181 protein-coding genes, 8 tRNA genes and 1 other RNA gene (2 of these 190 only partly in view) are annotated in these 230,686 nt (G+C 40.5%); 86 read left to right on the top strand and 104 right to left on the bottom strand.

Annotated features, from left to right (window positions below):
- The 3 genes in view from wecB to K2W90_02250 are tightly spaced (at most 41 nt apart) and all read left to right on the top strand, a layout consistent with a single transcriptional unit that may run on beyond the window.
- Positions 1-94, top strand: partial view of a UDP-N-acetylglucosamine 2-epimerase (non-hydrolyzing) gene (gene wecB / locus K2W90_02260; GenBank protein ID MBY0353165.1) — the 3' end only. 1,088 nt of this gene lie to the left of the window's left edge; the window shows 94 of its 1,182 coding nt (coding positions 1,089-1,182); the start codon falls outside the window, past its left edge; it ends in the stop codon at positions 92-94.
- A 37-nt stretch (positions 95-131) separates the two neighbouring features.
- Positions 132-1,439, top strand: a complete 1,308-nt coding sequence (locus K2W90_02255; GenBank protein ID MBY0353164.1) for a nucleotide sugar dehydrogenase — start codon at positions 132-134, stop codon at positions 1,437-1,439.
- 41 nt (positions 1,440-1,480) lie between these two features.
- Positions 1,481-3,685, top strand: coding sequence for a bi-domain-containing oxidoreductase (locus tag K2W90_02250; GenBank protein ID MBY0353163.1), 2,205 nt, complete (start codon positions 1,481-1,483; stop codon positions 3,683-3,685).
- 4 nt (positions 3,686-3,689) lie between these two features.
- Here the strand turns inward: K2W90_02250 and mutL are convergent, their stop codons facing one another.
- The 5 genes from mutL to K2W90_02225 all read right to left on the bottom strand — a co-directional run bounded on the left by mutL (position 3,690) and on the right by K2W90_02225 (position 9,821).
- On the bottom strand, positions 3,690-5,555 hold the full coding sequence (gene mutL / locus K2W90_02245) for a DNA mismatch repair endonuclease MutL (protein MBY0353162.1): 1,866 nt from the start codon (positions 5,553-5,555) through the stop codon (positions 3,690-3,692).
- Positions 5,556-5,642: 87 nt separating this feature from the next.
- Positions 5,643-6,494 (bottom strand): hypothetical protein, encoded by an 852-nt coding sequence (locus K2W90_02240; protein ID MBY0353161.1) that lies wholly within the window; start codon positions 6,492-6,494, stop codon positions 5,643-5,645.
- Between the two features lie 9 nt (positions 6,495-6,503).
- Complete coding sequence (lptC, locus tag K2W90_02235; GenBank protein ID MBY0353160.1) at positions 6,504-7,124, bottom strand: LPS export ABC transporter periplasmic protein LptC; 621 nt, start codon at positions 7,122-7,124, stop codon at positions 6,504-6,506.
- Positions 7,115-7,648: a hypothetical protein gene (locus K2W90_02230; protein MBY0353159.1), complete on the bottom strand. Its 534-nt coding sequence runs from the start codon at positions 7,646-7,648 to the stop codon at positions 7,115-7,117. The genes lptC and K2W90_02230 overlap by 10 nt, the downstream gene beginning before the upstream one ends.
- Positions 7,649-7,820: 172 nt before the next feature.
- Positions 7,821-9,821: a sodium-translocating pyrophosphatase gene (locus K2W90_02225; GenBank protein ID MBY0353158.1), complete on the bottom strand. Its 2,001-nt coding sequence runs from the start codon at positions 9,819-9,821 to the stop codon at positions 7,821-7,823.
- A gap of 202 nt (positions 9,822-10,023) precedes the next feature.
- Between K2W90_02225 and K2W90_02220 the strand changes: the two genes are divergently transcribed.
- Together K2W90_02220 and K2W90_02215 are read left to right on the top strand one after the other, a co-directional pair.
- A complete protein-coding gene (locus tag K2W90_02220) occupies positions 10,024-10,581 on the top strand; it encodes a biotin transporter BioY (GenBank protein ID MBY0353157.1) in 558 nt (185 codons plus the stop codon).
- 58 nt (positions 10,582-10,639) lie between these two features.
- On the top strand, positions 10,640-11,911 hold the full coding sequence (locus tag K2W90_02215) for an amino acid permease (GenBank protein ID MBY0353156.1): 1,272 nt from the start codon (positions 10,640-10,642) through the stop codon (positions 11,909-11,911).
- A 3-nt stretch (positions 11,912-11,914) separates the two neighbouring features.
- On the opposite strand, the gene gpmI is transcribed toward K2W90_02215, so the two are convergent.
- Positions 11,915-13,486, bottom strand: a complete 1,572-nt coding sequence (gene gpmI / locus K2W90_02210; GenBank protein ID MBY0353155.1) for a 2,3-bisphosphoglycerate-independent phosphoglycerate mutase — start codon at positions 13,484-13,486, stop codon at positions 11,915-11,917.
- Positions 13,487-13,592: 106 nt separating this feature from the next.
- Between gpmI and K2W90_02205 the strand changes: the two genes are divergently transcribed.
- A complete protein-coding gene (locus K2W90_02205) occupies positions 13,593-14,066 on the top strand; it encodes a hypothetical protein (GenBank protein ID MBY0353154.1) in 474 nt (157 codons plus the stop codon).
- 15 nt (positions 14,067-14,081) lie between these two features.
- Entirely contained in the window at positions 14,082-14,852 is a 771-nt protein-coding gene (locus K2W90_02200; GenBank protein MBY0353153.1) for a 16S rRNA (uracil(1498)-N(3))-methyltransferase, read from the top strand.
- Here the strand turns inward: K2W90_02200 and tsaB are convergent, their stop codons facing one another.
- The 3 genes from tsaB to K2W90_02185 form a co-directional block, all read right to left on the bottom strand.
- Positions 14,853-15,530, bottom strand: a complete 678-nt coding sequence (gene tsaB / locus K2W90_02195) for a tRNA (adenosine(37)-N6)-threonylcarbamoyltransferase complex dimerization subunit type 1 TsaB (protein MBY0353152.1) — start codon at positions 15,528-15,530, stop codon at positions 14,853-14,855. It abuts the gene before it with no gap.
- 24 nt (positions 15,531-15,554) lie between these two features.
- The gene (locus K2W90_02190; GenBank protein ID MBY0353151.1) at positions 15,555-15,737 is read right to left on the bottom strand and encodes a hypothetical protein; all 183 of its coding nucleotides are present in this window, start codon (positions 15,735-15,737) and stop codon (positions 15,555-15,557) included.
- 262 nt (positions 15,738-15,999) lie between these two features.
- Positions 16,000-18,714 carry a hypothetical protein gene (locus tag K2W90_02185; protein MBY0353150.1) on the bottom strand — a complete coding sequence of 905 codons (2,715 nt, stop codon included), beginning with the start codon at positions 18,712-18,714 and terminating at the stop codon, positions 16,000-16,002.
- A gap of 275 nt (positions 18,715-18,989) precedes the next feature.
- On the opposite strand from K2W90_02185, the gene K2W90_02180 reads away from it, so the two are divergent.
- The gene (locus K2W90_02180; GenBank protein ID MBY0353149.1) at positions 18,990-20,474 is read left to right on the top strand and encodes a hypothetical protein; all 1,485 of its coding nucleotides are present in this window, start codon (positions 18,990-18,992) and stop codon (positions 20,472-20,474) included.
- Positions 20,475-20,597: 123 nt separating this feature from the next.
- Entirely contained in the window at positions 20,598-23,024 is a 2,427-nt protein-coding gene (gene bamA, locus K2W90_02175) for an outer membrane protein assembly factor BamA (GenBank protein ID MBY0353148.1), read from the top strand.
- Between the two features lie 62 nt (positions 23,025-23,086).
- Here the strand turns inward: bamA and K2W90_02170 are convergent, their stop codons facing one another.
- The gene (locus tag K2W90_02170; protein MBY0353147.1) at positions 23,087-24,256 is read right to left on the bottom strand and encodes a hypothetical protein; all 1,170 of its coding nucleotides are present in this window, start codon (positions 24,254-24,256) and stop codon (positions 23,087-23,089) included.
- Positions 24,257-24,526: 270 nt separating this feature from the next.
- Here K2W90_02170 and K2W90_02165 point away from each other — a divergent pair, with 270 nt between their 5' ends.
- From K2W90_02165 to K2W90_02150, 4 genes are read left to right on the top strand one after another with little or no spacing between them, the layout of a single operon-like run.
- On the top strand, positions 24,527-25,171 hold the full coding sequence (locus K2W90_02165; GenBank protein ID MBY0353146.1) for a hypothetical protein: 645 nt from the start codon (positions 24,527-24,529) through the stop codon (positions 25,169-25,171).
- 14 nt (positions 25,172-25,185) lie between these two features.
- Entirely contained in the window at positions 25,186-28,803 is a 3,618-nt protein-coding gene (locus K2W90_02160) for a mechanosensitive ion channel (GenBank protein ID MBY0353145.1), read from the top strand.
- A gap of 29 nt (positions 28,804-28,832) precedes the next feature.
- On the top strand, positions 28,833-31,367 hold the full coding sequence (locus K2W90_02155; protein MBY0353144.1) for a ubiquitin carboxyl-terminal hydrolase: 2,535 nt from the start codon (positions 28,833-28,835) through the stop codon (positions 31,365-31,367).
- Between the two features lie 20 nt (positions 31,368-31,387).
- Entirely contained in the window at positions 31,388-32,170 is a 783-nt protein-coding gene (locus K2W90_02150) for a hypothetical protein (GenBank protein MBY0353143.1), read from the top strand.
- A gap of 105 nt (positions 32,171-32,275) precedes the next feature.
- On the opposite strand, the gene ssrA is transcribed toward K2W90_02150, so the two are convergent.
- Positions 32,276-32,635, bottom strand: a transfer-messenger RNA (tmRNA) gene (ssrA, locus tag K2W90_02145).
- 60 nt (positions 32,636-32,695) lie between these two features.
- Complete coding sequence (locus K2W90_02140; protein ID MBY0353142.1) at positions 32,696-34,237, bottom strand: serine/threonine protein phosphatase; 1,542 nt, start codon at positions 34,235-34,237, stop codon at positions 32,696-32,698.
- A 110-nt stretch (positions 34,238-34,347) separates the two neighbouring features.
- Between K2W90_02140 and rsmA the strand changes: the two genes are divergently transcribed.
- Positions 34,348-35,166: a 16S rRNA (adenine(1518)-N(6)/adenine(1519)-N(6))-dimethyltransferase RsmA gene (rsmA, locus tag K2W90_02135; GenBank protein ID MBY0353141.1), complete on the top strand. Its 819-nt coding sequence runs from the start codon at positions 34,348-34,350 to the stop codon at positions 35,164-35,166.
- On the opposite strand, the gene K2W90_02130 is transcribed toward rsmA, so the two are convergent.
- On the bottom strand, positions 35,163-36,284 hold the full coding sequence (locus K2W90_02130) for a hypothetical protein (GenBank protein MBY0353140.1): 1,122 nt from the start codon (positions 36,282-36,284) through the stop codon (positions 35,163-35,165). The genes rsmA and K2W90_02130 overlap by 4 nt on opposite strands.
- A 103-nt stretch (positions 36,285-36,387) precedes the next feature.
- Here K2W90_02130 and ppsA point away from each other — a divergent pair, with 103 nt between their 5' ends.
- Positions 36,388-38,778, top strand: coding sequence for a phosphoenolpyruvate synthase (ppsA, locus tag K2W90_02125; protein MBY0353139.1), 2,391 nt, complete (start codon positions 36,388-36,390; stop codon positions 38,776-38,778).
- A 64-nt stretch (positions 38,779-38,842) separates the two neighbouring features.
- Here the strand turns inward: ppsA and K2W90_02120 are convergent, their stop codons facing one another.
- The gene (locus K2W90_02120) at positions 38,843-39,430 is read right to left on the bottom strand and encodes a hypothetical protein (GenBank protein ID MBY0353138.1); all 588 of its coding nucleotides are present in this window, start codon (positions 39,428-39,430) and stop codon (positions 38,843-38,845) included.
- A 186-nt stretch (positions 39,431-39,616) separates the two neighbouring features.
- On the opposite strand from K2W90_02120, the gene K2W90_02115 reads away from it, so the two are divergent.
- The 6 genes from K2W90_02115 (at position 39,617) to K2W90_02090 (ending at position 46,373) form a co-directional block, all read left to right on the top strand.
- Positions 39,617-39,907 carry a hypothetical protein gene (locus K2W90_02115; protein ID MBY0353137.1) on the top strand — a complete coding sequence of 97 codons (291 nt, stop codon included), beginning with the start codon at positions 39,617-39,619 and terminating at the stop codon, positions 39,905-39,907.
- Positions 39,904-40,770 carry a F0F1 ATP synthase subunit A gene (locus K2W90_02110; protein ID MBY0353136.1) on the top strand — a complete coding sequence of 289 codons (867 nt, stop codon included), beginning with the start codon at positions 39,904-39,906 and terminating at the stop codon, positions 40,768-40,770. Before K2W90_02115 ends, K2W90_02110 begins: the two co-directional genes overlap by 4 nt.
- A complete protein-coding gene (locus K2W90_02105) occupies positions 40,760-41,722 on the top strand; it encodes an ATP synthase F0 subunit C (protein ID MBY0353135.1) in 963 nt (320 codons plus the stop codon). The genes K2W90_02110 and K2W90_02105 overlap by 11 nt, the downstream gene beginning before the upstream one ends.
- 20 nt (positions 41,723-41,742) lie before the next feature.
- The gene (locus tag K2W90_02100; protein MBY0353134.1) at positions 41,743-42,888 is read left to right on the top strand and encodes a glycosyltransferase; all 1,146 of its coding nucleotides are present in this window, start codon (positions 41,743-41,745) and stop codon (positions 42,886-42,888) included.
- A gap of 161 nt (positions 42,889-43,049) precedes the next feature.
- A complete protein-coding gene (locus K2W90_02095; GenBank protein MBY0353133.1) occupies positions 43,050-43,334 on the top strand; it encodes an acylphosphatase in 285 nt (94 codons plus the stop codon).
- A gap of 144 nt (positions 43,335-43,478) precedes the next feature.
- Positions 43,479-46,373 (top strand): BamA/TamA family outer membrane protein, encoded by a 2,895-nt coding sequence (locus K2W90_02090; protein ID MBY0353132.1) that lies wholly within the window; start codon positions 43,479-43,481, stop codon positions 46,371-46,373.
- A gap of 23 nt (positions 46,374-46,396) precedes the next feature.
- On the opposite strand, the gene K2W90_02085 is transcribed toward K2W90_02090, so the two are convergent.
- Complete coding sequence (locus tag K2W90_02085; protein MBY0353131.1) at positions 46,397-47,170, bottom strand: ankyrin repeat domain-containing protein; 774 nt, start codon at positions 47,168-47,170, stop codon at positions 46,397-46,399.
- A gap of 112 nt (positions 47,171-47,282) precedes the next feature.
- Between K2W90_02085 and K2W90_02080 the strand changes: the two genes are divergently transcribed.
- A complete protein-coding gene (locus K2W90_02080) occupies positions 47,283-47,822 on the top strand; it encodes a dihydrofolate reductase family protein (protein ID MBY0353130.1) in 540 nt (179 codons plus the stop codon).
- 11 nt (positions 47,823-47,833) lie between these two features.
- On the opposite strand, the gene K2W90_02075 is transcribed toward K2W90_02080, so the two are convergent.
- The 7 genes from K2W90_02075 to K2W90_02045 all read right to left on the bottom strand — a co-directional run bounded on the left by K2W90_02075 (position 47,834) and on the right by K2W90_02045 (position 57,108).
- Complete coding sequence (locus tag K2W90_02075) at positions 47,834-48,745, bottom strand: ankyrin repeat domain-containing protein (protein ID MBY0353129.1); 912 nt, start codon at positions 48,743-48,745, stop codon at positions 47,834-47,836.
- A gap of 9 nt (positions 48,746-48,754) precedes the next feature.
- On the bottom strand, positions 48,755-49,345 hold the full coding sequence (locus tag K2W90_02070) for a hypothetical protein (protein MBY0353128.1): 591 nt from the start codon (positions 49,343-49,345) through the stop codon (positions 48,755-48,757).
- Between the two features lie 69 nt (positions 49,346-49,414).
- On the bottom strand, positions 49,415-50,284 hold the full coding sequence (gene ligD, locus K2W90_02065; GenBank protein ID MBY0353127.1) for a non-homologous end-joining DNA ligase: 870 nt from the start codon (positions 50,282-50,284) through the stop codon (positions 49,415-49,417).
- A gap of 61 nt (positions 50,285-50,345) precedes the next feature.
- On the bottom strand, positions 50,346-51,356 hold the full coding sequence (locus tag K2W90_02060; GenBank protein MBY0353126.1) for a ribonucleotide-diphosphate reductase subunit beta: 1,011 nt from the start codon (positions 51,354-51,356) through the stop codon (positions 50,346-50,348).
- A gap of 47 nt (positions 51,357-51,403) precedes the next feature.
- Positions 51,404-53,920 carry a ribonucleoside-diphosphate reductase subunit alpha gene (locus K2W90_02055; protein MBY0353125.1) on the bottom strand — a complete coding sequence of 839 codons (2,517 nt, stop codon included), beginning with the start codon at positions 53,918-53,920 and terminating at the stop codon, positions 51,404-51,406.
- Between the two features lie 484 nt (positions 53,921-54,404).
- Positions 54,405-55,577 carry a dicarboxylate/amino acid:cation symporter gene (locus tag K2W90_02050; protein MBY0353124.1) on the bottom strand — a complete coding sequence of 391 codons (1,173 nt, stop codon included), beginning with the start codon at positions 55,575-55,577 and terminating at the stop codon, positions 54,405-54,407.
- 100 nt (positions 55,578-55,677) lie between these two features.
- Positions 55,678-57,108, bottom strand: a complete 1,431-nt coding sequence (locus K2W90_02045) for a hypothetical protein (protein MBY0353123.1) — start codon at positions 57,106-57,108, stop codon at positions 55,678-55,680.
- Positions 57,109-57,505: 397 nt separating this feature from the next.
- Here K2W90_02045 and K2W90_02040 point away from each other — a divergent pair, with 397 nt between their 5' ends.
- Positions 57,506-58,615, top strand: a complete 1,110-nt coding sequence (locus tag K2W90_02040) for a hypothetical protein (protein ID MBY0353122.1) — start codon at positions 57,506-57,508, stop codon at positions 58,613-58,615.
- A gap of 51 nt (positions 58,616-58,666) precedes the next feature.
- On the opposite strand, the gene K2W90_02035 is transcribed toward K2W90_02040, so the two are convergent.
- From K2W90_02035 to K2W90_02025, 3 genes are all read right to left on the bottom strand, one after another.
- A complete protein-coding gene (locus tag K2W90_02035) occupies positions 58,667-59,968 on the bottom strand; it encodes a hypothetical protein (protein ID MBY0353121.1) in 1,302 nt (433 codons plus the stop codon).
- A gap of 138 nt (positions 59,969-60,106) precedes the next feature.
- A complete protein-coding gene (gene groL / locus K2W90_02030; protein MBY0353120.1) occupies positions 60,107-61,741 on the bottom strand; it encodes a chaperonin GroEL in 1,635 nt (544 codons plus the stop codon).
- Positions 61,742-61,771: 30 nt separating this feature from the next.
- Positions 61,772-62,080, bottom strand: coding sequence for a co-chaperone GroES (locus tag K2W90_02025; protein ID MBY0353119.1), 309 nt, complete (start codon positions 62,078-62,080; stop codon positions 61,772-61,774).
- 407 nt (positions 62,081-62,487) lie between these two features.
- Here K2W90_02025 and K2W90_02020 point away from each other — a divergent pair, with 407 nt between their 5' ends.
- The 3 genes from K2W90_02020 (at position 62,488) to K2W90_02010 (ending at position 66,578) form a co-directional block, all read left to right on the top strand.
- Positions 62,488-63,678: a hypothetical protein gene (locus K2W90_02020; GenBank protein MBY0353118.1), complete on the top strand. Its 1,191-nt coding sequence runs from the start codon at positions 62,488-62,490 to the stop codon at positions 63,676-63,678.
- A 23-nt stretch (positions 63,679-63,701) separates the two neighbouring features.
- Complete coding sequence (locus tag K2W90_02015) at positions 63,702-65,159, top strand: WD40 repeat domain-containing protein (protein ID MBY0353117.1); 1,458 nt, start codon at positions 63,702-63,704, stop codon at positions 65,157-65,159.
- A gap of 93 nt (positions 65,160-65,252) precedes the next feature.
- Positions 65,253-66,578, top strand: a complete 1,326-nt coding sequence (locus K2W90_02010) for a DUF1015 family protein (GenBank protein MBY0353116.1) — start codon at positions 65,253-65,255, stop codon at positions 66,576-66,578.
- Here the strand turns inward: K2W90_02010 and K2W90_02005 are convergent.
- From K2W90_02005 to K2W90_01995, 3 genes are all read right to left on the bottom strand, one after another.
- On the bottom strand, positions 66,575-68,389 hold the full coding sequence (locus K2W90_02005) for a hypothetical protein (GenBank protein ID MBY0353115.1): 1,815 nt from the start codon (positions 68,387-68,389) through the stop codon (positions 66,575-66,577). The two genes, K2W90_02010 and K2W90_02005, sit on opposite strands and share 4 nt — an antisense overlap.
- A gap of 117 nt (positions 68,390-68,506) precedes the next feature.
- On the bottom strand, positions 68,507-69,406 hold the full coding sequence (locus K2W90_02000) for an ankyrin repeat domain-containing protein (protein MBY0353114.1): 900 nt from the start codon (positions 69,404-69,406) through the stop codon (positions 68,507-68,509).
- A complete protein-coding gene (locus tag K2W90_01995) occupies positions 69,372-69,926 on the bottom strand; it encodes an ankyrin repeat domain-containing protein (GenBank protein ID MBY0353113.1) in 555 nt (184 codons plus the stop codon). The genes K2W90_02000 and K2W90_01995 overlap by 35 nt, the downstream gene beginning before the upstream one ends.
- A gap of 103 nt (positions 69,927-70,029) precedes the next feature.
- Here K2W90_01995 and K2W90_01990 point away from each other — a divergent pair, with 103 nt between their 5' ends.
- Entirely contained in the window at positions 70,030-70,872 is an 843-nt protein-coding gene (locus K2W90_01990) for a deoxyribonuclease IV (GenBank protein MBY0353112.1), read from the top strand.
- A 129-nt stretch (positions 70,873-71,001) separates the two neighbouring features.
- On the top strand, positions 71,002-71,706 hold the full coding sequence (locus K2W90_01985) for an F-box protein (GenBank protein ID MBY0353111.1): 705 nt from the start codon (positions 71,002-71,004) through the stop codon (positions 71,704-71,706).
- A gap of 4 nt (positions 71,707-71,710) precedes the next feature.
- Here K2W90_01985 and K2W90_01980 read toward each other — a convergent pair whose 3' ends face one another.
- The 4 genes from K2W90_01980 to nusA all read right to left on the bottom strand — a co-directional run bounded on the left by K2W90_01980 (position 71,711) and on the right by nusA (position 77,679).
- On the bottom strand, positions 71,711-72,808 hold the full coding sequence (locus tag K2W90_01980; GenBank protein ID MBY0353110.1) for an undecaprenyl/decaprenyl-phosphate alpha-N-acetylglucosaminyl 1-phosphate transferase: 1,098 nt from the start codon (positions 72,806-72,808) through the stop codon (positions 71,711-71,713).
- Positions 72,809-72,902: 94 nt separating this feature from the next.
- Positions 72,903-74,030: a tetraacyldisaccharide 4'-kinase gene (lpxK, locus tag K2W90_01975; GenBank protein MBY0353109.1), complete on the bottom strand. Its 1,128-nt coding sequence runs from the start codon at positions 74,028-74,030 to the stop codon at positions 72,903-72,905.
- A gap of 26 nt (positions 74,031-74,056) precedes the next feature.
- Positions 74,057-76,513, bottom strand: coding sequence for a translation initiation factor IF-2 (infB, locus tag K2W90_01970; GenBank protein MBY0353108.1), 2,457 nt, complete (start codon positions 76,511-76,513; stop codon positions 74,057-74,059).
- Positions 76,514-76,584: 71 nt separating this feature from the next.
- Positions 76,585-77,679 (bottom strand): transcription termination factor NusA, encoded by a 1,095-nt coding sequence (gene nusA / locus K2W90_01965; protein ID MBY0353107.1) that lies wholly within the window; start codon positions 77,677-77,679, stop codon positions 76,585-76,587.
- A gap of 765 nt (positions 77,680-78,444) precedes the next feature.
- Between nusA and K2W90_01960 the strand changes: the two genes are divergently transcribed.
- Together K2W90_01960 and K2W90_01955 are read left to right on the top strand one after the other, a co-directional pair.
- A complete protein-coding gene (locus tag K2W90_01960; protein MBY0353106.1) occupies positions 78,445-79,530 on the top strand; it encodes a C40 family peptidase in 1,086 nt (361 codons plus the stop codon).
- Positions 79,531-79,613: 83 nt separating this feature from the next.
- Positions 79,614-80,249 (top strand): M15 family metallopeptidase, encoded by a 636-nt coding sequence (locus K2W90_01955; GenBank protein MBY0353105.1) that lies wholly within the window; start codon positions 79,614-79,616, stop codon positions 80,247-80,249.
- A gap of 90 nt (positions 80,250-80,339) precedes the next feature.
- Here the strand turns inward: K2W90_01955 and K2W90_01950 are convergent, their stop codons facing one another.
- The 6 genes from K2W90_01950 to K2W90_01925 form a co-directional block, all read right to left on the bottom strand.
- Positions 80,340-80,921: a uracil-DNA glycosylase gene (locus K2W90_01950; GenBank protein MBY0353104.1), complete on the bottom strand. Its 582-nt coding sequence runs from the start codon at positions 80,919-80,921 to the stop codon at positions 80,340-80,342.
- Between the two features lie 85 nt (positions 80,922-81,006).
- On the bottom strand, positions 81,007-82,422 hold the full coding sequence (locus tag K2W90_01945; GenBank protein MBY0353103.1) for a hypothetical protein: 1,416 nt from the start codon (positions 82,420-82,422) through the stop codon (positions 81,007-81,009).
- Between the two features lie 16 nt (positions 82,423-82,438).
- The gene (locus K2W90_01940) at positions 82,439-83,836 is read right to left on the bottom strand and encodes a hypothetical protein (protein MBY0353102.1); all 1,398 of its coding nucleotides are present in this window, start codon (positions 83,834-83,836) and stop codon (positions 82,439-82,441) included.
- Between the two features lie 5 nt (positions 83,837-83,841).
- Complete coding sequence (locus K2W90_01935) at positions 83,842-85,341, bottom strand: hypothetical protein (GenBank protein ID MBY0353101.1); 1,500 nt, start codon at positions 85,339-85,341, stop codon at positions 83,842-83,844.
- Between the two features lie 21 nt (positions 85,342-85,362).
- On the bottom strand, positions 85,363-86,715 hold the full coding sequence (locus tag K2W90_01930) for a hypothetical protein (protein ID MBY0353100.1): 1,353 nt from the start codon (positions 86,713-86,715) through the stop codon (positions 85,363-85,365).
- A 48-nt stretch (positions 86,716-86,763) separates the two neighbouring features.
- Positions 86,764-87,945, bottom strand: a complete 1,182-nt coding sequence (locus K2W90_01925) for a ComEC/Rec2 family competence protein (protein ID MBY0353099.1) — start codon at positions 87,943-87,945, stop codon at positions 86,764-86,766.
- Positions 87,946-88,024: 79 nt separating this feature from the next.
- Here K2W90_01925 and eno point away from each other — a divergent pair, with 79 nt between their 5' ends.
- Complete coding sequence (eno, locus tag K2W90_01920; GenBank protein ID MBY0353098.1) at positions 88,025-89,272, top strand: phosphopyruvate hydratase; 1,248 nt, start codon at positions 88,025-88,027, stop codon at positions 89,270-89,272.
- Here the strand turns inward: eno and K2W90_01915 are convergent.
- Both K2W90_01915 and K2W90_01910 read right to left on the bottom strand, forming a co-directional pair.
- Positions 89,269-90,645 (bottom strand): RtcB family protein, encoded by a 1,377-nt coding sequence (locus K2W90_01915; GenBank protein MBY0353097.1) that lies wholly within the window; start codon positions 90,643-90,645, stop codon positions 89,269-89,271. The genes eno and K2W90_01915 overlap by 4 nt on opposite strands.
- A 100-nt stretch (positions 90,646-90,745) precedes the next feature.
- Positions 90,746-92,530 carry a hypothetical protein gene (locus K2W90_01910; GenBank protein ID MBY0353096.1) on the bottom strand — a complete coding sequence of 595 codons (1,785 nt, stop codon included), beginning with the start codon at positions 92,528-92,530 and terminating at the stop codon, positions 90,746-90,748.
- Positions 92,531-92,771: 241 nt separating this feature from the next.
- Between K2W90_01910 and K2W90_01905 the strand changes: the two genes are divergently transcribed.
- Positions 92,772-93,413: a hypothetical protein gene (locus tag K2W90_01905; GenBank protein ID MBY0353095.1), complete on the top strand. Its 642-nt coding sequence runs from the start codon at positions 92,772-92,774 to the stop codon at positions 93,411-93,413.
- A 180-nt stretch (positions 93,414-93,593) separates the two neighbouring features.
- Positions 93,594-93,848: a hypothetical protein gene (locus K2W90_01900; GenBank protein ID MBY0353094.1), complete on the top strand. Its 255-nt coding sequence runs from the start codon at positions 93,594-93,596 to the stop codon at positions 93,846-93,848.
- Here the strand turns inward: K2W90_01900 and gltX are convergent.
- Positions 93,845-95,272: a glutamate--tRNA ligase gene (gene gltX / locus K2W90_01895; GenBank protein MBY0353093.1), complete on the bottom strand. Its 1,428-nt coding sequence runs from the start codon at positions 95,270-95,272 to the stop codon at positions 93,845-93,847. The genes K2W90_01900 and gltX overlap by 4 nt on opposite strands.
- Before the next feature lie 180 nt (positions 95,273-95,452).
- On the opposite strand from gltX, the gene K2W90_01890 reads away from it, so the two are divergent.
- From K2W90_01890 to K2W90_01870, 5 genes are all read left to right on the top strand, one after another.
- On the top strand, positions 95,453-96,430 hold the full coding sequence (locus K2W90_01890) for a cysteine synthase family protein (protein ID MBY0353092.1): 978 nt from the start codon (positions 95,453-95,455) through the stop codon (positions 96,428-96,430).
- A complete protein-coding gene (locus K2W90_01885; GenBank protein MBY0353091.1) occupies positions 96,423-96,965 on the top strand; it encodes an ankyrin repeat domain-containing protein in 543 nt (180 codons plus the stop codon). Before K2W90_01890 ends, K2W90_01885 begins: the two co-directional genes overlap by 8 nt.
- A gap of 2 nt (positions 96,966-96,967) precedes the next feature.
- On the top strand, positions 96,968-97,804 hold the full coding sequence (dapF, locus tag K2W90_01880) for a diaminopimelate epimerase (GenBank protein ID MBY0353090.1): 837 nt from the start codon (positions 96,968-96,970) through the stop codon (positions 97,802-97,804).
- 79 nt (positions 97,805-97,883) lie between these two features.
- Complete coding sequence (locus K2W90_01875) at positions 97,884-98,822, top strand: hypothetical protein (GenBank protein ID MBY0353089.1); 939 nt, start codon at positions 97,884-97,886, stop codon at positions 98,820-98,822.
- A 29-nt stretch (positions 98,823-98,851) separates the two neighbouring features.
- Positions 98,852-99,559 (top strand): TIGR00730 family Rossman fold protein, encoded by a 708-nt coding sequence (locus K2W90_01870; GenBank protein ID MBY0353088.1) that lies wholly within the window; start codon positions 98,852-98,854, stop codon positions 99,557-99,559.
- Between the two features lie 25 nt (positions 99,560-99,584).
- Here K2W90_01870 and K2W90_01865 read toward each other — a convergent pair whose 3' ends face one another.
- From K2W90_01865 to tpiA, 11 genes are all read right to left on the bottom strand, one after another.
- Positions 99,585-102,095, bottom strand: a complete 2,511-nt coding sequence (locus K2W90_01865) for a hypothetical protein (GenBank protein MBY0353087.1) — start codon at positions 102,093-102,095, stop codon at positions 99,585-99,587.
- Positions 102,096-102,106: 11 nt separating this feature from the next.
- Positions 102,107-102,646 carry a hypothetical protein gene (locus K2W90_01860; GenBank protein MBY0353086.1) on the bottom strand — a complete coding sequence of 180 codons (540 nt, stop codon included), beginning with the start codon at positions 102,644-102,646 and terminating at the stop codon, positions 102,107-102,109.
- On the bottom strand, positions 102,643-104,343 hold the full coding sequence (pilM, locus tag K2W90_01855; protein ID MBY0353085.1) for a pilus assembly protein PilM: 1,701 nt from the start codon (positions 104,341-104,343) through the stop codon (positions 102,643-102,645). Before pilM ends, K2W90_01860 begins: the two co-directional genes overlap by 4 nt.
- Complete coding sequence (locus K2W90_01850; GenBank protein ID MBY0353084.1) at positions 104,340-107,360, bottom strand: hypothetical protein; 3,021 nt, start codon at positions 107,358-107,360, stop codon at positions 104,340-104,342. The genes pilM and K2W90_01850 overlap by 4 nt, the downstream gene beginning before the upstream one ends.
- Positions 107,361-107,377: 17 nt before the next feature.
- The gene (locus K2W90_01845; protein ID MBY0353083.1) at positions 107,378-108,682 is read right to left on the bottom strand and encodes a hypothetical protein; all 1,305 of its coding nucleotides are present in this window, start codon (positions 108,680-108,682) and stop codon (positions 107,378-107,380) included.
- A 106-nt stretch (positions 108,683-108,788) separates the two neighbouring features.
- The gene (locus tag K2W90_01840; protein ID MBY0353082.1) at positions 108,789-109,772 is read right to left on the bottom strand and encodes a MoxR family ATPase; all 984 of its coding nucleotides are present in this window, start codon (positions 109,770-109,772) and stop codon (positions 108,789-108,791) included.
- A gap of 111 nt (positions 109,773-109,883) precedes the next feature.
- Positions 109,884-111,173 carry a sigma-54 dependent transcriptional regulator gene (locus K2W90_01835; GenBank protein ID MBY0353081.1) on the bottom strand — a complete coding sequence of 430 codons (1,290 nt, stop codon included), beginning with the start codon at positions 111,171-111,173 and terminating at the stop codon, positions 109,884-109,886.
- Positions 111,170-111,967 (bottom strand): ATP-binding cassette domain-containing protein, encoded by a 798-nt coding sequence (locus K2W90_01830; protein ID MBY0353080.1) that lies wholly within the window; start codon positions 111,965-111,967, stop codon positions 111,170-111,172. Before K2W90_01830 ends, K2W90_01835 begins: the two co-directional genes overlap by 4 nt.
- 2 nt (positions 111,968-111,969) lie before the next feature.
- Complete coding sequence (locus K2W90_01825; GenBank protein ID MBY0353079.1) at positions 111,970-112,743, bottom strand: ABC transporter permease; 774 nt, start codon at positions 112,741-112,743, stop codon at positions 111,970-111,972.
- Positions 112,744-112,826: 83 nt separating this feature from the next.
- On the bottom strand, positions 112,827-113,177 hold the full coding sequence (gene secG, locus K2W90_01820; GenBank protein MBY0353078.1) for a preprotein translocase subunit SecG: 351 nt from the start codon (positions 113,175-113,177) through the stop codon (positions 112,827-112,829).
- Between the two features lie 73 nt (positions 113,178-113,250).
- Positions 113,251-114,045 carry a triose-phosphate isomerase gene (gene tpiA / locus K2W90_01815; GenBank protein MBY0353077.1) on the bottom strand — a complete coding sequence of 265 codons (795 nt, stop codon included), beginning with the start codon at positions 114,043-114,045 and terminating at the stop codon, positions 113,251-113,253.
- A gap of 248 nt (positions 114,046-114,293) precedes the next feature.
- Between tpiA and K2W90_01810 the strand changes: the two genes are divergently transcribed.
- Positions 114,294-115,640, top strand: coding sequence for a hypothetical protein (locus tag K2W90_01810; protein MBY0353076.1), 1,347 nt, complete (start codon positions 114,294-114,296; stop codon positions 115,638-115,640).
- Positions 115,641-115,659: 19 nt separating this feature from the next.
- Entirely contained in the window at positions 115,660-116,697 is a 1,038-nt protein-coding gene (locus tag K2W90_01805) for a rod shape-determining protein (protein ID MBY0353075.1), read from the top strand.
- A gap of 4 nt (positions 116,698-116,701) precedes the next feature.
- Here K2W90_01805 and K2W90_01800 read toward each other — a convergent pair whose 3' ends face one another.
- The 23 genes from K2W90_01800 to K2W90_01690 form a co-directional block, all read right to left on the bottom strand.
- Complete coding sequence (locus K2W90_01800) at positions 116,702-116,965, bottom strand: hypothetical protein (GenBank protein MBY0353074.1); 264 nt, start codon at positions 116,963-116,965, stop codon at positions 116,702-116,704.
- Between the two features lie 5 nt (positions 116,966-116,970).
- The gene (locus K2W90_01795) at positions 116,971-117,774 is read right to left on the bottom strand and encodes a hypothetical protein (GenBank protein ID MBY0353073.1); all 804 of its coding nucleotides are present in this window, start codon (positions 117,772-117,774) and stop codon (positions 116,971-116,973) included.
- Between the two features lie 163 nt (positions 117,775-117,937).
- Positions 117,938-118,471, bottom strand: a complete 534-nt coding sequence (locus K2W90_01790) for a hypothetical protein (protein MBY0353072.1) — start codon at positions 118,469-118,471, stop codon at positions 117,938-117,940.
- Positions 118,452-119,324: a ribonuclease PH gene (gene rph / locus K2W90_01785; protein MBY0353071.1), complete on the bottom strand. Its 873-nt coding sequence runs from the start codon at positions 119,322-119,324 to the stop codon at positions 118,452-118,454. The genes K2W90_01790 and rph overlap by 20 nt, the downstream gene beginning before the upstream one ends.
- A 42-nt stretch (positions 119,325-119,366) precedes the next feature.
- A complete protein-coding gene (pnp, locus tag K2W90_01780; GenBank protein MBY0353070.1) occupies positions 119,367-121,457 on the bottom strand; it encodes a polyribonucleotide nucleotidyltransferase in 2,091 nt (696 codons plus the stop codon).
- 65 nt (positions 121,458-121,522) lie between these two features.
- Positions 121,523-121,789 carry a 30S ribosomal protein S15 gene (rpsO, locus tag K2W90_01775; protein ID MBY0353069.1) on the bottom strand — a complete coding sequence of 89 codons (267 nt, stop codon included), beginning with the start codon at positions 121,787-121,789 and terminating at the stop codon, positions 121,523-121,525.
- 121 nt (positions 121,790-121,910) lie between these two features.
- Positions 121,911-121,986: transfer RNA gene (locus tag K2W90_01770), tRNA-Val, on the bottom strand.
- 10 nt (positions 121,987-121,996) lie between these two features.
- Entirely contained in the window at positions 121,997-126,121 is a 4,125-nt protein-coding gene (gene rpoC, locus K2W90_01765; GenBank protein ID MBY0353068.1) for a DNA-directed RNA polymerase subunit beta', read from the bottom strand.
- Complete coding sequence (rpoB, locus tag K2W90_01760) at positions 126,114-130,436, bottom strand: DNA-directed RNA polymerase subunit beta (GenBank protein ID MBY0353067.1); 4,323 nt, start codon at positions 130,434-130,436, stop codon at positions 126,114-126,116. Before rpoB ends, rpoC begins: the two co-directional genes overlap by 8 nt.
- A 153-nt stretch (positions 130,437-130,589) precedes the next feature.
- Positions 130,590-130,958 (bottom strand): 50S ribosomal protein L7/L12, encoded by a 369-nt coding sequence (gene rplL / locus K2W90_01755; GenBank protein MBY0353066.1) that lies wholly within the window; start codon positions 130,956-130,958, stop codon positions 130,590-130,592.
- Between the two features lie 184 nt (positions 130,959-131,142).
- Positions 131,143-131,652 (bottom strand): 50S ribosomal protein L10, encoded by a 510-nt coding sequence (gene rplJ, locus K2W90_01750; GenBank protein MBY0353065.1) that lies wholly within the window; start codon positions 131,650-131,652, stop codon positions 131,143-131,145.
- A gap of 29 nt (positions 131,653-131,681) precedes the next feature.
- Entirely contained in the window at positions 131,682-132,374 is a 693-nt protein-coding gene (gene rplA, locus K2W90_01745; GenBank protein MBY0353064.1) for a 50S ribosomal protein L1, read from the bottom strand.
- 57 nt (positions 132,375-132,431) lie between these two features.
- On the bottom strand, positions 132,432-132,857 hold the full coding sequence (gene rplK / locus K2W90_01740; GenBank protein MBY0353063.1) for a 50S ribosomal protein L11: 426 nt from the start codon (positions 132,855-132,857) through the stop codon (positions 132,432-132,434).
- A 51-nt stretch (positions 132,858-132,908) separates the two neighbouring features.
- Entirely contained in the window at positions 132,909-133,427 is a 519-nt protein-coding gene (gene nusG / locus K2W90_01735) for a transcription termination/antitermination protein NusG (GenBank protein MBY0353062.1), read from the bottom strand.
- Between the two features lie 68 nt (positions 133,428-133,495).
- Positions 133,496-133,678 (bottom strand): preprotein translocase subunit SecE, encoded by a 183-nt coding sequence (gene secE / locus K2W90_01730; protein MBY0353061.1) that lies wholly within the window; start codon positions 133,676-133,678, stop codon positions 133,496-133,498.
- Between the two features lie 37 nt (positions 133,679-133,715).
- Positions 133,716-133,791: transfer RNA gene (locus K2W90_01725), tRNA-Trp, on the bottom strand.
- 6 nt (positions 133,792-133,797) lie between these two features.
- Positions 133,798-133,956, bottom strand: coding sequence for a 50S ribosomal protein L33 (rpmG, locus tag K2W90_01720; protein MBY0353060.1), 159 nt, complete (start codon positions 133,954-133,956; stop codon positions 133,798-133,800).
- A 39-nt stretch (positions 133,957-133,995) separates the two neighbouring features.
- Positions 133,996-134,071 (bottom strand) — tRNA-Thr (locus K2W90_01715).
- Positions 134,072-134,214: 143 nt separating this feature from the next.
- Positions 134,215-134,290 (bottom strand) — tRNA-Thr (locus tag K2W90_01710).
- A gap of 12 nt (positions 134,291-134,302) precedes the next feature.
- Positions 134,303-134,379, bottom strand: a tRNA-Gly gene (locus tag K2W90_01705).
- Positions 134,380-134,403: 24 nt separating this feature from the next.
- Positions 134,404-134,488: transfer RNA gene (locus K2W90_01700), tRNA-Tyr, on the bottom strand.
- Between the two features lie 105 nt (positions 134,489-134,593).
- Positions 134,594-135,031 carry a tRNA (adenosine(37)-N6)-threonylcarbamoyltransferase complex ATPase subunit type 1 TsaE gene (gene tsaE, locus K2W90_01695; protein MBY0353059.1) on the bottom strand — a complete coding sequence of 146 codons (438 nt, stop codon included), beginning with the start codon at positions 135,029-135,031 and terminating at the stop codon, positions 134,594-134,596.
- 25 nt (positions 135,032-135,056) lie between these two features.
- Positions 135,057-135,704, bottom strand: a complete 648-nt coding sequence (locus tag K2W90_01690; GenBank protein ID MBY0353058.1) for an NYN domain-containing protein — start codon at positions 135,702-135,704, stop codon at positions 135,057-135,059.
- A 129-nt stretch (positions 135,705-135,833) separates the two neighbouring features.
- On the opposite strand from K2W90_01690, the gene K2W90_01685 reads away from it, so the two are divergent.
- Positions 135,834-136,739, top strand: coding sequence for a F0F1 ATP synthase subunit gamma (locus K2W90_01685; protein ID MBY0353057.1), 906 nt, complete (start codon positions 135,834-135,836; stop codon positions 136,737-136,739).
- Here K2W90_01685 and murA read toward each other — a convergent pair.
- The gene (gene murA, locus K2W90_01680; protein ID MBY0353056.1) at positions 136,696-138,057 is read right to left on the bottom strand and encodes a UDP-N-acetylglucosamine 1-carboxyvinyltransferase; all 1,362 of its coding nucleotides are present in this window, start codon (positions 138,055-138,057) and stop codon (positions 136,696-136,698) included. The two genes, K2W90_01685 and murA, sit on opposite strands and share 44 nt — an antisense overlap.
- A gap of 98 nt (positions 138,058-138,155) precedes the next feature.
- Here murA and kdsB point away from each other — a divergent pair, with 98 nt between their 5' ends.
- From kdsB to radA, 4 genes are all read left to right on the top strand, one after another.
- Positions 138,156-138,908: a 3-deoxy-manno-octulosonate cytidylyltransferase gene (kdsB, locus tag K2W90_01675; GenBank protein ID MBY0353055.1), complete on the top strand. Its 753-nt coding sequence runs from the start codon at positions 138,156-138,158 to the stop codon at positions 138,906-138,908.
- Between the two features lie 211 nt (positions 138,909-139,119).
- Positions 139,120-140,982 carry a hypothetical protein gene (locus K2W90_01670; GenBank protein MBY0353054.1) on the top strand — a complete coding sequence of 621 codons (1,863 nt, stop codon included), beginning with the start codon at positions 139,120-139,122 and terminating at the stop codon, positions 140,980-140,982.
- Between the two features lie 132 nt (positions 140,983-141,114).
- On the top strand, positions 141,115-141,741 hold the full coding sequence (locus K2W90_01665; protein MBY0353053.1) for a thymidine kinase: 627 nt from the start codon (positions 141,115-141,117) through the stop codon (positions 141,739-141,741).
- A gap of 8 nt (positions 141,742-141,749) precedes the next feature.
- A complete protein-coding gene (gene radA, locus K2W90_01660) occupies positions 141,750-143,120 on the top strand; it encodes a DNA repair protein RadA (protein ID MBY0353052.1) in 1,371 nt (456 codons plus the stop codon).
- On the opposite strand, the gene K2W90_01655 is transcribed toward radA, so the two are convergent.
- The 6 genes from K2W90_01655 to K2W90_01630 all read right to left on the bottom strand — a co-directional run bounded on the left by K2W90_01655 (position 143,117) and on the right by K2W90_01630 (position 148,140).
- On the bottom strand, positions 143,117-144,547 hold the full coding sequence (locus K2W90_01655; GenBank protein ID MBY0353051.1) for a sodium/proline symporter: 1,431 nt from the start codon (positions 144,545-144,547) through the stop codon (positions 143,117-143,119). The genes radA and K2W90_01655 overlap by 4 nt on opposite strands.
- 74 nt (positions 144,548-144,621) lie before the next feature.
- On the bottom strand, positions 144,622-146,511 hold the full coding sequence (gene glmS / locus K2W90_01650) for a glutamine--fructose-6-phosphate transaminase (isomerizing) (protein MBY0353050.1): 1,890 nt from the start codon (positions 146,509-146,511) through the stop codon (positions 144,622-144,624).
- Between the two features lie 118 nt (positions 146,512-146,629).
- Positions 146,630-147,040 (bottom strand): 30S ribosomal protein S9, encoded by a 411-nt coding sequence (rpsI, locus tag K2W90_01645; protein ID MBY0353049.1) that lies wholly within the window; start codon positions 147,038-147,040, stop codon positions 146,630-146,632.
- A 155-nt stretch (positions 147,041-147,195) separates the two neighbouring features.
- Positions 147,196-147,270 (bottom strand) — tRNA-Thr (locus K2W90_01640).
- A gap of 52 nt (positions 147,271-147,322) precedes the next feature.
- Positions 147,323-147,667 carry a TraR/DksA C4-type zinc finger protein gene (locus tag K2W90_01635; protein MBY0353048.1) on the bottom strand — a complete coding sequence of 115 codons (345 nt, stop codon included), beginning with the start codon at positions 147,665-147,667 and terminating at the stop codon, positions 147,323-147,325.
- Positions 147,664-148,140, bottom strand: a complete 477-nt coding sequence (locus tag K2W90_01630; protein ID MBY0353047.1) for a nucleoside deaminase — start codon at positions 148,138-148,140, stop codon at positions 147,664-147,666. Before K2W90_01630 ends, K2W90_01635 begins: the two co-directional genes overlap by 4 nt.
- 162 nt (positions 148,141-148,302) lie before the next feature.
- On the opposite strand from K2W90_01630, the gene gyrB reads away from it, so the two are divergent.
- The gene (gene gyrB, locus K2W90_01625) at positions 148,303-150,735 is read left to right on the top strand and encodes a DNA topoisomerase (ATP-hydrolyzing) subunit B (GenBank protein ID MBY0353046.1); all 2,433 of its coding nucleotides are present in this window, start codon (positions 148,303-148,305) and stop codon (positions 150,733-150,735) included.
- A gap of 70 nt (positions 150,736-150,805) precedes the next feature.
- Here the strand turns inward: gyrB and K2W90_01620 are convergent, their stop codons facing one another.
- The 5 genes from K2W90_01620 to K2W90_01600 form a co-directional block, all read right to left on the bottom strand.
- The gene (locus K2W90_01620) at positions 150,806-156,133 is read right to left on the bottom strand and encodes a hypothetical protein (protein MBY0353045.1); all 5,328 of its coding nucleotides are present in this window, start codon (positions 156,131-156,133) and stop codon (positions 150,806-150,808) included.
- A gap of 159 nt (positions 156,134-156,292) precedes the next feature.
- Complete coding sequence (locus K2W90_01615) at positions 156,293-161,608, bottom strand: hypothetical protein (protein MBY0353044.1); 5,316 nt, start codon at positions 161,606-161,608, stop codon at positions 156,293-156,295.
- A 142-nt stretch (positions 161,609-161,750) separates the two neighbouring features.
- Positions 161,751-162,617, bottom strand: coding sequence for a hypothetical protein (locus tag K2W90_01610; protein MBY0353043.1), 867 nt, complete (start codon positions 162,615-162,617; stop codon positions 161,751-161,753).
- A gap of 2 nt (positions 162,618-162,619) precedes the next feature.
- Complete coding sequence (gene uvrB / locus K2W90_01605; GenBank protein MBY0353042.1) at positions 162,620-164,602, bottom strand: excinuclease ABC subunit UvrB; 1,983 nt, start codon at positions 164,600-164,602, stop codon at positions 162,620-162,622.
- 63 nt (positions 164,603-164,665) lie between these two features.
- A complete protein-coding gene (locus K2W90_01600) occupies positions 164,666-165,724 on the bottom strand; it encodes a prolyl oligopeptidase family serine peptidase (GenBank protein ID MBY0353041.1) in 1,059 nt (352 codons plus the stop codon).
- 192 nt (positions 165,725-165,916) lie between these two features.
- Here K2W90_01600 and K2W90_01595 point away from each other — a divergent pair, with 192 nt between their 5' ends.
- The 7 genes from K2W90_01595 (at position 165,917) to K2W90_01565 (ending at position 170,026) form a co-directional block, all read left to right on the top strand.
- Complete coding sequence (locus K2W90_01595; GenBank protein ID MBY0353040.1) at positions 165,917-166,111, top strand: DUF433 domain-containing protein; 195 nt, start codon at positions 165,917-165,919, stop codon at positions 166,109-166,111.
- 424 nt (positions 166,112-166,535) lie between these two features.
- Entirely contained in the window at positions 166,536-166,862 is a 327-nt protein-coding gene (locus tag K2W90_01590; protein ID MBY0353039.1) for a trp operon repressor, read from the top strand.
- An 88-nt stretch (positions 166,863-166,950) separates the two neighbouring features.
- Positions 166,951-167,742, top strand: a complete 792-nt coding sequence (locus tag K2W90_01585) for a transporter substrate-binding domain-containing protein (GenBank protein ID MBY0353038.1) — start codon at positions 166,951-166,953, stop codon at positions 167,740-167,742.
- Positions 167,739-168,395 (top strand): amino acid ABC transporter permease, encoded by a 657-nt coding sequence (locus K2W90_01580; GenBank protein ID MBY0353037.1) that lies wholly within the window; start codon positions 167,739-167,741, stop codon positions 168,393-168,395. Before K2W90_01585 ends, K2W90_01580 begins: the two co-directional genes overlap by 4 nt.
- Positions 168,382-169,101 (top strand): ATP-binding cassette domain-containing protein, encoded by a 720-nt coding sequence (locus K2W90_01575; GenBank protein MBY0353036.1) that lies wholly within the window; start codon positions 168,382-168,384, stop codon positions 169,099-169,101. Before K2W90_01580 ends, K2W90_01575 begins: the two co-directional genes overlap by 14 nt.
- A gap of 42 nt (positions 169,102-169,143) precedes the next feature.
- Entirely contained in the window at positions 169,144-169,833 is a 690-nt protein-coding gene (locus K2W90_01570) for a CYTH domain-containing protein (protein MBY0353035.1), read from the top strand.
- Between the two features lie 116 nt (positions 169,834-169,949).
- Positions 169,950-170,026: transfer RNA gene (locus tag K2W90_01565), tRNA-Asp, on the top strand.
- An 85-nt stretch (positions 170,027-170,111) separates the two neighbouring features.
- On the opposite strand, the gene K2W90_01560 is transcribed toward K2W90_01565, so the two are convergent.
- The 7 genes from K2W90_01560 to K2W90_01530 all read right to left on the bottom strand — a co-directional run bounded on the left by K2W90_01560 (position 170,112) and on the right by K2W90_01530 (position 178,714).
- Entirely contained in the window at positions 170,112-172,010 is a 1,899-nt protein-coding gene (locus tag K2W90_01560) for a transketolase (GenBank protein ID MBY0353034.1), read from the bottom strand.
- A gap of 4 nt (positions 172,011-172,014) precedes the next feature.
- Positions 172,015-172,644 carry an NUDIX domain-containing protein gene (locus K2W90_01555; protein MBY0353033.1) on the bottom strand — a complete coding sequence of 210 codons (630 nt, stop codon included), beginning with the start codon at positions 172,642-172,644 and terminating at the stop codon, positions 172,015-172,017.
- A 133-nt stretch (positions 172,645-172,777) separates the two neighbouring features.
- Positions 172,778-173,395 carry an ankyrin repeat domain-containing protein gene (locus K2W90_01550; GenBank protein ID MBY0353032.1) on the bottom strand — a complete coding sequence of 206 codons (618 nt, stop codon included), beginning with the start codon at positions 173,393-173,395 and terminating at the stop codon, positions 172,778-172,780.
- 19 nt (positions 173,396-173,414) lie between these two features.
- Positions 173,415-174,629: a hypothetical protein gene (locus K2W90_01545; GenBank protein ID MBY0353031.1), complete on the bottom strand. Its 1,215-nt coding sequence runs from the start codon at positions 174,627-174,629 to the stop codon at positions 173,415-173,417.
- A gap of 105 nt (positions 174,630-174,734) precedes the next feature.
- Positions 174,735-175,952 carry a hypothetical protein gene (locus tag K2W90_01540; protein MBY0353030.1) on the bottom strand — a complete coding sequence of 406 codons (1,218 nt, stop codon included), beginning with the start codon at positions 175,950-175,952 and terminating at the stop codon, positions 174,735-174,737.
- A 3-nt stretch (positions 175,953-175,955) separates the two neighbouring features.
- The gene (locus tag K2W90_01535) at positions 175,956-177,269 is read right to left on the bottom strand and encodes a hypothetical protein (protein MBY0353029.1); all 1,314 of its coding nucleotides are present in this window, start codon (positions 177,267-177,269) and stop codon (positions 175,956-175,958) included.
- A gap of 8 nt (positions 177,270-177,277) precedes the next feature.
- On the bottom strand, positions 177,278-178,714 hold the full coding sequence (locus K2W90_01530) for a hypothetical protein (GenBank protein MBY0353028.1): 1,437 nt from the start codon (positions 178,712-178,714) through the stop codon (positions 177,278-177,280).
- Between the two features lie 259 nt (positions 178,715-178,973).
- Here K2W90_01530 and leuS point away from each other — a divergent pair, with 259 nt between their 5' ends.
- The 12 genes from leuS to K2W90_01470 all read left to right on the top strand — a co-directional run bounded on the left by leuS (position 178,974) and on the right by K2W90_01470 (position 187,944).
- Positions 178,974-181,421 carry a leucine--tRNA ligase gene (gene leuS / locus K2W90_01525; GenBank protein MBY0353027.1) on the top strand — a complete coding sequence of 816 codons (2,448 nt, stop codon included), beginning with the start codon at positions 178,974-178,976 and terminating at the stop codon, positions 181,419-181,421.
- A gap of 115 nt (positions 181,422-181,536) precedes the next feature.
- Positions 181,537-182,085: a hypothetical protein gene (locus K2W90_01520; protein ID MBY0353026.1), complete on the top strand. Its 549-nt coding sequence runs from the start codon at positions 181,537-181,539 to the stop codon at positions 182,083-182,085.
- Positions 182,086-182,312: 227 nt separating this feature from the next.
- The gene (locus K2W90_01515; GenBank protein MBY0353025.1) at positions 182,313-182,834 is read left to right on the top strand and encodes a hypothetical protein; all 522 of its coding nucleotides are present in this window, start codon (positions 182,313-182,315) and stop codon (positions 182,832-182,834) included.
- Positions 182,831-183,619 carry a hypothetical protein gene (locus tag K2W90_01510; protein ID MBY0353024.1) on the top strand — a complete coding sequence of 263 codons (789 nt, stop codon included), beginning with the start codon at positions 182,831-182,833 and terminating at the stop codon, positions 183,617-183,619. Before K2W90_01515 ends, K2W90_01510 begins: the two co-directional genes overlap by 4 nt.
- 11 nt (positions 183,620-183,630) lie before the next feature.
- Entirely contained in the window at positions 183,631-184,128 is a 498-nt protein-coding gene (locus tag K2W90_01505) for a hypothetical protein (GenBank protein ID MBY0353023.1), read from the top strand.
- A gap of 44 nt (positions 184,129-184,172) precedes the next feature.
- Complete coding sequence (locus K2W90_01500; protein ID MBY0353022.1) at positions 184,173-184,676, top strand: hypothetical protein; 504 nt, start codon at positions 184,173-184,175, stop codon at positions 184,674-184,676.
- Positions 184,677-184,690: 14 nt separating this feature from the next.
- Positions 184,691-185,173, top strand: coding sequence for a hypothetical protein (locus K2W90_01495; GenBank protein MBY0353021.1), 483 nt, complete (start codon positions 184,691-184,693; stop codon positions 185,171-185,173).
- A gap of 29 nt (positions 185,174-185,202) precedes the next feature.
- Positions 185,203-185,679 (top strand): hypothetical protein, encoded by a 477-nt coding sequence (locus K2W90_01490; GenBank protein ID MBY0353020.1) that lies wholly within the window; start codon positions 185,203-185,205, stop codon positions 185,677-185,679.
- A 5-nt stretch (positions 185,680-185,684) separates the two neighbouring features.
- Positions 185,685-186,365 (top strand): hypothetical protein, encoded by a 681-nt coding sequence (locus K2W90_01485; protein MBY0353019.1) that lies wholly within the window; start codon positions 185,685-185,687, stop codon positions 186,363-186,365.
- A 19-nt stretch (positions 186,366-186,384) separates the two neighbouring features.
- A complete protein-coding gene (locus K2W90_01480) occupies positions 186,385-186,819 on the top strand; it encodes a hypothetical protein (protein ID MBY0353018.1) in 435 nt (144 codons plus the stop codon).
- A complete protein-coding gene (locus K2W90_01475; protein ID MBY0353017.1) occupies positions 186,812-187,273 on the top strand; it encodes a hypothetical protein in 462 nt (153 codons plus the stop codon). Before K2W90_01480 ends, K2W90_01475 begins: the two co-directional genes overlap by 8 nt.
- A gap of 14 nt (positions 187,274-187,287) precedes the next feature.
- On the top strand, positions 187,288-187,944 hold the full coding sequence (locus K2W90_01470) for a fructose-6-phosphate aldolase (GenBank protein MBY0353016.1): 657 nt from the start codon (positions 187,288-187,290) through the stop codon (positions 187,942-187,944).
- 194 nt (positions 187,945-188,138) lie between these two features.
- Here K2W90_01470 and K2W90_01465 read toward each other — a convergent pair whose 3' ends face one another.
- Entirely contained in the window at positions 188,139-188,777 is a 639-nt protein-coding gene (locus K2W90_01465; protein ID MBY0353015.1) for an FAM83 family protein, read from the bottom strand.
- Positions 188,778-188,906: 129 nt separating this feature from the next.
- Between K2W90_01465 and K2W90_01460 the strand changes: the two genes are divergently transcribed.
- Entirely contained in the window at positions 188,907-189,467 is a 561-nt protein-coding gene (locus K2W90_01460; protein MBY0353014.1) for a hypothetical protein, read from the top strand.
- On the opposite strand, the gene K2W90_01455 is transcribed toward K2W90_01460, so the two are convergent.
- Genes K2W90_01455 through K2W90_01445 form a run of 3 tightly spaced genes read right to left on the bottom strand, consistent with a single transcriptional unit; the run spans position 189,419 to position 193,347 of the window.
- The gene (locus tag K2W90_01455; GenBank protein ID MBY0353013.1) at positions 189,419-192,187 is read right to left on the bottom strand and encodes a translocation/assembly module TamB; all 2,769 of its coding nucleotides are present in this window, start codon (positions 192,185-192,187) and stop codon (positions 189,419-189,421) included. The two genes, K2W90_01460 and K2W90_01455, sit on opposite strands and share 49 nt — an antisense overlap.
- Positions 192,108-192,722, bottom strand: coding sequence for a type II secretion system GspH family protein (locus tag K2W90_01450; protein ID MBY0353012.1), 615 nt, complete (start codon positions 192,720-192,722; stop codon positions 192,108-192,110). Before K2W90_01450 ends, K2W90_01455 begins: the two co-directional genes overlap by 80 nt.
- A 22-nt stretch (positions 192,723-192,744) precedes the next feature.
- Positions 192,745-193,347: a Holliday junction branch migration protein RuvA gene (locus K2W90_01445; GenBank protein MBY0353011.1), complete on the bottom strand. Its 603-nt coding sequence runs from the start codon at positions 193,345-193,347 to the stop codon at positions 192,745-192,747.
- A gap of 184 nt (positions 193,348-193,531) precedes the next feature.
- Here K2W90_01445 and K2W90_01440 point away from each other — a divergent pair, with 184 nt between their 5' ends.
- From K2W90_01440 to K2W90_01415, 6 genes are all read left to right on the top strand, one after another.
- Positions 193,532-195,160 (top strand): trypsin-like peptidase domain-containing protein, encoded by a 1,629-nt coding sequence (locus K2W90_01440; GenBank protein MBY0353010.1) that lies wholly within the window; start codon positions 193,532-193,534, stop codon positions 195,158-195,160.
- A gap of 189 nt (positions 195,161-195,349) precedes the next feature.
- Positions 195,350-196,876 (top strand): trypsin-like peptidase domain-containing protein, encoded by a 1,527-nt coding sequence (locus K2W90_01435; GenBank protein ID MBY0353009.1) that lies wholly within the window; start codon positions 195,350-195,352, stop codon positions 196,874-196,876.
- A gap of 21 nt (positions 196,877-196,897) precedes the next feature.
- The gene (locus tag K2W90_01430; GenBank protein ID MBY0353008.1) at positions 196,898-198,277 is read left to right on the top strand and encodes a trypsin-like peptidase domain-containing protein; all 1,380 of its coding nucleotides are present in this window, start codon (positions 196,898-196,900) and stop codon (positions 198,275-198,277) included.
- 129 nt (positions 198,278-198,406) lie between these two features.
- Entirely contained in the window at positions 198,407-200,362 is a 1,956-nt protein-coding gene (locus K2W90_01425; GenBank protein ID MBY0353007.1) for a CYTH domain-containing protein, read from the top strand.
- 34 nt (positions 200,363-200,396) lie between these two features.
- Complete coding sequence (locus tag K2W90_01420) at positions 200,397-200,729, top strand: hypothetical protein (GenBank protein MBY0353006.1); 333 nt, start codon at positions 200,397-200,399, stop codon at positions 200,727-200,729.
- A 126-nt stretch (positions 200,730-200,855) separates the two neighbouring features.
- Complete coding sequence (locus tag K2W90_01415; GenBank protein ID MBY0353005.1) at positions 200,856-201,221, top strand: hypothetical protein; 366 nt, start codon at positions 200,856-200,858, stop codon at positions 201,219-201,221.
- Between the two features lie 52 nt (positions 201,222-201,273).
- On the opposite strand, the gene K2W90_01410 is transcribed toward K2W90_01415, so the two are convergent.
- The 3 genes from K2W90_01410 to K2W90_01400 all read right to left on the bottom strand — a co-directional run bounded on the left by K2W90_01410 (position 201,274) and on the right by K2W90_01400 (position 204,886).
- Positions 201,274-201,591, bottom strand: coding sequence for a putative addiction module antidote protein (locus K2W90_01410; GenBank protein ID MBY0353004.1), 318 nt, complete (start codon positions 201,589-201,591; stop codon positions 201,274-201,276).
- Between the two features lie 286 nt (positions 201,592-201,877).
- Positions 201,878-203,341, bottom strand: a complete 1,464-nt coding sequence (gene gatB / locus K2W90_01405; GenBank protein ID MBY0353003.1) for an Asp-tRNA(Asn)/Glu-tRNA(Gln) amidotransferase subunit GatB — start codon at positions 203,339-203,341, stop codon at positions 201,878-201,880.
- 33 nt (positions 203,342-203,374) lie between these two features.
- Positions 203,375-204,886, bottom strand: coding sequence for an Rne/Rng family ribonuclease (locus K2W90_01400; protein ID MBY0353002.1), 1,512 nt, complete (start codon positions 204,884-204,886; stop codon positions 203,375-203,377).
- 232 nt (positions 204,887-205,118) lie between these two features.
- Between K2W90_01400 and K2W90_01395 the strand changes: the two genes are divergently transcribed.
- The 4 genes from K2W90_01395 (at position 205,119) to K2W90_01380 (ending at position 210,134) form a co-directional block, all read left to right on the top strand.
- Positions 205,119-205,814 carry an OmpA family protein gene (locus K2W90_01395; GenBank protein ID MBY0353001.1) on the top strand — a complete coding sequence of 232 codons (696 nt, stop codon included), beginning with the start codon at positions 205,119-205,121 and terminating at the stop codon, positions 205,812-205,814.
- A gap of 145 nt (positions 205,815-205,959) precedes the next feature.
- The gene (locus K2W90_01390) at positions 205,960-207,357 is read left to right on the top strand and encodes a hypothetical protein (protein ID MBY0353000.1); all 1,398 of its coding nucleotides are present in this window, start codon (positions 205,960-205,962) and stop codon (positions 207,355-207,357) included.
- Positions 207,358-207,449: 92 nt separating this feature from the next.
- Entirely contained in the window at positions 207,450-209,156 is a 1,707-nt protein-coding gene (gene gspE, locus K2W90_01385) for a type II secretion system ATPase GspE (GenBank protein MBY0352999.1), read from the top strand.
- A 438-nt stretch (positions 209,157-209,594) separates the two neighbouring features.
- A complete protein-coding gene (locus K2W90_01380) occupies positions 209,595-210,134 on the top strand; it encodes a dual specificity protein phosphatase family protein (GenBank protein ID MBY0352998.1) in 540 nt (179 codons plus the stop codon).
- A gap of 1 nt (position 210,135) precedes the next feature.
- Here K2W90_01380 and K2W90_01375 read toward each other — a convergent pair whose 3' ends face one another.
- Positions 210,136-210,459 (bottom strand): type II toxin-antitoxin system HicB family antitoxin, encoded by a 324-nt coding sequence (locus K2W90_01375; GenBank protein ID MBY0352997.1) that lies wholly within the window; start codon positions 210,457-210,459, stop codon positions 210,136-210,138.
- Positions 210,456-210,710, bottom strand: coding sequence for a type II toxin-antitoxin system HicA family toxin (locus K2W90_01370; GenBank protein MBY0352996.1), 255 nt, complete (start codon positions 210,708-210,710; stop codon positions 210,456-210,458). The genes K2W90_01375 and K2W90_01370 overlap by 4 nt, the downstream gene beginning before the upstream one ends.
- Before the next feature lie 368 nt (positions 210,711-211,078).
- On the opposite strand from K2W90_01370, the gene K2W90_01365 reads away from it, so the two are divergent.
- From K2W90_01365 to K2W90_01355, 3 genes are all read left to right on the top strand, one after another.
- The gene (locus tag K2W90_01365) at positions 211,079-217,546 is read left to right on the top strand and encodes a dual specificity protein phosphatase family protein (GenBank protein MBY0352995.1); all 6,468 of its coding nucleotides are present in this window, start codon (positions 211,079-211,081) and stop codon (positions 217,544-217,546) included.
- 121 nt (positions 217,547-217,667) lie between these two features.
- The gene (locus K2W90_01360) at positions 217,668-218,390 is read left to right on the top strand and encodes a dual specificity protein phosphatase family protein (GenBank protein ID MBY0352994.1); all 723 of its coding nucleotides are present in this window, start codon (positions 217,668-217,670) and stop codon (positions 218,388-218,390) included.
- A 169-nt stretch (positions 218,391-218,559) separates the two neighbouring features.
- Positions 218,560-220,932 carry a hypothetical protein gene (locus tag K2W90_01355; GenBank protein ID MBY0352993.1) on the top strand — a complete coding sequence of 791 codons (2,373 nt, stop codon included), beginning with the start codon at positions 218,560-218,562 and terminating at the stop codon, positions 220,930-220,932.
- 49 nt (positions 220,933-220,981) lie between these two features.
- Here K2W90_01355 and K2W90_01350 read toward each other — a convergent pair whose 3' ends face one another.
- The gene (locus K2W90_01350) at positions 220,982-224,998 is read right to left on the bottom strand and encodes a PEP/pyruvate-binding domain-containing protein (GenBank protein ID MBY0352992.1); all 4,017 of its coding nucleotides are present in this window, start codon (positions 224,996-224,998) and stop codon (positions 220,982-220,984) included.
- A gap of 155 nt (positions 224,999-225,153) precedes the next feature.
- On the opposite strand from K2W90_01350, the gene K2W90_01345 reads away from it, so the two are divergent.
- The 7 genes from K2W90_01345 to K2W90_01315 all read left to right on the top strand — a co-directional run.
- Positions 225,154-225,717: a hypothetical protein gene (locus tag K2W90_01345; GenBank protein ID MBY0352991.1), complete on the top strand. Its 564-nt coding sequence runs from the start codon at positions 225,154-225,156 to the stop codon at positions 225,715-225,717.
- On the top strand, positions 225,714-226,034 hold the full coding sequence (locus K2W90_01340; GenBank protein ID MBY0352990.1) for a hypothetical protein: 321 nt from the start codon (positions 225,714-225,716) through the stop codon (positions 226,032-226,034). The genes K2W90_01345 and K2W90_01340 overlap by 4 nt, the downstream gene beginning before the upstream one ends.
- A 32-nt stretch (positions 226,035-226,066) precedes the next feature.
- Entirely contained in the window at positions 226,067-227,752 is a 1,686-nt protein-coding gene (locus K2W90_01335; protein MBY0352989.1) for a type II and III secretion system protein, read from the top strand.
- Positions 227,753-227,763: 11 nt separating this feature from the next.
- The gene (locus K2W90_01330; protein ID MBY0352988.1) at positions 227,764-228,363 is read left to right on the top strand and encodes a class IV adenylate cyclase; all 600 of its coding nucleotides are present in this window, start codon (positions 227,764-227,766) and stop codon (positions 228,361-228,363) included.
- Positions 228,364-228,570: 207 nt separating this feature from the next.
- Entirely contained in the window at positions 228,571-228,873 is a 303-nt protein-coding gene (locus tag K2W90_01325) for an RNA-binding protein (GenBank protein MBY0352987.1), read from the top strand.
- 280 nt (positions 228,874-229,153) lie between these two features.
- Complete coding sequence (locus K2W90_01320; protein ID MBY0352986.1) at positions 229,154-230,209, top strand: ankyrin repeat domain-containing protein; 1,056 nt, start codon at positions 229,154-229,156, stop codon at positions 230,207-230,209.
- Positions 230,210-230,447: 238 nt separating this feature from the next.
- Positions 230,448-230,686, top strand: partial view of an ankyrin repeat domain-containing protein gene (locus K2W90_01315; GenBank protein MBY0352985.1) — the start only. The gene runs 469 nt beyond the window's last position; only the first 239 of its 708 coding nucleotides appear in the window; the start codon lies at positions 230,448-230,450; its stop codon lies beyond the right edge, outside the window.

Raw genomic sequence — 230,686 nt, 5'->3', positions numbered from 1 at the left:
CCAACGAATTGTTACCATTATAAAAACAACTATTCTTCAACATAATGACATACAAAAAAAACAAACCCTGAAAAATAGCAATGTTGTGCTATAATGGAAACTAAAAAAATTAACGGTTTGGAGAAACGGTAATGAAGCGTATTTCTATTCTTGGGCTTGGGTACATAGGTCTACCTACTGCAATTTTGGCAGCGGAGTGCGGCTATGAAGTGTTTGGTTTTGATATCAACAGTGAAAAAATTGCACGTATTAATGCAGGCGATCCAACAATTCTTGAACCAGAAATAAAAAAGCGCCTACTGCATGCTTTAAAAAAGAAAAACTTTAAAGCAAGTACCAATTTAGAGTATGCTGACTGCTTTCTTGTTACTGTCCCTACCCCACTTAAGCCAAATCGCAGCCCAGATCTACAATATGTTTTTAAGGCCTGCGAATATATTGCAAAACGTCTTATGCCTGGCAATTTAATTATCATTGAGTCAACGGTACCGGTAGGCACTACCGAACAACTTGCAAAACACATTGAAGATTTGTCGGGCTTAAAACAAAGCGTCGATTTTTTTATCACACACTGCCCAGAGCGTGGCTTGCCTGGTGTTCTTTTTAGAGAGCTTGTTGAAAATGATCGCGTTGTTGGCGGCATTTGCCAAAAATCGTGCGAACTTGCTTATCTGTTTTATTCAAAGTTTGTAAAAGGCTTCTTGCACGTCACCGACGACAAAACAGCAGAAATGATCAAACTGGTTGAAAACAGCTCACGCGACGTACAAATTGCCTTTGCAAACCAAGTAGCATCAATGTGCTACACGGCCGGTATTGACCCCTACCAGGTTATTGAACTTGCCAACAAACATCCGCGCGTTTCCATTTTAAACCCTACCTGCGGCGTTGGCGGCCATTGCATTGCCATTGATCCGGCATTTTTAATTGACAGCTTTCCAAACGACACAAAATTATTGCAGGCCGCGCGTGAAGTAAACAATAACAAGCCCTTGAGCGTTATTGAACGACTCTTGCAAAAAGTTGATGAATTCAACGAAATCAATAAAACCAAAGCAAATATCCTAGGCCTTGGCCTTTCGTTTAAACCAAATGTCGACGACATTCGAGAATCGCCCGCTCTTTTTATTGCACAACAATTAAGCAAGAAAAAAGATATGCTTAACTTTACCGCTTATGATTCATATGTTGACCGAGAGCACGTTGAAGTGCTCGGCATAGAACTTGCAACCAACCTACGAAAAGAAATAAACGAAACGGATATTATTCTCATTTTAGTTAAGCATGATGAATTTAAAATGATACCACACGAGCTTTTGTGTAATAAAATTATTATCGACTCGTGCGGCTTGCTTCATGAAATGGGTAAACACCAAACACAAAAATTTCTTACGGGAGCAACCAAAGCAAGTTGTAATCTTGAAAACATAACGTTCTAAAAACTATGGAACAATTTCAAGAAAAAAAAGAAAGAATAGTAATGAGGCAAGTATTTCTTCAAAAAGGACGCGCGTGTGTCCACAACGTTGATCACCCACAAATTGGTGATCAAGAATTGTTGGTACATGTACACCACTCATTTATTAGCAGTGGAACTGAAGGGGCAACACTCAACGCCTCAGGCCTTTCGTTACTACAAAAATTTAATCGCAATGTCACCGCAAATACCAATAAAGTTTTTGGTGCCATCAAAGAAAATGGTCTTGGCGGCACACTTGCTTTAATTAAAAGTAAAAACAATCAAATTTTGCCCGTTGGCTACTCATGCTCTGGTCAAGTGGTACAAGTTGGCAGTAAAGTAACACGCTTTACCGTTGGCGACTATGTAGCATGCGCAGGAGCAGGCATTGCCAACCACGCAGATTTTATAGCAGTCCCACCACAATTAGCGGTACGATTGCACGATAAAAAAAATCTAAAAATGGCGAGCATTACCACTATTGGTGCCATTGCACTGCAGGGAATTAGGCGAGCACAACTACAAGTTGGTGAACGCGTGTGCGTGATAGGGCTTGGCTTAATTGGCCAAATTACCGCCCAACTTGCAAAGCTTTCTGGTGTGCAAGTTTTTGGCGTAGACATTCAAGAACGACAACTTAGATTGGCAAAAAAATTGGGCGCTGATATCTGCTTAAACGCTCGAGAAAGTGACATTGTTCAAGAAATAACTATTGCCACAAATCATTTTGGCGTTGATACAACTATTATTACCGCCAGTGCTTCTAGTGGTGAAATATTAGAACAAGCCATGAAAATTACCCGCCGCAAAGGCCGTGTTATTTTGGTTGGTGATGTAAAAATTGATTTTGATCGCGAAGAGTTTTACCGCAAAGAAATTGATCTTTTAATCTCATGCTCCTACGGCCCTGGCCGTTACGATCCCGCTTACGAAAAAGATGGCAATGACTATCCATATGCCTACGTTCGCTGGACCGAAAACCGCAACATGGAGCTCTTTTTAGAACTGATCGAAAAAGAAAAAATTTGCATCGAAAAGCTCATTTCTCATGAATTTGATGTTGAACAAGCTGAAGAAGCATTTCAGTATTTACAACAAAAAAATTCGCTTGGCCTCGTTCTTAACTATGCTGCTTCGGAACAAAAACCACTTTCATATTTGGTTACCCAGCAAGAATATGAACCTAAAAGCTATCAGTACACTCCGCCCAAAGACACGCTCAACGTTGGCATAGTTGGCGCTGGCGGTTTTTGTAAAATAAAGCTTATGCCAACTATTGCCAAGTTATCAAAAACTGCCATCAGCTCAATTATAGATACCGATCAGGCAAACGCTTTAAATGTTGCCAGACAATACGGCTCTTCGTTAGTTGGCAATGACCATCGCAAATTATTAATGAACGAGAACGTACATGCCGTTGTTATTGCAACGCCACACCATTTACACGCACAACAAGCAATTGATTGCCTAAAAAGCAACAAGGCTGTTTTTGTAGAAAAACCGGCAGCGGTAAATTTTGAGCAGTTTCACGCCTTGAAAAATTTTATGCAAGCAAATCCGCAAGCACTCTATTGCGTCGATTTTAACCGCTCATTTTCGCCATTTATCAAAGATATTTACGAAGTAGTAAGCAAGCGCACCAACCCACTAGCAATACATTATCGCCTCAACGCGGGCTTTTTACCAAAAGAACATTGGATTCAGTCTAACATTAACCGCGGCCGCATTATTGGCGAAGCATGCCACATTTTTGAATTGCTCTGCTTTTTAACCAACGCCCGGCCACAAGTTGTTTCAGTTTATTCCATGAACACACTTGGCCCTGATATTCCAACAACCGATAATTTTGTTGCCAGTATCAACATGAGCGATGGTTCTTTTTGTTCTTTTATGTACACCTCACTTGGCAGCGGGGCTGCAGGCAAAGAATATATGGAGCTCTTTTTTGATGGCAAAACAATTATTATGAACGACTTTACTGAATTAACAGGCTACGGCTTACCACTCGCTTTTAACAAAAAAGTACGTACTGCCGACAAAGGACATGTTACTTTAATTGAAGAGTTTTTCAATGCAGCAAAAACACCCCAAACGCCATCGCCAACACCTTTTGAACGTATTGCCGATGCAACAGAACTTAGTCTTGTTATTGATTTACTAGCGCGCTCTGGCGGCGGTTGCCGCAAATTGCCGTACACTGGCGAACAACCGCATAATACACAATAGCTGGCTAACAGCGTCTAAAATGTTTTTCTAAATCGTGCTTAGAAAGCGTCCAGGTAGTTGGACGACCATGCACACAGATAAAGCGATTGTTCGTTTTTTTCAAACTTGAAACAAGCTGCTTCATTTGCTCTTCGCTCAGCTCGTCACCAGCTTTAACTGCAGCTTTGCACGCCATTTGACCATGCGTGTGCTCATTAAGTTTTTTTCTAAAAACATCGCGATCTAACCGCTCATGCTCTTGAATAAACGATGCAATCTCTAATACTAACTCACGCAATGAATGGTTTTGAATGCCAGGTGGCGATGATTTTAGAGCGATTTCATTTTTGCCAAATTGTTCAAGCTCAATACCTTGCTGCAAAAAGAATTCACGCTCGGCAACAACAAGTTTAAGCAAATCGTCGGGTAACTGAACCAACTCGGGAAAGAGTAGGGCGACGCCCTCTTTTTGTTCGAAATTTTTTAAATAGTGCTCATACAAAATGCGCTCGTGCGCCGCATGTTGGTCAATAATTACCAACTCTTCCTCACGGTCCAAAACTAAATACGTTTTAAAAAGCTGTCCTATCAATTTTGCACTCAGTTCAAACGGCACTACCGGTTGAGCAACGTGCGTGTACTCAGGTTCTTGCTGACAAACAGGCAGGGCAGACTCAAACTCTTGTTCCTGAATTGCTGGTTGAGCTTGCACGTTTTGAGCAGCAAAATCATGCACAAAAGAAGCTGTACTGCTAGATTGCCACGGCGTTGGGAGTGGCTTACTTTCAGCCTGTTCATAATATTCACGCGGCTTTGTCGACAGCATACTCACAAATTGTGCCGGTTCAGCTGGCATGAGCGTTGGAACACTTTGCAAACGCTTACTCACACTTTGCTCAAGCGTATTTTTAACCAGCTCTTGCAAACGCATGTGCACCGTTACCGGCTTGGTAAAGCGCACTTCTTCTTTTTTAGGATGAACGTTAATATCAACAAATTCTTGCTCAACATCAACAAAAATAAACGCTGCTGGGAACCTGCCGGGCGGCAAAACGTTTTGGTAACCCTTCAACAATGCCTTTGATAAATCGTGGTCTTTAACCCAGCGACCGTTAACAAAGAAAAATTGCTGCGTACGGCCATAGCGCCAAAAATGCTGGCCGGTAATAACACCACGCAGACTGAACCAACTATCTTGTTTGTGTGCAGGCACACTTGCAAGCTCAATCAAGTTTTGAGAAAAATTATAATCCCACAATTGGCTTGCACGGTCGTGCAATGTTTTTACGGCGGGAGCATTGAGCACCAGCCTACCGTCATGAAACATTTTGAAAGAGACCAACAAATTGCTCAAGCAAAAAGCTTGAACCAAATTGAGCAAATGGTTCCACTCAGTTTCGTCACGTTTAAGAAATTTTTTGCGCGCGGGAATATTAAAAAAGAGATCTTCAATTAAAAATTCAGTACCAGCTGCACAGGCAACCGCTTCTTCATGCACCAGCACACCAGCATGGTACACCAGCTTGGTGCCAAGGTCATGGTCGTGCAAGCGCGTTATCAGCGTTACTTTGCTCACGGCTGCAATGCTTGCTAGCGCCTCACCGCGAAAACCAAATGAATTCAGCGTTGCCAAGTCATCAAGTTTTTCAATTTTGCTCGTTGCATGCGCAACAAAGCACAAGCGCGCATCCTCTGGGCTCATACCGCAGCCATCGTCAACAATCCGTATGAGTGTTTTGCCTGCCTGCTCAAAATACAAAGCAACGTGCCCAGCATCCGCGTCAAGCGAGTTTTCGATCAATTCTTTAACAATGTTGGCAGGGCGCTCAACAACTTCGCCTGCGGCAATTTTTTGCGCTTCGTGAGGTGCAAGAATTTTTATTTTGTTCACTGACATTTCCCGGTTTGCCCAAATCAATTAACTTTTGGAGAGTAAACCTAGCACGAAGAACGCCAGTTAACAAGCGGTAGATTAAAGCTATTTACTCCAATCTATTGCTTCAAGATCGGTAATATTAACCGGCTCTTCAACCAAAATAGTATCTAAACCATAAAGATAGTTCGGTGTTCTATTAAATTCTTTACCCGCCATCAAATGAATAGTCAAAGGAAGCGATGGCTCTTCAAGCTCATGAAATTGCAAAAAGCGTTCTTTAAAATAAGTATCAAACATTGCATGCAAAACCTCTGACACACAACCAAATTTCTCGTAATAATTGAAAAATGCATGCTCCAATTTTTCACGATAGGCGTCCGAATTAGTTCCCATTAAAAAGGTTCCCTCAATACAACTCGGTTTAAATCTCAACTTTCCTCGAAGCCGTTCTATTGGAACTTTAAAAAAACAAGCCCGTTGCGGTGTTAGACCAATTTCAACAGCTTTTTGATAAATTTTTCGCGGATCAATAAGAATAAAAGAAATGAAATGCGCTTGTGTTTCTAGTACTGTTTTATAGCGCTCCATAAATTTATGATTGTTTTTTGGCGAAGTACTAAACGATTCGAAAAGAGCCGTTTTTATCTGTACACCATGTTCGGCGGCAGCTGGCGGCGAAATAAATCGCTCTCTTTGTCCATCGTGCCCGATAACACTAATCAACCATTGCTTGTTGGCCATAAAATAAACATAGCCCATATCTGATTTTTGTTCGTCATCACTACAAGAATCGGAATCTTCTATCGAAGAACCTGGAGAACTTGAAGAACTACTGGTACAAAGACCATGCACAACATCTTCTATTTCAAAAAGACCATCTGCCGCAGAAAACAAAGAATTTTGGCCTACACTTAGAATCAGCACAAGCCCTAGAATATATCTCATTACTTTCATAACAATCTCCTATCCTGACCCCTTTTTTAACCGCTTCTTGCGTATGCGCTCCAACCTCCTTTCTCGAGTTGTCGCCGCATGCTTTTCCAAATTAATGGTGGTACTCACTGGCTCTACCTGACTACCACTGAAAGTAACGACATCCGTTTTTAAATTCAAGAAAGCGCAATTACTGGTTAGGACCATTGGCATTTTTGGGTCATGCTGCTCAACCCGGACATTGCCAAGAAACCGGCACGTATTGTTGACCAGCAAAACTTCTGCCTTGTCAGCAGTAACGGTATTTTTTTGGCGCACAACCTTAACATTGCCCTCAAAAATAATCGACTGAAATTGTGACAACTGATTTTTAGACGTGTCGTCACCGGTAAGAGTTTTTTTTGTATCAAAAATCACCGACAACAGGTTTGCCGTAATAAAACTTTGGTCGGCAAACGTTGCTTTAACATTTTCTTGATAATCAAACGTAAAGGCTTTTTTTTGATTCGGCGCAGGATAGCACCGCATCTGTTGGCTGGTTATGGTAATTTTTGAAAAAGGATCAAGGCCCACAACAAAAGAGGGCAGGCCTGCGAATAAAAAAATCGCAAAGACTGCCCGTAAAACCGTTTTCTTTTTAATTACGCACATGAACCAACTTCAGTGGTAACAGAATTGCTCAGGTTATTTTTCATGATTGCCCATTTATTTTGAGCTTGAGCATACAAAACACTACTTTTTTGCTGCGCTTTTTCAAGTAAATCAAAACTCATTTGTTTTAGTGAAGTACCAATGCGCGGAACATACGGAACAACAACATCGTTCACTACAAAAAATATTGTTGCCTTGCCAAGGCTAAGTCCATGGTAAAGCATTTTAAGAACATGATGCAACATTTTTTGTTTATTCGACCAATTTGCACCGTCATTTCGCGCCTCTTGCTCTTCCTGGTCAACGTCTTCTCTCATATCATTAAGAAGATCTTGAACATCAACACCTTGTTCTTGAAGATCTCTTTTTAATTGTTCAATTTTTTCTTCAATAGAAAGAACTTGCACTTGACCTGTTTCTGTGTCGCAATCAAGAACCAACGCCTGCGTAATTTTTGCTGCCATGCAATTACTTGCACTAAATACAGCTACCAGAGCGGCAAAAAACAAACTGTTTTTTTTCATGAATTACTCCTTGTCTGAAATGTTACTTCCTGTTGAAAATTTCTTCTGTTCGCGCTGTAGACTAAAGGATAATTTAAAAAAATCAAGATCACTAAAAAAAGCAGTATCTATTGAAAAAAAGGCGCGCGTCTTTTTTAACGCGCGCCTTTTTGAATACTAGAAAAACAGTAATTTAGATTGTTGCCAACAACAATGAAATTACTGACATTAACTTAATCAAAATATTAAGAGATGGTCCTGAAGTATCTTTGAACGGATCGCCCAAGGTATCACCAACAACGGCTGCCTTGTGCGCAGGAGAACCCTTGCCGCCAAAGTGTCCTTCTTCAATGTACTTCTTTGCGTTATCCCAAGCACCGCCACTGTTTGCCATGGTCAGCGCAAGTAATGCACCAGAAATGGTAGCGCCTGCCAAGAAGCCACCAAGAGCCACGTTACCAGACATCGGCGTGTTTAAACCAAAGCCAAACTTAATAACAACTGGCGCAAGAATAGTAATAACACCTGGCAAAATCATTTCCCACAAAGCTGCCTTAGTGCTGATATCGATACATTTTTCGTAATCAGGCTCAGCCTTGCCTTCCATCAAGCCAGGGATTTCTTTAAACTGGCGACGAACTTCTTCAACCATTTGCCATGCTGCTTTACCAACTGAACGCATGGTAAATGCTGAAAGAAGGTAAGGCAATGTTGCGCCAATAAACAAACCGGTAATAACTAATGGATCAATCAGATCAAGTGATGGCACTTTTGATTCTTCGCAATAAGCCGCAAACATTGCCAACGAAGCCAACACTGCAGAACCAATTGCAAAGCCTTTGCCAAGCGCTGCCGTCATGTTGCCAAGAGAATCTAGCTTATCGGTAATTTTACGAACTTCTGGACCAAAGCCAGACATTTCAGAAATACCGCCAGCATTATCAGCAATTGGACCGTAAGCGTCTACTGTCATGGTAATACCAACGGTTGCCAACATTGACACAGCTGCCAACGCAACACCAAACAAACCGCCAAAAAATTCGAATGACGCAAAGATAATAAGTGCAATAGCACAAACAGGTACAACCAATGATTCAAAACCAATGGAAAAACCAAAAATCAAATTTGGACCAGCACCAGATTGTGATGCTTCAGCCAATTGTCTTACCGGCTTGCCGCTTGTGTAGTAGTCGGTTACTAAACCAATAACCACACCAGCTGCCGCACCAAGTGCGATAGAACCAAACAAGGCCATGTCTAAGCTAAGCCAATTCATATATGCATAAGAACCAGCAATAAACGTAGCAATCGCTACATAAGCAGCTTTATGCAACATTGCTGAAAGTTTAAGTCTAAAAATAAATGATGATGCAAGGCCAATCATGGAAGCCACAAGACCAATAGCGCACAACATAATTGGCAATGAAATATATTCAAGTCTGCCAGCATAGGTTGTTAAAGCCAAAGCAATAGCACCCACAACAGACGCTATATATGATTCAAAAATATCAGCGCCCATACCGGCTGTATCGCCAACACAGTCACCCACATTGTCTGCAATAACAGCAGGATTACGTGGATCATCTTCAGGAATGCCCAACTCAACCTTACCAACCATATCAGCACCAACGTCTGCTGCCTTGGTAAAAATACCGCCACCAACACGAGCGAAGAGTGCGATAGAGCTTGCACCAAGACCGTAGCATGTCAGAATGCGAATGAAGACAATTCTTTCACCACCAACAAAAAGATAAAACAACGCGCCAAGACCAAGTAAGCCAAGTGATGCAACAACAAAGCCCATCACTGAACCGCCAAGAAGCGCTACCAAAAATGCTGCGCGCTCACCTTTGTTTTTTGCTGCAATGGTTGTTGCTTCGTTTGCGTGCGTTGCTGCGCGCATACCAATATAACCAGCAAACATTGAAGACAACGCGCCAAAAGTATACGCAAGAGCGGCATGCATACTAAAAACATAACCAATAATAACAAAGGCTATAGCGATAACAAATGCTAATACTGAATACTCTTTGCGCAAGAAAGTCATTGCGCCTCTGCGAATAAGCCCAGCGATATGCGCTGACTTTTTATCAGTGTTTTTAAAACCGATAATATGTTGATAGATCGCCGTTGTTAAGACAAGTCCTGCTGCAGCAACTGCCATAAAAACGTAAAAATATGACATCAAATCCATTGATGGCTCCTCTGGGGTTATACATACATTCACTGAAAAATCTCCGAATCGTAGATAAACAGCATAAAACACCTACATTTTTTGTAAATATATCGCGCAAAAAAAATGATCTTTGAACAAAATTGCCATTTAGAAAACCAAACGTTACAGTAGTAAGCATTGCTGCCATAGGCCTTTCAAGTAGAATATCGAAAGACTTTTTATGAATAAATTAGCACAAACAGTAACAATATCGACGATGAAAACCATCTGCTTTTGCTTTATTTTGTCATGGTTTTATGCTCTTTGCTCGCAAATTATTATACCCATGCCATTTAACTTAGTACCGCTAAGCGTGCAGCCATTGCCACTTTTCGTAGCAACACTCCTGCTGGGCTGGCCAGCGGTTTATGCTTTTGGTCTTTATTTGTTGCAGGGGGCTTTGGGTGCACCATTTTTTGCTTTTGGTTTGGGTGGGCTTGGCCGGCTATGTGGCCCAACGGGCGGCTATTTGATTGGTTTTTTACTTGCAGCAATCTTTTTGGCATGGGCAAAAAATTACAATAAGAAATCAACGCTGGCTCTGGTTAACAAACTTGTTGCTGCAAATATTATTGTTTTTACTTGCGGCTTGGTGCAACTCAGCCTGTTTGTACCAGCGCACAACCTGCTTACGCTCGGCTTTTTTCCTTTTTTGATTGGCGATTTTGGTATTAAACTTGCTGTTGTTGTTGCACTGGTAAAAAGGTTAAACATTGCGCACTTAACCTTTTTGCGCTAAAGTTTGAGCATACAAATAATCAAAATTATCCCCCTTTTTTGCCGGAAAGGCGCTTCCCATGAACCAAGGCAAGATCAGTTTTGTCACCGCCGTACTTATCTGTCTTAACACTATCATGGGCGCCGGCATTTTTATTAATGCCAAGCCGCTTACTTTTTTGGCTGGCTCTTTCGGTTTTATTAGTTATCCACTATGCGCTTTGTTAATTTTACCAGTTATTTTAAGCATCGCAGAGCTTGCAAAGCTCCATCCCGTTTCAGGCGGGCTCTATGTTTATAGCAAAATGCACCTGCACCCACGCATTGGCTTTTTTGCGGGCTGGAGCTATTTTTTAGCTAAAACAACTACCTCGGCTTTACTTGTTCATTGCTCAACAACGTTTTTTCAAACCTGCATTCCTGCATTGCGCGTTGTGCCAACACTGGTGCTGGACTACTTAATTATTGGTGGGCTGGTTACGCTCAATATTTTTGGCGTACGCGTTGGCGGCAAAGCGCAGTATGTAACATCGGCATTTAAAGCACTGCCAATACTTTTTAGTTTTTTATGCGGCTTTTTTGTAACACCTGCCCACATAGCAGCATTTAGCGACGCCGCTGCAATTGAACCACTAACGCTTATTCCTGTTGCTATTTTTGCCGTTGTTGGTTTTGAAATTATTTGCTCAATTGCCGGCTTGCTCGAAAAACCGGAACGCACCATCAAGCCTGCAATTTTGACTTCGTTTTCAATTGCTGTGTGCGTAGCAACACTCTTTCAATTTTCTTTATACCGCGCACTTGGGCCAGATTTGGCGCAAGCAAGTACGCCACTTTTAACACTTGGCACTACCTTTTTTCCAGCAATGCCATGGATTGGTCAATTGTTTAACGGCTTTGTTTTTGCTTCTATTTTTGGGGGCTCTTTTACTATTTTGACGAGCAACTGCTGGAATTTACACACATTGGCAAAAGACAACCATCTACCATTTTCAAACATTTTGACTAAATTAACTGCTGCCAATACGCCGTGGGCAAGCTTGATTGTTGAAGGTATTTTGTGCTGCTTAATTATCACCATTTCTCAACAACAAGCACCACTACAAAATATGTCTATTTTTGCCCACTTTGCCTGCTACAGTTTGACATCGCTTGCTCTGCTGCAGGCAATTAGAAAAGGTTCGGTCAAGCAATCGATCATGGTTCCATTACTCAGCCTTGCAAGCTGTTGTTATGTTTTTAACTTGTGCCTAAAAAATTTAATCACCTTTGGAATCTCTTTTTCTTTTGTTTCAATTTTTATCGTTGGCTGGGTTCTTTCATGCTTTTTTGGAAAAAAAAGCTCTGAGTAAAAATTAAAAAATAGTCTCGTGTTCCATTGCTGCAGGTACTTTTAAACCAAGATATTTTAATAGTGTTGGAGCAACATGCGCCAGACCAAAACGTATCTTGTTTTCAAAAAATCCGTTTGCCTCGCCCATAAACTGCTTGCCAGCTGCAACAAATAACACGGGGTTAGCAGTATGCGCAGTGAGCGGGTTGCCCAGCTCATCAAGTTTTTGCTCTGCATTGCCATGATCGGCAACCACAAACAACATGCCGGCGCGCTTAACTACAATCTCGCGATACAAAATACCCAGCTGCTCATCCAAAAATTCACAGGCTTTAACTGTTGCCTCAAAATTACCCGAATGCCCAACCATGTCGGCATTGGCATAATTAACTAAATAAAAATAGGCCGGATTTTTTTCAAGTGAACAAACCAACTTATCAGTAATCTGCTTGGCACACATTTCTGGGCAATCAGCGTAGCTTTTTGTTTTGATTGAAGGCACCAGCTCATACTGCTCTTGGGCACAACGCACATCACGCATCCCACGAAAAAAATAGGTCACATGAGCCGTCTTTTCGGTTTCTGCAATAACAAACACTGACTGACTTGTTTGCTCGGCAAGCTCATCAAGCAACGTATGCTCAACAACAACTTCTTCAAAAAGTACTTTATTATTAAAATCTCTTTTATACCGAGCGGCAGTAATAAAAAACGCCAATGAATTATTGTACGTACCAATCGTACGTTTAATTGTTACACAAGCAGGATCTATAAACGCTTGAGTTAGTTGCCGAGCACGATCGGGCCGCACATTAAAAAATATAATGCCATCACCTGCTCCCACCGCTCCTTGCGCATCAAGCAACGTTGGCACCACAAACTCGTCAGTAATTCCGTGCGCATACGATTGCTCCAGAGCAGCATGCCAGTCATGCGCTGGTCCTGGCGGAACTGAGGCATTACCACACAACACATCATAGCTTTGCTGCGTGCGCTCCCAATTATTGTCCCGATCCATAGCAAAAAAACGACCATGAATACTTGCCAAACTCATACCATCATAGTTCTGCAGCTCATGCGCTACATGTTGTAAATATATAAGAGCCGACTGCGGCGGCACATCGCGACCATCCAAAAAAGCATGGACATAAACCCGGTCAAGCCCAACCTGACAAGCAAGTTTAAGCAGGGCATACAAATGCTTTTCGTGACTGTGTACCCCCGCATCTGAAAGCAAGCCCATCACGTGCAAGGCTTTGCCGCTTTTTTTTAATGTGATAAGCACTTGTAAAAGATCTTCGCGCTCAAAAAAGCTCCCGTCATCAATCGCTTCATGAAAGCGACATAAAACACTTTTAATCACACGCCCAGCGCCCAGCGTTAAATGCCCCACCTCAGAGTTGCCAATGCAACCAGGCAAAAGACCCACAAATTCGCCTGCCGCATGGAGCAAGGTAGAGCGGTAATGCTGCCGCAGGTATTCAAAATTTGGCATACGTGCAGCCGCAACGGCATTACCATTTTTTTCATTACGATAACCAAACCCATCAAGAACAACCAACATGGCCGGGCAATTGTTTCTATTTGTACTCATTTTGACTCCTTGAGCTTTCTGCGCTATGCTTACCTCCTTCAATAATGATATGATCATCTTTTTTACCATAACGATTTATAAGCATCCTTGTAAAAAAAGGAAAATTATGACCGTAAAAACATCTGTTGTAGCCCTTCTTTTTGTCGTAGCGACCTGGGCTCCTTTTAAAAATTTAAGCGCGAATAACATTACTTCAGTACCATTTTTTTCTCAAAAAGAACTACCCTGGACTGAAGAAGAATCACAAAAGATGACCGCAGAGTTTGACGAGATCTTTGAAGAAGTTCTTGAACAAGTAGAAGAATCGTTTGGGGATATTTTAGACGAATTTGGCGAGATGGACGAACTCGACATCACCATTGAAGATCTAGAAAGCATAACCAACGACCCGAGCATAAAAACTGAACCTTCCTGGTCTGACAAAGCAAAGCTTGCCTGGATGTTCATTAAATTTGAAACAGAAAAAACCAAACAGCACATTAAAGAACACCCAGAAGATTATGTTGTGAGCGGTATTATTGCAACAAACCTGATTATTGCAGGAACTTTGTGGTGGTTGCTTTTGCAAGAAAAACCTTAAAGATGTGGGGCCACCATGAAAACAAATAAGCATGTTTTTGCACTCTACGCTCCTAATCTTTCTTCAAGTATTATCAAAGAACAAGAAGGCGCCAGCGTCAGTCTGCACGACAAAGATCTTCATAAACGCATGTTTAACATCCTGAGGCTTGAAGAGGGTGATCAGGTTATTTTATTTGATAAAAACTATCACGTTGAGCTTGTCCTCAAAAAAGTTGAAAAACAAGCAAGCTCGCCAATTGTAGGCAAACTTATCAGCAAACAAACAAATACAGCACCCACACCCAACATAACATTGTACCAATGCATCACAAAAAAAAGCCCGTTTGAAGAAATTGTTTATACCGCAACTCAAATGGGGGTTCAAACAATTGTTCCAGTAATTTCTGAAAAATCTGAAAAAAAATGGGCACCACGAGAAACTGAGCGCCTTGAAAAAATTATCATTGCGGCAATTGAACAATCAAAAAGTTTTGTGTTTCCAAAGTTTGCGCCTGCGCAGGAACTTTCACAAATCATCAGCGATGGCGATTTATGTACGCGCTGCACCAACAGCATCAACATTGTTTTTGATGCTCAAGGTCAGCCTGCCAGTTTGCTACCAACTGCAACACCACCAGCATATCTCAACGTTATTTTTGGCGCAGAAGGAGGCCTAACTGATGCAGAACTTGCAGCCCTGACTAGTAACGGGTTTACCAGTTATGCACTCACAACCAGCATTTTGCGCTCACGCGATGCAGCAATTGTGGGCCTGGGCATGTTACGAAGCTTACTCAGAAAATAATCAAATCGGTGGTTTTTTTAAAGAAAAATATTGCGTCTTAAGATAATGAGGCTCAATTTTTGTCGTTATGTTTTTTTGTTCTAGCCAATCAGCGTATGCTCTTAACCCAACAAAACGAGCCGAAGCAACGGGGAATTCTTCAAGTAACTGCGCGTGAAGCAACATTTCTTTAATTATTTTTGCATGCAGTCCAACAGCGTTTCCTGCAAAAATTACTACCTGCTCAGCATATTCTTTTTTAAGCCGCTCAAGAAGATCTTGAATTTTTTCACAACCCTCTTCACGGTCTTTGCCAACCATTTCGAGCGCATAGTAAACATCGTCATTATAAGCATTAAGCAATAAAACAAAATTTTTTGGCTGTTGTTGAATGGACTCGCGCACCTGATCAGACAATGCTTGCAAGCCATTAACGCCAATCAACGGCTTGTTGGCAGCCAAGCCAATGCCATTAACGGTTGCTAAAATGACTCGTAACGAGGTAAAAGCACCCGGCCCTTTGTCTACGGCAATAAAAGCAAGATCGGCTAACGTAAGATTATGATCTTGCAATAATTCCTGCATATATGGCACCAACTCAGAACTTGCGCGTTTATCGTTTTTAAAGAGCTCTTGCAAGCATACTTGTTCACGAAAAAGCGCTAGATAGAGGCCCTGATAGCCTCCTTGAATACTCACAAAAAATATCGTCATAATATGTTGCTAATTATTTTGTTTTTTGATCTTCTGTCGCTGATAAAAGAGACTAAAAGCATCATCCCTAATTGTATTTTCACGCTTTTCAATAATTTTGCCACAATTCAGGCACTTCCAGCCCTCAAAGTTAATGAAGTGATCAAAGAACGATTGCATGATCATTAAACCACCGCACTTGGGGCACTTCATACGTTCTCCTCTACTCTCGCTAACATAACCATGAGCACAAGACTAGACTATCAAAAAATATCTTACATGCAAATGATGCGCATAATCAAACTTTTTTTCGCATGCTTCAGGCTTGCAACTCAACCAACATTTCAAAAAATTCAATGTACGAACTTCCCAGCCAAAGATCAAGAGTATTCTCAAAAGATTCAATTTTGGCAATAAATGCATGTACCATAAAAATAACGCACTTCTCACAAAATCTATTAATCTATTGCACTTCTTATTCAGTTGTAGCTATAGTTTCCTCTTCCTGATTTTGGACTACTTCCAACGCCGAGCTACTCATTGCTTCTTCTTCTTGGTCACGTTCAAGCTCATCAGAAATATCCTCATTACCAGACTTTTCAGGTATCATCGCAAGAATTTTACTATCTTCAGGCTCCATGGGTAACACTTCGTCATGCGCTTTTGCTGCCAACTCAGCACGCCTGCGTCGTGCGCTTTCTCGTTCTCGATTTATCTGTGCGCGTTCTTGCGCAACTCGTTCTTGCTCTTGAAGAATCTGACTTTGTTTTTGAAACATTTGTTCTTGTTTTTGAACAAGTTGACCTTTTCTTTGCTCAACAAGCTTACGCTCCTGCTCAAGTTGCTGACGCGTTTTATGCAGCTCTTCCTGCGCTGCACTCAGATGCTCACGTTCTTGATTCACACGTTCTCGCACATCTTCAAGCTGACCTCGCTCTAAGCTTTCGGCTTGTAAGTTAGCATTTTCTTCTTCAAGGCTCTCAAGATTATCTTGCGCTAAACGTAAACGCTCTTCAACAGCCTGCTTATGTTTTTCTCGCTCTTCAAGGGCACGAGCCGACTCTTCTTGTAACTCTTGTAATTCACGTTTTTCATCTGTGAGAGATATCTTTTTAAATTTAAGAACTGATGCTTTATCCATTAATTGAGCTTCTCGGGCCTTGTGCGCACTACGCTCTTGTTCAAGGTACACATTAATCGATTCAATCATTTGGCCGGCAAGCTCTTCTACCAAGACTTTATGCTTTTCAGCCTCTTGGCGCAATGTTGCCTGTTCTTTAACTAATACACGCGCTTGGTCAGCGTCTTTGCGTGCCTGACTGACACGATCTTGCATTGATCGAACCTCAACTTCAAGTTGCCCTGCTTTTTTCTCAAACTTTTGCGCTTGCTGAATCGCTTGTTCAAGTTGAATCTTTAATTCAAGACGTCGTTGTCTTTCTTCTTCAATGTGCGGTACCAACAATTGCTTAGTATCTTCAATAGCTGCTTTGCGCTGCTCTGCAGCTTCTTTTTTGTCGCGCTCTTGCTGGCGCTGACTACGCTCTTGTTGTTCTTGTGCCTTTGTAGCAACATCTTCTGTTCTCTTTTCGGCCAATTCGGCTCGCTTAATAGCTTCCCGAGCCTGTTGATTTGCTTGCGCAATATCATCTTCCAAAGCCTGTGCTTCTTCGTCAGCGTCCTCTTCAACTTCTTTTACACGTTCTTGAGCCAAGCGAGCACGCTCCTCAGCCAATCTTGCACGTTCTTCGGCTTGGTAAGCTCGCTCTTTTGCCTGGCCAGCCTGATCAAGTATCTGACCAACATTTTCTTCTGATTTTTTAAGCGTTTCTCGCAAAGTATCGTTTTCTTGTGCTTTTGCCTTCAACTGAGCATGCAATACTTCTTTTTCTGTTACCGATTGCTCCATGCGCTTAAGCGCAGCAGTCATTTCCTGTTGAGCATGCTTTAAGTTGCCCCGTTCCTGACGAAGTTGAATCTCAAGATCAAGCCATTCTTCCGTTTTTGTTTTTATTTCTTTTGTCATCTTGTTTTTTAATTCTGTTTTATCCATACGCATTTTTTCAAGCGTATTGCGGGTTGATTCAAGCTCTGCTTTAATCTGATCAAGCTCGCCTTGCAACTTTTGCACCATAACAGGAACAACATGAACAGTCTTACTTTCTTTCATTTCAACATCAGACAAATCAGCATTTATTGCTTTAAATTGCAGCGAATATTCTTCCAGTGCACGTTGAGAGAGGGTGTTGACCGTTTCTTGATCAAGATCTACCGGCCGCTCCAAACTACCAGTTTTTTCTCTTTCTTGCTGAATACGCTCGTTGATATCATATAAAATAGTCAGACGAGCTTTCTTTTTTTGAGCATCGGACAACGCAATTTTTGCACTCATTTTGTCTAAAAATAAATCAGCTTTTTTCTGGGCTTGCACAATACTTTGCAACGTTGCTTGTTTATCCAAAAGTTGTTTGTACGACTGATCGGCCATAGAACGCGTAGAACTAAGCGTTTGGTCAAACCACAAATTTTGTTTTTTAAAACGCTGAGCAAAATCATCCACTTGATCAATTGTTTCACCCTCGGTGATAATACTTTTCATAAACGACATATCATTATAAAAATCTTTGGAAATCTTATTTCGCCACTCGGCAGAAACCTCTTGGCTCTGCCCAGTAGAGCGCACTGGCAAAAGCTCTGGTACGCGCGCCATCGACGACAGATCAAAAGAAAAATTCTTTGTTCCAAAGCTTGTCATTTTGCTATCCAGTGTGATGTTTTTTTGAAATTTTTCTTCCAACTGGCGACGCTGCTCTTCAGCCCGCAATTCAAGAGCTCTTTGTTCAGCCTGACTCATAATAATTAATTTTTCTTTTTCTGCGTTGTATTTAAGTTGAAAAGCTTTAGCTTCAATTTCTTGCTTAAGCTGAGCAGTCATTTGTTCAGCATCATTCCGAACTTGAGCTATTTTTTGTTCAACCTGAGCTTTAATTTCACGAATCTGACGAGCTGTCTCGCCCTTAAGTATACTATTTTGAGATACAGCACTTTCTTCAATTCTTTTGACTTCAAGCGCAGCCTGCTCCCGCAAGGCATCAATAGCTGCTTGTTGACCCACGAGCTGTGTTACAACAAAAACGTGCATAAAAACAACAAGTATGGTACTAACAATAACTTTTTTACTTTTAATCATGATTTCCCCACCAACCCCTTAGTATTGATACATCTTTATAACCTCATGTTTAAGTTTAAAAAAATCGCCCACCAATATCAACCAAATATCAATTTGAAATAAAAAACCTCTGGCTATCAATACAGTCGTATCCCTGATTTAAAAAAATATTTGAAAAAATAGCTGGTACTATCAAACTAAAGAGATAAAAATTATGAGCTTCTTTTCTGATCACTCAAAAATAGGTTAGTCTAAAAAAAAAGAGCTTTTTTTATAAAAAAATAAGGCCCAATACCGTGAATTCAAAAAAAATGTCCCGCACGTTTATTGTCATTCTTGTACTAGCAAGTTTGCTGGGGCTTGCTATAACCCACAAACCGTTGCGCCTCCATATTAACAATGCCTTGCTTAAACTACGAAGCCTCTTGCACAAAAGAAAGCCTCTAACACCTCCAGAACAACTCATAGCTCAAGAAGAAGCCTGGATGACGGTATTTGTGCACGGCACCTTTGGCTCTCTCATGAGCCTTTTAAGCGCAAAAAAGGTTTTGGACGATGATCTAAAAGATAGTCGCTACCGTATGGTAAATAAAAAGATGCGCAAAGATCCTTATTTTTTTAAGGACCAATTTATTTTAAATCGCGGCCTGGTAGCAATACCAACAACCCTTGATGTTAATCTTTCAACCAGCGACCGCTTTGCCGCATTTCCTTTATCGCAAGCTTACGAAACAATTGCCCAGCATGCGACCGCAGGCAAAGAAAAAAATCTTTTTTATACTTTTGGCTGGAGCGGACTGATGAGCCAACAGCGCAGACGCTCTGAAGCAATTCGTTTTTATAACAGCTTGGCCGAAGAACAAGAACGATTAAGCAAAGAAGGCCTTAAAGTAAATATTAGAATTATTGCTCACAGTCACGGCGGCAACCTATCGCTTAACCTTGGCGGTATTGCAAAGATCTTAAACGCCAGCTCTTACAAGCCTGAGCAAGCATTTTCTCCCATTTATGAAGAACATGAGTCACTTAAAGAGATGTTTTTACTTATTAACCAGTTGCCAACTCAAGAAAATGCTTTTAGTAAAAAAGGCCAAAAACTCTTCGATTACCTACCAACTAACAAAAATTTAGTTGTTGATGAGCTCATTTTGCTGGGAACCCCAATTCAACCTGAAACTGAATATTTTGCTCTTTCAAATATTTTTAAGAAAATTTATAACTTCTACTCGTCAGAAGATATTATCCAACAAATCGATTGGTTTACCACCAAGCAATATTACAGCAACCAGCGTTTTCACACATCAATTATCAACAAGGCAGCAAAAAAGATTACACAAGTAAAAATTATGTGTGATCGTCAATCAACAGAACAACCGCAAACAGAAGGAAAAAAATCATCGTGGCTAGAAGCTCTAAGTAGTATTTTTACACGAAAAACTAAAGATCCAACACACAAAGAATTGTGGTTTATAACCTGGAAACCAGCAGATAATGATCCAAACACTTTTTTCCTTTCACCACTGCCCGCTGTGGTCCTTATGCCAATGCTGCTCAATGTTCTTGGAAAAAAACCAACACTCACTGATGTCGACATTAATATCAGTAAAAAAAATAATTTATTGCACATCGTGCTTCACCGGCATCAGCAAACATTTTCTGAAAGTAGCATCTGTATGCCAATGAGTTTAATTGAAGCAATAAAAGAAGAATTTAAAAAATGGGAACCACCCGATCTGTCTGAGCCAACAGGCTTTGAGGCCATTTATCGTCATCTCATGTAGTATTGGACAGAAAAAATAATAGCTTTTTTTTATCCACATTGTATCATGAATTCCTAGTTGTCTAAGGATGTAATCACTAATAAAAAAATGAAACACCATTCTGGCTACACAAGGAGAAAGTTCATGATTTCTCGCATGTCGAGGATGTTTGTAGTAAGCGCTCTTATTGCATTTTTTTGCCCAATCACTACGCAAAAAGTGTACGCACACGGCCCAAGCAAACATGCTACGAAAACTTATACTATCAAAGAAATTATCGTTGAAGGCAACAAAACGGTAAAACAAGAGCTTATTCTGAACAGTATTCCCTACCGCGTTAACGATGTTTTTGATGCTCAAAAAAGTGAACTTGCCATCAATAACCTCTACGCCCTGGGCCACTTCAGAAAAATAAAGCTGGAGGGCGAAGAAATTGATAGTGAATCAATGGTTTTGATTGTTACTGTTGAAGAAAAGAAGCTTTTAGAAGATTTGCACATCAAAGGCAATAAAAAGCTTGAAACAAAAAAAATTAAAGAAAAAATCGATAGCGCAAAAATAACTGCCATCGATGAAGAAACGCTCAAAGGAATCTGCGAACAAATTAAAAAAATGTATGTTGAAGAACATAAGCACTTTGTAACTATCGAAACCAAACTGACACCCAACGAAAAAAATCCTAATAAAATGACGGCAGAGCTGACTATTCACGAAGGCCCTACCTCATCAGTTAAGTTTGTTAACTTTAAAGGTAACGACAAAATAGCTGCTAACCGACTCAATAAACCATTATTCACGCGAGAAAACTGGCTCTTGGGCTTTATGGACCAAGCGGGAAGTTATAGCGAAGAGCAACTCGATGCCGACAAGCACCGTATTGAATATTTCTATCGCGATCATGGTTATCTAACTGCAAAAGTAACGAAAACCGACGTCGACTTCTCACCAAATAAACGGGATGTTTCGATTACCTTTAATATCAGCGAAGGCGACTTGTTTACGGTAAGCTCAGTAAGCGCACATGGCGATGAAGTATTTTCAGACGATGAGTTAAAGCCTTACATAGACATTAAAGAGGGCGAACCATTTTCTCAATCAAAATTGATAAAAACGATTGGAAAGCTGCGCGAGCTATGGGGAGAAAAGGGCTATATTTTTGCTGACGTCTATCCACAAGTTAAGCCAAATGAAGATACCAAAGAAGTTGCTATTGTTTTCAACGTTGACCGCGGCAAACAAATGTATGTTAATCGCATAGAAATTACCGGTAACCATGCTACACGAGACAAGGTTATTCGCCGCCAATTGGACCTTGTTGAAGGCGAAATGATTACGTCTAAAAAATTAACGCGCTCAAAAGCAAGCGTTGAATACTTAAGCTTTTTTGAACGCGATGGCGTAAACTGGAAAATTCACCGCATCACCGACGAATTAGCAGATCTTGAAATGAACGTACGCGAAGCAAAAACCGGTAGCTTTAACTTCCAAATGAGTTACGGTACCGACCGCTTTAACCCACGCCCATCGCTGCGCGGCATGTTGGTTCTTGAAAAAAGCAACTTGTTTGGACTTGGTTGGGAAGTTGGCGGCTTAGTGCAAGCAAGCAGACGACGTTTTCAAAAATTTGAATTGCGTTTTATAGATCCCTATCTTTTTGATTCCAATATTTCTGGGGCGTTTTACTTTTATAAACGTTGGGACGAATACGAACAATGGCGCAGCCTTAACCGTTCACCGGTCCAAATTGTAACCGGCGGACATACACGGTTTGGCTTCAGAATGCCACAAATTGACAAGCGCCTGCAGCTCTTGCTGGATATTGGTATAGAAAATATTCGCAACAAAAACAAAATTACCACTACTGACGCAACGTTTGCGCCTATCGTAAACCGTTCTTTCCAAGAAGGAACGCTCAATTGGTTAGGCCTTGATTTGATCAAAGACACGCGTAATCATCAGATTTATCCAAACGAAGGGTACAAGCTTACTATCACCACCAAAACAGCGCTCCCTGGTTTAAATGACGAATTTGCATTCTTAAAGGGTGAAGCTCACGCCAGCTGTTACACAGCACTGATTGGCAAAGATACCTTAGTACTGGGCACACAAATGCGCTTAAGTGCCGTTCGCTCACTAGGCGGCCACACAAAACTTACACCATACAAAGAATTGTTCCACATGGGCGGTCAAAACACCATTCGTGGTCACGTATTTGGTGGCGCAGGCCCAGCATGGAAAGAAGCTGGCGACACTTCAGAAGGTAGTCCTTTAGGCGCACAAAATGCCTTCTTGTTTAGCACAGAGCTTATTTTTCCTCTTATCCCAGACTATTCAATGAAAGCACATTTCTTTTACGACGCTGGTTGCGGTTGGGACACCCCAAAAAACGACATTCCTGATACGTCCTACATCAAGCGCGACAAGTTTCAGCCTCGCCATTCAGTTGGCTTTGGTTTGAATTTGGTTAACCCATTCCCTGCAAAGATCGACTGGGGCTTCAAGCTTGATCGCAAAAAGAGTCAAAATGAATCGGCACATGAATTTCATTTGACGATGAACTATGCCTGGTAAAAATTCCTGATCTAAAACTAAAAAAAGCCCCGAAATTCGGGGCTTTTTTTACAACTAATTTCTTATTTTTTAGACAAAATAAAGGCTTCGGTCACATTAGGCATTTGCTTCATATGAAAATAAAGCGCCGTCTTACTGCTGTAAATACCGGCAAAAAGATCGAGTTGATAAAGATTATCGGTAAACGCACCACCCGTGTCAGCCAATACCCCTAAACGAATTTCTCGCTTGCCAGTAAGCGTGTTTGTGTAATTAATGGCAATTAGCTTACCTAACCCAATTGTTTTTATATCTCCAGCAAAAACAACATTAGCTCGATAATTAAATTTTTTAATATATTTTGGCGCGGCTTGTGCATCAGCTTCTTGAAAAAACCAATAGGTTTGGTTTTTGCCGCTTCGCTTAAGCTTCTTTTGATAGCGTATTTTATTATTTTTATGAATCATAAACACACGCTGACGGCCATCTGGCATATGTGCCACAATAGTTCCCTGCATCATGGCTTCACTCACAGCTTTTTTGGTAAACCAAACAAGAGGCTTAACAACATCTTTATATTCATCAGCTTCCAATGCTCCTGCAAAAATTTCATGTTTTGAGCAGGGTGGTATAGCCTCACTGGTCAAACCATACAATGCATGCGTATGCTCTTTAGTTTTTACATAACTACCCGAAAAGTTATAAATGGCATAATGTGTTAATCTAATTTTACCATCAACTTCGTGCGTAAAATTCTTCTTTCCGTCTAACATAAAATAGTCGCCATCTTGCTTAGCCCCACCGGCATCGCCAGACCACCGATGAAAAGAAAAATTTTTATTCAAAAATTTAGGGTCACACACTCTAAACACACCCTTTTTTTTATCCTGCTCAATAAGCTGCACAAGATAACTCAAGGTTTCTTGTGCTTTTTTGGCCGATGCAACATGACTGGCAAAGGCAGGCGAACCAAACAACTTAGCATGTGTAATCGCATACTTTTCCATATACGTCAGTGTATCTTGAGCAGCCCTTTGCAATGAAATTGGATCAGTAAGCACCGTAACTCTACCAACTAATGGTTCGGCAACAGGAGCAAAGGACTTTTTAATTACCTGTGCAAGCGTATCTTGTCCTGGAACATGATCAAAACGCTTAATTACCTGGGGCTTGTCGATACAAAAACCGTGTACTGAAACGGGTACACTGGCCGCCCCCAAACTTACCATGAGCCAAATTAATCCATGCAGCATAACCAACCCCTTGTAAAATTTTACTTAATTATAAGCCTATCTAACTAAATTATAGCCAAATAGTAAATAATTTAGTCAAGTGTTAAGAATTATCCCGAAAAAGAACGCTAGAAGATAGGCTTTTTGCTTGCTTGTTTTTTGTTCAAAAAAAAGCGGCCAGTACGCCAACATAGAAAATTCATAACAAATATTGCATAATAAGCGCCCAATTTTATACGATTGCGGGTATAGTATGAGAGTAGTAGCACAAAAACACCCCAAGGAAGCCCCATGCCCAAAGACGCCACCATTGCTGGTTTTGTCATTAAAAAGTTCTTACCTTCTCAACCAAAAATATCTTTACTTACGGCACCTTTGGGCAAAATAAGCATTTTTGTTAACAATAAAGCCTCTTGCGAAAAACTCTGGCCCGGCATGCTGGTCTCTCTCACCGTCCAAGCGCGAGGCGAACATGCCTACAGTACCAACAATGTTACCATCTTGGCACTGCCGTCAATCGCTTCAAACGATGACATCACCTGGGTTCACCATCTTTTGGAGCTTTGTTACTACATTATTCCGCTCCAAAGCCCTGCCGAAAATAACTTTATGCATTTGGCACATTATTTGTCAGTGCTTGATTATAAAGAGCTTTTTCAGAATGATTTATCACTCCTAAAAATGCTGTGCATTTTGCACTTGCTGCACACAACAGGCAACACCGACGAAAAAATTTTACGCAACGCTCAGCTTTTAGAAATAATCAGTATCTTACCAAACCTCCTGGCACATGAATCTAAACAAGGATTAAAACAAACTTTAGCATTGTTTGATTCAAACGATCTAGGTAACATAACTAACAGTATAAAAAATTATCTTCGTACGCATCCCTGTTTTAATTTATTTAAAACAATAAAATTTATGTATTTGAGTTAAAAAAAAGGAAAACCATGCGCGCAAAAATTATTGTTCTTTCGCTTTTGTTTATCTTTTTGGACACGCCACTTTGTCCAATGATGAATTTTTTTACGCCACAAAAACAAACGCGCCTTCCTTTTTTAACGGAAAAAGACGCCAAAAAAAAACAACACAAAAAAGTTAGTACAGAACTTGAAGAATTTAAAAAAGCCAACAATGAAAAAAACAAGAAAATAGCACAGTCAATTGATGCTATTACCAAAGATATGGCCGAACTTGAAAAACAAAAAGCAACGCCACAATCGCCCGAATTTTTAAGTTATATCAATAAAAAAATGGATGTTTTTGCCAATCAAAAACAACATCTTATTCTTATTCAAAACACCTTAAAAAATATTGAGGAAACGTACGAAAAGAATATTCAAGTACTTGAAAAAACACTCCAATTTTTGCAAACACCTCGCGCACAAGGACTTAAAACGGTTTATTCGTGGCAAGAGCTGCGCACTGCACAAAAACAAGCAGCCGACACATGGCAAGAAATAACCGAAGAAGAAAAAAAGAAAGAAGATTCTAATAAGCTCAAAAACAAAGAACGCGAACTCATTACTTCGCTCAAAAAGCAAGTTGAAATTAATATAAAAGAACGCGACAAGGTGGTTGCCGAAGCAAAAGTTGGCGACAAAAAAGATTCTTTAGTTATTCCAATTCAGGACACCGAAGATTTATATAATCAAGAAAACAACCTTCTTGAAGAAAAAATCAGCCTCACCGAAAACAAAATAAAGCTTATTGAACAAGAAGTTCGGCTCAAAGAAAATGAAATAGACCTTCTTAAACATCAGCATATCAAACAAAAAGAAACACTGGCCATTATTGAAGATTTGCTGGTTTTAACACTCAGTGACGTCGATTTTGCAAAAAAAGAATTTGATGAAGCGCAACAGAAAGAGCGTAAAGAGCGCGACGAGCTCGACAAAAAAATCAAACCAAAAGAAACAGAAAAAGGGCGCCTAAGTATTCAGCAAGACACCTTCAGACGCAAACTCAATAGTTTTCCCGATGACAAAAAAGATACCCTTAATTATTACCTTACTGAAAGCGAATCACACCGCATTAACACGCAGTATGCGGTTTTAGAAAAAGACATAAAACTTCTGGAAGGCAAAAAGTTGCTAGCAGCCCAAGCAACACAGCTCAAGGATCTGCAATATCAACTGGTCGATATTCGCTATAAGCTTTCTACACAAAAGCTTGATCTTGATGAGTTTTTAAACAAATATTTAAATCTAAAAAATGTTGCTGCTCAAACATTGGAAGAATACAAAAAAGAGCGGGAAAAGATTAGCATTAAACAACTCGATGTTGGCCGCAAAAAAGAAGTTTTAAAGCTTGAAAAAAATAAGCTTCTTGAAAAAAAAGACACGCTTTTCAAAGACCAAGCGCTTGCGCTCCAAACAATAATCAAACGCCTGGCAGTAATTAAACAACTTCTTAAACAGCAAGTTGATTTAAGCAATGAGTATCTCGTTGTTGTTTCTGCATTAATTGGCAGACAAGAAGACATCAACCATCAATACGCTCTGATTATTGAAACTATTGAACGACGCAAAAATTATGAAGGTTTATGGAAAGTCTCACCAAAAGCAATTTCGTTTGAAGATTTTAAGCGCTCGTTACTTGAAGCAGAAAATTTTTTCAAAGAATTTTTCTGGGACACGCCGCAATATCTTGGACCTTCCGTTTTGCTTGCTGCCATAAAAACAATAAATTTTTATGATATTTTGGCACTCTTCTTCTTTTTGTTTTTCTTTCTATTTATTTACGCATGTCTTAAAATTATTTTGCAGTTCATGCTCAAGCGTGCCACTATTCGCTTAACTGGCGATCGCAAAAACATAGGCTTTCTCTCGCTCAATATTGCCATCTCGCTCATCAAGTTTGGCTTGGAGCATTTGGGCCTTATTTTTGGTTGGCTCTTTATTTATGTGCATATTATTTTTGATTTTAAATTCATTTTTTCTACCATAAGCTTTTTTGCAAAACCATACTATATCTCAATGTTTTACTTACTCACCATCCCTATTTTTGTTTATTTGTCACGCGAGCTTTTAGTCAGCTTAAAAGAGCTCAACCGCCGCCTCAGCTTCTTTTTCTTTGCCGAAAAATTACAAGACCGCTTCTTGCTCCTCATCACATTTGTTTGTTATTCAACAGCAACGCTGTTACCACTCAGACGCGCGTTTTTAAGTTATTATCCAGACCAACCAACCATCTTTCCAGCCGTGCTTATTGGTGCTTACTCACTTGTTTTAGTTATTACTGTCCTACTTTTTTTTAGTAAAGAAGACGTATTACGCCTTATTCCAGAGCGATATACCTTCTTGATTTGGATCAAACAACAAATTGACGCGCACTACTATCCAGTATTTTTCTTTATCATGAGCTTGCTCATTTTGTCTAACCCGTACATTGGTTATTCCAACTTGGCATGGTTCTTGGCCTTTGTAGTCCCTTCAACAGCACTCCTGATTTCGGCCTTATTTATTACGCACTACTACATTCGTAAGTACTCGGTCTTCTTGTTTATGAAAGAAGAAGAAGAAGAAATTATCGACAAATTTGAACATGCCAAAACATATTACGGCTTCGTCGTAATTTTCAGCTTTCTAACACTAACTATCGTAACCTTCATTTTAGTTGCACGGATTTGGGGCTTTGCCTACGCACCTGCAGACCTATGGCGCCTCTTTTCTTCCGAGTTGGTAATCCCAGTTGGCGCCGAACATAAACTCGGACTGGTACAACTTGTTGAACTCATTTTGTTTATTGTTGGCGGCTTTGTTGCCTCATCACTCTTGCACAAATTTGTTTTAAACAAATTATTCGACATTTTACGAACTGAACCAGGTGCTCAAAACACCTACTCGCGCATTTTGCACTATGCAATTATTTTGTCAGCATCGGTGCTTGGCTTTATGTTTATCCATCTTGAAAACATGTTTTGGTACGTTGGTACATTACTCTCGGTTGCTGCTGGTTTTGCAGTAAAAGACTTGGCTGCCGACTACATTGCAGGCTTTTTGGTGCTCATCGAACGACCTATTGAAATTGGCAACTTTATCATGCTTGATGATAATGAAAAGGCCCGAGGTACCGTACACAAAATTGATGCACGTACCACAACGGTTGTTAATATTCACAATCATTCCATGATTATTCCGAACAAAGATTTAATTGCTAAAAAAGTAGATAACTGGAGCAAAGGGCGCTTTGCCACCGGCTTTGATATTAAAATACGCGTTGACTACAAATCTGACCCCGACCTCACCAAAAATATTATTACCGAAGTTATTCAAAGCAACCCAACAATATTGCGCGTTCCACGCTTAATTGTTCGCTTGGAAGATTTTGAAGAGAGTGCATTATACTTTCTAGCCCGTGCGTTTATTAGCACACGCCGCGTGAAGGAACAGTGGACTATTGCCAGCACCATTCGTGAAGAAATTTTTAAGGCTTTCAAAGAAAAAGGCATTCACTTTGCCTTTCCACAACGCGTTTTGCATATGGAAGAAAAGAAGTTTCACTCATTTGATCAGTCTCCACCATCTCCTTCAAGCCCTATTCAATTTAAATTTGATTCTCAATGATCTGAGAATTTCGTAAATAAGGAGTAGTAATGAAGAAGATTTTGGCACTAAGTGTGGTGCTATTGGCTAGCTTTTCTTTGGAAGGCAAAAACCGAGGGTTAGAAAACAAAGGGAATACCTGCTTTCTCAACACCGCCCTACAACCATTGTCACACTTAAGACCTTTTAATGAATGGCTTGCAAAAAATATTACAGCCTATCAACCAGGATCATTGGCTCAACAATACGTCAATCTTGTTGAAGAGTTAAGAAAACCTGATACGTCTGCAGTGGATCCAGAATCATTTACAGAAAATTCCAAAACAACCCTGGGGTTGAATGCTGGATATAATCAAGAAGATACTGAAGAGTTTTTCACGAAATTTATTGATAACATCAATAGCAACAATCAATACACCAACAACTTGCAAACAACTCTAGCACATGCAGGAGCGCTACCATTCGTCATTGAACAATTCATTGAATACCTCAGAATCAATCCCTACGACATAAAAAAAATCAACTCCCGCTTAAAAAACAGTAATAAATTTCAAGATACATCCCAATTCACTGCAAAGCAAAAAAAAAATACCTATAAACTTCTTGCAAGCAATGCACCAATCTGGACCAGTCTTGAAAAAGATATTTCTAAACTACAAGACCTTGTAAGCTCTTTTCCACTGCTGACCATAACAACATGGCACCACAAGGACAAAAAACTACACTCAACGACCAAGCACGAAAGTACAAAATTTTTGCAACTTCCCATCAGAAATCCCGGAGGTACTAATTACGACTCTCTCCAGCAATGCCTCGATGAATACCTATCAGTCGAAAAAATGGACGGTCACAATCAGTGGTATTGCTCACAATGCATCTCATACATTGATGCAGAGAAAAAAATAAGCTTTCAAAGTCCACCACATAACCTTATATTCTCTTACCAAAGATCATTTTGGAGTTTCTCAACAGGAGCAATAAAACTTAACAACATCATTGAAGCTCCTTTGTCATTACAACTCCAAGAAGAACACGCTCTTGAATCGCCAATCACCTACAATCTCGTCGGTTTTGGATATCATCACGGCGGCCCAGGAGGTGGACACTACTACGCCTACTGCTTTGATGGCAAAGACTGGTACTGTTACAACGATAGCTCAGTCAGCGGACCAATAACCAACATTGAATCGATACTTAACACACAAGGAACCTACACACTTTATTATGAAATTGATATAAGTGACGAAAAGAGATTACCACTTAAACAACAACCAGGGAAAGTTTTTTCATTTAAATTTTTTGCACCAACTTCAACTAGCACCACACCGCCAAGTACCACTCCTCCCTCAAAGACTCCTCCTTCAACCATCACCCCCCCACCTTCAAAAACCACACCACCAAAACCACCAAAGCCATCAACGCCCCCCAAAAAAAATAGAGGCTTAATTAATGTTGGTAACACGCGCTTTTTAAATGCTTCAGTACAAGCGCTTTCGCATTTAACGTACTTTAACGAGTGGCTTGAAAGAAATAAGAACGCATACCCACCTAAATCCCTTTGGAAGCAGTATTACGACATAACACAAGATCTTGGAAAGCCTATCTCAGATGCTATTAATCCAAATAAATTTGCCGAAGCATGTAGAAAAATTTTAAAGCTTAATGAAAATAACATTCAAGAGGATGCTGAAGAATTTATTAGCAAATTTTTTGGCAGAATAATGGAAACTAATCGTTACAAAGGATCTATAGAAACAATATTAAAAAAGAAAAAAATTATAGAAAAACCATTTTTTACAACGCTTTTCTACTCACCCCTCAATCTACCCGATTTTAAATTTGACACGCAAGACGAAGAAATTTGGGATACTATACACAGCAGCGTAAAACCCTTTCAAGAAATCATATTCTCTTTCCCAATCTTGCAAAGCACCATCAAAGATGAACACACATCAAAAATCAGTGCACCAAAATATGAACCGGCAACAATTATTTCTCTGCCAGTTAAAAATCAATCAGGGCAAAAATTAAAAACTTTAGCAAATTGTCTAACAGAATTCTTTGCCACAGAATATATTGATGACAAAGACACGAGTGGTACAAGTATTAAACTTGAAAAAACAACAAGCTTCTTATCATCGGGAAAAAATCTTATTTTCGCTTTTAAAAAATATGAATGGACAGGCACAACTATCAAAAAAATTAATACGGCAATTAACGTACCACTCACGCTACAAATTGGTACAGAAATTGGTGTCTCAACACCAATCACCTACAACTTAGTTGCTTTCATTTGCCATCGCGGAGGGGCCGGTGGTGGCGAGTACCGCGCGTACGGTTGCCTGGACGGCACCAATTGGTTCAAGTACCACGACGAAAAAGTCACTGGGCCTATTGCAGATATTCAAAAGATAGTGAACGGCAAAGAAACCTACCTGCTTTTTTATGAAATTAACGAAAAATACATAGACAAGTTACCAACGCCTGCGCCACTCAAGGGCGGCATGAGCCAACTCAAACGCGCGCTTGCCACACTCAAAACAAAATTAGTAGATTTGACACAGGAATTAGCAAAATTAGCTTAATAATTACAGGAGATTAATGTATGAGTATCGCGAAAGATATGTCCAAAGGCACACGCTTTTTCTGGGCCATTTTTAAAACATTTTTTTCAAACCCCAACTACCTTATTTTGCCGTTTCTCACAAGTTTGTGGGCTACCGGCCTTGTGTGGGGGCTAGAAAATACCATTGGATGGAGCTCTATCAGAACTGCACTGCGCGTTGGTATGGACCACGGCTTTGCCAATCTCAGCCCTGTTGAGTGGCTGGGCATGATTGGCTGGTGTTTATTTTTTGGCGCAATAATTAGCGCAACGCTTTTGGCGCTACAACAAAGTTTATGGTACACGAGTGAATATCTTTTTGGGGCAGTACAAGAACAGCGTTTATCGTCGTTGCCACTTTTTGCAGCGTGCACTTTTATTGTTGGCTCGATTATTTTTTTCAGATGGAGCCTTGGATTTCGTAATTTCTCTCCATTAATTGTTATTGTTGCTGTTTGGATTGATATGTTATTTTTTAAGAAAAGAAACACCAACAACATGCTGCACTACGCCCGCAAACTCAAACTTTCAGTTGTGTGGCAAATAACAGTACCCATTCTCTTTGCTGCTTTTTTCGTAATTTTTTTGCTTGGCAGCTTTTGGGCACTAACACATATTCCTCGCTTCATACCAAAAGAATATGATTATTGCTCGTTCGTTTTTCTATTTACGTTTTGGTTTGGAACTCTTTTTTGCTTTTGGCATATACAGATTATTGCACTCAAAAGTTTGTCTGAAGGCAAAGCAATGCAATCGTTTTTAATGGATTTGATTAGAGATTAAGAAACAAAACACTCAAACCAGCCTAGCCAAATGATTCATAACTTATAAATCATTAAAAAAGGCGGGCCTGCCAGCCGGAGCTAGGAGCAAAGCGAAAGCGTAGGCTGGTGGAGGCGATGGGAGTCGAACCCATGTCCGCAGCACTCGGAATTTTAAGCACCACATGCGTCTCTCCTGATTATACTCTTACGCCCCCTCTGGAGCATAGTTAAGCGTAAAAGCCAGTTTAGTGTACAATTGCGTTACGAAACTAAAAAATCTTACGCAAGGGTTCTATCTTTTTAATACGAGTGAATCTTACTGATAGACACGCTCGATCCACAAGACTTTTACTTAGTAACTAAGCAAAAGCGACAACATTAGATGTTGCACTTATTGGTTTTTGGATGTTTTTTAACGAGCTCACATACAAAACTCGGCATGCACTCAAAACACAAAATACCACGTCGAGACCGTTACGCCCCCACGTTTTTGTTTTTCAAAGAACTAAGTAATGATACTTATTCAAAAATTGTATCCTGTTGCTCAGGCAAAGTCAAAAAAACAGCTCTTTTTAAATATATTTTCAAAAATTGCTTGATGCTGAAAACGGGCAAAGGGAGAAGTTACCCACTGAACTTTGAGAAACTGATCACAGATGGATCGAGTATTCAACAAATCATTGGTTGGTTGGCCAAGCGCAACAAACTTGCCATTACGCTCAGGCAATAAACTTGTTTCACAAACTTTTAAGCGCCAATTTTCATAGCAACCATCGCCAACGTGCACAAGGCCAAAACAGTCAAAGGGCAAACCTTGGCCTTCAGAAGCCGACGTAAACGTAAAAATGGGGGCATAGTTGTTAATGAGAAAGCCACGAGAATCATAACGATCAATACCAGAGACAACATGCTGCCAATGATAAGGACCATTTGGATAAGCCCCTTTATCAAGAACTTTTAGTACATCGCGCGCATCTTCAAAAAGCATTTTACAGCCAAACGACTGATCTTGATGGCCGCGGAAAAATGCTTTTAAATTATTCTTTTTTAAATAAATATGCGCAGCGCTAACGTCAGCAGTAACACCAAATTGGGTCCCACGCGCGCCAGCTTGCCAACCAGCAGGTGCTTGCCACATCGAAAACTCTTGCACAAAATCACTCCACTGAAAACCTTCTTGTTTGCTCGAAATTGTGGTAAAAATTTTGTCTGATCGTAAAAAAGAGTTTACATCATAAAAATCATTACCAGCGTCGTTGAGCGCAATGCCAGCATGGCAGCACTGCACAAACTCATAACCAGCGCTCAAAAACAAAGCGAACGGCAAAAAGTGATATAAATTCAAAATTTTCTTACCAACCTCGCCGTGCTCGAATCTTTTCTTTTCGGCCTGGTCTTCAAACTTATTGCACACCTCACCCAGCTGTTTTTTAGCACCCCACCCCAAAAAGCCAAAACGTTCACTAATGCCACACGTTTCGTGGTTACCACGAACCAAGTGCACCTTGTTCCAATTTGCCAACTTGAGCTGCATCAATGTATACCACACTTCAGCGCCATAGCGCCCACGGTCTACAAAATCACCCAAAAAGATCAGATAAACGTCATCGTTCAATGTAAAGTTATCGTTAAGATAACCAGCTACTACCAAACGCCAAATATTACGCAAAAGTGAATGAATGCTACCGTGATAATCGCCCATAAAACAGACGTTGCTCTGGGCAGGGATAACTAACTTTTGAATATATGCATGCTCAAACTCATGTGAGTGATCAAGGGTAACATCAAAAAGGCTGTCTTGTGGTGCATTGCCACCAAGCCACAAATCTTGCTGTTGAAGCTCTTTTTGACTGGCTGTAACAAACTCATGCATTTTTTGTTTGAATTGTTTCGCAGTCAGTGGCGTTTGGTAAATTTTTGCCAAATTCGCACCGGGGGCCATTGCCTCCCGCTGGCAGGAATGATCGTACTCTGGGAGCTTTTCAAAGCAGGCAGTAGACCACTGAGTAAGTGTTGAATACTGGTCAACCGCGCTGACCTGAAGATAAGAAAAACTGAGCACTAGCAAAAATAACAACTTTTTCATAACCATCCTTTTATACAAAAAAGAGCGAAAAATAGGGCCTTTTTTGCATTTATACTGAAAATATGCTTAACTTACACTTTACCAGCTTCTCATTAAGAAAACAAAGGCCCATGAGCAAAAGAACCCCATTCAAAGAAAACTTCTTCAAAAATCAGCGACAAGAACCTCGCAAGAAAAAAGAATTTGGTCAGCATTTTTTGCGCAAAAATTCTACGGTAGACAACATGATCAGCGCCGTAAAGGTAACGCCAGAAACAACCGTTCTTGAAATTGGTTGCGGCGATGGCTTTTTAACGCACGCTATTTTGGAGCAAACACGCTGCAAAAAATTGATCTGTTATGAAATTGACCCTGAATGGATTGAAGTGGTGCGCAAAAAAATTAGCGACCCGCGCCTTGAGATCAGGCACAAAAATTTTCTTGAAATCACACAAGAAGAATTTCAAATAGAAGCGCCATGGGTAGTTCTTGCAAACGTGCCCTACCAAATTACCTTTCCCATATTTTTTACCTTCGTAAAACATAAGCAGTTTATTAACGAAGGCGTTGTTATGATTCAGGAAGAGGTTGCTCAAAAAATTGTTGCCAAGCAAGGCCGAGGCTACAACCCCACTAGCTTGCTACTGCAACACCACTTTGAAGTCGCTTTGATGGAAAAGGTTGAACCAGAAGCATTCACGCCACCGCCAAAAGTTCACTCACGTCTTTTGTACTTCAAACCAAAGGCAGCGGTAACCCCAATCTTGAACGAAGAAGCGTTTTGGAAATTTGCCAAGCTCTGCTTTGCTTCACCACGTCGCACGCTGGCAAACAATTTAAAACAAGCTCATTATGCGCTTGAAAAGTTTGACGAAGCCACACTCAAGTTACGCGCTCAACAAATTTCTTTTGTTGAATTACTTGAAATTTGGCAACGCTTGCAAAGCTAAAGAGCCCGTGCGCCACGCTGAGTCTTGTTGTTATTAAGCCAAGCAATGGTATTGTTGTGCAGCACCGGCAAACCAACCGCTTGATACTCAAGCATTTTGGTGGGACGTGAAACCCAATTGATCACATCGTGCTCCCTAAAAAGCAGGCCAAAATCGGCTGCTGCTAAATAGCGGTAAAGTTGTGTTGCGCCAACTGAAAGTACTACAAAATGGTTAACCGGTACTTGCGACTTTAGCAACTCTTTTCTAAAGATTTCATGATCCCCCGAAAGCACTAACAAAAAACTCTTTGCGTCAGTGCGCAACTGTTCGGTAAAAAACTGCACGGTCTGCGGTGCACATTGCCACGGCTTAAATGAACCGCTGTAGCAATACACAACCGCATCGTCAGGAATACCTAGCTGATGGCGTACATCGCGGCGCCATTGCGCAACGGTGTGTTGATCTAAAACGTGCGGAATATCTTTTGACGCAATCAGTATTTTTTCAGGATCTGCCTGAAAACGGTCGACCAAATAATCTTTGAGTGCTGGACTTACCGCCTCAATCATAATTTTTTCAAAACCTAATTTTTTACCAAAAACAGCACGCTCAACACTGTCTAAACGTGCATACATAAATTTGTAAAATAAGCGCTTTAAGAAAGAACTTTTTTTAAACGAACGATCATAGCGATACTCTTCAGCGCACAACCCCCGCGCCTGCACGGTAACATTGGGCACTGCCAACTCAGCGTGCTGTTCTTTTTGTCGTCTCATAATTGTACGCATCGCCTGCATCATCACAAAACCAGACAAGGGCCCGCGCGCAATAATTTCGTCAGGTTGTACTACGTTTAAAAGTTTTCCAAATTGGTAAGCCGCAAACCGCAAACCAACTTTACCCACAAATGGCAACCGCCGGCTCAGCACAAAGTGCAAGCGGTCATGCGCAGGAATAATCGTTATTAATTCTTGATTAGAAGGGCGCTTATGCTCAAACGAAACAAGCGTAATGTGCATCTGATGATCAGCTTCAAGCAATCGCATTAAAGGATGTAGTACCTGACTTTGAAAAACCGAGTTCTTAATGCCATCGTACATGACAAAAACTAAGTTTTTTGCAGCCTCTTGCTTCATAGTTATCCTTTTTATTTTCAAATAAAGCTCAATCGTCTACTCTAATGCCACGAGTTTATGAATCAGATGCGGCACCCCAAAACTATGCCAGGGATATTAGTTTATGAAATTTATAAAATTATTCGAAGAGATTAGTATAAAAGACCTCAATAGTGTTGGAGGAAAGAATGCTTCGCTTGGTGAAATGATCCAAAGCTTGACCACAAAAGGGGTCCAAGTCCCTTCAGGTTTTGCCATAACGGCCAATGCCTACCGCCACTTACTTTCAGCAAACAATATTGAAGCCCCGTTAAAAAATTTACTCGCACAACTGAATAAAAATAATCTCGAAGCATTTGCGCAACTGGGCAAACAAATTCGTACACTCATTGCACAGGCTCCACTCCCTCAAGATCTTGCAACCGAAATATCCCAAGCCTACCAAACACTTGCCAAACGCTATCCCGCACCCTGCGATGTTGCCGTACGATCATCGGCAACTGCAGAAGATTTACCCGCCAATTCTTTTGCCGGCCAGCAAGAAACGTATTTAAATGTTCGCGGCGAGCAAGAGTTACTTGAAGCATGCAGCAAAGCGTATGCGTCGCTGTTTACCGATCGGGCTATGTCGTATCGCATGGACCACGGCTTTGACCACATGGACGTTGCACTTTCGATTGGCGTACAAAAAATGGTCCGCTCAGACAAAGGCAGCGCTGGCGTTATTTTTACCCTGGACACCGAAAGTGGTTTTAGAGACGTTATTTATATCAGCGCGTCGTACGGCCTTGGTGAAATGGTAGTACAAGGCAGCGTGAACCCTGACGAATTTTATGTGCATAAACCAACGCTCAAACAAGGCTTTAAGCCCATTTTAAAAAAGCGATTGGGCAGTAAGCAACAAAAACTTATTTATGCCGACCATGGGCAACAAACTGCTAAAGTTGAAGTACCAGCAAACGAACGCGAGCAGTTTTGTTTAACCAACGACGAAGTACTTTTCTTAGCACAACAAGCCGCCCTCATTGAAGATCATTATTCTGAACAACGCGGCATGTGGTCACCAATGGATATTGAGTGGGCAAAAGACGGTCTTGATGGCAAACTTTATATTGTACAAGCACGCCCAGAAACCGTTTATTCCCAAAAACAGCAGCAATCGTTTTTTGAAGAATACGTGCTTGATAAAGCAAAAATTTCTAAAGAAAAAATTATTGTGCAAGGCAAAAGCGTGGGACGCAAAATTGCCGTTGGCAAAGCACGCATTATTAAAAATATCAAAGCAATGCACGAGCTACAGCCGGGTGATATTTTGGTGACCGACATGACCGACCCCGACTGGGAACCAATCATGAAAATTGCTGCCGGCATTGTTACCAACCGCGGAGGCCGCACTTGCCACGCTGCTATCATTAGCCGTGAGCTGGGCATACCGGCAATTGTTGGCGCAGAAGACGCAACAACGCGCATTACTGATGGCCAAGAAATTACACTGGACTGCGCCAACGGCGAAGTTGGTTCGGTATACGTCGGACACTTCGACTTTGAAATTAAAAAAATTGAGACCAGCCATCTAAAAAATCCACCCGTTAGTTTAATGATGAATGTAGGCAATCCAGACGAAGTATTTAATTTGGTGCACATTCCCAACGCAGGCGTTGGCTTGGCACGGTTGGAATTTATTATTAACAACGCGCTCCAAATTCATCCCATGGCGCTGGTACAGCCAGAAAAGGTTTCTGACGAGCACGACCGGGCTTTAATTGCTCAACTTACGGCCGGCTATGACGATAAGAAACAATATTTTATCGACAAACTTGCTCAAGAAGCTGGGACCATTGCTGCTGCTTTTTACCCAAAACCGGTTATCATTCGCATGTCAGATTTTAAAAGCAATGAATACCGAAAACTGATTGCCGGCAAAGACTTTGAACCAGAAGAAGAAAATCCGATGCTGGGCTTTCGTGGGGCTTCACGCTATTACCACGCAAAATACCAAGAAGGCTTTGCATTGGAATGTGCTGCTATGAAAAAAATACGCAACGATATGGGCCTGGTCAACGTTAAACTCATGCTACCATTTGTCCGCACCGTTGACGAAGCACAAAAGGCGCTGGCAGAAATGAAGCGGCACGGCTTGGAACAAGGCACCAATGGGCTTGAGTTTTACATGATGGTCGAGATCCCTTCAAACGTTTTACTCATTGACCACTTTGCCAAGCTTTTTGACGGCTTTTCCATTGGTTCTAACGACCTTACACAAATGACACTGGGCGTTGACCGCGATTCTGGCTTAGTTGCTGCCATTTTTGACGAACGCAATGAAGCTGTCAAAATGATGTTAACTATGGCAATTCAAGGCGCCAAGCGAGCGAACAAAAAAATTGGTATTTGCGGACAAGCACCTTCAGACTATCCTGAATTTGCCCAATTTTTGGTTGACCAAGGAATCGATTCTATCTCGCTTAACCCAGACAGCGTGTTGAAAGAAATGATGCTGCTCAACAAAGCTTGATTAAACAGCAAAGAGCGGCTGTTTGCACAGCCGCTCTTAGTCACTATTATCGATGTAAAAATTCTTAAATATCCCAAGCATTGATAATATTTTTTACTGGATTGATGGTCTTATTTCCTATTGCTACTACTTTTGCTGGATATGGATCATTCAAATAAAGTCGATACAAAGTACCGTTCATGTCAATCGTAAAATAAAGCAAGATTTTTTGATATTTGTCACCCTGACTTGTGCTGGCAAGACGATTTTCTTTTTCCAGTAACGATATCAAATCTGGATCGTCTTGCAACGTTACCTGTTGGTCTTTATTTTGCTGAATCCAGTCGAGAGAAAAACCAAGCCTATCGGCACTATAAGAACCAACTGGCTGAACACCTTGGCTCCAGTTACTTTCTGCATCAGTGAAAAATTGTTTATTTTCGCCAGCTAACACAATAAAGTTGGCAACCTTTTTAGACAATCGCGTGTTGATCAGATTCCACAAATCTCCCAAAGCAAATTTTGCACCAGGTTGTAGCTTTTGACCTGCAACGTTCATTGGAATCTTGTTGCGAACGACAGCACCTGCTGGCGAGGCACTCAAAAAATGACCACAACTGGCCACAAAAAAACAAGCAAACAATAGATGCAACCAAAGTCTCATTATCTTCATTTATATTCCCCCTCAAACATACTATTCCCTTTTCGCCCCTCTCCATTGCTTCAATGGTAATAGAATTGAATAAGTAGAAGCAATATTTTTATTAAGCTGGCCTAGAATGCATTCTTTTACTTGCACATGTGCCATTTTCATACTAGCCTTTAGAATTAGGGCACTTTGCCATTATTGGGGTACATTATGACAACAACAACGCTATTTATTTCTTTTGTTTCTGGTCTTTTAGTGGGGCTTACCTATGCCTATCTTTTTGTTGCCCAGCTCCAAAAGATATTTCAAACAAAGCCTAACAAAGCCGCTTCTCGCTTTTTTTTACAACCTTTAGTATTGTTTGTTGCAAGATTTTTTATACTAATACTTATTGTGTCGGTCCTTTATTTTTGGTTGCAGGTTAATTTGCCGGTTTTTCTTGCTGGCTTTGGTATCAGTTTTTGGTTCTACACGCTCAAGAAAACAAAGGTTCTTTCGTGAATATTAATCTTTTTAAGTATAAAGAAATTGCCCCCTTTAAATTTTTGGGCCTTGAAGGCTCATTTTGGCATGTTCATTTGGACACGCTCATATATACCTGGATTGCCATGGGCATCTTGTTTACCTTGGCGCTGGTAGGAAAAAATCTTTTAAAACGCAATCCAACCTTAGTGTCATTGGCTTATGAAAAAGCAATTGGCTTTTTTATTGATTTAACCAAAGAATCGTTTGGTAAATTTATGTACCACCATTTTGCTTTTATCACGTCACTTTTTCTCTTTACCCTTTTTTGCAGCTCTACCAGCTTGATACCATTTTTAGATGAGTCAACAAACGATTTAAATACCACACTTGCCCTGGGACTTACCAGTTTTGTGTATGTTCAGTTTTATAAAATTAAATTTAAGGGTTTACGACACTACTTAAAAGAGTTCATACAGCCAATCTTCTTTTTGGCGCCCATCAACGTGGTAGGTGAATTGGCAAAAATTGCCTCAATGTCATTTCGACTGTTTGGTAATATTTTGGGCGGCAGCATTATTTTTAGCATGATCATGCAATTTGTTGGCAACAAACTAAAATTTCATTTTATTGGCTTGACCATAATTATAATAATCCTGGCTGTTATTGCACAAAAACTTCCCGCATTGGGCAAAAATGACCGATTCGTACGCTTAAGCAAAATTCTCTACATAACGCTCTTTGCCCTGGTAGGAGTACAAATGTTTTTTGGCTTTTTTGAAGGACTCATACAATCATTTGTTCTTACCATGCTCACTGCAACATATCTCTCAATGGGCATAACCGACCCAGACGCACAACAAATACAAGAACCAGAAGAAAGTGATTACCATGCTTCCTAATTTTCTTCATTATTTTTCAGCCATTTTAGCTCTTGGGTTAGCAACTATTGGCGGCGGCTTGGGACAGGGCTTTGCTGGCATGAGCGCACTCCAGGCAATGGAGCGCCAAGAACTAGGCAGAGATAATACGTTTAAAGCAATGCTGATTGGTTTAGCGCTCATTGAAAGCGGCATTGTTATTGCACTCGTTATGTCACTACTCATGCTTTTGGGCGCACCAAAAGACATGACACTGGAGGTTGGTTTGTCTGAACTTGGTATTGGTCTTGCCATTGGCTTGGCAGCCCTTTCAACCAGCCTTGCCTCAAGTTTTGTAGTACGCGCTGCCACGCAAGGCATTGGTCGCCAACCTTTTTTTGCTCAAAAAATCATAACGCTCATGCTCTTATGCCAATCGATTATTGAAGCTCCAGTACTGTTTTCGTTTATTATTTCGTTACTCATTAAAACGAATATGCACGAAGGCATGGTTATTATTGACGGTATTAAAAACTTGGGCGCAGGCTTGGTTATTGGTATTGCCAGCATTGGGCCTTCAATTGGCCAAGCAATTTTTTGCCAAGCAGCATGCACAGCAGTGAGCACCAACAAAAATGCTTATAACAAAATTTTCCCCTTCGCACTCTTTGGACAAGCTTTTATTGAAACACCCATTATTTTTTGCCTACTACTGGCTCTCATGTTTCTTTTTTATGTACCAACGCGCGGTCTTGAATTTATGCCACAAGGTCCGGTCATTTTAACCGCCGCGCTCACGCTGGGACTTGGTTCATTAGGCACCGGGGCCGGTATTGGCCTTGCGGCTTCAAAAAGCTGCCAACAAATTGCACAAGAACCAAACAACTACCCACTCATGATAAAACTTACCCTTCTTACGAGCACATTTATTGAATCGTCGGTCATTTATGCCATGATTGTTTCATTTTTGCTGATCTTAAAAATAAGCGCCTAAAACGCTTTTGAAAGAAAGTAATGAAGAATACGCAACCACTTCACGTGGTCTATATTGTCACCAAACTTGAACTTGGTGGCGCACAAAAAGTTTGCTTGTCTCTGGCGCACGGCATCAACAACAGCAATTATTCCACCAGCCTCATCTCAGGCGACCAAGGTCCGCTTGTATCGCACGCAAAACAGCTCAACAATACTTTTCTCTTAGATTCTTTTAAACGCGAGGTTGGGCTAAAATCGTTGCTCAATGAAGGTAAAAATTTTAAACGGATTATTGGCATTTTACGCAACCTAAAAAAAAAATATCCAAACATCGCCGTACACACTCACAGCACTAAAGCAGGTATTATTGGCCGCTGGGCAGCTTTTTTTGCTGGCATCAAAACGCGCATCCACACCGTACACGGCTTTGGTTTTAATGATTATCAACCAAAACTACGCTGGTTTTTTATTTATGCGCTTGAATGGATAACGGCGCTGATTACCACACACTTTATTTGTGTTTCTAACAAAGATCGAGAGGAAGGCTGCAAACGCTTACCCGGTTTTAACAACAAAAGTTCAATTATCAGAGCCGCAGTTGAATATAAAAAATTTTATATACCTGCACGCAGCCTTGCTCGCATGCAACCCTTTCGCATTGGAACTATTTCCTGTTTTAAGCCACAAAAAAATCTTTTTGATCTTCTTAAAGCATTTCAACTCGCCACAACCTTAGCCACAAAACACACGCTTGAGCTGGAAATTATTGGCGATGGCGCGTTACGTAAAGAACTAACAAACTGGATTATCCAAAACAACATGCAAAACTCAGTGCGCCTTCTTGGCTGGCAACACGACGTAAGGCCATGGTTAACCTCATGGGATATTTTTGCACTCAGTTCTTTGTGGGAAGGCTTACCTTGCAGCGTTGTTGAAGCACGCTTAAGCAAGATACCCGTTGTTGCCTACAACGTTGGTGGCATTCATGAAATTATTAATGATGACGTTAATGGCTATTTAGTTGAACCAGGCAACTGGGAAAAATTAGGCAAAATTATTGCCACAATTGCCAACGATACAACGCTCTACCAACGCCTTAGTCAGCATCAAGACAGCCTAACAGATTTTGATACAACAGCCATGCTTGAGCACCACAAAGCTCTTTATCGCCAGCTATTTAATTAAAAAAATAACTCCTATTAAGCAACATATTGCCATTTTTTTTAAACATTTTTTTCACTTAGTTGAAAAAAATTTATACTTTTTTTTTGACTTTTCAAAATTCGGTCTGATACTATTACGCATGATTCTCGCGAGGAGGCAAAAAGTGAGAAAGGGAAATTCCTATGAGGCAGTGTGTTAAGATAAAAGTCATTGGAAATGTCCAAATGGCATCATATCGCGAATATGTTCAAAAACATGCTCAGCGCTATGACATTGAAGGAACTATACAAAACGCTGAAGACAAGCATAGCGTTATCATTATGGCCTGCGGTATCGCTGAAAAGCTTGATGAGCTTATTGATGCTTTATACAAAGGAACTCCAGAATCTAAAATAGAAGAAGTCCAAGTAGAACCAATGATAAAAGAAAAGGACTTTCGCAACGTTTTCAGAATCATTGGCGATTAACTCTACGCTCTTGACCTCCTCCTTTTTTTTCAATTCTACGCTCGACTCTCTTTTTGTCACCCAAAAAAACCCAATTAATACCTAGAAATCTAACAAAACAATACAAATTTTTACAAAAATAGTATGGTATTGCAAGGGAACCTTATGGGCCGAAAAACGGGACTTTGCGTGTACAAATACCTACTATTCATTCTTTCTATTTTTTTTGCCACACTGGGCACGCTCCCGCTGCATGGCCGCACAAAGCAATGTTATGGTGGAAACTTTCATGAACAATATCCGCAAGAAACGGCTACGTTTTATTTAACCAAACTCTCACACCAAGCCGACATATTACTCAGCAGTGAAGAGTTTAACCATCTAGTTGAACTTGTTCCCAACACGTTTATTTCAGTCAAGCAAGTTAATCAAGCTTTTAAAAATCTTATGCGCAAAGAACGCTTACAAGCAATTGATATCAACTGTTGCGATTATGAAAACGGGAAACATTTAACGTTTACGCTCAAAAGTAGTTGGATTTTGAAAAAGTTAACCTTTAAAGGCGTATTCTTTGGACAACAAGAATATACAAATCTTTATACTCAACAACCTGGTGATGTTTTTGATATTTCATTGCACGAAGAATCGGTTGAAGCTATTAACCAAAAGCTTAAAGCAGAAGGGTACTTTGACCACACACTCACCGATGAATTTGTGTACGAAAAAAAGAATAAAACAATAACTGCTATCATCAAAACAAAGCGCGGCAAACGCTATCACATTGATCAGGTTTCTTTTGATATCAAAACAGATCAAGAACAAGCCCACGAACGAACCCCAACAGCACTTGCAGAAAAACTACAACGCTTCAAAAAAAACTTATTAAAAACGGACTACGACAAAAGACAAATAGAAAAACAGGCAAAAAAGATACGTACGTATTTGCAAGAAAAGGGTTATTTCGACAGCCACATCAGCATGAAGCGACTTATTAACCACCGCAACCATACAGTCGCTGTTACCTTCTTTATCTCGCTTGGCAAAAGAAAATTACTCGCTTTCACCGGCAACCATCTTTTTTCTAATCAAGCAATTAAAGAAGATATTATTGGACTTGATCTCCCCGAATGGCTTTTTTCTCCCGATATTATTACCGAACAACTGTTGCATGAATATTACAAAAAAGGATACTGGCAAACAGCTATTTCTTATAAACCAACTCCAAAACATGATTATGTTTTTAGTATTCAAGAAGGCAGCCCCACCCACATCAACCATATCTTTTTAAAAAATGTCGATACGCGTGAGCAAGAACGCGAGGGACTCCATTTTTTTAATGAATTACTTAAGAAAAAAACTTTTGACCAAGAACGCCTTGATACTGCTCTGTCAGCACTAAAGCACCATTACTTTTCTCAAGGTTTTTGGAATTTTGAAATTGTAGAAACACGCTTTGTTAAACAACAAGACGATTCATATGCCATTTTAGTGCTCATCAAAAAAGGCGCTCAACATTTTTATCACGGCTTTGCTTTTAAAAATTTTGAACATTTGGCCTCACATTCAGTTTTTACCGACCCACAAAAAAGCACAACCAATAACTTAGTACCATTCAACATTCATTGGCTGCACGAACAAAAGGTGTACCTGCTAAACTATTTTCAACAAAATAGTTATTGGTACGCACGCGTGCACCCCGAGCTGACCAGCAAAATTTCGCCGCACGGTGTGGACGTTTTTACCACTTGGCATATTGAACCAGGCCCGCGCGTGCGCTTTGGCAAAGTTTATTTACGCGGAGCTACCAAGCTGCCCTTCAAGCGCATTATGCGCGAGGTTCGCTGCCACGAGGGGGCGTTGTGGGACAAAGAAAAAATAGAACTCACACGCAAAAAATTGCGCAGTCTTGATATATTTAAACAAATACAAATTCAGCCCTACCATTTGTCCAACACCAAAAGCAAAAAACCGCTCATCATAACACTGGTTGACGACGATCCAATTGAATTGCGCATACGCGCTGGCTACTTTTTAACGAGCAAAAACTTTCTGTTTAAGCGACAATCTACGGCCAAATTTGGCGCATCGTTGGCCATAAAAAACCCAACCAACCGTGCCGACAACCTTACTATTAACACTGAAATTACCCGCTTTGAGCGCACATTCGACGCCCACTACCAACAACCCGCTCTGTTGGGTTTACCGGTGATGGGCAAACTAAAAGGGTACACTAACAAATACATTCATCCGGTTGCTATTGGCTCGAGCGACTCGGCATACGAAGCGGTGCAAAGTGGCTTTTTGGCAGGCTTAAGCGACGAGTATCGAGAAAATTATTATTGGGGCATTACGCTTGGCAACGAGTGGATGCGCACCAGCAGAGTACGCGGCAATCTGAATTTAGACCCGGCATTAATTGACCGCACACTACCCTACTTTTTCTTTGAGCCAAGCTTAATTATCGATACATTGGACGACCGCGTAAACACCACCAAAGGCCAATTTAGTTTTCTCTCAATGAAGTTTATGGTGCCAGAACTTGCAGCCGGATTTTCGGCGCGCTTAATGGCAGAGCAGTCATATTTTAAAGCACTCCACAACAATGTGATTGGCGCGTTTCGACTGCGCTTTGGTCATATTTTTCGGCGTAAATTTAATCAGATTATGCCTATAGAACGCTTTTATTTGGGCGGGCCATATTCGGTCCGTGGCTACGAAAAAGATTCACTACCGCCGCTGGGGGTGAGTGAACATATTGATTCAGAAGGTAATGTGAGCAAAGAATACACCATTCAAGGCGGCAGCTCCATGATTAATCTTAATCTTGAATTACGCTTTCCGGTAATCGACAAACTGGGCATGGTTATTTTTCAGGATGTTGGCGTGCTCAGCCAAACAGGCATACCTGGCTCAGGCTCGTGGTTTCCCGGTTCAGGATGCGGACTGCGCTACAAAACACCGGTAGGCGCAATCCGCTTTGATATCGGTTGGAAATGGAAGACAAGGCTGCCTGGCGACAGCGCTTATGCATGGTATTTAACACTGGGCGAAGTTTTTTAGTTCAGTTGGCAACACCAGAAAAGTTAGACTCCCCCAAGAAAAGCTTCTGGAAAAAGAGAAGACAAATCCCCCAAAACAAGCTCTTCTGCAAAAGCAACCGGCGCATTAAGCTGCGCAATAAAATCTTGATGCTCAAGTACAAGCAGCCGTGGTGGCGTACTCACGGGCAGCTCAACCGACTCCTCCACCTCCTCTTCTTGCTGTTGCTGCAAAGCCAGTAATTCTTGAGAAGTTTTTGCCCCTTTGGCTTGCAACCACTCAATAATCTGCGAAGCTTTTGCCTGCTTTGTAGCCAAAACATAATCAAGAGGCGTTTTATTAGCATGATCCAATATATTGAGATTTGCGCTACATTTTTCAACCAAAAACTGCACAAGCTGCATCGATATTTTTTTTGCACAAGCAAAATGAAGGGCAGTATGACCATTAGCACTGCTTTGCGCATCAATCAAAGCTCCTCTTTCTTTTAATAAAGTAAGTAACTCGAAACAACCAAAACCGCAACCACTCGAACGAATAGCCCCAAGTATCAGCGGTTCACCCCCTTCATAATCATTCAAATTGTACACGTTGACAAGCAACTTCTTAAGCACCAATTTTTTTCCAGCAATTGTAAAATGAGGATCGGCAAAAACCGCTCGCACTGTCTCAATAAATGGACGATCATGAATTATTGTACAGCTTAAATTATGAGACAACTTAACAAGAGTATCGCTTGGCGTTTCGCTCGCTCCCTGCATGTGATGAAATGCAAAAAAAATACCAAGCAAGAAAAAAATAATTCGTTTTTTATTCATACAAAATCGATCACTTTTTATAATAAAAAAATAGCAGTAAACTAATACAATCGTTACACTTTGTACCATAGAAAACAACCTTTCTTAAATTTTTTTAAAAAAAAGAAGTATCATGAAAACAAACGTTATTCTTTACATTGCAATAAGTCGTGATGGCTTTATTGCCGACAAAAACGGCGGCGTTGATTGGTTAAACTCATTTTGTGCAGACTTGCCGCCAGACATGGACTGTGGCTATAAAGACTTTTTTCAATCGATTGATCTAATTGTAATGGGCCGGAAAACCTATGAGCAAATGCTCACATTTGGCGATTGGCCCAACGCAGGGAAACACACGTACGTTTTTACTGAAAGTACCGAAAAGCCCGAGCACCCTGAGATAACGTTTGTAAACACAAATGTTCAAGATTTTATGAAAAAAATAGAACACGAGAAGCCAAACTGTATAATCTGGCTTGAAGGCGGAGCCAATTTAGTACAACAATTTCATGATGCTGATTTAATTAATGAAAGTATCATCACTATTATCCCAGTTGATCTGAGAGAAGGCATTGCGCTTACGCCAGATCTTGTCAACGGCAAAGGCTTTCGCAAAGTAAGCTCCACAGACTATCCGCATGGCATTACACAGAAACATTTCATAAAAAATTGAAGCCGACCCAATTACCTTTGAGTCGCCCGCCTGTCAGCTTCAGCAAAGGTACAACCCTGCCCTGGATAAAACATTGCCAAAATACCTGGAGAAAGTTGTACCGGGGCTTCGGGCCTTGAAGCTTCAATTATCAATTCTCGAGCCACTATTTCTTGCGATTCCTGCTCAGGCACAGAATCTTGAGGCGCACAATTTTGCGGGGAAGAAGAAGAGGAAACGGAATCTAGAACTACTTCAACTGTCTCAATAATTTCTTCTTCTTGAGACAACACTTCATTATCTTCTTCGTCTGTTGAGACCTGCTCTTCGTGCACCTGAGCACAAATCAACTCTTCGCTTGTTTTTGCGCCATTTTTTCGCATCAAAGCTATAGCGTTGGTAATATGCTCTGAAGAATCAGTACGAAGCTGTAAATAATCAAGGGGTGTATAACCTATCTGGTCAAAAAAATTAACACCGGCCTTCCCTGTTACAACCAAAGCCCTAACCAAAATTATTGAAAAAGGCTCTCGCTGACAGGCATAATGCAACGCGGTCTTGCCCTCAGAACCACAAAGATCAATCTGTGCACCACGATCGTGTAAGAACTTAACAAGCTGATAAAGATAGGGATCTATAACACCTTTTGTAAGAGCAATAAACAAGGCCCTTTTTTGGTCAATATCTTGCAATGTTGCATTGCCTAAGGCTTTTTTTAACAGTTGTATCCTTTCTTGCACACCAATGTTTCTTGCAAGTATCTCTATTATTTTTTTGCAACAAAAGCTTTTATCAGGAACAACAAAAAAACCGTTCAGGCAGGGCCTCAACAAAGCTCCATGTTGAGCACACCAAGATGTTAGTTCTTGCTCAAAATCTTCATCAGCCGCTTGCACTTGCCCAATAAAAAAAAGCAAAGAAAAACAACAAACAAAAAATTTCATATAACCACCTCAACCAACTTGCTCAATCTCTTTCATACTACGCCCTGTTTTGGCAGAATCAGGCTCTGAACTGACCGGATTGCGTCGTGCATCAGCATACTCATCACGCATTTTGATCAGCAACCAGCGCTCACCGTTGCCCTCGCCCGTGCGCACCAGCGTAAACGCACCTTTAAGTTTTTTACCTTTCAAGAAAAATTCGAGATGGCCATTGTCATAGCACGTGCTCAGCGGCACCAGCGTGCCATCTTTTTCTTTGATGTTTTTGTACGTTCCTTTGTCCCACACCATTACGGTACCAGCGCCATAATTTCCCTCAGGAATTACGCCTTCAAACGTTGCATAGTCGTACGGATGATCGTCAGTGGGTAGTGCCAAGCGCTTTACGCGCGGGTCAAGAGAAGGGCCTTTTGGAACAGCCCACGACTTTAACACGCCATCAATTTCCAAACGAAAATCGTAGTGCAAATGGCTTGAAGCATGTTTTTGAATAACAAAGATAAGACTTTTTGCAGACGACTTTTTGCGCGCTGCCGGCTCACCAGATTCTTTAAGATTGCGCCGCTGCTGGTATTTTTTCAAACCCGTTTTTGAAACCATTGCCACACCCACCAGTAACAAGAGACCCACCATTACCCAGCTTTGTCGTATGTGCATATACTCCCAACATTATGACAACGGTTTTAATACCGACGCAACGTTATTGAGTGTTTGCCAAGGATCTTCTTTTTGCAACAATCGTTTAAAAATAGTTTTAATGGTAAAACGCTGCGGCGTTATACGTGCCAGCTCTTCCCAAAAAATGGGTGTTGCCACGGGAGCTTTTTCAATGGCGCGCACGGCATAAGGTGCGACAGCGGTAGCACCATACGAATTGCGCATGCAGTCGATCAGTAATCTGCGCCCACGAGATTCTTTACGTGCATTAATCGTTAATTTTTTTGGATAACGGTCAACCAAAAGCGTGGCAATAGAACGCGCGTATTCGCGCACCACATCAAATGTTGCAACGCGCTTGAGCGGCACTACCACATGCAGACCCCGCGAGCCAGTTGTCATAACAAATGTGGGCATACCAATCTCTTGCAATAGCTTTTTGAGTTCCAGAGCTGTCCAGCGCACGGTTGCAAAATCATCATCAAACGGATCTAAATCAAAAATCATACGATCAGGATAATTAAGTTTATCAACTTTACTCAGCCACAAATGCGGCGTAATGCTTGCTTGTGTTGCAAGATACGCAAGTGAGGCAGCATTGTTACACACAACGTACGTTGTGTAACCAGCTTCTCTGTTTTTTATTTTTTTTGAAGCAACCCAACTAGGAAAATGCTCGCCGATATTTTTTTGATAAAAACCTTCATGATCAATACCATTGGGGAAGCGATGCATCGTTAGTGCACGGTCTTTGATAAATGGCAACATGTACGGCGCTATATCAGGATAGTACGCAACGATATCGCCTTTTGTTATCTTGCTTTGTGGAAACCATATTTTTTCGGGATTAGGAACATTCACCAGATAACGACCAATCTTCATGTCCATTTTTTTCCCCACAAAATAAAAGAGGCCTACCTTGCGGTAAGCCCCTTCGTTTTTATTAATCCCAGCTTAGAGAGCCGGCGGATTGGTATTCCGTAACGCGTGTTTCAAAAAAATTCTTTTCCTTGGAAAGGTCGGTTGCCTGACCCATCCATGGAAATGGATTGTCTTGATTGTATACTTTTGGCAAGCCAAGACGCTCTAAGCGACGGTCTGCCATGTGTTCAACATAATTGCAAAATTGTTGTGCGTTAATGCCCAACAAGCCACGCGGACAAGCATCGTAAGCATAATTCTTTTCAAGCTCAACTGCTTGTTCAATTAAACTTACCACTTTGTCTTGAAATGCTTTGTCCCACGCTTCAGGATGCTCAACTTTAATGGTATTAATTAAATCGCACCCAAAAGCTAAATGCAAACTTTCGTCGCGCATAATGTATTCAAATTGCTCACCAACGCCAGTCATTTTTTGTTGGCGTCTAAGTGCAAGCATCATAGCAAAACCAGCATAAAAAAATATGCCTTCCATAATCACATAAAAACCAACTAAATCCAACAAGAAACGTTGAATACTTTCTGGACCATCAATTTTAAAGCCTGGGTCCAAAATAGTGGTGGTCATGTTGACCACAAATTCATCCTTTTGCTTAATCGATGGAATAGTGTTGTACATATTATAAATGTAGTCAGGATCAAGACCAAGCGAATCGCAACAATAAATAAAGGTATCCGTATGCACCGCTTCTTCAAACGCTTGGCGCAACAAATATTGTCGGCATTCTGGATTTGCCACATGACGATACACGGCCAAAACAATGTTGTTTGCGGTTAATGATTCTGCAGTTGCAAAAAATCCAAGGTTCCACAAAATCAAGCGGCGTTCGTCGTCATTTAAAACTGACGAGGATTTCCATTGCTCAATATCCTTTTGCATAGACACTTCTTCAGGTGTCCAAGTATTGGCAATGCCATCTTTATAATGTTGACGCGCCCACATGTATCTCATCGGCAATATTTTATTTGGATCAGTTGACTCACTGTTTGATAAAATAGTGTTTCTTTTTGCCATACGTGCTCCTTGCATAATTTCTATCCTCTTTTGTTAAGTTTTATAAGCTACTGGCACGACTCACATGAAAGATCGTCAATGTTGCACGCAGCTGCGTCGGTTGCTGGCACGTTCACGTGAGCAGCTCCACTTTGACCAGCATTGCTATCGTACTGACGCTTTTGCGTAAAGCCAAATGTTTTTGCATCAAGCGTAGATTTTTCAATTTGACTAGCCGCCATGGTACGCAAGTAATAAAACGTTTTAACACCCGTTTGCCAACCAGCAAAATACAAATCATTAAGCTTTTTGCCCGAAGCGCCAACCACAAAAATGTTGAGTGACTGACTTTGATCTATCCATTTTGCACGTCGAGCTGCCAATTTGACCAACCATTCTTGGTTAATTTCAAATGCTTCTTTATATTTATTTTTTAGCGCAGTTGGAATCTCTTCAATCATTTGCACGCTGCCATCAAAGTATTTGATCTTGTCGGCCATTTCTTTGCTCCACAAGCCAGCTTTTTTCAGGTCATGCACCAAATAATGGTTGATCACGGTAAACTCACCGTTCAAGTTTGCCTTAACGTACATATTTTTGTAAATCGGTTCAATTGACGGGAAACAGCCAACAATATTGGAAATGGTAGCTGTTGGTGCAATAGCCATTAAATTAGAGTTGCGCATACCATGCTCTTGTACCAATGCACGCACTGGTGCCCAATCCATACTGCACGTGCGTGGTGTATCAATAGGCATACCACGCTCTTGCTCAAGCAAATCTAATGTATCAACAGGGAAAATATTGCGGTCCCACTTTGAACCTTTAAATGATTCATACGCACCGCGCTCTTGTGCCAACAATGCCGACGTTTTAATTGAGTGGTATGAGACCTTTTCTTGCAACTCGTCTGCCAGCTGCAACGTACGCTCATCTTCAAAAGAAAGATCCATTTTAAAGAGCGCATCTTGAAAACCCATCACGCCAATGCCAATTGGTCGGTGGCGCATGTTACTCGCTTTTGCTTCAGATGTTGGATAAAAGTTAATATCAATCACATTGTCCAACATACGAATTGACGTTTCAATAGTTTGAGCCAACAACTCATCGTCAATTTTACCATCAAAAACGTGGCGGCCAAGATTTACTGAGCCAATGTTACACACGGCTGTTTCTTCACGCGAGGTATTGAGCGTAATTTCAGTACACAAATTTGATGAATGCACCACACCGGCATGATCTTGCGGCGAACGAACGTTGCACGCATCTTTAAACGTTACCCACGGATGTCCTGTTTCAAACAATCGCGTGAGCATCTTGCGCCACAATTGTTGCGCTTTGACTACTTTAAAAAATTCAATTTTACCTTGAAGTGCCATCAATTCGTAGTGTGCATAACGCTCTTCAAATTTCTTACCGTACAATCCATGCAAATCTGGCGTTTCGTGAGGAGAGAAAAAAGTCCAATCGCCATCACTCAGCACACGCTTCATAAACAAATCTGGAATCCAACTTGCAGTATTCATGTCGTGCGTGCGACGGCGTTCATCGCCCGTGTTGCGGCGCAAATCTAAGAAATCTTCATAGTCCAAATGCCACACTTCAAGATACGCACACGTTGCACCACGGCGGTTACCACTGCGGTTAATTGCCGAAACCACGTCGTTGGCAATGCGCAAAAACGGTATAAGCCCCTGGCTGTCTGCGTTAATACTTTTAATTGGCGTACCTGCTGCACGCAACTGTGTCCAGTCGTTGCCAATGCCACCAGAAAATTTTGAAAGGTTGGCATTGTCGCGCAGGCATTTAAAAATGTGATTCAAGTCATCGTCAACGTACGTAAGATAGCATGAGCTGAGCTGCGCATGCACCATGGCAGCATGAAAAAGGGTGGGCGTACTAGAAACATAACGCAACGTTGAAAGAACGTTATAAAACTCTACCGTTTTATTTAACTGATCTTTTTCGTTAAGCGCCAAGCCCATAGCTACACGCATCCAAAATGCTTGCGGCAATTCTAAAACGGTCTTTTCTGCTTTCAAAAAATAGCGTTCGTAAAGCGTTGCAATACCCATGTAGCGAAACAAATTGTCGCGCTCAATAACCATTTTTTTTGCCAACTCTTCAAGCGGAAAGTCGGCCAATCTTGGGTTTAAGCGACCCGCTTCAATTCCTTTTTTAATGCCAATAATAAACTGGTCTTGATAGAGCTGCGCAATGGTATGCTCGGTAACCGAAATACCAATAATTTCTTTATAAATCCGTTGTAAAAAAAGACGTGCTGCCAAAACATCGTACGCAGGATCACGCTCCATGAGTGCTACTGCCGCCAAAATTAACGCTCGTTCCAAATCTTTTGTTGGAATGCCATCGTAAATATTGCGCATCAACTCTTCAACAATCAAATCAACTGAAACATCTTGCAAGCACTCGGCACAGCAACGTCGAATTGCCTGTTCAATTTTAAGACGATCAAAAGCAACATCTTCGCCCTTGCGTTTGCCCACACGAAAGTTGAATGCATCTAAAAGGAGGTCTCCTTGTCTTTTTACCGAATCAGAAAAAACTCCATTGGTACTGCTCATGCTATTCCTTTCTTCAACATTTTTACGTTCACACTTTATGGTCTTAGGTTGTAATGGCTCACTACCCCGAGAGCCCCCCTTTTTTTGCTTTTATTTTTTTTCATTTTCAAAAAGAAAATTCTCTCTTTTCAAATCTGGAGTATAATCTAGCAGGTTACCCCCACACAATCAAACAAAATTTTAATTATCTAAAAGATGCCGTAACAGCGCTACTTTTCAATGTTTTTCAATAAAAAATTTCAAGCTGATTTTTGAAAAAATAAGAACAAAAAAATTTAGTAACGTTAAATATTTTTTGTATTATTTTTTATCAAAAACCAAACTTGTTTTTTACCAACATACATTTTTTCTAAAAAAAATTTGGCTGGAAGGGCGTTGCCACTTTTACGACAAAATAAGATTTTGATGATGGTAAGGTTTTATATTATTCATACAAAAAATCAATACTCTGTTCGTGCAATAAAAAAAATGACACGGCGAAAAATTATTCCGACGAGATCCCAAATTTTTTCAAAATACGATTAATGACCATAATCAATGCCCCATCGCCCATCACATTGGCAGCAGTACCAAATGAGTCGAGCAACAAATACAGAGCCGTAATTAAACTGATCATTGAGGGCGTAAAGCCCAGTACCGATTTTAAGATAGGAATCATGACAATAATACCGCCACCAGGAATTCCTGAAACGGCAAACATGCTAATCCCAAAATAAAGAACAAAAACAAAATATTGGGTAAAGTTTGGCACGTATCCCAAAAAAAGATGCATAGAAATAATTGCCAAAATTGGCGTACTAATGCTGTCGCCCAACAAATGAACGTTGGCCATGATGGGCATACCAACTTGCGCCAACGGGCGGTTGTGCGTGTTTTTTACCGCACACTCAACCGAAACTGGAACCGTAGCCGTGCTCGACATGGTACCAAAAGCAGTCAAATAACTTGGTAATGCGTTTTTAATTGCGTGCAGCGCCTTGTCCCACGAGCAGTGAGCAGCCAAGAAATAATAGACCGCCAAGAAGCTTAATTGAATAGCAACAATCAAAATGAAAGCACCGCTGTACTGCTGAATGAGCGATACAAAAACACCTTCATAATTCATTTTGAGCAAAAAGCCCACAACGTAAAGCGGCAACAGTGGTATAAAATAGTTAAGCAAAAACTTTTCAATAAAACTTTTCAGGCCCATAACCATGCGCTCACCCTGCGGCCAACGCTTAAATGAACCAAGTATGCCAAGCCCCAGCGCCAACAAAAGCGCATGCTCTGAACGAATGAGTGTTGGCAAGTTGAAAGCAAAAAGCGGCTTTACTACGGCACACTGGCCAACAACATCGGTAGCCATTGAACCAATTAAACTTGGCGCCAAAAAAATCACCGCCCCATACGTTGCTAGTGCAACAACAAAGTTGGAAAGAAAAACACTGGCAATCAAAATGCCCAAAATTAACGGCGCTCTGCTTTTAAGCGAAAGAATACCGGAAAGAACAAATGAAAAAATAACGAATGGTAACAAAAAGCCAAGAAGTTCTTTAAACACCAAACTGATAGTAAAAAAGAACTGCGTAGCCGCAACTGGCACTAAATTGCCCAAAAGAAGAACACCAACAATTACCAACAATAACCGCATGGGCAAAGAAATGCGCAGAGCCATAAAAATTCCTTGTTTTTGTGTGAATAATATTTGTTTCTAGGGTATCATGTGCAGGTTTTGATGACAAGCAAAAAACCGGTTACAAAAATCAGTTAAAAGCTTAGCAACTCAACCCATAAGAACCAAGAATAACAAGCCCACACAACACTGCGGCTGCCACCAGCGTGCCGGTACTCAAGCTTGATGACTCAACTGGTTCAGAAACTTTTTGTAAAAGGGATTGAATATTGCCTCGATATTTTTCTTTTATCAAGACTGGCAAACCTTCAAAAACCTCTATCCATTCACGCGAAAGGTTTAAGCGATTTGAAGCAGGGAGCATCTGTAATTCTCTGAGCAAACATTGTTGAACAGGAGTAAAATAAGTGCCGGCGGCCCAAAGTTCAACTCCATCATAATCTTTTGTAATATCAAAAATATCTGCATCATCTTTTTTTCGGTGCTTTACAACCAAGTCCTCGTTTTCATTACAGCCCAAAAAGTATTCCTGGTTTGGGGCTCCATCAAAAGAGTATGTCACCAGCTTAATTGTTGCTATACGCTTTTTCGTTTTTACATCAAAAATTTCTGAATATTCTGTCTCGGCGTGTCTTATAATACAATGTTGACCGCCATTCGTTAATGCAAAACCAACAATAGGCTGATTGTCTTCATCATCTGAAACAATAGTTCCAAGCAACGTAAACGACATATCATGATGCTCTCGTGAAAAAAATTGAACAGTTGAACGACCAACTGCCACAAGAAATTTTTCATCTCCAAAACAAAACAAAGCAGTTAATGGTTCAGGGTATTCACCAAAAACATGACCTTTTTTATCGTTGAGAGAAATCCATGTCAACTCACCATCGCAGGCCATAATCACGGCGCTTGCAGCTGGCAGAAATGCTAACTCATCTGCCTTCTCAATTTCTTTGAACATCATAAGATGATTGGCATTTGCTTGCAAGTCCCACAACAACCATCCCTTTTTTTTGGTATCATCATCAAACGATAACTCTGCGGCAAGGAAAATAATTTTTTTATAGAAATAACGTATGTCGATAGCATCCCACATTCCGGCTGGCAACTCGATTTCATTTTCGACCAAACTGTCTGCTAAATTTATAATCGTTAGAATTTCATCACCCGAAACTTTTATAAGATGTGTTTTTTCGGCATTTAAGAATGCCGCCACTAAAGCATCTCCAAAAAATGCCTCTTTTACTAAAGAAAGTGATTCACCATTAAAATGCCATATATGAAATTCTCCGCTCTCTCGCATAGTCCAAAACCGGTTATCATCAAAAAAGCCGCCGTGGTGAAAACCTCCTTTCTCCACCTCCAAGATCTCAAGCGGCAGCACATCTGCCGCAAGGGCCCTATGCTCGAGAGAGCCTTTTTGTAGATTGCGCAAATCTTGCGGTATGGGCTTTTCAAAATCAATACCACGCTCTAAAATAGTTACTGAACCTGAAGCAGTGGGAACTCCAAGCACCCGCTGGCCACACATAGCCAGAAGCAAAAACATAAGCAGGTTTGATTTAATCATCGCATTCTCCTAAAAACTTACTGGTGGCCTAAAAAATTTTGCTCTCCAGGGTATCATGTGCAGGTTTTGATGACAAGTAAAAAGCCGGGCTAGACTACCTCAACATCAAAAAAGAATGTGCTTAAAAAAAGGGCAAAATAGCCCCAAAAGTACTATTATTATTAAACTCACATTGACCTGTTTTTTAGTCTTTTCTCATATTTCTAGCCTTAAAAATTGCGTTTTTTACATCAAATAGCGCGTTTTCCATTAAATAAGCAGTACTACAACTTGACAAATATTGAAAAAAATATACTATTAGTAATAATGAAATTACATCCCGGCTAAAACTATGTCAAAAAATGAGGTTATGAGTACCAGACACATCTGGCGCTCTTTTTATTAAGAGGTTATTATCATGAAACTTATCACAAAACTTTTAGTCATTTCTGGCTTATTATTAAACTTTACACATGCCCAACTTTTTGGCGCATCTTCAAGTCCGGGAGCTTCTTCAAGCGCTGGGTCATCATCAGTAAGTATCAGAGACTTAGCTCAATACCTAACTCACGAAGTAGAAACCTTTGTTGCAAATAACGGAAACCTTTCGCTCAATACGCCTGATGTACAAAACACAATGGTCCATTTTCTACAAAGCATCATCTTATCTGAGCACAATAACTATCATCAACTACGCCTCATTGACGCCCTCCATAGCCCAGAAGGCAAACAAGCATTTAGCGACAGCTTTTCTTCTCTCCCCACTCATACCATACAGTTAACAACCACAACCGCTAGAGAACTAGGACAATTGGCAACCAGAGCGGGAAGACAAGCACAGCCACACATAATTGCCGCAGCAAGAGCAGTGGACGCCGCCTTGAGAAACACAAGTCGAACAACGAAAAACTTTCTTGGCCAAACATTGCGCCATATGGTAACAGCAGCCATCTGGATAGCAGAGAACAGACCTGAACTAACGCCAATCGTCATGCGTACACTCACCATCACCGTACAAGCAATGGCATATGTAGCGCGCACAAGCCCAGCTTTGATCGCCCGTCTTGCGCACATTAGCGCAACAGCAACAAGATTAACAACGAGGGGAATAACCAGAACAACAAGGTTACTTGCACCGCTCGCTCTAGCGAGTGGAAATATGGTAATCCAAAGTCTACCAGTCATTGCGTCAGGCACTAGAAGAGTAGTCAACGTCAACAACATCCGCAGAACCGGAACTTTTATAAAAGAAAATACACTGTTAATCTCTGGGATTATCACCTTGGCACTTGTTGTTTGGACAGCAGGATCATTTTATGGCCGCTTCAGGGACAGTTCAACACGCGGAGCCATTCGTTATCAAGACCACCAAAGACCTGGTTGTCTTATGGTTAACCCCGACATGGATATGTGCCAAGAATTAGACCCATCATTCAGCAAACCTTTCGAGACGGTAGAATCAGCAACGTTGATCGCACTACTCAGCTTCGTTTCGATGCTATGGGTAACAATAGTTCGCTCCGTCTAAACAATTATAAAAAAAAGAGCCGCTTTAAAAAAGCGGCTCTTTTTTTTATTGCTACAAAATTGCACAACCACCACGACAGAAAAACCCTCGTCTCAACTCTTCACCAACAGACTCCGGCAAACAAGCAAATACTTGACGCCACGTATCGTGCATATTTGGCATGCGAGAAAACAAACCCTGCCGGCGTTGCAACTCAAAAATCAACACTTGTTCGGCAAAATTAAACCCACTGCCTGCTTTCCAACGCTTGACCGAACCCGTTTGAGGGTTGCGCGTAAAAACATAAGTATGATCGGAAAAAACTATTTTATTATCGCACGAATGTGAGATTATGTGCTGATTGCCACTCTCAAAAGTATGGGTAATTTCTTGAGATTTACAATCAAAAATAGCCATGCGCCCATTTGAAAAGCTCAGCAAAATTTCCCGATTACTGTTAATAAATGCCAGCCCGGTTACGTATTCAGAACCCGGAAGCTGCAATTTTTTAGACATGACACAAGAGTTATCCAGCATACTAAAAACTCTTAAACAAGCCTCACTACCAAACCCACACGCCACCGCTACAAATACAAAACAGCCAGGAGCTGAACAAGCGAGGTGATACTGAACGTTTGCCACTGAACACAACTCAACACGCTTGCCACAATCTAAATAATCTCTAAAAAGCTTATCATCTTCGCTTATGATCAACGTACCGTCTAGCAAAGCACATAAATCAGGCGCATATTCGTCTTGCAATTTATCGCCACAACCTTCTTCAAGCGACCAACCAAACAACTTCTCATCAGCAACACACATGAAAAATTTTTTGTCTTCAAACCATTGCAATGAATCTGCCCATTTCAGGGGCTTGGTAAGCGGTGTGTTAAGTTTTATAAACAAACGCTTAGCAGATGAAACATCAACAGACGAGCAAATATCAAGAGAGCCATCCGACAACAAAACGGCAAGACCTGTTTTGTTGTCACACAAACAAGCAGCAAGAACAGACTGATCGTACTGATAACGTGTGCGCTGACCTCTAAAAAAACAATCTATGCGGCCATGGCCAGACACGGAATTACTTGCAACAAAAACATTACCTTCAATACCGCCCACAGCAACAATTGACTGCCCTGGTGGCAACATGCTTGAAATATCCAAATCAACCATTGGTTTTATTTTTTGAGCAAAAAATTGAATATGATTTCTGCTGTCCTTTAACTGCAACAAACTCCCAATAGGCATACTAAAATCAATTCCCGCAATCGCACGAAATATTTGCATGCTATCCAATTGAGAAAAGGCGCCATACAAACCATAGGGACAACCAAAAAATAAGGTGATCAAAACTAAATATTTCTTCAACACAAAAACACTCCTAAAAATAAAACCTCGTAATTTGTAATTTTATCCCTCCAATGTTGTAATTGAGACACCTGAAAAGTCAACAAAAAAAGGGCACGAGAAATCGTGCCCTTTTAAACGTAAATGCTGAGTTACTAACTCTTAGTACATGCCAGGCATCATGCCAGGATGTCCACCAGCTTGTGGTGCAGCAGATTTTTCTTCAGCAATCTCACAAACCATTGCTTCAGTTGTTAACAACAACCCAGCAATAGATGCTGCATTTTGCAATGCACAACGCGTTACTTTAGTTGGATCAACAACGCCGGCTTTTACCAAGTCGGTGTAGGTTTCAGTGCGAGCATCAAAACCAACGTTGCCTTGTTCGACATTCTTGACACGATCAACAACAACTGATGGTTCGTAGCCAGCGTTTGATGCAATAATACGCGCAGGTTCTTCCAACGCACGCTTAATAATGCCCACGCCAATGCGCTCGTTGCCTTCAAGCTTGAGGTTGTCTAAAGCCGCTTGTGCGCGAAGCAATGCAAGTCCGCCGCCTGCAACAATACCTTCTTCTACCGCAGCACGTGTTGCGTGCAATGCATCGTCAACGCGGTCTTTCTTTTCTTTCATTTCTGTTTCAGTTGCGGCACCAATCTTGATAACGGCAACACCACCAGAAAGCTTTGCAAGACGTTCTTGCAACTTTTCTTTGTCGTAGTCTGATGTTGTTTGTTCCATTTCAACATTAATTTGCGCAACGCGTGCTTTAATTAAAGCCGCATCGCCCTTGCCGTCTACAATAACGCAATTGTCTTTGGTTACGCGAACCGTTTTGGCGCTACCAAGGTCTGCCATGGTCAAGCTTTCAAGCTTAATACCAAGATCGTCAGAAACCACTTGGCCGCCGGTCAATACTGCAATATCTTGCAACATCGCTTTACGACGATCACCAAAACCAGGCGCTTTAACTGCTGCCACATTGAGCGTGCCGCGCATTTTGTTTACAACCAAGGTTGCAAGCGCTTCGCCTTCAATATCTTCAGCAATAATCATGAGTGGTTTACCTTGCTTTGCAACGTGCTCAAGGATTGGCAACATATCTTTCATGCTGCTCAACTTCTTTTCGCAAATCAAAATAGCAGGGTGATCCAAAACCGTTTCCATCTTTTCTGGATTAGTTACAAAATAAGGAGAGATGTAACCACGGTCAAACTGCATACCTTCAACAACGTCCAAACCGCTTTCAATGCCTTTTGCTTCTTCAACGGTAATAACGCCGTGTCTACCCACGCGGTCCATTGCATCGGCAATCAGGTCGCCAATGAATTTGTCGGAGTTTGCAGAAATAGAAGCTACTTGTGCGATCTCTTCTTTGCTTTCAATAGATTTTGAAAGCTTTTTAAGTTCAGCAACAACTACTTCAACTGCTTTATCAATCCCACGCTTAACTTCCATTGGGTTTGAACCTGCAGCAACGTTTTTCATGCCTTCACGGTAAATTGCTTGTGCCAAAACAGTTGCCGTGGTGGTACCGTCGCCGGCCACATCTGCAGTTTTTGAAGCAACTTCACGCACCATTTGTGCGCCCATGTTTTCAAGCTTATCTTTTAATTCAATTTCTTTTGCAACCGACACACCGTCTTTGGTAATAATTGGTGAACCAAAAGACTTTTCAATTGCAACGTTGCGGCCTTTGGGCCCCAAGGTTACTTTTACTGCGTCAGCAAGGGTGTTAACACCTTTTAAGATTTTTGCTCTGGCGTCTTCGCCAAAGATAATTCTTTTTGCCATAGTTGTTTTACCTTTTTAAAACTAAGTTAATTAACCTTCAATACGACCAAGAATCTCTTCTTCGCGCAAAATCAAGAATTCTTCGCCACTTACTTTGACTTCAGTTCCTGAAAATTTGCCAAAAAGCACCTTGTCGCCTTCTTTAACTTTAAGTTGGCGCAATGAACCGTCGGCCAACAATTTACCTTCACCGGCAGCAATAACAGCCCCAAACTGGGTCTTTTCTTGCGCTGTATCGGGAATGTAGATACCACCTTGGGTTTTTTGTTCGCTTTCTAAGCGTTTAACCAGGACACGGTCGTAGAGGGGCTTAATAGCTCCTTTAAATGTCTCTGCCATAACATCGTCCTTCTTTGTGTTAAAAATAAACTATTTTTGACAAAAAACTCTCTTTCTATTCGTTTTTAATTATACGGCAAAAAATAGAAAAATCAATTCCCACCCTACACTAAGTGACTAAAGTTTTCTATCTGTTTTTCTTAAGATTTTAAAGGAGCAAAAAAGTAGCAAAAACACTACTGGCTCAACACAAACAGGCCTATCTCTGAAAAATCATACAAAAACACCCTTTTTTAACCATTTAAAAAACGCCAGTTTTTGCCATTTTTCGATAAGAAAGCAAAAAAATATTCAAAAAAGGCCATTTTTGTATTTTTATCGACATTGTCATTTTACTTTTATTTAAAAATATATATAATTAATATTATCAGTTTGTAATTTTTGTTTTATTGTTTCAGGAGGTTACCATGAAACGCTTTTTATCACTTTCGCTCATCGCTCTTACGCTGGCCCTGCCAGTAGCAAATCCTGCAGCAAGCAGCTCAAGCTACACTAGCTCATCAAGCAGTAGTTCAAGTAGTTCAAGCGCAATGCCTGGAATAAAAAGTACAACAGCACGTGCTCAAGAATTTTTAGATCAGAATTCACTCCACCTCGCTCCTCCAGTTTTTATGAATCAAGATGAAGAAGAAGCCATGCGAGCAGCTCTTTACCACCTTCCAAAGGCTCATACTTTACTCTCACAAGAACCAGTTTTTCTCGGTCACGACGTCACACACATAGCAAGCATCTTTGAAGACTCTCATGTTTTTGTTGAATCAAATAGGTTTACTGATACTCCATCTGGATACATGCCAAAACAAAAACTCATGTGTGCTTGGTATTTTAACAAACAAAATAATAGACTTTCAGAAATCAGTTCTTTTTATGTCGGACAAGATTTCATGGATGAGGTAATAAAGAGAAACTCTCTCGGTCAAGACCGATTCAACATAATAAAAATATCAAAAAAAATTATCATTTTTATTGATATCAACTGTGCAAAAATATGTGTATACAACGAAGATACAAAGCAGTGGAATACGGTTTTTTCCTTTGCACAAGGCAGCAAACAAGTTTTTAGATTGAGCACCAATAGCGTCGCAACACTTTCTTTAACTGGCATTGCGCAGGCATGGCACCTGCCAAACTGCCTTGAGCTCATACTGCTCATGAAACTTATAGATAAAAGCGGCACCGTAGAACTCCACGATGGATGGTATACCATTCTAGAAAACCTAGCACCGCAGCTCAAAATACACCTACCATCAATCACAATAAAGGTAACAAAACGCCTCAACACAAGCACGCCATCAAAACAACCAACCAAGCGACAAACACTAGGCAAAGAAAATACTGGCACAGACTATGCTTTTGAAGAAACCATGAAAGCATTATTCCCTAAAACAGTAAAAACAACCAAGCGCCATCAAGCACCGCGCAGTTCAGCAAGAACCGAAACTCTACCTGATATAGAAAGCGAACTTGCAAGAATGTTCGACGGATTAAGCCTTGAGTCATTGCTTCAATCAAGCTCAAACGATGATGACCATGTAAGCAATGAAGAAACAGAAATACAACAAACGACAAAGCGCACAGACGCAAAACGAGATCGTTAAAAATAAAAATTATAGAGGTTATCATGAAACGCTTTTTATCACTTTCGCTCATCGCTCTTACCCTCAACACGCCACTTTTTGGCGCAGCAGAGCCATCAAGAGTTCCATCGCTCAGATCGCTGGCAGGAACGGCAATGAGCCAACACAGCCCAGACCTTGCTCATTTGATAAAAACTGCAGATCTTGCTCGGCCAGTTGACCGGCAAGGGCCACTATCTTACTTGCATAATCTTATGCCTGGTAGCGAACTCTTGTTCATGATTGTTAACTACTGCAAAGAAAAAAAGTTAGACTCATCAAGCATAGTTCAAGCGCCTAATTTTTTTGCCAACACACTGATACCTTTTGATAATACTTTATTTATTGCTCTTGGTTTGCTCCAAGGAGCTTATCTTTACGAAAACAATGAAGGAATTTGGCAACAAACGGCATTGTCTCATGATAAAAGAATAAACGCTGCCGTCATTCTTGATAAAAACAACATAATTACAAGCAGCGATGAACAAACGCAGGAATGGATAAAAAATAGTGAAACTAATGAATGGGACGCACGTGATATTACCACCATCATTGCGCCATTCAGATCTACAATTGCTGTTAACGAAAAAACATTCCTAACTATTAACTTCTCAACCACAGTATGCGTATGGACAAAAAATAGTGATAATATCTGGACCAACTCAACCAACCTTGTTGATAATAACTGGTTTGGCACAGCGCTAAAACTTGACGATCAGACTATTGCCACGGGCTTTTGGAACGGTACTATAAAAATATGGACGCTCAACCAAGAAGGTCAATGGCTCTGCACCACCCACCTTACCGGCGAACACCAACACCATGGCACCGTTTGCTGCCTTGCAAAACTTACCGATAATACTTTTATCAGCGGAGCTAACGACGGCGTTATTAAACTGTGGCGCCGCAACTATGACGGCTCATGGATATGGGTTACCGATATTGAAAACCCAGCGTATCCTCAAACAGCAATAACATCTCTGTCCATTTTAGATAATAGTACTTTTTTTGCTCTTGATAAAAATTATATAACATTGTGGGTTAACGAAAGAGGAACAACCTGGAAGCCTCGTGCACTAGAAAACGATAGACTTACCTGCTTAACAACACTAGGCAAAAATACACTTGTTACCGGCAATTTGTATGGAAAAATTACTCTGCAATTTTTGCCTCGCACCTTACAAGAATTATGTCTTTTTCAAAAACTTACTGAAAGCGTGGTACTTAACTTAGAACCTGGAATAATAGATTATTCTTGGTATCCCATTTTTAATACCATGCCCACACTATTACAAAACTTTTTTCCAGCAATCAAAACACAAATCTACCAACAAACAAGCTCAAGTGTTTCAAGTAGCTCTTCTTCTGATAGTCAACCTACAGAAGTTATTGATGATTCAAGCAAACGCACAGAGCAACCAGAACCACAGCAAGAAAATACCAAACGCCACCGTAGAAAGTAATTTTTTCGGTTCTAGAAAAGAGCCCCTTCATTTTGCTATAGTTAACATTACAATCTTTAAAAAGTAAAAAAGATGGGAAAAGGGGGCTTTTGTATGCTTGGGAAAAAAAAATCAATTTTTTTATTATTGTTGTTGTGTTTGGCCCAAGAAGTTTGGGGAACCAGGCACACAATTACACACAATCCAACAATCGATTTCAGACCTTTTCAGGGCTGGCGACCAGCACCTGAATCTATCAAAAGCTTTACCTGCCCGCCTTACAACTCAATGAACCCAACCTATGCGCATGAATTTGCACGTACTCATCCAGAAAATTTTATTCACATCATTCGACCAGACATCAATCTTATGCCCGACTCAGAATTATATACTAAAACGGCAGCTAGCAAAGGCAAAGAGTATCTGAATGAACTGATAGAAAAGAACATTATTCAACAAGATACCCAACCTGCTTATTATCTTTACTGCCAACAAAAAAATAACAAAAAAATGTATGGCATTATTGGTGAGCTTGCGTTGCAAAATTATCGAGACGGCCTCATTAAACCGCACGAAAAAATAATTTCAGCAAAAAAAAGAGCAGTAACAACGTTTACCAAAATTCAGCAGGCACAGATAGATCCAATTGTGCTAACCTACAAAAATAACCCAACAATCGATATAATTATTGAAACTATTGCAAGAAACAAACCAAGCCAGCAAATTATTACTGAAGATGAGGCAATACATCAACTATGGGTTATTAATGACCATAAAACAATAAATCAACTTGCACAAAATTTTGCAGCCCTTACTGCTTTATACGTTGCCGATGGCCATCACCGGAGCGCATCGGCTAACCAGCTTTTCAAAAAAGAACCCAACAATCCCTTTTATCACCATATTTTAGCTGCATTGTTTTCTGACACATCAATTGCCATTTTGGCATACAACCGCCTTTTAAAAAGTCTTTCAGGGATTAGTACCTACGCATTTTTAAATGTGGTAAAAAAATCATTTCGCGTAAAACGCGTTGACGTAGCACAACTTGCAGAACCAAAGCACGTACACGAGCTGGGCATGTTGCTGGACGGTACCTGGTACAGCCTGCACCTGCAAGAAAAATTTATTGCCATGCGCCAAAATAATCCTGTTGAATCACTTGATATTACCATCTTAGACGAACTGCTACTCAGACCATTTTTTAAGGTACGCAGATTAATTATTGATCAAGATATTGAGTTTATTGGCGGACTCAAAAACACACAAGAGCTTGAGCGGGAGTGTCGGCAAGGCGGTTGGCAGATTGCTTTTGCACTCTACCCAATTTCGTCACAACAACTGATGGACGTGGTAGACGCTGGGCAACTTATGCCAGCAAAAGCAACCTGGTTTGAACCAAAAATTAGACCTGGGTTAGTCATACGCTGTGGGAACTAAGCTTGAACAAGCGCCAAAACATTATCGGGGTTTGCAATACCAGGCATCAAGGTAAACGTGCTTGCAACTTTACCATCAACAGTTTTAAACGTTGGTATACAAGCATTAAAGAACATTTGATTGTCGCACTGAGCCAACTGCGTTAGTTGCATGGTGTGAGTAGCAACCATGCCACAAACACGCCCAGAGCTACCCAAATTTTCAACAAATTGGTATGCCAACTCTTCGCGTTTTTGAAAGGTAGTACCTTTGAAAAGCGAATCATCAACCAATGCACACGCAAATTTGCCCTGCTCAAGCGCTTGAATCTTTTTTAAGCAACTGTCGGCACGTGCCAGCTCAGCAACCATTAACGATGTGTCGCACGAGATGTCATCAGTCACGGTTATGTAAGTAATAAGGGCATCAAACGGCGTCATTTCAACATCATGGGCACACGCAATACCAAACGATTGAGCCAAAATAATATTAATACCCAAGGCTTTAAGAACACTTGATTTACCGGCTTTGTTGGGACCAGTAACAATCATCATAGCCGGAATATTTTCAGCACCAAGTACTACATTGTTGGTTGTTACGGTCTGAGCATTGAGCATAATATTCCACACGCCATTCATAACCAACGACGGCTTTTGTGCATCATGCTTAAAACGCACAAAGCACATGCGTGCCTCATTTTCTTGATGCTGCATTACCAAGCGAGCAAGCGTTGCATACGCATCCAACTCACCAACCGCTTCTAAAACATTCTTAAACAACTGTACCTGTTCTTTAAGGAGCGCATGAACACGCAACGTTGAACCAACGGCAGAAAAGAAACCAAGTTCATCATCAAACTCAAAAGCACCGCTTTTGAGTAAGGTAATCAACTCACTTGTTGCTTCTTGTTGCAATAAACTAGACAATTTTGGCCTTACATACGCCAACGCTTCGTTATTGTTAATATATTCGGAAAGTTTATTAATCGTTTCTAAGCACTGCTGTACGGCTATAATATTGCTGTGCACATAATTAAGAACCGCTACCTGAGCTTTAACATGCTCAACCATTTCATAAATACTAATCGCATGCATACCAAAATGCCCAACTTTAAGCATCATAAAAAACCCTTGAACCAGCACACTTGAATCTTTGGCAGGCTCAAGATGGTCCATCATGCACGAATGACCATCCCCATGCCCATGGCCATGCTTATGTTTATGTTTATGATCATGGCAATGCCCATGCTTTTTATCGCCAGCAATTGCCTGCTGAATATAGTCCATGGCAAAATGAAAAAGCAGGTGCTCAATGACGGGCATAAATAAACCAAATTTTTTGAAAATATCGCGCAACGTAAGCGCAAGAGGGCTGTCATTGTACGAACGTAACAACGTCGCAGAATAATAGTAGGCATCCAAAATGTATTGAGTAGACGGATCTAATCCTTTATTCAAAAAAAAGTCTATACCGTGCTGATTAGTTTTTATATTGCCAAGAAGATTGTTAATATCACTCAAAAGGTGTGCGTTTTCAACAAGCTCACGAATAGCAGTTTGACGCTTTTCCAGTACGTTTACATTAGCCGTTGGATTGGTAAAAACCCGTGTTAAAAACTCTTGCCCAAACATAGTTTGCGGTATGCCAAGTTTGGCAACAACACCCTGATGCGATTGATTTAAGGAACCAGAAAGTTCTAAATCACGCTGTTCAAAAAAAGAAATAACAGGCATTTCTGTTACCGACTCTGCATGAGCCGAACATGTGGAAAAGAGCACAAACATTAATAACCAGCACCACTGTTTTATTGGTGCCCAGAACACATAACTCATGATTAAAACCTTGGTAATGTACAAAAATAATACGAAGCTAGAAAGGGAAAAGTATAGCTAAAAGCGTGTAATTAAGAAAGCTAAGATCGATCAAGTCGCTTTAATTATGGTATTTTGTTACTGCTCGATAATTATTTTAAACATGCCTAATTCAGTCAATACTTCCTGAACTGCCCAATAATCTTTGGGGCTTTCGCCAGCAAGCGTTTTAAGACCAGCACAAGCACCATGTGTTATCAAAAATTGGCAGATATTTTTGTGATGCATCTGCGCAGCAGCAAAAAGTGGCGTGGCGCCATTATCAGCCCGTACATCAATTTCATCTCCAGGCCGCCATAACACATTGCAACAGTCCAAAAAACCTCGCTCTGCTGCTTCATGCAGCGGCGTTCTGCCAGAACTATTTTTTGCATAAATATTGGCACCAGCATTAATCAAAACACGACACACGCCCACTCGTCCAAACCAGGCAGCCCAATGAAGCAACGTTGTGTTGGGATAAATGAGAGCATCAACCGACAAGCCACGCTGAAGTAGCCGCTCACAAATATCGGCCCTATCACCAAGCCGTATAATTTGCATAAAACGATCAACAAGTACCGATTCTAATGCCGTTTTACGTTCGGCGTGAATTATAATCCCCAACTCTTCTTCAGATTCGCTTTCCACGCCACATTCATTGTATTGTTGAATTTTAATCACCGGCTCAGTCGATTTTTTACGATCAGTTTGAAAATGACGAGCACACAAGAAAAGTTTTTCAGTAATAAGAAACTCTAACCCAGACTCTTCATCTTGAACCCAGCAACCAGACTCGTCGTTACCACTTTCGCTGTCAGAGGTATCGTAGCCTTGCTCGCCTTGGCTGTCATCAATAAATAAAAAAAAATCTGCTGCCGCCTCAAGTGGCGCATAGCAAAAAACAAAACCAAATACGAATAAAAAAAAACGATATTTCTTGTAGTACATAACAATAATTTTCTTATTTTGTAAGTTTATAAACAAACGAACAATCAACAACCTGCTCAATAGAGCCACATTTTTTACGCATTGACATGGCCCCATTTCTCACTAACAACTCACAAATATTTTGATTAGTCCCACGTTGCATTGCAAGCGCTAGTGGCGTTTTACCTTCGTTGTTTACCAGATCAACCAAAGCATGATAGTGCAGTAAAAGCTTGCAACAAGAAAACGAACCTGAACTGGCAGCTTCATGCAACGGTGTTTCGCCACACAAATTTTGCTTATTAACCTCTGCCCCGGCATTAATCAAAGCTTGGCACATGGCAACACGTCCAAAACGCCCAGCATAATGAAGTGGCGTAGTACCAGTAAAAAGTTGACCATTCACATCAACGTGTTGCTCCAGTAACGTTGTAAAGGCCTGAGCATAATTCATTTCAATTGATTCAAAAAGTATATACAATTTTGTTTGATCATACCCTGGAGCCGCACCATCAACTGAAGCAAAACATGCAACAAAAATGAGAAAAACAACTGACAACAAACGGCATATCTTCTTTTGTTTTTGCATAATAACTTCTTCTCGTGCATAATTATTTTTAATAAAAATTTGTAGATGGGCCGTTATTATAGCACCAAAAAAATTATTCTTAAAAAAAATAGAAAGAAATACTATGAAAAATAAAGAAACTTTAGTTGGCGCACATATTTCTGCAGCTGGCGGCCTGTATAAATCTGTTGAACGCGCACAAGAAATTGGCTGCACCACGATGCAAATTTTTACTAAAAGCAACCGAAGCTGGTTTGCTCCAGCAATCCCACACGAAGAAATTGAAGCCTTCAAAGAAGCTATGAAAACTGGAGGACTTTCAAAAATTATGGTCCACAGCTCATACTTAATAAATCTTGCCGCCAGCAACACCGAGGTCCGGAATAAATCTATCACGTCACTGGCCAAAGAATTAGGCAGGTGCCAAGATTTAGAAATTCCCTACCTCGTACTCCACCCCGGGTCGCACACGGGCTCTGGGGACGAATTAGGCATCAATCATATTGCCAAAAATTTGGACACGGTCTTTGAAAAAGTTCCGGGCGAAACGATGATCTTGCTCGAAACTATGGCGGGCCAGGGAACCAATATTGGCTCATTTGCCCACATCAAAAGCATTATTGAGCAGACTGAAAACAAAGATCGGCTTGGCGTTTGTTTAGACACCTGCCACGTTTTTGCGGCTGGTTACAATATTGGCGCGCCAACCGGTTATGAAGAAATGATGGACGAATTTTGCAAAACGATTGGCATTCGCCGTCTCAAAGCACTTCACCTGAACGATTCTAAAATGCCCTGCGGTTCTAAGCGAGACCGGCACGCCAGCCTGGGCGAGGGAGAAATTGCTCAAACGGCTTTTAAGCGCATTATGCAAGATGAACGGTTGGTTAATGTGCCCAAAATTTTAGAAACACCAGACCCGGTGAAGTACCCAGACGAAATTAAGCTACTCAAAAGCTTTACATAAAAACATACCTTCATTTTTTGAACAAAAAACCCAATATTTCTTTTCATATTGAAATTTTATTGCTTTTGTGATATAATCAAAGCATGATTGAAATAATCAATTTTCAGTCAATATGGAAAGGCTATAAAAATGAAGCGTCTTTTGAAGCCCTTATTTTTTATCTTTTCTTGTAATCCATTAACACCAGCTGCTACCGAAAAACCAAGTTCTCTTAGTTATGAATTAGTAGACAATGATCATGAAAGCGACGAAGAATCAGACAACGTAGCATTTGAAGACTTGCTCACCAACCTCCCCAATGAACTACTCGTTCTCATAACATATTATCTTGACTTGGACGATCTTAAAGCCCTTGCACATGTCAACAGAAAAATGCGTGCATTTACTCACGATTTTCTTGTTATAAAAAACTCAATACTGCATGGATACTCTCACCTTTCCAGAGAAGAATTAATGCAATTATTTTTGGATTATTGTAGAAAAAATTCACGCTCAAAAAGCACCCCCAGAAAAGCAAAACTCTTAGTGCCAAGCCTTGATTTTAAAAAATTGGTTTCTATTCTCCCTGCTCAACGGTCCCCAAGAGTCAGCCCCACTTCAAGCTCTAGCTCAAGCCCGAGATTGAGTTCTAGCTGGGACTCAAATAATGACAGCGCACAGCCTGAATATACCCCTCAAACGTTGTCTTTATTTGATTTGTATAGTCCACGGCACAACCAACGACCAGACAAAACAGAGGAAGAACTAAGCCTACTTGCTAGGCCAAGAAGAAGAAAGCACTGCAAAAAAGCTACGCGATCTTCACACAGTACCTGGGGAAGCACTAGTCAGTAATAACTCAATGCCGCGCCTGCTTATGCTGTTTAGCTGCCACCGGCTCGTTCATAACCGCTCGCTTGGCACCAACAATGCGCTCATCATGTACTTCTGCTGGCTGTATGCGCAAGACAGAAGAAAAAATGATAAATGCCCAGGCGCTTAAAAAAACAACACCGGCTAAAACAAGCCAGGGCAGTGTTATTAATTTACTCAAAAAGAGCAGAGCACAAACCGAAAGTATGCTGCCCATAATGCCGGTAAATGCCAATATCATCTCTTTACTCCAACCTTTATTGCGCAAATAAATACAAAAGTGGTGCGGGCTGCCGCGAAAAAATGGGATACCCAACCACGTACGAATAACCACCAAAAAAGATACTTCCAGCAACGGAATTCCTAAAATAATTGCGGGCACATAATAGGCATCTAAAAACTGGTAACTCCAGGGAAAAAGCAACGGCATTGCGGCTAAAAACCCACCAATAAACATAGCGCCTGCGTCGCCCAAATAAATTTTTGCCGGCGGTTTGTTGTGCAAAAAAAATGCTAATAATGGCCCCAAAAAGGCAAGTAATAACATGCTGTAGGCATACTGTTTAAAAAAGAGCGCGACCACAAAAAACGACGCAGCAGCGACAATGGCAATCAGCGACGAAAGCCCGTCCATCACATCAACCAAATTGAAGGCGTTAATGACTGAAAGCATCCAAAAACCAGAAAGAAAAATGTTTAACGCCGATGAAAAAAAGACGGTTTTCAGCGAGAGGCCGCCCTTCAAAAAACATAAAACAGCAACCGTTTGACCAAAAAATTTCTGCCCTGGTTTTAAGACTTTAAGATCGTCGATCAAACCAATAAATAACAATAAACTAATGCCTAACAACAGCCATAAAATAATGTTTTCAAAGGGATACACCAAGCCCAGCGTTGCAACAAACGGGATATAAACAGCCAAGCCGCCAAGGTAAGGAACAGGCGCTTGATGCACCTTGATAGTGCCGTTCGGTTCATCTAAAAACCGCAGCCGACGAGCAGCGCTTGCAATAAGCGGCAACAGATAGAAAGCAGTAAGAAAAGAAAAAAGAAATGAAAAAACATGCCGAATAATTAGCGACATAAACCATCTCTCCTTTTACGTTTTATACCACTACGCTCTTTTGAAAAAGGATAATATCTTTATGGCAAAAATTCAAACAAGATAGAATAATTTTTTATGAATGATCTAAAAGTTTTGCAAGCGCATGAGAAAAACGTTGCTCGTCATGCGTTTGTAAAAAAGCAAAAGTTACGCGTACCACATACCAACGCACGCGATATTTTTTTTCTTGTACCAGTGGCTGGAGCTTAACCCAATCTTTTGCCGTTGTTGCTACCACAAAACATTGTATATCATGCGCACGCTTTTCAATCGTTTCAAGATCATGCTCAGAATAGGCATGATGATCGGGAAACTCAAGTGTATCAGCACGCACTAGGCCAGCGTCAGAAACTGTCTGTTCAAAACCACTAATTGAACCGATGCCGGCAACAAGCAAGCACGCTCGCCCAAATAAAATTTTTGTTTGATCAGATCCAGCGTTATCCAAAAAAGCGCCAGCATAGGCATGCTTTCCGGCAAAGATACATTTTTGGTCAACGCCAATCAGCATATCGGTCTTGATGGATTGTAAAAATGATGTTGAAACCTGGCTTGCATGCGTTAAGAAAAAAAAATGCGCACGACGATAGTCTTTTTCGCGCAATTTTCCGGCAGGCAATGTGTGTGCATTATCAAAAGGTTTGCGCGCATCTAACAGCAAAATTTCAATGTTTTTTAAAATTTTGTAATTTTGGTAGGCATCATCAAGAATTACTGTTTTTACGGTGTTGCCCGTTTTTTTTGCCCACGCTTCAAGCAGCTGGCACGAGCGCAAGCGGTCTGGCCCTACCACCACCGGACCAGTAAAAGATTGCGCAAGCATAAACGCTTCATCGCCACTCATCTCTGCGCCGCACAACAAGTTTTTGCTGTCACTGACCATTAAATTAGTACCCTGCTTTGCAATACTACCCCCGTACCCGCGTAGCACAATTGCTGGCGCGTGTGGCGCTAAAAGATTTCCCAAAAAAGAAACGACTACTGATTTGCCCGTACCACCAACCGACAGATTGCCAACAGAAATAACTTTGAATGGAACAGGCTTGTTCCCCGTTTTTTTGCGATAACAGGCTGCAATAAAAAAGCCTGCCCGATACAATGGTTCGAGCAGGCATAATAAACAAAATATAAGTTTTTCAAAAGGCGTTAACGTGTTGCGCGCAGCTGTTTTTTGCCAAATACGTTCAAGCACATTGCGCATAAAAACACACATTCAAAGCTGTTGGTTTAGCCTTTAACTTTGGCCGAGTACAAGACCACGTCATCTTCTTGCCAGTCGTTAAATGAGTCAGCAATAAAGGCAAATTCATACCCAGCATGCACTTCTTTAACCACTTTGCGATCACGTTGCAAGCTGTTAATTTTACCTTCAGCAACAACTTTGCCACCGCGAACACATTGGAACTTGTTATCTCGAGAACACAAACCTTCTTTCAAGTAACAACCAGCAATGGTGCCTGTCTTGGTAACAAAAACTTTTCGAACAACCGCTTCACCAACTTGCTTCCAAACGGCTTCAATAATGCGTTTTTTCTCAAGTTGTTCTTGAAGATACTCAACCAAATGATAAATAACATCAAAGAGTTTGATATCAACATTTTGTTCTTTAGCTGCCATTTGCGAATTTTTTTCAGATTTTATATGAAAACCAATAATTCTTGAATGGGTATTGGCTGCCAAATCAACGTCACTTTCAGAAATATCACCAATGCCAACATGCACAATATTAAGCGGACATTGTACTTCTTTTGAAAGCTCGGTAAGTTTTTTCATCAAGCCCATGAGCGCTTCACGTGAACCTATTGTATCAACTTTGATCAACAAATTCATAGTGCGCTGAGAGGTTTCGCGCGAAGAAAGCGAAAGTTCTTGTTGCATAGCTTGTGCTGTAGCGGACATGGTTGCTTGAATTGTTTTACCAGCGCGTGCTCGTGCATAATCTTGCGCAGAAACAACTTTTAACCATTCGCCCGATGATGCAAATTCATTAAAACCAACAACTTGTACAGGAACCGAAGGACCTGCTTCTTTAATTTTTTGACCGTTAGAATCTACCAACAAACGAATCTTGCCGGTGCTGTCGCCACAAACAAAGAAGTCACCTTGCTTGAGCGTGCCTTCAGTACAAATAACTGAAGCAACGGGTCCAAAGCCCTTTTCTAAGCGCGATTCTAAAACAAATGCTTGAGCAGGTCTGTCAGGGAATGCTTTGAGTTCCATCATTTGCGATTGCAAAACAATCATTTCAAGAAGTTCGGCAACCCCTTGCCCTGTTTTACCAGAAATTGGCACACAAATAATATTACCGCCCCAGTCTTCTACCAACAATTCATGTTGCGCCAACTGACGTTTGACAGTTTCCACCGCAGTTGGAGAAACTTTGTCCATCTTGTTAATAGCAACAATAATAGTAACACCGGCTTGGCGAGCGTGCTTAATTGCTTCAACAGTTTGTGGCTTAACGCCGTCATCTGCCGCTACTACCAATACCGCGATATCGGTAATACGAGCACCTTTTTGGCGTAAATGAGAAAATGCTTCGTGACCAGGAGTATCCAAAAAGACGATCTTGCCGTGCTTGCTGCTCACTTCATAGGCGCTAATATGCTGCGTAATGCCACCTTTTTCACGAGCCGCAACGTTCATTTTACGAATAAAGTCCAGTAACGTTGTCTTGCCATGGTCAACGTGACCCATAACCACAACTACTGGCCAGCGCGAAACGCCATCTTCTGTTTGTTTAATTTTTGCTTGAATGCTTTCAACATTTTTATCGGGAGCTGGTGCAACAACAGTTGTTTGAATGCCAAATTGTGTTGCCAGCGATTCAATAACTTCAGTTGAAAGAACGTTGTTACGGTTGCAAACCATCCCGCGTTTTAATAAAGCCAAAATGAGCTCGCCATCAGATTTGCCCATTAATTGAGCAACTTCAAAGAGTGGCATACTTTTTGACAAGGTAAAATCAGTTACTGGCTTGCGTTGTTGTTCAACGGCGGCAATGTGAGCAGCGCGAGCTGCACGACGACGATGGCCACCACGTCTGCTTGACTGTGAACCGGTAGAGCGCGTATTTCCGCCACGAGGTCCTTTGTTACGATCAAACCCAATACTACTGGTAGGTTGCTTGGTCGATGTGTCTAAAAATCTTAAGTCCTCTTCTTCTCGAACTGGTTCTCGAGTAGGAACACGAACAGGAGTGTGTTGGTTAATTGGTGCAGCGATTTTGGGACCCTTTGTTTGATTTGAAGAGGTTGATTCTTGCTTTGGTTGATCAGAAGCAACTTTTCTCGTAGCTATTTCCACGTCTTTTTTTTGTACCGTTTCGTCTGGTTGTTTTTTTGTATGGACAGCTTCATCTTTTTGTATCGTTTTTTTTACCGACTCTACTTCAGTAGCCGATTTTACTTCTTTAGCAGACTCTTTTTTTGTCACTACTGTTTTTTTTAAAGAAGCAGATTTTTTAACAGAAGTCGATTTTTTTTCAACAGACTTCTTTTCAGTTGCCGCTTTTACTGTAGCGGACTTAGCAGTTTTTTTCCCAAGAGTCTTTTTAACGAGCTCAACGTCCTTTTCCGTCAACACAGACATGTGGTTTGAGACAGGAGACCCCTCATTTTTCAAAAAGACTACAAGTTCCTTGCTTGAAATATCGAGTTCTTTTGCAAGCTCATATACACGCATGTCGCTGCTCACCTATCTTTTTTTAACGTTAAATTCTCAGTAACAAAAAGACTCTAGGCTCAGAAAAAAGTTTAGCTCTCGGAGTCTTCGTTATCATCTTCTTTCTCAAAGGGTTGATCAATATAACCTTCTCCTTGGCGCGGTTGTTGAGGCTGAATGTCTTGCAAATGAATTTCCAACCCGGTTAACTTAGATGCAAGTGTTATATTTTGCCCAAGTTTACCAATAGCCAACGACCGCTGATCTTGCGCCAACCAAACCATAGCAACATTTGATTGCTCGTTAACTTCTACTTTATCGATATCTGCAGGCTTAAGGCTATCTTTTACTAAGTCATCAAGCTCATCGGTTGCTTCAATTAAATCAACCTTTTCTTGCCCAAGTTCCCGCAAAATAGGCTTTATACGCGCTCCGCCAACACCCACACACGTCCCTACAGGATCAATGTCTTTATTGGTTGAAGCTACAATTGCCTTGGTCTTATAACCAGCAGTTCGAACAATCTTTTTAATTTCAACAATTCCCTCATAAACTTCAGGAATTTCCAGCTCAATGAGCCCTTTAACAAAGTCGGCTGACGCGCGGTCTAAAATAATCTGATAATCACCGCGTGCTGCAACAAGCACATCTTGAACCAAGACGCGCACTTGATGCCCAACCTTAATTGTTTCGCCAGCAGGGATGTTTTCGTTAGGCAAGAGCGCTAACACTTCGCCAATTTTTACCACCATACCTGCGCGTTCACGTTTATGCACAGCACCAATGATAATTGCGCCTTTGCGGTCCTTAAACTCGTTGTAGACAGCCATATGCTCAAGTTCCCGAATTTTTGCAGAAATAATCTGTTTGGCGGTAATAATTTCAACGCGCCCGATTTCCTGTTCGAATGGAACGTGAACAAGTGAACCAAGTTCAGCCTTTGCATCAACCATCTTAGCTCTACGAAGCGTAATTTCCGTGTCTGGGTCTTCTACGGTATTAACCACTTCTTTTTCAGCCAAAATCTCTACCTGGCCAGTTTTTTTATTGTACGTAACCAAAACATCAACGTAAGGGTATTTTTTTGTATATGCCGTTTGAATACCGTCGCAAACAATGGCGGCTATCTGTTCCCGATCAAGACCACGTTCTTCAACGAGATTTTCTATAACATCTGCAAGATTCACGGTTTCTATGCCCTCGATTGTTAAGGTAGATAGAGCAATTTGAACTGCTCAGTACGTAAACTGGTTTTTAGGAAAAGTCATTTCCTACTGACAACTTAGAACTCAGTCTAGAGCAAAATGGCACAAATGTGAAGAACAAAGAACGTAGCTTTCAAACTTAACGTATTTTTATCTTTTTGGGTTAAGGAGGGAAGGGCTTTGCTCATAAGTAAATTTTTTATATATATATCTTAATATTATATATTAGATAGTAATAATGAGGGAGCTGTTTTTTGTGGATAAGTCCCCTTATTTTTCAAAAAAAGCCTTTACAAATCGAGTCATTATACCAATTAAAATTATGTTGATAACTTGTTGATAACTTGTTGATAACTTTTTTTGCCCGTCTGAATTAATCCTGTAGATCGACCTATTCAGGTTGAGACCCCTTTAAGTACCTATTATTACTGCATTTAAGTGGTGTGGGCTATTTATTAATTCGACCAGATCGTCAAAAATTATCAACAATGTAAATTTACTCCTCTGGATCGACACTTTAGTGGTTAGTTCAAAAGTTATCAACAAGTTATCAACAAGTTATCAACAAGTTATCAACAAGTTATCAACATCTCTATTTGTCAATGAAAATGCATGACTGTCGTGTTTTGTTTGCGAATTTAATAATTGTATTTATTTATATTTGTTAATTATTGTAAAATTATTAAGAGAAAATGGGGGTAGGTTTTTGGTTGTTATTGTATTAAAAAGTTGGGTGAGGGGCTTTGTATGAATATTTTTATGCGTTTTGTGATGGGGTTTGTAGCCTGGTTTTTAATTACAGGCCTTTTGCAGGCCGGTCAGCTTGAAAAAATGGTCGTTTGTGTGCCGGTTGCTGATTTGCGTAATGGTATGCAGGCTCTTCGAGCTGATGTTGGTGTGCCTGCTTTTTTTAATGATATGCAAGGCCAGCTTTCTCAATTGTTGATGGGCGAGTGTATTTTAGCTGAGCAAGCCAAAGATGGTTGGTTGCGCGTAGTGGCGCTTGAGCAAAAGATGTGGGTTAAGAATCAATTTTATAGCTTTACCGGATATATTCAGGCTCATCAAGCAGTTGCTGTAAAGGCTTTCCCTTCTTACAACTGTGCTGTTAGTGCGCCATGGGCGCCAGTTTTTCATCAAAAGAAGCGGCTTTTAGAACTTTCTTTTGGTACCAAGCTGGTAGCAAGTAAAATAAGTGATGAGTGGTGCAAGGTTACTCTGCCTACTGGCCAGATTGGGTATATGCGTACGGCTGACATTTGTTTTGCTGAAAAGCTTGCCAAACAGCCCAAAAAATTGAATAGCATGGTGACTGCCTTGGCACAACGATTTGTTGGTAGTCCTTATGTGTGGGGTGGGCGTAGTGCCTACGCCTCAGCAAACAAAAATCAAATTACCAGTATTGATTGTTCAAGCTTGGTCAATTTAGTTTTTCAGGCCATTGGTTTACGAGTCCCGCGCAATTCGCTTAGTCAGTTTGAAATAAGTGAGCGTGTGGCGTGCGGCAAAGATCTAGTGCCGGGTGACTTGCTCTTTTTTGCTCCTTCAATGCAAGAAGTTTCTACTATTTCGCATGTTGGTATTTATCTTGGGAATGGCAAGTTTGTGGAAGCGTCTGGGTTTGGTGGGCCAGAGGCGCCTCAAGAAAGTTTAAGAACGCGCATTAGTCTGGTTCAAGATATCACCGGCGAGCCAATTTATAGATTACGCAATGGCCAGCAATGCGTGGGTGGTCAACGACGTAAGGAGTATATTTTTTTTGGGTCACTTTTAAGAAATAAAAAACTTGTCCAAAAGTTGCGTGATAGCTCGCTTAATCCACATGATAAATAATTTTTGTTTTCGCATTATTATTTTGTTACCATTACGCACAGTTGCAAGATAACTTTTATGAATTTTTTTGAGAGAGTTTTCTGATGAACAAACCGCTACGTATATTTTTATTTGTTATTGCCACTTTTTTTTCGTGCGTAAGTGCTGTTGTTAGCACGACAGATCTAGTGAATGTTAAAAAACTGTGCCCAACAATTCAGGTTGATTTGATGTACACGCATGACAATAATTTTACGCGCTCTGTCGTTTATGATTGTCCAAGCGATGTTTGTTACGTGCGCCAAGGAACTGCCTTAAAACTTATTGCCGTTCAAGAAGAGCTAGCTCAACAAGGTTTGGGTTTAAAAATAGCTGATGGCTACCGTCCTCACGCGGTTCAATACATTTTTTGGAATCTGGTTCCAGATCCCCGCTATGTTGCAGACCCTGCTAAGGGCTCTAAGCACAACCGTGGTTCTGCTGTTGACGTAACGCTTGTTCGTTTGTCTGATGGTCAAGAGTTGCCAATGCCTTCCCAGATTGATGACTTTACTGAAAAGGCGCATCGTACGTATGAAACTATGGGCGAGCAAGAAGCATTTAACTGTAGGCTTCTTGAAGACATTATGACAAAACATGGGTTTGTTGGTTTGCCAACTGAGTGGTGGCACTTTGATGATGTTGACTGGCAAAACTACGAAATTAGTGATGTTTCGTTTGCAGCGTTAGCAAAGAATTAATGTTTTGCTAGTTTTTTGAGTAGATCATCATATTTTTTCAAAATTTCTTCTTTTATTTGTCTGAATTCTTTTTCATGAAGCAAATTTTCTTTACCCGTATTCTTTTAATTTTGCCATAATTTTTTTCATATCTTCCCACACCGTTCGTTTTTCTACCGGATTGCGCAGCAAGTAAGCAGGATGGAACGTGGGCATGACGGGAATCTCTTGATATTCAAAAAATTTACCACGCACCAGAGAAATTTGAATGTCATCGCCTAGTAATGCTTTGGTTGACGGTGAACCAAGTGTACAAATTATTTTTGGGCGTATGATGGCAATTTGTGCAAGCAACAATAAATTTTTGCAAGTTTCTCGTTCGAGTGTAGTTGGGGTACGGTTGTTTGGTGGTCGGCACTTAACAACGTTTGAAATATAAACGGTTTGTCGTGAAAGACCCATTGCTTCAATAATCTTGGTGAGCAATTGTCCGGCTCTACCAATAAATGGTTCGCCTTTTTGGTCTTCGTTAAAACCAGGAGCTTCGCCGACAAACATTAATTGTGCGTTGGGGTTGCCCACGCCAAAAACAACTTGCGTGCGGCCCATGGTTGCCAGCGGGCATGCTTGGCAATTGGTATATTTTTGATGAAGCGCGTCAAGAACAGCTTGTTTGTTTTTAATTGGTTGCATGGAAACTTTCTACTAAAAAAACTACGAAGTCTTACTTAGTATAGCAAGACTTCGTAGTAATTAAAGTTCTCCTGTTTCCGGGTTTTTAGCGCAAGTAGCGGCGTAAAACCTGAGACCAATTTGTTGTTTGATCAAAAATTGTTTTAAAGTAGGTATCATCCATTCTGCGTGATGGGAAATAGAACGACAAGCCATAGGCATTTGGTAAGTTTACGCCAGACGCATTAAGTAGAATATAATTTTGCATCATATTGAGACCTTTGAGAGCCAGTGTGCGTATTTGGTTAAGTTTTTCAGCTGCTGTTCCATTGGCATTTGGTAACTGAGTGGTAATTACTTGGCTCAAGCTCTTATAAAAATGACAAAAATCTATGTAGTCATAATCACAAAAACTTGTTGTGTAACGTCTGCTCTTGCGCATAGCTTGTAAAAGGCCTTTGAAATCAAATGAGGGCTCGTTATCAATTAAATTGGTCATAAGCAAGCCCATGTCTTTGATATTTTGTTCCAATTTTTCAAAGCCTGCTAAATTTATGGCAGACTGGGTAAAATCTGCGTTAATGCCAGTGTAGGTGCGTGCGTAGGCTTTTACCGCTTGGCACGCAAAATCTTGTGCAGAAAGCGTGTCACGTGTAAATGGTTCTAGAAGTGCGGTATAATCGTAGCCTGAACCTGGCTCAACTTCTTCTGAGGCTGCCATGTAGCTCACAGCACTTTTTACTTGTGAGCCAATTTCGACCATTGCCATGTGGCAAGCGTCCATAAATAAAATATCTATTTTTTTTCCAAGCAAGTCGTTTGCAACTTTTTCAAGCACCATGGTTAGGTCTTGGTTGGTTAAATATTCTTCGTAGGTATCATTAAAAGCAATGCCGCGTTTTTTCAAAATATCTTGAGCTTGTATTATAAAGCGTTGTTCTTCTTCATACTTGTCCAAGTGATCGCGAGCAATGTGGCGGTTCAATTCGAGCAGCCCTGTTTTGTCATTGAAAGCAAAGAGTTGATCGCGATTTTTCATAAGCGCGCGGCCCCAAATGTGTGGATCTTTAATGCCTGAGCCGTGATTCCATAAAACTATTGCCTGATTATTGGCAGGAAATTTTTGAATACTCCATTTCATAAACTCGTACAGACTTTGTTTGGTGCCGCTGGTAGAAGCTTGCGTATGGTCTGCGGTGGCCACTGTGATGGGGTTATTTTTTTCAATGTAGTAGCGGTTTACTTCGCGCTTTCCATATTCGTCCAGTTGAACCAAAATATTGATATTTGGTGTGGAACCCACATTAATCATTTGCATTAAGTTGGTAATACCAAAGGTGTGTAAGTTATTATTGGCGGCCATGTAGACCATGAAATTCCAGTCTTTACGGGCGCGTGAGGTTGGGGTCTGTGCTTCTTGAGTAAAGCCATCAGCATTTTCTGGCGAGTCTGAAAGATTTGTAGTTGCTATTAATGGATTGGCAAGAACGAGCAAATACAATAAAAAATATAAATTTTTCATAATAAAAACTCCTTTGTTATTTTATGAAATTCGATGAGCAAGAAAGTATGTTTTGATAACTTTCGTATGAAGATAAGTTTTCTAGCGAGATAGCCTCCTTTTTTTGAAGGTGATTTTTAAGCGAATCAAAAAATGGATTAATAACCGTAGTAACATGAGACATAATTTTTTTTGCCACGCGATATGAAGCTTCGCTTTGTTTAGTAAAGTATTCTTTATCTTTTAACAGCTGCAACAACGTGCTGCATAACTCGTTTTTTGATCCAACAATCTGAAAAAGATTACTTGGTTTGACTTGTTGTTGTTGGCGAAGATTTTCGAAAGGTCCCACAATAATAGCGTTTTTCCAGATTGCGGCCTGAAAAATTAAAAAATTTTCTTCGTCTGCGGCGTTTTCATCGCAGACAAAAATGGGTACTATGCTGTTCCAAAAAAAGAGTGGCCCATTGATGCAGGAAATAAAAATGTTATTGGTTTTAAAAATATTGGCCAAGTTATTAATAAAGTCTGCCTTTTTGCCAAATTGATCCAGTTTGTTATTCCAAATAACATAGTCTAGGTTTTTATTTTTGATGAGCGTGCAGAGTTCTGCTTCCCATGACAATGCACAACCAGTAGACAAAATAAGCTTGAGTTGCGGTAGTTCTTTTTGTAGTTCTTCGTAAGCGTTCAGATACAGTTTTATTCTGTTTCTATTGTATGAATGCATTAAAATAACCGGGTAATCAAATGCTTGGTTATTTTTTTGTAGATTTGTTTTGAGCTTTTTTAATAAGTAGTTTTTTCTTTGTAAAATATTATACAAATGAAGAGGTCCTGAAACAACAGTAGGTGGTTTTTTTATGCCTAATTTTTCAAACGCTACTTTATCTTCTTTTGTTTGGCAAAAAATACCGCTGAGTACGTTAAAGAGTTCTTTATAAAAATAGGGGGACATAGACAAGAGTCGCTCGGTTGCCTGAGAGGCAGAAGCGTTTAAAAGAAATATGGGAGTTTTTTGTAAGAGCGACAATAGTACCAAGCTTGGCACTACTTCGTGTTTTACCAGTATTATAGCAGACGGGCGCAAGTGGTTATACAAACTTGCTATTATTTGTAAGTTGTCTTGAGCAATAAGATGGACATGAAGTTTGGGAAATAAATAATTGATAATTTCTTTTGTTTGCATAAGCGTTGTGGTAATAAAAATTTCTGTTTCTGGCAGCTCGCCAAAAAGGCGTATAATAAGACCCATGACTGAATAGAGATCATCAATATTTTCTAAATGGAACCAAAGAGCTCCACTTTCACGATCGTCGTCATGCTCTGTTGGTGCTGCTAGATATGCTTTTGTTTCGCAAGCGTTTTCAGATGTTTTAGCTATGCTTTGTGTTGATAAAGATAAAAAAAACAAAACATACAGTATTTTTTTCATATGATTTAACTGTTTCCTAAGTTTCGCAAGTTAAGGCCAAATGTGTGTAAAAATTCTGACCACTGAGTTGTTTGGTCGAAAATGGTTGTGCGATAATAAGGGTCTATTGATCTGCGTGGAAAGTAAATAGCCAAGCCCTGGGCGTAAGGTAAATTTAGCCCAGCAATGTTTTTGATGATGATGCCTTCTAGCATGAGCGTAAGGCTTTGTTGAAGCAATCTTACTGTTTCGCTTATTTTTATAGTGCTTGCTTGAGTGAAGGGTTGGTCGGTCAGTAGTGCGCTCAATTTTTTTTCTAATGTCTGAAAAAAAAGACAAAAATCAATGTAATCTGGGTCGCCAAATTCGGTAGTAAAGCGTCTGCTGTAACGTATTGATTGTAATACTTGCGTCAATGTCTCAGGTTCTTGTTGAAGTAGATTTCTTAAATTTGCGGTTATTTGTTTTATGAGTTTTTCGAGTGATTCGTATGCAGTTAAATTTATTGCGGATTGTGTGTAGTCTGCGTTAAAATTTATATATTCTTGTTCGTATGCATTAACTAAATGGCATGCAAATTCTGCTGGTGAAAAACTGCGATGTAAAAAGGGTTCAAGAGCATAAATGTAGTTATGTCCTCCTCCTGGTTCAATTTCTTCAGAACCAACCATGTAGTGAACTGCACTTTTAATTTGTGAGCCAATTTCAACCATGGCCATGTGGCATGCGTCAAAAAACAACAGATCAATTTTTTTGTTATTCAGAGCGTTGGTGCAAATGGTATCGAGTGTATCTTTTAACTCTTGGTTAGTAATATATGTTTCAAACGTATCGTTAAACGCAATGCCACGTTCTTCAAGTTCTTCAAAATCGTGATCCAAAAGATGGCGATTAAGTTCCAAAAGACACGTTTGATGATTAAAGAAAAAAAATTCATCGCGATGAGAGATTATTTTTTTTCCCCAAATATGTGGGTCTTTAATACCAGAACCATGGTTCCACAAAACAAGAGCTTGTTGTTTTGCGGGGTAGGTTTCTAGGGCCCAAGTAACGAACTCAAGTAAACTTTGGGTTGTGCCGCTAATGGTAGCGGCGGTGTGGTTAAATGAACTGATTAAGACGGGATTGTCTTTTTCAATATAAAATCTACTAACATCTTCCATGCGGTAACCATCAAGTTGTACAACAATGTTAATGCGCTCATTTGAGCCAATATGGATCATTTGTTGTAAATTTTTAATACTAAAAGCATGCAGATTATTGTTAGCTGCCATGTAAACAATAATATTCCATTCTTTCGTTTGCTTGGCTTCTTGGCGAATTTGATCGTTGGTTTTTTTTGTTTTGGTAATGATAGAAGGTGGCGTTAAGGCAAAAGTGTTGTTGGTGAGCCATTTATTGAGCGCTGCGATGTAGGGGTAGTGGTTATTCAGTATTAACGAGGGTTTACTTGCTGTGCAAAAAAATGTAGTTGTGGCAAAGATACTGAATAATACTAATTTTTTTGTCGCGAGGCTTTTGAACATGCCAATGCCTTTTTTACGACGTTAAAATGTTAACTTCTGTTGCAGGTGATAGAAAAATGGTTCAAGAATTTGATCTGTTTTTTGTGTTTGCTCGCTGACAAAATTAAATAGTTTTTGTCCAAAACTTGTTCTGAGGTCTTGATTATCTAAAAGTTCTTGTGTTTGGTTGACCAGCTCTTGAACTGAAAATGTTGTGGCAAGCAAAGCAAAAAGTTTGTCGGTAATTTCTTCGGACCTGAATTCAGAATTTTTTGTTTGATACATAATGACCGCATTTTTCCAGATGGCGCTTTCGTGAATTTGTCTGAGAGAGTCTTGGTCATCAACAAAACTCATGGTTGCAAAGGCTTGCCAGAAAAATGAACTGCTTTCGGCACATGAAAAAACTATATCATTGTACTGTAGAAGACCATTTATGTTAGATAGTGTTTTTTCTATCTGTGTTGGATGAATATTAAAATCCGTTTCGTTTTCTAGTAATGCGATTGAGAGATCTTGCTGTGCAATGAGTTTGTTTATTTCGCTTTTCAAAGAAACGGCGCGTCCTGGAACAAAAACCATTTTGAGCGCAGAATTAGTGCTTTTTAGTTGTTTAAACAGGTCCAGATAGTCTTGTATTCGGGTTCTTTTGCGTGTGTGCACAAGTAGTATTTGGTTCTGTTTAAGTGTGTTGGCGAGTTGTTCTTGTTGGTTTATAGAGTCTGAATAGTAACGTTTTTTTTCAAAAATATTACATAAATAAAGAGGGCCGATTGGAATAATATGTGGTTCAATAATACCAACATTGCGAAATGCTTCTAAATCTTCTTCAGTATCAGTATAAATACCGTTTAGTGCGTTAAACACGGGATTGTATAAATAATTTGAAGTATACAAAACACGTTCAATTTGCTGAGCAACCTTGCCGCCAAAAAGATAGATAGGTGTTTTGTACAAAAGTCCTAAAAGCACCAGGCTCGGTAGCACGGTGTTGCCAATGGGTAGGATAACTTTGGGTCTAATTTTTCTAAAATTATAACTGATTGTGTCTAGATCGTCGTGTGGTATAACTTTGGTGCAGTAGGGGTTAAAAAACTGGTCAGCAACTTTTTTTGCTTCAAACGTTAACGAAGAAACAAAGCATTCGGTATATGGGAAGCGTTTTTTTAGTTTAAAAATAAAGCCAAGGGCTGCTAATAAATCTTCGGTATTGTGGGTATGAATCCAGATGTTTTTTTCGTTTTGGTCGTAGTCGTCATCAAAAAAAGCGTTGCTGTTGCTTGAGTTATTAAAATACGATGGCTTGGTGTAAGCGCTGGCAAAAAGAGATCTTGTAATGAGTGTGCCAAGTAAGAGAACAAGAGAAAGTTTTTGAGAAAATCTTCTTGTTTTCATGAATACCCCGTGGGAAAGTAAGAGGGTTATGGTTAAAACAAAGGATAGCTAGGTTGTTCGAGCAAGCCAGGCCAAAGTAAATGTTAGACCAAAGGTGAGTTGAAAATCAAGAAAAAAAAGCTGAATTGGATTAAATAATAAAATAAGTAGACAGGTCAACGTGAGCAGGTGGAGAAAGTTTGTTTGTCGTGACAAAATAGCGCCAAGCTGAGTTAAGACAAAAACAAGAAATGCGCGAATAAACGAAATACTGATCCAGCTGAGCATGCAGTAGCAAAAACAGCATGACAAAAGAATAAACCGTTTGCATTGAAGCGGCAAGGGCATGAGGTTAAGCAAAAAAGTCCACATAAAAATAAAGAGTACAATGTGTAGGCCTGAGCGTGCCAAAAAATGTGCCAAACCCCACTGATTAAATAAGGCGCGCAGTGAATCGTATTTGGCAAAGTACTTATTCCCTAAAAATATCAGCGAAAAATAAGTAAAAGCGGTGTATGAGAGTTTTTGTTGGCAGGCATGGTAAAGATTCATTTTTTGTTTCCACAACCAACGGTTGAGCGACCATGTTGGCCGGCTTTCTAGTGTGTATGTTGTTTGATGATCAACAAAAAGCGAGCACAGGGCATCTTCTTTTATGAGATAATCAAAGAACGTTGGCTTGTCGCTGATTGAAGGCGTTTGTGATGTTTTGAGTATAACATTATTAAGCGAGACGGTGTCACTTGGCGCCAAGTCAGTAATTTTTTTTGAGTAGCACAAAATATTAAATGAAACCGGAATTTTTTCGCTGTTAAGTTTGATCTGGTGTACATCTAATCGCCATTGTTCTTTAAAAATGCCGGCACACTCTTCCTTATTGGTTATAGTTCCGTGCAGCGTTAGCGGTCTGTTGCCGTAGCGCAGCAATAATGTTTCAGCATGATTTTTTTGGTGTTGAAAAATACAGGCACCCACTAAGCAAAAGACGGGCATTAATACATGAAGTTGTGAAATATCCTGAACGCATAGCGCAATAAGCGAGCTGGTGATTATGCCGAGTCCGACCAGCGGCAAAGGGATAGCAAAAAATGATTGTAAAAAAATCCCGCTTATCAGGCTTACCAGCAATAAAAACAAAAAATTTGGCCGTAGAGCTTGGTGCGGTTTTATAATGAGGCAGTACCACGCAAGAGCCAGGGTTGCGCTTGGGAGTGCAATGCGAAAAAAGATATTAACAGTGTTTATCAGCATGGTTGTTTGCAAAACCCTTGTTAGAGTGTAGTACTATGGAACAGTATCTTAGCACAATCATGTAAATTAGAAAGTGGCTATGAAGATAAAAAGCCTTATGGGCCGCCAAATTTTTGATTCTAGAGGGTTTCCTACCCTTGAATGTTTGTTAGAAATGGAAAATGGTGTTGTAGTTCAATCAAGCGTTCCTGCTGGTGCCTCGGTGGGGCATTATGAGGCATGTGAGTTGCGTGATGGGGACAAAAAAGTTTTTAATGGCTTGGGTGTTTTAAAGGCTGTTCATACTCTTGAAACAATTATTGCGCCGGTTTTATGCAAAAAAACTCCTGATCTTATGGTAATGGACGCGCTATTGATTGAGCTTGACGGTACGCCCAACAAAGCGCATTTGGGTGCCAATACAACCTTGGCAGCAAGTATTGCTGTTGCGCGTGCTCAGGCGCATGTGCGGGGTTGTCAGGATTATGCCTTACTTGGTGCATTATTTCAACAAAAGCCCACACTGCCTCGTTGCATGGTGAATATTTTGAATGGTGGTATGCATGCTGACAATGGGCTTGTTTTTCAGGAATTTATGATTATGCCTGCTAAGTGTGTGAGTATGAGTGAGACCGTATCGATTATTTTTAATATTTATCAAGCACTTAAACATTTATTGCACAATGCTGGTCATATAACAACCGTTGGTGATGAAGGTGGTTTTGCGCCTAATTTTGGACAAAGAGGTTTAAAAAAACACTATGCAGCACTTGATTTTTTAGTCCAAGCTATTGAGCGTGCAGGGTTTACCTGTGATGATGTTTCTATTTGTTTAGACGCGGCAGCAAATTATTTTTATGATACTCAAGCAAAGCGATATGTTATTGAAGGTGATTTTTTAACCAGTGCCGACTTAGTTGCTTTTTATGAGGAACTGATACAACGGTATCCAATTGTTTCTATTGAAGATGGCATGAGCGAGGATGACTGGAGTGGTTGGCAGCTTTTGACTGAAAGATTGGGCAATAAAATACATTTGATTGGCGATGATATTTTTGTAACATCAACTGAAAAATTACTTCATGGTGTTGAAGAGGGGGTTGCAAATGGTGTGCTGATTAAGCCAAATCAGCGCGGTACTATTTCTGAGGCATATGCAGCGTTGGCGCTTGGCAGCAATGCTGAGTATCTGACTGTTGCTTCGCATCGTTCTGGCGAAACTAACGATCCATTTATTGCTGACTTTGTTGTTGGTTGTGCTGCTGGGTATCTTAAGGCTGGTGCTTGTGTGCGTGGTGAGCGGGTAGCAAAATATAATCGGTTGTTGGAGATAGAAAAAGCGCTTTAACCTTTTATGACGGCACAGGGGCGCAGGCGCGCAACTTTGCGCGCAATGCCTGCTTTATCAACAACGTGCACAACTTCATCAATATCTTTGTAGGCCTGTGGTGCTTCTTCAGCCAACTCTTTGATTGAGCCGGCTTTGATGTGAATGCCGGCGGCAAAAAGTTCATCGTGCAATACTTTGCCGTTAATACTGTTTTTTGCTGCGTGGCGCGACATGCGTCGACCAGCACCATGGCACGACGAGCCAAAAGATTGTAGCATGCCGGCGTTTGTGCCTGCCAGCACGTACGATGCGGTGCCCATGCTTCCGGGTATTAGGACTGGCTGGCCAATAGCGCGATATTCTGGTGCTAGTTCTTCATGGCCGGGACCAAATGCCCGTGTTGCGCCTTTACGGTGTACAATAAGTTTTTTTTGTTTTCCGTTGATGGTATGCGTTTCTATTTTTGCAATATTGTGAGCAACGTCATAAACAAGGTTGAGGGTGCCACATGCGCCACCCAATTCTTCGTGCCAGGCTTTACGCATGGCCCAGGTAATTTTTTGTCGGTTTGCCCAGGCAAAATTTGCTGCTGCTGCCATTGCGTGAAAATAATTGGTGCCCTCAGGGCTAGAAAGTGGTACGCAAGCAAGCTCGCGATCGGGTACTGTTATGCCATATTTTTCTTCCATCACGTCCATCATAATGCGAATATAGTCAGTGGCTACTTGATGTCCCAGCCCGCGTGAGCCGGTGTGGATGAGTACGACTACTTGATTTTTAAAAAGACCAAAGGTCTGTGCTGCTTGTTCGTCATAAATTTCTTCAACATAATCAATTTCTGCAAAATGATTTCCTGAGCCCAGCGTGCCAAGTTGGTCAAGCCCGCGCTTTTTTGCAAAATCAGAAACTTTACTGGGGTCGGCATTTTTTAAACGACCTTGTGATTCAATGTGTAAAAGATCGTTTGGTTCGCCAAAACCTTCTGCCACCATCCAACCAGCGCCGTGTGTTAAAACTTGATCAAGTTCTTTGATTGAAAGTGCAACAGTGTTACTTTTGCCAACGCCGGAAGGAATCCATTTGTACATTTTTTTGCAAAGACCAGAAAGATTTTTTTTGATCAATTCAAGTGGAATACTTGAGCGCAAAAGCCTGACGCCGCAATTAATGTCATAGCCAATACCACCTGGAGAAATGACGCCATTAGGATATTCGGTAGCGGCAACGCCGCCAATGGGAAAGCCATAACCTTCGTGTGCGTCTGGCATTGCTAAAGCCATGCCTACAATGCCGGGAAGTGTTGCAATGTTTGCAAGCTGGCTTAAGCTGCGGTCATTTAACATTTCGTTGAGCATTTTTTCAGTTGCAAAAATGCGCGCTGGTACACGCATGTCAAGACTAGTTGTTTTTGGAATTTCCCATAAAATATCAGAGATTTTTATAAGCATTTCTTTGGTAATAACCATACTATTTTAGTTATCAAATACTGTTTTAGTTTGCATTGTTATAGTCCAAATATCCACTTACTTCAACACGTGCGCCGCTAAAGACATAGAGTGTAGCATCATTATTGGTTGTATTGTCTCCAAATGTTACCGCTTCAGTACGGGAAATATTAGGAGTTGTGCCATCTGCTAAGAAGTTTTTAATGGTGCACTTATTATCAAAAGCCATGGTTCCGCGGACAACTTGTAGCCCATTAACAGGGGCTTCCAGTGTTGCATTATCCAAATAAAAGAATGATGTTGTATCAGCAAAGCGCATCAGTGTTCTGTCAGTATGACTGGCTCCTCCGCCAGGGATGTATCTGAATATTGAAGCAGGATTACAGATGAGCGCTGAATTTGAAGCGATATACATAGGATACATTGATTCGTAAATAAACTTATTGGTACCGCATAAATTAACATCTTCATGAATAAATAACTTACCATCGGCAAAGTTGAAGTTTTGATCCAAGAAAATTGTTGAGTTTGCCAGAGCCAGAGCCGCAGTTCCCGCTCCTTCTAAGTCTATTTGAACGCTCGACAAGTTCTTGAGGTTGACGTTTTTGAGTGTGAAGGTAACGCCAGCTGAAACTACAAATTTTGAACCTGTATCAAGGATTATGTTGTTACCTTGAGCATCGATAATGGTATTAGTATCGATACGAACTGTTTTATTTACAGGAATGGTCAAGCTGCCTGTCAAAATTAATGTGTACCCATTCCCTTTTAAGAGCCCGCCATTGGTAAAGTAAACATCGGCTCCAAAATAAACATCACTGCCAAATGATAATACGCCGGTGTTGTTCAGGTTTATTTTGCCGCTTATTGGAAGAGGATCGTTAAATGTTAGTGTTTTGCCAGCGGTAACACTTAACCCTGCTTTGTAGTAATTGAGGGCGCAAATATTGGTTGATGCTAGAAAATTTGAATGGTTGGTGAAGATGTGTGCTATGCGTTCAAGGGTTATTATTGCGCTACTGTTTTGTTTTGCCAATGCCGATGGTACTGAACCGGCAGCAAATGCATTACTGTTAGTTCTTACTTGGCTCTTCAATGTAATAATAGCATTACTGTTTGCTGTTATTTGCATGCATTTAAGAATAATCGCATTACTGTTTTGAATGGATAACTGAGAGGTGCCTCCAGCATTAACAGCGTTACTGGTAGTTCTAACGATAGGCCCCATGGCGTTGATAGCGGCACTGTTTTGTTTGACGAGTGTTGAGTAGCGGTTAATAGTATTACTAGTTTGTTTAACAAGAGGAGTTAGAACGTTAATTAAGTTACTAGTAGTTCTGACGATAGGGCCCATGGCGTTGATAGCAGCACTGTTTTGTTTGACGAGCGTTGAGTAGCGGTTAATAGTATTACTAGTTTGTTTAACAAGTGGGTAAATGCCATTAATGGCGTTACTGTTAACTCGAACGAGATAAACCATGGCATTACTGGTGGTGCGGACAAAGCGTGCAAGCGCGTTGATGGCGTTACTGTTGTTGTAAACCAAGTTTGTGGGTGCTGCCGTGCCGCCTGTTCCAATAAGTGTGCCCGCAGAGTAAGCCTCTGTCCAACTTGAAGGAGCGTTATTACCGTATGAAAGAACGATAGAGTCTTGTGTCCAGCCAGTGATTCCTGATACGCTACCAAGTCGAAGTGCGGATGTTCCAGCATTGCTATTAATGATAAGGTTAGTATCGCGATTGGCAAAATCTAGAAGGCAGAAAAGTTGTGAAGGAGTTGTTATTATGACGCATAAAAAAACAAAAAATATTTTACAAAAATAATTCTTCATCTCTCTTTTTTTCCTTTTTTTTTAATCAAAAATTGACAATGCGTTATTTGCGCCATTTCGTTTTTGATTTTTTTGATCTTAGCATTCGCCTTCTGTTTGTACAATGGTTTTGAAATAAAAGCTGTGCTCCCTTTATTATCTGCTGCACAGAATCAGTCTTTTATTGACTCAGGTAGCAAATTTATATTATTTTTAGCTGGTAAGGTTGGGGAATCTGAGGGTTTGAGGAAAAGGAGTTAAAATGAATGTTCGTAGTTTAAGTTTGGTTTCTTTGTTTTTGGTGATGAGTTATCAATGTCAGGGAGTTGATATTCGTGATTTGTCTAGCCAGCAGTCAACTGAAATTGGCCAGGGAGTTGTTGAGCGTGTCAAAGATTCAAAAGATGAGTTGCTCAGGTTTTTGGCAGTTGTTGAGTGGACAGACTGGAGTACGTTAGCGCGGTATTATCAAGATGCAACGGCTGCGTTAAAACGGTTTGGTGATTTATATCCAGAGCAGTTGAAACAAACAAGTAAGCCCGCTGTGGTTGCTGTTCCGGTAGAAAAGCCGTCAGAGCTACCTGCTGCAAAACTGGCAGTTGTGGTTCCTGAAGCACCAAAAATCCCTGAAATACCAAAAGCTGAAACAGCTGAAGAACCAGAAGAAGAAACTGCTGTTGAAGAAGAAGATGCGACAACTGAAGAAGGATCAACTGAAGAAGAAGCAGCTCCAGAAGAAGAAACTGAGGCACTTGGCATGAGTGGGGCTAATGAACCAGAAGAAGCGCCAAGTGAAGAAGAATTAGTCGAAGAAGAAGTTGTTCAAGAGCCAGCTGAAGAAAGCGCGCCAGAAGTAGAAGAAGTAGTTGCTCCCGCACCAGAAACAGAAGAAGCAGCAGAATAAGGGGCCAAATAGGCGCGATTTGTCCTGTTTTTTAAAAAAATATAGTATCAAAAAATGCCTCACTTTAGGGATAAAGTGAGGCATTTTTTTAAGACTTTTACAATTGAGGCCATGCCAAGTACACTGGTACATAACAAGGACGGAAAAATAGGGCCTTTATAGCCGTGGGGGTATGAGATCATGTATTGCAAATATTATCAAGCACAAGTGCTTAAAGAAAAGACATGGTTGGTCATAGGTGTTTTCCGCAATGAAGATAACGTTGCTTTTGCGCGTGCCTTGGAAGGCCGCAGAAACGTTATCGAGTTCTTTGTTCCCGACAGCCAAGAGGAACAATTTCTGCACGTTATTGACTGTTTAATGGAAAAAGGGGCTATTCTTTCTTGTGAAGAAAAGCCAAACAGGATCAAAGAGGATGATCTGGCCATTAGTTAGTTCATAGATAAACGTTGTTCAACAAGAGCAGGCTGCAGTACATTGAGAAGATCTTTAATGCCAATACCTTGGAACTGACCGGTTAGCAGGTATCGTATTGAGCCAAAGAGTTCTTTCATGCTAATCCCGTGTTCTTTCCCAAGTGTTTTTAGGTGTTCGAGAAAAAGTTCGGTATTGGGTAGGTATTGTTTACACGCTTCAATGCTGCGCAAAATATGTTCTGTTTTTTCTGCGCCAACATGTGCCACAAGGTCTTCTTTGTGAACGATTGGTGTGTCAAAATAAAAGGCAGCTAATGAAACAATATCGTTCAACGTCTTCAATTCTGGTTTTAAAAGCGTAATTAAATTTTCAAGCTCTTGTGGGTTTGTCTCACTGCTTGCAGGAATTTCTTTGTGCAACAAGCCTTTTAATTGTTCCATCATTTCATAAGAATTAGTGCGTGATATCCATTGATGGTTAATCCACGTCAACTTTTCAAGGTCATATTTCATTGAGCTGCTGGCGTGCAGGTGTGAGAAATCGAAATTTTTGCCCAACTCTTCAAGTGATTGAATTTCTTCTTTAAATGATGCTCCAATAATTGCCAAATAATTAACAATAGCAGCAGGCAAGAAGCCGGCTTCTTTTAAATCTTCAAGGCTGAAGCCAAAGTCACGTTTAGAGAGTTTTTCTCCGGTGCTGTTACAAATAATTGGCAAGTGCCAAAATATTGGTAAAGGCAAAGAAAATGCGTGATAGAGCTCTGCTTGCATGGCTGTATTTGTTAAGTGATCTTCGCCGCGAATAACATGCGAAATTTCCATAAGCCAGTCGTCAACAAAGTTGGCAAACATAAACGTTGAAGTACCGCTTGTTCTGGTCAGCGCAAAGTCTGAAAAGTTTTTCATATCAAAAAGAACGTTGCCTTTTGCCATGTCAGAGATAGTGACAGAGTGCCCTTCTTCAATTTTGCAGCGCCAAATGAATGGGAGTGCAGCAGCAAGCTTTTCTTGAATTTGAGCTTCGGTGTAGCGCAGGCAGGTGCGGTCGTAGCGTGGTGGTTGTTTGAGTGCAATTTGGCGAGCGCGCTTGTGCTCGAGCTCTTCAATGGTACAAAAGCAGCGGTAAGCGCGCTTCATGTCGATAAGGAGCGCTAATTTTTCTTGGTAAAGATGTTCGCGTTCAGATTGTAGGTATGGCTCGTAAGGACCCCCTTTGTAGGGACCTTCTGTGTACTCAAGTCCAAGCCATTCAAGATCGCTCAAAATTTTTGCGCGTGCTTCGTCAAGATTTCTTTTTTCGTCCGTGTCTTCAATGCGCAAAATAAATGTACCATTTTGGTTTTTGGCAAAAAGATAATTCATGAGTGCTGCTCGAACATTACCTAAATGCATAAATCCGGTTGGTGATGGTGCAAAGCGAACGCGAATTTTTTCAGCCATGAGCGACCTCTTTTTTCAGTGATACCGTCAAACATCATTGTTCTGTACGATTAATTATCGCGCTAATCTCGCATAATTGCAACTGGCATAAGATCGAGGTGGCAAGAATTAAAAAAAGGTTTTACACTAAGCGATACCTTTTTTAGTCCTGTAGATCGTCAAAAAAGTAGGATTTTAATTATGAATGAAACAACCAAAAGATATAAGAGTATGCTTGATATGATTGGCAATACGCCAATCGTTAAGCTTGATCTTGGCGTGCGCCCAACGGTTCTTGCCAAGCTGGAATTTTTAAATCCAGGCGGTAGCATTAAAGACCGTAGTGCTTTGTTTATGGTGGAAGAAGCTGAGCGCACCGGTAAGCTTAAACCGGGTGGCACTATTGTTGAAGCAACGTCGGGTAACCAAGGCATAGCACTGGCCATGATTGGCGCGGTCAAAGGCTATCGCGTTATTATTACCGTGCCAGACAGAACCGCCGAAGAAAAAATAGCAATTTTGCGTGCTTATGGTGCCGAAGTACATGTGTGCCCAAATGCTGATTCGCATCACGACCCGCGTGGGTACCATGCGCGCGCCGAAGCTATTTTGGCTCAAACGCCGGGCGCATTTATGCCCAACCAATATTTCAATCCGCTCAACCGGATGGCGCATTATGCTTCAACTGGTCCTGAAATTTGGCAGCAAACCAATGGCAGCGTAACGCATGTTATTGCTGGCGCTGGCACCACCGGTACCATGTGCGGCATTGCGCAGTACCTGAAAGAACAAAACAAAAATATTAAAGTTGTTGGCGTTGATGCGGCAACCTCGTTTTACTCCTCGCCAAATCCAAAGGCTTATAAAGTTGAGGGGTTGGGCATTGACGTGATGAGCGATGTTTTTGTTGAATCACTGATTGATACCATTGTGCCCATCACCGACGAAGATGCTTTTGCTATGACGCGCAGAGCTGCGCAAGATTACGGTTTGCTGGTTGGTATTAGCAGCGGGGCTGTGTTGCACGTTGCGCTTGAATATGCCAAAGGACTTGATGAAAATGACGTGGTTGTTGTCATATTGGCAGACTCTGGCCGTTCGTACTTGAAAAAGGTTTTTATGGCTGAAGAAGCAAAAAAAACAGCTTTTCAAGTTGTGGGAGAAGTAGCACATGATTAAAAAATCATTTGTACTTTTCTTTACTTCTTTTTTGCTGGCAGGTTCGGCGAGTTCGAGTGCTGCGCCGATGCTTACTTCGGATTATATATCTGATGAAGTAACGTCGGTTCTTCAGCATTTTTACACTATTTTTACGCCGCGTAATCAGCATGAATTAAGATTCAGCCCGAGCTCTTTTTGTAGTGGTTTGGGGCATCGGTCAGGGTGTATTTCTCCACAATCAATAAGTAATACGCTTGCGCATATCTCTTCTTGCAAAGGATATAGCGAGCATTCAGAGATTCTTTTTAATCTTGTTGTTGATCCCAATGTTCGAGATAGTAAGTATGGCCGATCACCCCTGCATTGGGCAGTCTATTGGGAAAATATTGAAGCGATAAAGCTGCTTTTTGCAAGAGGAGCTAATCCAACGCTGGAAGATAATAACGGAGTAACGCCTGCAATGGTTGCTGCAAGTAAAGGATTTTTGAAATGGGCGCAAGCGTTGCAGAATGCAGAGGTTGAATGGCGCAAAAATCATCCAGTTGATCAATAATTATGTTACTAAAAAATTTTCTTAAATATCAATCGTTGGGCAACGATTTTATTATTTTAGACTGGTACAAAAAGCCCGATATGTACATTCAAAGTATGCTAGGCAGTCAGCGCTGGCATGACTTTGTGGTGAGCGTTTGCAATAGAAATACTGGCGTTGGTGCCGATGGTGTTTTAGTTTTAAAAACAGACCCAAGCCGTCATTTGCACGAGATGCTGATTTTTAATGCCGATGGATCGCAAGCGCAGATGTGTTTAAATGGCTTGCGGTGTATGGTGCATTATTTATTTACGCAGTACGGGCAGAGCAATACTATTGCTCTGCGGGTTGGTCAGCGCATTATTACTAATCAGGTTGAAGGCGCGCGTGACAAGCTTGAAGACTTGACGATAACTACCAATGTTGGCGTGGCACATTATCAAGATACCTGCTCAATCAAAATTGAAAACGAATCGCTTCAGGGACATTGTGTTGACGTGGGCAATCCACATTTTGTGGTGATGCAACAAAAAGATCGTGCGTGGCTTTTACAGCATGGGCAGGCAATTGAGCGGCATAAGAGTTTTGCGCATGGTACCAACGTTGAGTTTGTGTGGCGCGATGACAAAGAGCCTGATCTTTACCATCTGTTGGTGCACGAGCGCGGGTGTGGTATGACGCAGGCATGTAGTTCTGGTGCGGCAGCGGTGCTCCGTGTTTTGATGCAACAAAAAGAGTTGGTGGCTGGCAATGTGGTGCGCATAAGTATGCCGGGTGGTGCGGTGCTTGGCTGGTGCAACGAGCAAGGCGAGATTTTTTTAAAGGCTCAGGCTACCTGTGTTTTTCAGGGAAATTTTTAGATTGCTTTGATAGTTAGTTTTTGATTGACTAAGCTTGGTGCCAGATAAGAAAAGGTTAAAAAAGAGGAGCAGGTAGGCCATGGCAAAGTCGATACGAAGAATTGTTGAAGAAAAATCAGTACAAATTCCTGCTGCTGTTTCACAGGCTTTGCATCAGGAATATGAAAAAAATTATTTAAACGTAACCGCCAGTTCTGGCCGGTTATTTCTTTTTGCGGCTGACCAAAAGATAGAGCATTTAAATCAAGATTTTTATGGCAAGGGCATTGCAAGCGAAGCTGCAGACCCCGAGCATTTGTTTGAAATTGCGAGCAAGGCCCGCATTGGTGCTTTTGCCACGCAGCTTGGCTTGATTAGTAAGTATGGTAAAGATTATGCTAACGTTTCTTACATCGTAAAAATGAACAGCAAAACAAATTTAGTTTCTGCTCAAAATGGCGATCCGATTAGTCGCTTGTTGTATACGATTGACGATGTTTTAGAATTCAAAAAAAACTCCGGCTTAAACATTGCGGGCGTTGGGTATACCGTTTATTTGGGCAGTTTGCATGAATCGGCCATGTTGGCCGAGGCAGCGCATGTTATGTATCAAGCACAGCGAAATGGGTTGGTAACTATTTTGTGGTGCTACCCGCGTGGCAAAGCGGTTACGCAAGAACGTCACGAAAGTATTATTGCGGGCGCGGCAGGTGTGGGCGCGGCTCTGGGTGTAGATTTTGTAAAAGTTAATATTCCTGACGCGAGCAGTGGTTTTGAAAGTGCGCAGCGCCTGGTACAAGCTACAACGGCTGCTGGTCGCACCAAAGTTATTTGTGCTGGCGGTCCACAAAAAAACGCACATTCGTTTCTTGAAGATTTGTATCATCAAATTCATACCGGCGGTACCAGTGGTGTTGCCATTGGTCGCAACATTTTTCAAAAGCCACTCAAAGAGGCCTTAAATTTCTGTTCTGCTGTTGCAAAAATAGTTATCGACGATGCAGATGTTGAAAAGGCAAAAGCGTTGTTAAAAGGATAATAGCTTGGTTTGCGTGAGGAGATAGGACTATGTTGCGACGCTTAAAATATTACATGCGATTTTTAGGAAGTTTGTTTCACATTAACATTCGTCTTTTGTGGGGTATGTGGAAGCTTACCAAATTGCCGCAACCAACAATTACCATCTTTGGTGGTTCGCGCATTGATGCCAACAGTATTTATGCACAAAAAGCGCGCGAGCTTTCAAAAATGTTAGTAGAGGCGGGTTTTTCTATTATCACTGGTGGCGGGCCGGGTATTATGGAAGCAGCAAATGAAGGAGCTATTGATTACTTGCGTGAATGTAATATCAAAAATGGTGCACATTGCCAACCAATTGTTTCTGCTGGTATTGGTTTGGTTCGCTTGAACAAAGAAAAACCCAATCCCTACGTTCAAGAAAGTATTATTATGGACCATTTCTTTACACGTAAATGGTTGCTTGTGCGCTATTCTGTTGGCTTTGCAATATTTCCTGGTGGGTTTGGAACACTGGATGAATTGTTTGAAATTGTAACACTGATGCAAACAGGTTATATGCAAAGAGCGCCCATTTTACTTGTTGAAAGCGCTTATTGGCAGCCAATTATTCAGTGGATAGAAGAAAAATCTTTGGCAGAAAACTTAATAATTCCAGAAGATCGCAATATTATACAAGTGGTTGATACCGTTCAAACGGCATTTCACATTATCAAAGAACATTGCAGCAAGATGCATGACTGCAATAATCAAAAGTAAATACACGCGAGTGTTTGTCTGTTTTTTAAGCTTTCTTTTTTCGTGACTTTAGCTGATCAAGAGGGTCTTGGTCAATCGATGCAACCTTGGCGCCGGCAAACCTGTTACGTCGGCGTTGTTTTAACTCTCGTTGTTTTGCAAGACTTTCAGCATCTTTAAAATACGGATCTTCTTGAATGTTGACTAGTTTTGGCGTGTTTTGTCCGTAGGTAAATTTATCAATTGGTCGCATGCGGCCATTTTTAGCGTCAGCAATAGTTTGTTTTACTGAATAGTTAGTTGGTCTAAAAAACCAGCGTTGAATTGGATCGCTATCTTTAATATAAAGATCGTTCTTCATCATTTGTAGTTTTGCATAATCAAGTTTAAGTTGCGTGTATTCGTCTGGTGCTCCTTCAAATTTTGGTTTGATTATTGAAGGGCGGATAAAGACATACAAATTCTTTTCTGTTTTTGCTTTTGTTTTGCTTTTAAATAAATTACCAAGAATTGGAATGTCTCCTAAAATTGGGGTTTTCCATAAATTAATTGTTTGCCCGCTTACCTTTAGTCCGCCAAGTACCAATACCTCGCCAGCAGCTATGTTAGCGCGTGTTTCAATATTACGCGTGCTTTTGTTCGCTTCTTTGTTTGGGTCAGTGCTTTCAAAGCTGTCGAGTTGTATTTTAATTGAAAGGTCAATAATTCCGTCAGAATTTATTTGAGGTGTTAAATCAACGCGGGTTGCAGCATCGAGAGATTCTTTGGTTGTACGCACTTGTTCACCACGTTCTGAACGCAAGCCTGCGTCAACGCGTCGTTGTTCGGTAACTTCAATAAAGCAAGGTTGGCCATTGTTAGTTACAATGTAAGGTTGGCCAATAATGTGGGCATTGTCTGTTTTAAAAACACTGCGAACTATTGCCCAAATATTGCTTTCGCGCATACCATTAATAATGCCTGTTTTACCAAGTGTTAAAAAGCTTGGATAGCCTTGGCCCAAATTCTCTTTTGTTGTAAGATCAATTAAATTTTTCATACCAATTTCTTCTGATCCTGCTGGTACTTGATTTCGAGTTAGATCTGCACCTGAGCTAAGATTTGTAAGTTCAATGCTGTTGAGGCCCAAGCCTATTTGATTGCCTTGTTTATTTTGAAATTGAGCGCCAAGTTCTTTTGCTTGGTCAAGCGTAACGTCAATGATCATAACTTCAAAGGCTACTTGAGCTTGTGGTTTGTCTAATTTATCAATAAATTTTTCAAGACGTACCCAGTCTTCTTGGTTGCACGCAACAATTAAGCGGTTGCCGCTGCCGCGCCCAGCTTCTTGTCCTTCGCCTTCAGCAGCAATAATAACGTCTTCAAAAAATTTAAATTTACCAACAACTGGGCTTTTTTCAGAGCCTTGGCCTGCTGGTGGTTTAACAATATTTTCAAGAATTGGTTTAAGATTTTCTGACTTTGCATAGCGCACTTCTTTGATGTGAATACGCGATTGAGCAGTACCAATTGGTACGTCGATGTGTTTATAAATAAAGTCAGTAATGCGTTCAATATTTTTTTGCATGCCAAGTAAGATAATGGAATTTTTAGCAGGATATGCAAAAATTTTTGTTGCTGAAGAGAAATATGATTTTCCTTGCTGGGAAGCTTTATTAATAAAACGAATTCTGCGCGATTCGTCTTCGCTACCCAAAACTTCTTTAAATAATGTTTCTACGGCTTCAGAATCAGCTTCTTGAAGCTGAATAATTTTAATACCTTCACGCAAACCGCCAATGTCGAGCTCTTTAACAATGCGCATCGCGGCTTTAATGTTAAAGCACTTTTCTTTCATAATGCACACTTGCAAGTCTTGGTTTACTTGCACCGCGCCGTCGCCTTCAAGCATGGTTGTCAAAATGCTTTGTGCAACTTCGGCCTGCATATTTTTGAAGAAATAGATGTAACGAACTACTAAATCACTGTCTGGTAGATCTTCAGGCTCGGTTCCTTTGCGCGACGAATAACTTGGTAATGGTTCGTGTCCATTGTCTTTATTGGAGATCACGCGATGCAAATCGCCAACTTTAACAATGCTAAAGCCATTCATTTCTAGCAGCGTAAGCAGCACGTTCCATGCGCGATCGAGTGTGAGCGGGTTGCGCGTGGTCAGCGAGACCTTTTGTTCTTCAAGATCGCCTTGTGGTAACACGTTAATCTTTTTTTGTTCGGCTAAATAATTTAAAACGCTTCCCAAGCTTGCATTTTCAAAGTTGAGGTAAATATTTGCTTGATCTTGGTTTTCTTTATTTTCTTTGTTATAAAAATCTGTATTTGTGTCGTTTTGTTTTTTCGCAGGCAGGCTCTTATTTTCTTGTGTTGTTGCAGTTGGTGCTTCTTCTGTTTTTTTGTCATTAGTGCTGGGTGCGTCAAAATTGACGCTAACATTTGCACGCTTTGCTGCTGGTTGTGCTAGCGATGCCTTTGGAGCTGCCCATGCTGGAGCGCATAGCAAAAATACCAATAAGATTGCTTTGGCAATCACATGAAAAAAATGATTGATTGTGCATCGCATTGGCCGTTTCCTTACTTAGCTTTAATCGTGGCAATTACTATATCGAAACTAATTTTTTTATCTTTATCGGTTTTAACGTTCAAGCTTTTCACTGACAGTATTTCTTTTTTTTCGATTTCTTCAAGGATTTTTACTAATTTTTCTGTTGTTTGATCTTTAAACGTTGCTGACAATGCAATTTCATCAAATTTTTCATTAATTGAACGTACGTCGGTGTCCCATCCCGCTTCTGGCGAGATATGTTGTTCTTTATAAAAAGCTTCAAAGTAACTTTTAATATTAAAATCTTTGTGTTTGTTTAAAAGCCCTTGAATGCGCTCTTCTTCCCCCAGCAACATTTCGTATTTATCTTGCATGTCGCTTATTTTGCCATCAAGCTTTTCAAGTCGTTTAATGCGTGTAACCAGATCGTGACTTTTGGTGTAAATAAAATATTTAAGTGAAATGGTTAGCAAGCCAACAATGAGCAAAACGCCCAATAGATATTTTTTGAGCTGCTTGGGCGCTAGGTGGGCAATAAAATTGGTAAAATGAGTAAAAAATTCCATCATACTTGTTCTTCGCCAGCTTCGTCATGTTTTTTTAATTCAACATTAAATTGGATGCCTTTTTCGCCAGCAGGGTGTTCGGTGTATTTTGCTGGCTTAAGCAGGTTAGAGCTGTCAAACCGTCTTTGTAGTTCGGTAAATTCTGCAAAGTGGGAACCGGTTCCCTTTTTAGATTTAAAGTAACCATCAACTTCTACTTTTAACGTATCAGACCCTCGTGCTGCTGTATCAATAGTTATGCCTTCAACATCAATCATAAATAATTTATTGTCCATAATGCTGGTCAGTTCGAGTAATATTTCCAGCGGTTGAATGCGTTCTTTTTTAAAAGGCGCCCAGAGTTCTATTTTTTCATTTAAAACTTTTTCGGCTCGTGCAATTACTGGGTTAAGTTGCTTGGTGCGCGGGCGGTCTTGGCGCGGGATCATATCAATAATTTTACCAATTTCATGACTTTCAAGATCGTTGGCTGTTGCGGCCAAGGTGCTCATTTGAAAATACCCTTGCACACTGATGGTGGTAAAAAGTACGAGCGTTAAAACAAGGCCGGCAATAAGTTGCTTCTTGATTAAAGAATAATCAATTAACTCAAACTTTTTACGGCGCAAGTCAAAATGTTCGTGTGCTGGTGGTACCAAGGCAACGCCCAAAACGGTTGCATATTCATGCCATTCAATAGTTTCTTGTTTGAAGCGTTTTTTCTTAATACTTTTGTTGGTAAAGATATTGGAAGGATCAAAAATGATGCAGGGTAGTTGCATTAAATCGCCACAAAAGCGCATTAGGTTATTAATAGTTACCGCTTGTCCGCAAAATAAAAGCTTATTAATACCTTTGTAGCTAGTCAGTTTAAGACTGAATGAATTAAGCGTAAACTGAATATCATAAAAAAAATTGATCATATGTTGCTGCAAGCTTTTATCAAACGTATCATCGCCGGTTGGCTTGAGGCCAAATTTAAACAATTTTTCAAGTGTCTTTTCTACCGGTATATTAATTTCTTTGCTTACTTCTTGTGCAACGGTGGCAATACCCCGTGGGACATGGCGTGTCATGCGCAGTTCATTGTGGTGGATCAGAGATATGCGTGATGAATGTAAATCAAGCTCAATCAGTGCGTTGGTTTCTTCGTTATTGTTAAATTCTGGCATTTGCAAGTAAAGTCCGTACAGCGCAAATAAATCAATGGTTATATGATGTGGCGCAATGTCAGCTGCTGTGTAAATATCAATAATAGTTTGAAGGTCTTGGTTTCGTACGGCTGCCACCAAAATTTGCGAAGTATTAAGACTTTTATTTTTTTTAGTGATAATAAAATCAACAACCGCATCATTGACTGAGAAAGGTAATTTTTCTTCAATTTCGTACTCAAGCACCATGCGTATTTTGTCTTCATCAATAAACGGCACTTCAAGTTCTTTAAAGACAACAATTGAAGAGGGTATGGCAACGTTGAGCTGATCATAATTTTTTACCTCAGCAACAAGTTTTTTTAATGCCTGTGCTGTTGCTTGCTCGTGCGTATTGTTTTCTTGTTTTTCTATAGTTTGCTCAAACAAATTTTCAACAAAATTTTGAGAACTTTTAGCATACACAAGAGCACCATAGACTTTGTGTTCGTCAATTGAAACACCAAGAATATATTCCGGATACAGACGACGGGAACCAACTTTTGCAGGAAAGAATATTTTTTTTATCATGCCAATTCTTCCTCTAGGTCAGTTGTTGTTGGTTTGCGTCTTTTTATGGGTTGGTTTTGTGAAAAAAACTCTTTGAGGCTTCTTCGTTTACGTTGATTTTCTTCTGGTTCTGAAGATGCTCGGTTGGCCGTAGGAGCAACATTTTCTGTATCAAGTACTTTTTTGAGTTGCTCTCGTTTGGACTGTGGGGCTATAAACTCTTTGAGTGACTCATTTTTAAGTGCAGCCTTGACTGTATTTTTCTTTACCGGCTCTGATGTTTTTCCGGCAAATTCTTCCGAAATAATATTTTTTAATTTTTGTCGACGGTTTTCAAGGTTTTTGTTCGACATCATTGATTTGCGTGGCTTTTGTTCAGATTTTTCAACCTGCTCAGCCAGTGTTTTCTTTTCTGTTATTTTAGATTGTTGTTCTGGTTGTGGTGCACGTTGGCGGGGTGTTGTGGGTAGTATTGGTTCTTTAACAAGTTTTTCTTGATTACTCGTCGCTGATTCCGGCATTGAGGTTCTTGGTGTTTCTGCGAGTGTTTGCTCCGGGTTTACTAAATCTTCATTGGTATCACTGCCGGCAAGTTCTTCTCGTTGTGTGTACGATCTATAAAATGAATCATTTTTAATATCAACGGTTGTTGGTTGATAGCGCGCATTGGCAAAATCGATAACTTTATGAGAATAATTTTCAGCATACTTGCCGCTTTTTGGATTAAAGAACCAGTTGAAAATAGGATCACGGCTGTGGGTTGTTTGTATGCTTTCTTCAATATCTTTAGTTACGTCATGAAGTTTCATTTTGGTATAAAGTTCCATGCCTGGCAGTTGGCGCGGTTTTATGATGGTTGGGCACATAAAAATAAAAATGTAGGTACGGGTAATTTTTCTGCTTTGATTTTTGAACAGCCATCCAACAATGGGAATATCGCCAAGAAGCGGTGTTTTTGCATTGCTTTCTTCAACTTTTGTTTGAACAAAGCCACCAAGTACCAGTACTTGCCCGTCGGCAATGGTAACATTAGTATCAAGTTTTTTAATTTGCTTGTTTCCCAATTCTGGATTAGTAAAATCTTCGATGGTGGTTTGGATATTCATTTTGATAATGCCATCAAGGTTGATTTGTGGCTCAACATCAATTTTTGTTGAAGCATCGATAGGGACAAAACCTTTGGCATCGCCAGCTTGTTCTTGAATTACTCTGACCGTGCGGCCAACAGCTAACGAAGCTTTCTTTTTATTGGCAACTGTTAAGAATGGTTGGGTAAGAATAGTAGCATTAGTAACTGAATTTATTGCTTGGAATACTGACCAAATATTGCTGGCTTTACCAATAGTGAGCAACGAAGCTCCTTGATTTGCAACTAGTTGGTTGAGTAAATTACCGAGTAAGCTGACCGGTTTTGAAGCACTGTCGTATTCTAGTTCAGAATTTCCGGTCAATGGCGTTGACTGAAAATCAAGGTGATTACCAATTTGGCCATGTTTTTTATTGCGTAACATGCCGCCAAAACCTTTAACGTCGTCGGCGTTTACTGAAACTATGTATGTTTCTACGGCAATTTGTGGTTGTGGTTTATCTAAATCTTGTATTGTTTTTTTGAGCAGGTGCCAATCTTCTTTGTCGGTACTTGAAACAATTAAACGGTTGCCTTCTTTGTCGACCGAAAATTTCATACTTTTAAAATACTTTACGCCGCCTCGAATAGCCCCGTATTGTGTTGCTTGTTGGCCAGGTCCGCCTTCTGGTGGGGCGGTAACCGCTTGTAAAATTTCGGCAATTTGTGTGGCATCGGCATATTGCAATTCAAAAATATGAAGCGGTGATGCGGCAGATTTGAGGGTAGTGTCCACATTGTTAATAATAAATTCTTCTATTTTTTTTATAGGTCCTGGAGCGCCCATCAAAATAATAGAGTTAGTCCGTGGTTCTGCAATAATTTTAGTGCCAGCAGGGAAGTATTTAGTGGTTCCCTCAGATGCTTTGCCCAGCAAGCGGGCTAGCGCACCAGCGCCGCCTTCAGGTTGCTCAATTAATGAATTGAGCAACGTTTTAACATCTTCAGCATTTGCTTGTTTTAAGCGAATTACTTCAACGGTTTCAAGTTCGCCGGTTTGGTCAAGTTCTTGAATCAGTTTGACAGCAGCTTTAATGTTGTATGCTTTGTCGGTAATAATAAAGCCGTTTACATCATTTTGGGGAATAGCGTCTGATGTCATACTCAGCATGCTTTTTAAGAGATCGGTTAAGCTTTCAACCTTAATGTTTTCAAGGAAAATAACATAACGAATCAAAAGATCGCTGTCGGGCAGGCTGTCTGCCGGGACGTTTATGAAGGACGGCAGAGGCTGGGTTAATTTTTGGTCTTTAGGAACAATTTTGTGAACGTCGCCAACTTTAATAATGCTAAAGCCTGCCATTTCCAAAACGGTTAAAAAGATGTTCCATGCCCCGTCAACGGTGAGTGGTTCGCGAATTGTGAGCGAAACTTTATTACCTTCAAGTGACTTGTCAGGGATTAAGTTAATTTTTTTCAGGTCCGCCATGTAGTTAATAAAATTTGAAAGCTCGGTGTTGTCAAAATTGAGATAAATATTTTGTTCTTCGCTTTCTGTGGCAGCTTCTTCTTGATCTTTTTCAGTATTTTCTCGATAGGGTTCTTCAAGCTCTTCAAGATCCTCTGGTGCGGGTTCGATGTCTGGTTCTTCGTCAGCCTCAGGCATGCCAACTTTTTTTTCTTTTTTTTTCTTTTTTGCTGTTTTTTCAGGCTCTGCCGCTTCTTCTGGTTCGTTGGCAGTTTCGTCTGTTGGTTCTGTTGCTTCTTCAGCTTCAGCCCCAACTTCAGGTTTGTCAGTTGGTGCTGTATCGTCAGTTTCTGGCTCTGCAGTTACTACCTCTTCTTCTTCTTCAGAAGTAGTTTCGGGTGCTGCTGGCGGCATGGCGGTTAGCCAGGTTGTTGAAGTGGTAAAGGTTAGTAAGGCCATGAAAAAGATAATAATCATGGTTACTTGGTTCCTATTTTCTTTCATGTGGAATTACTTCCTTTTTATTTTTTCTTTTGTGTGGTCGCTTGTTGTGCTGGCGCTGAGGGCGCTGTCTGCTGCTTGGTGCTTTCAGATTGTGCTTGAGCGCTCTGTTGTTTTACTGGTCCGTTGTTGCTTGGTGCTTGGTTGTTGCCTCGCGTTCTATCGTTAGGCCTATCTTGTGCTCGTGTGCGAGTATTTTTCAAGCGTTCGCGTAAATTTTCTAATAATCGCTGTCTAATCTTTGCAATGGCTGAACGTTGGTCATTTTGAGGGTGCCGTTTTCGGAATTCACGAATTAAGTTTTCACGTTCTTGCGTTTTACTCATTTTCAATTTTTCGGCTTCTTCTTTTTTCTTACCTTCTTCGTCTGGCTTTTTGCCGGTGAAGATTTTTTTCTTTGCTTTGCTGATTGTTGATAATTTATACGTATAAACAAGATCTTCTTCTTTACGTTTAAGTTTTACCGTAAATTCGCTGTTCAGCTTCATGGCGGTAATGGTATCGTAAATTTTAATTCTATTTTTAACATCGGCGGTGTTCATATCGTTAATGGCTAATACTATATCATAACTTTGCAAACCAAGCGCGTGCCCAAGCTCATCTTTTTCTAAAGCGCCCACACGAATGCCAATTGGTACATTCTTTTGGTATGCCGTGCCAACAATGCTGGCGCGTTCAATAAAGTTGCCCAGTGAGTCAATTGCTTGTTTAAAATTATGAGGGTCAACATGGTAGGTAGTATCGTCAATTTTTTTAACAACATACTGCCATTTGTCCATGCCTTGCGCATCAAGCTCTAGCTCGGGGTCGTCTTTGCGCAAAAAGAATACTTCCTGTTGACCGTTGGCGCGTAATAATACAACGCGATTGCGAGAAATTTTAATAATTTGTGCGTCTTTAACTTTGTCCCCCAAATGATAAAGCCCCTCTTTTTGGGTTTCATCTTCAATCATAACAACGCTTTTAAGTTCGTCGGAAGATATAATGATACCTTTGAGGGTTATGTTGAGCGCATCAATAAATTCTTGTTTTTTAGGTTCGGGAGCTGGTTTGACTTCTGGGGAAGTAGGTTCGGGGATTGGGGTTACCAAAGAAACCTTTTCTGGTTTAAATTCTTTGGCTACGTATGTTTTAAATACGTCGTTTTGATAAATTTTTTCCCATGATGATGCAGGGAGTGTTTCTTTTTTTTTTTCAATTTTTTCTGCAAAGCTTCGTCTCATGCGAACTCGAGGTGGTTCTACCTTTAAAAGCTTTGCAATTACTAAAATTGCAAAAAAAGTTGCCAGGAGTGAACTGTTCAGTATCCATAATTGCTGCTTCATAGCCAAATATCCTCTTTTAGACTACGAAGATACTGTTACCATTTCTTGTCTGTCAAGCAAAACATAATAAAACCTCCATACATCTCGTAGTGCGCTGGGCTTGCTGTTAGGGAGTTGGGATTGTCCGTAAAATTTGTTGTATGATCTGGTCGGTGGTAATATTTTCCGCCTCGGCTTCATACGTAAGTAAAATACGATGGCGCAAAATATCGGGAGCTACTGCTTTAACATCGTCTGGAATTACAAAGTGGCGTTTGCGTAAAAAGGCATGAGCGCGAGCTGCTTGATTAATTGCCAATGTTGCGCGGGGCGAGGCTCCGTACTGAATGAAAAAATGAATATCATCCAAATTAAAGTCTTGTGGTGTGCGCGATGCAAAAACAAGTTTAAGAGTGTATTCAATAACTTTGTCGTCGATATAAACTTGGTTGACCAGACTTTTTGCTGCGTTAATTTCTTCTTTATCCAAAACGGTAGTAATTTTTTGCGGGTTGCTTGCTTTGTAAACAATCTCTTTTTCTTCTTGCATGGTTGGGTAGCCCATTAAGAGCTTAAACATAAACCGGTCGACCTGTGCTTCAGGAAGGCGGTAGGTGCCCTCTTGGTCAATCGGGTTTTGTGTTGCTAAAACCAAAAAGTTGTCTTCAAGATAAAATGTGTTGTCGCCAATTGTTATTTGTCGTTCTTGCATAGCTTCAAGCAATGCCGACTGTACTTTGGCAGGGGCGCGGTTGATTTCGTCGGCCAGCAAGAGATTGGTAAAAATTGGACCTTTTCGGGTCTGGAATTCTTGAGTTTTTGGATTGTAAACCAGCGTGCCCAGCAAGTCAGCTGGCAAAAGGTCTGGCGTAAATTGAATACGTTTAAAATCAAGACCAATTGCTTGGGAAATTGTTTTTATTAATGTTGTTTTTGCAAGGCCTGGTACGCCTTCAAGTAAAATGTGTCCGCCGCACAAAAGGCCAATAAAAACGCGATCAATAACATAATCTTGACCAACAATAGCCTTTTGAATTTCACTTTTGAGTGTTTGCCATTTAAGACTGTGTTCTTTAATTTGTTCGGCTGCTGGATTAGTTATGTTGTCCATGGTAACTCCTCACTATTATCAATAACCTTATGAGTCGTAATGTATTACACTTCATGTTGGTATTTTAGCAGGTAATTAACGAATGTCTAAGTGAATTTTTTTACTTGAGAATCAAGAACTTTTTAGATCAATGTTAAGATCCAGCATCTTTGATCGCAGCTGTGAAGTATTGATACTTAGTTTGCTTGAAACCTGATCAAGATCATATTTATTTTTTCTCAAAAGATACAACAGAAATTTTTTTTCAAACATCGATGTTGCTTCATTAAGAGAATTAAAAAAGGTAAAACTTTGTTCTTCAACAAATGATATGTCTTTTTCTTGCAAATACATTTCAAGCTTGTCTTGGGTAACAACATAATGGTCTTCAGGTGCGAGCAGTGTGACCTTTTCAATAAACTGCTCAAGTTCGCGCACGTTTCCGGTCCACGGGTGGTTGCGCAAAAGGCGTACGGTTGTTGTTGGAAAAACGATTGTTTTATGATGTCTTTTTTTGTTTTCTTCAACAAAATGTTCGATCAATAATGGAATATCGTAGGGCCGCTTGTTGAGTGCGGGAATTTCGAGTGGGGTTACATTGAGTTTAAAAAAGAGGAGGCTGTTGAAGGTGCCGTTTTGTACGCGCGAAATAAGAGAAGAGTTTGCTGATGCAATAAGGCGCTGATTTTCCATACTTTTATTTTCAAGATGAGCAGCTAGATTTTTTTGCAATGGTAGTGAAAGCATATCAATATTTTTAACAAAGAGCGTTCCGGTTTGTGCAAGAAACTCATCAAAATTTTTAGCGTTATCGTCTGAACCGCAGTTAAATATATGAAAAGGGAGTTGCGCAATGCTGCTGAGCGTGTGTGTGTAGCGTGCCATCATGCTTTTACCAGTGCCGTGGTGGCCATAAATGAGCAATGGAAGTTTTAAAGGAGCTACGCGTTGTATTTGATCAATAAATTCTTGAAAAAAATAGCTTTTCCCTACAATGCCTTGTTGTTCATAAAACTTATTTGGCGTGATTTGTTGTTGTGGCCATGCAGTTGAACTGGTTTTTAAGAATTCAATTTTAGGTAAAACTTCGTCCAAATTAAGTGGCTTTTCTATAAAATCGTAAGCGCCCTTGCGTATTGCTTCAAGAGCGAGTTGTATATTGCCGTAGCCAGAAATCATGATGATTTTTTGTTGAGGGTATTCTTTTTTAATATTTTCTAACAAATCAATGCCGTTGACGTGAGGCATAGAAATGTCGAGTAAAATGAGGTCGGGCACTAATTGGCCAATCAGCTCAAGAGCTTGACGGGGTTCTGCTAGTGTTTGTACGCGAAAGTCTTCATCTTCTAAAGCTTCTTTGAGTGTTTTTAGAATTGCTGTTTCGTCGTCGATAATTAAAATAAATGGTTTTTCATAAATCATTGTTGAGAGTCTTCGTTGGTTGGAGTACCTGGTTGGTTTGTTTGCTGCGTTCCTACCTGTTCAATAGGTCCTTCAGGTAGCCCGCGAATAAACTGATAAATATACGGATTATCGCATTCCCAAATTGTTTTAGCATCGCCTTTATAAACAATTTTACCTTCATAAAGCATGGCAACATGGGTAGCAAATTTAAATACTTCAATATCGTGCGAAATAACAACAGTGGTGATATTAAATTTTTGATGCGTGTCTAAAATTAATTCATGAATAAGGCGTGTGGTCATGGGGTCTAGCCCCGTTGTTGGTTCGTCGTACAACAGAATTTTTGGGGTGAGCATGAGTGTTCGGGCAAGGCCAACACGTTTTTTCATACCACCAGAAAGCTCTGCTGGGTATCGGTCCAAAACATCTTGGCTTAGTCCAACGCTGTTAAGCTTCTCAATGACAAGGGGCAAAACTTTTTCTTGTGGAATATTTTCTTCCAAAAGCGTAATGCCAATATTTTCAAAAACGGTTAATGAGTCTAAAAGAGCGGCAAACTGAAAAACATAGCCGCATTTTTTAAAAACTTCCTGTTGTTTTCTGCCTTTTAGTTTGGTTACGTCTTCATTATCAATAATTACTTCGCCGGCGTCTGGTTTAATTAAACCAATAATCTGTTTAAGTAAAACAGATTTTCCTTCGCCAGATTTGCCAATGATAGCAATAAATTCGCCGGTGTTGATAGTTAAATCAAGCCCGCGCGTAATTTCTTTTGATCCGAATGCTTTTTTTAAACCAGTAAGCTGTATCATAATTAAAACAGTAAAGAGGTTAAGATATAATTTGCAATAAAGATGGTAACGTTAGAAAAAACTACGCTTTGTGTGGTTGCAATGCCAACGCCTTTTGAGCCGCCGCTGGTAGTGTATCCTTTATAAGTACTTACCAACGTAATTAAAAAACCAAATACACATGCTTTTAAAAGTCCAATGGTGATGTCAGAAAGTTCTGAGCTTTCGCGAATTGCTTCCATATAAACTTCAGGATTAATGCCCAAAACATAAACAGCAGTAATGTAACCAGCAAGAATTCCTGATAATGAGCAAATAATCGAAAGAAAAGGTAAGATAAAAGTTCCTGCTAAAATGCGTGGAATCACCAAATATTGTTTAACATTAATGCAGAGTGTTTGAAGAGCGTCAATTTGTTCCGTAATCCGCATGGTGCCAATTTCGGCAGTAATAGCAGAACCAGCGCGTCCAATGACCATAATTGCGGTAAAGACAGGTCCAAGCTCGCGAGTCATTGAAAGAAATACTACCGGGCCTATGAAGCGCTCTGCGCCAAAACGATGAAGGCCGATATAGCTTTGCAGGGCAAGAACTGCTCCGCCGGTAACACCAATCAGGCCAACAACACCAAGCGAATTGACGCCGATGTAGTTCATATAATAAAAAAACTTTTTGAGCTTGAGCTTTGTTGTAAACAAAGTAATAACTGAATCACCAAGAAAAAGGCCAATTTTTCCCAGGCGTTCAGAAAGATGAATTGACTTTGCGCCAATGTAGTCAGCAAGTTTAATTAACACCGATCTCCTATTTCCTATTTTTCAAGGTGGTGTGTTACGTTGCTGTTAATCGCACTAAAATTCTTTTATAATTAATTTATCTATTAAGCAGTTTCTTTGCTGTCTTTTGACAAGTCCATGTCAAGATCAAGAGATTTAGATTCTTGAGTTGGTTGCTTGCTTGCTTGTTTCTTACTTACAAAACCTTTAAGGCTTGATTCTCTTGTTTCTTTTGCTTTCAAAACGGTAAGGCCAAGTGAGCCAAACAAAAAGATAGCGCCAAGAATCCAGGTTGCTTTTTCAAAAAAATTCTGACCGCCCGAGCCGCCAAACAACATCTGTGTGCTGCCGCCAAGACTTCCCATGCCCATGTCGCCTTTGCCTTGTTGAATTAAAATTAAGATAGCAAGAATGAGTGATGAAAAGATAAATAGTGTCATCAAAAGAGTAAACATAATTCCTCGCAAGTTGCTCCAGGCATGGTAAGGGGCCGGGTGCTTTCATTTAAACTAAACTAATAACTCGTCTCTAATTAGTACAGTATACTATTTTTTCAAACTCTTGAAAATCCAAACTTGCACCACCAATCAAAAAACCGTCCAAATATTCAATTTCTTTCAGCCAGGCGGCATTATTTGCTTTTACACTGCCGCCGTACAAAAACTTCCAATTGATTGATGGATCGATATTTTTGGTTTGATTGGCAAGCCAAGCAAACACGGTATTCAAATGTTCGGGTTGAGCAACATTGCCGGTACCAATAGCCCAAATTGGTTCGTAAGCGATACAAATAGGCAAATCTCGCAATGTATATTTACTTGAGCGCATCAAAGAGAAAATTTCTTTAAGCTGATCTTCTAAGACCTGAAGGGCTCTGTGTTCTTGATATTCAGTTTCGTTTTCTCCAACGCATACAATTGGCGCAATGCCTTGGTCCAGTAGGTGTTGGAATTTGAGGGATATTTGTTGATTGTTTTCAGCGTTAAACTGGCGACGCTCGCTGTGGCCAATAATGCAATAAGAACAGCCAGCTGCTTTGAGGCTTTTTGCTGAAACTTGGCCGGTAAAGGCGCCTTTGTTATGTTCGGAGCAATCTTGTGCGCCCAGCTGAACTGGAGTTTCTTTAAAAATATTACTGAGTGTGTGCAACGATAAAAAAGAAGGACACAAAATAATTTCATGATTTGGGTTGCGAGCAAGATCTATAAAATTGTCATAATTTTCAGACCCAATACGAATTTCTTCGTCGGCTGATGTATACATCTTCCAGTTTGCAACAAAAATCTGGTGATTTTTGGTCGACGATTTTTTCATTGCATCCATGAGTAATTCTCACTTACGGGGTTGCACTTTCCTTTTTATTGAATTAACTGTACCTCAATTTTAATCTTTAGCATAGAACCAATTGTGATGATAAAGTGGCATGCTTTTATTTTTGTCAGAAAATTATCAAACAACTACCAATAGTTTCCTTGACTAAACTTGAATTTGAAGTAATCTCAAAACTTGCATTCAAGCGTGTTTTTGCATTGCAATTTTGTATCATAACACCTTAACGACATGGTGGAAAAATGATGCCTCACATAAAGCGTTTTTTATTTTTAGCAGCTTTTTTTCTCACAATAATCGATAGCCTTTGTGCAACTCATAATGGAAGTCGCTATTTTCCTTTTTTTGAAAAACCTGAAGATTATGGGTATAACGACAAACATGTTGTTGATACATCGTTTTTTATGACCTTTGCTTCGACGGCATTTAGTCGTTCGCGTGGCACGGTTGGTATTCCAGAGCTGTGGGGAAAGTATGATTTAAATGATATCATCTTTTCTTTGCAAGCGGTGAATCCCGCATATGTCAACCCATTGATTGGAAAATATGGTCCTGGTTTTGATACCGTTAAGGCTCCTTTTAAAGTAAGCCAACGGATTAGATCGCGCGGCCTTGTTCTTTCGTACAAATATCCTTATAAAATAACAGAAGAGCATCGTTTTCTTTTTGGCTTATGGGCGCCCATTATGCATTTGGACACAACGGCGCGCTACCAATTTTTGAGTAAAGACTTTCAAGAACAGACCGAGCCGTCTTTGCCGCGGGTTTTGACTGATAACGAAAAACGTACCTTGAGCCAAGACATGGATAAATTTCGTCGACAAACGCATGATGTTATTGGTTTTACTCAAAACTCATGGCAAAAAGGTGGTTTGGGAGATATTGATATTTTTGCTCAGTATAATTTTTTTACCGATCATAAGTTGCTTATGCGTAGTATTAATCTTAATGCGCGCCTTGGGCTGATTCTGCCAACCGGGGCGTTTGCCGACAATGATGTTCCAACATCGGTGTCATTTATGGGAAATGGCCACTGGGGTTTATATTTCGACTTTGTTCCAGAGTTTGAATTAAAACAAGATTTAAAAGTAGGATTTATGTTTGGTTTCTTGCATCAGTTTAAAGAAACAAGGTTGAGGCGCATGGCAACTTACCAAGAACCGGACATTTTTAGTTCTTTGATTGGTAAAATTCAGGTTGATCCAGGTTTTACGTTTAAAATTTCGCCGTATGTAATTCTTGAAAATTTAACTGACGGCTTGAGTTTACAGGGTCGTTATACCTATGTTCGTCATGAACACGATACATTTCGTGATGCGCGTAAAGATAAAACAATAGCAAGTTATTTGAGTCGTATACCAACAGTTGATATTAATCAGGAAGCAATTAATGCTAATATTGCTGACAAAGAAAATAAAACAAGTCGTCGATCGCATTATGTGACTTTACAATTTTTGTATGATACAAAAAAAGCCTTGAATAATTGGTCTTTTGATCCTACTATTTATGTTGCATACGACATTCCTATAGGTGGTAGCGCGATTTGTAAAACACATCAGGTTTCATGTGGTGTAGAACTGCACTTTTAATTTGAGGTAAGGATACATAATGAAATATTGGCCAGCTAGAAAGCTTTTTAGCTTTTTTTCCAATGATATGGCAATCGATCTTGGAACAGCAAATACCGTGATTTATGTTAAAGATCAAGGCATTGTTCTTGATCAGCCCTCAGTAGTGGCTATTAAATCTTCAACAAATGAAGTACTTGCGGCTGGCAATAAAGCAAAATTAATGCTTGGTAAAACACCAGAAAGTATTATTGCAAGTAGACCCATGCGTGATGGTGTAATTGCAAATTTTGAATTGACCGAAAGTATGTTGCGCTATTTTATTCGCGAAGTGCACAATAATCGCAAAACGCTCGTACGTCCACGCATGATTATTGGTGTTCCTTCTGGTATTACGCAAGTTGAAAAACGTGCGGTAGAAGATTCTGCCAAGCAAGCAGGAGCTCGTGAAGTGTATACTATTATGGAGCCAATGGCTGCGGCAATCGGGGCGGGGCTTCCTGTTGGTGAACCAACGGGCAATATGATTGTAGATATTGGCGGTGGAACAACAGAAGTTGCTATTATTTCGCTTAAAGACATTGTCTATTGCAAGTCAGTGCGTGTTGGTGGCGATGAAATGGACCGCGCAATTGTGCAGTATGTGAAGCGCAAGTACAATTTATTGATTGGCGAAAAAACCGCAGAAGATATCAAAATAAAAATTGGTACCGCTATTTTGTCAGATGAATCTCAGCAAATGGAAATTAAGGGTCGCGATTTGATAACCGGCGTTCCAAAAACATTAACGCTCACCGATGCTGAAGTTTTTGAGTCATTGACTGAGCCTATTTCAGTTATCATTGATGCAGTTCGTTCAGCTCTTGAAAACACACCGCCAGAACTTTCGTCAGATTTGGTTGATCGTGGTATTGTAATGTCTGGTGGTGGTTCATTATTGAAAAAGCTGGATGTTCTTGTTTCCAAAGAAACTGGTTTGCCGGTGCGCGTTGCTGAAGATCCACTCTTGTGTGTGGTGCTTGGTGCAGGCAAAGTGCTTGATGAACTCAACTTCTTTAAAGATGCGTTAATGAAATAATCACTTAAAAAGTTAATTTTTCAGGATTATTTTTATTGGTGACAATACTGAGCGTATCTATTTTTCTATATAAAGTACTTCTGCTAATACCCAGCATTTTTGAAGCGAGTAAATAATTATTATTCGTTTCTCGTAAAACTTGCTCAATGACGTAACGTTCTGTTTCGTTCATAATGAGTGGGTGAATGTTGCCAGCACCATCTTTTCCAATGCCAACAATCATGCGTTTTATTTCTCGTTTTAAAAGATCGTACAATGATAGCGCCATAAAATCTACATCCCCTTTTGTTGTGTATACTTCAAAAAATGATTCAAATAAAATTGGTCGAGCAAGCAAAATGTCGATCCTGTTTTTAATGCGTAGTCGATAGTATACAATTGTTCATGCAATTCGGATAGATCTTGAAGTTTAAAATTTTTCCAATATCGATTCATGAATGAATAGGGAAGGCGGTAGCCCATCTTTTTTGCTTGAACAAAGTCATTTTTTTGTAGAAATTTTTTAGTATGATATGCGCGCCACACTTGTTCAGACCAATATGATAGCCAAAATATTTCTGGATATTCTTGACTGACCTTACTCCAGACAGAAAAAAATGCTGATGCGTTTCCTGAAAAAAAATATTCTGAAAGTTGTGCAAATGCAGGTTGTGTTTCAAGTGATTTTTCAAGATAGGTAAATAATTGGTCCAGTAATTGAACGCTTACAAGATCAAGCATATTCAAAATGTTGCAACAGGTGTCGAGTGGTAACGATGGCGTTCGAGCAAATATTTTTTTGAGCAAAGCCATTTTTTTTTCAGGAATATTTTTCCCATAAAAAGATAACAGTAGTTGAAGATCTGTGTAATCAATAGTACTAGGTATCGCAATTAAGGTGCATGGGTATGTAGAAATATTCGTTTCAAGATCAACAAAAAAGCTGATACTGTTTGGCCCTCTGTACAGGCAAAAAAATTCGATTAAGTTCTTTTTTGTCTTTTCAGGTAATGTGTTAATGCTATCGCCGAACCAATAAAACGAATTTATGCCAAGCATATTTTGCGCTAACATAACTTGGATTTTTTTTTCATCCAAAACTGTTGCCCATGTTTTTGCTAAATTCGCTGGTAAGCAGTTAGTTTTACTTAATTGAGCAAAAAGTGTTCTGAAAAAAAAGTATGGGTAGACAGATCCTTGAAAACAGTAACTTTTGTTTTGTTGCCAAAAATCGTGAGTAAGGGCTTGTTTGAGAAAATTTTTAAAATCCATCTTTTTTCAGAAATCGCCTGAAGTAGCGTTCAATTTTTGGCGCTGCTTGGTTCATTAATTGTTTGTATTCAAATGTTAAAAAACTACTGTTAATAATAGGATTTCTTGCCTTAGATATCAAGGTCGAAAAATGAAATGTTTTTTGTGCAATAAGCTCTTGTGTAAAATTATAGAGCGAACAAGCTAGTTCAAGCCGAACTGTTGTGTGAAAAAGTAAGACATCAGGAGAGACAAATTTTCTTAAGGAAGATAAATCTTTGACTTCAATATGCAACGAATAACCGTTTTGGGCTTGGGTAACCAGTGTATGGCCAACCCGTGCGCAATGGTCGCTCATAGACTGATAAATAAGTGTCGATATATCACGAAAAGTGAATTTACTGAGTGGTACTGGAATAAAGAGTGGAACGTGTGAATTTTGCGAAATTTGTTGCTTGGGAAAGCATGCTGCTAAAAAAATAGTACCACACAAAATTAAAACTCTACTTAAAGTTTTACTGTTACTATTTTTGGACATGAGCATTGATTCTGCCTGCAATGCTAAAAGGGTTTACGCGAGCGGAATGAGAAACAGTTGCTTTGTTTTCAAGATCAGAATGACTTGTTATTGGCAGCATATCCTGTTGTTGTGCAACAAGAGCTGGTGTGATACTTGCTGTTGTTAGAAAGAGATTACTAATGCCGTTGATTGCCATTTCTTTGAGTTGCTCAAAGCTTTGCCAATCAACGGGATTTGTTTCAGCGGTCCCTTGTAGCTCAATAAGCTTGCCAGATTGTGTCATAACGACATTGAAATCTGCTTGTGCTTGTGAGTCTTCTCTATAATTTAAATCGATCATGGGCTCGTTTTGTACCATTCCAACGGATATTGCTGCAATAGATTCTTTGACCAATCCATCGCGAGTAACACCACGTTCTCGCCAGCGCTTAGCAGCCAAGTTAAGCGCTAAGCTTGCTGCCGTAATACTTGCCACGCGAGTTCCGCCATCAGCTTGTAATACGTCACAATCAACGGTGATCGTTTTGTCCGGAATGAAATCAAGATCAAGAATAGTTCGTAAACAGCGGCCAATTAAGCGTGAAATTTCGACATTTCGAGAATTTCTCTTACCTGCCATAATTTCGCGTTGAGCGCGTTGTTGCGTTGAACAAGGCAGCATAGCGTATTCTGCGTTTAACCAGCCAGTTTTTTGGCCTTTCAAAAAGCGAGGAACGCCGTCTTGCAGTGTTACTGAGACGAGAATTTTTGTTTTTCCGAGTTCGAATAAAATGGAAGCATCTGCGAAACCGATTATGTCGTAGTAGGCCCTGATAGGTCTTACCTGATGAACGCTTCGTCCATCAATACGTTCAACACGCTGCTTTGCCGATTCCATGATGCTTCCATTTAAAAAGATTAAGTACAAAAACTAAGTAGTTTATTTTTCAAGTTCTGGTGCAATCAAACGAATGCGTCCAGTTTCTTTGTCAAAATGAATCACTTTAACTTTGATAATGTCATTTATTTTGTACATACGCTCAAGGTCGCGTTGTTTGTCGCGAGCTATTGAAGAAATATGCACGAGGCCTTCTTTGCCAGGTACCAGCTCGACAAAGATACCAAAATCAACAACACGACGAACTATACCATCGTAGCAACTTCCTGGTTCAATATCTCCAACAATGGTTTTAATCCAGTTGCCAGCTTCTTTTGCAGCAGCTTCATCTTTGGAGAAAATTTTAACAGTGCCATCGTCATCGATATCAATTTGTGTTTTTGTCTTGGCAATAATTTCTTTAATAACTTTGCCACTGGGCCCAATGATCGCACCAATTTTATCTTGTGGAACCTTGAATGAGAAAATGCGTGGCGCAAGACTGGAAATTTCCTCACGCGGTTTTTCAAGAACCTCTGCCATTTTATTCAAAATGTGCAAACGAGCTGTGCGTGCTTGTTCAAGAGCCTTGAGCAAAAGATCGCGAGATAAGCCGACTTTATCCTTGATATCAAGCTGGAAAGCCATAATACCTTTAGTGGTGCCAGTTACCTTAAAGTCCATTAAGCCAAGAGCATCTTCTGTGCCAAGAATGTCTGTCAAAACGTGATAACCGCCTTGAGAGTCTTTTACAAGACCCATAGCAATACCACCAACCATTTGACTGATTGGTACCCCTGCATCCATAAGGGCCATACTTGTTGCACAGACTGTTGCCATTGACGAGGAGCCGTTGCATTCTAAAATATCAACAACTGAACGAATGGTGTAAGGAAAAGCTTCTTCAGTTGGCAAAACATTGCGGAATGATGCTTCTGCTAAAAATCCATGTCCAATTTCTCGACGACCTACGCCGCGAATTGGTCGGACTTCACCAACAGAAAATGGTGGGAAGTTGTAGTGAAGCATGAATGAGCGTTCTTGTGTTGCCCCAAAAAGTGAGTCAACCTTTTGAGCATCTTGCGAGGTGCCCAGGGTCACGCTTGATAATGCTTGTGTTTCACCGCGCATAAAAATAGAAGAACCATGTACGCATGGCAAAAGGCTTGTTTCAACAGAAATAGGCCTTACTTGATCAAGTTTTCTGCCGTCAATACGCGTTTGCTGTTTTCCAATCATATCGGAAAGAAGAACCTTGGCGCGATTTTCAAAGAGATGACTTACAATATCTTCAGAAATAGTGCCAGCTTCAATGTCGGCTGCAAAGTTTTGAACAACTTTTTCTTTAAGTGCGTCCATAGCAAGACTGCGTTCTTTTTTTGTTTCAGCAAAAACGCTTGTCATATCTTGTTCGACAACAAAACCGTCAACTTTTGCTTGCAAAGCATCCCAGTCAAAAGTACTTGAAAGCTCAAGTTTTTGCTTGCCGATTTCTTTTTGAATTTCAAGCTGCCAGTCTACCTGTGCTTTAATTTTTTCATGCGCTAAAAACAAAACATCTATTAATTCTTTTTCAGACAAATCGTTACAGTTTCCTTCGACCATAGAAATACCGGTCTTGGTTCCTGCAACAATGATGTTGGTGTCTGATTTTTCTATTTCTTCGTGGCTGAGATTAAATTTCCATTCACCGTTAACGCGGCCAATTTGTACACCGCCCACAGGCCCTAAGAATGGAATCTCAGAGATAGTTAACGCAATTGATGAACCGATTAAGGCAAGCATGCTTGCAGGGAACGATCCGTCTGAAGAATAGACTGTTGAAAGGAGCTGTACTTCATCGAAGTAATAGCTTGGAAACAGCGGACGAATTGGACGATCAATAATGCGTGAAATAAGCACTTCGTGATCAGACAATCGACCTTCTCGTTTTAAGTAGCCGCCAGGGATTTTACCTGCAGCAGAAAGTCTTTCGCGATATTCAACAGTTAACGGAAAAAAGCCCGCAAAATCTTTTGTTGCACGAGCTGCAACGGCAGTGGAAAGCACGACGTTGTTGCCAATTTTAACCCAGGCAGCACCATGAGCTTGTCGGGCAAACTTACCAATTTCAACTTCAATACCCAACTCAGGTAGGCTGAATTTCATGTGCATTATAATCGTACCTCTCAGTAAAAAGAAAAGACTTTAGATAATAGTAGCATGAAAGAATTAACGATTTAGCTCAATTCTTTCATGGATTGAGAAATAGTGCTGTAGCTCTTAAAGTCAGTTCTTTCCAAATACTTGAGAAACGCTTTGCGACGTCCAAGCATACACAGAAGTCCTCTGCGGGAATGATTGTCTTTAGGAAACTTTTGCAAATGTTCTGAAAGTTGGCTAATTCGCTTAGAGATAAGCGCTATTTGCACTTCACATGAACCAGTGTCATTTGCTGATTTAGCAAACTTTGCAATGATGTTGCTTTTTTCCTCTTTATTTAACATTCGAGAACCTCAAATTTAAAACTATTTTTGATTACAAATAGTCAATTTAACTTCTAAAAATACACAAATCTATAATATCGTTTATTTCTATTTTAATCAAGAACAACTTCTCTTGTCTAAATGGTAGGCACGAGCGGAGTCGAACCGCTGACCTCTGCTACGTCAAAGCAATGCTCTACCAACTGAGCTACGTGCCTACAAACCTATTTAGCTAAGAGAAATTTCATCAAGGCCAATTTCAAGTCTTTCTTCTTCTCGTGCTTGTCGTTCAAGGTCAGAAATCTCTTCCCCAATATGCTGAAGCCTAAAGGAAGGGACTCCTGTTCCTGCCGGAATAAGTTTACCAATTTGTATGTTTTCTTTCAATCCGTAAAGATAGTCAATTTGTCCAGCTAACGATGCTTCAGTCAATACGTGTGTTGTATTTTGGAACGATGCTGCTGACAAGAAGCTTTCTGTTCCCAAAGATGCTTTAGTAATACCCATTAAAATAGGCTTTGTTGTAGCAATCTTTTTACCTGCTTGAGCAATAAGCTTGTTAACTGCTTGAAGATGGTTTTTATCAACACGATCGCCAACAACAAAGTTAGTGTCGCCAGCATCTATGATACGAACTTTGCGAAGCATTTGCTTAACAATCAACTCAATATGCTTATCGTTAATCTCAATACCTTGTAAGGTGTAAATTTCTTGCACTTCTTTTACAAGATATTTTTGTACTTCGTCTGGTCCTAAAATTCTCAAAATATCATGAACGTTGAGAACACCAGAACAGAGTGGGTCACCAGCTTTAATAGCTTCGTTGTCTTCAACGAGAAGTTGTTTGTTTCTTGGAATACTATATTCGAAAACTTCGCCTTCTTCAGTGGTTACGGTAACGCGACGTTGGCCTCTATGAAGACCACCGAATCTAACAATACCATCTACTTCACTGATAATTGCGGTATCTTTTGGAATACGTGCTTCAAACAATTCTGCAATACGTGGCAAGCCACCGGTAATATCCTTAGTTCTTGTTTCTTCACGAGGTAGCTTTGCAAGTGCATCACCAGGAAGTACCATTGCATTTGGCTTAACAATTAATATAGCGCCGGTTGGAAGATAATAACGAGCTTCTTCACCGCCTTCTTTGTCAAATACCACAACGCATGGTTGGCGTTTTTCATCACGACGTTCAAGAATAATCTTAAGAGACATCCCTGTTGTTTCGTCGAACCGTTCCTGATAAGTAACGTTTTCAATCAAGTCAATAAACTGAGCGCAACCAGCCTTTTCAGACATAATTACTTTATGAGGTTCCCATTCAGCAATTTTTTCGCCAGCTTTAATCGTTGCATTGTCGTTAACAAAGATAAGAGAACCGTATTCTAGTTTGTATTCTTCTAGTTCGCGACCATCTTCTTGTATGATAACAACTTTTGATTTACGATTCATTACTGTCCACAAACCATCACGATTTTTTACTGCGTGAACATCGCGATAAGCAACTTTACCGTCAAAACGAGCCTTGTAGTGGTATTGTTCTACCAGACCGCTTGCTGTACCCCCGATGTGGAAAGTTCTCATGGTAAGCTGTGTACCTGGTTCACCAATTGACTGTGCAGCAAGAATACCTACAGCTGTACCGATATCAACCAATCTTTGGGTTGAAAGATCCATACCATAGCACTTAGCACACATGCCACGTTTTGCTTGACACGTTAATGCTGATCGAACATTTATTTTGTTCACAGCTGAATCGTTGATTTGTTCAACAATGCTTTCAGTAAGTAATGAGTCTTGGGTTGCGATTAGTTTTCCGGTGAATGGATCCTTTATATCTTCTGCAGCAATACGACCATATGCTCGTTTGCCAATAGATTCTATAATTTCACCTGATTCAGCAATATCACATAAGCCAATATAACCAAGAGTTTGACAATCTGCCTGAGTAATTACCATATCTTGTGCAACGTCAACAAGTCGACGAGTTAAATAACCAGAGTCAGCTGTTTTAAGAGCTGTATCTGCCAAACCTTTACGAGCCCCGTGTGTTGATACGAAGTATTCAAATACACTTAAGCCTTCTTTAAAGTTTGCCAAAACCGGTGTTTCCATAATTTCACCAGATGGTCGAGCCATTAGTCCTCGCATACCGGCCAGCTGTTGAATTTGTTGTTTAGAACCACGAGCTCCTGAATCAAGCATCAAAAAGACTGAGTTGAAAGGCTTATTGTTTTTGTCGGTGTTAGTAGCTGCTGCACGATCTTCTTTCTCAAGAACATTTAACATTTTGTTAGCTACGTCTTCAGTGGCACGCGCCCAAATTTGAATAATTTTATTGAGACGTTCACCGTTGGTAATAATACCGTCAACATAAAGTTGCTCAGCTTTTTCTACTTGTTTTTTGCTGTCGTTAAGGATGCTTTGTTTTTCATCAGGAATAATTAAGTTATCAATAGACAATGAAACGCCGCCAAATGTAGCATACGAAAAACCAAGTTTTTTAATTTTATCTAATGTCTTAACTGTTGCATGGCTACCAAAATACTTATGGAGCGAAGCAACCAATGTTCCAAGATCTTTTTTCTTAACTGCTTTATTTACCCAGTTGAAGTCAGATCCTTCAGGAAGTGCTTCGTATACAATAACGCGACCAACCGTTGTTTCAACAAGAATGTTGTTTTTTAAACGTACTTTAATTGGTGCATGAATACTGACTTGTTCATGTTGGTAAGCGTAAATAACCTCATGAATACTTGAGAAAACTAAGCCTTCACCAGATACATTTTTGCGTCCTTTGGTCATGTAGTACAGGCCAAGTACCATGTCTTTGGTTGGTGTAGAAAGTGGGCGTCCGTTTGCAGGGGAAAGCAAGTTGTTAACAGAAAGCATAAGATTAACTGCCTCTGTTCGAGCTTTTTTGCTCAACGGTACGTGCACTGCCATTTGGTCACCGTCAAAGTCGGCGTTAAATGCTGCGCAAACGAGTGGATGAATCTTAATAGATTTACCTTCTACTAAAATTGGATAGAAGGCTTGAATACCCAAACGATGCAATGTTGGAGCACGGTTTAATAGTACTGCGCGGTCTTTAACAACTTCTTCCAATGCTTCCCAGACTTCAGCAGTCATTTCTTCAACCATGCGTTTTGCAACGCGTAAGTTTGTAGCGAGTTCTCGCTTTTGCAACTCAACATAAACATAAGGTTTAAAGAGTTCAAGTGCCATTAATTTTGGTAATCCGCATTGATGCATTTCAAGTTCTGGTTCTACCACAATAACAGAACGACCTGAATAGTCTACGCGCTTACCGAGCAAGTTTTGACGGAATCGACCTTGCTTACCACGAAGCATTTCGCTTAATGATTTAAGAGGGCGACGGTTTGAACCTCTTACTGGTTGGCCTCTACGACCGTTGTCTATCAACGCATCAACTGATTCTTGAAGCATACGTTTTTCGTTTTTGATAATAACGTCTGGAGCTTCAAGTTCAATAAGTCTTCTGAGACGAATGTTTCTATTTAAAACACGTCGATAAAGATCGTTCAAGTCTGAGCTGGCAAAGCGTCCGCCTTCAAGAGGAACAAGAGGACGTAAATCTGGTGGAATTACTGGCAGCACCTCAAAACAAACCCATTCTGGACGAATAGTTGCTTGAAGCATGCTGTAAAGAACTTTGTAACGTTTTGCAAGTCTATGCTTAACGGCAATCGATGTTGTTTTTTTATATTCTTCTTCTATTTTTCTGACTTCAAAGTTCAGGTCAATGCCGGTGAGCAGTGTTCTGATTGCTTCTGCGCCCATACCTGCATTAAAGGTGATATCTTCGGCATGTGAACTGACATATTCTTCATATTCTTGGCTGTTGAGCAGCGTTTTTTGAGGATATGGAGAGTTACCTTGATTGATAACTATGTAACTATCAAAATAGATAATACGTTCAAGGTCACGAACAGTCATGCCTATAATCAAGCTTAAATAGCTTGGAATACCCTTTAAAAACCAAATATGGCAAACAGGAGAAACAAGATTGATATGTCCCATCCGTTCACGACGTACACGTGATTGAATAACTTCAACACCACATTTTTCACAGGTAACACCACGATGTTTCATGCGCTTATATTTACCGCAATTACATTCCCAGTCTTTTACTGGACCAAAAATGCGAGCGCAAAATAAACCATCACGTTCAGGTTTAAGCGTACGATAGTTAATGGTTTCAATCTTTTTTACTTCACCATACGAAAGAGAGCGAATCTTTTCTGGTGAAGCAATGCCTATTCTGATCGCATTAAACTGTGTTGTATTGATGTATTCACGAAATCGTTCAAGCATTCTATTATTCACCGACTTGCTCCTTACTTGTCTTAAACAGATCTACCTGCAAGCCTAAGCTTTGCAACTCTTTAACCAAGACATTAAATGATTCAGGTATACCTGGATCTGGCACTTCTTCACCGCGAACAATTGCTTCATATGCCTTGATACGACCATTTACATCGTCTGACTTAATGGTAAACATTTCTTGCAAGGTGTATGCAGCGCCATATGCAAAGAGTGCCCACACTTCCATTTCCCCAAGACGTTGACCACCAAATTGCGCCTTACCACCAAGTGGCTGTTGCGTAATGAGCGAGTACGGCCCAACAGAGCGAGCGTGAAGTTTGTCGTCCGCCAAGTGATTCAATTTCATCATATAAATGTAGCCAACGGTTATAGGTTGATCAAACGAGTTGCCTGTAAGACCATCAAATAACGTGTAGGTACCATCAATAGGCAAGCCTATCTCTTTTAACAATGGCTGAATTTCAGTTTTATAATCCGCGCCTTCAAATACAGGTGTTTTTGTTGCAAAACCAAGCGTAGTTGTTTGATTAATAAGATCCTGTATTCCTTGTTCACCGTATGTTTTTTCAATATTATCAATAACATCTTTGCTATAAAGCTGACATAGTTGATTTTTTATTTCTTTTTCACTGAGTTCATTAAGTTTTGCAGCAAAGTCTTTACCAATTTTTTTGCCAGCCATACCCAGGATAGTTTCTAAGATTTGCCCAATGTTCATACGACCAGGAACACCAAGTGGGTTAAGAACGATATCAACAGGAGTACCATCATGCATGTATGGCATATCTTCGATATTAACAATGCGTGACACAACCCCTTTGTTTCCGTGTCGTCCTGCCATTTTGTCACCAACTGATAGGCGGCGTTTTTTAGCAACGTACACTTTAATCATTTTAATAACGCCAGAAGGAAGATCGTCACCCTTTCTCAAACGAGCTACGTGTTCTTCTTTCAATGCAGTTAAAACACGAATTTGGTTGTTGAGAATTTCTTTATAGCGCTTGATGTCAGCATTAATTTCTTTACTTGCTGTTTCAAACTCAACAAGAGTTTCTGGTTCCAATGTTTCTAAAATAGCCTTGGTTGCAGCTTTGCTCAATTCTTTAATCTTGCTGTTTTTTATTACTTGGCCATCAAGAAGTTTAACAAGTTGTTCTTTAATTTGTTGTTGAACAATGCTTGTTTGATACGCAAGATTCTCTTCAATTTTTTGAGATTCTTTTTGCGCAATTTCTTTATAACGCTTGTCTTTTCTAATACCGCTACGAGAGAAAATTTTCACATCGATAACAGTACCTTCAATTCCAGGTGGTACTTTTAATGAAGTATCTCGAACTTCGCGTGATTTTTCGCCAAATATTGCGCGAAGCAATTTTTCTTCTGGAGAAACTTGAACGTCACCTTTTAGCGTAACTTTACCAACTAATATATCCCCTGGTTGAATACGTGTACCAATTTTTACAATACCGTCATCATCCAACGCTTCCAAATCTTTTTCTGAAACATTTGGAATGTCTCGTGTAATTTCTTCAGCACCTAATTTGGTATCACGCGCTTCTGCTACGAATTCTTCAACGTGAACTGATGCAAATACATCGTCACTAACCAAACGCTTACTTACCACAATAGCGTCTTCAAAGTTGTAACCATGCCATGGCATAAATGCCACAAGAATGTTACTACCCAAAGAAAGATCACCATTGTTGGTTGCTGGGCCGTTAGTGAGAATATCATCTCGTTCAATACGCTCCCCTACTTTGACGATTGGCGTATGATGAATCCATGTATTATGACTTGATCGTGCAAATTTCTTAAGGTTATAAACGTCGATAGACTTGAGCAACCAGTTATTTTCATTAAGATTTTTTTTGTCCAAGTTGATAATAATCTTATCGGCAGAAACGTAAGAAACTACACCAGAATTTTTAGCTCGTAAAACTACACCTTCGCTGGAACCAATTTCTCGTTCCATACCAGTTCCCACAAGCGGTGGTTGGCATCTGATAAGAGGTACTGCTTGGCGTTGCATGTTTGAACCCATCAATGCACGGTTCGCGTCGTCGTTTTCAAGGAAGGGAATTAATGACGTTGGAACAGAAAATACTTGGCGTGGTGATGCATCGATGTAAGAAACATCTTCTTCGTCAATAGTGACAATATCACCATCTTTTCTTACCAATACTTTTGGTGACTTGAAGCGGTTGTCTTGATCAAGCTCAGTAGCTGCTTGGGCAATTTTTTTGCCTTGCTCTTCAAAAGCATCTAAATAAATAGCTCGGTCTTCAACAATGCCGTCAACTACTTTTCGGTATGGTGTTTCAATAAATCCAAGGTCGTTAACTTTAGCGTAGGTAGCAAGAGATGAAATCAAACCGATGTTTTGACCTTCTGGTGTTTCAATAGGACAGATACGGCCATAATGTGATGTATGAACGTCACGAACTTCAAAAGTAGCGCGTTCGCGAGTAATACCGCCAGGTCCAAGAGCAGAAAGACGACGTTTATGTGCTGTTTCTGCTAGTGGATTTGTTTGGTCCATGAACTGTGAAAGCTGACCAGTTCCAAAGAATTCACGCATTACTGCAGCTAAAGGCTTAACGTTCAAGAAATCATAAGGCATTAATGCTGCATAATTTTCTTGCAAACGGAAGCGTTCTTTTACAATTCGTTCAATACGCGCAAAACCAACATAAAGCTGACTTTGTAATAATTCACCAACAAGACGAATGCAGCGATTACCCAAATGATCGATATCATCAAGTTCGCCTTCTCCACGTTCTTTTAGCCCAATCAAGTACTGCAACGTAGCTATAATATCTTCTTTTGTTAAATGAGAAATTGAACTATCAGTGTCCAAGTTCAATTTTCTGTTGGTACGAATACGGCCAACAATTGTTAAATCATAGAAGCGAGGGTTAAAGAACAAATTGTGAAGATATTCTTCCATAATCTTGAGAGAAGGAACATCTCCAGGCTTAAGTTTATTATAAACATCTTTTAATGCTTCTTCATATGAAGAAACGGTGTCTTGTGCAAAAGTAAGAGCAATTGTTGGTTGTAATACATAGCCTGATGATTGAATAACGCTAATTGAACCATCGCTCAATGTGGAGATGTGATCAATTATTTCTTCATTCAAAATAGTACCATGAGCAACTAAGATTTCTCCGGTGTCGGTGTCAATAATATCTTGTGCTACAATTCTGTTCAACAGGCTGTTTTTTCTAACGATAAGTGTATCAACACCCTCTTTCAAAAGCTTGTCTACATGTGCTTTTGTTAAACGGCGCCCAACTGTAAACTGATTTTCAATTTCTTTTGGCAATGAATCGGCATCTAAGCGTTGACCAATCAATTGAGTATTAACTTTTTTGAAAAATTTACCTTTTTTGATATCAATTGTTTCAAAATCATAAAAGGTTGGAAGGATTGAGCTGCGTTCAACGCCCAATGCTTGCAAGAAAGTAGTGACCAGAATTTTTTTCTTTTTATCAACACGAATATACAAAAGGTCATTGTGATCAAATTCAAAATCGATCCATGAACCTCTGCTTGGAATTATGCGTGCAATGTGACAAGGCTGGCCTCTGAAATCTTTAGACTTTTTACTTAGTGCAAACATTACACCAGGTGCTCGGTGAATCTGACTTACCACAACACGATCTACACCGTTGATGAGGAAGGTTCCATGGCTACCTAGCTTGATACGTTCTTTGTCATCTTCGTATAAGTCGATCATTACCGGAAGGTCGCAAAAGAAGACATCTTGTTCTTTTATATCTCGAACAGTGCGATTTCCTGTTGCATCAACGTCCCAACAAATAAGTTGCATTTTAACTTTGAGCGACATTGAAAAAGTTTTTCCGCTGTAACGACATTCGTCAACGGTGGAGGTGTTTTTTATGGAAACACGAGAGAAACAAACTTTACAATGCGCATAGCGAGCAGCTTCTTTTTTACAAAGAGGACACGTATTGTTTTCTTCCAAACGACTGCAACCACTCTTTTTGCAAGCAGTACAAGACCATTGATAACGATTCTCAAGCCCTGTTAGCGCTCCGCATACACATGCCCACTCACCAAGCTCATAGCTGACATATTCAAGTGAAATACGTTCATTGTGCTCAATAGGAAAAGTATCACGCAAGACCTTTTCAAGTCCAACATTCTTGCGCTCTGCTGGAAGGTAATCGAGTTGAACAAAATCATTGAAAGATTTAGATTGAACTTCTATAAGGTTTGGCAGCGAAACTACTTCTTTAATCTTGCCAAAAGATTTTCTAACAACTTCCTTGTTTCTTCCAAATTGAGACATCCAATTGCTCCTAACCCTAAAAAAGCACTAGCAACTTATCTGAACAAAAACGCCTAATGACGAGAGAATCCCATTTTAAAACAATGTCTTGTTTAAAAATGGGCATTCTCAAAAATGCACTAAAATAAAAAATAAAAAAGTAACAAAGAAGAATTAAGAGAGCTCAACCTTTGCGCCGGCTTCTTCAAGAGCTTTCTTTATTTTTTCTGCTTCTTCTTTAGGAGCAGCTTCTGAAACAGTAAATGGTACTTCATCAACTGCTTTTTTAGCATCACCAAGGGAAAGCGTAGTTACTGTGCGAAGAGCTTTAATAACTTTAATCTTTTCGCTACCACCATCTTTGAGGATTACTTTAAATTCAGTTTTAGCTTCTGCTGCTGGAGCTGCGCCACCTGCTGCTGGAGCTGCTGCTACCGCTTGAGCTGCTGCTGAAACACCAAAAAACTCTTCAATTTCTTTAACAAGTTCAGCAAGTTCCATTACGGACATTTTGCTTATTTCTTCAACCAATCTTGACGCCATGAGACAACTCCCTAACAACTAACGAATTACCATTAATAAAAACTTATTCAACAATCAAAATCTACTCAAAAATCTGCTTTTTTGATCATTTTAAATTTGCCATTATTGTCTGAATAGTAACGATCATGTTACCACACAGATTGACAATATACAAGACATTTGCCCATATTTAAAGGCTTTTTCTTTATATATTTTCTTTTCGGCTTTCAACAATCAATTGCAATGCTCGTGCAAATCGCGCAATTGGCTCTTTTAATGTACCGGCAACAATAGCCAACAATACATCTCGAGAAGGCAATGAAGCTAATGTCTTGAGCTCATTGATTGAAACAAGACGAGCCTCATAAAGGCCTGCGATCATCCCAAAAGATTCGTTATTTTTTGAGAAATCAACAAGTCTTTTTGCCAATGCCGAAATATTGTCTTCTTTGCTAAAAACAAGGCCTACTTGATCATGAAAATGTTCTTGGAACTCAGTAAGCCCTTGAATGTTTGCAGTAACTTGTTGTGCAGCAATCTTCATAAGACGTGCTTTGGTAACTTTTAGACTGCCACCATCTTCACGCAGATCTTTTCTGAGTGACTGCATGCGGTCAACACTGAGACCTTTATATTTAACAAGAATAGTGCTTTGTGATTCTGAAAGCATCTTTGCAAAATCAGAAATTACACTTTCTTTTTGTTGACGGTTCATTGTTCGATTCCTTTTGCTTGTATGCCTATTTAGCCAATTTCGTCAGGATTAATTATTACGCCAACGCCCATCGTAGATGAGATGGTAATTTTTCTTAAGAATTTACCTTTTGATGACGCAGGTTTGCAGGATTGAATAGCTTTAATAAGTGCTGCAAGGTTTTCTATAAGCTTTTCTGAGCCAAAAGAAGCCTTTCCAAACGGTGCATGCAATACGCCACCCTTATCATTACGGAAAGATAAACGTCCTTTTTTCAGATCAGAAACAATGTCTGCAACATCAAAAGTAACGGTGCCAATTTTTTTATTTGGCAACAAACCTCGAGGTCCCAAAACTTTTGCTACTTTACCTACAAGGCCCATTAAATCAGGTGTTGCAACAGCTGCATCAAAGTCCATCCATCCACCTTCAATTTTCTCTACAAGATCATCAGCACCAACAAAATCAGCGCCGGCTTTTCTTGCATCTTCTTCGTATTGTCCTTTAGCAAAAACAAGAACGCGAACTTTCTTGCCAAGGCCATGAGGCAAAAGAACTGAACCACGAACGGTTTGATCACCCTTTGATGCATCAATGCCCAGTGTAATGTCTGCATCAACTGATTCATCAAATTTGGTGTATGTATTTTTGGTAACAAAATCAAGCGCTGATTTCCAATTAGTTATTTCGGTTTTTGCCAGCAGCTCTTGTACCTTTTTATGATTTTTACTAACGTTACCCATGTATCGATCCTACTACAATAATTAATTTTAAGATGAACCAGTTATAACGACGTTATATTACTCAATAACCTTAAGGCCCATGCTGCGAGCGCTGCCAGCAATGGTCTTTTTTGCTGCTTCAAGGTCTGCAGCATTTAAGTTGACCATTTTCATTTTAGCAATTTCTTCAATGTCTTTCATCTGAATTGTTCCAGCGGAATCCTTACCAGGATTACTGGAGCCTTTTTTGATGTTTGCTTTTTTTCTGAGCAACTCTGACACTGGTGCAGTTTTGGTAACAAAATCAAAAGTTTTATCAACGTAAACAGTAACAACGAGAGGCACTGTTTCGCCCTTTTGATTTGCAGTAGCGGCGTTAAACTTCTTACAAAAGTCCATAAGATTAACACCATGTTGACCAAGCATCGAACCTACTGGTGGAGCAGGAGTCGCGGCGCCTCCTTGAAGACGTATTCTAACATTAGCTTTTATTTTTTTTGACATGCTTTTACCTAACAATCTACCTTCTGTTATTGCTCTTTAGCGATCCCATTGCTATTTCTTTACTTGATCAAATCCCAATTCTACTGGAGTTAATCTACCAAAAATGCTTACCATAACGGTAAGTCGTTCTTTTTCATCGTCTGTTTTGTCAATAATGCCCACAAACCCTGAAAAAGGTCCGCTACAAATATTAACTTCGCTGCCAACAACAAAGGCTTCTTTCTCTGTCGCAATAGCCAGCTCTCCAGACATTTGAGAGAAAATGCGCCCAACTTCTTTATCAGAAAGAGGAGCAGGACTTTCTCCACCTAAAAATCTTGTAACGCGAGGGTTTGATGCAACAAGTCTGAATGTTTCGCCAGTCATATCCATGTTGATAAGTAAATACCCAGGAAAAATTTTTTCCTTCTTGGATTTTTCCTCAGCAAAGAAACTTGCCACCTCGCCCGTTGGAACCAGAATTTCACCGAATAATTCAGTCAGATTCTCTTCCTGGACGCGTTTTTCTAAATCGGTTTTTACAATATCTTCGTATCCGGTATAAACCTGGACGACATACCAACGTTTCATAGCCTAAATCTAGCCCCACGTAGTTATAGAGTTTACTTTAAAAAAGCATTAATTTGAAGCCCAAAAGGCTACATAATAAATTTTTTTATAACAAAGCTAAAGAAAAAGTCCATGGAGCCAAGTATTGTGGAAAGGACTAACACAAGGATACAAACAATAATAGTTGCTCCCACAAGCTCATCTCGACTTGGCCAAGAGATCTTTCTTAGCTCATTTTTTACTTCGTTAACAAACAAGAGAATCTTATTCATTTTCGCACTCTTTACCTTTTTCTTCACCCTGTAAGATTGGCAGGTCAGGAGGGATTCGAACCCCCAACACGCGGATTTGGAGTCCGCTGCTCTACCATTGGAGCTACTGACCTACAGATCTACTTAGTTTCTTTATGTGTTGAATGCTTTTTGCATGTTGAACAATACTTGTTCAATGCCAACTTGCCGAAAGCTCGCTTCTTAGAAACTTTTTTACTATAATTTCTAAGGTTACAATCTTTGCATTCAAGATGCATTATTATTCTATTTTTAGCCATAGTCGAACTTTCATCAAAACTAGCGTGAGGTTTGTGAACTGGAGCCCGCGACCGGGATTGAACCGGTGACCTCTCCCTTACCAAGGAAGTGCTCTACCAACTGAGCTACGTGGGCGTTTGTCTCTCGTATTACTTTAATCGATCTTTATTTCAGTGGGCTGTGTATGTTAATTCAGCTTATTGTTAGCTTACCTTAACTTTCGTTTTTTCACAAATTTTACAAATTGCATCACATAATGGGCAAAATGTTATAAAAAATGGAGCTGGCAACTGGACTTGAACCAGTGACCTGCTGATTACAAATCAGCTGCTCTACCAACTGAGCTATGCCAGCAAAATTCTCTTCTGGAGCGGGAAACGGGGCTCGAACCCGCAACCTACAGCTTGGAAGGCTGTCGCTCTAGCCAATTGAGCTATTCCCGCGCATTATCCGCGCTCTAATTATTATGGTGGGGAGAACAGGATTCGAACCTGTGAAGGCGTCGCCAACGGATTTACAGTCCGTCCCCTTTGACCGCTCGGGAACCTCCCCTTGTATTCATTTCAATAAAGCCCTATCCCGTAGTTTACACGTGATAGTGAGAATTATCATAGTTATTTTACTAAAGATTTCAACTTTTTTCGAAAAAAATTTTAATTATTTTAAGACGCAACGTCTCTTTTCTATGCTTTCTGGGTCATAAGACAGTGTTATGTGACAGACTTTTTTTTGTTCAATAAGTTGATCTAGTAGTGGTTTTATGACTTCTGGCCATTCAATAAAACACAAGGAATTTGGCGTGTTAAGATATTCATCAAATCCTGCGTCTATAAACTCTTCAAGCGAGCCTATTCTGTACAAATCGAAATGATGAAACGTTGTTTCTTCGGCATTTCTGTAGCTGTTAACGTAGCCAAATGTTGGACTTGTGACGGTGTCTGTTACGCCACATTGACGCAAAATTTCTTTAACCAGAGTTGTTTTCCCAGCTCCTAATGGTCCTGTTAAGGTAAAAACAGTACATTTTTGCGTGAGCGGTACCAGTATTGTTTGAACAAAATGAATGATTTGGTCGGCGCTAAATTCGTAAAACATAGGGATTTTTAGTAAATATCGATGATTAATGAAGCTTTTTTATTTTATGATAAATGTTTTTTTCTTGTTTTGAAAGCTTTTTTGAAGGGCTTGAGCGATCTTTTCTATTTGTCACAATTGAGCTTTTCCCTGTCTCTTTGGGGTTTGTGTCCATGCTGGCTGCTTCCATCAGTGCATCGAGCGATTTTTGGTCGATGGTGGCTGAAAAGTCTTCTAGGTCTTCCAGTGGTTCATATTTTTGGATTATTGACGTTGAGGGTGAAGGGTTTTGGAAAGAGGTTGTGTCGAGTAAGATATCTTGAACAATGGTATAGAACTCAAAAACGTCGATAGAGTGGGCTTGGTATTTTTCGCAGGCTTGAATAAGTTTTCTATCTAGACTTACTAGGAGTATCTCTTCTCCTTTTTTCTTTTCGGTGTATTCAATAATCCAGTCGTCGGCCGATGATTTTTGGCCAGAAAAAATAATGACAATACCATTTCTTACTTCCCGCGAGGCGTGACCAAAGGTGCCACCGTCAAAAACGACTACTATTTCTTTGGCGCCCTCTTTTTTTTTTGCCTTATACAAGCCCAATTGTTTTATTAATTGCTGCCGTTGTTTGTCTAGCAGTCCCTTTGCTTTTGGGAAAATGTGTCGTAAGAGGTTGTAGCCATCTATAACAATGATCACGTTTTTGCTCCAGTAGTCCACAATGCTTTCTATTATTGTTCTTATTTTTAATTATAGGTTAATTTGTTGTAAAACCACAATTTTTTGTTTAGCTTAGGGGGTACTTGTCAGGTAAACGAGGGTTTTTTCATGAGTGAATTAGTAAGACTTAAGCAACAAATAAAATCGATTCAGACGACACGCAAAATTACGCATGCCGTTCGACTTGTCTCTATGTCTTTGTATGCGCGGTTTGAGAAGCAAAATACTGGGCTTGGCTATTATATGGACAGTATTAAGCGGAGCTTGCTTGATCTTGCAGTAGGTCGTTTGGGTATTGATTGGAAAAATGATTTGTTGTTTCCTGAAGATATTTTAGATTCAACGCCTTTATACATTATTATTTCCAGTGCTAAGGGTTTGTGTGGCTCTTTTAACTCGTCATTATTTCGCTATATAGAGCGCTCGTTATTTATTGAAGAGCATCAAAGTCCGCGGTTTATTATTGTTGGGCAAAAGGCCATGCGCTTTATTAATGACAAGTCGTGGGGTGATGTAATTTGCCATTATGGTGAACTTAATTCGGGCAATTACATAAGTATTGCTAATGATTTAGTCAATAAAATTGTTACGAGTAAATCAGTTCCATCGTCGATTGTTTTTTTTAATAGTTTTTTAAAATCATTTTTTATTCAAGAGCCGAGAAAGACCGTTTTTACGCCGCTTTCTTTGGAGGAAAATTTTTCAAAAATGACTAGCACTCAAAATAAAAATGATGAGTCTATTGATCAAAAAAAAACGACTATTGATTATGTTTGGGAACAAGAACCACAAGATGTTTTAGATAGTTTGGCGGTTTCTTACATAAAAGTTTTTGTTATGAATATTCTCTTTCAGTCATTGTTAGCCGAGCAGGCCGCGCGGTTTTTGGCTATGGACAGCGCAACAACTAATGCTGATAAATATCTTGAAAAGCTTATTTTGCATTATAACAAGCAACGGCAATCGGCCATTACTCGAGAGGTTTCTGAGTTGTCTGCAGGCATGGGGCCATAGAAACAATTATTTCTTGCTGTTCATGTTCAACAAGTGTAATGTTTGCACCAAGATGCGCCAACTTTTTTTCTAGTTGATCGTATCCGCGTTTCCAATGATAAATTCCCGTCATTTTTGTTTCACCAACAGCTACAAGGCCAGCTAGAGCAAGCGCGCATGAGGCCCTGATATCATTGGCTATAACTTCGCAGCCATAAAACGAATCGACACGTCGAATTGTTGCAACAGAGCCATTAATAGCAATTTCGGCACCCATTTTTTGTAATTCTTTAACGTGAATGAAGCGATTTTCAAAAACCGTTTCTTCAATTGTACTGGTGCCATTTGCCAAACATAATGCGGTCATCATGAGTGGTTGTAAGTCAGTAGGAAACCCTGGGTAGGTACCCGTTTTTATGCTTAAAGCTCTTGGATTTTGACATGCGTACAAGCTAATGCCTTGCAATGGGTAGTCGTCGGTTGGATTAGTGCCTGTTTTTACGGTGTGCCCCATTTCTTTTAATTTTTCCAAGAACATGTCTAAGTGGTCTGCTCGTGCGTTAGGTAATTTTATAGAGCCCTTGGTAATTGCGGCAGCCAGCAAGAGAGAGCCTGTTTCTATGCGGTCTGGAATGATGGCATGTGTTATGGGGTTGAGTGTGGCAACGCCAATAATCTTTATCATGAGCCCTGGATAGCAGGTAATGTTTGCTCCCATTTTTTTAAGTACATCAATTAAGTCGAGCACTTCAGGCTCAATAGCGGCGTTAATAATAACCGTTTCACCAGCTCGAGCGGCAGCAAACATGATAAGATTTTCGGTTGCGCCAACACTTGGGTATTCTAAAACAATTCTGACAGGTTGGTCTGACTGTTCTGTTTGCAGGCAGGCTTCAATGAACGGGCGTTTTTCGGTGATTTGTACACCAAGTTTTTTAAAGCCTTGTAGATGGTAGTTGATTGGTCGTGCGCCAATTAGGTCGCCGCCGGGTAGCGCAACGTGTGCTTTGCCAAAACGGCCCAAAAGTGGACCCATAAATAAAATAGACGCGCGCATTTTGTTCATGATTTCAGGTTCAATCGCGTAGCTATTAATGGAGTTAGTGTCAACGCGTAGAATTTTGTCTTCGGTATCAAATTCGACTAACGCACCTAATTTTTGTAGGACATGAAGAAGGATTAACACGTCGGCTGAGTTTGGCACGTGATGCAGGGTAGATTTGCCGCGCGTTAAGATGAGCGAAATAATGATCACAAGGACGGCATTTTTAGCGCCCGAAACATTGACAGTGCCTTGTAAATTTGATGATTGTTGGAGAATAAGGTATTCTTTGTTCATAGTTATTTTTTTAAGAAGATTTTAGAATAGTACGTTATTCAAATAGTAACGCGTCATAATATCACCAAAAAAAAGCTAAGAGAAGAAAAAGGACAAAAATGATCGGCAATAAAACTGTTGCATGTGTAATTCCTGCTCGCCTGGCTTCAACTCGTTTTCCTAACAAGGTTATAGCACCTTTACTTGGTAAGCCGTTATTGCAGTGGGTGTGGGAGGCGACTCAGCAAGTAAAGCTTTTCGATCATGTTGTTTTTGCCATAGATTCAATGGTTACCGCCGCGTATGTTGAGGCAATTGGAGCTCCCTACATTATGACTTCAGTTGAATGCCCAACTGGTACCGATCGTTTGATTGAAGTTGTCCAACAAGGTACTATAAAAGCAGATATTTGGGTTTTATGGCAATGTGACGAGCCCTTTATAACTTCCATGATGATTGATGCGCTTTTGCAAAGTTGTTTGCACGATGGTGCTGATATGTGGACGCTTAAAAAGCGCATTTTTGAAGATAGTGTTATTTTTTCTCCAAACGTTGTTAAAGTGGTTAGTGATATTACTGGCAAAGCGCTTTATTTTTCGCGAAGCCCAATCCCTTTTTATCGTGAAAAAAATCTTGAGCAATTTTATTACCAACACATTGGTATTTATGCTTATACGCCAGCAGCGCTTGAGCGTATTGCTTGTTTTAAACAGACGCCGCTGGAGTTGGCAGAAAGTATAGAAGTTTTGCGTTCGCTGCAACATGGTCTTAAGATTGGCATTCATGAGACGGTTCATGATGCAGCCGAGGTAAATACCTACGAAGATATGCTTTTGGCTGAGCAATATGCTCAGACTGCAAACTTAAGATAAAAGCAAATACCTTGCTGTGTAAGTTACAATTTGAATAATTAGTAAGATTCTTCCCTTCTTGGCTATTGTTTTATTATAGTAAATGTGTGCCTCATTGACATAAATGAAAGGCGGGCTAATATAGTGAGCCGCTCATTTGCATCAAGGCAGGACATTGATAATGAACTTTTGATAGATCACTACTGATCTTTTGTAAGCGGAAGGAACACAGATGAATACTAAAAATAGAACAAGCAATGTTTGTTTGTTTTTGTTAGTTGGATTGATTACTACAATTTTTACGCCATTTGGGTTTGCCGAATATCGCGTTTCTTCAGAAATGATTCTTGATTTTAAAGAAAAACATCATCAAGCTCAAGCATCCTTTGAAGATGTTTATTATGAATTGGTAAAAAAAGGTCACTTTGGCAATTATTATAATAATAATCTTATTATTGATCCAATCATAGATGATCATTTTACTGAAAATGGTGCTACATTGCTCTGTTTGGTTGAATGGCTCCAACAACAAAGTGATTTTGATAGCGCATTTTTACTCAAGCGCATGAGCAAGTTTTTTTGCTTACAATTTCATAAACTACTCTGCAAAATGGAAACACCTAAAAAGTACCAAGGTTCTTTATGGGATGGTTTTTCGCGTCTTCATAGCCATGAAGTTGCTTTTGATGATCAAGTAATTAAGCCGTTTCGGGCTACTTTAACTAAAGCTATTATTTTTATTTTTATTATTTCATATAGCGAGTTGAGATACGACCAAAAGAAAGAGGCGTTAGTATATTATCTTGAAAAAATTAAGAAAGAATTGCGCGATATTAACAATGTTTTGCAGACTAATGGGCTTGACGACAGAGTTATTGCTGATTTTATTTCTGGTGTGCAAGTGTATGCATTACAAGAGCCGTTGGTTGAGGCACGCAATATAACAAAGTGGCTACTTATTGGTTCTGTGGTAGTGGTAGTTGCTAGTGTTATTGGCTATTACGTTAATAAAGTTGGTGTTAAAGCAATTAAGGGTCACATTAATGATGTGTGGAAGACAGCTGTTGAGTCAGTAAGTGATGTTATTACAGAGCGCTTTATGAGCAACAAAAAAGTTGAAGAAGCTGCAAAAAAAATGTCTGATAAGGTTGATGAGGTTATTGATAGAGCAATTAATGATATTGGTGTTCTTGTTAATGGGGCTCAAGTAGAAGAAGCCGAGCCAATTTCGCAAACGGGTAGAGATTCTTTGTTGTCATCCCCAGCTCCTGTCGAAAATAAATCAAATGAGCCTGTGGTGCCATCAACGACAGAGCAACCAAAAAGTAGGCCTTCTGATACTGGAAACAAGCAAACTGTTGTTGCCAAGCCAAAAGCTAAGCCTGGCTCGGCGCGTCAAGGTTTAGCAAGTAGCTTAATCGATCAGCTTGATGAAAAAGTCGGGCTTAATGAGAAGGTAACCAAGTTGAAAAATCTTGCGGATAGAGTTGAAACTTTTGAGGAATATAAACGCAGAGCTGATCAAGGTTCGTCATTAAACCCACTTAATTGGCCACAAAAGCTTATAGCTCGGGCGCTACCTGTGGTGAAGAAAGGGGTAATTCCAGCGCAAACAACACCGTTGGTACCAGTACCAACACAGTCGACGCGTGAGACGCCACCGTCTACGCAGACAGCGCAGGTAGTTACCGTGACGCAACCACCTACTGAGGTCGTGGTTACTCAGCAATCGTCAAGTTCTCAACGTGTGAACAGTGGTCAAACAACAACTGCACCGTTATTGCCCCAATATGGCAGTAATTCAAGTGCCAATTCATCGCCTAGTTCCCAAAATTTAACAGATCAAAGGGTAGCGGTTGCCACATCGTCTTCAGTCAACTCGTCCTTGTCATCATCTCGCCCTTCTCTGGTGAGGGAGATTTCTCAGCAACAAATATCGTCGGAAAATCTGACAACTAAAGCTACTGCACCAGCACAAAAATCATCATGGTTTAGGAACATGGTTGGGACAGCTTGGCACAAAACCTTAAATGGTATGGAATGGGCTTTGAAGAAGATGGCGCCATTGCCAACAGATACTGAAACAAAATGCTAGAGAAGTTTTTATACCTGGTTGGACGTTTGTAGATAATGTCCAACCAGTTTCTTTTTGTTGATCCTAAAGCTTGCTATACTCTGGTTGTGAATGAAAAAAACTTAAATTTTGTAACGAATGGAGAACCGGCGTATGTTGCATAACAATAATAAAAAAGGCAGATTGGAAGTTGTTTGTGGCTCAATGTTTTCAGGAAAAACTGAAGAACTCATGCGCCGCTTAAAGCGTGCAGAATTTGCCAAGCAGTCGGTTTTGGTGATTAAACATTCAATAGATACGCGCAAAAATGAATCATGTATTGTTTCTCATGACGGCCGCGAGCGCCTTGCTTTTCCCATTGACTCTGGTGTTGAAAAGATTTTGGATTTGGCTAGTGATGCTGTTGATGTTGTTGGTTTTGATGAGATTCAATTTTTCCCCAATGAAGTTATTGATGTTATTTGTAAGCTTATTGATAAAGGTAAGCGTGTAATTGTTGCCGGCCTTGATCTTGACTTTCGTGGTGAACCTTTTGGCATAACGCCCTTGCTCATGGCCGTTGCCGATGAAGTAACCAAGCTCAAAGCGATTTGTGTTAAATGCGGGCGCGATGCTTATCATACGCAGCGAATAGTTAATGGTAAGTCTGCGCGGTATGAAGATCCAATTATTTTGGTTGGTGCAGAAGAATGCTATGAAGCCCGGTGCAGAAATTGTTTTGAAATTGATAAGTTCCCTGTTTATCGCAAAAAATATTCCGCAACTCAAATAACTAATTAGGAATATTCTTGGCAGTTAAGCAAAAATTAACGTATTCATGTACCAATTGCCATTATGTAAGCGTAAAATGGGTTGGGTGTTGTCCTGGGTGCAGCGAATGGAACAGTTTCATTGAGCGGCAAATTTCGGCTATTTCGAGCGGGTCGTTGGCAAAAGGAGCTCGTGTTGTTGCGGCCAAGCCCACTAGTTTGGTAAATTTGAGCCAAATTGAAGATGAAGCGCAAGAGCGCATGTGTTCTGGTATGCAAGAGTGGGACCGGGTGCTTGGTGGTGGTGTGTTGCCAGGCTCGTTTATTATTTTGACGGGCGACCCAGGCATTGGAAAATCTACGCTCTTAATGCAGGTAGCCAATCGCATTGCGCAGCGCCACAAAGTTATTTATATTTCTTCTGAAGAGGCCTTGCACCAAGTAAAAAATAGAGCCAGTAGACTTGGTGTGGGCACCACAAATTTACTCTTTTCTGATCAGCCAGATTTAGAAAGTATTATTGCTACTGGTTTGGAGCATAAACCAGATTTACTTATTTTAGACTCAATTCAAAACTGTCATCTTTCATTTGATTCTCATGTTATTCCCGGTACTGTTGCCCAGTTGCGTGAGGTTGGTTTTAGGCTTATGAAATTTGCCAAAGAAAACAATGTTGCTGTGTTGGTTACCGGTCATGTGACCAAAGAAGGTCAGATGGCAGGTCCCAAGGTTTTAGAGCATATTGTGGATGCGGTTTTTTACTTGAATGCTGAAGATCGTTGGCAAACGCGCGTTTTACGTTCGGTTAAAAACCGTTTTGGTGCTATTAATGAAGTTGGTTTCTTTCAAATGGAAGAGCATGGCTTGGCAGAAGTTACCAATATCAATCAGCAGCTTATTTCTGAAAGTTCTAGTACCCCTGGTTCAGTTTTAGTATGTAGTGTTGAGGGTTCGCGTCCCTTGGTGCTTGAGTTACAAGCGTTAGTTGTTAGTTCAAAGTTTGGGATGCCGCAGCGTGTGGTAACCGGTCTTGATCAAAAGCGTGTAGTGCTGATTGCTGCTATTCTTGAAAAATATTTGCATATAAAATTTAGCAGCCAAGATATCTTTTTTAAAGTGAGTGGGGGCTTTAAAATTAAAGAAAGCTCCAGCGATCTCGGGATAGCGCTTGCGCTGCTTTCAAGTTATTTTCAAAAACCGCTCCCAGGCCATTCTGTGGCTATTGCAGAGTTAAGTTTGACGGGGCAAGTTAAGCCTGCAAATCAAGTTTCTGCGTGCATAAAAGAGGTTGAAAAATTTGGTTTGGAACATGTTTTTGTGGCTAAAAATCAAAAAGTCACCAGTTCTTGCAATCTGGTGACTTTTAAAAATGTTTACGAATTGTTACAGTTATTTCCGGAAGATTCTTAAGCGTTGTTACCGACTTTTTCAGTCATTCTTGAAACAACATAAATACTTAAAAAGCTCAAAATAAATGCGGGAATAAGAGGTGCGTTAAAGCCTGTTTCTAGGTAACGCCAGCTGCCAGCAACCAACCCGCCAACTAAAATACCGGTAAAAGCACCGTGTTTGGTGATGGTTGATTTCCAATAAAATGAAGCAAGTAGGAGTGGGCCAAACGAACCACCCAAGCCAGACCATGCGTGATACACCAGATCTAAAATTGAATCGTGGTTATTGAATGCAAACAAAAATGCAATAAATGTTATGCCAAGCCCGCCAAGACGAGAAATTTGCATGAGATTGTGTGACGAGACTTTTTGATTGAAAAACTTGCGATAAACATCTTGAGCAATGGTGGAAGCTGCAACAAGAATTTGTGAGTCCATAGTTGTGATTGCTGCTGCCAAAATACCGCACAAAATAAATCCAGATAAGTATGGTGGGAACATTTGTTGCGCCATACCTACAAATACTAGTTCGCTGTCAGCCAAGCCTGTTTGTGCAAAAAATATAATACCAATTAAGCCAATAAGTGTTGCCGAAAAAATGGTAGTTAATATTTGCCACATAATACCAAGGGTGTGTGCTTTTTTAATATTTTTTACGTTATCAATGCCCATAAAATTAACTAAAATATGTGGCATCCCAAAATAACCAAGTCCCCAGCCTACAGCAGGTACAACATTTTTCAAAAAACTGTGCCATGAAAAATCTGGAAATGGTGTGAGTGCAATATTTTTACTGACTAAAGCATTAATAATAGTAGAAGGTCCGCCTAAAAACCAGCAAGCATAAATTGGCACAAAAAGCAAAATGAAGAGTACAAACATACCTTGAATAAAGTCGTTCCAGGCAATTGCAATAAAGCCGCCCAGCAGGGTGTAGGCAACAATGCCCAGGGTGCCAATCGAAATAGCAATGTGGTAATTAACGGCAAACGCTGCTTCTACCGCGCGGCCAAGGCCTACAATACCTGCAGAAATATAAAGTGTGAAAAAAACGAGCGAAATAACAGCGCCGAGCAGTCTGATATGGCCAGCGGGATCGTTAAATCGTTTTTCAAAATAACTGATGAGCGTTGGACTGTTGGTTTTTTCGGTTGCAATACGCAATTGTGGTGCAATATATTTCCACGTAAAATGCATACCTAGTGTAAGGGCAATAGCAATTAAACAACCTGGCATTCCTTCGCGGTAAACTAAGCCTGGGTAGGCCATAAAGAGCCAGGTGCTCATGTCGGTTGCGTGTGTGGCAATGGCGGTTACCCAGTAATTAAGTGACCGGCTGCCAACCATAAAGTCACCGGCATCTTTTTGTCTGTTGTAAAAAAGAATGCCAACGACGAGCAAAATTGCAAAGTACAAAAAAAATGAAATAAAATAAGCAAGATTCATGACAAGTCCTTTAATTTAATGAACAACTGACTGCTCGAGAACAATCGCTTTTGTGCGATTGCTGATAAACCACATTACTCAACAGTAACTGATTTTGCCAGGTTTCTGGGCTTGTCAATGGGTCGGTCAAGAGCTCGTGTAATTTCGTAAACAAAATATTGCATAATGCCAGTCATGGCAAGAGGGGCAAGAAGTGGTTTGACCAGAGGGATAATAAAAGCTGTGTCTGCAAGGTTGATCAGTTCTTTTTGTCCTTCAAATGCAAACACAATCAAGTGGCCGTGGCGCGCTTTAACTTCTTGTGCGTTTGCCAAAATTTTCCAGTAAATTATCTCGTCGAGTACTGAAAAAATAACGACAGGTGTTTGGTCGTCGATTAATGCAATGGGGCCGTGCTTAAGCTCGCCAGCTGGATAGCATTGCGAAAAGATATAAGAAATCTCTTTGAGTTTAAGCGAAGCTTCTAAAGCAAAGGGATAGCTAATATGGCGGCCAAGAAAAATAAAGCGGTTGTACGTGCTATATTTTTGAGCCAATGTTTGGGAGATAGTCAATTTGTAGGTTTCTATAACCGTTTCTAAAATTTCAGCGGTTATGAAGAGATCTTCTTCTGCTTCGTGCATTTCTCCTTGGCTAATTATGCCTCGCTCAAGTGCTATGCGGTTGGCAAGCCAATAAAGTGAGGCGACTTGAGTAGAAAACGCTTTTGTTGAAGCAACTGAAATTTCTGGTCCTGCTTGCATAGGCATAAAGCCATCAGCTTCGCGTACAATGGTACTTGAGGCAACGTTGGTAAGAGCAATAGTTTGTAAACTAGCGGTTGTAATTAAACGTAGCGCTTGCAGTGTGTCTGCAGTTTCTCCAGATTGAGAAATTAATATATAAACACTGTTTGCATCAGGAAAAAATGGCATATGTTGAAATTCTGATGCCAAAGAAACTCGCGTTGGAATTTTACAAATTATTTCAAAAAAGAACTGAGCAATGCGTGCAGCATGCCATGAAGTGCCTGCAGCAATGAGGTTTAAAGATTTTAAGTTTTTAACCTGATCTGCGGTAAGGCCTAGTTGGCGCCAAATGCCTTCGTTATATTCTTCTTTGGAGGAAAAGGAATTGGATTCAGTGTTATTGCCAATAATCTTAAAAAAAGAAATGGTTCTATTAATCGCCCGCTTTTGTTCGTAGATTTCTTTGAGCATGTAATGTTCAAAGCCCTGCTTGTCTGTCGAGCTGAATGTTTGGTCGATTGTTTGCGTTTGGGCTGTAACGGTGTTTCCAGTAAAATCATAGAGCGCAAGAGCGTCTTTTTTTACAAGCGCAAAGCTATTGTCTGGCAAGAAAAGTACCGTTTTTGTTTGATCTGAAAAAGCCATGTAGTCAGAAGCTGCAAACATTTCATCTTGTCCAATGCCAATAACCAATGGTGAGCGTCTTCTGATTAATAAGAGCTGATCTGGATATTCTTCCATCATAATGACAAGCGCAAAAGCTCCATGGAGCTTTTGCGTAAGTTCTAAAACTGCTGGAATAATATTTTTGTGCTTAGTTAAAAGTGAACTGAATAAGTGAGCAATGACTTCGGTATCGGTTGTTGAATAAAACTCGTGGTTTTCTTTAATAAGCTCTTCACGAATTTTTTCGTACCCTTCAACAATACCATTGTGGATAACGGCGACGCTTTTATGACAGTTGAAGTGTGGGTGTGCATTTGCTTTATCAACAACGCCATGCGTTGCCCAGCGCGTGTGCCCCATGCCAATGAAACCATCAAACTTAGTAGTTTTTACTAATTTTTTAAGCAGAGAAATACCGCCGGCTTCTTTTTGATAGCTAAAATGCTTATGTTTGCTATCAATACAAATAATTCCAGCGGAGTCATAGCCTCTGTATTCAAGTCGTGTTAAGCCATCAAGAATAAATTGCCGGCAAGACTTATTGCCGACGTACGAAACTATGCCACACATGATATTTTAGTCAATTGCGTTAATAATAACATTTCTTATTACCTTTTATGATGCTGCACAAAGATAAGGATCCACTAAGTGGTACCTTAGCAGTAAATGAATGGTAAAGCCAGAAAGATTATCTTTTGACGAATTGGAACTTTCTGCGTGCGCCACGTTGACCGTATTTTTTACGTTCTTTAACGCGAGAGTCAACGGTAAGGAGATCGTTTTTACGCAATGTAGCTCTTAATGTTTCATCAGACTCAAGAAGTGCTCGCGCAATCCCAAGACGAATAGCATCTGCTTGGCCTTTCATGCCGCCGCCGTTAACACTAACCTTTGCATCAAAGCCTTTTTGATTAGCAACTTTGAATGGAATGGAAAGGCTACTGCGATTGATCAACGTATCGAAATATTCTTCATGATTTAAACCGTTGACGGTAATTGTTCCGCTGCCTTTGCTCAGCCAAACACGTGCAACAGCTTTTTTTCTTCGTCCAACACCATGAATGGAAGAGCTAGTTTTGCTTTTTTGAGCGTCTTTCATAAATCCGTAAACCTAAGCTAAAAGGACTAAAGTTATAACTAAAACTGTGCTAATTAATACAATAGAGTAGTCATAAAAGCTCATTTTGTCAAAAAGGAGCAAAAATGACAAAAATCATTAAAAAACAAACAAGTAGAATTTCAGCTAGAAAATACTGGAGCCGATGATCGGAGTTGAACCGACGGCCTACTGATTACGAATCAGTTGCTCTACCACTGAGCTACATCGGCATTTCTTCAGGTTTTACTAGGTAATTCTTAGTGTATTCTATCCTGAAAAAACTTATCCTTCAAGAGCTTCTTGGCAAACAATGCAACGAGCAGCATACGGAAAATTTTCTAAGCGTCGTTCTGAAATATGCTCTTCGCAGTCAAGGCATGAGCCATATTCTCCGCGATCTATGCGCATAAGTGCGTTATCTATCAAGCGTAATTCATCAATTTCATTTTGTTCAAGTGAGTTTTTGAGGTTTTCCATGGTAAGAGAAAGTGCCTCATCGCCACTATCTTGAATTTGATCGTCGGCAAACTTTTCATTTGTTGACGAAGAAAGAAGCATAGTCATTTCTACTTTTCTTTGTAGAAGTCTATCCTTAATTCTATGAAGCGCATCTGTTCGTTGTTTCATGGCTGCCCTTTCTCTTTTTTTCTAATCTTTTTGAAAAACAATTTTAAGAGGGAAAGACTTGCTTCATGTTCCACCCCGCCCTCAATGCTTAAATTCTGAATGTAAAACGGTATATGATTTTCTATTTCATCAAGCCCTATGCCGAACAAGGTTGATTTTGCTCCAAATACTATTCCCTTTAGCCTACTCAGTTTAATTAAGCCCAGGCACATTAAACAAGGCTCAAGGGTAACATAGATCCAACATCCGTTCAACCTCCAATTGCCAACCTTTTTATAAGCTTTCTGGATAGCTAAGATCTCTGCGTGTGCTGTTTGAGACTGCATCATTTCAATCTTATTATAGGCACGTGCAATAATAGTATTGTCGGGTCCCACAATTATAGCGCCGATGGGTACTTCTTGGTTGTCTAAAGCTTTTTGAGCTTGTTTGAGGGCCTCGTTCATAAAAAAGGTCTTTTTTTCTGTTTTCATAGTACTTAACGCATCTTTTTGTTTTCAAATTTTGATAGATACTCTTAATGGTGCTATACTAGTGCCTGTGTTTTAATAATACAAAAAATTTCTTTCAAAATTAAAGCTTCTTTTTGATTGTATGGTGTTTTAGGTCCTCGACTACAGATTTTGGAGTTATCCATGGAAGAAGAAAAAGTCAAAGCTAAGGGCGGCAGCGTTCCTGAATATGGTGCAAGTTCTATTAAGGTGCTTGAAGGCTTAACTGCTGTCAGAAAGCGTCCAGCCATGTACATCGGCTCAACGCATGCTGATGGTCTTCATCATTTGGTGTATGAAGTTGTTGATAACTCTGTCGACGAGGCGCTTGCCGGTTATTGTACCAAGATTAATGTTATTGTACATGCCGACGGTTCCTGTTCGATACAAGATAATGGTCGGGGGATTCCGGTTGCCGAACATCCAACAGAAAAAATATCTGCTGCAGAAGTAGTTATGACCAAATTGCACGCTGGTGGTAAGTTTGAAAAAGAGGCATATCGCTATTCTGGTGGTTTGCACGGCGTTGGTATTTCTGTAGTAAATGCGCTTTCAAAGAAATTAGAACTGCGTATTTTTAGAGATGGTAAAGAATATTTTCAAACGTACAAAATTGGTGTGCCAGATGAGCCACTTAAAGCGATTGGTGCTACTGATAAACAGGGTACTTATGTTCGTTTTTGGGCTGATGGTACTATTTTTGAAACAACAGATTTAAACTTTGAAACGTTAGCAACTCGCTTAAAGCAATACGCGTTTTTGAATAAAGGTCTTTATATTGACTTTAAAGATGAGCGTAGTGGCGAAGAAGAGATTTTCCATTTTGAAGGTGGTATAGCTTCGTTTGTTGATCATATAACTGCTAAAAAGGTTCCATTACTCGATCATGTTATCGAGTTTTCTAAAGATGATGGTGTATATATTTTGGACCTTGCGTTTCAATATAATGATGGTTACAGCTCACAAATTTTCAGTTTTGTAAATAATATTCACACGGTTGATGGCGGAACGCATGAGACTGGTTTTCGTTCTGCTTTAACTAAAGTGTGCAATCGTTATGCTCAAAAATATAACATGCTCAAAGCTGCTGGTGAAGAATCACTTTCAAGTGATGACGTTCGTGAAGGCTTGGTGTGCGTAATTAGCATGAAAGTACCAGAGCCACAATTTGAAGGTCAAACTAAAACAAAGCTTGGCAATAGCGAAATTAAGGGATTTGTTGATTCCTGGGTTTATTCGTTTCTTGATACATTGTTTGAAGAAAATCCTACCATTGCCAAAGCTATTTTACAAAAGGCCGTGTTAGCACTGCAAGCTCGTACTGCTGCAAAGCGCGCACGTGATTTAACGCGTCGTAAAACGGTTCTTGAGGGCTCGGTATTGCCTGGTAAATTGGCAGATTGTTCAGAGCGCGAAGCAAGCAAATGTGAGTTGTACATTGTAGAAGGGGATTCTGCAGGTGGCTCGGCAAAGCAAGCGCGTAATCGTTTTGTGCAAGCGGTTTTGCCAATTCGTGGTAAATTGCTTAACGTTGAAAAAACTCGTCTTGACCGTGTTTTAGGCAATGATGGTATTAAAGATTTAATTACTGCTATTGGTGCTGGTGTTGGTAATGATGAGTTTGATTCAGAAAAAGTTCGTTATCATAAAATTGTTATCATGACCGACGCTGACGTTGACGGTTCGCATATTCGTATTTTGTTGCTTACCTTCTTTTTCCGTTACATGTTGCCAATTATTGAAAAAGGATATTTGTATGTTGCGCAACCACCTTTATATAAAGCAAAGGTTGGTAAGTCTGAGCGCTATCTGCAAGACGATTCTGAACTCACTCAATTTTTGTTCGATTGGGCTGCGTCGCATGCTTCACTTGAGCAAGGTGGTAAAAAGTTTGAGCAAATTGAGTGGAGTTCTTTGCTTAAAAATATTCTTGCTTATGAAAACGAAGTTACCAAAGTTGGTAATCAAGTTGAAGTTTCTCGTAAAAATTGTCATGAGCTTGTTGCTTGCCTGGATGCGCTTAAATGGGAACCTGGAAAATATACCCCAGAAGAATTGACACCAAAAATTGCTGAATATTTTAAAGACTATCAAGTTGAAATGCATGTTGAAACTGAAGCTGGTGAAGGTGATGTTCGTACCCGTAGAATTTTGAGCTTTAAGCAAGGCAAAAAGACGTGGGATGTTTCCTTTGCATTCTTCAAATCAAATGAAGTTTCTAAACTTCTAGAGCTTTTCAACCCAGTTAAAATGCTTGAAGATAAGCAATGGTCAATGATGGTGAGCGGCAAGGGTGGCGAAAGCCGTGGTCTTGGTGTACTTGCTTTATGTGATGCTATTGTTGTTGCCGGCAAGGCATTGATGACTATTCAACGTTATAAAGGTCTTGGTGAAATGAATCCTGAACAACTTTGGGAAACAACCATGGATCCTGAGCGCCGTATGTTCTTGAAGGTTAACATTGAAGATGCGTTGAAGGCAGATCAATGGTTCTCATCATTAATGGGTGACGAGGTTGAAGATCGTCGATCATATATTGAAAAACATGCTCATTTTGTAAGAAATCTGGATATTTAAAACGATTCTATTTTAAAAAAGGCCCCGAATCTTCGGGGCCTTTTTTAATGCGAATAATTATAGCAAAGTATTAGCGAGTAGGTTGTTGTTGATTTGGTGGCATAATATAGCCTGTTCCTGGAGGGTAAGCCCCAGGGTAACCCATTCCTGGCATGCCCATCATTCCTGGGGGAGCAACTGGGCGTAAATAGCCAGTTTGTGCAACATCTGCTTGGTAGTAAGCCCGTTGAGTATCTCTGCCTTGGGCTTGTGTTGTTTTTGTGGCACCGTGTGTAGCAACTGCTTGTGGGGCGGTTATGTTCGCAGGTTTGTATTTTGCCAAGGCTTCTTGTTCTTTTTGTAGTTGCTCTGGGCTTGCGGGTTGTAGTTGTTGAGCGAGAGAAGCGGGCAAATTTTCTGATAGCTTTTTCAGGCTCTCTAGTGTTTCCATGGTATAAACATTTTTAAGCTCTATCGGTACGTCCCACGTGCTAATGCCAATAAATTTAATAGTTTTCCAAGGATATGGATCCTGCCATTGCATAATAATATTTTTGCCAACTTGTTCGCCAGTTCCCAGGCTGATCATGCCATCGTTAAGGCCAACCCAATATGTTTTAAATTCTCGCAAAGAAAGTTGCGATGAACGAGTGGTTTTAATTTCTGCTGCTGAACGGCCAAGACTTTTTGTACGAATTACATGTTTACTGTTGTTCCATCCACCAATAATAGTTTCATAAAGTTCTGTGTCGGTATTACGTACACTTACGGCATCTTCTGAGAAACATATAAAAATGTCGCTTGGTCCGCGGGCTTCAAAAATTATCCAGCCGAGATTTGGAGTTTTTAGTTGCCATGGGATCCAAATGTATTCGCCATAAAGCGCAGGAATAGTAAATACAAAATCTTCATCTTGTGCTGAGGCATTTAATAATGTTTTGCCAATGTCTGCAATAGTAAAGTACCAACTGTCTTTTGCTTTAACATCGTCCTTATTTTGTGCATCAACAAGATAATAATTTAAGTAAGCGCGTACAAATACATCAAGAATGATAATCAGTTTATCTGGGTTTTTTGGGTAATATTTTTTGATTTGTTCCAGTCCATAAAAAATCTTCTTCTTAGTATCTGCTGTGCTGTTAATAACAAATGGATGAGTAAGACTACGTAAAATATCGGTATAAATTTTTAATAGTACAGAATAGTGGCTTGGGTCCTGAAAGGCGAATTTCTCTGCTTCGCTGAGTTGCTTTACCACTGCTGCAGCATTTTGTTGTGCTTCAATAGGGATTGATTCTGTAGCTCCACGTTCTGTTTTTGGCTCTTCAACATAAACATAACTATTTTGAGCGCGAAATCCATATTGTGCGTCAACTCGCATTTTTTGTGCTTCATCCTTAAGTCCTTCAGCTTTAATTTCAGCAGCAGCTTTTATGCCGGCGCCCGCTGTTGCGGTAGATATTCCAACGCCTGCTGAAACGCCTGCAACAATCATTGAAATAGGGTCTGGAGACATTGCCGCAGAACCTGCAACCATTAAAGCTATTTGGCTTCCGGCTTGAAAAATACCTGCGGTTGCTTCACCTATTTTTGCTATTTTATTAGCTTCTATTTCTTTAAGAAAGGCTCCTTGTTGGAGTAATATTTTTGCTTTTGCTTCCGCTGGTTGTTGCATAATTTGTACGGTGGGGGCCCCTTGAGCGTCAATATCAATTAAAAATTGGTATTCAGCTTGTTGTTGTGGCGTACTTAAAACGCTAAAAATTTTGCCACTTACCATATCTTTCATGGTTACAAATTGGCCTGTTTGAATAAAATCATAGCGGTAAGGTCTATGAAGAGTCATAGAGCCTTTGTAAGGAAAACCTTGGAGTTGTTGTTGAATATTTGATCCTTTTTCTATGTCAATGGTAACGGGTGGTGCAATTTCTACATTGCTAATTTTTTGTTCGTGATCTGAAGGCTGAAAGCCAATTAGTGTAATGTTTTCTAGGCTCTCGGGGTCTTGCCATGCCATAAATAAGTTGTCACCAATTTTCCCTTGGCCTAGCATAAGCATGCCGCCAAGAATGCTTACCCAAAAATCAGTAGGTTTGTCGGAGTATACGCGTGCGGTAGGGAGTAACTCAGTAAGTAGTTGATGTACGACAATACCATTACGTTCAATTTCCAAGAATTTATTATTATTGGCGCCAATAACGACCTTGTATCGGTCTCCTTTTTGATTTTGTAAGACTACTGCAACTGAATGTTTTGCTTGAGCGGTAAAGGCAATAGTTGTTTCATTTGGAATACGAACTTTAAGATCGTCGATAAAAGTAACATTGTTGCTTCCAGCTGGTAGGGTAAGATCATGATCAAGCTTGGTATAAATTTCTTTTTCTGCAATCACGCGCAGTGCTTTACCAACTTGAATTTCCGCGTAATCAACCGGTCCATCGTGTGAACCAAAGCCAACGTGAGTGACTTGCATAGCTTCAGGCATGTAAGCAGACATTAAGACGCCATAGCCAGGTGTGCCTTCACCAACTAAGATTAAGCCGTTATTAACTGAAACCCAGTAGGGAATAAATCGGCCAGGTATTGCACGAACAAGTGGTGCTTCTGCCATAAGTTTGCCATTAAGCAGTATTTGAGAAGTTGTATTGTTGAGGCCGCCAATAATAATCTGCCAATTTGCTTGGGTATCTCCTTGTGTGTTAAACGCAACTTCTATGCCACCATGGTCAGTCGCGCGAGCAAGGAATGTTATTGTGGCTTGTCCTGGTTGTTCAAGTGGTGTATCAAGCCAAGCAAATCCTTTGCTAAACATTTTGTTCAGAGTAATCATGCGATCTGGTCCAAAATCAGTAATTGGTGCTTCTTTTGCAAAGCCTTCAAGTGTTAGTCGTTCAAGGAGTTCATAGCGTTGGTTATGTAGTGCGTCATGCTTTTTGATAACGCCAAGTTTATTGGTTGTCAAAAGATAGTCCGTATTGTTGCGTATTTCTTTTACAACACCAAGGCCTGCTGTTAACTCAGATTTAACGAGTGATTTTGCTGCTGATGCTGTTGCTAATTTTTTATCATACCAAAATTGTGTTCCCTTAATTGCGCCAAAAATATCGCGTGCGGTTTTCTTGAAGTCGTTAGTATTAATTGAAATACCGGTATCAGGGATATCGGCTTCTGAGTTTACTGCTTGCAGTGTAAAATACTGTGCGCCGCCAAGATCTTGTTGGCCATAAAAATCTGGCTGCCAAGATCCTGTATTGATAGCAGGAACTATTATTTCAAAATGTTCCTTGGCATTAACCCAGCTGTATTGATTTACCCAGAGGTTACGTTCTTGAGCGTGCGGGGCCATACTTTGAATAATAATTGTGTCGTTTGAACGAATTGGGCCCGTTTGATTGTATGGACTTATCAGTTTAAATGTTTGCCAGCCATCTTGAGCGTGTGGATGATTGAGCAACGACACCCGAATATCAAGCTGATCAGGCTTCCACAAGAAGTGGCTGTCGCTTACCCACCATTTCCATTCTTTGCTCAGTGAGCCAGCTTTTTTAAGATTTCCCTCAACAGCATATAGCGACCAAATAGTTACGGTATCGCCAAAGTTAATAACGTTGTTTGATGTATCGTCTTGTGCCCAGGTAATACTAAAAAAACAACCAAGATCTTGACGTTTATCTTGTGCTTGTACGGAGCTATTTTTTTTGCTTTTAGTTTTTGTTTTTTTTGCTGACTTTTTTTCTTTATTTTTATGCTCTTTTGCTAATTCTTTTCCTGTTTCTGATTCGGTAGGGGCTTCAAGTTCTGCTATTTTTTTTTCAGTTTCGGTTTGTTCTACTTCTTTCAAGCTGTCTATAACTTCTTGTGATGTATCAAGAGTTATGCTACCAGTGCCAGAGCTACCTACTAGTAGCTGATTGAAGTTGTTTGGTGGATCTTCTTGGGCATCTTTGTCGTAATAACTATCTGCATGCGTCCAAACGCGTCTAAAATCAACATTTGGCCCTGCAATAATACGGACAATTTGGGTGCCACGAATTTCTGGGCCGCGTGCCAATTCTAGTGCAATAACTTCGCTGAGTGTTGGTTTATGGACAATAGGATTATTTTTGCTATCAAGAGCTACAATAGTACCATCGTAACCAATAGCTGCGCTATTAAAAGAACCTGCAGGACATTCAAGTGCAATCCAATCATTTTTCTTTTTACCATTACTTCCCGGCATTAACTTCCAAGCATTGTTTTTATAATCGAGAAAAAGTGCGTTAAATTGTTCTTTAATCGAGACGCTTTGTGGATTGCCCATATCAAACGTTGCTGGCTTAATGATGTCGGTCCATGATTTTTTAAAGCGATTAAATGTTCGAATAACTTGGTTGTTGTTTGCTAGTAAGACCTTCCCATTACCGCCGCAGGCAATATGAACGCCTTTTTCATCGGGAATTTTTTGCCACTCAGTTTGTTGAGTAACTGGATTTTTTTTTCTCCAAAGATTATTGTCGCTATCTCGTGCCCAGATTTCATTTTTATTGCCAACGCTGAGTTGTGCAAATTTTTTGTTTTGATTGATTATTTGAGTCCATTCTGTGTGACCTTCTTCTTGGTACCAGCAATTGCCGTCTTTATCAAGGCTCCACAGTGTGCCATCCGCGCCAACAGAAAAGTTTTTGAGTTCATTTTTTGGTGAAATATCGGACCAACTATTCCAATCTTTACTGAGCTTAAATAATTTTCCGTCTTTGCTAAGACCAAAAATTAATGGATCGTCGCCACCGTGTGCAATATCGATACTTTGTAAATCGAGCGCTGGTAGTGATGTGAATAAATCTTTAGAAATTTTTTGTTGAACACCGGAATATACAATTTGGTCTGGAACTTCTTTTTTTTCTTCTTCTGGAGGGCTTTTTTTTGTTTGCTTTGTGGATTTTTTTGATTTTTTGCTTTCTTTATCTTTTTTCTTTGGATCTTCTTTAGTACTTTCTTGGGTTGTTGTTTTTGTTTCCTGCCCTGCCTCACTGCTTTTATCGGGTTTTGCTGGAGTTTGTGTTTGTGTGTTTTTGTCAGGGTTTGCTTGCGGTTGTTCGTCTTGCTTTGTGTTATTGTCTTTTTTTTTAGTTTCTTTTTGATTGGTTGAGTCTTTTTTTTGCTTGTCAGATTTTTTATCTTTTTTCTTAGGTTTATCTTTTTTTTGATCAGAACTTGCTTTTTTTGTTTCAGAAATTATTTTTTCAGAATCTTTATCAGATTTGTTGTCTGTTGGTGCTTGTTCTGGTGTGTTATTATTTTGATCAGTGTTTGTGGGTTCGATTGTTGTTGATGGTTTTTCTTGCGTAGTATCAGTTGCAAAAATTATTGAGTGTGTGGTGAGTAGTAAGCTGAGTATCAGCACAAAGTTTACCATTTGATATATTCTGTTTGGTTTCATCACTAATCTCTCGTGTTTTGAGGGTTTAAGCGTCTAAATACTAAAAAGAGCTTGCGTGTTAAGCGTACAAAAATTTTCTTTCAAATTTAAAGCTTCTATTAAAAAAGGCTCCCGAACTTCGGAAGCCTTTTTTAATGAGTAAATAATTATGAACTAATATTAGCGAGTGCGGGGCGGTTGCATAGGCATCTGAGGCATTTGAGGGAGTGGAGGTTGTTGAGGGCTCATAGGATAGCCGCCCATACCCATACCTGGATATCCCATGCCCATCATGCCTGGAGCCATGCCCGGTGGGAGATGAGGTCGCAGGTAGCCAGACTGAGCCGTTTCTGCCTGTTGGTAAGCCTGCTGAGCATCAACCGCTTGAGATTGTACTGTTGCTGCTTGTTGTTTAGATTCTATTGGTTGAGGGCTTGCTCCCGGAGCTGGTGCATATTGAGCCAAAGCTTCTTGTTGTTGTTGTAGTTGTTCAGGAGTTAGTTGTTGAAATGGTTGAGGAATAGGGTTTTGTAAATTTTCTGTTGCTATTTTTGCTTGATTTTCCAGTCCTTCGATTGTATAAACATTTTTAAATTCTACTGGTACGTCCCAGGTGCTAATTCCAATAAATTTAATAGTTTTCCAAGGATATGGGTCTTGCCATTCCATAATAATGTTTTCACCAATTTTGTCTCCAGAGCCTAAGCTGATCATGCCATCGTTAAGACCAACCCAGTAAGTTTTAAATTCTCGTAGAGAAAGCTGTGATGAGCGATCGGCTTTAACTTCTATTACTGAACGACCAAGGCTTTTTATACGTGTTACGTGCTTGCTATTATTCCAGCCACCAATAACCGTTTCATAAATGTCTGTATCAGTATTTCGCACGCTGGTGGCGTCTTCTGAAAAAGCGATAAAGATGTCGCTTTGTCCGCGCGCTTCAAAAATTATCCAACCAAGATTTTTGGCTTTTATTTCATATGGTATCCAAATGTATTCGCCATAAAGAGGTGGTAACGTAAAGGCAAATTCTGGGTCTTGTATGGACGCATTGAGGAATGCTTTCCCAATGTCTGCTATAGTAAAATACCAGCGGTCTTTTGCGGCAACGTCGCGTTTGTTTTCTTGATCAACAAGGTAAGAATTTGAATAGGCTCGTACTAGTACGTCAAGAATAGACATTATTGATTCGGTGTTGTACTGATAATATTGTCTAAATTGGTCTAAGTCATCAAAGATATTTGATTTTACTACTTCGTTTTGAATAACGAATGGGTGTGTTATGTTGCGCAAAATATCTGTGTAAATTTTAAGTAATACTGAATAATTGCTTGGATCGGCAAAGCTGAATTTTTTTGTTTCACTAAGTAGTTGTGCTACTGTTGCAGCATTTTGTTGTGCTTCATTAGGAACAGATTCATAAGCACCAAATTCTTTTGAGGGTTGTTCAAGGAAGTTATAACTATTATGAGCGCGGAAGCCAAATTGTGCGTCGGTACGCATTTTTTGTGCTTGGCTCATGATTTCTGCAGATTTAATTTGACCTTCAGCCTTTATGGCTGCGCCGCCTGTTGCAAGTCCTATGCCCACCCCACTTAACGCAAGTCCACTCAGTGCCATAATCATATTTGGTGACATGCCAAAAGAACCACCTGCTTGTAACGTTGCTTGCCCAGCTGCGTCCATAATGCTTCCTTTTGCGTCAGCAATTTTTGCTACTTTGTTGGCTTCTATTTCTCTAAGAATAGCACCTTTTTCTAGTAGGATTTTTCCTGGTGCGTCATCTGGTTGTTGCATAAGATTTATTGTTGGTAAGCCAACCGTATCGATATCAATTAAGAATACGTATTCTGCTTGTTGTTGTGGCGTACTTAAAACACTAAATGCTTTTCCACTTAACATGTCTTTCATGGTTACACGTTGGTCAGTTTGAATAAAGTCGTATCTAAATGGTCGATGGACCGTCATAGTACCTTTGTATGGAAAGCGTTTCACTTCTTGCTCGTATTTTATAGCTGTTTTTTCAATGCCTATCGTAACGGGCGGTGCAATTTCTATGTTGGTAATTTTTTGTTCGTGATCAGACGGTTGAAAGCCAAGTTGTGTGATATCTTCAAGTTCGTCTGGATCTTGCCATGCCATTAATAAATTGTCGCCAATTTTTCCTTGACCAACCATAATTGCGCCGCCAAGAATACTTATCCAGAAGTCGGTAGGTTTGTCTGGAGAGACGTGTACTGTAGGGAGTAGTTCAGTCATCAACTCATGCACAACCTTACCATTTCGTTCAATTTTTATTACCTTATTATCTTGAGCGCCAATAACAACACGATATTTGTTGTCGCCTTTTTTATTTTGTAAAACAATTGCCAAATCATGTTTTGCTTGAGCGGCAAAGGCAATACTTGCTTCGTTAGGAAGGCGAACTGGAATGTCTATTACATTAATTTGAGTGCCATTAGCTGGCAACGTAATGTCTTTAGCTTTTGCGTAAACGTCTTCTGCAATAACTTGAAGTGCCTGTCCAATTTTAGTTTCCGTGTAATCAACCGCTCCATTGTGAGAGCTAAAACCAATGCGATCAACAGGTATAGCTTCAGGCATATAGGCAGACATGAAGATACTCGTACCTGGTGTGCCAATACCAACGAGTATGCAGCCGTTGTTAATAGAAATCCAGTAAGGAATGAAGTTACCTGGAACTGCACGGGCAAGTGGCGCTTCTGCCATGAGTTTGCCATCGAGTAATATTTGTGATGTTGTGTTATTGTTGCCGCCAATAATAACGTGCCATTTGGCTTGTGTATCAGCTTTTGTATTAAATACAACTTCGATGCCGCCAGTGTCACCAGCGCGTGCAAGGAACGTTATGGTTGCTTTACCAGGTTTTTCAAGCGCGGTGTCAATCCAAGCAAAGCCTTTGCTAAACATTTTGTTGAGTGTAATCATGCGGTCTGGGCCAAAGTCAGCGATTGAAGGCTCTTTTGCAAATCCCTCAAGAATTAATGGTTCAAGTAATTCATATTTTTTGTTTTGAATTGTGTCGTGAGGGGGGCAGGTTCCATAGTTGTTGGTTGTTATTTCATAGTCCGTATTGTTGCGTAATTCTCTAACAACGCCAAGGCCTGATGTCAATTCAGATTTTACTAACGATTTTGCAACGGTTGCTGTTGCCAGTTTTTTATCAAACCAAAATGCTGATCCTTTGATCATATTAAAAACATCACGTGCAGTTTTCTTTGGGTCTTTAGTGTTGAGTGAGGTTCCCGTATCAGGAACATCTGCTTCTGAATTTACTGCTTGGAGTGTAAAGTATTGTGCGCCGCCAAGGTCTTGTTGTCCATAAAAACTTGGCTGCCAAGATCCTGTATTGATAGCAGGAACTATTATTTCAAAATGTTCTTTGGCATTAACCCAGCTATATTGATTTACCCAAAGGTTACGCTCTTGGGCATGTGGAGCCATACTTTGAATAATAATTGTGTCGTTTGAACGAATTGGGCCTGTTTGATTGTATGGACTTATCAGTTTAAATGTTTGCCAGCCATCTTGAGCGTGTGGATGATTGAGTAATGACACCCGAATATCAAACTGATCAGGCTTCCACATGAAATGACTGTCGCTTACCCACCATTTCCATTCTTTGCTTAGTGAGCCAGCCTTTTTAAGATTACCTTCTGCTGCGTAGAGTGACCAAATACTTACCGTGTCGCCAAAATTAATAACGTTAGTCGAGTTGTCATCTTGTGCAGCTGTGATAGTAAAAAAGCAACCAATATCTTGGCGCTTATCTTGCGTTTTAATTATTTGCTTATTGTCATCTGCTTTTGCTTGATCAGTTTTTAATTTTTTTCCTGCGTCAGAAGAAGGTGCAATTGCTTTTTTTGTTGCCTTTTCTATTTCTGTTTCTGTTGTTGTTTTGTCTGGTTGCGTTTTTCCCTCGTCTGATTGAGAGGTTGTTTCATCAGTTGGTTTTTCAATATTCAAAGTTACAGAGCCCGATCCAGAGCTACCAACTAACAATTCATTAAAGTTGTTTGGTGGGTCTACTTGAGCGTTTTGGTCGTAATAGCTATCGGCGTGGGTCCAGGCTCGCATGCCGTCAACATTTGGTCCTGCAATAAGTCTGACAATTTGCGTGCCACGAATTTCTGGTCCACGTGCTTTTTCTAGAGCAGCAGTATCGTCTTTTGATGGTTTGTTAACAACGATATTATTTTGTTTGTCTATTGCTACAATAGTGCCGTCGTAACCAATTGCAATATCTTTAAAAGAGCCGGTAGCGCTTTCAATTGCTAGCCAATCAGTTTTTTGTTTGCCGCTTCTTCCTGGTGCAAGTTTCCATGCGTTGTTTTTATAATCAAGAAACAGAGTATTAAATTTATCTTTTGTTGATATTTTTAATGGGTTGCCCATATCAAATGTTGCTGGTTTTATAATATTTTCCCATGATTTTTTAAAGCGATTAAAAGTACGAAGAACTAGGTCATTAGCTGCAAGTAAAACAGTTCCGTCCCCACTACATGCTATAAAAACCCCTTGGCCATCAACTTTTTGCCACTCAGTTTGTTCGGTAACTGGGTTCTTTTTTCTCCAAATATTGTTATCGGTATCGCGGGCCCAAACTTCATTTTTATTACCAACATAAAGTTGTGCAAATTTTTTGTCTTTGGTACTAATTTGTCCCCATTCTGTTTGTCCGTCTTCTTGGTACCAGCAGTTACCATCTTTGTCTAAACTCCAAATAGTGCCATCAGCGCCAACCGAAAAACTTTGAAGAACTGTTGTTGGAGAAATGTCAGACCAGCCGTTCCAATCTTTATTGAGTTTGGATAATTTTCCGTCTTTTGAGAGCCCAAAAATTAATGGGTCGTTGCCGCCGCGAGCGATATCGATGTTTTGTAAATCTGTTCCTGGCAACGCAGTGAATAAATCTTTAGAGATTTTTTGTTGGGGGCCTGTTGCGGCTACAATTTGTTGATCTTCTTCTTTTTCTTTCGCTTTGCCCTTATTTTTCTTTGCTTGTTTTGCTGCTTCTTTTGCTTTTTTTTGTTTCTCTTTTTCAATTTGTTTTTGTTGTTTCTGTTGTTCTTTGGTCATGCCCACTTGAGATGTTTTTTTGCTTTGTTTGGTACTCTCTTTTTTCTTGTCGCTGTCTTTACTTTTCTTATCAGTGTCGCTTTTCTTTTGATTATCAGCATCTTTCTTTTTTTGTTTTTCAGCTTCTTTGTCTTTTTTCTTCTGATCGTCAGCCTCTTTCTTTTTCTGTTTTTCGGCTTCTTTGTCTTTTTTCTTCTGATCGTTAGTTTCTTTTTTATTATCTGAGCTGTCTGATTTTTTTTCGTTGGTTTGTTGCTCTGTTTTCTTATCTTTATTATCGGTACTGTCGGATGTTGAGGGGTCGCCGGGTCCTGCAAATGCTGCTTGGTTAATATTGAGCATCAAGCTCAACAATAAAACAAGGCCTAGGACCGAGTATGTTCTTTTTTGTTTCATCGCAATTCTCTCTTTTTTTGAGGGGTGAAACCTTTAAATACTAAAAATAGCTTTTACTATCCTAGTTCAAGAGAAAAGAAGAACTCAAGATTTTGAGAAAAATGTTAGAAAGATGAAGGTTCTTTAAGATTTGGTGGGAACATTAGGAGAGCTTTAAACCAAGAGAACTCTTTTGAATAAAGCCTTCTTGGCAAAGTTGATCAAGAATTAACTGTATGCGACCTTGTGGGCGGTCTATTTTTTGAATAAGCTTGTGTTCTGATAAAAGTGGGTGTTCGAGTAAAACCTGTAAAATCATACCGCGAATTTGCCGGTCTGAGCCCTGGAACTTAGATTGCTTTGCATAATGCTTGCTCAGCTTGCACAAGTTACCAACATTTTTTTTGAGCATAACGCCATAGTCCATCAGTGCATAGTACCAATGTCGCGGATTGCTAGTATCGACTGTTTTTTCAATTAATGGCATGAGTTCTTTGTCTGAAATATCTATTTTTGTTCGATAAAAAAAGTAGATAAACACGGTACGGATATTTGTTTCAATAAAAGTAGTTGGCGTGTTGTGTGCGAAAGCGCAGATTGAGGCAGCTGTTGCCTTGCCAATGCCGGGCAGGGTTGCCAGCGTTTGCGGGCAATTGGGCAGTTGTCCGTCAAAGTTGGTAACCAAGTTGTGTGCAATTTTTTGTAAATTAAGAGCGCGGCGGTTGTAGCCCAGGCCCTTCCATAAGCGCAGTACCTCTTCAAACGGTGCATGTGCGAGTTCGTTAAACGTTGGAAAGCGTTCAACAAACGCATCAAATTTTGGAGCAACCCGATAGGTTTGTGTTTGTTGCAACATAATTTCAGAAACAACAACACGGTACGGTGTTACTTCCTGTCGCCATGCAAAGGTTCTGCCGGCTTGGTGGTAGTAATTATAAATAACTTCTTGGAATGCACGAATGGTTTGGGTAGACATACCCTGTGCATTAAACAGATCAATACATTCTTGCTCAAGCTTGGTGTTCTGCATTATTATTTTTGTAAAAATTGTTTTTGTAGTGCCAAAATACGATCGCGCAGTTCAATAGCGCGTTCAAATTTTAAATCTTCTGCTGCCTGTTGCATTTCAAGTTCAAGTTGAGTAATGAGCGCGCGTGCATCGTCAGCGTTTTTAGGTTTAATTTTTTTGCCCTGTTTTTCTGCTTTTGATGCGGCTTTAATACCTTCTTGAAGTTTGGAAATACTCTTTGCTACTTCGCGCTTTACGGTTTCCGGTGTAATACCATGTTCTTCGTTATAAGCTGTCTGAATTGCGCGGCGTCTGTTTGTTTCTTCAAGCGCTCGCTTGATCGACTTGGTTATCTTGTCGGCATATAAAATTACTTTGCTTTCTGCATTACGTGCCGCTCGTCCAATGGTTTGGATCAGCGAGCGTTCATTGCGTAAAAAACCCTCAATGTCGGCGTCCATGATAGCAACCAGTGCCACTTCAGGCAAGTCTAAGCCTTCGCGCAACAGGTTAATACCAACTAAGCAGTCAAAAACGCCCAAGCGTAACTTGTGCAGAATCTCAGTCCGTTGTGGTGTCTTAATTTCACTGTGTAGATAGCAAACTTTAAGTTTTTGGTTCTCAAGAAATTGTGATAAATCTTCTGCTGATTTTTTGGTCAAAACAGTGATAAGTGTTCTAAAGCCACGTTTATTAGTATCTTTTATTTCTTTAATCAAATCTTCAATTTGGCCTTCTCGTGGCCGCATAATAACTTCCGGGTCAATAATACCTGTTGGACGTGCAATTTGTTCAACAACCTGATCGCTATGTTGAAGCTCATATTCGCTTGGAGTGGCAGAAACAAAAATGACGTCTTTAAAGAATCTTTCGATTTCTTCAAACTTGAGCGGGCGGTTGTCTTCTGCTGTCCGCAGTCTAAAACCATATTCAATCAATGCTTGCTTGCGCGAATAGTCGCCCTTATACATGCCGCCAAGTTGCGGGATGGTGATATGCGACTCATCGATGACCAGTAAAAAATCATCGTCAAAGAAATCAAACAGGGTGTAGGGCGCGCTGCCTGGCATGCGGCCATCAAAGTAGCGGGAGTAATTTTCAATACCGCTGCAGTAACCGGTTTCTGCAATCATGTCGATATCATGCTTGGTTCTGGTTATCAAGCGTTCGCGGTAGAGCGGGTTGGTCAGTTCAGCCGCTTCTCGTTCTAAATCTTCTTTAATGTTTTGAATAGCGGTTTCGCGTTTGTCTTGTGTGGTCAAAAAGTGCTTGGCTGGAAAGATTAAAAAGTTGTCGAGTTCTTGCACTACTCTATGTTCGCGTTTGTCCAACAATTCAATAGTTTCAATGGTGTTGCCCAAAAGTTCAACGCGTATGTTGTCATGCAGGTAGGGCAAGTTAATAGTAATTGAGTTACCCGTTACACGAAAGTTGCCGGAGTTGAGCTCAACGTCGTTGCGTTTGTACTGAATAAAAATAAGCTTTTCAACAAACTCTTTGCGCGAGATAGTGTCGCCCACTTTAATTTGGAAGGTCAGTTCACGGTAATCAGTTGGGTTACCAAGCGAGTAAATTGCCGAGACTGAGGCAATAACAATAACGTCGTTGCGGTTAATAATTGAAGCGGTTGCTTCAACGCGTAACCGTTCAATTTCGGTATTAATTTTGGTTTCTTTGGCGATATAAATATCTTGTGCAGGTAGGTACGACTCGGGTTGATAGTAGTCGTAATAACTCACAAAATAACAGACCTTGTTTTCAGGAAAAAAAAGCGAAAATTCTTCATACAGCTGTGCTGCCAACGTTTTGTTGGGCGACAAAATGAGTACACTTTTACCACGCTGAGCAATAACATTTGCCAGGGTAAAGGTTTTGCCGGAGCCGGTTACGCCAAGTAGGGTAGATTTTCCTGGTCTGTTTTCACAAAGTTGTTTTATTGCTTCTGGTTGGCTGCCCGCAGGCTTGAACGGTGATGAGAGTTTGAAGGCATTTTTTTTATTAAACATAAAACCAGTTTAGCGCAAAAAGGGGAATTTAGAAAGTGGCCCCAAATAACGGCTTAAAGCTTGTTATTTGGGTGTTTTACTTGATGTTTTTAGATTTGTATCAAAAAACTTTAAAGCAGTCCTGCCCACGCTTTTATGAATTTTTGTTCTGTCTGCCCCTGGGGCATCAATAGTAATTTTTGGGTTAATTTTTTTGCCTTCTTGAGTGCTTTCGTTCATAAAGACCCAGTGACTTACGTTTGGAGAAAGTATAGTGAGTGTGCTTGATGGTATATTTTGTGCAAAAAATTTTGCATGTTCATCAGCTGAGACTACCATGTCTGCATCGCCCACAACAAGGTATATTGGTGTGTAGACAGTTAATAAACTTTCTTTTGTAAACATCCAATTATTAAAATCAAGCCCAGGTGCCATTGCAAAAACAGCTTTTATCCGATCATCATGATACGATTTATTGGCATCTGAAATATCACTTTGTGTGAAGTTTTCAAAGACCGATCTCCATTCATTATCCTTTATGCTTGCCATGTATTTGTACAAGAGCTCCTGATCTAAATTAGCCTTAACTCCAGCAAGCCAAAGTGTGGTCATGCCGCCTTGCGAAAAACCTGCCGCGCCTATCCGGTTGGCATCGATATGATCTTTAAAGCGTGGATCACTTAAAATTTTATCAAGAATGAAGCTCATATCCAACGGCCTGTTCCAGGGGCGGGCGCCAAGTTCAGGAATCATATTGCCAAAAGCGTTGCCATAATGTTTTACACAAGCAACTATGTAACCATGCGAGGCCAAATAGTGCGCAAACCAGGAGTTTCCGTACGGGTCGCCGCCAAAGCCGTGTGAAAAAAGAATGAGTGGTAGTTTGTCAGGGATTATCGGTGTATCTACCGCTACATCACCGAGTTTCCAGATGCCATATTCCTGAGGCGTTGTTTTTACCGATTTGTTGGTAGGGTACCAAAAAACAACTTCCAAAGAGCGGGGCTTGGCGTCAAATATTCTTTGTTCGTCAACATAATGTGCTACCGTTCCGCTAACTGGATGGATAGGTTTTTTCAGAAAATAAAGTAAGGCACTGAGTGATAAGCATTGTGCGATAGCTAGAAAAAAAATTTTTTTCATAAATTTAATCCAAAATCCAGGGGCCATTCTTAATATTTTCTTTTACTCGTACCATGCATAGTTCAGTGGTGTCAACTACTGTGTTATAAGTGGCAGGAGTTGACATTTGCTTGACCAGGGCAGTCCAGCATTGTATGGTTTTTTATTGAGCTAGAGGCATTTTTAAAAATTTTAAAAATTTAAGGTTGAAGTATGAACAAATTAGAAACTTTAAATCGCATTGTGGTTGATCCCAAAGTAATGGTTGGAAAGCCAGTTATCAAAGGAACGCGCTTAACGGTCCAATTGATCTTGGGTCTTTTGGCGCAGGGAATGAGTATTGAAGAGATACTTCAGGAATATACCAATCTTACTCAGGCATATATTCTTGCTTGCTTGTCGTTTTAATTAGTTTTATAGATTTGTTTTTTATAACAACCTCTGGGCTCATTTGATTGAGATCATTTAGGACCTAAGCATGTGGCATTGGTATGAACTTTATTTGTTGTCGTTATTTGTCTGTGCATGTTCTTATGGCGTGCAGTTTTATTTTTATAGAAAAAAATGAATGAACACTTACATGTTTTAATAGCATTAGCGCTTTTTTGGGTTACGTGGGATGTATTTCTCAAGAAACATTTTCATGATTTGGCTAAAAAGAAAAAATAAGAACGTATTTTTAGGGTTTTTCATCATTTACCGGCCGTTTACCGGCTACTTACCGGTCAAATGTCGGCACTGAATTTGTGTATGAGTAGTTGACTTTGCGGTCGGTTTGTTTTAGTATGATAAAACAAGAGAACAAAAATTTGAAGAAAAACACGGAAAAACGATGAAAAAGAAAGAAAAGGCAACAACCAGAATCCTGTCGACAAGCTCCGTTGAGGAGCTGTGTGAAGCCTTGCTTCTGTTGAAAACCTCTGACGAAGTGGGTCGCTTCTTGCGTGATTTATGCACGCCGCAGGAAATTATTGCCTTGTCCGAGCGGTGGCGTGTTTGCCGCTTGCTCGAAAAAGGCGAATTGTCATATCGCGAAATTAGTCAGGTTACCGGGGCAAGTCTTGCCACCATCACGCGCGTTGCGCGCTTTCTAAAGCATGAACCACATCACGGCTACTCAGCCGTTATTCATAAAATTAAGCACAGAAGCGTTGAATAAAAAGACAGCTTCGTGTGCGAAATAACTCCTTAACCATTTATTTTTAGTAACAGATTTCAAAAAACTTATTTTTAAAAAGAGGTTTATTATGCAATTTAAAAAAATTGTAACTAAAGCTATTGTCGTAATTATTGTGTGCTGTGTAGTTGTTTTTGCTACCAAATTTCTATTCAAAACAAACGTAAATCGGGACGACAAAACATTCGTTGTTGGTACTGCTGCAGGCTATGCGCCATTTGCGAGTATTAACCAGCAGGGTGAGTACGAAGGCTTTGATATTGACATTGCCAATGCCGTTGCGTCCAAACTTAACAAAAAGTTGGACCTCAAAGATTTGGGTTCAATGACATCGCTCATGATGGCGCTTGAGCAAGGTTCTATTGATGCTATTATTTGGGGCATGTCCATTACGCAGGACAGGCTCAAAAAGCTGGCCATGGTTTATTATCAGGGTGAGCCAACATTAACCTACCCGCTTATTTTTTGGCAAAAAATTCCGGCGGGTATCAAAAGTCTTAACGATATGACGGGCTTAACTGTGTGCGTTGAACCAAGTTCTGCGCAAGCACATGTGCTGAGCAAATACAAAAATGTGGTTGAGCTTCAGACTGAAAAAGTTGATGATGCCTTACTTAACTTGCAGTATGGCAAGGCTACGGCAGCTCTGGTTGAGTTGGCAATTGCCAAAAAGTTCAAAGCAAAATTTCCTGAGATTCAGATTTTGGATGTCGCGCTTGAGCAAGATTATCAAGAGCAGGGCATGGGCATTGTGATCAAGCACAATAACAAAAACTTAATTAATCAGATAAGTCTGGCCGTGCAAGAACTCAAAAATAACGGTGTCATTGAAACGCTTGAAAAGAAATGGGAGATGGTATGAGTGTTCTTATTACCTACGTTTCGCAATTGGCTCAAGGCGCAGGGGTCACCCTTGCCGCCTGGCTTGTTGCGGGCAGCATGAGCATAGTTGTTGGAACTATGTTGGGAATACTTGGTTCTCAAAAAATTGGTTCAAACAAGCTGGGAACGTTACTACGTACCTACACATTTATTACTAAAGGCATTCCGGCGTACGTCCAAATTCTTATTGTTTACTTTGTTTTGCCAAGCTTGCTTGGCATTACACTTTCTGGTTTTGCGGCTGCAGGCATAGCGCTGGCTTTTTGTTCAAGCGGCTACGTTACTGAAATTGTTCGCGCTGGCATTAATGCCGTGCCTCGTGGGCAGTGGGATGCGTGCTTTGTACTGGGGTACTCACGCTTGCAAACATTGCGTCGCATTATACTTCCCCAGGCTGTGCGCATTGTTTTGCCAGCACTGCTTGGGGAGCTTGAGCAGCTCTTAAAAACAACGTCGCTGTTGGCCACCATTGGCGTTACTGAAACGACGCGTGTTGGTATGAATATTATTTCGCGCGAACTCAACCCGCTGCCTGTTTACTGTTCTGTTGCCTGTATTTATTTAATTTTTTCTGCGCTTTTAAATCTGGCAATGTTTTATGCCGAAAGAAGGATGCGTTATGGTTCTCGTTAATAATTTAAGTGTACGCATTAAAGAACAACTGTTGCTTGACAACATTTCGGTCACACTTGAACCTGGGCGTATTACCAGTTTTATTGGAAAAAGTGGCGCCGGCAAAACGACGCTCTTAAAATCAGTTGCAGGGCTTATGCCAATAACTTCTGGCGATATTTGTTTTGATCGGTCTTTACTTGAAAGGTCGGCTGTGCCGGGCGTAGCGCGCGAAGCCCGGGCAGAATTAGTTGGTTATGTTTTTCAAGACTTTAATCTGTTCCCACAATTTACAGTGCTTGAAAATTGTATAGATCCATTACTTGTTCGAGGCGTATCGTACGAACAGGCAAAAGCAATAGCGCTTGCTGCGTTGCAAGAACTTGAAATGGAAGGCTTTGCTGAGCGTTACCCATCCCAACTGTCTGGTGGTCAGCAACAGCGTGTTGCTCTAGCACGAGCTTTGTGTCTCAAGCCGCGCGTGCTTTTGTTGGACGAGCCCACGGCATCGCTCGATCCTGCTAGTACCGATTTGTTGGTTGTTATTTTGCAACGACTTGCACAATCTGGCTTAACCATTGCTCTTTCAAGTCAGGATATGAGTTTTGTGCGTAAAGTGTTTGACCGCGTTTATTACATTCAGGCCGGGGTGGTTTTAGAATTTTGCGATGGAGTTGAAGCGCTTGAAGCGTGTGCTTCTATAAAAAATTGGTTATGCTGCGGGTAGAATTGATATTTAGTTTTATTGTAGCACAACAAGGGAGTAACGATGAACCATTTTGAAATTGAGCTGCGTTATGAGTTGCGTACGACGCAACAGCTTGCTTCATTCCTCTCATCATGTGATACATTACATCAAAAGCATGATGTCGATATTTATCTGGACAATCCTCAAGTGCTGCTTTATCAAAGGGGCATTTTTGTACGCATTCGCAACAACAAAAAATTGGACATAAAATTTAATCGTGCAACGCTTGAAAATCCTGATTTAGCGATTCAAGACTATTGCGAAGAGCATAGTTTTGCCTTGCCATTGCAAGTACAAGATTTGGAAAGACTTAATCCCTTACTGGTAAGCCTCGATTTAAAACCGCTTATTATAGCTGATCTTGACCATCTTAAATATGTTAACAATTTTGTTGAGCACTATGTTGTTGATAAACGGCGTACTACTTATAAGCGCGATGCATTTACGATATGTGTTGATGAAGTTGCTGGTCTTGGTACATTTCTCGAAATTGAACTTATGGCCAGCTGTGTAGAAGACCTTGAGCGGGTAAAACAGTCGATGCAGTTACTTGTTAAAGAACTTGATGTTGTACCATTGAAAACCGGCTATTGTACTTTACTGCTGCGCAAGAAACATTTTAAGCAATACCTACTTGGTCGCTTTATTCTTGATGAAGATAAAGTTCATAGAGATGCCGTGGGTGCAGGGCGAGAAATTCTTGCTAGGTAGCGATGATGGCTTGGTACTCGAGCATTTCTTTACAGAAGAAAGTTTAGGATTTGCTTGCAAAAATCATTAAATATGGCACAATAGCACTACTGAAGTCGTTCTTTTGACTTATTTTAGGGGCTGTAGCTCAGTTGGTTAGAGCGTCCGTCTGTCACGCGGAAGGTCGCGGGTTCGAGTCCCGTCAGCCCCGCCAGTTTTTTAGCTGGCTTCATTTAATTTAGAATTCAAAAATTTTCTTGAAAAATAGAAAAAAGGCCCGTTTAATGGGCCTTTTTTCATTAGTCGTTTCTATATTGTGTTTGCACTGCGTCAACAATGCTTTGAGCGTCTATGCCAGCATCAGCCAAAAGCTCTGCTGGGCTGCCAGAACGGGAGATGTGTTTAACTGCTAAACTCTTAATTTTAATGTTTTCGTTAACCACCGCATGTGCTACTGCTTCACCAATTCCGCCCTGGCTGTAATGATCTTCAACAGTAATAATGCCGTGATGTGACTTTGAGGCAATTTTGATAATCGTTTTGGCATCGATAGGTTTAATTGAGTACAAATCGATAACCGCGATGTGAATGCCTTGTTCTTTTAAGAGCTTATAAGCTTTAAGCGCCTCATGCAGGGTAATGCCGGCCGCAATAACGCAGACAATATCTTGATCGTCTGTTTCATGCAAAACTTTGCAGCCACCAACAGGGAACTCTTCGCAGGCGTCGTATAGATTGGCCGTTGCTGCCCGTGTGGTGCGCAGGTACGAAACGCCGTCGTGGTAGTTGGCCATTTCTTGCGTCAATTTGTAGGTAGAAACGCCGTCGCTTGGGTACAAAACAATCGAGTTTGGCACGCTGCGAAACAGCGCAATATCTTCTAAGCCCATTTGTGAAGGGCCGTCTTCGCCAATTGAAACGCCCACGTGCGAACCGCACAAACGCAGTGCATTGCGGCCAATGCCTGCCATTCTAATTTGGTCGTGTGCGCGCGTGAAAAATGCGGCAAAGGTAGCAGCAAATGGAATGTTGCCGCGTGCTTGCAGGCCTGTTGCCACGCTGATCATGTTTTGTTCAGCAACAAAGCATTGTACAAAGCGGTCAGGGAATTCGCGTTCAAAATATTCTGTGTAGGTTGAGTTTTGCACGTCAGCGTCTAGCGCAAAGACTGCCTTGCTGGCTCGGCCTAGTGCTGCCAATGCGTAGCCAAATGCTTGGCGGGTTGCAATTTTTTCTGACCCACCAAAGTGTTTTACTTGTGAATCGCTGGCTAGATCAATTTTAATGTCTGGTTGTTGTTTTTGAAAGCACAAATTAGTAGTTTCTGGTGCGTGAATTTTATGGAGATCAAGATTGTGATTATATTCGTACGCCTCTTTGAAATGGCTCTTGAGTTTTTCAATAGCCTCGTGCTCTTCAGGTGCGCTAAACGGTTTGCCGTGAAAGCCGAGTTTATTTTCAATACCTGCCAAGCCGTGGCCTTTAAAGGTTTTTGCAACAATAACAGCCGGCTTGCCTGCTTGTTGTGCCTCGTGAAATGCTGACATAATCTCGGTCATGTTGTGGCCGTGAATAACAAAAGCCTTCCAGCCAAACGCTTCAAATTTGGCGGCAATTTTTTCAACGTGGTGGCCGTTAATGCCTTCATCAGATTGCGCCAAGCGGTTGCAGTCTACAATGCCAATCAAATTATCAACATTGTAGTGTGCAGCCAAATCTGCCGCTTCCCAAATGGAACCTTCGGCAATTTCGCCATCGCCCATCATGACATATGTTTTAAAACTTAGCTTGTGGTGCTTTGCGTGCAACGCCATACCAAGCCCAACGCCCAAACCTTGCCCCAGTGAGCCGGTTGCTGCTTCGTTATAAATAAAGCGCGGTGTTGGGTGGCCTTCCAAAATTGAATCAAACTTACGCAGGCTCAGCAGTTCATGATCGCTGATAACACCCAGCGCTTTGTAGGCAGCATAAACAACCGGTATTGCATGGCCTTTGGAAAGAATAAAGCGATCGTTGTTGGCCGCTTTTGGATTTTTTAGGTCGTGTTTGAGCACATTAAAAAACAGCGCAGCAATAATATCAGCTGCTGAAAGGCATGACGTTGGGTGGCCCGATTTGCTTGCCGATGTTGCGCGAATTGAGTCGATGCGCAGGTTGAGAGCTTTGTTTTCAAGAAAGAGGCGTTGGTCGTTGTTCACGGCGTTATCCTTGGGTTCTTTGCTGTAAAAAGTTAAAAACAAGTTGTGTCCATGTTTCCATGGCGTCGTAATATTCTGCGCATTCTTCAAGTGTTAATAAATGCCCTTCTTTGAGCTCTGAGCGAATGCTGATGTTGGGGTTATTGCCTTTGAGTAAGAAGGCAAAGCCGGTGTGTACCATGCCTACCTCGTTACTTTCGTCATTAATCAGGCCCAAAATTTCAACATCAAGCGTGCCATCATAATTTACTTCCTCGTGAAACTCGCGCTTTGCCCAGTCAATAATATCTTTGCCGGCAATATCGTCTTCGCGGATATGCCCGCCAATGCCCAGCGTGCGCTTATTTTTTAATCGTTGTTCGCTGGCAGACCCTCTGCGTTGCATTAAGAAATATTTGTCGTTGTACGTAAAGATAAGATACGGGATAATTTGTTTGTAGGTTGCGTCTTGTTCCATGTCGGAGCGCCACAAAAATTCTTTGTTGGTGGCAATCAAGTTTGCGTAAAAATCGAAATCTTTAAGTGGATGAAAGCCGTTGATTGAATTGCTCGAAAAAAGCTTGCGGGCGGGGACCACTAAAATTTTTTCGTCTTGTTTGGTGACGGGGGTACTTTTTGGCGTTGTTTGGCTCATGAGCTCTCCATGGTACGTTGGGCGGTATGATGGTAATTTTCATTAAGTATAAGCATAATTTTTTTTACGTGGCAAACAAAAAAGCCCCTCCTGATTGAGGGGCTTTTTTGTTTATACTAAGGCTAAGGCAAATTTAGTTGTCTTCATTTTGGTTTGTTTTGCCTGGGTTTTTGGCAAGCGTTTGTGCGTATTTTTCAAGCATTTGCATAACTTCAATTTGGTTGTTTTCAATTGCCGTGTGCATTGGTGTTCTGGCAAATCTGTCAAAAGCGGTAATATCAGCGCCTTGTGACAAAAGAGTTGCGACAATGTCTTTATTTCCCTTTTGTGCAGCGTAGTGTAAAGCCGTTTTGTTTTTGTTTGTTTTAGCATTTACTTTTGCTTTGTTGGCAAGCAGAGAGATAACAACTTTGGTGTTTCCTTTTTTCGCGGCAATATGAAGAGGGGTTTTGTTTTTGTTATTGAGAGCATTTACATTGGCTTTTTTATTGAGAAGAAGTGCTATTGCGTGTTCGTGGCCAAGCTCTATTGCTTTATGGAGAAGGGTGTTATTGTTTTTGTCGCGTGAATCAATATTTTTTGAATCAAGATATTTATGTAAAAATGGTTGGTTATTGGAAATAAGAGCTTCAGAAAGTTTTTTATTGTTTATCGCTTTACTGTTTTTTGCAAGGCTTTCTTTGCTCTCAACAGCAAAGCATGACGATAAAAAGCCACAAAATAGTAGTGAACTCTGTATAATTTTTTTCATAGAAAACTGCTTTCTTATTTTAACTAACGTATGTATTTAAAAAGTTAACCCATTGCGATTGTTGGTAAAATAATGTGTCAGTATAGCCATTGCTAAAATCAAGGTCTGTTGGGAAATAAATAGAAATACCTCGTGCTTTTGGATACGCTGCGCCTACAGCATTTGCAACAACAGAAGAAGCCAATGTATTCATAGCATTAGTCAATGTGGTTGCAAGAGTCTTTGTGCCAAGGGCTTTATTTTTTTTTGTTTCTGATGCGAGATTGTTTAAAAATGTGTACAAATCAATGTAAGCGTACTGAGAGAAGTGAGTTGATTTTGTGTAAGCTTTATTGACGGCGTTGCGCATTGTGGCTTGGTTGGTTTGTGCGATGCTATTAATCTCTTGAATGACTGCGTTAAGTGCTGTATTTAGTGCTGGAATTTTCTTTAAGTCAACCGATGACAGAGTAACATCACGCGTTGTGCGATAGTATGACTTGTAGGCAGAAACTATGTTTTTTGATAACGTTAATGCACTTTGAGTGGGTGTTTTTATTAGTGGATCCAAGAAGCCTGAGTATGGCCAGCCTTCGCCAGGGATAGTTTCTTCCGACGCTACAAAATAATTTACATAATCCTTGGCTTGGTAACCAAGTTCAAGCATTCCCATGTAGCACGCATCAGTGCCTAAGATATCAATATTTTGCCCAAGAATATTTTTTGCTTGCTGCAAGACGTATAAAAGATCGCTGTTGTCTAAAAAAGTTCCTTGGGTGTAATCGTACAAAATGCCTCGATCTTGGAAGAGGTTTTTGCAACCGGGAAGGCCAAGCCAGGAGTTTGTTTGGAGTGTTTTGTTTAATGTGCGGTCAAGTACTCCATTTCCATGGTCCCACAAAATTAAAGCGTATTTTTTTGCTGGGTAATTATTTTTTATCCACTGAATTGCATTAACAAGTTCATTTTTGGCATTAACGCCCATTTCTAAATTGAGCGTGCCAACGTCGGTGCGTGAGCCTTTATTAACTTTGTAGCGCCATGTTTTATTATTGTTGGGTTGGTCCCATTGAACTACAATGTTCACAGCGGCTGTTGAGCCAACCTTTTGCATATCTCGAATGTTGAAATCGGCAAAGGGGTCAAGATCATTGTCGCCTTGAATGTAGGTTAAAACTGTCCATTCAGCCAAAGCGCCTACGGCTTGTTGTGTAAGAATGAGGGTGAAAGTAAGTAACAGTAAACGTTTTTTCATAAACATCTCCTTGATTACAGTTGGTAAGATAATGAACAACTGGCCAAGTGTAAAAATCTTGGTGATACGTAATCAAGAATTGAGATGAATAATGAAATTAAAAGCTTAAGGACGGTGTTCTTTGATGAATGAGAGCCATAAAGTATCGAGTGCAAATCTGGTGTTTTCGTAAGAATTATGTATAGATTTTTTTGGATAATAAAGAGTAAGGCCTTTGGATTTTTGGTACGAACTACCTGTTTGGTTATACACAACTGCTTGGCGAATTGCCAAGCGAGCGGCATGCAATTGAGTGATCAAGGTTTGTAGGTATTCTTTGTTTGACGCGTTTCTCTGTTTTAAGAGCTGTTTTATTTCTTTTTCGATATTAAAAAACAGATGGTGAGCATCTAAATACCCCGTATTTTCAAATTGATTTGTTTTTGCATGTGCCTTTAAAATTGCCTGCTCAATTTTATTAGTGTCTGCGCTATCTTTATGCGCATAAAATGCCAGTATGACGTTGTTAATATGGTCTGAAATTTTGTTCATAAGATCTAGTTTTATTGCCGAAAGCGTATAGTGCGGGGTTCTTATTGCGTTGGTGCTGGCAAATGAAGAAATAATGGTTTCCATAAGCTTTAGTGGCGACATGGTGCTCTGTGCAATCAATTTGCGCAAAAAGTTGCCATAACACCAACCTGGAGCAATTTCAACATTTTCCGAAGCAATAAAATAATCAGCATAATCTTTTATTTGGTAAGCAATTTCGATGCTTGCCATCAGGCAGGCGTCCATGCCAATGATATCAATTTTTTTGCCTCTAACTTCACTAATCTGTTTTAATGCCCTTTCAAGCTGTTGATTAGTTAAAAAAGTTTCATGTTGATAATTGTAAAGAATAGAGCGCGTGCGCGAATATTTTTTTTGATGCTGCTCATAAATTTTTTTACTCTTGTGTTTGTCTATAATGCCGCCACCATGGTTCCAAAAAATAAGCATAAAGCGTTTTGCTGGGTAGTGCGTGTGAGCCCATAGTACTGCATCGATCAGCTCTTTTTCAGGATCAAGGCCCATATCTTTGTTCAGTGAAGTATGATTTGTTTTCCCGCCTTGTTTTATTTTATAGCGCCAGGTTTTTTTTGTTGTTGGCTCAGAAAGTTGCACCAAGATATTAACGTTTGATGTTGAGCCAACCAGTTTCATAGCTTCAATATTGTTGTTGGCAAAAAAAGAAAGGTTATTATTTGCTTCGATATAATTTAAAATTGTCCAGTCAGCTTGAGCATACAAAGGTATAGTGGTAAGAGCCAGTACTATGCCTAGCACGAGCAATTTTTTCATGAGCTACTCGCTTGTGACAGCATGTTGAGAGCAAAAAAATGTTTCTAAAAAATGGAGCCACAAGCTTTCTTGAGCAAACATTGTTTTTGGATAGGAATGATGGATTTTTTTTCGTGGTAAATAAATTGAGATGCCGCGCGCACGGTTGTATGTTGGTGCTGCTGCTGAGGTATATACCGCTTGGTTTATAGTGGCAAGTCCTTCTTGTAGCGTTGCCCGAAGCTTTTTCAATGCCTTTGTATATCCAGTGGTTGTCCGTTGTTCGCTGGCATCGTAGAGAGATCGTTTACTTGTTGCTTTCAGCAGAGCAGTATAAAAAGAATGAAGGTCAACAAAGTCGTGCATATGAAATTTGAGGGTTATGTTGCTAGCTGTTTGAATAGCTTTTCTAATTTTTTTTTCGTTTAAATTTTTGCAATGCTCAAGACAAGCAACCAGCTGATTAATATTTTCTTTTATTGGATCAAGTGCACGCAAGTTGATTGCCGATTGTGTATAAAAATTAACATCCCCTGCGTAGAGTTTTTGGTAAGCATTAACAATATGTTTGCCAAGTTTTTGTGCATTAACCAGATGTGGTTCTTTGCTGAGTTTATTTAAAAACTCTGCATAATTCCAGCCTCGTCCGGGTTCTGAGTTTTGTGAAGCAACCAAAACTTTAGCATAATCTTTAATTTGATACCCAATTTCTAGCATTGCCATAAAGCACGCATCCATACCTATCACATCAATTTTTTTGCCTAGCGTGAGCGTGATTGCTTCCAGTGACCGTGCGAGTTGTTGGTTGTCTAGATACGTGTGGTTAGTATCGCTATAAAGGATGCCACGAAATGCTGATTCTTGCTCCAGGCCTGGAGTTTCTAGCCAATGAGTGCGAAGTTGACTTCTGCCTTTTAAATAGTTAACGCGGTCAATAATGCCGCTACCATGATTCCAAAAATTAAGCATATATTTTTTTGCAGGGTAGTTAGTTGCTGCCCATTTCATAGTATCAACTAAGCTTTTTTCATGGTCCTCATAAGTTTTTACTTTGATATCTTTATCTTCGATTAGTGCATTTTTGGTAACGAGGTAGCGTACAATTTTTTTATTTTCTGGCATGTTCCAGTGTACTAAAATATTTATTTTATTTTTTAATCCCGCCTGCTGCATGGTTTGAATGTTTTTTAAAGCAAAAGGCGCAAGGCTATTGTCGGCCTGAATGTACGTAACAACCGTCCATTCTGCTTCTGGTTGTCGCTTGGCAGATGCAAACGATGCGCTAAGGAGTGTTATGGTAAGCAGTATTTGCGTTATTTTTTTTTTACCACTATTCATAATGTTTCCTACTGTAAAGCAAGAATTTTTTGCAAAAATATATGCCAAGAAGAATCTTGAGCAAACTCAGTTTTGCTGTATGAATTGTCGATGCCGGTTCCGGCTTGTGGATAATAAATTGAAAGCCCTTTAACATTAGACAGGTAACGGCCGGAAGTGTTGGCAATAACAACACTGTCTAATATTTGCATGCTTAGAGCGAGCGATTCTTTGAGTTTTGCTACTGCGTTGGTAAGCGGGTGCAGGCGTTTTGCCTGTGCGCGGTTGGCATACGTTGTGGTTATGTGGCTTAAAACTTCAGAAAAAAATGAATGAAGGTCGATGTAGCTTTGCGTACTAAACTGAATACAGCTGTTACGTGCTTTTTTTATAATATTGGCAAAATTTGCAGGATCAAGTTCTTTACACACAGCAATATCGTGAACAACTGCGTCGATAGAATCTTTTAACATATCTATTTTTTCAAGATCTATGGCTGATTGTGTATAAAATTGTATTTTGTTTTTATAAAGATTTTGGTAGTTGGTAACTATTTCTTGCGCAAACTGTGCCGGCGTAAGTGAAGCTGTAGTAAGCTTTTGTAGGAGTGGTTGATATGCCCAGCCGGAAGCCAATTCAACTTCTTGCGAGCCAACCATGTATGCAGCGTAGTTACGAACTTGGTAGCCAACTTCAATCATTGCCATCAAGCAGGCGTCCATACCGAGTAGATCGATTTTGCGATTGTTGAGTACGCGTGTTTTGATCTCTTCCAGGGCTTGGGAAAGGACTTGATTAGTCATGTAGGTACGAGAATTTTCGTTAAATAAAATACCGCGATGATGATTTTTTGCTGTTTTTTTTTCAATCTTTTGAAATTTTGCCTGCGCTGGTGCTGCTTGCGTTAGGCCTGCTATTTGGATTCGAGGGTTGTTTTTCATCATTTTGGGCTGAATCATTTGTATCGAGTTACCCCACAGTGGGTCAACAATTCCCATGCCATGATTCCATAAAATCAGACAATATTTTTTTGCTGGGTACTTTTTAACTGCCCATTCCATTGAATCAACAAGGTCTTGGGCTTTATTGCCGTCAGTTGGTTGTGTGATGCATTCATCAAGATCCATGCGACCTTTATTAATTTGATAGCGCCAAATGCCTTGTTGACCTGGTTGGTACCATTGAACCAAAACGTTGAGGTTTCGGTTGGAGCCAATGGTTGCCATGTCAGCAAAGTTGCGGTGTGCAAATTTGCTCAGCGAATTGTTGGCTTGTGCATAAATAAGCATGGTCCACTCAGCTTCAGGTTGCTTGGCGACTTGAGCAATGATTTGAGGGGTAGGTGATGTTTTTGGTCGAGAAATAGCCTGTGCGTCTGATGATCCCCAAATAATAAAAAGTGCAAATAGAAAAATATTTTTATTATTTGAAACGATAGGTCTACAGTTGCGTGCCAAAATCTTCATTACTATTCCCCCCTCAGAGGATCAGAAAGTCCCTTTTTATTCGATCTTATTCATAGTTATCTATCTTTATGGTAGCTAAATCAGGCTTGCAAAGTCAATAATTCACATTTGTAATTATTTTTAATAAGTGCTATGAAGACAGAGGCAGGTGATTTATTTTTGGCCATTTTTTCTCTTTTGGACTACAATGGGACAACTAAAGCTGTAGGCAAAGGCTACTTAAAGAACGCACCAATTTACGGTGACCAAGGGCACAACGATGAGTTACGATTTTAAGATTGTTGAAGAAAAATGGCGTAATTCTTGGCAAAAAGATCCTTACTTCAAGATGAAGAATGATCAGTCCAAAGAGAAGTTTTATTGTCTAGACATGTTTCCCTATCCGTCCGGGTCTGGTATCCACGTGGGCCACTGGAAGGGTTATGTGTTTTCAGACGTTTATGCCCGCATGAAGTGGCTGCAAGGTTACGATGTGCTGCATCCAATGGGTTGGGACGCCTTTGGCCTGCCAGCAGAAAACGATGCTATTAAAAAAGGAATTCATCCAAAAGGCGGTACTGCCAGCAACGTTGCCAACTTTAAGCGCCAACTTGCCTACATTGGTTCTATGTACGACTGGAGCAAAGAGGTTGATACCACCGATCCTGCTTACTACAAATGGACCCAATGGATCTTTTTGCAAATGTACAAAGCAGGTCTTGCCTACCAAGACAGCATGCCCATTAATTGGTGCCCAAAGTGCCTTACCGGCCTTGCCAATGAAGAGGTTGTTGCTGGCGGGTGTGAGCGTTGTGGCTCGCCAACTGAGCAAAAGCCCGTGCGTCAATGGGTTTTGCGGATTACCGATTATGCCGAAAAATTGCTTCAAGGCCTTGAAAAGCTTGAGTGGCCTGAAAAAGTTAAGCTTATGCAAAGCAACTGGATTGGCAAGAGTGAGGGGCTAGTTTTTACCGCGCCGGTCAAAGACACCAACCTTACTTTACAGACCTTTAACGCTCATTTCGAAGCTTTTGGTGCCGATACGTTTGTGGTTATAGCGCCGGACCATCCATTTTTGCCGACATTGTTGGCAGGTACCGAGCGTGAAAAAGAAGTTCTTGAGTATTGCAGAACCTTACTTCATAAGCGTAATGAAAATAAATTTGAAGAAAAAGAGATCGAAGGTATCTTTACCGGTCGCTATATTGTTGATCCGGTTGGTAATGGTGACCTGCCAATTTGGGTTGCCAGTTTTGCCATAAAAGATTATGGGACTGGCATTGTTAAATGCTCTGCGCACGATGAGCGTGACTTTAAATTTGCTAAAAAATACGGCATACCGCTCAAGCCTGTTTTGTTCCCTGAAGATCCAGTTTTGGCTGCTCAGGTACAAAACCAAGAAGTGTGCTATACCGATATGCAGCATGGCATTTTGCAGGCCCCGGCCCAGTTTGCTGGCAAACGTGCGGGTGATGTGCGTCAGGCAATTATTGAGTATTGTGAACACAAGGGCTTGGCCGAACGCAAAGTTTCATACCGTTTGCGTGACTGGATTTTCTCGCGCCAACGTTATTGGGGTGAGCCTATCCCTCTGGTGCATTGCGATGTTTGCGGTGTTGTTCCGGTGCCAGAAAATGAATTACCAATCGTGTTGCCCGAGGTTGAGCGCTATCAACCAACGGGAACCGGTGAGTCGCCGCTGGCTGCTATTACTGAATGGGTTAATACGCCGTGTCCACAATGTGGCGTACCAGCAAAGAGAGAAACTAACACTATGCCGCAATGGGCAGGTTCATGCTGGTATTTCTTGCGTTATCCAAACCCAGGCTTAACCGACAAGCCATTTAGTGAGCGTGACATGCAGCATTGGTTGCCCGTTGATTTGTATGTTGGCGGTATTGAGCATGCCATTTTGCATCTTTTGTACGCGCGCTTTTATGTTAAAGTGTTGCATGATCTTGGTCACTTGCCATTTGATGAACCGTTTAAACAACTGTTCAATCAAGGCATGGTGTGTATGAAGAGCTCCATTTCTGGGCGTGTTGAAAAAATGTCAAAATCTAAAGGCAATGTGGTTAACCCGGACGAAATTGTTGAAGAAATGGGTGCCGACACGCTGCGTATGTACATGCTTTTTATGGGGCCACCAGAGCTTGATACTGAATGGCAAACGGCATCGATCAGGGGCGTTTATAGTTTCTTAAATCGCTTGTGGTTGTTTTTGACTGCCGAAAGCACATTGTTGCCTGCTGGTAAAAAAGCAGAAAAATCTGCGCAACAACGCTTCCATCAGTTTTTAAAAGATTACCAACAACGCTTGGAAACGTTTAAAGTTAACACTGCTGTATCGGCTGTTATGGAATATTTGAATGATTTGACGAGTCAAAAATTGCAATTCGACCGTGAAATGCTTGAACAATTTTTGACCGCGCTTTCAGTTATGGTGCCGCATTTTGCCAGTGAGTTGATTGAAAAGCTGTTGAATAAACAATTGGCACAGTGTACCTGGCCTGCGTACAACGCTGAGCTGGCGCATGTTTCTCAAGTTGAATATGCAATTCAAGTTAATGGTAAGCTGCGTGGCAATATACTTTTGACAAAAGGCTTAGTGCAGGCTGATGTAGAGCCACTTGCCAAAGAACAGATTGCCAAATGGCTTGAAGACAAAGAACTTATTAAAACGGTCTTTGTGCAAGATCGCTTAATTAGTTTTGTCATCAAAGGCTAGTTAGAAGATTTTATTTTATTAGAAATAGTTTAACGAGCTTGAGTTTTGTAGTCATTTCAAATAAACTCAGGCTCGTTTTTTATTTTTCAACAATGATATTGCCTAAAGGGTTTTTGTGAACATTCACGTATTTTTAGTAATGTTTTTTGGTATTTTTATTCAGTCTGTTTGTGTTGGTTCTGTTACCTTACGCAATTGGGACAAGCGTTATTCAGCAACAATTAGCATTGCAGATCAAGATCATTTTATACCCTCTCAAAAAAATATTCGTTGTTCTTTTACCCAGATACAGCAAGGTTTTACCGTGCTTTATCGTATTAATGAAATAGGATATCGTTTTGTAGTAACACAAGATTTGATTTCATCGTTGAGAGATAGAGGTAGTTGTTGTTTCTTTTTGCGAAGATCTAATAATGATTTATGTTTGTCGGTTAATGGTCAAAAACGTGATATTCATGGTGTTCTAGAAATAGCAGGGGTACCAGTTTTGGAAGAAGATGATGCTGGTGCACAAGAGCAGCATGCAGAGGTTCTACATTCGATTGATCATGAAAGCGTTGAGCAAGCAGCGCTTGAAGAAAAATGGTGGGATGATTATTTGAATCCTGACAAAGAAATAAAAGAAGAAAAAACATGGTGGATCATTGCTTATCTGCCTCGTTAAAAAACGATTTTTATATAAGATTGTTTTTTTAGCTTTGTGATGAGATTTTTTTAGTTATTTTTAGCGGGCTTGAGTTTTTATAGTGAATTTTAAAAAATTCCAATAAACTCAGGCTCGCTTTATTTTTAGACTATTTTTTTAAACACAAGGTTGTAGATCATTGATTTTAATTTTATAAAAAGATTAGTGTTGTTTATGAATAACAATTTTAAAAAGGCTCTTAGATTATGAAAATTAAATTAGTGATGATTATCTTGCTAAACATTTTTGTTCAGTCAGCTTTTGCCAACGATATTATTTTTTTTAATAAGAGTGCACATTATCGAATGCGACTCGATTTTAGTAATGGTGCAATGAGTTTAATAATGAGCAGAGGAAGTGCTTCTTGTTCTCTGGAAGCATTACACAATGGTTTTTCCATTTCTTGTTATAAAAATGGTCAAAATGAAGCCTTGCATATTTTTTCGGTTGAGCCAGAAAATCTTGTGGGTTTAGAAGCAGACAGCTGGTGCAATCTTTCATTTAATGAGTCTCAATGTGCTCTAAGTTTTTCTCTTAAAGGGCAGGGCGTGCACTATTTAGCACCGCAAAGTCAAGCTGATTTGTTTGACGATGGCTGGGGCGATCAGGGTGATCATGAAATTGATTGTGGTGATCCTACTTGTAGTGATGACGAAAAACACCACGAGCATGAAGATGGTGAACGATTTTGGATTATAGGCACCGTTCCAATAGGGGCTTTTAAATGAAAATGGCCGTTGTGAAAATGCTTTTTTTAAGCCTTTCAAACGTACTTTTTGCTTCAAACAATTCTCCAGATCGTGTGCTTTTTGCTAATAATACTGACTATGTTATTAATGTTATGCGTGAGTCCTTTGGTTGGAGCAAGCGCGTGTGCATCTGGTCAAAAAGTACGGTTCCCAATAAATCTGCAAAAGATAATCTTTTAGTGGGCATTTCTCTTTCTTGGTTGCAACCCGAAGATATAATTGCTTGGGTTGGTGCGGGTGATGATGCCATTAAACACGTTTTACCAAAGTCGATATTTATCAACCAAGATCCCTGTGTTTTTTCTTACAACGAAGATGAGTTTAAGTTGGGAATAAAAATAGGTGACAGGGAATATTGGATAGATCAGTATAAAGAAGGAGACGTTGAAGGCTCTGCAGAACCAGAAGCACAAAAAGAGCCTGATCAAGAAGCTTTTGGCGAAGTAAAACCTGACGACCAAGAAGGGCTGGAACCTGCGATTGATCAACCAAAAGTCCCTTTATCTGGAGAGCTCTGTCTTGAAGTTCAAGACGATCAAGTAGGTAGTTCTCAAGCACCTGATTTTTTTGAGCTTTTTGGTGGCGATTATCTTTTTATTTCAGAGGGAGAAGAAGATGATGATCTGCTTGATGACGGTCTTGCTCCACTCATTCCATCTGCTGTAGAGTCTTCTGGTGAAGCGGCACAAGACGATCAAGAGTCGGACAGTGATGTTAATGAGCAACTGCGTAGTTTGTTTTCAGATGATGATAGTGTATTTTAAGGGGGGCTTTTATGAGGCTTTTATTATTTACGGCGTTTTTTGTTTTAAGTGTGTTTGGTTGTGTGCTGCAGGCGGGGGAAGCTGAAACACAAAAAATTACGCTTGAAAATGTTGATAAAACCGTTGTTTTTTATTTTTATATAGATCCTACCAAAGAACAAGAAGTTATTGAATTGGTACCTGGGCGTTCAAAAGAGATACGTTGGCAGGAACGTAATACCGGCTGTCCCAATGTTTTTTTTGATGTTCAAACGGAAGATTATTCTTTGTTTGCGTGCTTTTTTGCCAGAAAAGAACTTAAGCAAGATAAGCACTATGTACTTAATTTTTCTCATGAATCAAAAAGATTAGAAATTAGAAATAGCGCAGATGGCCTTGGTTTTGCAGTACAAGCAGTAGAAAGTTATCAAGAGCTTGATGAAGACGAAGTTGATGGTGGTCAGGAAGAGTCTGAAATAGTACTTGAAAGTTCTGTGTTGCAAGAAGAGCTTTCTATGACTGGTAAATAATTAATTAATTTCTTAGTACGTGCACAATTGCAAGGAGAGCTCTTATGAAACGAGTAGCTACTTTGTTAATCTTGTGTGTTGTTGTCTTTGATAATTTTTGTTGTGCCAGTGCTCAATATCGCCGGGCACGCGCCTTGAGGCCAAGAGTTGCTCGGCCAAAAATTTCCATTGCCTTAAAAAATAGCAGTATCGACCAATCCATTATTTTTTTGTTGCAATCTACTGCAAAAAAATCTTGTATTAAGCCGGGTAACATTCTTGATGTTTCTTGGGAGCAAGGCTCTTTGACTGAGTCGGTAGTAACCTTTCATATGTATGTGGGATTAGATCTTTTTTCGTGTAGTTTTGCTGCGGGAAATTTTTTGCATGGCCAAACTTACAATCTTTGTTTTTTTCAAAAAAACAAAAAATTACGAATAACAACTGACTATGCAGAATTTTTAGTGCAAACTTCTGATTATGGATGGTCGGATCAAATGGTTGATGATAATGAACCTGAGCTGGTGATTTGGCAGCCTGTACCAAGTCATTGGCTAGGTTTACTTTAACGTAGAAAGTGTTTATGAAATTATTAAAACTTGGATTTTTTTGTACCTTTTTTATGGGTCCTCTTTTTGCTGCACAAGGTCCTGGTTTTGGTGGTGGGCAAACCTTGGTGACGTTGTATAATTCTTCTCCTTACAACATGACGTGTTTATTAGATTCAAATAGTAACCAGGTGGTGGAGATTTTTTCTGGCCAACAACAAGATGTTTCTTGGGATGAGGCAGCAATGCAAGATCCAGAAAGTTTATGGTATGTGTTTGCTGAAGAAGACATTTATTGTTGTGATGTCTTGAGGTCTGTTTTGCAGCATGAAAGAATGCATCTGCTCGAATTTAGTCTCGAGGCCTCTTCTTTTGGTATCCGTGTTGATGGAGCACTGATTTTTGGAAATATAGCCGATAAAATGGGAGATGAAGTTGATGTAGATGCGCTGGAAGCTTCAGATGAAGAGGGTTTTGAAAGTTCTTCTGGAGAAGAAGATGGGGAAGGCGCTGAATAAAATTTTTAACAGGGTAACGGAGTAAAAGCATGAATATGATGCGTCTTGCAGTTTTAAGTTATGCATTGTTTGGTCAATTGGTTGCTATCAATATGCCAATAGCAGAAGAAGAATGGCGTTCAGTTGATCTGAAAAATAACAGTGGTTGTACCATGTACTTTTTTTTGAATGCCGATGGTTCGCGAAAATTACACTATGGTGAAATTAGCCCAGGTGAGTGGGTTGCTCACAATGAATTAACCCCCAATGGTGGTCAGATTAGCTTTGGTTGGGAAGAGAATCATTATGCGATGTTTCCGAATGCGGCCATAGAGGTTAAGTATGACGGTACGATGCTGAGTTGTGAAAAATTGAGAAGTGAGTTTGTGAATGGACATACCTATGCCTTTCATTTTTCTTTAAACGATATGACGCTGCATATTCATAATCAGACGGCTGGTGGTACGTGGATTCTGAATCTTGTTGAGCTGGACGGTTTTGACGGAGAACTTTCTGACGACGAATAAGAATTATGAAAAAAATATACATCTTGGTTTTCTTTTTGTTCGTTCTTTTGCTTCCGGTGCATGGCGTTGTTGAGTTTAGAAATGATACAAGCAATTTTATAACGATCTGCTTTCCCAAAGAAAATAGCTGCTTTTTTCATTACAACCAGACTATTTTGGAATCGGGTTGTAGTTGTTGCTACCTAGTTGCTTCTTTTAGGCATGGATGTACGTTTTTTATAGAGGGAGATGTTGCCGTAAAAGTTACCCTAACGCCTGAGATGTGTTCGCAGATTGGTGATTATGGCTACAAAATTAGTCTTTCATATAACGCTCTTGTACTCATGATTGAGGAGTATGAGCCGGTGAGTGATCAATTGCGCTGCAGATGGTATTTTCCTACCAAGCTTATCTATGGACATGATGAGTTGACGGTGTGTGCGCACAATAGCGCTGCAGAGGCACTGATAGCTGCACAGGCGGCTGCAGAGGCGGCACGGCGGCATGAAGAGCAAGAACGTTTGAAATGTGAAGCTCGATTGCGTGAATTGCAAGAGGCTAAGCGTTTGCGTTGCAAGGAGCGCAAGCAAAGGCAACGAGCCATGAGATACATTGTTGGTCCGCACGAAGAAGAAAAAATTTTAGAGCAAGAGTTTGCCCGAATGAGGCTGCAAAGTTACGTGTGTGATTGCAAAAAATGTCGGTGATAATGAAAGGAAATAGTGTATGAAAAAATTGGCAGGATTATTGGTTGTTTTTTGTTTGATGAGTTTTTCTGTGTGGGGTGCTGGTAACGCTCCCGATCAGGTTGTGCATGACAAGGTTACTTTTTTTAATCAGACAAATGGGCGCCTTATAATTGGTTTGATGCATCATGACGGCAAAGAGAGAAAGTTTTTTTCATATGCAGATTTTCAGGATGGGTTTGTTGTTGTGTTGCCTGATATTGGCAAGGCCACTATTTCTCCTGAATGTGTAGAAGAACTAAAGCAAGAAGGTAATGCTTTTACCGTAACGTTTGACGAAGAATCATATAACGTGTGTTTGACAAGTAACACAACAGGAGAACAGGCGTTTTTTAGTGTAGGCCAGCTGAGCGAATCTTCAGAAGAAGACGATGGTTCTGGTCATGAGTATGATGAGGAGAGTGGCGATGAATAAACAAATAATATTTTCATTGATGATGCTGTTGTGTGCCTTGCCGTTGCAAGCAGAAGTAACGTTTCGAAACAAAACGGGCCTGGAACTTTATTTTGGCAGTGATACAAAAGGAGAGGAATTGGTTCGTTCTGGTGAAGAAATTAAGAGAGATATTGTAGATCTTCAGCACGGCTTTTTCTTAATAAACAAAAGTTCTTGCTTCTGGTCAAGAAGAGCCAATATTTCTGAGGCGTATGTGCAAGAGTGTGTGCAAGATGGTGACTGTGTTGATATAAGCATAACCTTTAATCTGAAAACACTGGTACTTTATAAGCTTGACCCGTCAAAGCCTTATTATTACCTGTCAAGTGGTTACCGGGTCGATTTTTTTCTGGCAAAAGAAGAACGTGAAGATGATGCCTCGCCTGGAGCTGATGGTTTTGGTGGTGACGGCATGTTAATGTTTCCATTTTAGTAGGGAATTAAAGAATGCAAATTTTTATTGATACGGCAAATCGTGATTTAATTAAAGAGTGGGCAGCAACCGGCATTATTGACGGCGTTACTACCAACCCAAGCACGCTGAGCAAAGAAGGTCAAAATTCAAAAGAGGTACTGCTCGACATCTGCCGCATAGTGAAAGGCGATGTGAGTATTGAAGTTGTTGAAAAAGAGCCAGAGGCGGTGTACAAGCAAGCGCTTGAAATTGCGCAGTTGGCACCAAATGTAGTTGTCAAAATACCTTTTGCCAAAGAGTATTTGCCTGTCATTGCTCGTTTGGCACACGAAGGCATTAAGCTTAATATAACGTTGATTTTTTCGCCCGTTCAAGTCTTGTTAGTTGCCAAGCTTGGCGTAACCTACATTTCGCCATTTGTTGGCAGGCTTGAAGATGTTGGAGGCAATGGCATTGGCTTGGTGAGTGATGCAATGCACATTGTGCATGAGTATGATCTGAGCAGTAAAATTTTGGCAGCTTCAATTCGCACGGTTGATCATTGGAATGCGGTGATGGCTGTGGGTGCCGATGTGGTAACCTTGCCGCCAGCGGTTTTGGCTGAATCAGTAGTGCATCCATTAACACTCAAGGGCATAGAAAAATTTGACCAAGATTGGGCTTTGCTGAACAAAAAAAGTTTACTGTAAATTTTTTGTTAAGTTTTTTTATCTACTTTGGAGATTCTTAAGCCCGTTTTCCCTGAGGAGTCCTGCGAAGCGGGACGTCTCGAAGGGTGCGGGCAAAACAAAAGAAATTTGGAAGAATCGCCCTTCGAGACGCTCTTCGAGCTCCTCAGGGAGAACGGGGGTGAGTGATTCAAGTAACTTTGGTGTTTCTAAAATCAGTTTACGAGAACTGCCGTACGCAGCATATTCAAAAAATTTATCATGCGCGTTCTCAATGGTTCTTGATTTTCGGGAGCTACCTGCTGTGCTCCAACCGGTACGCATTTTTGTTTGAGCATCTCAAACCGTTCTTCAAATTGAACTTGGAGCGCCTGATCGCTTAAAAGCAGGGCGTTTTCTTCGTTGCGGTAGTTGGCAGAGCGTGTCCAATTAAATGAGCCAGTCCACAGCTTTTTGTCGATGATAGCAAACTTGTGGTGCATGAGTGGTGGGTACTTTTGGTACGGGTTGTCGCCGGTTGGCTTAGAGCTAAGCGGGCTGTACACAAAAACATCAATACCATTTTGTTGTAAAAAATATGCTTTGCCGTACATACATTCGGTGGTTGTTTTGTCTACAATCAACTGTACATCAACTTTTCTTTTTTTTGCATTAATTAGTGCGGTGGCAATTTTGTTGTCGGTAAACATGTAAACAGCAGCGTGAATCTTTTTTTTTGCCTCATCAATCAGTTTAATCAGCTCAGTGCCTGGCTTGTCGCCGGGCGAAAAATAAACGTGTGATTTGCTCCAGCCGGCGCTGGGTACAAGCAATAAGAGAACAATCAGTGCGCTATAACGAAATTGTTTTTTCATAGTATAAGCCCCTCCTCGGGCTCTCCTTTTTGTATCATATTGAATTTTTCAATCTGACCATCTAAGGTTATAGAAGCTTGCACAAAGTTACCAAGTAAATCTATATTCGTAGAAAAGAGGGTAGTTCGCATGAAGATATATCGCTTAGTTGTGTGGTCGCTTGTTCCTGTTATATTGCCGCTTGTCAGTCTAAACGCAGAAAAAATAGCGAGTGTGTACAAAAAAGTTGGTGACGAATTGGTAGCTATTCGCCAAGCTTTTCCAGAGGCGCAGCCAAAAGTGTACAGAATTCTTGATCATGTTGATCAGTTGTACAAAAAAGCAAAATCTGCTGTTCAAAAGCGAGAAGAGCTTGCTGCTCAGATAGCAAAGCAAACGCAAGAGGCACAGGCGTTGCAGCAAGAGGTTGTGCACCTTAAACAAGCGCTTGCACAAAGTCAGCAAGAGCTTTCTCGTGCTCAAGCACGCTTAGAGCAAGAAAAAGCACGTACCAGTTTTTTGGCTGAAGAAGAAAAAAAACTTTTAGAAAAAGAGAAAAAATTAAACGTTGCGGCAAAACAACCTCAAAAATCTGAAGCACAAGAAAAAATTGAAGAAAAATCACCGGATGAACTTTTGAGCATGATTGATGAGGATGATCTTCAAAATTTAAATCTTACTTCAACTTCAGACCCAAGGTCACCGCGCTGATCTTTAACCACTTTTAGGTTAACGTCGTCGGAAAGAAAGTACTCAACTTGGAAAGCAAAATCATCTTGCAAGTTAAAATTCTTTTGTAGCTGCGCGTGTATTTGTTTGTTTAAATCAATTGAGATAGTACCACGAATGCCGCCTCGGCCTGTTTGGTCGGTAAAGTTTGGTGAAATTTGTACGTACTTAAACGGTCGTGCAACTTTTTCAAAAAACGAAGTAGCTTTTGGCATTACTGCTTTGCTGCCCAAAACAATGTTGTGCAGGTTTTGCATAATCATACTTGGCAGGTCGGCTTGCAGTGTTGCATTTTCTGAGCCGGCCAGCAGTAGTCCCAAAATTTGCTCTTCGGTCAGCACAGGAGCCGATTCTAAAACAATATTTGGTTTTTGCAAAGAGCCTGTCACTTGCAGGTTAATCATGTACTTATTAATTCTATTTTTTGCAACTAAATCGATTAATGGGTCGTTAGCATGTGCGGTAACAAATTGTATCTTGCCGTATTCAATAAATAGCTTGTTGCGTAAAAATTTTATAAAGCCATTGTCTAGCGTAATTGAGCCGTTAACGTGTGGCAAGTGAGCTACGTTTTGCTGTTGGTACTGCACATGCAAATCTAAATGAGCGGTAGTTTCTAGCGATGGTGTTACAATTTTTACCGGTATTTCGTTGCCAATACGCAGGTCTACATCAATTGTTTGATTGTGCTGAGCAAGCGGATTGGCCGGTAAAAAAAAGCGCGTATTGGTTTCTTCTGAAAAGATATTATTTTTCAGTAACGATTTTTTTAAAACAATGTTGCCTGAAGCATGGGCAGGTGAGCCGGGAAATTTAAGTAACAGCAAGCTGCTGTCAATGAATCCATAAAAATCTTTTTTCCAGTTCACAAATAAATTATCGATCTGAATTGGTGCGTGCACAAAGTTGAGGTGGTAGTTATCATTAAATGTTAATGTTGCTTGCGGACAGCTTATGCTTCCTTTGCAAAATCCCAGCACATTGTCGCTGAGCACAATCTTTTTGCTGTGTGGGTAAATGGCAAAGTTGCTGGCAAGTTTTTCAATAAGATTTCTGCTTTCTGGAATATAAAATTTCCCTGTTTCAAGGCTGACCGAGCCGGTAATTTCTTCTAAATTTTTTTGGTTAACGCTCACCTGTAAAAAGTTTTTGCTTCCTAAAATAAGCCGTTTGCATTGTTGACTGAGCAGTGATTGAATAAATGGATAGTAAATACTGCCAGCCAAAACCATACTTTCGGGCTGAGTATGCATGCTGACAACTGGGGTGGTATTATTTTTTTTGTAAACAATGTTTGAAATGTGTGGCTTTGGTGTACTGCGGGCTTGAATTACATATGAATCATTGTTGGCTGTGCCTTCAATATTCAGTTCTTGGTTGTCCATCTGCCAGGTACCGCATAGTGATAATAATTGGTCAACTAGCTCGTGATGCAGTGTGCAGATGTAGGTGCCGGTGCACGAAAAGGGCATGGTAATGGTTGCTTCAAGTGTGCAGCTGCCAGGGCTTATAACCCAGCCAGCTTCTAGTTGGCCAGGTGATGAAGAAATTTGTAGTTGTTGCTTGTTTGAGCAGGCCAGTGAGCCTATCTTGCGTTGTAGGTCCCACGCAATAGTGCCATCAAGTCCAATAGTTGGCGATACGTGAATGTGTACATTGGTTGATAGATTTTTTTCGTTGAGCTCTATGTTAGTGCATGCGCATTGCTCAACAATAAAATCTTTGTACTGAATATTTTTTGCCGTAATGCTACCGGTTGCGTGGTGTGTGTAGTCAACTGTCAGGTCCAGTGTGCATAGGCCTTGTACTGTTTCAGTTGGTGCTGGTAACGTATCATTGGCAAAAAAAGTGGCGCAGCGCTGGGTCAATGCAAGTGGCAGGTTACCCGTAATTAAAAATTTTTCTGCTGTGTGGTTTAGTTTGACAGCAAGTTTTTGTTGCTCGCTGACAACTGTTATCTCTTGTTTGTCGCATGAGCAGGTGCCGTGTACGTCGTGCGTATGTTCGTCTAAATGTGTTTCAATGTGGTGTTGGGCATTAATTGTCCAGAGCGCATCGCGCTTGTGCTTGCCAAACGTTGATGTCCCTTTGATGCTTTTTATTAGCTGTTTGTTGTTGACCGTAACGCTACCTGCTTGTGTAGTCAGTTGTCCGTCCCATTTGCTTTCTTTGTTGGCAAGTTTGCTTTTTTTTAGTTCAAACGTACCCTCAATTTCTGCGTGGAGCGGTATGCCTCCCAGAGCAGTGTCAATAACGAGGTGATGGAGCGTGATAGCGCGTGGGCTCACTTTAAGATCGTCAGATTTTGTTTCAAAAATATTATTGAGATGATCAAGTATGTCTGGAGAGTTGCCGGTAAAGCCAGTGCTGCCTGAAACATTATAAAACGTTAAGTACAAGCAGATTTTTTTGTGCAACAAAAGCTCGAATGGACTGATATAAATTTTCCCTTTTTCAAAACCCCAGCGACAGTCGGTATGTTTGGTTGAAGTTATAGAACCTTGGTTTAAAACAATTGAGCTGGTAAAAAAATTAAACGAGCTGGAATTGATAACAATAGTTGCATGCCATTCTTTTTGCAAAAACTCGGTAAGCTTTGCAAGAAAGAGTTGGTTAATATTTTTACTGTTTTGCACCATCAGCAACGTGATAACCAGGCCGGTTATCAAACTGAGCGCTGCGCGGCGTAGCCACTTTATCATGGTAAGTTTTTTTGCCTGTTGGCACCAGCTGCCATTGATTGTTGTTGTAACGATACTTTCTTATGTAGCATACCTCAGAGATTGCACAGGTTAAAGCGCCCATTATTTTTTGGCCTTTATCAACAATATAAACGGTTCCTGGGCTTACTTTGCCGTCAGGAAAGAAGACTGCCTTTTGTGCAGGCTGAAACGTTACCGGCGTTTTTACAATATTTTTTGGCCATGCTGGTGGGCCCTTGGTTTTGGGCAGTGAGCCAAATTTGAGTGAACCAGACAAATTAAATGTGTGCGGTTTGTTGTGGTGCAGGTAGCTGTACTGATTGTTTTGAATATCAAAAGATAATGTTTGTGGTTGGTGAGTAGCAATAGCTTTTTGTTGCAGGTATGAGCAAACCATAAACAGTCGGTCAAGTTCGTGATTCAAAATTATGTTGGTAAAAAATGAAAAGCGGGGTAGCGAAAAACCAATAACCACTACCAAAATGCCCAGCGTGATTAGTAATTCGAGTAGGGAAAATCCCGCCCGCTTGTTCACCACAAGCTCCTTGTTTTAGAGCTTAAGGGTTGCCTGAAAGATACGAGAGTGCAGAGCGGATAAGTTGGTCCAGCGAGCAGTTTTGGCTCTTATATTTTTCAGTCAAATAACTCATAACTTTGGCAATTTCAGGTTTAGAATAATTGAGTGAACCAAGTACTTCGTTGACATTTTGCCATTGTACAAAGCTTGCCTGTTCTTCAAATGCAATCTCGTGTGAGAGTAATAATTTTTGGACTTTATGTTTAAGTTGCACAATAATTTGTTCGGCTTTTTTAGCGCCAATGCCGCTGATGGAGCTTAATGTCTTTTCGTCGTTGGTGCTGACTGCTTCAAGGAATTGGTTGGCGGTCAGTTGCGATAAAATGCTCATGGCAATACTGGGGCCAATTTTGGGACAATCAATCACCATCAAAAAAACTTTGCGGTCAAGTTTTGAAAGAAAACCAAAGAGGCTGGGACCTTGTTCTTGGTTCCAGTGCAGGTAGGTAAATAAATGAATGTCTTTATCTTTTTCAAGTTTGTGAGCCTGCGGTACGCCAATAGTTACCCCAATGCCCTTCATGTCCAGCGTTACCGACTTTTCGTTTACTTCTTGAATGTTGCCTACCAGAAAATCAATCACTGCCTGCCCTTGTTTATTTTGGCCCATTTCATACTGTTATTCATGCCTCTGATAAAAAGATACGACCTATCTTTTCTTATAGCAATCTTTTTATTAAAACGTCGAGAGTATGTGCATGTCATTTAACAAAAGCCAAAAGATTGCTAGGCTGTTGCTTTATCGTTTTACTATTTTGGGAGATTTTATGAGTATGTTTATGATTGTTCGTCGTCTGCTTGCCTGCTCGTTGTTTTTGGCATTGGGCTTTCCCAATGTGATTGTTGGTAAGCGTAGGCATGCTACGCCAACGGGACAAGCGGTACCAGCTGTTGAAAATTTTGAACACAAAAGCCCAGTACGTGCTCATCACAATTGGTCGAGTATTTGCCGTGCCTATGGCAACGCCGTGCTGCGCATTACCGTGTGCCACAATGTGATGAACATTATGGAGCCGTACAAAATACCAGACCAAAGTTTTAGTTGCGGTACCGGTTTTGTGATTTCAGGTGATGGTTATGTATTGACCAACTTTCATGTGGTTAACCAGGGCAATCCGCTGTATGCACAAGTGCCTGCGCTTGGCCGTGAATATTTTGAACTTGAGTTTGTTGGTGCAAACCCAGAAAAAGATGTGGCATTGGTAAAAATTGTTGATCGTGATTTAGAAAAAATTAAAAAGGCGTTGGGGGTTGAGCAGCTGACTTATTTTTCGTGTGGTGATTCAGATGGTTTGGCTGAAGCGCAAGAAGTGTTAATTTTAGGCTATCCACTTGGCCAAGAAAATTTAAAGAGTTCGTTGGGCATTATTTCGGGGCGCGAAAGCACCAGTGTTGGGGAATGTCTTCAAACAACGGCGCCTATTAATCCTGGCAATTCTGGCGGGCCGTCGCTTGACGAAAATGGCAATGTAGTTGGTATTTGTGTACTCAAGGCAGTGGGTGCCGACACTGAAGGCGTTGCGTATTTAATTCCTATTAACAATGTTAGAGCCATGCTTGCTGAGTTAATTAAAAATAAAATTACGCGTCCTCCCTGCTGGGGCTGCAAGCTGACGCCGGTTAACGAACATACGCTCAAATTTTTGGGCAACCCAACCGATGGTGGTGTTTATGTTGCCAAAGTAAGCAAGGGCTCGCTGGCCCAACAAGCTGGCTTGCAAAAAGGCGATATTGTGTACGCAGTAAATGGTACGGTAATCGACCGTTACGGCCAGCTTAATGTTTCGTGGACGCGCGACAAAGTTTCATTGCGTGATTTTATGGCGCGCATAGAGCTTGGCAGCACTGCTACCTTGACGTATTATCGCAATGGGAAACTTCTTGAAACATCAGTTGTTGTAGCTGGAACTGATAGCTTTGCCATCAAGCGCTACTACCCGTGGTATGAAGATGCGTTGCCGTACGAAGTTTTGGGAGCCATGGTTTTTGTAACATTAACGCTTAATCATATCGACATATTCAGAGAGATTGCTCGCTATTATCCTGATTTTGATATGTCCATGATTACTAAGTACGAGCGCGAAGAAAAACGCTTTGAGCCGCGTTTGATTATGACCGCTCTTTTGCCAACATCAAGTTTGCACAAAACGCGCTGCTTTAGAGAAGGCGATCGCATTGTGAGCAAAATTAATGGCGTTACCGTGCACACCGTGCAAGACCTGCGTGAGGCAATTATTGCCGGCAAGGGCAGTGAATACCTGACCATTGAATGCGAAGGCGGTTCATTTTTCTGTTTACTGGTGCGCGACATTATTCAAGAAGAAGATATTTTGTGCCAGCAATATGGTTACAAAAAATCTGAACTAGTTCATTTGTTGGCTGAAGGGTTGAATTAGTAAAAATCATATTTTCCTGATGGCAAGGTTAATTTGAAGTCCATTGGTGGCTAAAAGGCCAGAAGTATTCAAAAAAAGGGCGATGTCTCAACAGGCGTCGCCCTTTTTTATTTATGCGTTGAATTTGAATGGCACTTTATGTTCTGCTAACACTGTCATCGATTTTTCAAAAAACGAGAGAGGGTGTGCATGAGAAAAAAAATTAGTACGTGGCTACTTTTAACTGTGGTAGCCAGTCTTTTTGTTAACGATTTAGCATTCGCGCGTAAGCGCACAGTAGACGTGCCAAAAGATCCAGAAATCCCTGTTGCGCCAAACTGGCGCCAGGTACAAAAGCGTGCCAAAGATACCGTGGTGCAAGTGTTTGTTGAAACGGCTGCATTTAACTGGAAAGAGCCCTTTAAATCTCCCAAACAAGGTAGAGCGTGGGGAACCGCTTTTTTAATTGACGATAAAGGTCATATGATTTCAAATTATCATGTGATTGACGAAAGTGTTGCTATAAAAATTCAGCTGCCTTCGCTGGGTAAAGAGCGTTTTGATGTTAATGTGGTAGGCATTTGTCCTGAGCGCGATATTGCGTTGCTCAAACTAACCGACAGTGCGCGCGAAAAAATTGTTGAAGCACTTGGTACGTTGCCATTTTTAAATTTTGGTGATTCAGACAAAGTAGTACGTACGCAAGAAGTGCTAGCGCTTGGTTACCCGCTGGGCCAAGAAAAACTCAAGAGTACACAAGGCATTGTGAGTGGGCGTGAGGGGTTGTGGGGTGAGTCGTACATTCAAATAACCGCGCCAATCAATTCTGGCAACTCTGGCGGGCCGTCGCTTAATGCCGATGGCGATGTGATTGGCATTAATACGGCCACTATTTCCAAAGCGCAAAATGTTGGCTACATAATTCCGGTCAATGACGTGATGAACATGATTGATGCCTTGTACTTGACTAAGTTATTGCACAAGCCCGTTTTGGGTGGCAAGTTTAACAATGGCAGCAAAGATATGTTGGAGTTTTTCAACAACCCTTTGCCTGGGGGGCTTTATATGGCGCGCGTTTACCAAAACACGTTGCTAGAAAAGGCAGGCCTTCAAGAAGGCGATATGCTCTACGGTATTAACGAACATGTGCTGGATTTGTACGGTGAGGCAAATGTTTCGTGGAGTGAAGACAAAGTGCCTCTCGTTTCGCTTTTAAATCGCTTTAAATTAAAACAAAAACTTACGCTGAATTTTTACCGTCGTGGAAAAAAAATGAGTGTATCGTTTGATTTTACCTTGCAAGAGCCGTTGCCCATTCGTAAGTTTTACCCAGGCTATGAAACAATTGATTATGAAATTATTGGTGGCATGGTGGTTATGGAACTTACGCAAAATCATTTGGATATTTTTGAACTTCCCAGTTTAGTCAAATATCATCGTCGTGAAAATCAGAGTAAACCGCGCTTAATCTTAACGCATATTTTTAATAATTCGGCAACGCAGCGTGCTCGCGTTCTTGAAATTGGCGATATTGTAGAAGAGGTTAATGGTGAAAAAGTTTATACGCTAAAAGATTTTAGGCGTGCCGTGATGCAAAACAAAGATTTTTTATCGGTAAAAACTGAGTCTAAACGTTTTATGGTATTGGCAATAGAAACGGTAGTACAGGAAGAAGCTAAGCTTGCCAGCACAAATTTTTATAAGAAATCACAACTTGTGCAAGAGCTTGAAGCATAACATTTTGGGCAGGAGAGAAAGATGAATGATCAGCAAAATGCCGTTGTACAGGTACTGGTACAGGCGGCTGCATTTAACTGGGCAGAGCCATATCGCGCACCAGACGGTTCAAGTGCCTATGGCAGTGGTTTTTTTATTGATGAGCTTGGCCATTTAGTAACCAATTATCATGTGGTTTCTCAGGCTATTAGTATAGAATTTTACTTGCCTTCATTTGGCAAAGAACAATTTCAGGCAAAGATTGTTGGGGTGTGCCCCACGCGTGATGTCGCGCTGCTTAAAGCAACCGACGAGTCGATAGAAAGAATTAAAAAGACGCTCGGCAGTGTTCCCTTTTTAAATCTGGGTGACTCAGACACAGTTGTGCGTACGCAAGAAGTTATTACCCTTGGTTTTCCGCTTGGGCAAGATGCTATCAAGAGTACGCAAGGTATTGTGAGTGGTCGTCAACACATTATGGGCGAGTCGTTTATTCAAATTACGGCTGCACTCAACCCCGGTAGCTCGGGCGGGCCTACGGTAGACAAAGATAATAATGTGATTGGTATTAATACTTCAATTGTGCCTGAAGCGCAAAACGTTGGGTATATTATTCCCATCAGCGACATCAAAGGTGTTATTGAAGATTTGCATAATGTTATGTTGTTGCGCACGCCACGTCTTGGCTGCGAGCTCAATTATGGTTCTAATGAAATGCTGGAATATCTTGGCAACCCGCAGCCTGGTGGTTTGTATGTTTCTCGCGTGTACAAAAATACGCTGTTAGATAAAGCGGGCATGCAAGAGGGTGATATGCTGTATCACATTGGCGGCCATGAGTTAGATATGTACGGCGAGGCGCGTGAGCCATGGAGTGAAGGTAAAGTTTCTTTGACCGCGTTGCTTAACCGCTTTCGTATTGGCCAAAAAATTCCCCTTCTTGTCTATCGCTCAGGTAAAAAAATAGAAACAACCGTTTCATTTGATCTTCAAGAGCCGCTGCCTATTCGTATGGTTTTTCCTGAACTTGAAAAGATTGAAATTGAAATGCTGGGCGGCATTATTGTGATGCCATTAACAATGAATCACATTATGTTTTTTGCAGAGCTTAATCCCTTTTTGGTTGATTTCAATCGACGAGAAATGCAAGAAGAGCCGCGTGTTTTGGTGACATCAATATTGCCTAACACGCAGGCTTACAATGGTCGCACGCTTTTCCCTGGCGATGTTATTGAAGAGATTAATGGCAAGAAGGTGCGTACGCTCGAAGATTTTCGTGCAGCAATTCAGCTGGACAGTAAATTTTTGCGCATAAAAACGCATAACCGTAAGTTGGTTGTTTTTTCTGCGTCAAAGATTATTGAAGAGCATGAAGGGTTGATCAGAGCGCAGGGTGCTCAAGAAGAGAAAGATAGAAATTAAAAAGCTCTTCTTTTGTTGTTGGCATATGCATTTTTGTTGAGTAAATAGATTTTTTCTTTATAATGTGCTCCACAATCATTGGTTTTTCATAGATTTTTTACTTGTTTGTTTTGCACGGGAGCACTTTATATGCGGAGATTAGTAACAGCAATATCCTTTGCAATTCTTGTACAGTTTGGTGCTGTATATGCTGATTCACCAAGCATTGATAAAATTGCTGGCAAATCACTTGTTGCTATGAGTGAGTATGAACAAATTCGATTCTGGGAGCTTAAGCATCGCGTAATTGAGATCATTGTACAGCAGGGTACCATTTCTAATGGTGATTCATCTGATGCAATGGTTTTGCATTTATTGAGTGCGGTTTTAATGAATGCAGAAAGTGCGCAAGGTGCTGTTGATGCGTGGCGTCTTTTGGCAAGAAATAAAGAACATGCGGTATCTTCTAAACACCGCCCTGTGCTTGCGCTTGGCAAAGATGATATTGAGCAACTTTATCATGCGGTAAGAGTTTTGATCAGTGATACTGGTAAGATTGATCAAGATCTTGCTCTTCGTTGTGAACAACATAAAAATTTTGATGCTCTACAACGTAGCTCTCAACCAACAGAGCGCAATTTTAATCAACTCAAAAAAGTGGGTATTTGCAGCAGTGTTCTGCCCGAATTTGTGCCTGTATTAAAAGAATGCTGTCAAAACGCGCCAGATTTGCCTCTGCTTGACCAACTCAAGAATCAAAGAATTTTAACGGTGAACGGTCTTGCAAATTCCAAAGTAGCCTTTATGATACATGATCTATTTGATCACTTTTGGCTTCTTTGTAAGCTTGAAGAGTATGGTTTTTTGGCCAGGTATAAAGATTTTTTTAATGGGCTTGGTGATTTTGTATCAAAAGATATTTTTTCACGCGAAAGTGAAATCGTTTCATCAATTGGCTTTGAGTATCGTCTTTTTCTTGTTTCCAATGATTATCAACCATTGTTTTCTCTTCAAGATATAAAAAATATTTTATTGCAAGCAAAGATACATGGTTTGTCAACTAATAACCAAGATCGTGCTTTGGTTATGTTGACAACTGTTTTTGGCAATAAAGAGGCAGCAAAAGCTTTGGAAATTATTTATAGCGGTGTGATTGTAGAATTGATGGAGCAGCGAAGAAAAGATGGTTGTATTAAATTAGTAAACAATAATACAGCTCTAGATGCCTTTGATCCAGAATATACCGCATTTATTGTTGAGACGTGTGCCTTATTATTGAGTGATGCTCTAAAAGCCCAAGATGTTATTCTTCGTATTGCCTTGTGTGCGGAAGAATATTTGCGTGATGTTGCAATTGGTCGGGTTTCTGGTCCATTGGTTGCTACGATGGATGTTTGTGAAGGTGATTATAAGCGTGCGCTTCCTGATAAGGTTGCTGCTTGGTTTGCACAGAATATTGGTTTTGCAGGTACGCGAGAAATATTATCAAATAAAAAAATCACACAAAGAGAGGCGGTTATGGACGCATTGGCTATTGAATATGAAATCAGATTTACTATTGAGCCTGAAGAATTTAAAAAATTATTGGCAGAGCGAGGGGCAACGCTTCTTGTTGCCAACCGGTTGATGAAGCGTAAAACTTTTGAACTGGGCGCAAACAGTTGGGGTCGTGTTCGTGATGAAGGTAATTGCGTTACCATGACTATTAAGCGACTGTCTGATGGTACAAAAATAGAAGGTGTTTCTGAAATAGAAATAAAGATTGATAACTTTGCAAAAGGCTGTCTGCTCTTAGAAAGTCTTGGTCTTAAGGCTAAATCGTACCAAGAGAATTATCGTGAAGAGTGGAGTTTCATGAATTGCACACTTGCTATTGATCAATGGCCGGGGTTGCCTACTTTTGTAGAAATTGAAGGCGACAGTGCTGAGCGTGTTCATGATGCATGTCGTGTGCTGGGCTTGAATACGAGCGAAGGCTTTTTTGGCAGTATAGATCTGATGTATGAGCGGTTTTTGAGTATTGAGCCGGCTATGTTTAACCGGTTGCCGCTCGTAACATTTGAAAGCTTTTCAAAAAATGACAGACAATTGTTAGATAAAAATTAACTAATAACCATTACAGACAAATCTAAGGATATTTATGAATAAGGCTTTTGGATTAGTGCTTTTTTTCTCGGTAAGTTGTACAACCAGTGGGTATTCGTTTACTGAGAGTGAACGGGTAGCGTGGTGGGCTGAATTTAATGGCGATAGAGATTATTTTGCAACTACTGCTCGTAGAAGTATTTTCCCTAAATTTGGTCATGGCTTGTATGACTTTACGAATAACAAGACTAAGCGTGATGAATTGCAAGAAGAATTAAGAACGTCTTATAAAACGTTTCATACTATGTTTTTTGATGAAGAAAAGAATGATTATGACCTTGAAAAACTTGCTGCTTATTCACAATGGCTTGCGTGGCAACCAAGATAAGTTTGAAGGCCAAGAGTAGTTTTTTTAGAAGAGGGGCTTATAAAAAAAGTCCCTCTTCTTCTTTGGTAGCAATAGTATTAAGAACAATTTAGCGAGAGACGTTGGATTATGTTTAGGGCTTTTTTTGTGGCCATTTTTTTAGCGGTAAGTTTTTCTAGTAACGGCTATACAGCTGCTCACTCAGAAAAAAAACAGGCATGGTTGGCTGAGTTTGATGATAATAAAGAATTTTTCATCACAACAATTTCACAACGATTTAATGGCGATCCAGTTAGGTACTTAAATAAGTTCATCAAAGAGAGTGATGAGCGTACGTTTTTTTTGGGATTAACCGGAAAGTATTTTATTGAATTTCAGCAAGCTTTTTTTGATCAAGAAGCTCATGACTACAATCTTGAAAAGCTGAGAGTTTATGTTGCATGGCTTGTGGAGCAACAACCAAAAAGCTCTCCGCGAAAGACGTGGGAAGAGCGTGCTCTCCATCTTTCATGAATAGAAAAAGAGGCTTGGTGAAAACCAAGCCTCTTTTTCTTTAAAATAAATTCTATTTTTTGTATGGTTGAATTGCTAAATTCAAGCCGAGTGAGTTGAGTATTGGAATGATACTTGTTAATTTGGGGTTCCCTTTTGATGAGAGCGTGCGATAGAGATTTTCTCTATTTAAGTTGGTTTGCTCTGCAATATCAGCGATGCTCATGCCATGTGCTTCAATAACATTTCTCACGGCTATTAAGAAGATGCGAGGGTCTTCGTCCATGAGCGCAGCGTTAAGGTATGCAATTGCCTCTATTGGGTCTTTTAGATCTTCAATCAATCTTTCATGATAATCAATATGCCTGCTTTTTTTTGTTATTTTTTTCATCCTTGTTCCTTATATTCGAGCCAATATTGCTTTGCTTTTTCTATGTCGCGATTTTGGCTTGCTTTATCCCCACCAACGCTAACTCTGTCAAGCCTCGTTCTTATGACGGCCCTTGCGCCTAGTTCAAGTTTATCTCTCCAAGTAAAAAATGGCGATTTTCCTGTCTTTGTCTTATAAACTACTATCTTTATAGGTTCAATAATCATCTCAGATTTCAGGTTTTTAATCGTCTAATTTTATTGTAGTTTTTAAGCTACAATAAATCAAGGCTTAACTTTTTTTAGTGTTATCCCAAATACTTTTTCAATAACTCATTAATAACCACGGGGTTTGCTTTTCCTTGCGTGGCTTTCATAACTTGGCCCACAAAGAAACCAAGTACGCGGTCTTGGCCGGCTTTCAGTTTGGCAACTGAGTCTGGGTTATCTTCAACAATCTTTTTAACGATTGCTTCAAGCTCATCGCTAGAGCCTACTTGTTTTAAATCTTTTTCTTCAATAATAACCGCAGGCATTTTGCCGGTTGCTGCCATTTCAGCAAAAACATCTTGAGCAATTTTGTTGTTGATGGTGCCTTGTTCAATCTCGTTGACCAACGCTGCCAAATGTTGAGGGGTTACCGGGCTTTCATTCAATGACAGTTTGCTTTCATTTAAAAAGCTTAATAAGTTGCGCAGCATCCAGTTTGCAATTGGCTTTGCTGGCGCGCCTGATTTTGCGGCTTGCTCAAAGAAGTCGGCGCGTTCTTGCGTGTCAACCAAGATAGCGGCTTCGTACGCTGAAAGGCCATATTCTTTTTGAAAGCGCGCAAGCTTGTGGTGTGGCAGCTCAGGAAGTTGTTTACGCAAATTTTCAATCCACGCATTGTCAATAACGATTAATGGCAAGTCGGGTTCAGTAAAGTACCGATAGTCTGCCGTTTCTTCTTTTGAGCGCATGAAGAATGTTTTATTATTTTTGCTGTCCCACAGGCGCGTTTCCATACGCATTTTTTCGCCCGTTTCAAGCATGGTAATGTGCCGTTCAATTTCATAATCAATTGCTTGGCCAATGTATTTAAACGAATTGATATTTTTAACTTCAACGCGCGTGCCAAGCTGCGTAGCTTCTTTCTTTTTTACCGAAATGTTAACGTCGGCACGGAATGATCCCTTTTCCATGTCGGCATCGCTGATGCCAAGATATTGTACTATTGAGCGCAAACGCATTAAATAAGCGCGTGCTTCTTGTGCGTTAGCAATGTCTGGTTGGCTAACAATTTCTAGCAGTGGCGTGCCCGCACGGTTTAAATCTACCAGGCTGGTGCCCAAGGTAGTGTGGATATTTTTACCCGCATCCTCTTCCATGTGCATGCGCAAGATGCGAATCTGTTTTTCAGAGCCATCTTCAAGCTCAATGGTGATATGCCCATGTTGGCAAATTGGATTGTCGTCTTGTGTTACTTGGTAATTTTTGGGCAAGTCAGGGTACATGTAGTGCTTGCGTGCAAAGTCAGTTTTTGGCGTTATGGAGCAATCTGCGGCTAGGCCTGCCATAATAGCAAAGTCGACAACTTTTTTGTTGAGTACGGGCAGGGTACCTGGGTAGCCGGCGCATACCTGGCAGATGTTACTATTTGGTTCGTCGCCAAAATTGTTGGAACAACCACAAAATATTTTAGATTTTGTTTTGAGTTGGACATGCACTTCAATACCAATAGTTGCTTGGTATGAGGGATATTTTTCTAAAATGCCTTTTGTTTGGGCTGACATGCGGTATCCTTGATTGTGCTACTGAAGAGTGGATTAAACTTTATTAATCTGAAAGTGGTTGCCTTCAAGATCTTCATTACTTTCTAAAACAATTTTAACGCCAAGTCTTTTTTCAAGCTGCAAAATTGATTTATACTCATGATGAATCAGATAGTCAAACACCTTGAGCGGAATGCTCAAAACGATAGAATCTTTTATTCCTTTGCGTACAATCTCTTTGCTAAATTCTTGCAACAACTCAAAACTGAGTGTTGAAGTAGATTTAACTGCGCCGCTGCCATGACACGTTTGGCACACATGCATCAGCTGCTGTACCAATGTTTTGCCAGAGCGTTTACGCGTCATTTGAATAATACCAAATTCTGAGACTTTTAAGGTAACTGACTGGTATTTGTCACGCTCGTGTAACATTTTTTCAAAATGGCGAGAAAGCTTTTGGCGGTTACCTTGGTTAGCCATATCAATAAAGTCGATAACAATAAGACCGCCAATGTTGCGCAGGCGCAGTTGTGTGGCAATTTCTTCAGCTGCTTCCAAGTTGGTTTTCAAAATGGTGTCTTCCATATTGTTGGAACCGGTAAACTTGCCAGTGTTAACGTCCACAACCGTCATCGCCTCGGTAGATTCAATAATCAACGAACCGCCCGACTTGAGTTGTACCTTCTTTTGCAGCGCTTTTTCAATTTGCTTTTCAATATCAAATTTATCAAACAGGGGCGGGTGGTCGCCATAAAAGCGGATGCGGTTGGCAAATTCAGGCGTTAGGGCTTTGACCACACTCATAATTTTTTCTTGGTCTTGCTGATCGTCGGTAATAACCGCTTCAACATCGTCGTCCAAGTGGTCGCGCACGGTACGCAATGACAGAGAAAGATCTTCGTGAATCTTTTCGCCAGGCTTTGCTTTGGCAAACTTTTTTTGGACCGATTTCCAAGTTGAGATTAAAACTTCAATATCTTTTTCAATTGCTTTTTGTTGGCGGCCTTCTGCGGTGGTGCGTGCGATAGCGCCCATACCTTCAGGAACGCATTGTGCAACAATTTCTTTTAAGCGTGTGCGCTCGTCGCGGTCTTCAATTTTTTTTGAAACGCCAATTTGTGGAATATTAGGCATGAGTACCACAAATTTACCAGGCAAGGTAAAACAAGTGGTTAGCTTGGCGCCTTTTTCGTGAATTGGTTCTTTAATAACTTGTACCAAAACGTCTTCGCCTTCGGTAAATATTTTGCTGATATCCAGTGATGATTTGAGCTCGCGTTTGCTCAGCTCTTCCTCATCTTCCAGTTGCAAAAATTCTGAAATTTTTTCAGTTGCCAGTGAGCGGTCTACTTCGGTAATGTGCAAGAAGCCAGATTTGCTATGTCCGATATCAACAAAAGCAGTTTGGATGCCTGGCAAAACTTTGGTAATGCGGCCTTTAAAATAACAGCGCTCCAGATCTTCTTTGCTTTTGGTATCAAAGTAAATATCCTGTAACTTATTGTCATTTAAAAGGGCAACGCGAGTTTGCCAAAGCTCGTTGTTGATAAGAATTTTTTTTGCCATGATGCCTCGAAAAAAACGGAATTTTTTTATAGTTTCTTTAGTTTCAAATTTTTGAATGATTAATGCGATTCATTCGCTATTATACCCTATCCTAAAAAAAGTGCGTAATAGAATCAACAAACTGAATAAATTAGTAGTAAAATGGGACTATTTATGATACCTTTTGTTGCAATTGGTATGGACCGCTGATAGTAAAATGGTTTTATTGTTTCAGGTATAATAGGAGTATACGATGAAAAAATTGACGCTTTTGGGCCTGGCTCTAGTAGTTCTTGTGTCCGGTTGTGGCAAAAAGAAAGATGCTGAACATTGCGATGCTGGCAGAAAATTTGTGCATGCTGACACACAAGGTGAGATTCCTGTGTACACAGCAGAAAACGAAGAATTGTTTGATGATGCATCATTGACTGACTTTGCTTTTGTAAATGAAGATGAAGAAAATCTTGTTGTATCAAATCAAGAAGTAGACAATGAGCTTGCAAACGCAGCAGACCGCAATGCTGAAGAAGATGCAGATTTGTTGGTTACCAACGAAGCCTTTGAAGAAGATTATGAATTCCAACGCGTGCATTTTGATTTCAACCAAAACGAAATCAAGAATGATCAAAAGCCAGTCGTAGCTACTGACTGTAAGTTGGCAAAAAAAGCAATTGAAAGCGGTAAGACCGTGACAGTACAAGGCCATACCTGCCAAATGGGTTCAGCTGGCTACAACCTTGCACTTTCACAACGTCGCGCTCAAGCAGTTAAGAAAGAAATGGTTGCACAAGGTCTTCCAAAAGAAAAAATTAAGACAATCGGTCTTGGTTATGAATCACCATTGGTTTGGACTAACGAAACTGATCGTGACAAGAAGATTGAAGCATTGTCTGCAAACAGACGTGCTGAAGTTGTTTTGGAAGATGAGCAAGATTCTCATTTTGCATAACACGCCATAAGCGAGTCCATTGAAGAGGTCTGGGAATTTCCCGGGCCTCTTTTTTTCGCCATTTTTCTAAACTGTTGCCCGCTCCCCGCTACCTGCGCTACGCTCTTTAGAGGATAAAGAGCTGTGCTCTGGGGAGAGGGGTGGTATGAAGTCTAAAAAATTATTAATTATTGTTTTGTTTTTCTCTTTTTCACAATGTATGCCCGCAGCCGGTCCGTTGGTTGGTTTGCAAGTTGGTTTGCAGGCACTTAAGACAAAATTGGCAACGTTGGCGCAGGCATTGTCTGCGCTTGTACCAGCACCAGCAGGACCAGCAGCACCGGCGGGACCAGGTGTGCCAGCAGTACTTAAGAGAAAAAAATTTACTAACCCCGTTACGTTGCTCGAAAAAGCAGCGATAGAAGAACTTACCAATTATGTTTTTGGTGTTGATGAGGCTGGTAAGGTTTTAGAGAAACCAAATGCTGAGTTTTTTGTGAAGTATCTCGAGTACCACGTAAAAGGGACTGGTCTGTTTCAACCTGGTTCATATAATTGTTTTAGAGGTTTAACTCCTACTGATAAATTGCATGATTTATTTAGGCATTTTGAGGCTTGCTATGAGTTGTCGATAGATTCATGGCGAAGAGGCATTTTTGATTTATTTTTCTTGGAATTTTGTTTGTCCAAGTTTAATGGCAAAGAAAAAGAGTTAACCTATGCTTCGCTTGGGTCAGGGTGTCTCGGTCAAGATTTTAAATTAATTGATTTGCTAGCTCGCTTTGGCTTTACCTTTAAAAAGCTCATTTTTATCGATACCAATTATGCTGGTGACGTTTTTAATAATGTGAACTATAAGCAAAGATTTCAAGAGTTTGCTAATTGGTTTAAATCGGCACATTCTGAATCTTTTAAAGATACTGAAATTTACGCTTACAGTAATTCTGAAGATTATTGCCGCGATTGTACTGTAGACCCTTCTATGAAATGTGACATTTTGACGTCAATTGATGTTCATTTGCCGCAGCCTAAAATGCAAGCAGATTTGACAGATGCGCATAAGCCTCAATTTTCTGTTCTTAAAAATCTAGTTACCAAAACATTAACCGATACCGGTTGGTTTGTTTCGTTGGCCGTTGCTGTTGTGCAAGCTCAGGGTGATGGTACCATGATCCCCTTGAACAATGGTTCAACGTATCGAGCTCCTGCAACACAGGAGCAACTTGATAGCAACAAATCTTTGAAAGCAGGTGATCTTGTACCGCACTATAGAACCAGTGCAATTGCATTTGGTACCAAGAGTGGAGAATTTAATTATAAGTTATTTGCCCCGCAAGGTAGTATTTCACACTTTAATCATGATAACCCTGCTAGTGATCTTAGTAGAAATGAAGCTTTTTTTTCTGCGCACTCCGGGCTAGAAGGCTTTTATAAGAAGTACTACAATCATGGCACAGGTGTAAGTAAAGAAATTCCTCTTGCGGAGAGACAGGCTAAAATTGATTCTTTGCTGACGAGGTACTTCACGAAGCAAGGAAATTTTGATTCATATGCCTTGCTTTAGTCATTTTGCTAAATTGTTGCCCGCCTACCACCCATCTGATACACTCTGGACCACGTATAAAAATCTGATGCTAAATGAAGGAGCTGGGCAGTATGCTGAGAAAAAAAATTGGTGATATTCTTATCGATCTTGGAATTGTTACCAAAGAGCAGCTTGATGATTGTTTAAAAGAACAAAAATCGACCGGCAAATTGCTGGGTACTATTCTTATTGAGCGTGGCTTTGCTTCAAAGCATGACGTTGCTCGTGCGCTGGGCGAGCAGATGCAGCTTCCCTTCATCCAGCTGATTACCGAACAAATGGCCGACCTTGAGCTGTTGCGCAAAGTGCCACTCAAATTTTTGCGTCAGCACATGGTAATTCCTATCATGTTTGAAGGCCAAAAAACGTTGGTAACCGCCAACCCGCACGACTTGCAGCCGTTGGACGATCTTTCACTACTCATGGCCGGTGATGTGCGTTATGCCGTTTCTACCGATTTAGTTATTATGGACGCCATCAACAAATACTACCCGCTAGAAAGTAGTAAAGAAATGATGGAAGAGCTTACCGAAGGCGAAGATGAGTTCGGTTTTAGTTCCATTGAAGACAAAGATATTATGGAAATGGCCAACGAAGCGCCCATTGTAAAACTGGTCAACCACGTTATGTTTCAGGCGGTAAAAGAAGGTGCGTCAGATATTCACATTGAACCGTATGAAAAAGAGTTGCGTGTGCGTTACCGCATTGATGGTAATTTATATTCCCGCGTTATTCCGCCCAAGCGCTACCAGGGCGCTATTGTTTCGCGTATAAAAATTATGGCGCATCTCAACATTGCCGAAAAGCGGATACCGCAAGATGGGCGTATTCAAATTAAAGTGGGCGACCGTGCATTTGATATTCGTGTGTCCATTTTGCCTTGCAATTTTGGTGAGCGTGTGGTTATGCGTTTGCTCGACAAAGGTAAGGGCACTAAAGATTTAGAAAAAATTGGTATGGCAGAGCGAGATTTAAAGTTGATGCTGCGTACCATTGAACGCCCTAACGGCATTATTTTGGTGAGCGGTCCAACCGGTTCTGGTAAAACGTCTACGCTCTATGCCATTTTAAATCGCTTAAACCAGCCCGACGTTAACATTATTACCGTTGAAGATCCGGTGGAATATACCGTGCATGGTGTGAATCAAGTTCCGGTTAATGAAAAAACAGGGCTAACGTTTGCCGTTTCTTTACGATCTATTTTGCGACAAGACCCCGATGTGGTGCTGATTGGTGAAATTCGCGACCGTGAAACGGCAGAAATTGCAACACAAGCTGCCTTGACCGGTCATTTGGTGTTAAGCACCATTCACACCAACAGCGCACCGGCAACCATTACGCGGTTGATCGACATGGGCGTTGAGCCGTTTCTTATTGCTTCTTCATTAATTATGGTTATCTCACAACGCTTGGTACGTACCTTGTGTCTTGAGTGTCGCCAAGTTTACCAGCCCGATGCTGAAGCTATTCGCCGTCTTGGCATAACGGCTGCCCAAGCTGCCAGCATAACTTTTTATAAGCCTGTTGGTTGTGACGAGTGCCTACAAACGGGCTACCGTGGCCGTTGTGCGGTGTTTGAAGTTATGGAGGTTGACGATGCCATTGCCCGCCTGATTATTCAACGAGCCGATGCAAATGTGGTGCGTGACCAGGCGCTTAAAGCCGGCATGACGCTGTTGGGTCTGGATGGCGTACGGTTAATTCAAGAAGGCATAACTACCATCGATGAAGTGCTTGCAGTTGCCTACGTGCAAGAATCCGACGAGCCTGGACTGTAGCCTTCGAGACGCAACTCTCCGAGTTGCTCCTCAGGCCGAACGGGAACTAAAAACTATTGAAGTAAAAAAAGTTAAAACCAGAAGACATTCTATATTCCCCGTTTTTCCACGTTTTTTAACAGACTCAGAATGATTGGGTCTTACTTCCATCCGTTTTCCCACGTTTTTCAATAGGCTTAGGGATGGCCGAGGCTTACTTCCATCCGTTTTCCCTGAGGAGCTCGTAGAGCGTCTCGAAGGGTGCTCATCCCGAGTGTTTTTGAGCGACCCGTCCTCCGAAGCCCGTTCGTCCTGCCTGTGCACCGAAGCTATGAAGAGCGAAGGTGTAAGCTTGTCGAAGGATAGGGCGTAGGAAGAAGCGAAAAAATGTATCGAGGGAGGGGGCTTTTGCACACCCACCACCTTTTTGTTAAGATAGGGCTTTGCAAGGAGCCCTTTATGAAAAGAACACTGTTTTTATTAATGCTGAGCGTTGCTGTTATGAACATTGCCCATAATTTGTCATCTTCAATTAGCCCACAGTATTTTTCTTGGATCTGTGAAAAAACCAACAATAAAATGGCCGGTATGGCACAACCCGCGTGCAAAGAGCACATTGCCTACCTGCACGAGCACAATGTTGGGTTGATTGTTACGCTGACCAAAAACCCCTTGCCACCACAATATTTTATTGAGCATCCTGGTATCAAAACCCTGCATCTGCCCATTTACAATCTGCACGTGCCAACTATTGCACAAGCTGAAGAGTTTTTGCGTGAAGCTAAAGCGGTTCAACAGCAAGACAAAGGCGTTGTTGTGCATTGCAAACACGGCATGGGCCGCACGGGCACGTTGCTTGCCTGTTGGTTAATTGCCAACGAAGGCATTGATGCCGACTCGGCAATCCGTAAAGTTCGTGAGCTGCGCAATCCGTCGATTAGTACGTTTGAACAAGAGCAATTTGTGCGCACGTTTTACAAGTCGCGCCTGGCTAAATAGTTTATTTTTGTAACTTTTCGATAATGTATGAATTGAGGCTGAGGCCGTGAGACGCAGCCTCATTGGTTAGAATGGCATGAAGCTCTGCTGGAATGCGAATACGTAGATTGCCTGAAAAAGTTTTCTCAGGTTTTTCGTTGCGTTCTTGGCACCACGCAAGATAATCATTAACAGAGTCTTTAAAAGCTTTATTGAGCTCTTGAACGCTTTTGCCTTGAAAGGTGATAACGTCTTTCAGTCCAATAACTTCGCCATGAAAGATTTCTGCTTCATTATCAAAGGTAACGTGGCCATAATAGCCTTTATAGTGCATTAAATTATTCATAAACTAATCCCCGCGTTTTGTAAGAACCTTTTCATTGATACCAAGGCGCCTCTGTCTGTTTCGGGCTTTGGATGTGGTCGGTGAAATACTGCTTTAACATCATTGAGTATGATACGCACCCGTGACCCATTGCCCTCACTTATTTCAGCTCCTAAATTTCTGAGGAGAGATTCAATATCGCTCCATCGCACGTTAGGCTGCGGTGGCGACTTAAAAATGAGCTCTAAAGTTTTTTTATGCTTTTTATTCACTCACAGTCCTTGGCTATCTATTCTTTTTTACTAATTTTATGGTACCACAATTTGGTACCCAGGTCAATTTTAAAGTTATTTTTTGTTAAAAATAGTCTTGAAAATAGCCTTTTTTTAATAAAATAGCCCTTTTGAACAAGAGCAATTTGTACGCACGTTCTACCAATCGCGCCTAGCCAAATAATTTACTTTGATTTTTTAGAGATCCCCAAGAAATTGGGGGTCTTTTTTTTGTGAGAATTTTCTTCTTTTTGCTGAATAATTGAGCTTATCTTTCTCAATTATTGATATTCATTTTTTTAATTACTTACTCTTAGTTTTGGTAAATCGCATAATCCAAAAAATTAAATCTAAGCTGAGGATAAGAAATGAATAAAAAACAGAGACAGTACGTGCTGTGTTTTCTCTTGCTATTTTTTATTAATAATCATGCATTTACAGCTGCCACAAACCCACTAGACAACTTGAAGGGTGGACTTACCGCCTTAAAAGCAAAACTTGGTCAGTTGGGACAAGCGTTAACTGATTTGAGAGAAAAGCAGGAATTGGAGAAAAATTTAAAAGAAGCAGCAAGAAAAGCCAAAGAGCAGGCGTTGTGGGGTCAGTACAATACCGGTTTTACCAAGGCCCAAGAATTTGTTAAAAGCAAAAAGCCGCTGAGACAATATGTAAAGGATTTAAAAGCGCAAGAGCAGCAAGAAGAATCTTTAACAGGGAAGATCTGGGGTGCTTTCAAGGGCATGTTTTGGGAATCAGATGAAGAAGAAGAAAAGAACCCAGACGCTGCTGCTTTTATTGCGTATGATACAGCACCGTTTAGAGATATCGACAAAGAACTTTCGCAATTGATTGCCAGCTTGATTGCTGCTATTGCCCCTCACGACAAAGAAGCATTGCGAGTTTTTGCTGAAGTTCAGGGCTATGGTTACAAAACAGGAAATCTGCAAGAGCTTGAAAAGATATCTCGAGCATTAAGCATTTTGACTAACTTGATTGCCGACAAAACAGGTTCTTATGAGTTAAAAATACGTGTGCCAGAGTTTAAGGGTATTTCGTCAGATTCTATAAAAGCATTTTTGCTAAAAAATGGATTTGATATAAAAACTCGTTGGGCGGATTTTATAGCGCGTTTTGACAAGGCTGCGCAAGATCAATTTAAGCGCGATCAAAATTTTTCAAAAACGTTTTTGGATAATTTAAAGGTCTTAGAAAATGATGTTATGGCCATTTTTAATACAGCTGCAACAGAGCCTGACGTTGTTTCTGGTATCTTTGATTTTGATGCTCAATTTGAAGTTGGCATTAATGAAACACTTGAAAAAATAAAACGTTTCAAAAGTTCATTAATGGTTCGTAGTACCGGGAAAGAAGATACCGACAAGCTTGCAAACGCCGGGGGTAATGAAAGTGTTGCAAACGTTGCGCCGCAGCTGTCAGAAATTTTGCTGGCAATGGGTGTGGTAGTTGGTTCATATTTTAGTGAAAAATCCTTTATGCAACGTTTGATTGGTGGTGATCCTGAGTTATTTGATGAGCCATTTACGCCAGTGCTTATTCAAAGAATGGTGGGAGAGCGTATTCGTGGTATTCGTTCAAAAAATGTGCGTTCAGCGTTCAATAAACCTGGTCCTAACTTGTTTGAAAAATGGGATACCTTTAAAACTACAAGCAAAAATTCATTGGATGCATTTTTTAACACACAAGAGTCTGATCTTGATGGTATGTTAAAAGCAGCTCAAAAAGGAGGATGGCAGGTTAAGGTATCGCTTACTAATGGTACAAACTTTCAAAATGTTGCGCCTACACCAGAAGCTATAGTCCTCGCCGTGCGTGTTCTAACAGCTGCATCTGTTGCAAACCCAAACAATTATGTTGCTGTGCAAATAGAGCCAGTTTTGCCTGACAACAAAATGATAGAAAGAAGATTACCAGCATGTGGTGTTATGTTTACCGAAGAGCCGGGCGGGGGGATTGCAAAAAAAGATCTCTTGAATGAGCATTGGGATTATTCTGTCAAGGCTCGTTCAACTGGCATTGTGGCTATTGATGCCGCGTATGGGCACAATGAAGGGGTGGTCAACAGTCTTGTTGGTGTTGATACCTACTATCTGAGCGATTTTGACAAAATGTATGCAATTGTGCGACCAAAGCCATTTAGGAAATTTCCTTCTCTTAACCAAGATTCTAAACTTGAAGATCGCGATAATCCGCCAGATCTTGCCATGAGCCCAGTACTGACATCGTACGAAGGACTTATGCTCAAGCTGTTGGCAAATGTTCTTGAAGAATATTACCTCAAGCCAATGGACGTTGAATTTGTTATTGATAGAAATGATTCAACATTGTACTTGGTGCAAGCTCGTCCAATTACGCATAATCCAAATCAGGGAGAGCCGTCATACATTGCCAACCCTGCAGCGTTAACGGGAGAAGTTTTTAAGGGAGAAACAATTATTCCAGCCGATGGTGCTGTTCGACTGATTGATGGCAACCAAATAATTGTTAAAAGTACTATGGGTGAGGCTTTTGATACGTACATGCATAGCAAGACAAAAGAACGTGTAGCTTGCGTTGTGGTGGGGCAGCATGCGCCACCAACATCGCATGAGGGAACACAATTTCGTACAGCAGTAAAGCCGGTTATTTTTATGACCGGTATTAATAAACTTATCGATGCGATCAGTGAGCCTGGTGCAAAGTTTTTAGTCGACCCACAACAGGGGCTGGTGGTTCAGTGGGATTCAAAGCAAACGTTGCAAGATTTAAAAAATACCAATGATATTCTTGAAGGTTGGAAAAATTATCCAATATCGCCGTTGCTTTCTAGCATTGCACCGGCAGATTTTGATGCTACAAAGGTTGATGATTTACTTAAAGAATTAGAGTTAGAACTTAAAGAAGGAGTGAGCGCAGCGGAACTTCAAGCTTTCCTTGCCCCATTTAAATCGACTAAAAACCAAGCAGCATTGGCTCCGCAAATTATGACTATGCTTGACACTGTGGCACAAGGTGCCGATGAAAAGAATCTACGGATAAGCTTTTTGGTTCTTTTGATGGTTATTAAACAGCGTATGGAATTTTATGTAAAATCAATAACGCTAGATCAAGATTTAACTAACAAAATAGCTTTGTTTAAATATACCTTGGCTAAGGTTGGACATCATATTTTGCAAACACGTAATTTTGTAAAAGGGACAGACGATTATATTAAACGATTATTTGCGGTACGTTTCTTAGAAGCATTATTGTTTCAGCAGCCAGAGGCGGATCAGGTACTTAATGCATTCTCACTTGCCAATTTTGTTTTGCGTACTTTAAAACCTGAAGCGATTGCTATTCAAAGACTCAAAGAGAAAGGGCTTGTTGAGCCTGAAATCAAACAAGAAGGTAAAGTTATTCAGTATGCAAAAATAGCAGACGAAGCACTTAATCAAGTAGTGAGTGACAAGTGGATTCAGTTTGTTGCCAAGGTGGGTGATGTTGGTGGCAAGCAGCACAAAAAAGATTTTGGTGAAGCGGTAGCAACCTTGGGTAAGCTTGGGTTGCTTACCGTTTGGCTGCACACTGATTTTTTTGAACCGGCAAAGGAAAAAGATTTAACACAAGCCCTACCAGTTCAGCAAGTTCTGATCTCTCTTGTAACGGCATTCAATAACGATAAAGCTCTGTTGAATACGGTAAATGAGAAAATTGCGCGTGTTAAATTTTTAAAGCCTGAAATATTTGCTCAGCGTAAAAAGTTTGATAAGCAATGGTTGCTGCTTACTGGTATTGTTACTGAGCTTATTGACCCTGCGTTTGTACAATCATACAAAAATGCTGGCGATATAGGTAAAGTGGCGGTGTTGTCACTGTTAGATTTATTTATTGATACGTTCGATCAGTCAATAAAGGCAGTTAAAGCAAGTAGTGAGTATGAAGTGGTTACTAGTGCTGCAAATCCTAAACTTAACACGCGCGACAACAAACTTTTCACCTTTAAAACAATGCTAGATGAATATTTACGCCTGCTTACCGGCATTAGTCCGTATCAAGAACTTGGTGGGCATTACGGTACCGCTTTTGATACTGGCGTGACTGTTAAGTTAGCAGCCGCAACAACAAGCTTATCTGGAGCAGCCAAGCTTTACGATGCTGCTCAACTTGATAACTCTAACAATTTTAACGTAGCGCTTGTTGTGATTGGTAATAAAGCAGGAGGTTCTCTTCAAGCTGTCAACACGTTTGAAGATATTTTTACCTTTATTCATCAAAGTTTGATTAATGTAACAAGTTTCTTTTTGGGTAAGACTTCTGTTGTGGCGCTGGCAAGTAAAGATGCTCCAGCGTTGCCGCAGTTGCTCAAAGACTTGCTTGCAGAAATTGATAGCATTAAGAAAGTAGGTTTTGGTACGCATGGTAATCATGCAACGTTGATGGGGCTTTCGTTTAGTAAAGGTACTCTTGGTTATAAGTATAATTATCCGTTGAGGTCTCATAGCGCAACTCTGTTTCTTGAATACAACAAAAAAACTGACACGGCTCGCTTTGGTTGCAGAACGAGTGGCGAAAACGAGTGGGGTCGTTTCTATAAAATTGGTGACTATGCTCAAGCGGTTGCATGGGCATTAGATCTTAAACAAGTTGAAGTTACGCCAGAAAAGAAGGCGGTTACTTTTTGGTGGACGGTGACCAAAGAAGATATTGCGCGATTCAAGCTTGCTCCATATCTCCCTACAATAAATATTTTGGCAAAGGCTATGCGTCAAGCCAATGATGGTCCAACTGGCCACAACGGACTTTCATATGCTACTGATGGCAGTGACTCCATGATAACAAAAGAAAACACAACGTATACTTTTATTGTTGATAATTTGTTAAAAACACTTGCTTTAAAAGAGAGCTTTGCAAAGAAAATAATTGAAAAATCATTATCTGAAAAAAGCTACCCGCATATGTACCTTGACCGTGTACTTGAGTATATTCCAGCAGGAACCGCTGGCGATAAATATTGGAAGGGTACTCTAGCGATTATGGATAAATTGCTGAGTAAGACGTCTTATGCTGCTAATGCCGATATCTTTTTCTTTAGAGGCAATAGAAGTCCTGCCTATCCTCATGACGTTCCAGCTGATGAATATTATGGAATATCTGAAGAAAATATTTATCAAACGTTAGCGCGGCGTGAAAATGATCATCATGCCAGACAAATGGATAATCTTCGAGGTATTGGATCATTTAAACATGCAATAGCACAGCAGATATTTAATACGATTGTTACAAAAACTTATTATTCTAAATTTTCTGCAGATATTTGGACAGACTTTGTTAACTTAATTAAGAAGCGTCCTGATTTCTTTGCGAGCCTTAAGTCGGTGAATAGTTCTGGTGGCTTGGGAGGTTCTCCCTATTCCACAGTTGCAAATACTAATCTGCAAACATTTCTGCAACAAGCGCAGCAGCCGGGGCGAGCAGGAGCAGCACAAGTTAAAGAAGCAGCGCAAGCAGTTGTGGTCTATGATCAGCTCATGAATCTTAACGCTGCGGGTTCATCAGTAGCCTCATTTGTTGGGCCTGCGGGTGCGAAATTGGCCGGGACTGATACCGAGATTCAAAACTCTAAGAAAAAGTTCTTTGATGAAAACATGGAGCTTGTTTTGTCTGGTCAAAATGGGGTACAAGTTTTCAAGGCTTTTTACCCTTTGGCAACAAGTGTTAATGAAGTAACAAAAGATAAGCTTTGGGACGAATTTAATGCACAAATTTATGGCAATCAGCTTGTTTTAAAAAATGTGATTGAACTATTAGAGTTTTGTGATGCAGTGAACTTGCAAGCGCGATTAAAAGAGCTTCTTGAAGGGAATAATTTTTCTTGGATTGACGATAGTCCTCACCGGGTAGGTGGCATGGCTTTACCTTATTCTTTTGCGTACATTAAAGCATTACAATTTGAAGGTGTTAAGAATCTGGTTTCGTTGACAAATGAGACGCAATTGCCACAGGAATGGTTTACCAGTGCTTTGGGTGTGCCAGGCTGGAGTACGCTGCGCAACGTAAGAATCCCAATTCAAGACTTTGCGCCGCCAACGCTTGCACAAATTAAACAATTTATAACTCTGGCAAGTGTTGAAGCCAATCAGCCGCTTGTTGTTCATTGTGCTGGTGGCTATGGACGGACGGGGACTATGCTTGCTTGTTGGCTTGTTAAATCAAAAAATATAACGGCCCAAGAAGCGATTGATGAAGTGAGGCTCAAGCGTCCACACTCAATAGAAACGGAAGAGCAAGAAAATAGTATCAAAGCATACAAAGTAGATCTTGATACGCCGCCACCACCAAGCCCATGGACGTATTATAATTCTGGTGCGTCTGCACCTGGTGATTTATATCCCACGAAACCAGCTTTATTGGCTGACCTTTCTAGCCATTTTGCCGACAACAATGCTCCTGGAGCAACGCCAGAACAGCGGCAAAATCTTCAAAGGGTTTTTGATTCGGTGCCGGTTTTACTTGATAGTCCGGACGAAGTTTTTGCTCGACTACAAACTAGTGGTAGTTTGCGCCGTTTAAGTCTTATCTTGGTACATATTTTGTTGCAAGCTGGCTATAAAAATGATGTTTTTTTACAAAATTATGCTGTTCAGTACACATCGGTTTCTAGTGCAAACAATGGGGATAATTATTCTTATCTTGCTCAAAAGAACTATGATCTTTTAGTTAAAAATATACAAAACAAGATTTATACTCAGGCACAGGCCCAGTTGCTTGAAAATGCAAGAAAGCCATTTATAAATCAAACTTTAAAAGGCGGGCAGCTGAAGAATGTGTTAGATAGTTCTTATCATGGCTTAATTTAGTAATATCTCAAGAAAAAGGGGCTTTTTGTTTAAAAAAAGCCCCTTTTTCTTAAAAATCAAAAGTATGTTAAACTTAGTAGTGAGGTTGATTTGGTCTGTTGTTATGTGTGGGAATTTTACTATGAAAAAGCAGTTTTTCTCTTTGTTCGCTATTTTTGGCTTAACCGGTGCGTTGCACAGTGCTGCCAATTCTTTGCCGCGCAATTTTTCGTTTGTAAATACCGAGGAAAATGCGCGTCTTGCTGGCATGGCTCGTCCAACCAATGTTGGTAATTTTTATGCTTTGCAAGATCAGGGTATTGGACTTATTGTTTCATTAACCGAAAGTATGCTTGCAGGTCTTACTGTGCCAGACGATGTTGCTATTGAAGTTTTGCATCTGCCAATTAAAGATTTTCATACTCCAACAGTTGAACAAATAGAAACTTTCGTTACTAAAGTAGATGAAGTTCAAGCAAAAAATAAGGGAGCTGTGGTTCATTGTACTGCTGGCCAGGGCAGAACGGGCACCGTTTTGGCCTGTTGGTTTGTTGCAAAAAAAGCAATGAAACCGCAAGATGCTATTGCATTGGTTCGCAGACTGAGACCTCATTCAATTGAAACAAAAGCTCAAGAACAATTTATTGAGCGTTATTATGCTGAAAAATTTGCACCACAGGAAGAGCAAACAAATCTTGTGCCAACAGTTGAGCCCCAACAAATGATTGTTCCACAAGAACGCCCAGCTGGTTTTGTGCCAGCGGCGGTGCCGTTTCGATCTGTGGTAGAACAGCCAGAGGTTCCTGTTACTCAAGAAAGCGTGAGTGATGACAGTGATTCTCGGGAAGAAGTAGTAGCTGAATAATTTTTAGTTTTAGTTAGTCACGCAAAGGGCCTCTCATTGTTGAGAGGTCCTTTTTTTATTGAGCCTTTCTTTTTGTGTTGATTTTAAAAAATCTTGCTCGAAGAATTATCTTTTTGCTTTACTAACAATAGTCTTTTTTCAATTTTTTGGATAAGCAGAAGGAGTTTGTATGAAGAAGCAGTATTTTTTTGTGCCCATTTTTTTTCTTGTTTGTTCCAGTTTGCATGGCGCCGCCGGGCCTCTTAATGATTTACGGCAAACGCTTGAGATTTTAAAAGCAAAGCAGGTTGAGTTAGCCCACCAGTTGCATATGTTGGTGCATGCAACTTCGCCAAAACCAACGCCACCAGTACCGCTACCAAAACCAACCCCACCAATAACTGGAACTTCTGGGCCGGTTGCCGTACCAGACAAAGCCGTTTTTGAAGGGGCTTTGTCTGCCTTGAAAGGGCAAATTGCTACTTTGCAGGCCAGTGCAAGCATTTCCCAATCTGATGTTGATGTAGTAAAGAGTCAGATCGAAAATCTTCAACAGCAACTTGATGCCCTAAAAAATGCCCAAGAAGCCCAATTTGAAGATCTTGCAAGCTCTGCCACTGATGTTAATTCGTTGAATGCCGTGTATCGTGCGTGGGTTGACCCGTACAATACCTTGCCGCTCGATGCGGCACTTGTTGCTGATGCACAAAATGTTACAACTATTGAACAAAAGCGTCAGGAATTTTTTGCAATTCTTGCTCAGGTTAAAAGTGGTGCATTTGATAGTGAATCCGCAGCTATTCGCCAATTTTGCAAAGATACTTTTGCAGTAATGTTGCATGAATATCATGCTTTTGCCCAAATGGGAGTAGAGTCTGGGCCAAAGGGGGCTTCGATGACGGTACCTCAAGTTGAGGCAGGGTTGAAGGCTTTTCCTCCAGGAGGAAGCGGTCTTCCAGACTATACCGATTGGTTTACGATTGTGCGCACTCAGGACAATCTTAAAGACAATCAAGCTGTTTTGGCTTTTGCCAAAGATAAGTTGATAGATTTCTTATCAAGTGACGGCAAAGTTACCTTTAATTACATGGATCCGATGGAGCCGAATGTTAACAAGCTAAGACAAGCGGTCGATCTTTTTCGATATCTTATTGAGAAAAATATTTTGAATACGCAAGAGGCGTATGATGAGATTATTAAAAAGTTACAATACAGGCGTCCAAGTTTAATTTCAGCTTATTCTTTGCTTAATGCTGGCGGCAATGAGCCTGTTCTGCTTGTGTGGGCGCTTAATGCAATATTGTATTACATTGGGCAGAACGCTAATTATGTAGCTCCATCAAAGTACCTTTCTTATAAAATTTTAGAATATGTAAAGGGTAACGGTTCGGCGCTTTCAGATCTTCTTGATGCTTGTTGTGAATATTCGCCAGCAGGTGTTCTTGCAAAGAAGGGACAGGCTAAAGATGGGAAATTTTTGGATGCCATTTATAATGCTCCTGGTGTTCAAGTGCAACGCCATATGTTTATTATGATTACAACGCGCATGTTGCTTACCGCGATTAACGAACGTGATGGGGCAAAAATAGCCAAAGAAGAGCAAGATATTGACGATGCAGATGACAAAGTAAAAGAATTGGAAGAGCAATTAACGAAGTCCTTGCCAACTGTTCCAACGCCGCCATCCTCTTCAACGCCTCAGCCAACTCCTCCTGTGCTACCCGTAGAAACTCCAAGTCAAAAAGTGGTTAAGCGTTTTGATAAGAAGTCGGGCATAAACCAAAGTGTTGCTAAGATACCTACCGTTCCAACAAAAAATAATGCAAGTGCTTTGGATGGTTATATAAGAACAAGGCTTGTGCCTGGCCAGGGTAAAGTTTATGCGGCAAAAAAAGTTATCGATACAGATTTTGCTTTAGCAACAGGTGCTCTTGGCTACGATCCAATTGGGTGGGTGTGTGAATTGGGTTCATTGAAAAAAGGCTCGCAAAATTATATTTATGATTTTTATAAAGGTATTTTGATTACGGGTGCCAAGATCACGTATAAAGATGCATCCGGTAACTTGTCTACCAAGGAGTTGTCTGAGGTAGAAGCTGAAAACTTGAGACGTGACATGATTGAAAGTTCTTTGCATTTGGCTTTTGGTGCTATGGCAAGTCAAGCTGTTGCAATTCTAGGCTGGAAGAATGACTCCACAAGAGAACACAAGTATTCACAATTTATGAAAGCTCTTTCACCAGAATTATTACTTGGCGATGCAGCCGTTGCAGGGGTTAATATTTTGGACTTGATACAACATTATAACAAGCAAGAAGCAATGGGCCTTATGATCTTTACTGGTTTACGAGCAGGGCTCAAGAGTAAAGCATTTTTGGCAATGGTTATAGCCTTTCTTAATAAACCCGGAGCTGGTCCAAATAACCAGGAATTAGCTAGAGATTGTGCAAACCTGTTGCATTTGTACATTCAAGCAGGCTATTTAAGTCCAAAAAAGAAAACATCTTTGGCTACTGTTATGGCTAAATATTTCACTGACTCGGGTGCATCATCTTCATCTTAATCGTAAAAAGATGATATAAATATTTTACAGGAGTCCCGCAAGGGGCTCCTTAATTTTTTTTATCAGTACCGTTGTTATTCTGTGCTCGTGAGGTTGTGGTGGCAGTGTTGAGCAGCTCAAGACACAAAGCAAGCATGCCCTTGGTTGTTTTATTTTTGTTTGCGTTACCGCGTACTTCTTGAATGCGTTCTGGAGGCATAATCTGATAGTAATTTTCTACCGTTGTTTGATAAAACCGTTTTTTTGCTTCGCTAAGATTTGGCCCATTGTCTGCATTGGTTTGTTTGCGGTATAAAAAAATTTCTGTTTCCAATGCATAGTCACTGTCGGGTGTGGCAAGCTTGTTGGCAATGTCAACAACCTCGCTGAACAACTCGTTGGTGATTAGGGTTGGGTTTGTGCGAATGTACGCAAGTGCTTGTGGTAGCAGCCAGTGCGCGCGATGCTTGTGGCGTGAGAGGTGTATAACTACAGGTGCCGCTTTATCAAAAAATGCTTTTTTTGCTGCAGGTGTTGGTAGTGCGTTTTTGTGAGAAATGAGATACGATTCTGATCGGTCTGTGTTCTCATAAATCTTGGCAATGGAACCTGATATAGTTGGATCAAAAAGCTTATCTTCATTGCTTCCCAGCAACGTGTTAAATTGATAAGCAATAATGGTCGCTATTTTAAAAAGATCGGAAAGGTACAGGATGTGCTTTTCTGGCTTTGTGGCGTCAAGCTGCCATTGCCACGCACTATTAAATCGTTGGCCTAAAACTTCGGCTTTGACTAGTGGTATGCCTTTAACCATGCTCTTGAGTTCTAAAAAATCCAGGCAGCGTTCCCAGCGGCCGTTGTGGTTAAATCCAATCATTGAAAATTGTAGTGAGCACGTTTGCGTTGTTTTATCAAAAGTAAGTGTGGCAAGTGCACTGTGCAAGCGCTGAGGGAAGCTGTAGTTAATCCGCAGTAGTGGTCCTTGCACATCAACGCCAATAACGTTGATCTTTTTAGCTGAATGCGTTGAGAGGTTTGTTTTGTTGAGTAAAAAGTCGTGCATTTGCTGGATTGCGCCAAAATTGTGTAAAGAAATTTCGTGCTGTGTAAGTGTGCTTAACACAGCAAGTAAGCTTTGATGCACAAACGTAAATATCTCTTCGAGCGTGTTGGGGTGTGTGCGTTCCCAGTTTGCCCCAGAGCCAATGGTTGCATTGGCAACGTTAAAGCCAGGTGTTGTGGTGCGTAGCTGGTTGGGGTCGGTAGCGCTTGCTGCCTGCAAAATAGTATCAACCTTGATGAAGAGATTTTTTGGGCTAGAATCTTTCTTATTTTTGGTGCTGTAAGAAGATAGTTGTTCTACATTGGGCAGGTTGTAACACCACGATTGTAATAGTGCAAAATACTGTATGAGCATTTTTTTAAACGTAGTAATTTTGTCGCTTGTTTGGGTAAATTTGTTACTGCTGGTTACTGCTTTAAGAGCATTGTCAAAAAAACTGACGAGCTGTTGCATAAGTTGTACTGCAGCAAGCCTGCCTAGTTTTTGGCTTGTTTTAAATGAAGCAGCAAAGCTTTTTTGTTTCACGAAATAATCAAGAATATTTGTAGTAACGTTGTGCCACCAACTAGTAAATGTTGCGGGGTCGGCTGCGTGTTCTAGATTCATAGTTTCAAGTACTGTTTTTTTTGTATGAAGTGTTTCTAAAAAATCGTGATCGGTCAGAATTTCTTGGGCAAATATAGTAATTATGTTTTCTGCTTGCTCTGGTTCTAAAGAATGCTCCTTGATTGTTTTAAGGTGCTGGCTGGCCGACGTGTGAAACCATAACTCAAGAATGTTGTAGCTGTTTATCATGGCAATAATGTTGGCGCATTGCTCCAGTGCTGCAGTTGGTAAAGCGTTAACAAGCGCGCTCCAGCGTTGTGCAAGTGCTGGTGTGTACGAAATTTCATTACCAAGTTTTGTTAACAGTACCTGTTGTTGGCTGGTTTTTTCATGCTTAATAGCTGCTATGTTTTGTACCGTTTTTAAAAAATGCGTAAACGAATGGCTGTTTACAAGAGCGCTGTTTGGTGATTGGGTTATGAGTGCTTCCAGTGCTTTAATGGGCAGTAAGCGTTTGATGTGCAAGGGGCTGCCTGGTTGGTGTTTAAGCATGAGTTGTACGTGGTCTGCGCAGGAAAGAAAATTGGTGAGAAGCGCATTATACTCTTGTTGTAAAAAGTCATACGCTGCCACCGTTTCCTGGTACGGTTCTAATGCGTTGTGCCAACAAGAGAGCAGGGCGCTTAATGTTGTGCGGCACTCGGTTGCATTGGTTGTAGTGGCAAGCGTTGAAAGACAGTTTTGTAAAAAACGTGTGCTGTAGCGCGTTGTTTGGTCCAGATCAAGAATCGTGTGAGCGTGGGTGTTGCTGGTTGCAAGGCACGAAAGTTGTGTGGGCGCTGGGTAGCAGACCCAACCATCGCGCACAATACTTTTTTGTTTGAGGTTTTCAAAAGTTTCAGGTTTTTCAAGTACGGCGACAAGGCTTTGCTGAGCATCAACAAGAAGCGTTTTTTTATTGTGTGCTTGCTGCGCAAGTTCTTGCCACTGGTCAAGAAAAATAACCGGTTTAAGATCACTGCGAAAGCAGGTTGCCTCGTGTGATGTTGTTGCAGCAGGTGTGCCAATAATAATTGCTTGTACTGTTGTTGGATCTACATTGTGATAAGCGCTGAGTGCCTGGCCAATAGTTTCTTTAATAATTACCTGTTCTTTGTTGCTAACTATGCGCACAGTGCTGTTGGCAGCGCTTACCGTTGCTCCTTCAAAAATGGTTGCATTGTGTAGTTGAGCGCGGTCTAGCCAGTTTGGCGGTGTGCCCGTTTGGTTGTGAACCAGCGGGCGTGCTTGAACGATATAAATAATTTTTTGTGCTTCATCAATTACAAATTCAATGTCCATTGGCTTTTGGTAAAAGTTTTCAAGAGCAGTTGCCAAGAGCTTGAGCGCGACAATGGCCGGTTGTTGCAATGCGGGAGCATCTATCAATGCTGCAGGATTGAGTTTTTGTTCTGTGCTGCCGCTGGTGCTGCCAGGAACAAGCCTGAAATTTTTTTTGCGAATGATGGCGTGCGTAATGTTTGTTTGGTCAACGTAAAAAGTGTCTACTGGTACGGTGCTATTGACCACGCCTTCGTTTAAGCCGTACGACGCTTGAATGAGTGTGATGCCAGAAGTACAGCCTAGTTTGCCGTTAACGCTGCCCGATGTTGCGCTACTTGGATCTTGAGTAAACATAACGCCGCAGCGTGTAATAGTTGAAGGATTGTTATCATTTGGCTTTTCGCTGATCATGAGTTGCACTAGTGCGGGAGTAAAAGGTGCATCAAAGAGTGTTGGGTCGCCGGCGTTGAGGCGTTGCGTAAGTGAGCGGGAAGAAAAGTAAGAAGCAACAACGTTGGTTAGTGCGGCAGCCAGGGCGGGCACGTTGGGTTCAACATTAAGAACCGTTTGGTTGCCACCCGCGTTGGCAAGTGTTTCAGTATCTTCTTTGCCGGTGCTACGCACCACGAGTTTGTTGTTCATAGTTTTTGCTGCTTCAATCACTTTGCGCAGCTCATTACGCGTTTGTTGCTTGAGGCCTACAAAAAAATCTTGTGTTGCCTGTTCTGTTTGTTGTTTGGTGGTAAAGAGGTGTACAATGAGTTTTTCAATCTTTGTTTTTAGATCATGTAAAAATTTTTCAGAAAATTTTTTATTAGCTACAAATTGTTCACGTGTTGCTGGAGAGTATTTGTGTAACAGTTTTTTCCAGCGTTTTTTTAGTGCAAGCTTGTTTTTTTTAAAAAACTGCTGAACTTCGTGCGAAGGTATAACCGCAAATTCCGGGATTTGCAGTGAGTAGCCGGTTGTTTTTTTAAGAGTATCGAGGTGGGTTATATAATTTTTCAAAATTAAGAGATTGGCTGCTTTGTACCCAAGGCCTACCTTTTCGGCCTTTTCTAGCAGTATTTCTGGATTTAACGTTATCGAAGCAGGTATGCTGGTTCGTATGCAAAAAAAGCACCATAAAAAAAGTATGATTGTTTTATTGTTCATAGGTTTCCAATTAAAAAAATTTATAAAAAATACATTTCTTAGTTTGGTAAACGAGGCAAAATTTCGGCAAGGCTTTGCTTGTTTTGTTTTACTTATCAAACTGTTTACATGCAGATTATTTTCTGATTACGCTTGGCAGAAAAAAAGGAGAGAGTATGCCTTTTTGGTTGCATGAGTCGCTGGTGGTGGTGCACACGCGTCGCTTGTCTGTTTGGATGCGCTTAAGTTGTACGGTGGGCTTGTTGTTGGTTATTGGTGCCAGTTGGACGGCGGTATATTTTTGGCCAGTGCGTTATGCCATAGCGCAGGCAGAGCAGGCGTGTGGTAGCATGAGGGTGCAGGTTGCCGCACAGCAAGTAGTGCTTGAACAAAACAAAGCAGTTGTTGCTGCGCATGAGCAAACCAAGCAGGAGTATGAGGCACTGGTGCGCACGTGGCAGCCAGAGCGGGTACTTGACGATGTGTTGGTCTTGCTCAAGCGCCACCAAGTTGCGTGCAAAGGGCTTGAGCCGCTTGCAAAACGTACCAAGGGATTTTTAGAGAAAGAATATTTGACCTTAAAAATGCGTGGTCCGTATCGCAATATTGTTGCTTTTTTGAGTGAGCTTGAAAAGAATGGCCGCGCCGTTAAGTGTAAAGAATGTTGGTGTAAACGCGCACTCGACCAACAGGTTCAGGTCCATGTAACCATGCGCTTAGTTCGATTGGCACAAGTATGAAAAATTTTATTATTTTTTGTTGGTTAGTGACAGTCAGTTTTGATTTTGTGTGCGCACAAAAACCGGCGGTCATGTTGCGTGACCCATTTTTTGTTGAAAAGAAAACCAGAGCGGCTCGCGTGGCTACGTTTAAACCACAATTGCTGGGTATTGTGGGGCAGGGCAAAACGATTGGTGCGGTCATTGCATTGGCCGACGATGAGCAGCACACCGTCTTTCAGGGTGACCGTGTTGGCGGCTATCGTGTTGTCTTGGTGCATAAAAACAAGGTTGGGTTGCAACGTGGTAAAAGGATTACTACACTCTGGATGAACTAGGTTCTTGGTTCTTGAAAAAAGGAGTGTAGTTAATGATGTATCGTAATGTTGTCTGTTTTTTGTTTGTTATGTGCACGGCTATTTGCAGGTCAGAAGATTTGGGAGTGCGTTCGCATTATAATATGCCCGAAATGCCCCCAACCACCTTGAGCTTGATGGCCCAAGAGCACCAGGCAAAAGAGCTGGAGCAGCTTGAAAATATTGAAAAGCTGGTTAAGCGGGCGGTGGTAGATCAGAGTGATAAAGATCGCAAGCGCCGTGCTAAAAGTAAGCAGGGAAAAAAAGCACCAAAGCATGAGCGGCCGCTTGTGCTTGAAAAAAAAGAAGTCGTTGCCGACCATGAAGTTTATGCCGCGCTTGCTGAGCAGTATAAAAACCCCGAGCTGATTAAAAAAAATATTACGATCAATTTAAAAAATGTTGAAATTAAACAAGCGATAGGTTTACTGAGCAAACTTTCGAGTATTAAAATTTTGGTAGACAGTGATGTTGAGGGCAAAGTGCCAGCGTTTGATTTTAATGATATTTCGTTAGGCTCAGCGCTCAATATTTTGTTGAACAATCATGTGCCGCGCTTAGCGCTGATCAAAGACGTTGGTGTGTGGCGAGTGGTGCGTGCGGGCGTGGCTGCCGGCATTATGGCCATGCGGTTGCGCGTTGCCGGCAAGCGATCACTGCAAAGTGTGTGTGTGACCATGTATAATGCGCGTTGGGATGCCGCGTTTAAAACGCGGGTTGAAAACTTGTGGCAGGGTATTGTAGGCAAAGAAGCGGGCAAGAACGGCGAATATTTGGTTTTTGACGATGAAGGTAGAAAGATTTTTTTGAGAGCGTCAAAGCAACAAAGTGATGATCTAAAACTGTGCTTGAGCGAGATTGATAAAAAAATACCGCAAGTGCGGCTTGAAGCGCGGGTGGTGCTGGCTGAAAAAGATTTTGAAGATGCTATTGGTTTTGACTGGTCGGGCATTTATGACCGGCGTGCCAGTTTAAAGCATACTGGTTTTGCAGGGCTTGGTATTGGTGCTACAAATCCGGCAAACCCCAATGATCCATTTAGAACCCTTTTTCCCTGGTCGTTAAACTTTATTCCAACCAACCTGATTGGCGGTTTTAATTTGAAGCTCCCGTTTATTTTTGGTAATAGAACTTTGGAAACCAAGCGACTTAACCTGCTGTTAAATGCTGCGGAAAATCGCAATGAAGTAAAAACTATTTTGAAGCCAACGCTGTTAATTAAAAGTGAAGAGACGGCAGAAATTTTGGTTGGTGAAGAAATGCCACAAGAAATTAGGTTGCAAGAAACGGTTGAAGGGCAGCCTACCAACGTTAACACCATCAATTACAAAGATATTGGTATGAAAATTTCGGTAAAGCCGGTAGTCTCTCCCGACCATCAATCGGTTTTTTTAGATGTGTTTATTGAAAATTCTATGGTTTCACAACCAACAATTCCTGCCGAGGGCGTGAGTGCTCCCAACGGCGTGCGTACCACGTTTAACTACACTATTCGCACCTCGCGTTCAAAGAGCAGGGTTTTGTTGAGCAGCGGGCAGACCACGTTGATTGGTGGGCTGATTGAAGAGCGGAATGAAAAGTCGCAAACGGGGGTACCGGTATTGCAAGAGATTCCCTTTTTTGGTTGGTTTTTTAGAGGGCGGCGTACAGCAAAAGTGGACAAGCAGTTGTTGATATTTTTAACTCCAACGTTAGTTTAAGCAGGAATATTATGAAAATTTATGAAGTTGAGATGAAGTTGCAACTTGATGCAGAACAGATGGCTCTGATGCACGCATGGCTGGCACAGCACACGCAGCTGGAACCAACGCAAATGTTGCACGACTATTACTTTGACAATCCGTATGAAAGTTTTTTCTTCGATTCGCCGCATGGTTTTATTGAATATGCCAAGCTGGTACGGGTGCGCCAAGCCGGCCAGCAGGCTTTTGTGACCAGTAAGGTACGTACCTTTGACGAGCAGTTAGAGGCAATTGTTTCATGCCAGGAGTGCGAAACTCAGGTGGTTGACGGCCAGGCAATGATGGACCTCTTTTTGTCGCTGGGCTACATTGTGCGGCTTATTGTAGAAAAGCGCCGTACGGTCTGTCGAGTTGGAGAATTTGAGGTGGCTTTTGATGAATTGCCCAAATTGGGCAGTTTTGTTGAAATTGAGCTTAAGGACCCACAGGCCTTACCAGGGCCTGGAATGGCAAAAATACATGATTTTTTGAAAAAAATAGGGTTTTCTCGTGTTAAAACGCTCTCTCGAGGCTATTTAAATATTCTTTTAAATCCTGGTCATAATTTCGCTAAAATGCTTGATTTGTGAGGGGTCTGAGAAAAAGAGGGCCGGTTATTAATTGACATTTAGCTTTGGATGTGTCACTCTGACTATGTAGTCTCTTTTACATGTGTGTTCTTCAAGAGAATGTTTCTAGATCAGTTCTTTGGTCAAGTTCCATTTTTTATGTTTAAGATATGTGGCAAAGAGGCGTGTAGGTATATTGTGTTAGTCGTATTTCCAGAGAAGATTGTTATGAATAATCGCAAATTGTTCGTTGGTAACGTTGGTTACTCAGTTACAGAAAATGAATTGAGAGACTTGTTTGCACAAGTTGGCAACGTTGAGTCCGTAAACATCGTTAAAGACAAATTCACAGGCAACTCCAGAGGTTTTGCATTTGTTGAAATGTCTTCATCCGACGAAGCAAGACAAGCTGTTCAAGATTTGAACAACAAAGACGTTGGTGGACGTTCACTTAAAGTAAGTGAAGCAAGATCCCGTGAAAACCGTGACAGCAATGGCAACGGTAACCGCGGTGGTTTCTCACGTCGCTAAGCGTCAGTTATTTGAAATTTGATTTTGCAATTAATTTTGCACTATAAATTAGATTTTAAGTTCAAAGAGCCTTGTTCAGTTCATTCTGAGCGAGGCTCTTTTAGTTTCAGTACATCATGTCTCTTTGTCTTAAGAGATTGCCTGTTCATCAAGAGTTTTTTAAGCATTTGGATTACTACATGTTTACCATGCTGCTAAACAATACGGACGTTGTTCAGTAGTACTTGATACAAACAGTAGCTTTTGTTTGTTCTTGTTATAATAAAGAGAGGTTATTTCTATGAAGAAATTATTTATATTTTTTACCGTGTTATCTTTATCGTTCAATCTTAGTGCTATGCAACGAAGCCCTAAGAATTTTGATTGGGCTGCTTTTCTTGATACGCCTACTGAATCGTCATCTTCATCACGTCAACCATCGGCTGAACCAGCACCTTCCTTTGGGGGTATGAGGCGAGCGGATAAAGATTTTGATTGGGCTAGTTTTCGTGGCCAAGCTCCTGAATCGTCATCATCTTCGATGATTGTTTCTGAGCAATTGCCCGTTTCTGCATCGTTTGTGCCAAGTAGTTTACCCGTTGCTGTCAGCAAGGAATGGGAGCAATCAGCTTTACATAATCTAAAGTTTGATGATTCTGATTGTTTTTTGGAGCAAAGAGTAGGTCAATTACCAAATTTTGGTGCAAGCAGTCAACCATCAACATCGTCGTCGTTAAGTAGTCAATACATTATGCCAAATTTAGACGATCTTGAGATTGAGATGCCCAGCCCTGTTTTGAGTCCTTGTAGATTGCGAACTCCTTCTCCTGGTACAAACTCAATATTGAGCAAGTTTTCTCGTAGGTCGCCAAATTCTTCTCGATCACCATCGCCATTGCCGTTTTTGAGAACAGCAACGCCGTTTACTCCTGGTTCCTCATCGCCATCTTCTTTGTCTTCTGGTAAAAGTTCGCCAGATTCAGGAGAGATAGAGTGTATGTCGTTGCATGAAGCTATTTTTTGTAGCAAGAATGATTTGGTAGTGCAATTTATTCAAAAAAGTGCTGATCCGAATGAGTTAGATGCTTTGACCGGAAAAACGCCATTGCATGTTGCAGTAGAAGCTGATAATGTCTATGCGATTAGTATATTGCTTGCAGCTGGAGCTAATACAAATCTTATGGACAAGAATGGCTATACACCTGCCCATTTGGCAGAAGTTCTTGAGAACCCAGACATTATTGCATTGTTTCCAAAACCTGCGGTAACGGTTCCTAGTACAAGTTCTAAGCAGCGTTCTAAAAACTCTAACAAGCATTCAAAAAAACGTTCTAAGAAGCGTTCAGCAAAATCCTAAACATTTAGACGTTAATTTTAAGAGCCCCACCAGATTGTTCTGGTGGGGCTCTTTTAGTTTGAGCGCATGATATCTCTTGAATTCAGTGACTAATAACTATAAACTTGCTTTCCCTTGAAAAAGCTAGAGCAGTTGTGCTTTACTCTTTTTGTGTTTGGGGGTTGGTGGTTTTTCACGCATTCTTCTGTGTTATATTATTTTGTTTTTATATTTTTAATGAGAAGCGCTAGGAATTGTTATGCAGCGATTACTAATAATTTTTCTTTTATTGTGTGGGTTTTCAAGTGTGCAGGGTATGGTAAAAAGTCCAACAGGCTTCTTTGAACAAGAATCTTCTGGGCATTGTTTTAATGAGTGCGGGCCTGTTGATGAGTCAAGTTCTGATGATACAAGTTATTGGAGCCATAGTTCGCGTTGGGCTAGCTCAAGTGATGATTGGAGTGATGTAGAATCTTTTGGTACAAGTTCAGAAGATGA

Source organism: Candidatus Babeliales bacterium, assembly GCA_019749895.1.
Lineage (GTDB): Bacteria > Babelota > Babeliae > Babelales > RVW-14 > AaIE-18.
The sequence above is the reverse complement of the archived record's forward strand: the minus strand, read 5'-3'. Positions and strand labels throughout refer to the sequence as shown.

Excerpts from the sequence above, each read along its gene's own strand:
- leuS (MBY0353027.1), top strand. The coding sequence starts at position 178,974 with ATGAGTTACGATTTTAAGATTGTTGAAGAAAAATGGCGTAATTCTTGG.
- rpoB (MBY0353067.1), bottom strand. The coding sequence starts at position 130,436 with ATGTCTCAATTTGGAAGAAACAAGGAAGTTGTTAGAAAATCTTTTGGC.
- K2W90_02205 (MBY0353154.1), top strand. The coding sequence starts at position 13,593 with ATGACCGTAAAAACATCTGTTGTAGCCCTTCTTTTTGTCGTAGCGACC.
- lpxK (MBY0353109.1), bottom strand. The coding sequence starts at position 74,030 with ATGCGCAATGTGCTTGAACGTATTTGGCAAAAAACAGCTGCGCGCAAC.
- K2W90_01885 (MBY0353091.1), top strand. The coding sequence starts at position 96,423 with ATGATTAAAAAATCATTTGTACTTTTCTTTACTTCTTTTTTGCTGGCA.
- K2W90_02130 (MBY0353140.1), bottom strand. The coding sequence starts at position 36,284 with ATGAAGCAAGAGGCTGCAAAAAACTTAGTTTTTGTCATGTACGATGGC.
- secE (MBY0353061.1), bottom strand. The coding sequence starts at position 133,678 with ATGAATAAGATTCTCTTGTTTGTTAACGAAGTAAAAAATGAGCTAAGA.
- K2W90_01515 (MBY0353025.1), top strand. The coding sequence starts at position 182,313 with ATGAAAATTAAATTAGTGATGATTATCTTGCTAAACATTTTTGTTCAG.
- K2W90_01610 (MBY0353043.1), bottom strand. The coding sequence starts at position 162,617 with ATGCAGAACACCAAGCTTGAGCAAGAATGTATTGATCTGTTTAATGCA.
- K2W90_02120 (MBY0353138.1), bottom strand. The coding sequence starts at position 39,430 with ATGAAGATAATGAGACTTTGGTTGCATCTATTGTTTGCTTGTTTTTTT.
- K2W90_01510 (MBY0353024.1), top strand. The coding sequence starts at position 182,831 with ATGAAAATGGCCGTTGTGAAAATGCTTTTTTTAAGCCTTTCAAACGTA.
- K2W90_01400 (MBY0353002.1), bottom strand. The coding sequence starts at position 204,886 with ATGGCAAAAAAAATTCTTATCAACAACGAGCTTTGGCAAACTCGCGTT.
- K2W90_01670 (MBY0353054.1), top strand. The coding sequence starts at position 139,120 with ATGAATACTAAAAATAGAACAAGCAATGTTTGTTTGTTTTTGTTAGTT.
- rph (MBY0353071.1), bottom strand. The coding sequence starts at position 119,324 with ATGGAATCGGCAAAGCAGCGTGTTGAACGTATTGATGGACGAAGCGTT.
- K2W90_01655 (MBY0353051.1), bottom strand. The coding sequence starts at position 144,547 with ATGAATCTTGCTTATTTTATTTCATTTTTTTTGTACTTTGCAATTTTG.
- K2W90_01375 (MBY0352997.1), bottom strand. The coding sequence starts at position 210,459 with ATGAATAATTTAATGCACTATAAAGGCTATTATGGCCACGTTACCTTT.
- K2W90_01360 (MBY0352994.1), top strand. The coding sequence starts at position 217,668 with ATGAAAAAGCAGTTTTTCTCTTTGTTCGCTATTTTTGGCTTAACCGGT.
- K2W90_01350 (MBY0352992.1), bottom strand. The coding sequence starts at position 224,998 with ATGAACAATAAAACAATCATACTTTTTTTATGGTGCTTTTTTTGCATA.
- K2W90_02075 (MBY0353129.1), bottom strand. The coding sequence starts at position 48,745 with ATGAAATTTTTTGTTTGTTGTTTTTCTTTGCTTTTTTTTATTGGGCAA.
- K2W90_02250 (MBY0353163.1), top strand. The coding sequence starts at position 1,481 with ATGAGGCAAGTATTTCTTCAAAAAGGACGCGCGTGTGTCCACAACGTT.
- K2W90_01840 (MBY0353082.1), bottom strand. The coding sequence starts at position 109,772 with ATGGACAACATAACTAATCCAGCAGCCGAACAAATTAAAGAACACAGT.
- tpiA (MBY0353077.1), bottom strand. The coding sequence starts at position 114,045 with ATGGATGCAATGAAAAAATCGTCGACCAAAAATCACCAGATTTTTGTT.
- K2W90_01325 (MBY0352987.1), top strand. The coding sequence starts at position 228,571 with ATGAATAATCGCAAATTGTTCGTTGGTAACGTTGGTTACTCAGTTACA.
- K2W90_01380 (MBY0352998.1), top strand. The coding sequence starts at position 209,595 with ATGAAAAGAACACTGTTTTTATTAATGCTGAGCGTTGCTGTTATGAAC.
- K2W90_01435 (MBY0353009.1), top strand. The coding sequence starts at position 195,350 with ATGAGAAAAAAAATTAGTACGTGGCTACTTTTAACTGTGGTAGCCAGT.
- K2W90_01935 (MBY0353101.1), bottom strand. The coding sequence starts at position 85,341 with ATGTTCAAAAGCCTCGCGACAAAAAAATTAGTATTATTCAGTATCTTT.
- K2W90_01455 (MBY0353013.1), bottom strand. The coding sequence starts at position 192,187 with ATGATAAAGTGGCTACGCCGCGCAGCGCTCAGTTTGATAACCGGCCTG.
- K2W90_01845 (MBY0353083.1), bottom strand. The coding sequence starts at position 108,682 with ATGAAGCAGCAATTATGGATACTGAACAGTTCACTCCTGGCAACTTTT.
- K2W90_01425 (MBY0353007.1), top strand. The coding sequence starts at position 198,407 with ATGCGGAGATTAGTAACAGCAATATCCTTTGCAATTCTTGTACAGTTT.
- K2W90_01590 (MBY0353039.1), top strand. The coding sequence starts at position 166,536 with ATGAAAAAGAAAGAAAAGGCAACAACCAGAATCCTGTCGACAAGCTCC.
- K2W90_02045 (MBY0353123.1), bottom strand. The coding sequence starts at position 57,108 with ATGATTAAATCAAACCTGCTTATGTTTTTGCTTCTGGCTATGTGTGGC.
- tsaE (MBY0353059.1), bottom strand. The coding sequence starts at position 135,031 with ATGTTTTACGAATTTAGCGCCGACCAAATCATTCATTTTGTTCAAACA.
- rsmA (MBY0353141.1), top strand. The coding sequence starts at position 34,348 with ATGAGCAAAAGAACCCCATTCAAAGAAAACTTCTTCAAAAATCAGCGA.
- K2W90_02140 (MBY0353142.1), bottom strand. The coding sequence starts at position 34,237 with ATGAAAAAGTTGTTATTTTTGCTAGTGCTCAGTTTTTCTTATCTTCAG.
- gspE (MBY0352999.1), top strand. The coding sequence starts at position 207,450 with ATGCTGAGAAAAAAAATTGGTGATATTCTTATCGATCTTGGAATTGTT.
- K2W90_02105 (MBY0353135.1), top strand. The coding sequence starts at position 40,760 with ATGCTTCCTAATTTTCTTCATTATTTTTCAGCCATTTTAGCTCTTGGG.
- K2W90_01830 (MBY0353080.1), bottom strand. The coding sequence starts at position 111,967 with ATGATACAGCTTACTGGTTTAAAAAAAGCATTCGGATCAAAAGAAATT.
- lptC (MBY0353160.1), bottom strand. The coding sequence starts at position 7,124 with ATGTGCGTAATTAAAAAGAAAACGGTTTTACGGGCAGTCTTTGCGATT.
- K2W90_02060 (MBY0353126.1), bottom strand. The coding sequence starts at position 51,356 with ATGGCAAAAAGAAACACTATTTTATCAAACAGTGAGTCAACTGATCCA.
- K2W90_01925 (MBY0353099.1), bottom strand. The coding sequence starts at position 87,945 with ATGCTGATAAACACTGTTAATATCTTTTTTCGCATTGCACTCCCAAGC.
- K2W90_01790 (MBY0353072.1), bottom strand. The coding sequence starts at position 118,471 with ATGCTCATGTCCAAAAATAGTAACAGTAAAACTTTAAGTAGAGTTTTA.
- rpsI (MBY0353049.1), bottom strand. The coding sequence starts at position 147,040 with ATGAAAGACGCTCAAAAAAGCAAAACTAGCTCTTCCATTCATGGTGTT.
- K2W90_02005 (MBY0353115.1), bottom strand. The coding sequence starts at position 68,389 with ATGAGTTATGTGTTCTGGGCACCAATAAAACAGTGGTGCTGGTTATTA.
- nusG (MBY0353062.1), bottom strand. The coding sequence starts at position 133,427 with ATGAAACGTTGGTATGTCGTCCAGGTTTATACCGGATACGAAGATATT.
- K2W90_02230 (MBY0353159.1), bottom strand. The coding sequence starts at position 7,648 with ATGAAAAAAAACAGTTTGTTTTTTGCCGCTCTGGTAGCTGTATTTAGT.
- K2W90_01365 (MBY0352995.1), top strand. The coding sequence starts at position 211,079 with ATGAATAAAAAACAGAGACAGTACGTGCTGTGTTTTCTCTTGCTATTT.
- ligD (MBY0353127.1), bottom strand. The coding sequence starts at position 50,284 with ATGAAGATTGGTCGTTATCTGGTGAATGTTCCTAATCCCGAAAAAATA.
- bamA (MBY0353148.1), top strand. The coding sequence starts at position 20,598 with ATGATTTCTCGCATGTCGAGGATGTTTGTAGTAAGCGCTCTTATTGCA.
- K2W90_01860 (MBY0353086.1), bottom strand. The coding sequence starts at position 102,646 with ATGATGGAATTTTTTACTCATTTTACCAATTTTATTGCCCACCTAGCG.
- K2W90_02155 (MBY0353144.1), top strand. The coding sequence starts at position 28,833 with ATGAAGAAGATTTTGGCACTAAGTGTGGTGCTATTGGCTAGCTTTTCT.
- K2W90_02010 (MBY0353116.1), top strand. The coding sequence starts at position 65,253 with ATGCTTGGGAAAAAAAAATCAATTTTTTTATTATTGTTGTTGTGTTTG.
- K2W90_01980 (MBY0353110.1), bottom strand. The coding sequence starts at position 72,808 with ATGTCGCTAATTATTCGGCATGTTTTTTCATTTCTTTTTTCTTTTCTT.
- K2W90_01460 (MBY0353014.1), top strand. The coding sequence starts at position 188,907 with ATGAAGATATATCGCTTAGTTGTGTGGTCGCTTGTTCCTGTTATATTG.
- K2W90_01870 (MBY0353088.1), top strand. The coding sequence starts at position 98,852 with ATGTTGCGACGCTTAAAATATTACATGCGATTTTTAGGAAGTTTGTTT.
- K2W90_01570 (MBY0353035.1), top strand. The coding sequence starts at position 169,144 with ATGAACCATTTTGAAATTGAGCTGCGTTATGAGTTGCGTACGACGCAA.
- K2W90_01585 (MBY0353038.1), top strand. The coding sequence starts at position 166,951 with ATGCAATTTAAAAAAATTGTAACTAAAGCTATTGTCGTAATTATTGTG.
- K2W90_01915 (MBY0353097.1), bottom strand. The coding sequence starts at position 90,645 with ATGCGTGTACCAGCGCGCATTTTTGCAACTGAAAAAATGCTCAACGAA.
- K2W90_01615 (MBY0353044.1), bottom strand. The coding sequence starts at position 161,608 with ATGAAACAAAAAAGAACATACTCGGTCCTAGGCCTTGTTTTATTGTTG.
- K2W90_02150 (MBY0353143.1), top strand. The coding sequence starts at position 31,388 with ATGAGTATCGCGAAAGATATGTCCAAAGGCACACGCTTTTTCTGGGCC.
- K2W90_01475 (MBY0353017.1), top strand. The coding sequence starts at position 186,812 with ATGAATAAACAAATAATATTTTCATTGATGATGCTGTTGTGTGCCTTG.
- rplL (MBY0353066.1), bottom strand. The coding sequence starts at position 130,958 with ATGGCGTCAAGATTGGTTGAAGAAATAAGCAAAATGTCCGTAATGGAA.
- K2W90_01930 (MBY0353100.1), bottom strand. The coding sequence starts at position 86,715 with ATGAAAACAAGAAGATTTTCTCAAAAACTTTCTCTTGTTCTCTTACTT.
- K2W90_02215 (MBY0353156.1), top strand. The coding sequence starts at position 10,640 with ATGAACCAAGGCAAGATCAGTTTTGTCACCGCCGTACTTATCTGTCTT.
- dapF (MBY0353090.1), top strand. The coding sequence starts at position 96,968 with ATGTTACTAAAAAATTTTCTTAAATATCAATCGTTGGGCAACGATTTT.
- secG (MBY0353078.1), bottom strand. The coding sequence starts at position 113,177 with ATGTTTACTCTTTTGATGACACTATTTATCTTTTCATCACTCATTCTT.
- murA (MBY0353056.1), bottom strand. The coding sequence starts at position 138,057 with ATGAACAAAGAATACCTTATTCTCCAACAATCATCAAATTTACAAGGC.
- K2W90_01805 (MBY0353075.1), top strand. The coding sequence starts at position 115,660 with ATGAAATATTGGCCAGCTAGAAAGCTTTTTAGCTTTTTTTCCAATGAT.
- K2W90_02115 (MBY0353137.1), top strand. The coding sequence starts at position 39,617 with ATGACAACAACAACGCTATTTATTTCTTTTGTTTCTGGTCTTTTAGTG.
- K2W90_01555 (MBY0353033.1), bottom strand. The coding sequence starts at position 172,644 with ATGAGCCAAACAACGCCAAAAAGTACCCCCGTCACCAAACAAGACGAA.
- K2W90_01485 (MBY0353019.1), top strand. The coding sequence starts at position 185,685 with ATGAAAAAAATATACATCTTGGTTTTCTTTTTGTTCGTTCTTTTGCTT.
- K2W90_02080 (MBY0353130.1), top strand. The coding sequence starts at position 47,283 with ATGAAAACAAACGTTATTCTTTACATTGCAATAAGTCGTGATGGCTTT.
- K2W90_01480 (MBY0353018.1), top strand. The coding sequence starts at position 186,385 with ATGAAAAAATTGGCAGGATTATTGGTTGTTTTTTGTTTGATGAGTTTT.
- K2W90_02025 (MBY0353119.1), bottom strand. The coding sequence starts at position 62,080 with ATGGCAGAGACATTTAAAGGAGCTATTAAGCCCCTCTACGACCGTGTC.
- rpsO (MBY0353069.1), bottom strand. The coding sequence starts at position 121,789 with ATGTTAAATAAAGAGGAAAAAAGCAACATCATTGCAAAGTTTGCTAAA.
- K2W90_02055 (MBY0353125.1), bottom strand. The coding sequence starts at position 53,920 with ATGAGCAGTACCAATGGAGTTTTTTCTGATTCGGTAAAAAGACAAGGA.
- K2W90_02170 (MBY0353147.1), bottom strand. The coding sequence starts at position 24,256 with ATGCTGCATGGATTAATTTGGCTCATGGTAAGTTTGGGGGCGGCCAGT.
- K2W90_01865 (MBY0353087.1), bottom strand. The coding sequence starts at position 102,095 with ATGCGATGCACAATCAATCATTTTTTTCATGTGATTGCCAAAGCAATC.
- K2W90_02085 (MBY0353131.1), bottom strand. The coding sequence starts at position 47,170 with ATGAATAAAAAACGAATTATTTTTTTCTTGCTTGGTATTTTTTTTGCA.
- K2W90_02070 (MBY0353128.1), bottom strand. The coding sequence starts at position 49,345 with ATGGTTTCAAAAACGGGTTTGAAAAAATACCAGCAGCGGCGCAATCTT.
- K2W90_02090 (MBY0353132.1), top strand. The coding sequence starts at position 43,479 with ATGGGCCGAAAAACGGGACTTTGCGTGTACAAATACCTACTATTCATT.
- eno (MBY0353098.1), top strand. The coding sequence starts at position 88,025 with ATGAAGATAAAAAGCCTTATGGGCCGCCAAATTTTTGATTCTAGAGGG.
- K2W90_01320 (MBY0352986.1), top strand. The coding sequence starts at position 229,154 with ATGAAGAAATTATTTATATTTTTTACCGTGTTATCTTTATCGTTCAAT.
- K2W90_02160 (MBY0353145.1), top strand. The coding sequence starts at position 25,186 with ATGCGCGCAAAAATTATTGTTCTTTCGCTTTTGTTTATCTTTTTGGAC.
- K2W90_01440 (MBY0353010.1), top strand. The coding sequence starts at position 193,532 with ATGAGTATGTTTATGATTGTTCGTCGTCTGCTTGCCTGCTCGTTGTTT.
- K2W90_01875 (MBY0353089.1), top strand. The coding sequence starts at position 97,884 with ATGGCAAAGTCGATACGAAGAATTGTTGAAGAAAAATCAGTACAAATT.
- rplK (MBY0353063.1), bottom strand. The coding sequence starts at position 132,857 with ATGTCAAAAAAAATAAAAGCTAATGTTAGAATACGTCTTCAAGGAGGC.
- K2W90_01990 (MBY0353112.1), top strand. The coding sequence starts at position 70,030 with ATGAAAAATAAAGAAACTTTAGTTGGCGCACATATTTCTGCAGCTGGC.
- K2W90_01340 (MBY0352990.1), top strand. The coding sequence starts at position 225,714 with ATGAAAAATTTTATTATTTTTTGTTGGTTAGTGACAGTCAGTTTTGAT.
- groL (MBY0353120.1), bottom strand. The coding sequence starts at position 61,741 with ATGGCAAAAAGAATTATCTTTGGCGAAGACGCCAGAGCAAAAATCTTA.
- kdsB (MBY0353055.1), top strand. The coding sequence starts at position 138,156 with ATGATCGGCAATAAAACTGTTGCATGTGTAATTCCTGCTCGCCTGGCT.
- rplJ (MBY0353065.1), bottom strand. The coding sequence starts at position 131,652 with ATGAACCGTCAACAAAAAGAAAGTGTAATTTCTGATTTTGCAAAGATG.
- K2W90_01600 (MBY0353041.1), bottom strand. The coding sequence starts at position 165,724 with ATGAAAAAAATTTTTTTTCTAGCTATCGCACAATGCTTATCACTCAGT.
- K2W90_02200 (MBY0353153.1), top strand. The coding sequence starts at position 14,082 with ATGAAAACAAATAAGCATGTTTTTGCACTCTACGCTCCTAATCTTTCT.
- K2W90_01960 (MBY0353106.1), top strand. The coding sequence starts at position 78,445 with ATGAATATTTTTATGCGTTTTGTGATGGGGTTTGTAGCCTGGTTTTTA.
- K2W90_01390 (MBY0353000.1), top strand. The coding sequence starts at position 205,960 with ATGAAGTCTAAAAAATTATTAATTATTGTTTTGTTTTTCTCTTTTTCA.
- K2W90_02040 (MBY0353122.1), top strand. The coding sequence starts at position 57,506 with ATGAAACTTATCACAAAACTTTTAGTCATTTCTGGCTTATTATTAAAC.
- K2W90_02020 (MBY0353118.1), top strand. The coding sequence starts at position 62,488 with ATGAAACGCTTTTTATCACTTTCGCTCATCGCTCTTACGCTGGCCCTG.
- K2W90_01545 (MBY0353031.1), bottom strand. The coding sequence starts at position 174,629 with ATGAAAAAACGTTTACTGTTACTTACTTTCACCCTCATTCTTACACAA.
- K2W90_02050 (MBY0353124.1), bottom strand. The coding sequence starts at position 55,577 with ATGGCTCTGCGCATTTCTTTGCCCATGCGGTTATTGTTGGTAATTGTT.
- ppsA (MBY0353139.1), top strand. The coding sequence starts at position 36,388 with ATGAAATTTATAAAATTATTCGAAGAGATTAGTATAAAAGACCTCAAT.
- K2W90_01595 (MBY0353040.1), top strand. The coding sequence starts at position 165,917 with ATGAACAAATTAGAAACTTTAAATCGCATTGTGGTTGATCCCAAAGTA.
- K2W90_01330 (MBY0352988.1), top strand. The coding sequence starts at position 227,764 with ATGAAAATTTATGAAGTTGAGATGAAGTTGCAACTTGATGCAGAACAG.
- K2W90_02015 (MBY0353117.1), top strand. The coding sequence starts at position 63,702 with ATGAAACGCTTTTTATCACTTTCGCTCATCGCTCTTACCCTCAACACG.
- K2W90_01430 (MBY0353008.1), top strand. The coding sequence starts at position 196,898 with ATGAATGATCAGCAAAATGCCGTTGTACAGGTACTGGTACAGGCGGCT.
- K2W90_01835 (MBY0353081.1), bottom strand. The coding sequence starts at position 111,173 with ATGATTTATGAAAAACCATTTATTTTAATTATCGACGACGAAACAGCA.
- K2W90_01355 (MBY0352993.1), top strand. The coding sequence starts at position 218,560 with ATGAAGAAGCAGTATTTTTTTGTGCCCATTTTTTTTCTTGTTTGTTCC.
- K2W90_01635 (MBY0353048.1), bottom strand. The coding sequence starts at position 147,667 with ATGAAACAACGAACAGATGCGCTTCATAGAATTAAGGATAGACTTCTA.
- K2W90_02185 (MBY0353150.1), bottom strand. The coding sequence starts at position 18,714 with ATGATTAAAAGTAAAAAAGTTATTGTTAGTACCATACTTGTTGTTTTT.
- K2W90_02225 (MBY0353158.1), bottom strand. The coding sequence starts at position 9,821 with ATGGATTTGATGTCATATTTTTACGTTTTTATGGCAGTTGCTGCAGCA.
- K2W90_02220 (MBY0353157.1), top strand. The coding sequence starts at position 10,024 with ATGAATAAATTAGCACAAACAGTAACAATATCGACGATGAAAACCATC.
- K2W90_01395 (MBY0353001.1), top strand. The coding sequence starts at position 205,119 with ATGAAAAAATTGACGCTTTTGGGCCTGGCTCTAGTAGTTCTTGTGTCC.
- K2W90_01630 (MBY0353047.1), bottom strand. The coding sequence starts at position 148,140 with ATGAAAACAGAAAAAAAGACCTTTTTTATGAACGAGGCCCTCAAACAA.
- K2W90_01335 (MBY0352989.1), top strand. The coding sequence starts at position 226,067 with ATGATGTATCGTAATGTTGTCTGTTTTTTGTTTGTTATGTGCACGGCT.
- uvrB (MBY0353042.1), bottom strand. The coding sequence starts at position 164,602 with ATGTTTAATAAAAAAAATGCCTTCAAACTCTCATCACCGTTCAAGCCT.
- K2W90_01810 (MBY0353076.1), top strand. The coding sequence starts at position 114,294 with ATGATGCCTCACATAAAGCGTTTTTTATTTTTAGCAGCTTTTTTTCTC.
- glmS (MBY0353050.1), bottom strand. The coding sequence starts at position 146,511 with ATGTGTGGCATAGTTTCGTACGTCGGCAATAAGTCTTGCCGGCAATTT.
- pilM (MBY0353085.1), bottom strand. The coding sequence starts at position 104,343 with ATGATAAAAAAAATATTCTTTCCTGCAAAAGTTGGTTCCCGTCGTCTG.
- K2W90_01905 (MBY0353095.1), top strand. The coding sequence starts at position 92,772 with ATGAATGTTCGTAGTTTAAGTTTGGTTTCTTTGTTTTTGGTGATGAGT.
- K2W90_01940 (MBY0353102.1), bottom strand. The coding sequence starts at position 83,836 with ATGAAAAAAATACTGTATGTTTTGTTTTTTTTATCTTTATCAACACAA.
- K2W90_01800 (MBY0353074.1), bottom strand. The coding sequence starts at position 116,965 with ATGGCGCTATCATTGTACGATCTTTTAAAACGAGAAATAAAACGCATG.
- gatB (MBY0353003.1), bottom strand. The coding sequence starts at position 203,341 with ATGTCAGCCCAAACAAAAGGCATTTTAGAAAAATATCCCTCATACCAA.
- K2W90_01890 (MBY0353092.1), top strand. The coding sequence starts at position 95,453 with ATGAATGAAACAACCAAAAGATATAAGAGTATGCTTGATATGATTGGC.
- K2W90_01465 (MBY0353015.1), bottom strand. The coding sequence starts at position 188,777 with ATGAAAAAACAATTTCGTTATAGCGCACTGATTGTTCTCTTATTGCTT.
- K2W90_01470 (MBY0353016.1), top strand. The coding sequence starts at position 187,288 with ATGCAAATTTTTATTGATACGGCAAATCGTGATTTAATTAAAGAGTGG.
- K2W90_01505 (MBY0353023.1), top strand. The coding sequence starts at position 183,631 with ATGAGGCTTTTATTATTTACGGCGTTTTTTGTTTTAAGTGTGTTTGGT.
- pnp (MBY0353070.1), bottom strand. The coding sequence starts at position 121,457 with ATGCACATGAAATTCAGCCTACCTGAGTTGGGTATTGAAGTTGAAATT.
- K2W90_01620 (MBY0353045.1), bottom strand. The coding sequence starts at position 156,133 with ATGAAACCAAACAGAATATATCAAATGGTAAACTTTGTGCTGATACTC.
- K2W90_01550 (MBY0353032.1), bottom strand. The coding sequence starts at position 173,395 with ATGAAAAAAATTATACAGAGTTCACTACTATTTTGTGGCTTTTTATCG.
- rplA (MBY0353064.1), bottom strand. The coding sequence starts at position 132,374 with ATGGGTAACGTTAGTAAAAATCATAAAAAGGTACAAGAGCTGCTGGCA.
- K2W90_01910 (MBY0353096.1), bottom strand. The coding sequence starts at position 92,530 with ATGAAGAATTATTTTTGTAAAATATTTTTTGTTTTTTTATGCGTCATA.
- K2W90_01420 (MBY0353006.1), top strand. The coding sequence starts at position 200,397 with ATGAATAAGGCTTTTGGATTAGTGCTTTTTTTCTCGGTAAGTTGTACA.
- K2W90_02100 (MBY0353134.1), top strand. The coding sequence starts at position 41,743 with ATGAAGAATACGCAACCACTTCACGTGGTCTATATTGTCACCAAACTT.
- K2W90_01685 (MBY0353057.1), top strand. The coding sequence starts at position 135,834 with ATGAGTGAATTAGTAAGACTTAAGCAACAAATAAAATCGATTCAGACG.
- K2W90_01995 (MBY0353113.1), bottom strand. The coding sequence starts at position 69,926 with ATGCAAAAACAAAAGAAGATATGCCGTTTGTTGTCAGTTGTTTTTCTC.
- K2W90_01950 (MBY0353104.1), bottom strand. The coding sequence starts at position 80,921 with ATGCAACCAATTAAAAACAAACAAGCTGTTCTTGACGCGCTTCATCAA.
- gltX (MBY0353093.1), bottom strand. The coding sequence starts at position 95,272 with ATGGCTGAAAAAATTCGCGTTCGCTTTGCACCATCACCAACCGGATTT.
- K2W90_01500 (MBY0353022.1), top strand. The coding sequence starts at position 184,173 with ATGAAACGAGTAGCTACTTTGTTAATCTTGTGTGTTGTTGTCTTTGAT.
- K2W90_01410 (MBY0353004.1), bottom strand. The coding sequence starts at position 201,591 with ATGAAAAAAATAACAAAAAAAAGCAGGCATATTGATTATCATGAAAGA.
- K2W90_01580 (MBY0353037.1), top strand. The coding sequence starts at position 167,739 with ATGAGTGTTCTTATTACCTACGTTTCGCAATTGGCTCAAGGCGCAGGG.
- K2W90_01530 (MBY0353028.1), bottom strand. The coding sequence starts at position 178,714 with ATGAAGATTTTGGCACGCAACTGTAGACCTATCGTTTCAAATAATAAA.
- K2W90_01945 (MBY0353103.1), bottom strand. The coding sequence starts at position 82,422 with ATGAAAAATTTATATTTTTTATTGTATTTGCTCGTTCTTGCCAATCCA.
- K2W90_01535 (MBY0353029.1), bottom strand. The coding sequence starts at position 177,269 with ATGAATAGTGGTAAAAAAAAAATAACGCAAATACTGCTTACCATAACA.
- K2W90_02095 (MBY0353133.1), top strand. The coding sequence starts at position 43,050 with ATGAGGCAGTGTGTTAAGATAAAAGTCATTGGAAATGTCCAAATGGCA.
- rpmG (MBY0353060.1), bottom strand. The coding sequence starts at position 133,956 with ATGGCTAAAAATAGAATAATAATGCATCTTGAATGCAAAGATTGTAAC.
- gyrB (MBY0353046.1), top strand. The coding sequence starts at position 148,303 with ATGGAAGAAGAAAAAGTCAAAGCTAAGGGCGGCAGCGTTCCTGAATAT.
- K2W90_01665 (MBY0353053.1), top strand. The coding sequence starts at position 141,115 with ATGTTGCATAACAATAATAAAAAAGGCAGATTGGAAGTTGTTTGTGGC.
- infB (MBY0353108.1), bottom strand. The coding sequence starts at position 76,513 with ATGCGTGTATATGAGCTTGCAAAAGAACTCGATATTTCAAGCAAGGAA.
- K2W90_02165 (MBY0353146.1), top strand. The coding sequence starts at position 24,527 with ATGCCCAAAGACGCCACCATTGCTGGTTTTGTCATTAAAAAGTTCTTA.
- K2W90_02255 (MBY0353164.1), top strand. The coding sequence starts at position 132 with ATGAAGCGTATTTCTATTCTTGGGCTTGGGTACATAGGTCTACCTACT.
- K2W90_01575 (MBY0353036.1), top strand. The coding sequence starts at position 168,382 with ATGGTTCTCGTTAATAATTTAAGTGTACGCATTAAAGAACAACTGTTG.
- K2W90_02190 (MBY0353151.1), bottom strand. The coding sequence starts at position 15,737 with ATGAAGTGCCCCAAGTGCGGTGGTTTAATGATCATGCAATCGTTCTTT.
- K2W90_01490 (MBY0353020.1), top strand. The coding sequence starts at position 185,203 with ATGAATATGATGCGTCTTGCAGTTTTAAGTTATGCATTGTTTGGTCAA.
- K2W90_02240 (MBY0353161.1), bottom strand. The coding sequence starts at position 6,494 with ATGAAAGTAATGAGATATATTCTAGGGCTTGTGCTGATTCTAAGTGTA.
- K2W90_01985 (MBY0353111.1), top strand. The coding sequence starts at position 71,002 with ATGAAGCGTCTTTTGAAGCCCTTATTTTTTATCTTTTCTTGTAATCCA.
- K2W90_01540 (MBY0353030.1), bottom strand. The coding sequence starts at position 175,952 with ATGAAAAAATTGCTCGTGCTAGGCATAGTACTGGCTCTTACCACTATA.
- gpmI (MBY0353155.1), bottom strand. The coding sequence starts at position 13,486 with ATGAGTACAAATAGAAACAATTGCCCGGCCATGTTGGTTGTTCTTGAT.
- K2W90_01850 (MBY0353084.1), bottom strand. The coding sequence starts at position 107,360 with ATGAAAGAAAATAGGAACCAAGTAACCATGATTATTATCTTTTTCATG.
- K2W90_01900 (MBY0353094.1), top strand. The coding sequence starts at position 93,594 with ATGTATTGCAAATATTATCAAGCACAAGTGCTTAAAGAAAAGACATGG.
- K2W90_01345 (MBY0352991.1), top strand. The coding sequence starts at position 225,154 with ATGCCTTTTTGGTTGCATGAGTCGCTGGTGGTGGTGCACACGCGTCGC.
- K2W90_01495 (MBY0353021.1), top strand. The coding sequence starts at position 184,691 with ATGAAATTATTAAAACTTGGATTTTTTTGTACCTTTTTTATGGGTCCT.
- K2W90_01955 (MBY0353105.1), top strand. The coding sequence starts at position 79,614 with ATGAACAAACCGCTACGTATATTTTTATTTGTTATTGCCACTTTTTTT.